Source organism: Saccharothrix obliqua, from assembly GCF_019375475.1.
In the GTDB taxonomy this organism is placed as follows: domain Bacteria; phylum Actinomycetota; class Actinomycetes; order Mycobacteriales; family Pseudonocardiaceae; genus Actinosynnema; species Actinosynnema obliqua.
The window spans coordinates 1-188,214 of sequence record NZ_JAHXGQ010000013.1 but is presented as its reverse complement, the minus strand read 5'-3'; the positions used below and the strand labels follow the sequence as shown (position 1 = coordinate 188,214).

Here is a 188,214-nt window from a genome sequence, read left to right as displayed (position 1 = left end):
AAACGGCACCCGCGCCGGCCAGAACGCCTTCACCGCCAAATGCACCAACAACGTCGAGTCCTTACCACCGGAAAACAAGATCACCGGCCGATCGAACTCACCCGCCACCTCGCGGAAGATGTGGATCGCCTCCGACTCCAGGCGGTCCAACGTGTCCATGGCTGTCGCTGTCATCCGTGTAACCCGCATTCCGTTTTCGAGGTGCCCGCCCACCGACCGCTGCGCGGGTCGGCGCCCGGCAGCGGCTTCGCCGTGCACGGAGCACAGCCGATGGACAGGTAACCGGTCTGCACCAACGGGTTCTCCAGGATCCCGTGGTCGGCGATGTAGCTGTTGAACTCGTCGTCGGACCACGGCGCGATCGGGTTGATCTTCACCAGCCCGTTGCGCTCGTCCCACTGCACGATCGGCGTGTTCGCGCGGGTGGGCGCGTCCACCCGGCGCACGCCCGTCACCCAGGCGTCGTAGTTGCCCAGCGTGCGCTGCAACGGGACCACCTTGCGCAGGTGGCAGCAGCGGTTCGGGTCGGTCTGGTTCAGCAGGCCGAACTCGCGCTCCTGGTCCGCCACCGACTGCTCGGCGGCGGCGTTGACGATGCGCACCTCCGGGTAGACCAGGGCGACCGCGTCCCGGGTGCCGATGGTCTCCGGGAAGTGGTAGCCGGTTTCCAGGAACAACACCTCGACGTCCGGCTTGACCTTGGTGGCCAGGTCGACCAGCACCGCGTCCTGCATGTTCGACGCGACGATCCAGCTGTCGCCGAACGTGCGCGCGGTCCACGCGAGGGCCTCCTCGGCACTGGCGTCCGCCAGCTCGACCGAAGCGGCCCGGGCGATCACCTTCAGTTCCTCGACCCTGGCGGGTGCGGTCATCGCGACACCTCCTGTGGAAGGTTGAGACCAATGAACTTGACGGTGAACACGCGGCGGCAGGAGGCGCACAGCCACGAGTAGGCCGGCTCCTCCTGGGGGCGGAGGTCTTCGTCCCCGCAGTACGGGCAGTAGAACGGCGTGGCGCGCTCGCTCACCTGAGGTCCGCCTCCTCGGCGCGGGCGACCCACTGCGCGAACCGCTCGCCTTCCGAGCGCTTGGCCACGAAGTTGCGGACCACGCGCTCCACGTAGTCCGCCAGCTCGGCGGCGGTCACCTTGTGGCCGCGCAGCTTCCGGCCGAACCCGGCGTCCAGGCCGAGCCCGCCGCCGAGGTGCACCTGGAAACCCTCGACCTGCGCGCCGCTGTCGTCGGTGACGATCTGGCCCTTCAACCCGATGTCGGCGGTCTGGATGCGGGCGCACGAGTTGGGGCAGCCGTTGATGTGCACCGTGACCGGCTCCGTCACGCCCGCCACCACGTCGGCCAGCCGCGCCTCCAGCGCCGACACCAGGTCCACGGCGCGGGCCTTCGTCTCGACGATCGCGAGCTTGCAGAACTCGATGCCGGTGCACGCCATGACACCGCGCCGCCACGGCGACGGCGTGGTCTCCAGGCCCAGCTTCGCCAGGTCCGCCTGGAGGCCGGGCACCTCGGCCTCCGGCACGTCCAGCACGACCAGCTTCTGCAACGGCGTCAGCCGCACCCGGCCGGAACCCGCGCGCTCGGCCGCCTTCGCGACCTCGACCAGCGTGGAACCGCTGACGCGGCCCGCGATCGGCGCGGCGCCCACGTAGTAGAGGCCGTCCTGCTGGCGGTGCACGCCGACGTGGTCGCGCGGCACGGCGGGCACCTCCGGCGCGGGCCCGTCCGCGAGCTCGCGGCCCAGGTACTCGTCCTCCAGCACCTGCCGGAACTTCTCCGGGCCCCAGTCGGCGACCAGGAACTTGATCCGCGCCCGGTGCCGGAGCCTGCGGTAGCCGTAGTCGCGGAAGACGCTGACCACGCCCTCCCACACGGCCGGCACGTCCTCCAGCGACACCCACGCGCCCAACCGCTTGCCCAGCATCGGGTTCGTGGACAGGCCGCCGCCGACCCACAGGTCGAAACCGGGGCCGTGCTCGGGGTGGACGACGCCGACGAACGCCACGTCGTGGATCTCGTGCGCCACGTCCGGCAGACCGGACACCGCCGTCTTGAACTTGCGCGGCAGGTTCGCGAACCGCGGGTCGCCGATGTAGCGGCGCTGGATCTCGTCGATCGCGGGCGAGCCGTCCAGCACCTCGTCCACGGCGATGCCCGCCACCGGGGAGCCGAGGATGACGCGCGGGCTGTCACCGCACGCCTCCATCGTGGTCAGCCCGACGGCCTCCAGCTTCTGCCAGATCGTCGGGACGTCCTCGATGCGGATCCAGTGGTACTGCACGTTCTGCCGGTCGGTGATGTCGGCCGTGTCCCGCGCGTAGGTCTGCGAAAGCTCGCCGATCAACGCGAGCTGTGCCGTGGTCAGCCGACCGCCGTCGATGCGGACGCGCAGCATGAAGAACTCGTCGTCCAGCTCCTCCGGCTCCAGGGTGGCCGTCCGGCCGCCGTCGATGCCGGGCTTGCGCTGGGTGTAGAGGCCGTACCAGCGGAACCGGCCGCGCAGGTCGGCCGGGTCGATGGAGTCGAACCCGCCGTGCGCGTAGATGTTCTCGATCCGCTCCCGCACGTTGAGCGGGTGGTCGTCCTTCTTGCTCCGCTCGTTGGGGTTCAGCGGCTCGCGGTAGCCGAGCGCCCACTGCCCCTCGCCTCGGCGTTGCCTGGCACGCTGAGGCGTCGTAGTCGGGGGGACCATCCTCGTCCTCCGGGGATTCGGGGCGCTGCCGCGCGTGCGAGTCCCGGTGGGGCGGTGGTGGGGGCCTCGTCAGCGCAGCCGGCGCCGACGGGAACAAACGTCTGGCGCGGACTATGCCGAACGACGGCACATCGCGCTGGAGACGCGACGGAAGTCGACGTGGCGGCGGACCACCAGGCGCACTCCGTTCGACGTCATGGGGGTCAGCGTGCCACGCGTCCATCCCGTGGTCCACCGCCATCCGAATGGTGGGACGGGCTGGACGCGTCCGGTAAGTGGGACACTGGGCGCATGCCCTCCGCTCTGCCGATCGGTGATCCCGCGCCGCCCGACGGCTCACTGCCCGTGACCGCGCTGGCCGGTCTCGGCACCCGCCCCTTCGGCGTCTACGTGCACGTCCCGTTCTGCGCGACCCGTTGCGGTTACTGCGATTTCAACACCTACACCGCCGGTGAGCTGGGTTCCTCCGCGTCGCCCGGCTCCTGGTTGGACGGTGTGCGCCGCGAACTCGACCTGGCCGCCGCCGTCCTCGGCGACGCGCCGCCCGCCGACACCGTCTTCGTTGGCGGTGGCACTCCGTCACTGCTCGGCGCGGACGGCCTCGCCGACGTGCTGGCGGCCGTCCGATCGTCGTTCGGCCTGTCGGCGGACGCCGAGGTGACCACCGAGTCCAATCCCGAGTCCACCTCGCCGGAGTTCTTCGCGGGCATCCGTGACGCGGGTTACACCCGGGTCTCGCTGGGGATGCAGTCCGCCGCCCGGCACGTGCTCGCCGTGCTGGACCGCGCCCACACGCCGGGCCGCGCGCCCGCCGCCGCCCGCGAGGCCCGCGCGGCGGGTTTCGACCACGTGAACCTCGACCTCATCTACGGCACGCCCGGCGAGACCGCGGACGACCTCCGGATGTCGTTGGACGCGGTGCGCGCCGCCGGCGTGGACCACGTGTCGGCGTACGCGTTGATCGTGGAGGAGGGCACCGCCCTGGCGCGGCGGGTCCGGCGCGGCGAGCTGCCGATGCCCGACGACGACGTGCTGGCCGACAAGTACGAGGTGGTGGACACCGCGCTCACCGAGCACGGCCTGGGCTGGTACGAGGTGTCGAACTGGGCGGCCTCCCCGGAGGCCGAGTGCCGGCACAACGTCCTCTACTGGCGGGGCGCGGACTGGTGGGGCGCGGGTCCCGGCGCGCACAGCCACGTCGGCGGCGTCCGCTGGTGGAACGTCAAGCACCCCGCCAAGTACGCCGAGCTGCTCGCCGCGGGCGCGTCGCCGGCGGCCGGCCGCGAGGTGCTCACCGCCGAGGACCGCCGGGTCGAGCGGGTGCTGCTGGAGCTGCGCCTGGCCGCCGGGCTGCCGGTGGACGTGCTGGACGACGACGGCCGCGCCGAAGCGGCGGTCGCGGCGGCGGACGGGCTGCTCGACCCGGCGGCCCTCGCCGCCGGTCGCTGCGTGCTCACCGACCGGGGTCGGCTGCTCGCGGACGCGGTGGTGCGCCGGCTCACGTGAGGCCCCGCCGGCCGAAGCCGGCGTCGGCGGGTTTTCCGGTAGGACGTCCCACCTCCGTAAACTCGTGGTGAAGAAGGTCGTCGTAGTGGAGGTGACGCGCGGTGAACGCGGACGAGCGCCGGTTCGAAGTGCTGCGCGCGATCGTCGCCGACTACGTCTCCAACCAGGAGCCCGTCGGGTCGAAAGCGCTGGTGGAACGGCACAACCTCGGTGTGTCGAGCGCGACCGTGCGCAACGACATGGCCTCGCTGGAGGAGGACGGCTACATCACTCAGCCGCACACCTCGGCCGGCCGCGTGCCCACCGACAAGGGCTACCGGCTGTTCGTGGACCGGCTGAGCGAGGTCAAGCCGCTGTCGTCGGCCGAGCGCCGCGCCATCCGCAGCTTCCTCGACGGCGCGTACGACCTGGACGACGTGCTGCGCCGCAGCGTCCGCCTGCTGGCCCAGCTGACCCGCCAGGTCGCCGTCGTCCAGTACCCGACGCTGAGCCGGTCCACGGTGCGGCACCTGGAGGTGCTGGCCATCACACCGGCCCGGCTGATGCTGGTGCTGATCACCGACACCGGGCGCGTCGACCAGCGCTCGGTGGACCTCGGCGACGTGGTCACCGAGGAGAACGTGGCACGCATCCGGGCGATGCTCAACACCGCCATGGTCGGCAAGCGCCTCGCCGACGCCTCCGCGGGCGTCGCGGAGCTGCCCGACCACGCGCCCGCCGACCTGCGCGACGTGCTGACCCGGGTGAGCACCGTGTTGATCGAGACGCTGGTGGAGCACCCGGAGGAGCGGCTGGTGCTGGGTGGCACCGCGAACCTCACCCGCAACGTGGCAGACTTCCCCGGTTCGCTGCGCCAGGTGCTGGAGGCGCTGGAGGAGCAGGTCGTGGTGCTCAAGCTGCTCGCCGCGGCCCGCGACCCCGGCACCGTGCTGGTGCACATCGGGGAGGAGAACGAGGCGGCCGAGATGCGCAGCACGTCCATCGTGTCGATCGGCTACGGCAGCCGCGACAACCTGCTCGGGGGCATGGGGGTGGTGGGTCCGACGAGGATGGACTACCCCGGCACGATGGCGGCGGTGCTCGCGGTCGCCGGCTACGTCGGGGAGATCCTCACGTCGCGGTAGCACGGCAACGCAGGGGAACACGGAAGGCCCACAGGACGTTTCGCAAGGGAGCGAGCGCGCGCTCGGCGCGCCCGCAGGAGGACACACGGTGGCGAGGGACTACTACGGCACGCTCGGGGTCTCCAGGAACGCGACGCCCGAGGAGATCAAGCGCGCCTACCGCAAGCTCGCGCGCCAACTGCACCCGGACGTCAACCCCAACGAGGAAGCGCGCTTCAAAGAGGTGACGGCGGCCTACGAGGTGCTGTCGGACCCGAAGAAGCGCGAGATCGTCGACCGCGGCGGCGACCCGCTGTCGCCCGGCGGCGGTGGCGGCGGCACGGGCGACCCGTTCGCCGGGTTCGGGTTGGGCGACATCATGGACGCGTTCTTCGGCGCGACCGGCGGCGCCGGCGGGCGCGGCCCGCGCAGCCGCGTGCAGCCCGGCTCCGACGCGTTGATTCGGCTGTCCATGACGCTGGAGGAGTGCGCGGCGGGCGCGTCCCGCGAACTGACCGTCGACACCGCGATCCTGTGCGACGTGTGCGTGGGCAGCGGCTGCGCCGAGGGCTCGTCCCCGGTGCGCTGCGACACGTGCGGCGGGCGCGGCGAGGTGCAGTCGGTGCAGCGGTCGTTCCTCGGCCAGGTCGTCACCGCCCGCCCGTGCCCGGTGTGCCGCGGCCTCGGCGAGGTCATCCCCGACCCGTGCCGCCAGTGCGCGGGCGAGGGCCGCGTCCGGTCCCGGCGCACCATCTCGGTGCAGATCCCGCCCGGCGTCGCCGAGGGGATGCGGGTGCGGCTCGCGGGCCAGGGCGAGGTCGGCTCCGGCGGCGGACCCGCGGGCGACCTGTACGTGGAGGTCGAGGAGGTACCGCACGAGGTGTTCGAGCGGGACGGCGCGGACCTGCACTGCTCGGTGCGCGTCCCGATGACCACCGCCGCCCTCGGCGCGGTCCTGCCGCTCCAGACCCTCGACGGCGAGGAGGACCTGGAGATCGAGCCCGGCACCCAGCCGAACACCGAACTGGTGCTCACCGGCCGGGGAATGCCGCGGCTGCGGTCCTCCGGGCGCGTCGACGGCCGCGGCGACCTGCACGTCCACCTGGAGGTCGTGGTGCCGACCAGGCTCGACGCCCGCCAGGCGGAGCTGCTGCGGGAACTGGCCGTGTCGCGCGGCGAGGACGAGCCGACGCTGGCGCACAACGGCAAGGGCGGCGGCGGGCTGTTCTCCCGCCTGCGCTCCGGCCGCCACCGGTGACACCGCCCGTCTTCCTGGTGCCCGCGCTGCCCGCGGGCGAGGAGTTCGTGCTCGACGGGCCCGAGGGCAGGCACGCGGCCACCGTGCGGCGGCTGCGTGCCGGCGAGGAGCTGGTGCTCTCCGACGGCTCCGGCGCGCAGGTGCGGTGCGTGGTCGGCGAAGCGTTGAAGGACTCGCTGCGGCTGCGGGTCGTGGAGCGCTGGACCGTGCCCGAACCGGCGGTCCGCGTCATCGTGGCGCAGGCGCTGGTGAAGGGCGACCGCGGTGAACTCGCCGTGGAGCTGGCCACCGAAGCGGGCGTCGACGAGGTCGTGCCGTGGCAGGCCGCGCGGTGCGTGGCGAAGTGGGACGACGGGCCGCGCGGCGCGAAGGCGCTCGCACGCTGGCGGGCCACCGCGCGGGAAGCCGCGAAGCAGGCCCGGCGCGCCAGGGTGCCGCACGTCGCCGAACCCGTCGGCACGGCCGCCCTCGCCCGGATGGCCGCGTCCGCGGCGGTGACATTGGTCCTGCACGAGTCCGCGGCGGACGGCGTCAAGTCGGTGTCCCTGCCCGCCGCGGGCGACGTGCTGCTCGTGGTCGGCCCCGAGGGCGGGATCACCGACGACGAACTCGTGACGCTGACCGGCGCGGGTGCGCAGGTCGTGCGCCTGGGGCCCACCGTGTTGCGCGCGTCGACCGCCGCGGCGGTCGGTTTGGCAGCGCTGGGTGTGCTGACCGATCGCTGGCGGTGATGAGGCTTGCTCTCTTCTGGCGAACCTCCGGAAATGGGGTTACGCTCATGGCCTGAGGGGTTGCATTGGTCTAGTCGGCATCGACCCTTCGGACCACGAGACTCGCCGGACACCTCCCCCCTCGGTCCGGCGTCGCCGCGTCGCGGTGGGGCGACCCCCAGGTCCCATCGCGACGCGGCCCTTTTCGCGCCCGTTTGCTTTCCACCTCGGCCCGCTTCCCGCCTCGGCCCGCTTCCCGTCTCAGGGGTTTCCACTTGCGCATCTCCTACGGCGACCACCCGAGCCAGTTCGGCGAGCTGACCGCGCCTCCCGGGCCACCCGGCCCGCTCCCCGTCGTCGTGGTGCTCCACGGCGGTTTCTGGCACCAGCGCTACGACCTGGCACTGGGTCGCCCGCTGGCCGCCGACCTCGCCGCGCACGGCGTCACCGCGTTCAACGCGGAGTACCGCCGCGTCGGCGGCGGTGGCGGGTGGCCGATGACCGGTGACGACGTCCTGGCCGCCATCGACGCCCTCGACTCCGACGTGATCACCCTCGGCCACTCCGCGGGCGGCCACCTCGCCGTGTGGGCCGCCGCCCGCCACCCCCGGGTCGTCGGCGCGGTCGCCCAGGCGGGTGTCCTGGACTTCCTCCAGCACCCGCGGCTCACCCGGCGCGCGGCCGAACTGCTCGGCGGCGACCCCGACGAGGTGCCCGACCGGTACGCCGACGCCTCGCCCGCGGCCCACCCGCCGACCGGCAAACCCGTGGTGCTGGTGCACGGCGAGGACGACGAGGACGTGCCGGTGGAGCAGAGCATCGCGTTCGCCGAGCGCACCGGCGCGGAACTCGTCGTGCTGCCCGGTGTCAGCCACATGGACCTGATCACGCCCGGCACGTCGGCCTGGCTCGCGTGCCGCGGCGCCGCACTGCGGCTGGCCCGCGCCGCCGTCCAGTAGCCTGCCGACCATGGAGCCCGCCGCCACGGAGCCCGCCGCCACGGCGGACTGCGCGTTCTGCCGGATCGTCGCGGGCGAGCTGCCCGCGGAGGTCGTCCACCGGACGACCACCACGCTCGCGTTCCGCGACATCGAACCCCAGGCGCCGACGCACGTCGTCCTGGTGCCCACGACCCACGTGCCGCACGCCGCGGCCCTGGCCACCGCCGCGCCGGGCGTGCTGGACGACCTGTTCCGCGCCGCGGGCGAGGTCGCCGCCGCCGAGGGCGTCGCCGACGGCGGCTACCGCCTGGTGTTCAACACCGGCCCGGACGCGGGCCAGACCGTGCACCACGCCCACCTGCACCTGCTCGGCGGCCGACCGCTGGCCCGCCTCGCCTGAGGCGGCGTCACGCCCGCACGGACTGCGCGAACGCCAGCACCCCGTTCGGGTCGTACCGGTCGGCCACCCGGCGCAGCCGCGGCAGGTTCGCGCCGTAGTAGGCAGTCCGCCAGTCCGGCAGCTCCGGGTCCACGTAGTTGACGTAGCCGCCGTCCGCGCCCAACCCGTCCCGCACCACCGCCATGTCGCGCCGCGCGCCCGCCTCGTCGCCCGCCCGCACCGTCACGTACACCTGCGCGCTGGCCAACGCGTCCCGGTGCGGGAACGCGGTCTCCGCCGCGCCCACCCGCCCGATCGCGCCGCCGAACGAGTCGAACAGCACCGCCACCGGCCGCTCCCGCGCCAGCAGGCCGACCACCACCGCCGGGTCCACCGGCCGGCGCGGCATCCGCGACGACGCCACGAACCGCGTCGGCGGCACCGGCGGGCAATTCGGGCCCGTGCACCCCGCGAAGTACCGCATCGCGGGCACGTAGTCCATCGGCCGCACGGTGCGCGACTGCACCGGCACCTTGGCCGCCAACCGGTCCAGCCACGGACCCAGGCCCTCCGGCGGACCCGCCCAGCAACCCGACACCACCGCCCGCGCCGGCCGACCCGTCTCCACCCGGCACGCCGTCCACAGCTCGTCCGGCAGCCCCGGCAGCCACTCCTGCCACGCGCCCAGCACGTCCACCGCCGCGCCCGCGGGCGTGCGCAGCTCGAACGGCACCAGCCGGTGCGCGGGCGGCGTGTCGAACCGGAACGACGTGACCACGCCGAAGTTGCCGCCACCGCCGCCGCGCAACGCCCAGAACAGGTCCGGCTCCCGCTCGGCGTCCACGTCGCGCACCGAGCCGTCCGGCGTCACCACCCGCGCGCCCACCAGCCGGTCGCAGGTCAGCCCGTACTTGCGGCCCACCACGCCGATGCCGCCGCCCAGCGCCAGGCCCGCGATGCCCACGCTGCGGCACGTGCCGCCGGGCAGCAGCCGCCCGGCGGCACCCAGCGCCTCGTACGCGCCCAGCAGCGACGTGCCCGCACCCACCACCGACACCCCGCCGGGCCGCACCTCGCGCAACGCCGACACGTCCACCACCAGTCCGTCCGGTGGCGTCGAGTACCCGGCGTAGCTGTGCCGCCCGCTGCGCGCCGCCACCGGCAGCCGCTCCGCCGACGCGAACTCCAGGCACCGCGCCACGTCCGCCTCGTCCGCGCACAACGCCACCGCCGCCGGCCGGTTCCCCGCGTACACCGCGTTGTAGGGCCGCCGCGCGGTGTCGTAGTCGGCATCGGCGGGTAGCACCAGCCGCCCCGTCAGCCGCAGTCTGCTCCAGTCGCGGTCGGCGGCCGGGACCCGCCCGCCACCGGCCACCCGCTCACCACCGGCCACCGCCGCCACGCCGACCGCGCCGAGGAAGGTCCGCCGCCCGAACTCAGCCATCCCCCGATGGTGCACCGCCGCCACCAGCCGGCACACCGACGATCGGACTACCCCGCGCGTCACCGCACCGGGCGCTTGCCGGCACGTGCCGCGCCCCCTTACTCCGGTGCGCGGCCCCGGTGGGGGCGGCTAGCATCGGAGCGGAAGGCGAAACAACCCGAGTTCGGCGCGAACGCGCAGGAAGCAGGCCCGAGGCCACGTGGCCGACACCGCAGAGAACACGCCGCAGTCCGGTCCCGCGGCGGCCGACGCCCAGTCCAAGTTCGCCGTGCCCGACAGCGCGGTGCTCGCCCTGCTCGGTTCGCGCGACGAGAACCTCCGCCTCGCGGAGGAGCTGCTCGACGCCGACGTCCACGTGCGCGGCAACGAGATCACCCTCTCCGGCGCGCCCGCCGACGTGGCGTTCGCCGAGCGGGTCTTCTCCGAGCTGACCACGCTCGCCGGCCGCGGCCAGGAGATCGGCCCGGACACCGTCCGGCGGACCGTCGCCATGCTGTCGGCGGGCACCGGCGAATCACCCGCCGAGGTGCTGAGCCTCGACATCATCTCCCGGCGCGGGCGCACCATCCGGCCGAAGACGCTCAACCAGAAGCACTACGTCGACGCCATCGACAAGAACACCGTCGTGTTCGGCATCGGCCCGGCGGGCACCGGCAAGACCTACCTGGCGATGGCCAAGGCCGTCCAGGCGCTCCAGGCCAAGCAGGTCAACCGCATCATCCTCACCCGGCCGGCCGTGGAGGCGGGCGAGCGCCTCGGCTACCTGCCCGGCACCCTGTACGAGAAGATCGACCCGTACCTGCGGCCTCTGTACGACGCGTTGCACGACATGGTCGACCCGGAGTCCATCCCGCGCCTGACCCAGGCGGGGACCATCGAGGTCGCCCCGCTGGCCTACATGCGCGGCCGGACCCTCAACGACGCGTTCATCATCCTGGACGAGGCGCAGAACACCACGCCCGAGCAGATGAAGATGTTCCTCACCCGGCTCGGCTTCGGCTCGAAGATCGTGGTGACCGGTGACATCACCCAGGTCGACCTGCCCGGTGGGCAGCGGTCCGGGCTCAAGGTCGTCAAGGACATCCTGGACGGCGTCGACGACGTCCACTTCTCCATCCTGACCAGCAGCGACGTGGTCCGCCACCGCCTGGTCGCGGACATCGTGGACGCGTACGAGAAGTGGCAGGTCGAACAGGACGAGCGCGACCTCGGCGAGGACCGGCGGCAGCACGCCGGACCCGGTGCGCGGTCGCGGGGGCACCGCCGGGGACGATAGGCGTCGTGAGCATCGAGATCGCGAACGAGTCGGGCGTGACCGTGGACGAGCCGTCCATCGTCGCCGCCGCCCGGTTCGCCCTGGACCGGATGGGTGTCAGCCCCCTCGCGGAGCTGTCCGTGCTGCTGGTGGAGCTGGACGTGATGGCGGACCTCCACCAGCGGTGGATGGACCTGCCCGGACCGACCGACGTCATGGCCTTCCCCATGGACGAGCTGGACTCCGCGCGGCGGCCCGACGCGGCGGGCCTCGGCCCGGCGCTGCTCGGCGACATCGTGCTGTGCCCGGAGTTCGCCAAGGACCAGGCGAAGAAGGCCGGCCACGGGCTGCTGGACGAACTGCACCTGCTGACCGTGCACGGCGTGCTGCACCTGCTCGGCTACGACCACGCCGAGCCCGCGGAGGAGCGCGAGATGTTCACCCTCCAGAACCGCATCCTCGGCGACTTCCGCACCGCGGCCGCCGAGGCGGAGCGCAAGTCGGCGCAGCGCGAAGCCGACTCCAAGCTGCTCGGGGCGGTGGGCCTGGAGGATTCCGACAGGCCCGACCCGACCGCCTGAGGCGGTCGTCGTGAGCGGGAATCCGACCAGCCTCATCCTGCTGGCCGTCGCCCTGGTGCTGGCGGCGGGCGCGTTCGCGGGCGCCGACGCCGCGCTCGGCACCGTGTCCCGGGCACGCGTCGAGGCGTTGCAGCGGCAGGGCCGGGCGGGCGCGCGGCAGCTCATCCAGGTCCTCGCCGACCGGCCGCGCCACGTCAACCTGCTGCTCCTGCTGCGCCTGGGCTGCGAGCTGGCCGCGACCGTGCTGGTCACGGTCGTGTGCCTGGAACTCGTCGACACCGGCTGGGTGGCGGTGCTGATCGCCGGCCTGAGCATGCTGGTGGTGTCGTACGTGCTGGTGGGCGTGGGTCCGCGCACCATCGGCAGGCAGCACCCGTACGCGGTGAGCCTCGTCGCCGCCGCGCCGATCCGCGTGCTCGGCCGCGTGCTGGGGCCGTTGTCGCGGCTGCTGATCATCGTCGGCAACGCCATCACACCCGGCAAGGGCTTCCGCGAGGGACCGTTCTCGTCCGAGGTGGAGCTGCGCGAGCTGGTCGACATGGCCCAGGAGCGCGGCGTCGTGGACGAGGGCGAGCGCGAGATGATCCACTCGGTGTTCGAGCTGGGTGACACCATCGCGCGCGAGGTGATGGTGCCGCGCACCGAGATCGTGTGGATCGAGCAGACGAAGTCCGTGCGGCAGGCGTTGGCGTTGTCGCTGCGCACCGGCTACACGCGCGTGCCCGTCATCGGGGAGAGCGTGGACGACATCGTCGGCGTGGTGAACCTCAAGGACCTCGTGCGGCGCACGCTGGCCGAGCCGAACGGCGCGGTCGTGGCGGAGGTCATGAAGCCCGCGTCGTTCATCCCCGACTCGAAGCCCATCGCCGACCTGCTGCGGGAGATGCAGCTCTCGCGCAACCACCTGGCGGTCGTGGTGGACGAGTACGGCGGTACGGCCGGGTTGCTGACCATCGAGGACATCCTGGAGGAGATCGTCGGTGAGATCACCGACGAGTCCGACACCGAGGACACGCCGCCCGTCGAGCACCTGGCGGACGGGTCGGTGCGGGTGAGCGCGCGGTTGCCCGTGGACGACCTGGACGCCGTGTTCGGCACCGAGCTGGACGACCACGAGGTGGAGACGGTCGGCGGGTTGCTCGCGCAACGCCTCGGCCGCGTGCCGCTGCCCGGCACCGAGGCCGAGATCGCGGGGCTGCGGATGCGGGCCGAGGGCGGCAAGGACGAACGGGGGCGGGTGCGCATCACGACGGTGCTCGTCCGGCCCGTGAACGGTGACACTTCAGCGGAGGGAACCGCCGGTGACTGACCTCGACCCGGAGAACGCCAAGATCATCACCCTGGCCCGCTCGGCCAGGGCGCGCACGGGTGCGGCCGAGGGTGCCGCCGTGCGTGACACGGACGGTCGCACCTACGCGGCCACCACGGTCGCCCTGGCGTCCCTGAAGCTGACCGCCCTGCAAGCCGCCGTGGCCGCCGCCGTGGCGAGTGGTGCGGAGGGGTTGGAGGCGGCGGCCGTGGTGACGGAGGGGTCGTTGGACGCTGCTTCGGTGTCCGCCGTGCGCGACCTCACGGCGTCCGCGCCGGTGTTCCGCGCCGACCTCGCCGGCGTTGTCCAGGAGCGCGTGTAGATGGCTGTGGTGTTGTTCGGGGCCGCGGCATGACCCGACCCTGGGCTGCGCGGGCCCACGTGACCGTGTGCCGCGGCTGCTGCTGCGGCACCGTGAAGAAGCACCCCGACTACGACCACGAGGCCCAACTCCTGCGCCTGCGCACGCTGGCCGCCACCTCCGGTGGCCGGGTGCGCGTGCGGACGGCGGACTGCTTGGACGCTTGCGAGCACTCGAACGTGATCGTGGTGAAGCCACCCGGGGCCAAGCCGGTCTGGCTCGGTTTCGTCCTGCGTGACGAGGTCATGGACGACTTGGAGCAGTGGCTGACCACCGGCGGCCCCCTACCCACGACCCTCGACCTGAACCGCATCACCCCACCAGCTCAGGCGTAACCCGACCCACCGCCTCGACCCACCCCGGCTCCGCGCCGGCTTTGCTTGCCGGAGCGGGTGGGCCCAGGCTCCGCGCGCCGGTTCTACTCGCCGAAGCGGGTAAATCGTGCCGCTGCGGCGGTGGTGAGAGCGCTCTCACCACCCTCGCCAGACCACGCCGCACCGGCCGAGTCACCCGCTGGTCCGGCGGCCTCGGATTCGCTGCGGCGGCTTGGGAATCCGGCCTGCGATCCGGCCCAGGGAGACGGCCAGCGAGCCAGGGGGGCGGCAGCCCCTGCACGGCGGGCACGAGGCGGCAGGGCACGGGCGGGTGACCCCCCTGGCAGGCCCGGCACGGTGGGAGCGGGCGCGGGGCGCCCTGGGGCGAGGCCGGCGCGGGGCTGGAGGGGTGCGGGGCGGGCGCGGCCGCGGGGCACGGGGCACGACAGGAACCCGCCCGGTGCGGGGCGGGACTGCGGCGGGGGACTGCGGCGGACCGGGCAGGGAGCAGCGAAGCAGGGTGGGGCAGGCCCGGCCCGGCGAATCCGGCTCGGTGGGCGAGAGCCGGGGTGGGCGAGATGTGTCGATGGGGGCGAAGGTGCGCGGGCGGGACCGGCCGGGGGCAGTGGGCGGCGGCCGGGTGTGAGGGCGATGGGTGTGCTGGCCGCTGGCGGCCGGGCAGGGGCGATGGTGTGCGGGCGTGGCAGGCCGCCGAGGGGCAGGCCGTGAGTGCGGGCCGTGTGCCGGGGCGAGCCGTGCGTGGCCGGTGGCGGACCGGGTTGGTGCGGTGAGCGGGGTCCGGTGGCGAGCGGGGTCCGGTGAGGGCCGTGCTCGCCGTGAGGGCCGGGCGGGGAGGGGGCGGAGCGTGCAGGTACGCGCGAGTCCGCCGTTGCACGTGCCCCCGCCGCGCCTCGCCTCCATACTTCCTCGGCAACGAAATCCGCCGCCGAAAAGTGCCCGATCCGCAGCCGGTTCACGACATGGAGTGAAACCCCGCCCCCGAGGTAAACCGAACACCGTCCCCACAGCATTGGACACGGCCAAGACGCGGGTATGTAGGGGCGGAGGGGCGGGGGGCGTGTGGTTGGGGACAATGGGGGGATGGATGGTTTTCGCTCCGGGTTCGCGTGCTTTGTCGGACGCCCCAACGCCGGCAAGTCGACGTTGACCAACGCGCTGGTCGGGACCAAGGTCGCGATCACCTCCAGCAAGCCCCAGACGACGCGGCACACCATCCGGGGGATCGTGCACCGCCCGGACGGGCAGCTGGTGCTGGTCGACACGCCCGGCCTGCACCGGCCGCGCACGCTGCTCGGCCAGCGCCTCAACGACCTGGTCCGCGAGACCTGGTCGGAGGTGGACGTGGTGGGCTTCTGCGTGCCCGCCGACCAGAAGGTCGGGCCGGGCGACCGCTTCATCGCCGCCGAGCTGGAGAAGATCGCCAAGCGCACCCCGGTGATCGGGATCGTCACCAAGACCGACCTCGCGTCCCAGCAGCAGGTGGCCGAGCAGCTCCTCGCCCTCCAGCGGGTGATGGAGTTCGCCGAGCTGATCCCCGTCTCGGCGCGGGACGGGTTCCAGGTGGACACGCTCGCCGACCTCCTGGTGCGCCGGATGCCCGCCGGCCCGGCGCTCTACCCGGACGGCGAGCTGACCGACGAGCCGGAGCAGACGCTGGTGGGCGAGCTGATCCGGGAGGCGGCGCTGGAGGGCGTGCGCGACGAGCTGCCGCACTCGATCGCGGTCGTGGTGGAGGAGATGCTGCCCCGCGAGGGGCGTGACGACCTGGTCGACGTGCACGCCAACGTGTTCGTGGAGCGCCCCAGCCAGAAGGCGATCATCCTCGGCCACCGGGGCGAACGGCTCAAACAGGTGGGCATCACGGCCCGCCGGCACATCGAGAAGCTGCTCGGCACGCGCGTCTACCTGGACCTGCACGTCAAGATCGCGAAGGACTGGCAGCGCGACCCGAAGCAGCTGCGCAGGCTCGGCTTCTGAGATGGCCAACCTGTACCGGGACACGGGCGTGGTCCTGCGGGTGCAGAAGCTCGGCGAGGCCGACCGCATCATCACGCTGCTGACCCAGCGGCACGGCAAGGTGCGCGCGGTGGCCAAGGGGGTGCGCCGGACGTCGTCCCGGTTCGGCGCGCGGCTGGAGCCGTTCGGGCACGTGGACGTCCAGTTCTACCCGGGCCGCTCGCTGGACGTCGTCACGCAGGTGCAGACGCTGGACGCGTTCGGCGTCGCCCTGGTCGGCGACTACCAGCGCTACACGGCGGCGTGCGCGGTGCTGGAGACGGCCGACCGGCTGACCGCGGAGGAGGGCGAGCCGGTGCTGCGGCTGTACCTCCTGGTCACCGGGGCGCTGCGGGCGCTGGCGGCGAAGGAGCGGGACGCCTCGCTGGTCCTGGACGCGTTCCTGATGCGCGCGATGGCGTTCGCGGGGTGGGCGCCGGCGGTGGACGAGTGCGCCCGCTGCGGCGACCCCGGCCCGCACCGGGCGTTCAACGTGCACGCGGGCGGCCTGGTGTGCCACGGCTGCCGCCCGCCGGGCAGCGCCCAGCCGAACCAGGACACGGTGCGGCTGCTCGGCGCGCTGCTGCACGGCGACTGGGACGTGGTGGACCGCATCCCGAACGCGCCGCGCCGCGAGGCGAGCGGCCTGGTCGCGGCGCACCTCCAGTGGCACCTGGAGCGGCAGCTGCGGTCGCTGCCGCTGGTCGAGCGAAAGGCACCGCTGGCGGACGGATAAAGTCGCTCGCCCGAAGGTCCCCGCCCCCACGGGGACGAACGCCGACCACGCCGAGAGGACCCTCCCGAATGCTCCGCCGCAGGCGGGTCGAGCGCGCCCAGCGCGTTCCCCGACCCCCGGAACCGCACCCGTCCGGCGCCGTCCCGCCCGCGCTCCCGGCGGACCTGGTGCCCAAGCACATCGCGATCGTGATGGACGGCAACGGCCGGTGGGCCAACCAGCGCGGCCTGTCCCGCATCGAGGGCCACAAGCGCGGCGAGGCCGTGGTGGTGGAGGCCGCGAAGGGCGCGATCGAGCTGGGCGTCAAGTGGCTCTCGCTGTACGCGTTCTCCACGGAGAACTGGCGGCGCAGCCCGGAGGAGGTGCGCTTCCTGATGGGCTTCAGCCGCGACGTCATCCACCACCGCACGGACGAGCTGGACGAGCTGGGCGTCCGGGTGCGCTGGGCGGGTCGGCGGCCGAAGCTGTGGCGCAGCGTCATCAAGGAACTCGAGGTCGCGGAGGAGCGCACGCGGGAGAACACCGTGCTGAACCTCGCGATGTGCATCAACTACGGCGGGCGGGCGGAGATCGGCGACGCGGCACGCGAGATCGCGCGGCTGGCCGCCGAGGGCCGCATCAACCCGGACAAGGTCGACGAGCGCACGCTGGCCCGCTACCTGTACCAGCCGGACATGCCGGACGTGGACCTGTTCATCCGCCCCTCGGGCGAGCAGCGCACGTCGAACTTCCTGCTGTGGCAGTCGGCGTACGCCGAGCTGGTGTTCCAGGACATCCTGTGGCCCGACTTCGACCGGCAGGACCTCTGGCGGGCGTGCGAGGCGTTCGCCCGGCGGGACCGGCGGTTCGGTGGCGCCGTGGACAAGCCCGACGAGCCCGACGAACCGGAGGAGAACCGGTGACCGACGACGACGCCGCGGTGACGGCGGAACTGCTGACCGCCGCGCGAGGCGCCCTGGAGCTGTTCCACGAGGTGCACGTGGACGACGACGGCGCGTTGAGCTTCCGGCACGGCGACATCCCGTGCGCGGTGCAGGCGATGCGGTTGGCGGAGGGCCTGACCGTGCTGAGCCTGACCTGCGTGGTGGCGTGGGACCTGCCGGAGGACCGGAACCTGTCGGTGTCGGCCGCGGAGCGGGCGGGCCGGGGCTTGTTCGGCACGCTCGGCGTGGTGCGCACCGAGCGCGGCATGGACGTGACGCTGCGGTACGCGTTCCCGGCGGAGGGCCTGCGTGGCGAGCCGCTGAGCACCCTGCTGATGCTGGTCGTCTCGACGGCGTCCCAGCTGCGGTCGGAGCTGCTGGCGGACGTGGAGGGCGGCGCCTGATGGCCGGTGTGGTCGTGTACGAGCCGGATGACGAGGCGGACGTCGCGGGACTGCCGTGGGCCGTCACGTTCGAGGCGTCGGCGGGCGAGGAGTGGGACTCGTTCGTGTGCGGCCCGTACCAGCGGGACGAGGCGGTGGCGCTGGCCGAGTCGGTGGTGGCCGAGGGGCGCGGCGTGACGGCGGTGGTGGAACCGCTGCTGCCGGCGGCCGGCGTGCTCGACGTGCTGGCGACCATCGACGAGCTGCGCGTGGAGGACCCGGCGTAGCCCGTTCGGGGCGACTTGCGGCACCTGGCATCATTTCGAAAGTGACAATCACTGGCGAGATCAGGGGGTCACGCCCACGTCGCCCGCGCCCGCGCGTCACGTCGCTGGAAGTGCTGTGCGCGTTGCTGGTGCTGGCCCTGGTCCTCCAGGACCGGCTGGTGGCGGTGCTGGACGTGCCGGTGCTGCGGACCGCGTCCACGGTGTTCGTCGCGGTGTGCGTGCAGGCGATGCCGTTCCTGGTGCTCGGCGTGCTGATCAGCGGTGCGATCGCCGCCTTCGTGCCGACGGGCGCGTTGCGGCGGTTGCTGCCCGCCAAACCCGCGCTGGCCGTGCCGGTGGCGGGTGTCGCGGGTGTCGCGTTGCCGGGGTGCGAGTGCGCGTCGGTGCCGGTGGCGCGGCGGCTGATGCAGCAGGGCGTGGCGCCCGCCGCGGCGCTGGCGTTCCTGCTCGCCGCGCCCGCCGTGAACCCGATCGTGCTGGTGTCGACGGCCGTGGCGTTCCGCGACGCGCCGTTGATGGTCCCCGCGCGGTTCGTGGGCTCCCTGCTCACGGCCGTGGTGATGGGGTGGCTGTGGACGCGGTTCGGCAAGGCCGGGTGGATCGCGGAGCGCGCGTTGCGGCGGTTGCCGGAGCGCACCGGCACGTCCCGCTGGGCGGTGTTCGCCGAGACGGCCCGGCACGACCTGGTCGAGGCGGGTGGTTTCCTGGTGCTCGGCGGCCTGTTCGCGGCGGTGTTCAACGTGGTGGTGCCCGCGGCGTGGCTGGAGGCGCTGGGCGCGCAACTGCTGCTCGGCGTGCTGGTGATGGCGTTGCTCGCGGTGGTGCTGGCGTTGTGCAGCGAGGCGGACGCGTTCGTCGCGGTGTCGATGACGGCGTTGCCGCTGCTGCCGCGACTGGTGTTCCTGGTGGTGGGCCCGGCGGTGGACGTGAAGCTCGTGGCGTTGCAGGCGGGCGCGTTCGGGCGGTCGTTCGCGGCCCGCTTCGCGCCGGTGACGTTCGTGGTGGCGGTCCTGAGCGCCCTGGCGGCGGGAGTGGTGTTCCTGTGAGGCGGGAGACGCAGAACGTGCTGCTGGTGCTGCTCGGCGGCGCGCTGCTCAAGCTGGCGTTCAGCGGCACCTACCTGCGGTACGTCAAGGAGTCGCTGCAACCGTGGCTGGTGGCGACCGGCGCGGTGATGATCCTGCTGGCGGTCGTCGCCATCGTCCGCGACCTGCGGCGTGGTCCCACCGTGAAGGACACCGAGGACACCGGGCACACCGAGGACACCGGGCACGCCGGGCGGAGCCCGTGGATGCTGCTGCTGCCGGTGCTGGCGGTGTTCCTGATCAGCCCGCCCGCGCTGGGCGCGGACACGGTGAACCGCTCGGACCGCAACGCCGCGCAGGAGGCGAAGCCGGGCAACGGGTTCGCGCCGCTGCCCGCCGACCAGGTGGTGCCGCTGACCCTCGGCGAGTTCGTCACCCGCACCGCGTGGGACGACTCCGGCTCGCTGAACGACCGGAACGTCCGGCTCACCGGGTTCGTGGTGCGCAAGGACGGCCGCACCTACCTGGCGCGGTTGATGATCTCGTGCTGCGCTGCCGACGCGTCACCGGTGAAGGTGCTGGCCGCGGGCCGCGACCTGGGCGGGCTGCCGGACGACCAGTGGGTGGAGGCGACCGGCCGGGTCGTGCCGGGCTCGGCCACCCGTGACAACGCCTACGTGCCGACGTTCACCATCACCGGCGTCACGCCCATCACGCCGCCCGAAGACCCCTACGAGGGCTGATCGGTCCCGCAGCCCTCGCACGTGCCGAAGATCTCGACCGTGTGGCTGACCTCGGAGAACCCGTTCTCCGCCGCGACCCGGTCGGCCCACTTCTCCACGGCCGGGCCCTCCACCTCGACGGTGCGCCCGCAGGTCCGGCACACCAGGTGGTGGTGGTGATGCGCGGAGCACCGCCGGTAGATGGCCTCGCCGGAGTCGGTGCGCAGCACGTCCACCTCGCCCGCGTCGGCCAGCGACTGGAGCGTCCGGTACACCGTGGTCAGGCCGATGCCCTCGCCGCGCTTGCGCAGCTCCTCGTGCAGCTCCTGGGCGGAGCGGAACTCGCCCAGCGAGTCGAGCAGCCGCGATACCGCCGTGCGCTGCTTGGTGGAACGCAGGCCAGGCACCGAGGTGTTGGGGCGCTCGCTCGTCGTCACAGTTCCTCCGTCCCGAGTTCTCCGGAGTTGATACCACGCGTGCGTGGTCCCTCGTCCACGTGCGCCACCGCGTCCACCACGATGTGCGCGAGGTGCTCGTCCACCAGGCGGTACACCACCTCGCGGCCGTGCCGCTCGCCGTGCACGACGCCCGCCGCCTTGAGCACCCGCAGGTGCTGGCTGATCAGCGGCTGCGCGACGCCCAGCGCCTCGACCAGCTCGTGCACGCACCGCTCGGACGCGCGGAGCTGGAGCACTATGGCGATGCGCACCGGCGCGGCCAGCGCGCGCAGCAGCTCACCCGCGGCCGACAGGGTCCGCGCCGGCGGGACGGGCAGCGCCGCGCCCCGGGCGGGGGAGTGCACGTGCTCGCTCCGCACTTCGACCGTCACGGCGCCTCCCGGTTGGTATGGATTTTCACCACCAATACTACGGTCAGAGCACGGACGCGGTCACAAGCAGCAGCACCGCCAGCACCAGCACCCGCAGCACGCGCGCACCGGGCGCGAGCAGTCGCCACGTCGTCGCCAGCAGGCCGAGCACACCCAGGGCGAGCACGCCCAGCAACGCCGCGCCCACCGGTCCCCGGATCAACACCCCCGCCCCGAACAGGGCCAGCACCAGCACGAACACCACCGGTGCAGGCACCTTCGCCAACGGCCCGGCGCCGGGGATCAGCGCACGCTTCGAATCCGCCACCGTGGCATCCTTGCACCGTGCTGCTCGTCTGCCGGTTCACCGTGCCCGAACCCGCCGTGGCGGAGTTCACCGCCCGCGCCGAACGCGCCCTGGAGCTGCTGACCGCGCGGCCGGGCTGCGTGCGCGGCTCACTGGGCCGCGCCCTGGACGAGGCCGACCGCTTCGTGCTGACCGTCGAGTTCGAGTCGGTGGTGGCCTACCGGCGCGCGATGTCGCCGTTCGAGGTCCGCGAGCACGTGGTGCCGCTGCTGTCGGAGGCGTCGGTGGAGCCGGCCGCGTTCGAACCGCTGCTGGTGGCGGACGGCGGCGCGGTGCGGCGGCGGACCAGCCTGGTCGCGGCCGACGCGGGCACGGTCCGGCTGGGCGAGGCGGCCGGGCCGGCGCGTCCGCGCGGCTGACCGGTCGCCCGTCGGAGGCCGGGCGGCGGGGACTACCCTGGCAAGCCCCTTTGTTCGTCCTCCGATGGAGTGTCCGTGGCAGCCGATCGCATCGAGACCGTCGTCAGCCTGTGCAAGCGCCGCGGGTTCGTGTACCCGTGCGGCGAGATCTACGGCGGCACCAGGTCGGCGTGGGACTACGGCCCGCTGGGCGTCGAGCTGAAGGACAACATCAAGCGCCAGTGGTGGAACTTCATGGTGCGCGGCCGGGAGGACGTCGTCGGCCTGGACTCGTCGGTGATCCTGCCGCGCGAGGTGTGGGTGGCCTCCGGGCACGTCGAGGCGTTCGTGGACCCGCTGGTCGAGTGCAACTCGTGCCACAAGCGGTTCCGGCAGGACACGCTGTCGGAGGAGTACGCCGAGCGCACCGGCAAGGACGTCGCGGAGGGCGACGTGTCGGACGTGCCGTGCCCGAACTGCGGCACGCGCGGCCAGTACACCGAGCCGAAGATGTTCAACGGCCTGCTCAAGACGCACCTCGGGCCGGTGGAGACCGACGAGGGCCTGCACTACCTGCGCCCGGAGACGGCGCAGGGCATCTTCACGAACTTCCTCAACGTGCAGACCACCGCGCGGCGCAAGCCGCCGTTCGGCATCGGCCAGATCGGCAAGAGCTTCCGCAACGAGATCACGCCCGGCAACTTCATCTTCCGGACCCGCGAGTTCGAGCAGATGGAGATGGAGTTCTTCGTCGAGCCCGGCACCGACGAGGAGTGGCACCAGTTCTGGATCGACGAGCGCACCCGCTGGTACACCGGGCTGGGCATCTCGCCGGAGAACCTGCGGCACTACGAGCACCCGAAGGAGAAGCTGTCGCACTACGCGAAGCGGACCGTGGACATCGAGTACCGCTTCCGGTTCGGCGGCCAGGAGTGGGGCGAGCTGGAGGGCATCGCCAACCGCACCGACTTCGACCTGAACACGCACTCCAACCACTCCGGCGTGGACCTGTCGTACTTCGACCAGGCCACGAACTCCCGCTACCGGCCGTTCGTGATCGAGCCGGCCGCCGGGGTCGGGCGGCCGATGATGGCGTTCCTGCTGGAGGCGTACACCGAGGACGAGGCGCCCAACGCCAAGGGCGGCGTGGACAAGCGGGTCGTGCTGCGGCTGGACCGGCGGCTCGCGCCGGTGAAGGCGGCCGTGCTGCCGCTGTCCCGCAACGCCGAGCTGTCGCCGAAGGCACGCGACCTGGCCAACGCGCTGCGCAAGCACTGGAACGTGGAGTTCGACGACGCGGGCGCCATCGGCCGCCGGTACCGCAGGCAGGACGAGATCGGCACGCCGTTCTGCGTGACGGTGGACTTCGACACGCTGACCGACCACGCGGTGACCGTGCGGGAGCGGGACACCATGTCGCAGGAGCGGGTGTCGATGGACCAGCTGGAGTCCTACCTCGCGGCGCGGCTGGTCGGCGCGTGACGAGCACGACCGGCGGAGTCGCCTGATCGGGGCGTAATTCCCACCGACGTGGACTTGACTGTGCGCATGTCCTCGACGATGACCATCATCGCCGCACTCGGGTGCGGCCTTATGGCGGGTGTCTTCCTCGCGTTCTCGGCGATGGTCCTGCCCGGCCTGCGCCGGATCGGGCCCGCCGAGGCGGTCGCCGCCATGCGCGCGATCAACACCGCCGTGGTGAACCCGGTGTTCATCACGGTGTTCGTCGGCACGGCCTTCGCCTCCGTGCTCGCCGCCGCGATGGGCGGTACGGTCGCCGGCTGGGTCGGCGCGGCGGCGTACGGGGTGGGCGGGTTCGGGCTCACCGTCGCCTACCACGTACCGCGCAACGAACGGCTGGAGCGGGCGGCGTCGCCCGAGTTCTGGGCCCGGTACGTGCGGGAATGGGTGCCGGCGAACCACGTGCGCGCGTTCGCGAGCCTTGTCGCGGCGGTCGCGTTCACCATTGCCGCAGTGCAGGCGTAATCGACGCGGCACGGTCGTCACAATGAGTAGTTTTCATGATTTTAGATGGTGTGGGTCACGCACAAACGGGTGAAATACGCGGTGAGATGACGGAGCCGGTTCACTATTAACCCCGATGTCACTCCGCGCTGGGAAACTGGAACAGCGCGGCCGATCGGGGGGTGCCATGACGCGTATCGCGATGTTCGCGCTGCTGATGGCGCTCGTCGCCGTGGTCGCACCGCCGACCGCCGGCGGGGACCCGCTCGCGGTCCTCGCCGTGACACCCCACCGCGGCACGCCCGCCGAGAGCCTGCCCGAGGAGGACTCGAACCGCGAGGCCCGGCCGGTGGCGGAACCCCGCGTCATCACCGCTTCCGCGCAGCGCGAGGGGCGCCGCGACCCGGTCCGCCGTTCGCCCGCGGCACGCGACCACCCCGAACCGCCGGTGCTCCGCCCCGCGGACTACCCGCACCCGCGGCACACGCCGCCCGCCCTCCAGGTCTTCCGGAACTGAGCCGAACCGTCGACCCGAACGCATCCTGCCACTACTGATCTGTGAGGATTCCCGTGGAATTCCATCACCTGGTTCAGCACGCCCGGACGCACTCGCAGCGGCGGTCCCCGGAAACGGGGCGCAGACTCGCGGCAGGCCAAGCGCCGACCGCCTTGTTCATCACCTGCGCCGATTCCCGGGTCCAACCGACGGCCATCACCGGGGCCGAACCCGGCACCCTCTTCGAGCTGCGCACCGCGGGCAACGTCATACCGCGGTTCACCCCCCGCTCGGCGACCGCCGAAATGGCCACCGTGGAATTCGCGGTGGTCGAGCTGGGTGTTTCCGAAATCATCGTCTGCGGCCACTCGCACTGCGGCGCGGTGCGCGCCCTGCACGGCGACGGGCCCGCGCCGCGGCACCTGCCCGCCACGCTGCGGTGGCTCACGGCGCACGCGCCACCGGGCGACGCCCTGCCGGACACCGGCACGCCCAGCGCGGGCCTGCGCGTCGAAGGGCAGGAGCACCTGCTCGCACAACTGCGGGAGTTGCGGGCCTACCCGTTCGTCCGGGACCGCCTGGCGACCGGCGCCCTGCGTGCCCACGGCTGGTTCTACGACATCGAGACCGGCGAGGTGACCGCGCACGACGACGGCCGCTTCCAGCCGCTGCGGGAGCGCTGACGTGGCCATGCGCACCGGAGATCAAGTGTCCCGCCCGACCCGCCGCACCTCGTGGTGGCCCGACGTCGGCGCGTCGCTCGTGGTGTTCCTGGTGGCCCTGCCGCTGTGCGTGGGCATCGCCGTCGCCTCCGGCGTCCCGGCCGAGCTGGGCATCGTCACGGGCATCGTCGGCGGTCTCGTCGCCGGGCTCATGCCCGGCAGCTCGCTCCAGGTCAGCGGGCCCGCCGCGGGCCTGACCGTGCTGGTTGCCGACACGGTGGCCGCGCACGGCGTCGCCGCGCTGGGCGTCATCGTGCTCGGCGCCGGCCTGCTCCAGGTCTCGCTGGGGCTGCTCGGCGTGGGCCGCTGGTTCCGCGCCATCTCGCCCGCCGTCGTGCAGGGGATGCTCGCCGGCATCGGGCTGGTGCTGCTGCTCGGCCAGTTCTACCCGCTCGGCGGGCGGGAGGCGCCCGCGAGCACCTGGGAGAAGTTCGCGGGCCTGCCCGGCCTCGTGGTGGACGTGGCGACCGACCCGGCCGCCCTGGGCGTCGGCCTGCTCGCCCTGGCGATCGCCGCCGGGTGGCGGCGCACCCGGTTCCGGGTGGTGCCCGGCGTGCTGGTCGGCGTGGTCGTGGCGACCGCCGTCGCGCTGCCGCTGACGCTGCCCCGCATCGAGGTGGGCTCGCTGGTCGCCGTGCTGCGGCCGGTCGACGCCACCCTGTTCAACACCGGCCTGCTCGGGGCGATCATCACGTTCGCCCTCATCGCGTCGGCGGAGAGCCTGTTCAGCGCGGCGGCGGTGGACCGGATGCACACCGGTCCGCGCACCCGCTACAACCAGGAGCTGGTCGCGCAGGGCGTGGGCAACGCCGTGTGCGGCGTCCTCGGCGCGCTGCCGATGACCGCGGTGATCGTCCGCAGCGCGACGAACGTGCAGGCGGGCGCGCGCACCAAGGCGTCCCGCGTGCTGCACGGCGTGTGGTTGCTGGTGTTCGTGGTGGCGTTGCCCGGTGTGCTGTCGCACGTGCCGCTGGCGGTGCTGGCGGCGATCCTGGTGCAGGCCGGGTGGAAGCTGCTGGAGGTGCGGCGCGCGGCCGAACTGGCCCGCACCGACCGCGCGGAGAGCGCGGTGCTGGTGCTCACCGCCGTGCTCATCGTGACCACCGACCTGCTCACCGGCACCGTCGCCGGTCTGCTGGCGGCCGTGGTGAAGACGGCGTGGGACGTGTCCCGGCTGTCGGTGACCGTGACCCCCGACGGCGGGGACCACGAGCACGTGACGTTGCGCGGCAACGCGACGTTCCTGCGCCTGCCCGCGTTGCTGGAGGAGCTGGAGGCGCTGCCGGTGACCAAGCACGTCCGGGTGGACCTGAGCGGGCTGCGGCACCTCGACCAGGCGTGCCGCCAGGCGATCGAGCAGTGGGCGGCGGCCCACCGCACGGCGGGCCGCTCGGTGGACCTGATCCGGCCCACCGCGGGCTGACTCAGCCGGGCAACCCGGCCACGAGCGCCCTGGTGACGCCGGTCAGGCGGGTGCGGGCGTCGGCGGCCGTGGTGTCGCTGTGCACCGACAGCAGCGCCACGGCGTACCGGCCGTGCAGCACACCCGCCGAGTGCAGGTAGAGGTCGGTCGGGAAGTACCACATCCAGCCCTGCTTCGCGTACGCCCCGACGTCGGGGGCGAGCAGGCCGAACGACTGGTCGAACCCGTCGGCGGCGGTGCCGGGCGCGGTGGACAACGCGCCCACCACGAACACCCGGTCCGCCGCCGGCAGGTCGGTCAGCACGTGGTGGTAGAGCCGCACCAGGTCGTCCGCGGTCGTCTCCACGTCACCCCACTGCGCCGGGTCCTCCGGCGGGCGGGTCGCCGCCAGGCCCGCCCGCCGCGCCGTCCGCCGCACCGCGCCCGGCCCGTCGTGCGACGTCCACAACGCGTTCATGGCCTCGTCGTCGCTGTCGCTCAGCGCACGCCGCAGCAGCTCGCGGTCCTCGTCGGCGACGTCGCCCTCCGCCAGCACGTCCAGCGCCACCAGGAGCTTGCTCAACGACGCGGAGCGGAACGGGACGTCGTCGCGGTGGCCCGCGTGCTCACCGGTGTCCAGGTCGAGCACGGCGAGGCCGAGGTCGAGGTCGCCCGCGTCGGCGACCGCGCGTGCCACGGCCGCCGACAGGACCGAGGTGGGCGCGGGCGTGGTCGTCCCCGGCGGCGTGGACGACCGCGTGCCCGCCGTGAGCGGTTCGGGAGACCGCGGCGCGGCGACGCGTCCGGGCCCGGAACCCGCCGCGGACACCGGTCCCACCGGGGCGCACCCCGCCACCAGGGCGGCGACCAGCGCCGAACCCACCACCCACCGGCTCTTGCCCACGTTTCCAGAGTTCGGGTCAGAGCCGCCTGATGTCGAGCGATTCCTCCTGTGCGAATCCTGAAGACTCGTCACGCCACACCAGGTAGGCGCCACCGGTGGGCCGCTCGGACACCGCCTCGACGAGTTCGGTTCCCCGATACAGCAGGCCCGCGCCGTCGTCGGTGCAGTGCGTTGTCGGCAGCGTCCCGTCCGCCACCGCCGCCTGGATCACGGGCCGCCGCCGGGCCTCGCTGTCGTAGTGCACGCCGTTGCCGTAGGGCAGCAGCCCCAGGCCGTTGGTCACGACCCGCAGCTCCGGGCCGAACGAGTCCGTGGAACCGCCCACGTACCAGCAGATCGACCCCGCGGACACGCCGCCGAGCACCACGCCCGCCTGCCACGCCCGGCGCATCGCGTCGCCGACGCCGTGGACCTCCCACACCGCCAGCAGGTTCGCGACGCTGCCGCCGCCGACCCACACCACGTCGTGCTCCAGCAGGAAGCCGGCGATGTCGGCGGTCGGCGGCATCGTGAACAGGTTGAGGTGGCTGACCTCCCAGCCGGCGACCTGGCCCGCCTCGCTCAGGTCGGCGTTGAAGGAGCGCTGGTCGCCGTTGGCGGTGCCGAGGTGGCACAACCGGGGTTTGGTCGCGCCGGACAGCTCGACGGCGTGGTGGACGAGCCGGTGGAACTCCAGGTTGGTGCGGGAACCGGCCTTGAAACCGCCGGAGGTGGCCAGGATGGTGGGCTGCTCTGCGGGCATTGCGTGATCCTCGCAGCACCCCGGCCGGGTGTGGAATCATTCAACGGTGACCTTTCTGGCCCGCCTCCGCCGCCTGGTGCAACGAACCGTGATCGGCGCGCTGGTGGTCGGGTTCCTCGTCGTCGGCGGCACCGCGTTCCGCGTCTGGCAGGTGGCCCGCGAGGACGACCGCACGCACGCCGACATGGCCGTGGTGCTCGGCGCCGCCCAGTACAACGGCGTGCCGTCGGACGTGCTCGCGGCCCGCCTGGAGCACGCGCGGCGGCTGTACGAGCAGGGCGTGGTGAACTACATCGCCACCACCGGCGGCAGGCAGCCCGGCGACAACTACACCGAGGGCGAGGCCGGGAAGATGTGGCTGGAGTCCCGGGGCGTGCCCGGCACGCGCATCCTGGAGGTCGGCGAGGGCGCCGACACGCTGGGCAGCATCCGGGCGCTGGCCGGGCTGGCGCGGGCGAAGTCGTTGAAGACGGCCGTGATCGTGTCCGATCCGTGGCACTCGCTGCGTGCCCGCACCATGGCCGAGGACCAGGGCCTGGACGCGTGGACCTCGCCCACCCGCAGCGGGCCGAACGTGCAGACCCGCGAGACCCAGTTCTTCTACATCCGCCGCGAGACCGGCGCGTTGCTCTACTACCACCTGATGAAGGCGCCGGTCGACGCGTTCGACGGCATCCTGCTCTGACCGGCCGCCCCCTGCCTAGGCTGTTCCGATGAGTGGTGGGTACACCGCGGCCGACGCGGCGCGGATGCTGGCCGAGGAGCCCAAGGGCTCGGTGCTCGCGGGCGCGCGGCCGGAGCGGCGCACGCCGTTCGCCCGGGACCGGGCACGCGTGCTGCACTCGGCGGCGTTGCGCCGGCTCGCCGGCAAGACCCAGGTGGTCGGGCCGCACGAGGGCGCCGAGGTGACCGGTGTGCCGCGCACCCGGCTGACGCACTCGCTGGAGGTCGCGCAGATCGGGCGCGGCATCGGCGCGGAGCTGGGCTGCGACCCGGACGTCGTGGACACCGCGGGTCTCGCGCACGACATCGGGCACCCGCCGTTCGGGCACAACGGGGAGCGCGCGCTCAACGAGCTGGCCGGGCCGTGCGGGGGGTTCGAGGGCAACGCGCAGACGCTGCGCATCCTCACCCGCCTGGAACCCAAGACCGCGCGTGGCCTCAACCTGACCCGTGCCTGCCTGGACGCCGCCACCAAGTACCCGTGGCCGCGCCGCGCCGGCACGGTGAAGTTCGGCGTCTACGAGGACGACCTCGACGTGTTCGCGTGGGTGCGGGACGGTGCGCCCGAAGGCAGGCGGTGCGTCGAGGCGCAGGTGATGGACTGGGCCGACGACGTGGCGTACTCCGTGCACGACGTGGAGGACGGCGTGCTCGCGCACCGCATCCGGCTGACGTCGCTGGGCGACGCCGAGGAGCGGGCCGCGATCGCCGAGCTGGCCGCGAAGCACTTCTCGGCCGAGCCGGTGTCCGCGCTGGATGACGTCGCGGCGGAGCTGTCCCGGCTGCCGGTGATCGCCGACCTCGGCGACTACGACGGGTCGCCCCGCGCGCAGGAAGCGTTGAAGCGGCTCACCAGCGAGTTGGTGGGCCGCTTCGCGTCCGCCGCCGTGGGCGCGACCCGCGCGGCCCACGGCGACGGCCCGCTGACCCGTTACGCCGCGGACCTGGTCGTGCCGCCGCGGGTGGCCGCCGAGGTGGCGTTGCTCAAGGCGGTGGCCGTGCGGTACGTGATGAGCGACCCGGCGCGGCTGCGTGCGCAGGCCCGGCAGCGGGAGGTGGTCGCCGAACTGGTGCGGCTGCTGCTCGCGGGCGCGCCGGGCGCGCTGGACCCGGCGTTCCGGCCCGCGTGGGAGCACGCGGGCGACGACGCGGCGCGGCTGCGCGTGGTGGTCGACCAGGTCGCGTCGCTCACCGACGCGCAGGCGCTGGCCCGGCACGAGGCGTTGGGCGTGCCCCGTCGGCCGTGACCGGTGGCACACTCGGGTGCACGGCGGGGTCCGGGCCTGCCCGAGAGCTGGAGGAGACGCCGTGCCCGATCGAGCGCACCTGGGGTTCGCCCTCGCCCTGCACGACGCCGTCGTGCCCGACCGGACGAGCAACGCGTGCTGGTCGCCGTACTCCGTGGCCAGCGCGCTCGGCATGGTGGCGCAGGCCGCGCGCGGCGACACCGAGCGGGAGCTGGTGGACCTGCTCGGCGAGGACAACGCCGCGTTGCTCAAGGACTCGGACGTGGGCGACGACGCGGAGTTCGCCGTCGCCAACACCCTGTGGGCGTGGGACGCCCTGCCGCTGGAGGACGCGTTCCTCGCCGAGCTGTCGGCGTGGCCCGGTGGCGACGTGCGGTCCGCGCCGTTCGCCGACGACCCGGACGGCGCGCGGGAGCTGGTCAACGCCGACGTCGCGCGCACCACGCGCGGGTTGATCCCGGAGCTGCTGTCGCCCGGTTCGATCAAGGCGGACACGGTGGCGGCCCTGGTCAACGCCCTCTACCTGAAGTGCGCCTGGGCCGAGGAGTTCCCGGTGCACGACACCGCGCCCCGGCCGTTCCGCGGTGTCGGCGACGTGGCGACCATGCGCCTTGAGGCGTCGCTGCGGTACGGCCGGGCCGCCGGTTGGGAGGCGGTGGCGATCGCCGCGCGTGGCGGCGTGGAGGCCGTCGTGCTGCTGCCGGAGGACGACCTGGGGCCCACCGCGGGCGTGCCCGCGGCGTTGGCGGACCTGGACCACGCGCGGGTCGAGTTGTTCCTGCCGAAGCTGGACCTCACCACGTCCGCCGCCCTCGGCGCGCCGCTGCGGCGGCTCGGGGTGCGGACCCTGTTCACCCGGGCCGCCGACCTCACCGGGCTGAGCCCCGACCCGCGGCTGTACGTGGACGAGGTGGTGCACGAAGCCGTGCTGCGGGTCGACGAGCGGGGTTTCGAGGGGGCGGCGGCGACGGCCGTGCTGATGCGGTTGACCGCGGTGGTGGAGCACCCGCCCGCCCGCACCGTCCGCGTCGACCGGCCGCACCTGTTCCTCGTGCGGCACGCCGGCACCGGCGCGGTCTACTTCCTCGCCCAGGTCGTCGCGCCCTGAACCGGCGCGCGGTCGGGGAAGCGCAACTGGAGCCGCATCCCCTCGCCGTCGCGGCCGGGCAGGGCGCACAGCAGGACGCTGCCCCGGTCGCCGTGCCGGACCCGCACCGCGCAGGAGTCGCCGGTGAGCAGGGTGCCCGCCAACATGCCGGCGGCTTCGGGATCCAGTTCCAGGGTGAGGCTGGTCATGGGGCACGACGGTAGGCCCTCGTGCCCGGCCAACCCAGTCGCTCGAAGGTGTCACGTTCCCGCGGCCCGTCCCGTCCCCGGTGTGCACACCGAGTGGAGGAGGGGACGTGCCCAGGATCCCGGTGCTCACCACCGAGCAGGCCAACCCGTTGGTGAAGCTGGCGTACCGGTTCGCGAAGCGGCGGTTCGGCGCCGTGCCGGAGCCGGTCGCGATGACCGCGCACCACCGCGGGCTGATGATGGCGAACGCGCGGCACGAGATGGGGGTGGAGCGTGCCGCGCGGACGCTGCCGGCGTCGTTGCGCGACCTGGTGGTCTACGCGACGGCGGTCAAGCTCGGCTGCACGTGGTGCGTGGACTTCACCGCCATGCTGATCAAGCACGAGGGGCTCGACGTGGAGCGGTTGCGTGAGATCCACGTGTACCAATCCTCGGACAAGTACACGGATATCGAGAAATTGGCACTCGCCTACGCCGAGGCGATGACCGACACTCCGGTCACCGTGACCGACGAGCAGGTCGCCGAACTGGACCGCAGGCTCGGCCACCGGGGGCTGGTGGAGTTGACCTACCTGATCGCGGTGGAGAACCAGCGCGCCCGGTTCAACTCCGCGTTCGGCATCACCGACCAGGGGTTCACGTCGGGTGACGCGTGTCGGGTGCCGATGCCCTGACGCGGTGGTGGATGGCCGTGTCTCCCGGACGGCCATCCACCCTGGTCACGCGGTCCGGACGACGAAGTCGAACGTGCCCTGGTAGCGGTTGCCGGTCAGCGGGCCGAGCGTGATCACCGTGTCGCGGATGTAGTACGCGTCGCGGCGGTTGAGCGCGCCGACGTTCATGCCGTACGCCTGGGTGTTGTCCGGGAAGTAGAGCTGCGTGGTGAGCACCGGCCCGCGGGGGGCCTGCACCTTCACGTGGATGTGCGGGGTGCGGCCCGGGTAGTCCTTGGGCACGATCGTCTCCAGCGTGAACGCGCCGTTCGCGCTGGTGAACTGGTGTCCGCGGCCCCGGTAGGCGGTGGTGTTGTTGTCGTACTGACCGCGCTGGTCGGCCTGCCAGAAGTCGAGCAGGACGTTGCCCAGCGGCCGGCACCGGAGGTCGTACACGAAGCCGGTGAGGCTGAGCAGCACGCCGTTGACCCCCGTCGTGCGGAGGTTGGTGCGCAACGGCGAGTTGCGCCGGAAGTACGGGCCCTCGATGACGGGCGGCGTGTCGTCGCCGTCGGTGCACTGGGGGGTCGGGGGCAGCGTGCGGCCCTCGGCGGGGGCGCTGCCGGCCAGCGCGACACCTGCCGCGGTCAACGCCACGGCGGCGGTGCCGGTGGTGATGAAGGAGCGGCGGGTGGTGCCGTCGTCGGTGAACTCCTCGGTCATGTGGGGCTGTCCTCTCGTGGTGGGAAAGGCGGCCCCTTCAACGTATCTTGGTCTAGACCAAAGCGGATCTGCCGTTCAGTTCACTCCCTGTGGAGGGTCGGTTGCTCCGCGTGGCCGCGAGGGCGACTGCACGCGCTCCCACACCCCTCGCGGCCGGTTCGCGCCTCCGCACCCCGGGGTCCGCTCCTCGACTCGCGCCCACCTGCGCCCGAGCCTCCGTCGCCGCCCGCATCCGCGTCGCCGCCGGTGTTCGCGGTCGGCGATGGTCGATCGGCCCGGCCGAGCCGCCTAATTTTCAGGAAGCCTGCCTGTATAGATACCGCGACCGGCCCTAACTATCAGGAAGGCTCCCTGAAAGTTTCGCGAGCCGGGGCGACGTTGTCGGCAGCCCGTCTCGGTCGACGCTGGGCCGCGGGGACAGCCGCGGTTGCCGCCCCGGCAGATCGGCCGGGCTGGCCTACGGGACCCGCGGTTCGGCTGATAGGGCGCGCCGCGGGCCGGCGGCCGGGTGGTGGCCGGGCGGTGGCCGGGCGGATGCGTGGGCCGGCTCTTCGGCTGGGTGCGGCCGGCCAACTTTCAGGGAGCCTGCCTGATAGTTGTCGGCGATCGGGTCGGCGGCCGGTGGATCGCGACTGGTGCGCGGGCCGCTGGGTGGTTGAGGCGGAAACTTTCAGGGAGGCTCCCTGAAAGTTTCGGAGGGCGGGCGGGTCAGAAGGTGACGTGGCGGAGCTTGTCCGGGTTCACGAAGTCGTAGAACGCCACGACCCGGCCGTCCCGCACGGCGACCGCCGCCACTCGTGCCGCCAGCTTGTCCTGGGCGGGGAACTTCATGCCGGGCTCGCCGTTGACCAAAACCGGTTCGCCGGCCGGTATCCCCCCGTACTTGCGCACCAGGCCGAGCAGGAAGCGTGCGACCTTCTCCGCCCCGACCACCGCGTTGAGCGCGGTCCGCGCCTTGCCGTCGCTGTCGCCCAGCGCGACGACGTCCGGGTGCAGCAACCCCACCACGGCCGCCACGTCACCGGCCGCCAGCGCCGCCAGGAACTTCTCCAGGACCTCCCGGTGCTCGGTGGGCGGCACGCGCGGCGGGGGAGGGGCGGCCGACGCGGCTCGCCTGCCGCGTGACGCGTGCTGCCGCGCCGTCGCCACGGCGCACCCCAGGGTCTCGGCGATGGAGTCGAACGGCACCCCGAACGCGTCGTGCAGCACGAACGCCACCCGCTGCTCGGGCGTCAGCTCGTCCAGCAGCACCAGGGCCGCCATCCGCACGCCGTCGTCGCGGACCACCGCGTCCAACGGGTCGTCCTCGGACGACGTGACCAGCGGCTCGGGGAGCCACTGACCGACGTACCGCTCCCGCCGCACCGCGGCCGACCGCAGCTGGTCCAGGCACAGCCTCCCCACCACGGTGGTCAGCCACGCCCGCAGGTCCGCGATCTCCGCCCGCGCCCGGTCCGACAACCGCGACAGCCGCAGCCACGCCTCCTGCACCGCGTCCTCGGCGTCCGCCACGCTGCCGGTGAGCCGGTAGGCCACGCCGATCAGGTGCGCCCGCTGTTCCGTGAAGGCGACGGCCAGGGTCTGCTCGGCTGCGGTCACCCCTCCAGTCTGCCGGCACTAGACTCGGCGACCGTGGCAGGACGAATCCGGGACAGCGATATCGCGTTGGTGCGGGACCGCAGCCGGATCGACGAGGTCGTCGGCGACCACGTGTCCCTCCGCCGGGCGGGCGGAGGCGCGCTGAAGGGCCTGTGCCCGTTCCACGACGAGAAGTCACCGAGCTTCAACGTGCGCCCGACGCACGGCACGTACCACTGCTTCGGCTGCGGCGAGGGCGGCGACGTCATCGCGTTCGTGATGAAGATCGAGCACCTCGGTTTCGTGGAGGCCGTCGAACGGCTCGCCGACCGCGCGGGCATCCGGCTCACCTACGAGGGCGGCGGCGCGACGGTGCAGCGCGACCGCGGCACCAGGTCGAGGCTCATCGAGGCGCACCGCGCCGCCGCCGAGTTCTACGCCGAGCAGCTCGCCTCGCCGGAGGCGCTGCCCGCGCGGGAGTTCCTGGCGCAGCGCGGGTTCGACGAGAACGCCGCGCGCACGTTCGGCTGCGGCTTCGCGCCCGCCGGCTGGGACCGGCTCACCAAGCACCTGCTCGGCCGCGGCTTCGAGCTGACCGAGCTGATCAAGGCCCAGCTGTCCAAGGAGGGCAGGCAGGGCCCGATCGACCGCTTCCACCGCCGGCTGCTGTGGCCGATCCGGGACCTCGGCGGCGACGTGGTGGGCTTCGGCGCGCGGCGGATCTTCGACGACGACCCGATCCAGGCCAAGTACCTCAACACCGGCGAGAGCCCGATCTACAAGAAGTCCACCGTCCTGTTCGGCCTGGACCTCGCCAAGCGGGAGATCGCGAAGCGCCGGCAGGCCGTGGTGGTCGAGGGCTACACCGACGTGATGGCGATGCACCTGGCGGGCGTCCCGACGGCGGTCGCGTCGTGCGGCACGGCCTTCGGCGCCGAGCACATGAACGTGCTGCGCCGCCTGCTCATCGACGACGACATGAACGGCGAGGTGATCTTCACCTTCGACGGCGACGCGGCGGGCCAGAAGGCGGCGCTCAAGGCGTTCGAGGGCGAGCAGCACTTCTCCGCGCAGACCTACATCGCCATCGCGCCCGACGACATGGACCCGTGCGAGCTGCGGCAGGTCAAGGGCGACGTCGCCGTGCGCGACCTGGTGGCACGCCGCACGCCGCTGTTCGAGTTCGCCATCAGGACCCAGTTGCAGGCGTACGACCTGGACTCGATCGACGGCCGCGTCGAGGCGTTGAAGAAGATGGTGCCGTTCGTCGCGCAGATCAAGGACCGCGCCAAGCGCGACGGGTACGCGACGCGGCTGGCCTGGTGGGTCGGCTGGGACGACGAGGCGGCCGTGGTGCGGCGGGTCCGGGAGACCGCGAACGGCCGTGCGCCCGCCAAGGGCAGGCCGCGGCCGGTGGACCCGAACCAGGGCACGCTCGCCGTGGAGGCCGAGGGTCCGGCCCGGCCCGACCCGCGCGACCCCCGGCTGTGGCACCAGCGGGAGGCGTTGAAGGCCGCCCTGCAACTGCCGGAGATGGCCGGGCCGTACTACGACTCGCTGCCGGACGAGGCGTTCACGCACCCCGCGTACCAGGCGCTGCACCGGGCGATCCGGGAGGCGGGCGGCGCGTCGGGCGGGCTGTCCGGGCCGGCGTTCGTGGACGCGGTCAGCCGCCAGTGCGACCAGCAGGTCGTGCGGTCGGTGCTCACCGAGCTGTCCGTGGAGGCGCTCCAGGTGCGTGCCGACGACGAGTACCGGTACGTGCAGAGCGTGCTGACCAGGTTGCAGCAGCTGCTGGTGGCCGCGCAGATCGTGGAGATCAAGTCGCGGCTGCGGCGGGTGTCGCCGGTCGAGGAGGCCGACGAGTACCGCGCCCTGTTCGGCGACCTGATCGCGCTTGAGGCTTACCACAAGGAACTGGGCGAACAAGCGGTCGGCGGGTTGTGATGGGGCTGTGGGGCAGGCTGTTCGGCTCGGGTGCGCCCGCCGGGTTCACCGGTGCGCTGGAGGCGGACGAGCGGGTGCTGGCGTCGGCGGCGACGGGTGACGGGTTCCTGGTGGCGACGTCCCTGGGGCTGTGGCTGCCGGGGCCGCGTCGCGTCGGGTGGCACCTGCTGTCCAAGGCGGTGTGGCGTGGTGGCGCGCTGACCGTGGTCGAGGCGGAGGAGGACGGCGTCGCGGGCGAGGCCGTGGTGCTGCGCGACCTGCCGCCGGTCCGGTACCCGCTGGCGACGCCGGGCAAGGTGCCCGAGGTGGTGCACGCCAGGGTGACCGCGTCGATCCGGGTGCGGCACCGGCACGAGGAGCCGGGCGCGTGGTTCCTCCAGCGCAAGGTGCCGGGGCGTGACGGCGTGGTGCTCCAGGTCCGGCCGGACGCGGGTGTCGACGTGGCCAGGGTGCGGCGGATCGCCGAGGAGGTCGCGGCGAAGATCGCCCGCCTCAAGCCGGTCGACTGAACCCCCTCGACAAAAAGCAGTACGCGCGTACTGTGAGAGTCATGTGGGATCCGGTGGCGTACCTGTCCTTCGCCGACCACCGCTCGCGGCCGTTCCACGAGCTGGTGGCGCGGATCGGCGCGCACTCGCCGCGTCGCGTCGTCGACCTCGGCTGCGGGCCGGGGAACCTGACGCGGACCCTCGTCGCCCGGTGGCCCGACGCCGTCGTGACGGCGTTCGACTCGTCACCGGAGATGGTCGCGGCGGCGCGGGAGCACGGCGTGGACGCCCGGGTGGCGGACGTGGCCGACTGGACGCCGTCCGACGACACGGACGTCGTGGTGACCAACGCCGTCCTCCAGTGGGTGGAGGGCCACCCGGACCTGCTGCGGAAGTGGGTGGGCGCGCTGCCGTCCGGGGCGTGGCTGGGCGTGCAGGTGCCCGGCAACTTCGACGGGCCGTCGCACGCCCTCACCCGCGAGCTGGTGGCGTCCTCGTGGCCGGAGCTGACCGGGCTGATGCGGGTGGACCCGGTGCTCGACGCGGCGGGCTACGCCGACGTGCTGGGTGACGCCGCCGAGGTCGACGCGTGGGAGACCACCTACCTCCAGCGCCTCACCGGGCCGGACGCCGTCCTGGAGTGGATCAGCGGCACCGCGCTGCGGCCCGTGCGGGCGGCGTTGGACGACGCCGCGTGGGCCGAGTTCCGGGCCGCGCTCGCGCCCCGGCTGCGGGCCGCGTACCCGCGGCGGGCCGACGGGGCCACCTGGTTCCCGTTCCGGCGGATCTTCGCCGTGGCCCGCGTGCGCTAGGCGCGTCAGCGGTTGACCGGCTCCGCGGGGATCACCGGGTCGCGGTGGTACCCGTTGGTCTGCGCCCGCCGCCGCCCGAAACCGGTCTTCTCGCTCACCTTGGCCCGGACGACACCCGCGGCCCCTTGCACGGCCGGGTGGTCGGCCACGGCGCGGAACGCGCGGGCGATCTGGTCGTACCGGTGGCGACCCGCGCGTGCGCCGAGGACGTAGCCGATCGCCGCGCCGAACAGGATGCCCTTCATGGGATCTCCTCCCGTGCTGTTGTGCCTGGTCAAGTCCCATCCTGCCGCAGAAGGAGGGGGTGTGTGCGAGCACTGTCCACGATGCGCTAGAGTTGTGCACTGTCAGGCCGCGAGGCCGGGCGGCACAACCGAACATTCCCCCATAGCTCAACGGCAGAGCATTCGACTGTTAATCGAAGGGTTACTGGTTCGAATCCAGTTGGGGGAGCTTTCAGGGTCAGCCCTCGTCCAGCACGGACGGGGGCTGATTCGTCTGTCCATGCGTCGTCCCCGTTCCCCGAAGTCCGGTCCCAGGGTGACCCGGAGCCGGGCGGCGCAAACCCTGATCACCCGTTTGACACACCGACGGAGGCGGTCCGGTGCGGCACGCTGGGAACATGTCGGACCGCTTCGCCAACCGCCGCCTCATCGAGTCCCTGGACCCCGTGCGGGACCACGAACGCATCATGCGGGTGTCATCGGCCTACGAGTTCCCGTGGGACTACGTGCGGGCGCTGGAGTTCGCGTTGTTCAAGACGTACTGCGTGCCGTCCATCTCGTCGCTGCTGGCCCGGACCGGCGAGTTCGAGCACCGGCCGCAGAAGCGCTACGACGACACCGCGCTGCTCATGGCGGAGCTGGTGGACCACGGCTACGACTCGCCACGGGGCAAGGAGGCGCTGCGCGTGGTGAACCGCCTGCACGGTCGGTACGACATCGCCAACGACGACATGAAGTACGTGTTGTCGACGTTCGTGTACGAGCCCATCGACTGGCTGGAGCGGTTCGGGTGGCGGCCGTTGACCCGGCAGGAGCGCTTGGCGGCGTTCTACTTCTACCGCGCCGTGGGTGCGCGTATGGCGATCCGGGACGTGCCGGAGACCTATGACGAGTTCCTGGCGTTCAAGCGGGCGTACGAGGAGAAGGAGTTCGTGTACAGCGACACGAACCGTCGGATCGGTCAGTACACGCTGGACCTGTTCTGCTCGTGGTACCCCGCGCCGCGGGCGCTGACCGCGAAGGCCGCCGTGGCGATGCTGGACGACCGCATGGTGCGTGCGTTCGGCTTCACCGCGCCGCACCCGTGGGTGGGCGCGCTCGGCCGCACGGCGCTCCGCCTGAGGGCGCGCCTGGTCCGCCACCTGCCGCCCCGCACCACACCGCGTCTCACCAACGACCCGGGCAACCGCACGTACCCCGGCTACCCGGTGGGTTACCGCCCGGCGGACCTCGGTGCCCCGTAGCCGTTTGCACACGGGTTGGTCACGTGCTGACGGGTTGTCGAGACGTGGCGACCGCCGATCTGTACTCTCCTGAACCGCGCAACAGGGGGCGGTAGCTCAGCTGGTCAGAGCAGCGGACTCATAATCCGTCAGGTCGTGGGTTCGAGCCCCACCCGCCCCACCACGTCGTTCCGGGTTCGCGGTGACGAAGTAACAGCTGTGCTCGTCACCGTGACCGCGTGACCTCCTACCGTGACGATTCCCGGGCGACACGAGGATCCGAAGGCTGCGCAGTCGCGAGTTCAGGCACCGCTCGCCGGATTTCAGCGGTGATGTGCGCCAGGTCCTGAGATATATTCCGGTAGTCGAATCTCAGGTATTGCAGCCTTGCCAGGGTCTTCAGCTCCGGCGGTAGCGCGTCGGCGCGCAAGCGCTCCGTCCCGGACAGCAGTACGGGAATCACCCGTATGTTCCTCCTCAAGGCTCGTGATATCTCGATCACCACCCAGTCGCTCGTGTCCGCGGAGGCATCGAAAGAATCCTGCCAGTCGGGACCGATGATGACGACCATGGCTGAGCACAAGTCCAACGCTGTGCTCAGGCCGACCTCGTAATCCTCGCCGGCGAGAATCGATCGGCCTGCTCGGAAAACGCTTTCCGGGCCGAACTGTTGGGATAACCCGTAGTCCAACAAGGCTGCGGCGTAGGCGTCATCTCGTCTCCGGTAGTTGATGAATATCGAAGTCAAGTGGCGATCCTGTCTGGAGGGGACCGATATGCTTCGGCTGCTACGCGGAGACGTTCGGCGCGTGATCCGTTCGGGTCCCCGACGCGCCCGAGAGGCTAGTCTACGCTGGTGCGCGTGCGCTACGGTGGGCACGTGACCGGTGTCGTGGTGATACGCGTCACATATCCGCAGCCCAATAATCGAATGGACTCAAGTGGCTGAGACGACGGCGCACTGCAGTTTATCTACCCACTCCTGGGATACGCTGCGATTAATTCAGTGGCAGATTGACAGATATGATCGCATGCGGGCATCGACGTCGTCCCGTGCGGCTGTCCTGTTGAGCGCGGATGCGGCGTTGCTGGCCGCCTCTATTCTGGAGGCCAACGCGTTTCTGCAAGCATCCGGGATCGCTTTCTGGGTGGTGCTTCTGATGCGCACCCTGTCTGTTGTGACGATCGTGTTGACTGTTGTTTCACTGACATTCTGTACCAACGCGGTAGCTGCTTGGCGTACCACTCGGCGAATGCACAGGAAGGAGATCCCGAGTAGGTTCATGTTCAACTGGGGTGACACGCTGGCATCGGTCGACGGTTATAGCAACTTTGCGACGACCGTCACGGCCCAGTCGATCGACGATGTCCACAAGAGCGCGATGGCCGAACTGTGGACGGCAATTTTGCAGCACCAGCGCAGGCACAAGCACATGAGGTACGGCATCCACACGTTCCGGTTCGCGTTGATTTCGTTCGTGGCAGCCGCGGTGCTTGTGATCGTCACTCGTTGACCCGGGTGGGGCACCGCGGTGCCTGGCGTGCGGAGGTGCCTGTGGCGGTCGAGTCGGGCGGTCAAGGCACGTCGCGCTTGTACTGGAGTCGACCGGCGTCCAAGTGCAACCGATGATGCGGCGGGGACGGATGATCTCGTCGCTGAACCAGCCGCACACTCCGCCCGCTCACGAACCGTCGCGGCGGGCGGACGGCGGCTGGCGGGACGTGGACCGGGACAGCGGCAGGTCGCCGGGGGCGCACCACAGGTCGACCGGCTGTTCACCGCGGTCCGCCAGGACGAGGCGTCCCGCGCGGACCGCGGCGTGGTGACCGACCTGTGGTCAGGCGCCCTTCGGGGAGAGGGTGAAGAAGCGCTGCTGCCAGAGGGTGTACAGGGTGGACCGGGTCAGTGGCGTGAGGGGGCCCAGGGCGGACAACGGGGTTTCGCCGTCCGCTTTGGACAGGAGGTCGAAGACCTCCGGGGTGAGGGTTGCCCGGGGTCCCGCCGAGTGGGCCAGGGAGATCTCTCCCACGGGTGGCTCGCCGACCTGCCAGTGCTGGGTCAGGCGGGTGTCCGGGCGCAGCTTCGGGACCAGGTCGTCCAGCAGCTCGGTGGTCGGCGCGCGGCGGGTGATCAGGTGGTCCTCCACGACCAGCACGTCGATCTCCGTCGTCAGGAACGTGGTGATGGCGTCGTGCACGGTCTGCACGATGGGCTCGGCGTTGTTGTTGAACGACGTGTTGAGCAGCACCGGCACGCCGGTGAGTTCGCCGAACCGGTTGATCAACGCGTGGAACCGGGGGTTCGCGTCCGCCGACACCACCTGCACCCGCGCCGTGCCGTCGACGTGGGTCACCGCGCCGAGCGTGGCGCGGTGGGCTTCGCGGACGTGCACCACGAAACCCATGAACGCGTGGTCGGCGGCAGTGGGGGTGAGGTCGAAGTAGGTGTCCGCCGCCTCCGCCGCGACCGCCGGTGCGAACGGGCGGAAACCCTCGCGCTTCTTCACCATCGCGTTGATCCGGTCGCGGTTCTCCACCGGCCTGGGGTCGGCCAGGATGCTGCGGTTGCCCAGCGCCCGCGGGCCGAACTCGGCACGCCCGTGCGCCCAGCCGACCACCTTGCCCTCGGCCAGCAGCTCGGCGGTGGCGGCGACGACGTCGGTCGGCCGGTGGACGTCCAGCAGACCCGACCACGCCGCCAGGTCGCGCGTGACCTCGGCGGGCGTGCCCGGGGTCGGTCCCAGGGACGCGGTCGTCAGCCGGGTGTGCCGGGTGCGGCGGTCGCCCAGGACGCGGGCGGCGTGGATGGCCGCGCCCTCGGCCGCGCCCGCGTCGTGCGACGACGGGTGCACGAACACCTTCTCGAACAGGCCGGAGCGCAGGATGAGGCCGTTCAGGCTGCTGTTGTGCGCCACGCCGCCGGTGAAGCACAACGCGCGGGCGCCGGTCTTGTGCGCCCAGTGCGTGAAGACGTGCATCGCCAACGTCTCCAGCATCTCCTGGAGCGCGGCGGCGAAGTCCTTGTGCTGCTGCGTCGGCTCCTCACCCGCGCGGCGAGGCGTGAAACCGATCTCCTGGAACGGCCACAGCGTCGGGTTGAAGTCGGGGATCGACGGGGTCAGGCGGTACTCGCCGTCGTCGAGCAGCGCGTACAGGCGGGCGAAGTGCTCGCGGTACGTCTCCGGGTTCCCGTACGGGGCAAGGCCCATCACCTTGTACTCGTCGCCGAAGCCGTAGCCGACCTGGCCGATCGCGTTCTGGTACAGCAGTCCCAGCGACTGGGGGACCGAGTACGTGTGCAGCTCGTGCAGCTCGGCGTCACGCCCCTGGTACACCGTGCCGGACACGACCTCGCCGCGGCCGTCCAAGACCACCACGAGGGCGTCGGAGAAGCCGGAACGGGCGTAGGACGACCACGCGTGCGCCACGTGGTGCTGCGTGAACAGGAGGCGGTCGTCCGGCAGGTCCCAGTCGAAGCGGTCCTTCAGCAGGCCGTGCAGCACTTCGCGCGCGAAGCGCACCGGCTGCGCCGGGACGTCGGCGTGGAAGTTCGCCAGGCCCAGGTCGGTGAACCGGTGGTTGAAGTAGTAACCGATCGCGTCGACGTCGGACGTCCGCGCGCCGGCCAGGTCGAGGCACGCCTGAATCGCGCCGGACGGGAAGCGGTTCGTTTTCTTGATCCGGTTGAACCGTTCTTCTTCCACCGCCGCGACCAATTCACCGTCACGCACCAGGCACGCCGCCGCGTCGTGCATGTAGCTGCGGTAAAGGTCCGGCACCAGGTCGAAGTGCCCACTGATCCCCAGAGTCAGCATGTCGTCACCGAACCACGGGCCCGGATCGCCGGGACACCGCTGATCGGTCGGTTCGGCGACTGCCGAACGTCCCAGGTGCAGGCGGGTGCGCGGCGGGGCCTACGGCATCGCGAAGCGCGGGTGCGGTGCTCCGGGTGCGCCGCGGGGCGGGGTGGTCAACGGGGCGGCGGCGCTCCCAGGTGGATGCCGCCGTTGACCACGTTCGCCTGCACGCCGTGGAACGCGCCGTTCACCACGTTCACCACGCGCCCCTGATATTCCGGTTCGGGCTCGTCGGGTGGGGCCACGGCGGTCGCGGTGCGGGTGTCGAAACCCGGTACGCGCACCCAGGTGGTTTCCGCGAATTCCTTGTCCCGCACCTCCAGGGGGCTGAAATCGGTTCGGCGGACGTGCGTCGTGTAATCGCCGCCGAACGCGTCGCGCAAGGCGGTGGCGGACACGATGAGCGCGGTGTTCATCCCGGAGCACCGGGCGACGAGGTCCTTGAACGCCGGGGCGTTGAGCATCCGGTTGAGGGAGATCTTCGGCGCGTAGTAGCCGGGGTGCGGGCCCACCGGGCCGACCTCGACCGCCAGCCGCAGCCGGATGTCCGGCCTGCGCCTGCGGTTGTGCTCCTCCGCCAGCGCCTCCAGGTGGTGCACGGCGTCGAGCACCGCGCCCAACCGGCGGCTCGGCAGGGTGAGCAGGGCGCCGTCACCGGTCGACTCCCACTCCAGCACGTCACCGCGGCCGAGGCCCGCCGTGGCGAGCGCGTCGCGAACCATCTCCTCCACCGCTACCCGCACGGTGTCGAGGTGGTACCCCTCGTTCCGCGCCGAGCCCACCACGTCGACGCCCAGCAGCGCCCGCTGCTCAGGAACCCGCATGGTGGTGATTTTCCGGCGGGACGGGCTCGGCTTCTCCCGGAAAATGCGGAATCGCCGCCGGGTGGTTCGGGACGGTGGCGGCCGGTTCGGGCCGGGCTGCGGACGGTGTGGTGGGGCGCGGGGGTCGGGGGCGGACGGTGTGGTGGGGCGCGGCGGCGGACGGTGTGGCGGGGCGTGGGGTAGGTGTGGACGGGGTGCGGGGTGCGGGGTGCGGGGTAGGGGGCGGACGGCGTGGCGAAGAGGCGGGTTAAGGGTTGAGCAGTCGGGACAAGGCCGGTGGGTCGGTGAGGGTGAAGCTCAGCCGCGACGTCCGCAGCAGGCCCCGTGCGCGCAAACCGCCGAGCGCCGTCTCCACGCTCTTCTCCGACGCGGCGACGGCGTCGGCCAGGTCGCGCTGGCTCAGGCCGTCCAGGCGCAAACCGTGGTCCGTCCGCCTGCCCTGCTCGGTGACCCACTTCAGCAGCACCGCCGCCACCCGCGAGCCGACCTCCATGGTTTGGGTGAGGCGGCGTTCGTCGGCGTCGTGCAGGCGCTTGAGGATGGTGTGGTCGACCAGCGCGCGGACGTCCTCGTTCTGGTCGCGCAACCGCAGGAACGCGCTCGCCGCGAGGTGCACGGCCCGCCCGGCGGACAGCGCGACGACGTGCGCGCTGCGCGGCCGGCCGTGGACGACGCCCAGCTCGCCGGTCAGGTCGCCCCGCCCCGCCAGGCCGACCAGCGGCTCGACGCCGTGACCGGGCAGCAACGTCTTCAGCAGGCCGGACTCGACGAGGAGCACCTCGTCACTGGGCGTGCCGGCGGTGATCAGCCGGTCGCCGCGGCGGAACGGCGCGGAGCGACCGGCGGCGCGGACCTCCGCCCGGCCCCGGTCGGCAGCGTGGTCGGGCATGGCGCCCCATCGTGCCGACCCTCACGCCCCGGGTGTGCCGGAATCCACCGCGTTCACACGTTCAGGGGAGAGCGGGCTCCGCAGCGTCTCTATCCGCGCCTGGTTGCGCGAACCCCACTCGCCCAGCGGCTCCAGCGCCTCGTTCAGCGACTCGCCCAGGGCGGTCAGCGTGTACTCCACCCGCGGCACGACTTCGGCGAACGTCCGGCGGGACACCAGTTCGTCCGCCTCCAGCTCGCGCAACTGCTGCGTCAGCACCTTCTCGCTCACCCCGGGCACCAACCGCTTCAACTCGCCGAACCGCTTGCTGCCGGTGGTCAGCGCCCACAGGATGAGGACCTTCCACTTGCCGTCGATGACGTCGATCGCCACGTCGACGCCGCACGCGTACGGCCGCTTGCGCCGCATCCGCCGGGACCCCCTGTCGGTCTGGGACTGGTTACTCCGAGGTGCGTGCTTACCAGATCGTGCGTACTTGATCAGTTTAGGCAGGGCCCCGACCATGGTCCGGGTGACCAGTGAACGGGTGATCAGCGGACGTGTGCCCACCGGACGGACGAAGCAGCCGGTGACGGTCCTCGGCCTGGGTTCGATGGGCACGGCGCTCGCGGCGGCGTTCCGGCGCGCGGGCCACCCGACCACCACGTGGACGCGCTCCCACCGGCGGGGACCCGCCGGCACGGCGGACGCCGCCACCGCGGCGGCGGCGGTGGCGGCGAGCCCGCTGGTCGCGGTGTGCGTGCTGGACTACCAGGCGGTGGACGCGGTGCTGGCCGGCGAGCTGACCGGCAAGGCGGTGGTGAACCTGACCACCGGCACGCCCGAGCAGGCACGCGTGCTGGCGGCCCGGGTCGTCGAGCGGGGTGGCGAGTACCTCGACGGCGGCATCCTCGTCACCCCGCCCGCGATCGGCTCACCCACCGCCACGGTCCTCTACTCCGGCTCGCCGGACGCGTTCCAGGCCAACGACCGCGTGCTCACCGCGCTCGGCGCGGCGCGGTACCTCGGCGCGGACCCCGGCCTGGCCGCGTTGTACGACGCCGCGCTGCTGGGCATCGCGTACTCGACCGTGACCGGGTTCCTCCAGGCCGCCGCGCTGGTCGGCCGGGAGGAGGTGTCCGCCGCGCGCTTCCTGCCGTACGCGCGGGAGGTGCTGGCCACGACGTCCGCCTCGCTGACCGCGGTCGCGCGGCGGGTCGACTCCGGCGAGCACACCGGCCTCGACGCGCGGCTCGACGTGCGGTTGTCCGCGGTCGAGCACCTGGTGCACGCCGGGCAGGTGCGCGGGATCGACACCACGATCCTGGAGCACGTGCGGGCGTTGCTGGCGCAGGCGGTCGCGGACGGGCACGGAGCGGCTGATTACTCGGCGGTGATCGAGCTGCTTCGTGAGCCGTGAGCCGGCGGTGTGGCTTGCTGAGTCTCAAGCCGACCACGTGCTCACCGGAGGCTGCCGCACGGTGGTGTTGATGCGGTTGAAGAGGTTCGTCATGGCGATCATGAGGGTGATCGCGGCGAGCCCCCGCTCGTCGTAGTGCTCGGTCGCGGCGGCCCACACCTCGTCGCTCACCGCGTCCGGCCGGTCGGCCAGCCTGGTCGCCGCCTCGGCCAGGTCCAGCGCCGCGCGCTCGGCGGCGGTGAACCGGTCCGACTCCCGCCACGCGGCGAGCAGCACCAGCCGGTCCAGGTCCTCGCCCGCCTTCTTCGCGCTGCTCAGCCCGAAGTCGACGCAGGCGGTGCACCCGTTGATCTGGCTGGCGCGCAGGTGCACGAGTTCCAGCGTGGTCTGCGGCACGCCACCGGTCTGGATGGCCTGGATGAGCTGGTTGATGGCCTTCATGGCGTCGGGCAGGACCGCCACGGGGTTCTTCATCCTGGGGTTCACACCGCGTTGACGGATGGGACCGCCCGGATGTGACCTGTGCGGACGGGTATGACCGCAGGTAGCATCGGTGGTGTGAAAATCAGTGTGAGTTTGCCAGAGGAAGACGTAGAGTTCGTCGATCGCTACTCCCGGCAACACCGAAGCGCCTCCCGATCGTCCGTGATCCAGCAGGCGATCGGGCTGCTGAGGGAAGCCGGACTGGAGAGCGCCTACGCCGACGCGTGGGACGAGTGGGAAGCCGACGGTGAGGCCGAGATGTGGGACGTGACCGCGGCAGACGGTGTCGTCGATGCGTCGAGGTGAGGTCTACTGGGTCGATCTGGAGCCCGCGCTCGGCGCCGAGGCGAACAAGATCCGACCGGCCGTCGTCGTGAGCAACGACGCGGCCAACCGCGCCGCCGGACGGGGCGGTCGGGGTGTCGTGACCATCGTGCCGATCACCTCCAACACCACGCGCGTGTACCCGTTCCAGGTACTGCTGCCCGCCGCGGAGTGCGGGCTCTCCACCGACTCCAAGGCCCAGGCCGAGCAGGTGCGCACGATCGCCGCGGCCCGCCTGCGCGCCCGGATCGGCGTGCTGCCGCCGGCCGTGCTCAAGCAGCTCGACGAAGCGCTGAGGCTGCACCTCGCGCTGTGAGCGGCCGGTGAGCCGTCGCCGACCCACCGGCCGGGGGTGCTACTGCTCGACCACCTTGATGGCGCCCGCCGGGCACAGGTGCGCGGCTTCCCGCGCCTGGTCCTCGTGACCGACCGCGGTCGGGTCGAGCAGCACCACGGTGCCGTCGACCTCGTCCTGGTCGAACACGTCGGGGTCGGTCAGCGCGCACATGCCGGATCCCGCGCAGCGGTCCGGGTCGACTTCGATCCTCATCAGGGCCCCTCGATACTCAGAACGCCACCGGCAGGCTGTGCACGCCGTAGATGGCCATGTCGCTCCTCATCGGCACTTCCGCCGCGGGCACCGCCAACCGCAGGTCCGGGAACTCCCGGATCAACGCGTGGTACGCCACGCGCATCTCGATCCGCGCCAACTGCTGCCCGAGGCACTGGTGCACGCCGTGGCCGAAGCCCAGGTGCCCCGTGGCCGAGCGCCGGAAGTCCAGCTCGTCCGGTCGTTCGAACCGCTTCGGGTCGCGGTTGACGGCGGGCGCGGAGATCAGCACGTTGTCACCGGCGGCGATCACCACCCCACCCACCTCGACGTCCTCCAGCGCGACCCGGGACGGGCCGAGCTGGATGATCGTCAGGTAACGCATCAGCTCCTCGACGGCGTTGTCGATCAGCGTCGGGTCCTCCCGCAGCGCCTGGAGCTGTTCCGGGTGCTCCAGCAGTGCCAGGGTACCGATGCCGATCATGTTGGCGGTCGTCTCGTGACCGGCGACGAGCAGCAGGAGGCCCATGTTGGCGACCTCCTCGTCGGTCAGCTCACCGGTCTCGATGAGGCCGGTCAGCATGTCGTCGCCGGGCTCGTCGTGCTTGCGCCGCACGAGGTCGGCGACGAACGCCTCGATCCGCTGGAACGCCGCCATGATCACCTCGAAGTCGTTGTCGAGGTTGAACGTCGTCCGCGTCTCGCGCTGGAACTCGTCGCGGTCCTCGTAGGGCACGCCCAGCAGCTCGCAGATCACCATGGACGGCACCGGCAGCGCGAACTCGCGCACCAGGTCGGCGCCCGGACCCGCCGCGCGCAGCGCCGCGAGGTGGTCCGCCACGATCTGCTCGATGCGCGGCTTCAACTTGTTCATCCGGCGCACGGTGAACTGGCCGGTGAGCAGCTTGCGGTAGCGGGCGTGGTCCTCGCCGTCCATGCCGATGAACATCCCGGGCTTCGCCGGCTGGGGTCTCGGCGAGACCTGGCCGCCCACGCGGACCGGCGAGTGCCGCAGTTCCGACCGGCTGCTGAAGCGCCGGTCGGCCAGCACCGCGCGGGCCAGTTCGTGGCTGGTGATCAGCCAGCCGAGGTGCCCGTCCGGGAAGCGCAGCCGCGCGACGGGCTCGGTCGTGCGCAGTTCCCCCAGTACGGCGGGCGGGTTCAGCCGGTGCTCGCGCTCCAGCGGGATCCCGTCTAAGGCCGAGGGTGATCCTGAGTCGAGAGTTTCGGTCATCTCGCACACCTCCCAGTGCGTCGGTGGACCTCCTTTGGAAGGTACAGAAGATTCACGAAGTCGTGAAGTAAATAAGTCGTAAGATAATTGAGTTGGTACGAGTGATAGCAGGTGTGCTACAAAGTGGCGCGTGAGTTGGACGGGTGGGGCATGGGCGCCGCCACTGTCGGAGGGGGTGACCGGGGTGGTCATAGACGTGCGCGACCTGCGGATGCGGTACGGCTCCGTGGACGTGCTGCACGGGGTGGACTTCACCGCGGAGCAGGGGGAGGTCGTCGCGCTGCTCGGGCCGAACGGCGCGGGCAAGACCACGACCATCGAGATCCTGGAGGGCTTCCGGCTCCCGTCGGCGGGCCACGTGCGGGTGCTCGGCGTGGAACCGGCGAAGGGTGACGAGGTCTGGCGGGCGAAGCTGGGCGTGGTGCTCCAGTCCTGGCGCGACCACGCGCGGTGGCGGGTGCGGGAGCTGCTCGACCACCTCGGGCGGTACTACGAGCCCTACGGCACGCCCGGCCGGGCGCGGCCGTTCCCCACCGACGAGCTGATCAGCACGGTGGGGCTGGAGGAGCACGCGGCGAAGAAGGTCGGCAAGCTCTCCGGCGGCCAGCGGCGGCGGCTCGACGTGGCGATCGGCATCGTCGGCAAGCCCGAGCTGCTGTTCCTGGACGAGCCCACGGCCGGTTTCGACCCGCACGCCCGCCGCGACTTCCACGACCTGGTGCACCGGCTCGCCGACCTGGAGGGCATGACCATCCTGCTCACCACGCACGACCTCGCGGAGGCGGAGAAGCTCGCCGACCGCATCCTGGTCCTCGCGGGCGGCCGGATCATCGCCGACGGCAGCCCCGACCAGCTCGGCAGGCAGGTCGCGGGCAAGGCCGAGGTGCGGTGGACGCAGGACGGCAGGCGGCACGTGCACGCCACCGACGACGCCACCGGGTTCGTGCGCGAGCTGTTCGCCCAGCACGACCGCGGCATCTCCGAGCTGGAGGTGCGGCGCAACACGTTGGAGGACACCTACCTGGCCCTCGTGCAGCGGCACGAGAGCGGCCAGGCGACGGAGGAGGAGGTGGCGGTCCTGTGAACGCGCGAACGCACGCCGCGAAGCTCGGCCTGCGCCGGGGGTGGATGGAGTTCCGGCACACCCTGGGCAGCTCCGACCAGTTCTTCAACGTGCTCATGGGCATCGCGTTCCTGATCGTGCTGTGGTTCCAGCGCGATTTGACGGTGCCGGGCACCACCGTGTCGCTGGCCGCGCTGACGCTGCCCAGCATGTTGGGCATGGCGGTCGCGTTCAACGGCATCGTCGGCCCGGCGGGCCAGTTGTCGATGAACCGCGAGGACGGCACGCTGCTGCGGGCCAAGGCCGTGCCCAACGGGATGGTCGGCTACCTCCTCGGGCGGGTCACCCAGACGTCGCTGGACCTGCTGGTCACCCTGCTGGTCGTGTTCGTGCCCGGCTACCTGGTGGTCGGCGGGCTGAGCGGTGTCGGGGTGCCGGAGGTCCTCTACCTGCTGGTCGTGCTGGTGGTCGGGATGGCGGCCACGCTGCCGTGGGGCGCGGTGATCGGCTCGCTCGCCAAGAGCCCGCAGGGCGCGATGGGCTTCACCATGCTGCCGATCATGGGTGTCATCGCGATCTCCGGGATCTTCTACCCCATCACGGCCATCCCGGGCTGGTTGCAGGTCGTGGCCCAGGGGTTCCCGGTGTACTGGCTGGGTCTGGGCACCCGGTCGGCGCTGCTGCCCGACGCCGCTGCCGCCGCGGAGCTGACCGGGTCGTGGCGGACCCTGGAGATGTTCGGGGTGCTCGGGGTGTGGGCCGTGCTCGGGTTCCTGGTCGCGCCTACGATTCTGCGACGAATGGCCCGGCGGGAGTCGGGGTCGGACATGGAGCAGCGGCGGCAGGCCGCGCTCCAGAGGGGCGTGGGGTGAGCGAGACCGTCTACAACCGCATCGCGATGCTCCGCGCTGAGCGCGGGGTGTCGCGGCGGCAGTTGTCCGAGGCGTTGGGGATCCACTACCAGACCGTCGGGTACCTGGAGCGTGGTGAGTACAGCCCCAGCCTCTATCTCGCGTTGCGGATCGCGCAGTATTTCGAGGTGGCGGTGGAGGTGGTGTTCTCCACCGATCCGTTTCCGCGGTTGGGTAGTTCGGCTGAGCAGTCGGCGTAGGGGTCTTGAAAAGCGTCCTCGCCGGACGGGCAGACCGCCAAGGAGAACATTTGAGAGCGCCGTCGTGTTCTCCCCGTATGGCCTGGTCAAGACAACCACCCTTTGCCAGGGAGGGCAAGCGAAAAGCGTGCTTGCCCTCCCTGGCAAAGCGCGGTTCGCTGGCGCGCAGGCCATACGGGGAGAACACGACGGGGGGCGTTCTGTGCTGCGCGGCAGTGTGTTTTAAGGATTACGTGCGGGGGATTTCTGCCTCGATGGTGTTCGCTGCCGCGGTGGTGCCGCCTGCTTCTTTGATCTCCTGCTTGAGCTTGGCCAGGCTTGTGGCTACCTCGGTGCTGGTCGTCAGGTCTGTCACGGCCTGGCGCAGGGCTTCCGGGGTTGCCTGGTCACGGGGGATGTGCTTGCCCACGCCGAGGGCTTCCAGTCGTTCGGCGTTGATGGTCTGCTCGGCCATGCCCGGGACGCCTACCATGGGCACGCCGTGGTGCAGGCCCTCCATGGTGCCGCCCATTCCGCAGTGCGTGATGAACGCCGTGGCCTGCCCGAGGATGTGCAGTTGGGGTACCCACCTGTGCACCTCGAAGTTGTCCGGGATGGCGCCCAGGTCATCGGGGGAGACGTGCTTGCCGATGCTCATCACGACGTGCCAGTTCGGGGCGTCGGCGAAGGCTGCGACGCAGGCCCGGTAGAAATCGGGGCGGTCGGTGTCGGCGGAGCCGAGTGAGATGAGGAGGACGTCCTTGTCCGCCGGTTTCGTCCAGTCGCCCTGGTAAGCGCGGTTGCCCAGGCAAGGACCGACGAACGTGTACTTGGCGGGCACCGAGTCGCCGTTGGGCTGGAACGAGCGGGGAATGCTGACCACCGCCCGGTCCGGGTGGCCGACGTAGGTGCGCGGGTCCGTCGTGCTGCCTTCGGCGCGCAGCCACGTCTCGATGTCCTGGAACGCCTGCCGGACTTCGGGGTTGTCGTAGAAGTCCCCCATCTCCTCCTCCCACCCCTCGTAGGCGACGAACGTGGGGGAGAACTGGACGGCCGGCACGCCCCAGCGCTCGGCCAGGACGCGGGCGGTCCAGGCGGCGATGTCGTAGACCACCAGGTCCGGTCGGTGGTCGGCGTAGGCCCGCTCCAGGTGCGGCAGGACCTCCTTCGCCTCGCGCAGGAACAGTTGCAGGGCCGCTCCCATCCCGGTCGGCCACTTGTCGTCCGACGTGGGGAGGGTCGTGGGGTAGACGACCGGCACGGCGCCGGCGTGCTCGACCTGCGCGGTGAAGGCGGCGGGCACGGCGTAGGTGACCTGGTGGCCCCTGGCCGCCAACTCGGCCACCACGGGCAGGGTCGGGTTCACGTGTCCGTGACCGGGGATGTTGAGGAACGCGATGTGTGACACGGTTGCTGCTCCGAAGTCTTCGATGATTCCGACTGGGTGCGGATCGCCGGCACGGGCGCGAGTGGCCCCCTGCGGTGCGAGTGGCCCCTGCGGGGCGAGTGCCGCCATGGGTTGCCGCGTAACCCCTTCACGCGGTGCGCGGGGGCTGCGGCCGGGTCGGAATCAGAGGTAGAAGACGTGGAACGGGGGGTACATGAGGCTGAGCATAGCGGTGGGCCGGTTGGCGTAGCGGGGAGTGGTGGTCGGTGTTGATCAGGGGTCGTGACGGATATCACTGGTGTTGGGGTGATGCCGGCGGAAGATCACCCGTTTTCGCTGGATCTGGCACCCTTTTGCCCGATCAAGCACTCACCGTGTGCTACTGATTGCCCGGTGTATCGGGCGTTGGGTGCCCGACACGGCGGTGCGTTTTATCCGGTGGGGCAACTACGGTGTGCCGCCATGGCCCCCGTCCCCGCCCGTACGAGTGAAGCCATCCCCTTGCACACCAACACCGTCGACCTCGCGGAGGCTGACGACTTCATCCGCCTGTACCACTCCGAGCACCCGGGTGCGGGTTCTCCCCAGCGCCGGATGGCCGAGGTGCGTGCCGAGGTCGCCGCGACCGGCACGTACCGGCACACGGCCGACGAACTCGCGTTCGGCGCACGGGTCGCCTGGCGCAACAGCGCGCGCTGCATCGGGCGGCTCTACTGGCGCAGCCTGAAGGTGCGTGATCTCCGCGATCTGCGTGACCCCAAGGAAATCGCCGACGAGTGCGTGGCACACCTGCGACTCGCCACCAACGGTGGGAAGGTGCGCCCCGTCATCTCCGTCTTCGCCCCCGACGCGCCGGGGCGGCCCGGACCGCGCATCCGCAACGACCAGCTGATCCGGTACGCGGGTTACCGCGGCGAGGACGGCGGTGTGCTGGGCGACCGCCGCAACGCCGAGCTGACCGACCACGTCATCTCGCTGGGGTGGAGACCGCCCGTCACGCGGGGACCCTTCGACGTGCTGCCGCTGGTCGTCGAACGCGAGGGCGCGGAGCCGGCGATGATCGAGCTGCCGCGGGACGCCGTGCTGGAGGTGCCGATCAGCCACCCCGAGTACCCGTGGCTGGCGTCGCTGGGGCTGCGCTGGCACGCGGTGCCCGCGATCAGCGACATGCGGCTGCGGATCGGGGGTGTCGACTACCCGGCCGCGCCGTTCAACGGCTGGTACATGGGCACCGAGATCGGCGCGCGGAACTTCGCCGACACCGACCGGTACGACCTGCTGCCCTACCTGGGCCGCCGGATGGGGCTGGACACCTCCGGCGTGCGGACGCTGTGGCGGGACCGGGTGCTGGTCGAGCTGAACCGGGCCGTCCTCCACTCGTTCGGCGAGGCCGGGGTGACGATCACCGACCACCACACCGAGTCCGACCGCTTCCTGACCCACCTCCGGAAGGAGGAGGAAGCCGGCCGGTCGTGCCCGGCGGACTGGACGTGGATCGTGCCGCCGATGTCCGGCGGCCTCACCGGTGTCTTCCACCGGTACTACGACAAGGAAGAACTCGTGCCGAACTTCTTCCCGGCCGGCACGGTCGGCGTGTGCCCCGTCATTCACTAGTACGGGTGTACGGTGAACGTGAACGGCGTGGTGTGGTGTGGATCACCTTTGATCGTCTAACGTGACCTCCCGTGAGAGTGGGCATTCCCGCGGAGTCGCGGCCCGCTGAGCGCCGCGTAGCCGGTCTACCGGAAACGGTGACCACGCTGATCGGCGCCGGTCTCGCGGTCGACGTGCAGTCCGGGGCGGGGGCTCACGCCCACGCCTCGGACGCCGCCTACCGGTCGGCCGGCGCGGAAGTCGTACCGGACCACCCGGCGGGGCGCGCCGAGGTCGTCACCTCGGTGCAGCCGCTGGACCTGGACCGCGCCCGCGAACTGCGGTCGGGCGACATCACGGTCAGCTTCCTCCAGCCGTCCGCCGAACTCGACCTCGTCCGGGTCCTCGCCGAGCGCGGCGTCACCGCGTTCAGCCTCGACCTGCTGCCACGCGTGACCCGCGCCCAGAGCGCGGACGCGCTGTCGTCCCAGGCGCTGGTCGCCGGGTACCGCGCCGTGCTCGTCGCGGCCCAGCACCTGCCGCGGTTCCTGCCGATGTTCACCACCGCGGCGGGCACCGTGCCGCCCGCGAAGGTGCTCGTGCTCGGCGCGGGCGTGGCCGGGCTCCAGGCGATCGCCACCGCCCGGCGGCTGGGCGCGGTGGTCGAGGCGTACGACGTGCGCCGCGCCGCCGCCGAGGAGGTGCGCAGCCTCGGCGCGCGCTTCCTGGAGCTGCAACTGGAGTCGCAGGACGGCGTGTACGCCGCCGTGCAGTCCGAGGCGTTCCTGGAACGCCAGCGGGAGCTGATCGCGGACCGGGTCGCCGCGAGCGACGTGGTGATCTCCACCGCGGCCGTGCCGGGGCGCAAAGCACCCGTCCTGGTCACCACGGACATGCTCAAGGCCATGCCGCCCGGTTCCGTCGCGGTCGACCTGGCCGCCGAGTCCGGCGGCAACATCGTCGGCTCGGTGCCCGGCGAGGACGTGTGGGTGGGCGACGTCCTGGTCCACGGCGCGCGGAACCTGCCGAGCACCATGCCCGTGCACGCCTCGCGGCTGTACGCGCGCAACGTGGCGAACCTGCTCAAGCTGATGACCGCGGACGGGCGGGTCGAACCCGACCTGTCCGACGAGGTGCTGTCCGGCGCGTGCCTGACGCACGCGGGCGAAGTCCGCCACGCGCCCACCCGGGAGCTGCTGTGATCGAACTGCTGACGATCTTCGTGCTGGCCGTGTTCGTGGGCTTCGAGGTGGTCTCGAAGGTCTCCACGATCCTGCACACCCCGCTGATGTCCGGCGCGAACGCCATCCACGGCGTCATCCTCGTCGGCGCGATCCTGATCACCGGGCACGCCGACGACGCCCTCACCCTGGTGCTGGGCCTGCTCGCTGTGTTCCTGGCGACGGTCAACGTCGTCGGCGGCTTCGTGGTGACCGACCGGATGCTGGAGATGTTCAAGGGGCACAAGCGATGACGTGGGTCCAGCTCGCCTACCTGGCCGCCGCGCTGTGCTTCATCCTGGCGCTCAAGGGCCTCAGCACGCCGAAGTACGCGCGGGTGGGCAACCTGGTCGGCGCGGCCGGCATGGCGCTCGCCGTGGTGACCGCCTTCGCCACCGCGGGCGACCACCACGTGCTGATCGCGGTCGCCGTCGTCGTCGGCGTGGTGGTCGGCGTGCCCGCCGCGCGGCAGGTCAAGATGACCGCCATCCCGCAGATGGTGGCGTTGTTCAACGGGGTCGGCGGTGCGGCGGCGGCCCTGGTGGCGCTCGCCGAGTTCCTGGAGAACACCGGCGCGGGCGTGTTGTTCGTCGTCGCCACCGCGCTCACCGTCCTGATCGGATCGGTCAGCTTCTCCGGCAGCCTGGTGACGTTCCTCAAGCTCCAGGAGATCATGACCACCCGGCCGGTGCTGCTGCCGTCCGGGCAGTGGATCGGCATCGGCGTCGCCGCGGTGAGCGCGGTGCTCCTGGTGGCGACACCGGCGACCGGCTCCGCCGCGCTGCTGGTGCTGCTGGCGGTGGCGGGTCTGGCGCTGGGCGTGTTGTTCGTGCTGCCGGTGGGCGGCGCGGACGTGCCGATCGCGATCTCCCTGCTCAACGCGTTCACCGGCCTCGCGGTGGCGGCTTCCGGTTACGTGCTGGAGAACACGCTGCTGATCGTCGCGGGCACGCTGGTCGGCGCGTCGGGCACCATCCTGACCCGGCTGATGGCGCAGGCCATGGGCCGACCGCTGACCAACATCCTGTTCGGCGCGTTCAAGGCGGTGCCGCCCGCGGCGGCGAGCGGTGAGCAGCGCACGGTCCGGTCCGGGACGGTCGAGGACGTCGCGATCCTGCTGGGGTACGCGCACTCCGTGCTGGTGGTGCCCGGCTACGGCCTGGCCGTGGCGCAGGCGCAGCACGCCGCGCGGGAACTGGCGCAGCTGCTGGAATCGCGTGGTATCAGCGTGGACTACGGCATCCACCCGGTCGCCGGCCGGATGCCCGGCCACATGAACGTGCTGCTGGCCGAAGCCGATGTGCCGTACGAGAACCTGAAGGAACTCGACGACGTCAACCCGGGCATCGGCAGCGTGGACGTGGTGCTGGTGGTCGGCGCGAACGACGTGGTCAACCCCGGCGCGCGGGACGAGCCCGCCAGCCCCATCTACGGTATGCCGATCTTCGACGTGGACCGGGCGAAGGCCGTGGTGTTCATGAAGCGCTCGATGCGGCCCGGTTTCGCGGGCGTGGACAACAGCCTGCTGTACCACCCGAAGACGACCCTGCTCTTCGGCGACGCCAAGGACTCGCTCACCAAGCTCCTGGCCGCGGTCAAGCAGCTCTGACCTACAGCTCGTAGCCGGGCACGGCCGGTCCGGCGAACGCGCCGAACGCGCCGTCCACCCCGACCTCGCGCCACCAGTCGGCGAGCGCCGGGGTGTCCAGGTCCGGCACGCACACCGCGGCGCCGAACTCGCGGACGGACCGAACCAGCTCGCCGATCGCCCGGTGCGGCAACGAACCCGGCCGGTCGGCGAGCCGGCGCACGGCGGCGGGCGCGAGCAGCACCACGTCCGCGGCCAGCTCGTCCAGTAGGGACAGCTCCGCCTGGCCGCCGTTGAACCCGGCCAGCCCGATCGGGATGCCGTTGTCCCGCAACACCTGTGCGTTGTCACCACCCGCCGCGAGCATCGCGCGGGTGTCCAGGTGGATCCGCAGACCCGTGCCGGGCAGGGCGGTCTCGTCCAGCACCCGCATCACCGTGCCCACCAGGTCCTCGTCCCGCGACTGCATCGGCGAGAGCACGAAGTGCAGCACACCGGCGGACCACCCGGCCGCCGCCGCGGCGGCCTCGCGCAGCGCCCACTGGCCCAGCACCAGCGACCAGCCGTTGGCCTCGGCCAGCTCCACGCAGTCGCCGTGCCCCAGCTCGTCCCACCGCAGCCGGGCCACCCGGCCGTGCACGCGACCGGAACCGAAGTCCGCCACCGGCCGGTACTCGACTTCCAGCTCCGCGTCGGCGAGCGCGCCCGGCATCCGCGCGGCCCGCGCGAGCCACGCCCGCGACCGGCGGTCCTCGTGCCGGTCGTACGGCAGCCACTGGCGCTTGCCGTGCGCCTTGGCGCGGTGCAGGGTCGCGGTCGCCGCGCGCAGCAGCTCGTCCACGTCCCAGTCCGCGCCCGGCCGGTCCACCACGCCGATGCTCGCGGAAAGCGCCGTGCCGCAGTCCATCGGTTCGGCCAGCGCGTGGTTGATGCGCTCCACCATCTCCGGCACGCGTGGCGTGGCGGGACCGTTGTCCACGACGATCGCGAACTCGTCGCCCGCGACCCGCGCCACCAGCGCGCGCTCGCCCGCGACGACGACCTCCAACCGCCGGCCGACCTCGCGCAGCAGCCGGTCGCCCACCGCGTGACCCATGCCGATGTTCACCACCGAGAAGGCGTCCAGGTCCAGGTGGTAGAGCGTGATGCCGCGGTGGGACTTGCGGTGCATCGCCTCCAGCCGCGACCCGAACCGCTGCCGGTTCGACAGCCCGGTCAGCGAGTCGTGCAGCAGCTGGTGGTCCAGGTTCTTCTGGAGCAGGTGCAGTTCCGAGACGTCCTCGACCATCGTCACGTGGAACGCGGGCGCGCCGTCCGCGTCGTGCAGCAGCGACACCGCCAGGTGCACCCACACCGGCTCGCCGTCGTCGCGCAGCAGCCTGCGCTGCTCCCGGAACCGCTCACCGCGCCGCACGCCCGTCGGGTGGTACCGCGTGGCCAGCGCATCGGCGTCGGCCGGGTGGAACAGGTCGACCAGCCGCCTGCCCGGCAGCTCGGTGAACGGCACGCCGACCATCTCGCCGAGCGCCTCGTTCGCCTCCACGCACACGCCGTCCAGGTCCGTGACGACGATGCCGAACGCGGACGTCGTGAACACCTCGCGGAACCGCGCCTCGCTGACCTCCAACACCCGCTCGGCGCGTTGCTTCGCCGCCAGCAGCGCGGCTTTGACCTCCTCCTGCCGGTCGAACGCGTCCAGCCGCATCGCGGTCGCGAAACCCGTGCTGAGCGCGCCGAGGATCGCGACGACCTTCTCCGGCAGGCTCGGCACGTCGCTCAGCTCGGGGGTGAACAGCAGCGCCCGGCCCAGCACCTCCACCGTGCGCTGGAGCGTTTCCGGACCCGTGAAGTGGTTGCGCACCAGGCGTTGCCCGACCTCGGCGATCGGCGCCGCGGTGAACGGCTCGGCCTGGACCGCGTCGGCGATCACGTCCACCAGGTCGAGCAGGAACCGCTCGATCTCGACCGGGGAGAGCGGGACGTACGCGGTCGGGTACACCGCCGTCATCCACTCCCGCGCGAGTTCCCGTCGCCGGGGTCTAGCGGGCGGCTGCGCCATGCGGACTCACTTCTTGAGGCCCACTCCCGCGAAGATGCCCGCCCGCGCCGGGTCGTCGGTGTCCGGCGCGCCCTCCTCCGGGCGCCACAGCGGGAGGGGCACCACACCGGGTTCCACGACGTCGAAGCCGGCGAACAGATCCGTGATCTCCGCGTGCGTCCGCGGGTACATCGGATTCATGCTCCGCTTCATCACCTCGACGATCCCGGCCATCTCGGCGGGCTGCAAGTCGGAGGTGAACTGGGACAGCGCGAGTCCGCTGCCGGGCACGACGGCGTCCCGGTAGGCCGCCACCACGCCGGCCGGGTCGTCCTCCGGCGGCACGAAGTGGAACACGCCCACCATCAACAACCCGATCGGCCGGTCGAAGTCGAGCAGGCCCGTCCCACGCGCGGCGCCCAGCACGGCGGTCGGGTCGGTCATGTCCTCCTGGAGGATCGTGGCTAACGGGTCGTCCTCCAACAGCAGCCGGCTGTGCGCGACCGCCACGTCCTCGAAGTCCACGTACACGACCCGTGCGTCCGGTGCGGAGCGGCGGGCGATCTCGTGCACGTTGCCCACGGTCGGGATGCCGGAGCCGAGGTCGAGGAACTGCCGCACGCCGCGGTCGATCAGGTGCAGCACCGCGCGGCGCAGGAACGCCCGGTTGAGCCGCGCGATCGCCCTGGCGTTCGGCTGCGCCAGGAGGAACCGCTCCGCCAGCGCGCGGTCGGCCGCGAAGTTGTGGCCGCCGCCGAGCAGGTAGTCGTACAGCCGGGCCGCGCTGGGCAGCCCGGTGTCCACGCCGGCGGGCACCCAGCTCGTCCGCTCCACCACACCACACCCCGATTCCACGTGGGAGGGACCCGCCTCGGTGCCCGCGCGGAGAGGTTACTGAGCGGACCACCGGGCCGGGAGTGCCCGACCGGGGTTGTCCCCGATCGGCCTATCGGGGACGGGTGGCGCGCCCGGTCGCGGTGGATCGTCCCGCCATGCGGACACGGCCGATCGCGCGCTCGAATTCAGTACCATTCGCGCATGTCAGACGAGGCACGCACGCTCACCGACGTGGTCACCAGACTGCGCCGCGCCCTGCGCACCAGCATCCGGTCGGAATGGCCGTGGGACTCGCTGCCGATGGCTCAGGTCGAGTTGCTCCAGACGCTGGCCGAGCGACCGCCGATGCGGGTCGGCGACCTGGCGGCGGAGCTGCGGCTCGCGCCCAACACGGTGAGCGGCCTGGTCGGGCAGCTGATCGAGAACGGTCTGGTCGCCCGCGGCGGCGACCCGTCCGACCGCCGCGTGGCGCGGTTGTCCGTCACGCCGCAGGGCCACGAGCAGCTCGCCGTCTGGCAGGCGGCGCACGAGAAGCGGATCGGCTCGGCGCTGGACCGGCTGGACCCCGGCGAGCGCGCCGACGTGGTCCGCGCGTTGTCCGCACTGGACCACCTGGTAGACCACTTGCGTGCCAACTGACCCGGAGGAGCCCGCGCCGCGGCCCGAGCTGTCGGCGGCCGTGCTCGGCGTGGTCGCGCTCGGCGGCGGTATCGGCGGGCTGGGCCGGTACGCGCTGTCCGGGTTCGGGCTCGCCGGGACGGTCGCCGTGAACCTGCTCGGCTCGGCGTTGATCGGCGTGCTGGTGGTGCTGGCGCCCCGGCTGCACCCGCTGGCGCGGCCGTTCCTCGGCATCGGCGTGCTCGGCGGGTTCACCACCTTCTCCGCCTACGCCCTGGACGCCGTGCGGCTCGGCGGGTTCGCGGCCTTCGGCTACCTGCTGGGCGTGCTGGTGGCCGCCCTGTGCGCGACGGCCGCCGCCATGGCGGTCACCCGGCGGGTGGTCGGGTGACCGCGCTGCTGGTGTTCGTCGGGGCGGGCCTCGGCGCCGTCGCCCGCTACCTCACCGACCGGGTCGTGCGCGCTCGGCACCGGTCGATCATGCCGTGGGGCACGTTCGCCGTGAACGTCGTCGGCTCGTTCCTGCTCGGCTGCGTCGCGGGTTCCGCGCCGGTGGCGGAAGCCCTCGTCGGCACGGGTTTCTGCGGCGGCCTCACCACCTACAGCACGTTCAGCCTGGAGACGGTGCGCCTGCTGGAGGCCGGTGCGCTCCGGCAGGCGCTCGCGAACGCGGTGCTGAACCTCGTGGCCGGTGTCGGCGCCGCCGCCGCCGGCTACCTGCTCACCCGGTGACCTTCAGCCTGCCCAGCACGGCGGGCAGCTCGTCGGCGTGCAGCACCCCGAGCCGTTGCGTGGCGCGGGTCAACGCCACGTACAGGTCGCTCGCGCCGCGCGGCGACTCGGCCAGGATGCCGTTCGGGTCCACCACGAGCACCGAGTCGAACTCCAGGCCCTTGGTGTCCACCACGCCGAGCACCACGACCTGCGCCTCCAGGTCGTCCGACGCGCCCGGCACCACCGCGCGCAGCTCGTCGACCCGCGCGGCGGGCACGATGACCGCGAGCTTGCCCGCGCCGATCGCCGCCACCTCGTCCGCCACGACGGCCGGCAGCGCCGCCGCCACGTCGGCGACCCGCGTGCTCCACGGCTCGTGCCCGCTGTCGCGCACCGAAGTCGGCGGCGCCAGGTCCGGGTCGACGCCCGCCAGCACGTCCGCCGCGACCGCCATGATCTCCGACGGCGTCCGGTAGTTCACCGTCAGCTCGGTCAGCTTCCAGCGGTCCATCACGTACGGCGACAGCACCTCGTCCCACGACGACGCGCCACCGATGTCGCCGGTCTGCGCGATGTCGCCCACCACCGTCATGGACTTGCTCGGGCAGCGGCGCATCAGCGTCCGCCACGCCATCGCCGACAGCTCCTGCGCCTCGTCCACGATCACGTGGCCGAACGTCCAGGTCCGGTCGGCCGCCGCGCGCTCGGCCGCCGTCTCGTACCGCTCGACGCCGTGCCGCTCGGCCAGCCGGTAGGCGTCCACGAGGTCGGTCGCCATCAGGATCTCGGGGTCGGCGTCGTCCTCCAGGTCGAGGATGTCGAGCACGCCCTGCGCGTAGTCCACCGCCTGCCGACGGCGGCGTTCCGCGCGTGCCTTGGCCTCGGTGTCGTCCTCGCCGAGCAGTTCCGCCGCCTCGTCCAGCAGCGGCACGTCGGCGGGCGTCCACTCCGCGCCGCGCGGGCGGGCGAGCAGCGCCCGTTCCTCCGGCGACAGCTTCGGCGTCGCCTTCGCCAGCCGCTTCGGCGAGGCGAACAGGTCCTCCAGGAGCTGCTGCGGGGTGAGCGTCGGCCACAGCCGCTCCACCGCGGCGCGCACCTCCGGGTCCTCGCGCAGCTCGCGGCGGATGTCGTCGACGTCGGCCTGGTCCAGCAGGTGGCGGCCGAGGCGGTTCACGGCCTGCGCGGTCAGGGCCGAGATCACCTCGCGCAGGAACGTGCGGCGGGCCTCGTTGTGCGGGCGGCGGGTGCGCCGGGCGCGACCGCGGGCCGCCGTGATCGTCCGCCGGTCCAGGCGCAGCACGTCCTGCTCGAACGGGATCTCCACCAGCGCCGGCGCTTCCTGGCGGTCCTTCACGGCGTGCGCCACCACGTCCGCCATCTCGATGCGCCCCTTGAGCGCCGCCGCCTCCGCCGACTCGCGGCCCACCGCCGTCAGGCCCGGGTACAGCTCGCCCACCGTCGACAGCAGCACGCCCGTCTCGCCGAGCGACGGCAGCACCTGCCCGATGTAGCGCAGGAACGTCGTGTTCGGACCCACCACCAGCACGCCGCGCTTCGCGAGCTGGCGGCGGTGCGTGTAGAGGAGGTAGGCGGCGCGGTGCAGGGCGACGGCGGTCTTGCCGGTGCCGGGGCCGCCCTGCACGACGACCACGCCGTTCAGCTCGGTGCGGATGATCCGGTCCTGCTCGGCCTGGATCGTGGCGACGATGTCGCCCATCTGCCCGGTGCGGCTCGCGTTCACCGCGGCCAGCAGGGTCGCCTCACCGGTCAGGCCCTCCGAGGGGCGGGCCGGGTCGACGGAGTTGATGTCCAGCACCTCGTCGTCGAAGCCGACGACCGCGCGCTGCTTGGTGCGCAGGTGCCTGCGGCGGCGCACGCCGTCCGGCGCGGCGGCCGTGGCCAGGTAGAACGGGCGCGCGGCGGGGGCGCGCCAGTCCATCAGCAGCGGCTCGTAGTCCCGCTCCTCGTCGAACAAGCCGATCCGGCCGATGTAGAAGCGGTCGTCGGTGTGGAAGTCCAGGCGGCCGAAGCACAGGCCGTTCTCCACCGCGCTGTACTGGGCCAGCTGGTCGGAGTACATGGCCACCGAGGTGTCCCGCTCGGAGCGCATCTGGTGCGTGCCGCCGGTTTCGCGGAGCGCGCCCGAGAGTCGCTTGGAACTCTGGGCGCGCAGGTCGTCCAGCCTGCCGTACAGCATCGACACGTATTCCTGCTCCGACTCGATTTCCGCGAGTCGGAGGTCGGCGGAGGGGCTTGACAACGTGCCTCATTTCTGGATAGCGTGGTATATCAGGCTGTGCCGCTTTTCGCCTGACCTCTCTCTGCGCGCGCAGAAAGTCCAATCTACACGTTCGACGGCCCCGGTGCCTCCATGTGTGGCGCGTTCGTCGGGTTTTGGTGCGGGTGCGCCCGGTGTCGCCGGTCGGGGGTTCCGACCCGCCCCGGTGCCCGCGGGCGAGGGTCCGGTGTCCGAGCCGCGCCAGTGCCCGGGACTGCCCGGGACTGCCTGGTGTCCGACCGCACCTGCGCCGACCGCACCTGCGCCGAGTCGCACCTGCGCCGAGTCGCACCGCCCGCGAGCCGGGGCAGACCCGGCGGACGCCGGGTCTGTGTTCGCCGCCCGCGGGGTCCGCCGTGCCTGTTTCGCCGTGCCTGTTTCGCCGTGCCGTTCCGTCGCGCCCTGCACACCTGTGGCCTCGATCCGGTCGACCCCCGCCCCGCTCGCCGTCCGTGCGGCGGGTGGCGTGCCGGTCCGGCTCTCCCGGCTGTCCGCCCGCGGCGTTGGCCGGGATCGCCCGTCCGGACCGCGAAGCGGGCCGAGTCGCGCCCGAGCCGGGTGCCGGTGGTCTGGTCGTCTCGTACCGCTCGCTCCCGGTGATCGGGCGCCACCCGTTGAGCGGCAGCGGGTGGGGCGCGTGGGTGAAGCGCTGGGCGGGGTGGGGGGTGGCCCGGCAGGCTGGCGGGGTGAAGGAACATCGGCAGGAGTTGGTGCGGCTCAGCAGGGTCGCGGTGGACCGGTCGCCGACGCACCTCTTGTTCGCGGTGCTGGTGTCCGCGTGGGTGCTGGCGTGGGTCGTGTCCCAACCCTTCGGCGCGCCGGGGCCGTTGGACGTGGTGCGCCTCGCCCTCGGCTGGGCGGACGTGCCCGCTGACTGGCTGGACGCCGTCGGCGCCTGGTGCGCCGGCCGCACGGGGTGGCTCGCCGTGGCGGGCGGGTTGCTGTGGGCCATGACCACCGCGCGGCAGCAGTTGTCGGGGTTGCTGGGGTGGCTGGCGGTCATGTTCGCGGCCGAGTCGGTGGGATATGGGGCGGTGCACCGCGCGCTGCTCACGCTCGCCGTGTTCCTCGTGGTCCTGGGGCTGCTCTCGATTCCCGGCCGGCGGGCGTTCGTGGTGGACCGGATCGCGATCATCCCCAAGGACGTGGCGCGGGCGGCGGCGACGGCGGTCGCCTTGTCGGCCGTGGTGCCGTTGATCGCGCCCGGCTTGGTGATCACCGGTTTGCTCAAACCCTATGTGACCAAGCCGCCACGCTCGCGTTCTGAACCGAAAGAAGGCCCGGGGACGTCAAGTTTCGATCACGCTTTGCCGTCCCCGCGCCCGGCGCCGGCGGAGGTCTCGCCGGCCACTTCCCGCCCATCGGCGGGCTAGCGGCGGTTACCGGTCGGTACCGACGATTGTCCGGTCAACAATGGTTTCGGCGGTAATTGCGCTGCCACCTGCGCGTGTGGCACGTCGTCCTTTCGGCAGGTGGTTCAGGAAAGATGAGCACCGCTCACGTGGAGACCGCAGTCCTGCGCATACGTGCGACGATCCGTGATGAAGCTGGTGCCAATCCTGTGTTTGGGCTTACCGGTCCGTATCCATCAAGATGTGCGCGTGCCTGAAAATCCCGCCGAAAACCGCTTAGCCAAGGTGATGCGCCGGCAGCCCGTCCAGCAGCGTGGCGCCGCCACCGTCACCGCGATTGTCGACGCGTGTGCGCAGTTGCTGAACGAGTACGACTACGACGACATCACCACTGCCCGTATCGTGGAGCTGGCCGGCGTGCCAATCGGCTCGTTCTACCAATACTTCCCGGACAAACGTTCTGTTGTGCACGCGTTGGCGCTGCGCGGCATGGAGGAGTACCTCGGTCGGGTCGAAACGCTCTTCAACGAAGGGCAACTCGCCGCGAACTGGCGGGAAGCCGTGCAACAGGTGGTCGGTGTCTACCTGCGGATGCTGGCCGAAATGCCCGGTTTCGGCCGCGTCCGGTTCAGCGACCTGTTCGACGGGCACCGCCTCGACGCCAGCGTGGACCAGTACGAGCTGATGGCGGAACGGTTGCGCGAGCTGTTCGTTGGCCGGTTCGGCGTGCGCGGTGACGCGCCGGTCGACCTGACCTTCCGCATGGCGACCCAGACCGCCGACGCCATGTACAAGCTCGCCGAGCGCGTCGAACCCGCCGAGCGCCCGGTGGTCCTGCGCACCGCGGACGGCGTGATCCTGCGGCTGCTGTCGGGTGTGTTCGACCCGGCGTGACTTGCCGCCCCGGTCCGGGTGGTGTGGGGTGGACCGGTGAGCGACTACGACGTGATCGTGATCGGCGGCGGACCGGTGGGCGAGAACGCCGCCGCCCGGACCGCCGCCGGTGGCCTGCGGACCGCGCTGGTGGAAGCCGAGCGGCTCGGTGGCGAGTGCTCGTACTGGGCCTGCATGCCCAGCAAGGCGCTGCTGCGCCCCGGTCACGCGCTCGCCGCCGCCCGGCGCGTGCCCGGCGTGCCGGTCGGCGACCGGTTGGACGCGGCCGCGGTGCTCAAGCGCCGCGACTCGTTCACCTCCGACTGGGACGACTCCGGCCAGGTCGAGTGGGCCGAGGGCGCGGGCCTGGAGGTGCTGCGCGGCCACGGGAAGCTCGTCGGCGAACGGCAGGTCGAGGTCGGCGGTCGCGTGCTCACCGCGTCCCGCGCGGTCGTCGTGTGCACCGGCAGCGTCCCCAACATCCCGCCGCTGCCGGGGCTCTCCGACGTGCCCTACTGGACTTCACGCGACGCCACGTCGGCGCACGAGGTGCCGTCGTCGCTCGTGGTGCTCGGCGGCGGCGTCGTCGGCGTCGAGCTGGCGCAGGCGTGGGCCCGCCTGGGCTCCGAGGTGACGCTCGTCGTGTCCGGCGAGCGCCCGCTGCCCCGCTTCGAGCCGTTCGCCGGCGACCTCGTGGTGGAGGGCCTGCGCGCGGACGGCGTGACCGTGCGCCTCGGCGTGCGGGCGACCGGGGTCTCCGCCGTGGACGGCGGCGTCGGACTCGCGTTGTCCGACGGCTCCTCGGTCTCCGGCGCGCACCTGCTGGTCGCCACCGGCCGCCGACCGGCCACCACCGACCTCGGCGTGGAGCTGTTCGGCCACACCGCCGGGCACGCGCTGCCGGTGGACGACACCGGGCGCGTCGAGGGCGTCGACTGGCTGTACGCGGCGGGCGACGTCACGGGCCGCGCACCGCTGACCCACCAGGGCAAGTACGCCGCCCGCGCGGTCGGCACGGCCATCGTGACCGGCGCGACCGACCCCGCGCCGTGGACCGCGCCGGTGGCCACCGCCGACCACACCGCCGTGCCGCAGGTGGTGTTCACCGACCCCGAGGTGGCGTCGGTCGGGCGCACCGCGGCGGAGGCGCGCGCGGCCGGGCTCACCATCCGCGTGGTGGACCTGGACATCGCCGTCGCCGGGTCGTCGCTGCACGCCGACGGCTACCGCGGCAAGGCGCGGATGGTGGTGGACGAGACGACGCGGACCCTGGTCGGCGTCACGTTCGTCGGCCCGGACACCGCGGAACTGCTCCACGCCGCGACGATCGCGATCGTCGGCGGGGTGACGGTGGACCGGCTGTGGCACGCCGTGCCCGCCTACCCGACGATCAGCGAGGTGTGGCTGCGGCTGCTGGAGGCGTACGGGTTGTAACCGGCGGCGCTCACGCACCGGATTCGCGCTGGGCCAACGGTTCTACCGCCGCTGCTCCATCAGGGGCCACTTCCGAACTTCCGCGGTTTTGCTCACTACACTGCGGAAGTGACCAGGGGGACTGTCGTCATCGCCACCGCGGCGGTCCTCTGGTGCGCGTTCGTCATCGGCACCTCGGTGCCGCCCGACGGGCCGACGCTCGCGCCGATCGCCGCCTACCTGCCGGGTTTCCTGGTCGCGCCCGTCGTCGCGCACACCCTCCTGCGGGCCCGGTCCACCGCCCTGCTGTGCATCGCGCACGTGCCCAAGGCGTTGCTGTGGGCGGGTTCCGCGGTGGCCGTCGCGGGGTGGCTGTTCTCCTGCGGCGCGCTGGCGGGCCGGCCGGGCACCGAGACCCTGTGCACGGTCGCCGGCCTGGTGATCGTGCTGCACGTGGCGTTCGGGCTGATCGCGTTCGGGCTCGCGCGCACCGGCCGCTGAGCACCGCTCACTGCGCCGCGGGCAGCCGCAACGCCTGCTCGGCCAACGCCACCAGGGCCGGGTCCGCCGGGTTGGCGTCGCCCTCCGCCCACACCGCCTGCGCGATGCGGACCCGGGCGTTCGTCAGCGCGGTCCGGATGGCGGACCGGTCGAACGACGCGGGACCACCCGCCCACTCGCGGCCCTCCTTGACCAGCGCCACCACGCCGCCCGAGCCGGCGGCCGACGCGACCCGGTGCAGCTCGCCCGCGCGGGTCGCGTCCGGCAGGCTCAGCTCGGCCACCGCGATGCCGACCTTCCGGCCGTCGACGGAGGTCTCGTACTGGGCGCGGCGCAGTTGCAGGCACATGTGCCCGGACAGCCACGCCTGCACGTCGCCGAACGCGTGCGCGGCGCAGTCCTCCGTGCGGTCCGCGCCCTTGGGCGCGAAGTTGCGCCCGTCCACGACCACGGTCGTCGGCTCCGGCGCGGCGGTGGTGGACGTCGAGGACGCGGGCGAACCACCGGACACGAGCACGACGACCACCGCCACCACGACGAGCACGGCCACGACCGCGGCTGCCGCGTACGGCAGCCACCCGGGGCGCCGCCGGGCGGGCACGACCTTGGGTAGCAGCATGGTGCTCGCCGACGCGAGATCGGCCGCCGCGTCCGGGAAGCCCTCGTCACGCAGCCGCCGGTGGTCCGGCGGCGTGCCGGTGGGCGCGAGGACGGCGAGCAGCTTGGCGGCGTGCTCGGCGGAGCACGGGCGGTCGCTGGTGGCCAGCTCGCGGGCGGCGGCGAGCAGCGTGGTCGGCTTGGGGTGCAGCACCCGCACGCCGCGGTTGAGGTCGCCGGTGGGCTGCACGACCTGGCTCACGTACGGGCCGACCGCGACGACGGTCGTCACCGGCAGCGGCTCGCCACGCATGTCCTGGATGCGCCGCGCCACCGCCGTGGCCGCCTCCAACGCCTCGGCGGCCGGGTTGGTCGCGCCGTCCGGGCGGCTCAGCGGCCAGCCGTCGATCTTCCACTGCCCGGCGAGCGGCGCCTCCAGGCGCACGGCCGGGTCCGGCAGGTCCACGCCCACCACGACCAGCACGCCCCGCGGCAGGACCACCACCGCGTCCAGCGGGCGCGGGCAGTCCGGCGGGGTGACGCCCAGCATGGCGACACCGCCCAGCACGGCGTCACCGACGCCCCAGGCGCTCAGGGCGGCCCGGACGTCCACGCCGACCCGGGTCGGCTCGGCACCGAGTCGGATCAGCCGCACAAGATCACACCGTTCCTCACGGTCGAACACGGTAGCGCTGCGCGGCCGGGCGCGGGCCGCCTCCCGGCGGTCGCGGCTTTGGGGTCGAAAGTCCTGTATCTGACCCGCCCGGGTGATGAACGTGCTGGTTCTTCTGGCGGACCGCTGCCCCAGCGGGCAGAATGACCAAGTCGGGAATTCACAAGATCGTCCGCTTCGACAGGTCGTAGGGGAAGACGTCCCTCGTCGAGTAGCGGAGGTCAGCAATGAGCACCCGTGGCAGCACCAGTGGCGTGGTCTACGTCCACTCGTCGCCGTCTGCGGTCTGCCCGCACGTCGAGTGGGCGATCTCGGGCACCCTCGGCGAACGGGCGGACCTGAAGTGGGCGGCGCAGCCCGCCGCGCCGGGCCAGTTGCGCGCCGAGTGCGCGTGGTCCGGCGACGCCGGCACCGGCGCCCGACTCGTGGCCGCGCTGCGCGCGTGGCCGATGCTGCGCTTCGAGGTCACCGAGGACCCGAGCCCGGGAGTCGACGGCGTCCGCTACTGCTTCGCGCCCGTGCTCGGCCTGTGGCACGCCCGGACCAGCGCGAACGGCGACATCGTGGTCTCCGAGGACCAGTTGCGGGCCCTGGCCGCCCGCAGCCGCGGCGGCGAGTCGTTCGCGCACGGCGTTGACGAGATCCTCGGCGCGGCGTGGGACGACGCCCTGGAACCGTTCCGGCGCGCGGGCGACGGCGCGCCCGTCACCTGGCTGCACCGCGTCGGCTGAGCCCCCGGCCGCGTCCACACCGGACGCGGCCGGGGGCCGGCCGCCCGCTCACCCCGCCGAGACCGGCTGCCAGGCGGCCATCAGCTCGGCGTACGCGGCCGATCCCGCCATCAGCTCGTCGTGCGAGCCGAGCAGCGGCGCGCCGCCGTCCATGACCAGCACCCGGTCGGCCCGCAGCGCCGACGACAGCCGGTGCGCGATCACCACCAGCACCCCGCCCCGCGCGGCGAACGCCCGCTCCACCACGGCCTCCGCCGCCGGGTCCAGGTTGGACGTCGCCTCGTCCAGCACCACCACGTCCGCCGGGCACGCGTACACCCGCGCCGCGGCCAGCAGCTGCGCCTCGCCCGCGGACAACCCGCCACCGGCGTGACCGACCTCGCCCGCCAACCCGCCGAGCCGGTCCACGACGTCCGCCGCGCCGACCGCGGCCACGGCCGCCAGCAGCTCGTCGTCCGACGCGTCCGGCGCGAACAACGCCAGGTTCTCCCGCACGGTCCCGGTGAACAGGTACGTCTCCTGCGGCACCAGCGCGATCCGCCTGCTCCGCTCCGCCGGCCGCACCAGCCGCACCGGCGCGCCGCCGAGCAGGACGACGCCTGCGCGCGGCTCGACCAGGCCGGTGACCAGGCTCGCGAGCGTCGACTTGCCGATGCCGCTCGGGCCGACCACGGCGAGGTGCGTGCCGGGCGGCAGCGCCAGGTCCAGGTCACGCACCACGGGCTCGGCGTGCTCGCCCCACCCGAAGGTCACGCCGCGCAGCTCCACGCCGCCGCCGTCGGGCACCAGGTCGCCCGCGGGCGGCACGTCCGGCGCGACCTCGGCGAGCCGGCGCAACGCGACCGCCAGCCGCAGCACGACCGTGCTGGTGGTGTCCGCGAGCCGGCGCAACGCCGGCTGCACGCTGGTGCCCAGGTACACGACGGCGGCCAGCACGTCGCCCGCGCTCAGCGCGCCGCGCGCGACCATGCCGGGCGCGAGCACCAGCAGCAGCGCCAGCGGCAGGAAACCGCCGACCCCGATGACCGCGCCGCGCAGCGCGGACGCCCACGCCACCCGCACCGCCGCCCGCGCCTGCCGGTCCACCTGCCGCCGCACGTCCGCCGCGGCGTGGTCCCGCGCGTCGCACGCCACGACGTCGCGCACCCCGAGCAGCACCGCGCCCGCGGCCTCGGCGGCGCCCTCGTCCGCCAGCACCAGCGCGCGCTGGCCGCGCGCCAGCGACGGCAGCAGGGCGCCGAACAATAGCAGCGCCGCCACCACGGGCAGCACCACCAGCCACGCCACGGAGGACACCGTGGTGGCCAGGCCGACCAGCGCGGCGGTCGTGGTCACCAGCAACGCGCGGGCCTGCACGAGCAGCCCGGCGGTCGCGTCGCGCACCACCTCCACGTGCCGGGTGATCCGCGCGACGGCGCTCGCGTCGGGCCGCCGGCGGTGTGCGCGGCCGTCATGCAGGACACCGCGCACCACGGTCGTGACCAGCGCGTCACGCAGTGGTTCGACGACGTCGCCGAGCCGCGTGAACACCTGCCGCAACCCGAAACCGCCGAGCACCGCGACGACCGCGAACGCCACCAGCCACGCCACCCCGGTGCGCACGTCGCCGACCGCGAACCCCCGGTCCACGGCCAACCCGACCAGCCGCCCGGACAGCAACGCCGGCACGCCCTCCAGCACCGACCAGCCCAGCAGCGCCAGCACCGCCCGCCGCCGGCCGGCCAGTGCCCGGAAGTACGGTCCCATCAGCCGAACACCGCCCGGTACTCCGCGTCCTCCCACAACGACCGGTGCGCGTCCACCGCGCGCACCCGACCGCCCGCCAGCCACACCACGAGGTCCGCGCGGCGCGCGGTCGCCGCCCGGTGCGTCACCACGACCCTGGTGCGGCCGGGCAGCGCGGACGCCAGCGCGTGCTCCACGGTGGACTCCGTGACGGTGTCCAAACTGGCCGTCGCGTCGTCCAGCACCAGCACCTGCGGGTCGCGCACGACGGCCCGCGCCAGCCCGAGCCGCTGCGCCTCGCCCCCGGACAGCGGCGCGTCCGCCATGGGCGTGTCGTAGCCGTCGGGCAGGCGCACCACCACGTCGTGCACCTGCGCCGCCCGGCACGCGGCGACCACCCGGTCCCGGTCCGGCGTGACGCCGTAACCCACGCCGTCCGCGACGGTCCCGCCGAGCAACGCGGGCCGCTCGAACGCGTAACCCACGGAGCCGCCCCGGGCGACCTGCCCGGACGCGGGCGCGGTCAGCCCGCCGATCACCGCCGCCAACGCCGACTTCCCGCTGCCCGAACGGCCCACCACGGCCACGCACGCCCCGGCGGGCACCACCAGGTCCACGTCGTGCAGCGCGCCCGGCACGCACACCCCGCGCAGCTCCACCACGCCCGGCGGCGCGTCGGCGGGCGCGGGCGCCGGCGCGGGTTCGGCGTCCAGCACCTCGGCCACCCTCGCCGCGGCGGCCCGCGCGCGTTGCACGGCGGTCAGCACCTGCGCCTGACCCACGACCGCCATGCCGAGGCCCGCGTAGCCCAGCGCGGCCAGCACGTCGCCCACGCTCAACCGACCCGCGACCACGCCGAACCCGGCGGCGGTCAGCACCGCCAGCTCCACGGCGGGCAGCAGCAGCCCCGCCCGCCAGATCATCCGCGCCTGCGTGCGCCACATGCCGACGCCCGCCGCCGCGAGCCGGGGCAGCGGGCGCAACACCCGCGCGGCCTCCTGGTCGGCCCGGCCGGCGGCGGCGATGGTGCGCAACCCGCCGACCGCGTCCAGCAGCCGGGCGGACAGCTCGCCCGACACCTCCTGGTAGGTCGCCACGTCGTCGGCGGTCAGCCGGAGGTGCGACCGCACCAGCAGCAGCGCCAGCGGCACGCTGAGCAGGAACACCGCGGCCAGCCGCCAGTCCAGCAGCGCCAGCGCCGTCACCGCGCCGACCGCCGTGAGCAGCGAGATGCCCAGGTTCACCAGCAGCACGGCGAACCCGCCCGCGATGGCGCTGTCGCCGGTCAGCCTGCTCACCGCGTCACCGGCCTCGAACCGCCCGGGGTGGCCCAGCGCCAGCAGCCGCGTGGTGAGCCGGTGCCGCAGCCACGCCGTGCCGCGTGCCGTGATCGCCGCCGCCAGCACGACGCCGATCGCGTCGCCGATCAGCTCCACGCCCGCCAACGCCACCAGCCGCAGCACGGCGGGCGGGTCCAGCCGCCCGCCGAGCGCCGCGTCCACCGCACCCGCCAGCGCCGCGGGCAGCAGCAGGCCCGCCGCCGTGGCGAGCAGCGCGTTCACCGCGAGCAGCAGCCAGCGCGGGTCGCGCAGCACGACCGATCTCAACAACATCGGGGCTCCAGCGGGTCGGTGGCGCATCATGGGCGAGGGCCCGGCTCCGGCCGTCCCGGGTGTGCGCCCGGGGTGGCCGTCGCCGGACCCTCGCGAGGTCGGTGAGCGGCGCACTTCGCCTGCGCCGCTCACCCCGTGCTCATCCGCCGGTGTGTCAGCAGAGGATGAGGCTCACGGTGGAGTGGCTGCACGGGAGCAGCAGGGAGGCGTTGGACGCGGTCGTGCTGCCGCCGCCACCGCCGCTGCTGCCGCCGCTGGCCATCGCGTTGGACTGGACCTCGGGGGTCTCCAGGTCCTGAAGGTCGAGGATGAACTCCATGTCGGACTCCTTCGATCGGGGGAACCGTTACTGCTACCGGCCCTCGCGGGCCGGGGCTTCGAGGAACGGCAGCACGGGCGTGCCGTCCAGCGCGGTGGCGAGGGCGAGCAGCACGCCCGCGCCACCGGTGTTGAGGTCCATGGACAGCCGGCGGAGCTGGATGCCGGGGAACGCGGTGCCGCCCTGGTAGGGCACGGCGTGCCAGGCCAGCGCCGCCAGGTGCCGGTCGACGGCGGCCCGCGGCCCGCCCGCGTGGGCCAGCACGGCGAGCAGCCCCGCCCGGCCGAGCACCAGCGCGGGTTGGATGACGAACTCGCCGGTGAGCCCGCCGAGCAGCTCCGGCAGCCGGGCCGCGCAGTCGGCGTCCGGCGCGACCCGCGCGAACTCGTGCAGCGCCAACGCGATGCCGGCGCTGCCCACCCCGACGTAGGGCAGGGTGCGGAAGTTGCCGTCGCGGACCTGGGTGGAGCCGTCCAGCGCGGTCATGCACTCGGCGAGGTCGCGTTCCAGCGCGCGTTCCGCGTGCTCCAGCCACACCGGGTCGCCGGTCAGGCCGTGCAGCCGGACGAACAGCAGGGCAGGCCCGGACCAGCCGTGCAGCAGGCCCGCGCGGGCCTTGTCGCCGGGCGGCGGCGCGGTGGCGAGCGCGTCGGTCAGCCGCCGTCCAGCGGTGAGCGCCTGCTCGGCGAGCGCGCCGTCGTCCCGGGAACGCGCGAAGTGCAGCAGGTTCAGGGCGATGCCGGACAACCCGGCGCTCAGGCCGTGGTCGCCGATGCCGGGCAGCAGGTCGGCGTACGCGCGGACCAGCTCGTCGGCCTCGTCGCGGTAGTCGAGTTCGTCGAGCACGTGCGCGATGCCGTGCGCGCCGGTGAAGAAACCCGCTTCCTTGGGCGGGTCGCGGCGCAGCGAGTCCAGCAGCCACCGCTCGTGCTCGGGGTAGCGGCCCTCGCCCGCCACGTGCAGGGCGTGCAGCACGCCCGCCGCGCCGTGCGCGAAGCACGCGCCGCCGACCTCGAACTGCTCGACGTCGCCGGGGAACAGCCGGTCCAGCCGGTGCGGCGTGGCGGAGGCGAGGATGGCGACGGCCACCGACTTGCGCACCACGGCCCAGTCCGGCGCGGGCTCGTCCAGCGGCGTCGACACCGGGGCGGGTGGGTCGACGCGCGGCGTCAGCACCGCCGTGATCCCGTCGCAGTAGTCGGCGGGCAGGTCGAACCGGCGGCGGATGAACTCGACGTGGTGCCGCAGCTTGGCGGGCGCCAGCTCGACCACCGCGTTCAGCGGCAGGAACACGTACAGGCGCAGCGCGGCCAGGGCGAACTCGTCGATCTCGAACCCGGACCGGTCCGGCGGCGCCTGGAAACCGGGTGAGCCCAGCGTCGGCTTGCGGCCCTCCTCGACCCGCGACGCCAGCTCGAAGTCGATCAGCGAGACCGAGTCGTCGTCGTCCACCAGCACGTTGAGGGGGTGCAGGTCGCCGAACACGACGCCGCGCGCGTGCACGGCCGCGACGATGCGCTCGACGGCCGCGACGATCGCCATCGCCCGCCGCGCGTACCCGGTGACGTCGCCGACCTCGTGGTGGGTCAGCGGGTAGTGCTGCCCGAGCCACTGGCCGATGGGCCTGCCCGGCACCGGCGACATCGCCAGGAACTCGTGCTCCCACGCGGTGAAGTGCTCGTGCGCCGCGGGCACGCCGGGCACGCCGCGCAGCAGGGTGAGGATGTCGTGCTCGCGGCGCAGCCGGGTGACCGCGTCCACGTCGTCGCGGTCCAGCCCGGCGTGCGGGCGGGCCTCCTTGAGCACCACGTCGACGCCGTCGGACTTGCGGGTCGCCCGGTACACGCCGCCGCCGTTGGAGAAGTGCAGCGACTGCGTGACGCGGTACGGGAACGCCTCGGCGTCGCCCGCCGCCCGCGCCGCGACGTGCTCGGCCAGGAACGCGGGCGGGGTGATCCACGCCGGCACGGAGAACGTGGGCTTGCGCAGGTCCGGCACCAGTTCGCCGTCCGGGCCCTCGATCGCGAGCACCCGCTTGCCGTCGACCTCCAGCCACTGCTCCACGAACCCGCCGTAGCGGACGAAGAGGGGACCGGCGCCGTAGCGCAGGTCGCTGAGGATGTACGCGCCGGGCTTGCCGCCGATCAGCTCGTCCAGCTCGCGGAGGGTGGTCTCCAGCTGCGCCTCGTCGGCCGGGTAGACGGTGATCAGCTTGCCGCTGGCCTCGCGTGGCGCGTACTTCGAGTTGCGGGCCAGCACGATGGCCTGGGTGCGCAGGTACTTGAACGGTATGCGGCGCGCCACCAGGTGCCGGTGCACGGCGAGCAGCACCTCGCCGGCGTTGCGCACGGTGGCCGAGACGTGGATCTTCCAGCCCTGCCGCGGCAGCTCCGCGTCCTTCGGCTGGAGGTAGCGCCAGATGGTCAGGTCGCTGCTCACCCAGTCTGCGGGCAGCTCGGGCAGCACCCGGGAAAAATCGTCCGGAGCGGTTTCCGCGGCGCTTTGCACGTCGTAGAAGAGGCGATCCGCGAAGCAGTAAGCCTCATAGCGGAGATCCACGTCAATTCGCCTCCTTGCGCTTTTTGGGACCGGCATATTCCCGCATGTCGGTCAGCGGAAGGCCATCCGCCAGATCGGGGAGTTGACTGGGCCGTTCGTGCGTCTCACCAGGGCCATCCGGCCACGGTGGGTTGTATCGGATGCAGTGGGGTTCACCCGTTCGCCAGGTTTGACGTTGCTCCGACTGTTTCTGCGGAATGCCGTAGCTAAACGGAACCGGTCGGGTCACGTGGTGACCTGCGGAGGTCCGCTAAATTCCGCAGAACTGCGGACGTCGGCCATTGGTGGCACCGATGGGCCGATCGGGCGATTGGTCCGGCGAGCTGGTCCCGGTAATGCTCCGAAAGGGGGTGGAAAGGGGATCCCGAATTCGGGTTCGCCGATTTTTCGAACCAGTGGCAGTGGTCTGGACCGCAGTGATCGGGTCCGCCGCTGGTCCGTCCGGGTGGTCAAGCCCGCGTTCGGCGGCATGTGGCAACCTGATCCGCGTGTCGTCCCGGCTGCTGCTGCCCCTGGTGCTGGTGCTCGTCGCGGTGACCGCGGCGACCGGCCTGGTGGCGCGTGACGCGTACCAGCGGCCGGCCGTGGCGGCGGGCGGGCGGATCGCCGTGCCGTCCGGCACGTCCGCCGTGCCGCGGTCCGCGCAGCCCGGCAGCGCCGCCGTGCAGCTGAGCCCGGACGCGGCGCGCCACCCGGACGGCGAACGCGTCCGGGACCTGCTCCAGCGCTACTTCGACGCCATCAACGACCACGAGTACGAGCGGTGGGCGCGGACGGTGACCACCCAACGGGTCACCCGCACGCCGCGCGACCGCTGGCTGGCCGACTACCGGTCCACCCACGACGGCACCATCGCCGTGCACCGCGTGGAAACCGTGTCACCGACCCGGCTGCGGGTGCTCATGACGTTCGTCAGCACCCAGGACCTGGCCAACGCGCCCGCCGAACTCCAGGCCGACTGCATCCGCTGGCGCGTCGTCTACCCGGTGCAGGAGGAGTCCGGTTCGCTCCGCGTCGACTTCGGCACCGAGGGCGCGGGCTCGCAGTTCACCGCCTGCTGACGCACGAAGGGCCGCTCCCCGCGCTGGGGAGCGGCCCTCGGCGCACCGATCGCTCAGGCGTTGGTGAAGACCAGCGAGACGTTGTGCCCGCCGAAGCCGAACGAGTTGTTCACCGCCGCGGTCAGCTCGACCTTGCGCGGTTCGCCGGTGACGACCTCCAGCTGCACCTTCGGGTCGATGTTCTCCAGGTTGAGGGTCGGCGGCACGACGCCGTCGCGCACCGACAGCAGCGTGGTGATCGCCTCGACGGCGCCGGACGCGCCGAGCAGGTGGCCGTGGTGGCCCTTGGGCGCGGTCAGCACCGGGTGGTCGCCGATCGCGCGGCGCACGGCCTGCGGTTCGATCACGTCGCCCACCTGGGTGGACGTGGCGTGGCAGTTCACGTGGCCGACGTCGGCGGGTGAGACGCCCGCGCTGCGCAGCGCCGCCGCGATGGCCCGGGACTGGCCGATGCCCTCCGGGTCGGCCGCCGTGATGTGGTGGCCGTCGGAGCTGGTGCCGATGCCCGCGAGCTTGCCGTAGATCCGCGCGCCGCGGGCGCGGGCGAACTCCTCGCGCTCCAGCACCAGGATCCCGGCGCCCTCGCCGAGCACGAAACCGTCCCGGTCGACGTCGAACGGGCGCGAAGCACGCTCCGGCTCGTCGTTGCGGGTGCTCATGGTCCGGGCCTGGATGAAGCCCGCCATGGTGATCGTGGTGATGCACGCCTCCGCGCCGCCCGCCACGACCACGTCGGCCTCGCCCGCGCGCAGCATCCGCCACGCCCAGGCCAGCGCCTCCGCGCCGGACGCGCACGCCGAGACCGGCGCGTGCACACCGGCCCGCGCCTTCAGGTCCAGGCCGACGTGCGCGGCCGGGCCGTTGGGCATGAGCATGGGTACGGTCAGCGGGGAGACCTTGCGCAGGCCCGCGGTCTCGATCAGGTCGTCCTGGCCCAGCAGCGTCATCGCGCCGCCGATGCCGGTGCCCACCACGACGCCCAGCCGCTCCGGGTCGACGCCGTCGTCACCGAGCCCGGCGTCCGCCCACGCCTGGCGGGCGGCGACCACCGCGACCTGCTCGCAGCGGTCCAGCCGGCGTGCCTCGACGCGGGGCAGCACCTCGGTGGGCTCGACGGCCAGCGGCGCGGAGATCCGCACCGGCAGCTCGTACTTCACCGCCCAGTCGGCGTCCAGCGGCATCACACCGCTGCGGCCGGCGAGCAGGGCGTCCCAGGTGGAGGCGACGTCGCCACCGAGCGGGGTCGTGGCGCCCAGCCCGGTGACGACGACGTCGTTGCCAGTGGTCATGCGTTGCTGGCGATGTAGGTGACCGCATCGCCCACGGTCTTGAGGTTGGCCAGCTCGTCGTCCGGGATCTTCACGCCGAACTTGTCCTCGGCCTGCACGGCGATCTCCACCATGGACAGCGAGTCGATGTCCAGGTCGTCCACAAAGGACTTGTCGGACGTCACGTCGGCCGCCTCGACACCGGCGACCTCCTCGACGATCTCGGCGAGCCCCTTCTGGATGTCCTCGTTGCTCACTGAAAATCCCTTCCTTCTAGCTCCCGCCGGCTGGGCTGTCCCACCGGAGTCTGGTGTCGGGTCACGGCAGTCGGACGACCTGTCCCGCGTAGGACAGCCCGGCCCCGAAGCCGACGAGCAGCGCCACGTCCCCGCTGCGCACCTCGCCCGCCGCGCGCATGTGGTCCAGCGCGAGCGGGATGGACGCCGAGGACGTGTTGCCGGAGTCCACGATGTCACGTGCGATCACGAGGTCTTCACGCGCACCCTTGGCGTGCAACCGCTTCGCGATCGCCTCTACGATCCGCAGGTTCGCCTGGTGCGGCACGAAGACGTCCACATCGGACACCTCGATGCCCGCCAGCTCGACCGCGCGCAACGCGATCGGGGCGATCTGCGTGGTGGCCCAGCGGAAGACCGACTGGCCCTCCTGGTGGACGAACGAGTGCCGGTCGGGGATCTGGATCATGTCCACCAGGTCGCCCGCGCTGCCCCAGGCGACCGCGCCGATCGCGGCGGTGTCGGACGGTCCCACGACCGCCGCGCCCGCGCCGTCGGCGAAGATGATCGCCGTGGACCGGTCGACCGGGTCGACCCAGTCGGTGAGCTTCTCGGCGCCGATCACCAGCACGTGCCGGGCGGTGCCCGCGCGGACCAGGTCGGAGGCCATCGCGAGGGCGTAGCAGAAGCCCGCGCAGGCGGCGTTGAGGTCGAACGCGGGCGCGCCGGTCACGCCGATGCGGTCCGCGACCTGCGCCGCGGCGTTCGGGATCTGCGACGGCATGGTGCACGTCGCGACCAGCACGGCGCCGATGTCGGTCGGTGCCAGCCCGGCGTCGGCGACGGCCTTCGCGCCCGCCTCGACCGCCATGTCGACCAGCTTCTCGTCCGGCTTGGCGAACCGGCGGTTGACGATGCCCACCCGTTCCCGGATCCACTGGTCCGAGGTGTCCATCGTCCGCGCGAGGTCGTGGTTGCTGACGATGGTCTCCGGCTGGTAGCTGCCGATGCCGAGGATGCGCGCGCCGGGTGAGCCGGTGGGGACGGCGAAGGAGGTCATGCGGCGGCCTCCCCGATGAGCGCCACGACCGCGTCGAGCTGGTCGGGGGTCTTGAGAGCCAACGTGGGAGTGCCCTTCAGTTCGCGCTTCGCCAGGCCCGTCAACGTGCCGGCCGGTGGCAGTTCCACCACCGCCGACACGCCGTGGGCGCCCAGCGTCGCCTGGCAGGAGTCCCACCGCACGGGGCGGGTCACCTGGGAGATGAGTCGCTCCAGCACCTCGGTACCGGTGGTCACCCGGTTCCCGTCGGCGTTGGAGAGCAGCGGCAGCACGGGGTCGGCCACCGCGATGTCCGCGGCACGGGCGCGCAACGCCTCCTCGGCGGGCGCCATGTGCTCGGTGTGGAACGCGCCCGCGACCTGGAGCCTGCGGATCTTCGCCCGCTCCGGCGGGTTCGCGACCAGTTCGTCCAGCGCCGCGAGCGGTCCGGCGGCGACGATCTGCCCCGCGCCGTTCCGGTTCGCGCCGACCAGGCCCAGCTCGGACAGGCGGGCCAGCACGACGTCCTCGTCACCGCCGAGCACGGCCGCCATGCCGGTGGGCGCGAGCGCGCAGGCGGCGGCCATCTCGCGACCGCGCACGGCGGCCAGCGCCACCGCGTCGTCCGGGTCGAGCACGCCGGCGACGGCCGCGGCGGCCAGTTCGCCGACCGAGTGGCCGGCCACGACGGTGTCCGCCGGCAGGTCCACGCGGCGGCGCAGCTCCTCGAAGGCGAGCAGCGCCAGCGCGACCACGAGCGGTTGCGTGACTGCGGTGTCCTTGATCTCCTCCGCGTCCGCCTCGGTGCCCAGTCGCAGCAGGTCGAGGCCGGTCGCGTCGGACCACGCGGCGATGCGCTGCCCGGCCCCCTCGACGTCGAGCCAGGGGACGAACATGCCGGGCGTCTGGGAACCCTGTCCGGGGGCGAGAAGCGCGATCACCCGCTCACTGAACACGCTTTCGGCGGGTTGACGGGATGCCGCCACAGACGAAACGCGAACCCAGCCGTTGTAGGGTTCCTACAAACGTGACGCAAAGATGAACGTCGAACGACGTGCCGTGTTGTCGATGGCGTCGCATTACGCCTCAAATGGGATCGGTCACACCTGATCGGGGGTCACCACAGCCCCCGAGCACGGGCGAGACGGCCCACGGACAACGCGACGCGGAGCACGAGGGCGTCCCGGGGGTCGTTGGCGTTGCGCCCGGTGAGGTCGGTCGCCCGCCGCAGCCGGTAGCGGACCGTGTTGGGGTGCACGAACAACTTGCGCGCGCACGCCTCCAGCACACCGCCCACCTCCAGGTAGGCGTCCACGGTCTCCAACAACGCGCCGCCCGCGTCCTCCAGCGGCCGGGCGATCCGGTCGACCAGCTGCCACTCCGCCTCCGGGTCGCCCGCCAGGGCCCGTTCCGGCAGCAGGTCCAGGGAGCGGACGGGGCGCGGCGCGGCGGGCCAGCCCACCACCGCGCGCAGCCCGGAGAGGGCGTCGCTGGCGCTGCGGTGGGCGTCGGCCAGGCTCGACACGGAGGGCCCGGCGACCACGGCGCCCGCCCCGAACGCGTCCGCGAGCCGGGCCAGCGCGTCACCGCCCTCGGTCTCCCCGCCGAGCACCACCACCAGCCGCGACCCCTGGACGCTCAGCAGCACCGGGCGCGACATCCGGGCGGCCCGGCTGCGCACCTCGAACACCACGGCGGGCGGGTCGTCCGAGGGCGGGTTGCCCACCAGCACGGTGGCCTCGGCCGCCGGGTCCCAGCCGAGCGCGGTGGCGCGGGAGAGCAGGGACTCCTCGGCGTCGCCGCGCACGATGCCGTCGACGACGAGCGCTTCGAGCCGGGCGTCCCACGCGCCGCGGGCCTCGGCGGCGGCGGCGTAGGAGGTGGCGGCGGAGAACGCGATCTCCCGGCCGTACCGGAGGACGCCCTCGGTCAGCAGGGCGCGCTCGGCCTCGTCGGCGGCCAGCCGCGGCAGCAGGTGCTCGAACAGTTCGAGCGCGATCCGCACCAGCTCCACGGTCTGCCGGAGGCTGACCCAGCGCGAGATGTCCTTGGGCGCGGACCGGAACGCCTCGGCCGTGAGCCGAACCGCCTGCTGCGGATCGTGCAACCAGGAAACAAACCCCGCGACACCGCTCTGGATGAGCAACAACACCCCGGCCCGCTGCGCGGCGGGCATCCGCCGGAACCAGGGCAGGCGCTCCTCCATCTCGGCAACGCTGGCGGTGGCCAGCTCCCCGGAGGCCCGCTGCAACATCCGCAACGTCTCCGGCGAAAGCGCCGCTCCCTCCACAGACCCGCTCATGCCCCCACGATCGCACGCCCCTCCGACCTCCGAGCCGAATGGGGAGTTGAGGTGCGGAGCAGGGGTGGGGAGTGGGGGAGTGAAACAGGAGGGGAGTGGGGAGGGGAGGTGTGGGCTGCCGAGGTGCGCGGCGGCCGAGCCAGGTCTGGTTGGGTCGATATGCTCCCGATCGGTTAATACCCGACCGGGGACATATTCGCGCTACCAGGTCCATCCCTTAGATGGGGCACCCAATCGGGTGTTCGGTCGGGTTCCCCAACCCAGGGTGTCACCCCGTCGTGTTCTCCCCGTATGGCCTGCGCGCCAGCGAACCGCGCTCGTTCCCAGGGTGCAAACACGCTTTTCGTTTGCGCCCTGGGAACGAGGGTGGTTGTCTTGACCAGGCCATACGGGGAGAACACGACGGCGCTTTCACATGTTCTCCTTGGCGGTCTGCCAAGCGGCGAGCGTTGTTTTTCGCTTAACCACCCACCCGCCTGGTCGAGTGACATCATCCGACGCTACCCACGCAACCGCCCTACCTTCGGATGGCATCCGCCACCACCCCTGGGAGGTTGCCCGTGCGAAGGTGTGCTTCACCGCATCCAGCGGCACTGCTGTCCGCCACCGCGCTCGTCATGGCCGCTCTTCTCCCGGCCTCTTCAGCAACCGCGCAGACCCCAACACCCACAACACCCGCACCCACACCCACGACACCCGCACCCACCACAACCGCACCCCGAACACCACCGGACCTCACGCCTTACACCACCCAGCACCCCACCTGGACCCCGTGTGAGAACAACCTGGAATGCGCGGACATCACCGTCCCGCTGAACTACCAGAATCCCGGGACCGACCACATCTCCGTCCGCATCAGCCGGCTCAAGGCGTCGGACCCGACCCGCCGCCGGGGCGTTCTGATGCTCAACCCGGGCGGGCCGGGTGGGGCCGGTCTCACGCTCCCCGCCTTCTTCGCGCGATCGGCCCCGGCGGCCGTCTACGACCTGATCGGGTTCGACCCGCGAGGCGTGGGCGCGTCAACGGCGTTGAACTGCCGCAAGGCACCCGTGTTCACCATCACCGACTCACGGCCCGCGGACGCCGACTTCCCGAAGTGGGCGGCCGAGGCGCGGGCGGCGGAGGACGCGTGCCGGCGTTCGGGCGGCGGCATCCGGGCGCACATCAACACGGCGAACACGGCCCGCGACATGGAGGTCATCCGCATCGTCCTGGGTGAGCAGAAGATCAACTTCCTGGGCTACTCGTACGGCACCTACCTCGGGGCGGTCTACGGGAGCCTCTTCCCGGACCGCCTGGACCGCAGCGTCCTGGACTCCTCCGTGCACCCGGACTGGGTGTGGCGCGAGCAGGTGAAGGGCCAAGCCGTGGCGACCCGGCGGAACGTGGACGCCTGGTCCGAGTGGGTCGCGGCCCGGGACCCGAAGTTCCACCTGGGCAAGACCGCCGCCGAGGTGATCGCGAGCGTGGAGCGGGTCGCGGCGCGGCTGGTGGCGCAGCCGATCGGCGGGCACACCCGGACCGCCTTCGACGCCGCGGTGGGCACGGGTGCGCGCTTCCGCCCGCTGTGGGGCGAGATCGCGACCGCCGTCCGCCGGCTCGACACCGCCGCGCCGGCCACCGCGCTCCACCTCCTCGCGGACGTCCAGCAGACCGAGCTGGTGCCGGGTGTCTTCAACACCGTCGTCTGCGAGGCCGACTGGCCCACCGACCTGGAGACCTACTACGAGGACATGCGGGTCTTCCGGGAGCGCTACCCGTACGGCTTCGGGGTGGCCCGCGCCGCGCCGGCGACGTGCACGTTCCGCAGCTTCACGCCGCCCGAGCCGCCGGTCCAGCTACGGCGCGAGGGGTACCCGATCGGGGTGGTCGTGCAGGCCGAGGGCGACACGCAGACGCAGTACGAGAGCGGTCCCGCCATGGCGGCCCGGCTCGGGCACAGCCTGATCACCGTGGTGGACGAGGGCAAGCACGGCCTCTACGGCAGCGGCAACCGCTGCGTGACCACCGCCGTGGACCGCTACCTGGTGGACGGGGTGCTGCCGGACAGCCACTCCACCTGCCCCGGCGACCCGCGGCCGAGCGATGACGCGCCGGCCAACGCCCAATCCTTTGTGGACAGCTTGCGGGTCGGCCCCCTCCACTGACCCCCGGCAACGGAAACGCCCGGCACGCCTTGAGCGCGCCGGGCGTTTCCCTCTCCCCGGTCCCCACCGGTGGCTCCACTCTGGACTGTCCACGGCGGACGCGCCACGCCAGTCACCCTTTCGTGGGGTCGCTTCACCAGGGGCGGTGCACTCGGGGGTCGGCGGCGCGGTGGGGCGCGGCGGGGTGGGGCGCGGCGGCGCGGTGGCGCGGTGGATTGGGGACGGCGCGGTGGGGCGCGGCGGCAAGGCGGGGTTGGCGGAGGTCGGCGGCGCGGCGAGGGGCTGACGGGACGGCGTGATGGGCGGTGCGGTGGAGCGGTGGGGTGAGGGCCTGGAGGGGGCCAGCGCGAAGCCGCTCGGCGCGGCGACACGACCGGAGCCACCCGCGCGGCCACCCACCGCGAACCCGTGCCCCGCGCCCCGGCTCGCCCACGCACCCCCTACCACCGAACCCGCACCTCAGAGCACCGCCTTCCACCTCCCGGGAAAGAGCAACCAACACGCCTGTGGCACCCGTTACGTTGGGAATCGGGAGCGCCCCGGCGGTGTTCCCCGGCGTAGAGACGGATGGGAGACCGCGATGCGCGTCCTGGTGGACAACGGATTCACGGTGTTCGGCCAATTCGTGTCCTACGCCGAGTTCATCGGCCAGGTGTTCGCGCTGGTGGTGGTCTACCTGGCGCAGCGGCGGACGCTGTGGACGTGGCCCGTGCAGCTCCTCTCCGTCAGCCTGCTCTTCGTCGTCTACCTGTCGGCGCACCTGGGCGGCACGGCGGCGCGGCAGGTGGTGATCGCCCTGATCACCATCTACGGCTGGTGGGCGTGGACACGTCGGCGGGACCCGGTGTTCGGGGTCGTGGTCCGCAAGGGCACGGTCCGCGAGCGCATCGCGGTGGGGGTCGTGTTCGTGCTCGGCACGTCGGGGTTCGCGCTGGTCCTGGACGCGCTGGACGCGTCGTGGGCGCCGTGGCCGGACGCGGCGATCTTCGTCGGCACGGTGCTGGCGTTCGCGCTCCAGGGGCTGGGCCTGGTCGAGTTCTGGCTGGTCTGGCTGGTGGTGGACGCGATCGGCGTACCGCTCCAGATCCACTCGCAGCTGTACTTCAGCGCCCTCGTCTACTCGGTGTTCGCGTTCCTGGTGATCCGCGGCTGGATCGACTGGAACCGCGAGGCCAAGCGGGCGGCGCTCGCGGCGGCCTGAGCGCTCGCGGCCCGGGTCACCTCCCGCTGAACGCCCGCTTCACGTCCACGGCGAGCCGTCTCAGCTCGGACTCGATCGACTGGGGTTTGCCCAGCGCGCTGTGCACGGCGGCCTGCACGAGCCGCGTCACCTCGTCGTAGTGGGCGGTCGCCGGCCGGTTGCGGGCCGCCTCCAACGCCGCTCGCAGGACCGTCAGGTGGGGGAGGCGGGCGTTCAACGCCGGGTCGTCGTAGAGCGCGCGCAACGTCGGCGGGTAACCGCCCTGCTCCAGCAGCGCGCGCTCGACGTCGTCGGTGGTCAGGTGGTGGATGAACGCCCACGCGGTCGCCTGGTGCGCCGAGCACCGCGACACGGCGAGGTTCCACCCGCCCAGCGCGGCGTGCCCCGGCAGCGCCGCCATCCCGAACGACCCGCTCAACGGCGACGCGGCGAGCTGCTCCCGCGCGTACGGCCAGTTGCGCATGAACAACGCGCGCCCGGCGGAGAACTCGGCCAGCGCTTCGGACTCGGTGTGGTTCAGCGCGTCCTGCGGTATCCAGCCGTCCCGCAACCCGCGGGCCAGCATCTCGACGCCCGCCCTGGCCGCCGGCGAGTCGAGGGCGGTGGCGTCGCCGCCGTGCGCCCAGACCGCCTCCAGCGCGTTGACGGTCAGCCCCTCGTACCGGCCGAGCTGCCCGACGTACCCGTGCAGCCGGTGCCGGGGCGCGATGTCGCGCGCCATCCGCTCCAGCTCCGGCCACGACGTCGGGGGCCCGACGCCCTCGGCGGCGAGCACGTCGGACCGGTAGTAGAGCACCCCCACGTCGGCACGCCACGGCACCGCCCACAGCCGCCGGTCGACGGTGGCGGACTCCAGGGACGCGGGCAGGAAGCGGTCGACGTCGAACTGCTCGCGGGGCAGCGGTGCGAGGCGGCCCGCCTCGGCGAACTCGGCGGTCCACACCGCGTCCAGCGCCACCACGTCGTAGCACCGGGACCGCACGTCGCCACGCGCGCCGGCGAGGTCCTGCGCGCGGGCCACGAGCTGCGCCCGGTACGCGTCGGTGGGCGTCGGCAGCGACACGTAGGTGACCTGCTCGTGCCTCCGGGCGTGGGCGTTCCACTCCTCGACCCGCTGCTTGATCCGCCGGTTGGCGGACAGGTCCTGCGCGTCGACGAACGTGATCCGGCCGGTCGCGCCGCGCGCGGGTTCCACGTGCGCGCCGAACGCGGCGCTGAGCACCGCGGCGACCGCGCACACCGCGAATCCCACCGGCACCGCCAACGCCAGTCGTTTAGCCATGCGTTCCCCACAATCCTTCGCACACCGCGAAACCCACCGGTTCAGCCATGCGCTCCCACGACCCCTCGCACACCGCGAAATCCACCGGTTCAGCCATGCGCTCCCCACAACCCCTCGGCCACCCGGTCCACGGCCCGGTCCACGTCCGGTTCGGTGTAGCAGCCGCCCCGGTACGACGCCTGGAACGCGCCGAGCTGGTCGGCCGCCGTGCACGGGCGGTCGGTGAACCCGACGCCGAGCACGGTGACCTGCGCGGCCGACACGGCGGGCTGCGTCGTGGCGGCGGGCGGCGTGCCGCCGACGACCACGACGACCGTGTGGTCGGCCCCGTGCTCGCCGACCGCGCGCTCCACGACGCGCGGCAGGTCGGCGGGCGCGTAGGTCATCCGCCGCACGTCGCCGTGCTCGCCGACCAGCGCGGTGAGCCGGTCGGCGAACACGGCCGCCCGGTCCGTCCCGTCGACGGCGACCACGACCCGGGTGAGCGCGCGCGCCGCCTCCCACGCCGCGCGCACACCGGCCGCGTCGACGGTGAGGGCCAGCTCGGGCGGCGGCTTGGGGCGGATGTCGTCGTGCGGCGCGACCACCCACCCGCGGTCCCGGAACCCGGCCTGCCGCAGCACGGCCTGCGCGGGCCCGTCCACCAGGAACGCGTGGAACGCGCCCGCGACCGCCTCCCGCCGCGCGTTCGGCCGGTCGGTCCGCCGCACCTCGACGAACGGGTGGTCCAGGTCGAGCGTCCCGCCCGCCGGGTACAGGGGCTTGAGGCACGTCAGGTCACGCACGGCCTTCTCCGACCCGAGAACGGCGACCCCGGCCGCCGGGCACGGGTCGACGGGGTCGCGCGCGGTGCGCAACGCGGCCTCCCGCAGCCGCCGCACCACGTCGGGCCCGCCCAGCGTGGGCCCGCCGAGGGCGGTGACGCCCAGCGCGGCGTGCGCCAACGCCGCCGCCGCCGCGAGGCCCGCGCCGCTGTCGGCCGCGTCGACCGGCCCCAGCGGGCGGAAGGCGGCCAGGTCGTGCCACTGGAACACCCGTTCCCGCGCCCGGTCGGGCGTGACGCCGAGCACCAGCGGCGAGTGCGCGACGGGGCCGCGGTCGACCAGCACCACGTCGTCGCGCCCGCCCGCCGCCAGCACCTGCCGGGTCTCCGCCACCTCCCACGACGTGTCGGGCAGCCACACGTGCGGCTCCGGGCTGAGCGCCGCCACGTCGCCGTCCGGCCAGCCGCGGCCGAGCGCCGCCACCGAGCGCTCGGACGGCCCGACCGCCACGTGCACGTCGGCCTGCTTGCAGCCGCCGGCGTCCTCGAACGACCGCGACGCGTCCTCGAAGTCGACCGCCAGCGCGCCGACCACGTCCGCCTTCTCCGCCGACGTCAACACGTTGAGCTGCACCGGGTCCGGGCACGGCGGCGTGGGCACGGGCGTGGCGAGCAGCGCGTCGCACGACACCGGCGCCGCCAGCAGCACCACCAGCGCGGGCAGGCTCCACCGCAGGCGCCGCAGGACGGGCCGGGCGAACCAGGACCGCTTCGGCGCCGCCACGGCGGGCGGGTGGTCGGGCCGGGTGATCCACGCGGTGTCGCGCACCTCCTTCACCGCGACGTCCACCCGCCGGTACGACAGCGGGTCGCAGGCGGGGTCGTTGTCGATCACGTCCCGGTAGAACCGGTCGGACACGATCAGCGCCAGCTCGCCGGGCCGCCTGCGCAGCTCGTCGCGCAGGGCGGCGCAGTCCAGCAGCCGGAACGCGAGCACCAGCCCGTCGCCCATGACGCCGTTGCCGTCGTTGAGGACCTCGCCCGAGGTGATCGCGGCACGCAGCCGGATCGCGCCGCCCGGCGGCAGCACCGCGTTCTGCCTGCGCAGCTCGCCGACCAGGACGTGCGGCAGCGCGCTCACCACGCGTGCGTTCGGCACGGTGGCGGGCACCAGCACGAACAGCCCGTCGCCGCGATCCTCGTGGTAGGTGCCGTCCCACTCGTCGTCCCACCGGATGCCGCACTCGGTGAACGCCGACTCCAGCGCCCGGTACAGGCCGTTGCGCACGGCCTGCTGCACGTTGCGGTCGAGCGCGCCGAAGCCCGAGACGTCCACCGCCAACATCGTCCGGTGGACCGCGGGCCGCGGCGTCCCCATTGCCCCCCTCGTCGGAGTCTTCCGCACCATTCTATGGCCCGTGTCACACCGAAGCCGGCCGTCCGGCCCGCCTACCGCCCCGGATCACCTCTCCGGTCCCCTTACCCGCGCTTGCCGCCGCACGGCCGCCACGCGGCTCTGAGGGGCCTCTACGGCCCCGTCCCGTCACCCTGCGGAGCCATGGGCCGATCGTAAGAGCGTCCCCGGCCGGCGAAGTCCGCAAAAAGCGAACGGGACCCCACTCGATCGAGTGGAGTCCCGTTCCCGATGTCACCCGTCAGGCGAGCCCGGCGTCCGTGGTGGACGGCCCGGCCGCGCTCACGTCGTCGATGCGGTACTTCCGCGCCGCCTGCACGACCAGCGACTGCTGGATCTCGCCGCGCTTGGCCAGCGCCGCCAGCGTGGCGACCACGACGGACTCGGCGTCCACCAGGAAGTGCCGCCGCGCCGCCGGCCGGGTGTCGGAGAAGCCGAAGCCGTCCGTGCCCAGCGTCGTCATGTCGGTCGGCACGTACGGGCGGATCAGGTCCGGCACGGCCGTCATCCAGTCGGACACCGCGACCACGGGGCCCGCCACGTCGGACAGCACCTGCGTGACGTACGGGACGCGCGGCTCCTGGTCGGGGTGCAGCAGGTTGTGGCGGTCCACCTCGACCGCCTCGCGCCGCAGCTCGGAGTAGGACGTCGCGGACCAGATGTCGGCCTGCACACCCCAGTCCTCGGCCAGCAGCTCCTGCGCCTTGAGCGCCCACGGCATCGCCACGCCGGACGCCAGCACCTGCGCGCGCGGACCCGTGCCGGACGCCTCGCGGTAGCGGTACAGGCCCTTGAGCAGGCCCTCGACGTCCAGGCCCGCCGGCTCGGCCGGCTGCTGGTAGGGCTCGTTGTAGACGGTGATGTAGTAGAAGACGTTCTCGGCGTTCTCGCCGTACATCCGCCGCAGGCCGTCCCGCACGATGTGCGCGACCTCGAACGACCACGCCGGGTCGTAGGCGATCACGGCCGGGTTGGTGTGCGCCAGCAGCAGCGAGTGCCCGTCGGCGTGCTGGAGGCCCTCGCCGGTGAGCGTGGTGCGGCCCGCCGTCGCGCCCAGCACGAAGCCGCGCGCCATCTGGTCCGCCGCCGCCCACAGGCCGTCGCCGGTCCGCTGGAACCCGAACATCGAGTAGAAGATGTAGATCGGGATCATCGGCTCGCCGTGCGTGGCGTAGGACGTGCCCGCCGCCGTGAACGACGCCGTCGAACCGGCCTCGTTGATGCCCTCGTGCAGGATCTGGCCCTGCTCGGACTCCTTGTACGCCAGCATGAGCTGCGCGTCCACGGACGTGTAGAGCTGGCCGTTCGGGTTGTAGATCTTCTGCGCCGGGAACATCGAGTCCATGCCGAACGTGCGTGCCTCGTCCGGGATGATCGGCACGATCCGGCCGCCGATCTCGGGGTCCTTGGCCAGGTCGCGGACCAGCCGGACGAACGCCATCGTCGTGGCGACCTCCTGCTTGCCCGAGCCGCGGCGGACCGCCTCGTAGACCTTGTCGCCCGGCAGCACCAGCGCCTTGGACTTGGTGCGGCGCTCCGGCACGTACCCGCCGAGCTGGCGGCGGCGCTCCTGGAGGTACTGGATCTCCGGCGCGTCCTGGCCGGGGTGGTAGTACGGCGGCAGGTACGGGTCGAGGTCCGCGTCCGCGATCGGGATGCGCAGGCTGTCCCGGAAGAGCTTCAGGTCCTCCAGGGTCATCTTCTTCATCTGGTGCGTGGCGTTGCGCCCGGCGAAGTGCGGGCCCAGGCCGTAGCCCTTGATGGTCTTGGCGAGGATGACCGTCGGCTGGCCCTGGTGCTCCGTGGCCGCCTTGTAGGCCGCGTAGACCTTGCGGTAGTCGTGACCGCCGCGCTTGAGGTTCCACACCTCGTCGTCGGTCATCGGCGCGACCAGCTCCTTCGTGCGCGGGTCGCGCCCGAAGAAGTGCTCCTTGACGTACGCGCCGTCATTGGCCTTGTACGTCTGGTAGTCGCCGTCCGGCGTCTGGTTCATCAGGTTGATCAGTGCGCCGTCGCGGTCGGCGTGCAGCAGGGCGTCCCACTCGCGGCCCCAGATGACCTTGATGACGTTCCAGCCCGCGCCGCGGAAGAACGACTCCAGCTCCTGGATGATCTTGCCGTTGCCGCGTACCGGGCCGTCGAGCCGCTGGAGGTTGCAGTTGACCACGAAGGTCAGGTTGTCGAGCTGCTCGTTGGCGGCGATCTGGAGCAGGCCGCGCGACTCGGGCTCGTCCATCTCGCCGTCGCCGAGGAAGGCCCACACGTGCTGCTGCGAGGTGTCCTTGATGCCGCGGTCGTGCAGGTAGCGGTTGAACCGCGCCTGGTAGATCGCGTTCATCGGGCCGAGGCCCATGGACACGGTGGGGAACTCCCAGAAGTCCGGCATCAGCCGGGGGTGCGGGTACGACGGCAGGCCGCCGCCGGGGCCCGCGTGGGAGAACTCCTGGCGGAAGCCGTCCAGCTGCTCGGTGGTCAGCCGGCCCTCCAGGAACGCCCGCGCGTACACGCCGGGGGAGGCGTGGCCCTGGATGTAGACGTGGTCACCGCCGCCGGGGTGGTCCTTGCCCCGGAAGAAGTGGTTGAAGCCCACCTCGTAGAGGCTCGCGGACGAGGCGTAGGTGGAGATGTGGCCGCCGACGCCCACCCCGGGCCGCTGGGCGCGGTGCACGGTGATCGCCGCGTTCCACCGGATCCAGGCGCGGTAGCGGCGCTCCACCTCCTCGTCGCCGGGGAACCACGGCTCCCGCTCGGTGGGGATGGTGTTGACGTAGTCCGTGCTGGTCAGCGCGGGTACCGAGATGTTGCTCTCCCGGGCCCGCTCCAGCAGGCGCAGCATCAGGTACCGGGCGCGCAACTGGCCGCCGCCCTTGAGCGCGGCGTCGAAGGACTCCAGCCACTCCGCGGTCTCCTCCGGGTCGATGTCCGGGAGGTGGGCTGCGAGGCCGTCACGGATGACATGCACCCGCTCGGGAGTGTTCTGGGGGCTCAAGGGATCTCCTCGTTCCGGGGTTCGCTGACTCCCATCGTCACCCGGCCGGCCCGATCCCCGCACCGCTACCGGTGAGTAGTTCTGGATCGTGTCCCTCGCGCGCGCGAATAGGAGGTATGTAGAGCGTGCCTCATGCGGTCGGCGGAGCGCATCCCGGGGTACCCGATGCGGCGTGTCTCCCCGCTTACGGTTGCGCTTAGCAGGTCCGACAGTGTTCGCTAACCGCGACTGGTAGTGACAACGCGCGGCAGTCGAACCCGGCTGCCGCTCTTGTGTACTTGGAGGAGTGGAAGCCGTGGTCGCCGCGGAAGACGCCGGCAAGATCGGTGTCGCCGACAGGCTCGGGATCGAACCGGGCAGCGTGGTCCAGGAGATCGGCTGGGACGAGGACGTCGACGACGACCTCCGCGCCGCGATCGAAGAGCGCATCGGTAGCGATCTGCTCGACGAGGACGCCGACGAGGTCGTGGACGTGGTGCTGCTGTGGTGGCGCGAGGAGGACGGCGACCTGGTCGACGCTTTGGTGGACGTCACCACCCCGCTGGCCGACGAGGGCGTGATCTGGGTCCTGACGCCGAAGACGGGCCGGGACGGCCACGTGGAGCCCAGCGACATCGCGGAGGCCGTGTCCACCGCGGGGTTGGCCCAGACCTCCAACATCAACGCCGGCGGTGACTGGACGGCCACCCGGCTGGTGTCGCCGAAGTCGGCCAAGTCCAAGCGCTGACGCCGGCCCGCTAGGCTCGACGGCGGGCTCCACGCACGTGGGGCCCGTCTTCTCGGGCTGGCGAGCGGAAGGGCGAGGCATGGCGGTCGAGGTCGGTACGGAGGCTCCGGACTTCACGCTCAACGACTACAACAAGCAGCCGGTGGCGCTGTCGTCGTTCCGCGGTGAGCGCAACGTGCTGCTGGTGTTCTACCCGTTCGCGTTCAGCGGGATCTGCACCGGCGAGCTGTGCCAGGTGCGGGACGAGCTGGCGGCGTACGAGGACGAGAACGTCCAGGTGATCGGGGTGTCCGTGGACACGCCGTTCAGCCTGAAGGCGTGGGCCGAGCAGCAGGGCTACCAGTTCCCGCTGCTCTCGGACTTCTGGCCGCACGGCGCGGTGGCCGAGCGGTACGGCGTGTTCAACGAGGCCGCGGGCCTCGCGAACCGCGGCACGTTCCTGATCGACACCGCCGGTGTCGTGAAGTACGCCGAGGTGAACGGGCCGGGCGAGCCGCGCGACCAGGACGCGTGGAAGAAGGCCGTGGCCGCGTTGAAGTCCTGATAGCGTTTTCGGCGCCGCACCCGCCCGGGTCGGCGCCCCCGGGGCGTGTAGCTCAGCGGAAGAGCACTCGGTTTACACCCGAGCGGTCGCAGGTTCGAATCCTGTCGCGCCCACTGTGGTCTTTTTCACAGTTTTACCCGGAAAATGATCGAAATGGCCCCGGCTGACCTCCCGGGGCGATTCCCATTCGGTCTGATCAATCATTCGGGGAACCCCGATCAGGGCATTGCGCGACCGTCTGCCCGTCGGGACGCTTGGACCCATGCGCAACCCGGAGCTACGTGTGCGGCTCCCCGCCGACCTGCCGAGCGAGAGCTACGAGGGCATCTGCCTGGCCGTGTCCAGCCTGCTGGAACTGTGGGGCGTGCCCGACGTGTGCCTGCGGTTGACCAACTTCGAACCGGCCGCCCGCGCGCCGGGCCGACCGGGCGTCCACCGCGGTTGATTCCCGCCTGCATTCCGCCACGCATTCCCGTGCGGTTTTTCGCGTCCCGGGCACCCGGGTCGGGTGCCCGGGACGCGCAACGCGCTAGCGGGACAGCAGCGACGTGATCTCCTGCGCCGCGCCGCCCGCGGTCAGCAGGTGGTGCAGGTGGTCGGGCAGCACGTCGCCGCGCTTCTGGACGGCCTGCGCGTACAGGCGGCCCGCCCGGTAGGAGGAGCGCACCAGCGGACCCGCCATGACGCCGGAGAAGCCGATCGACTCGGCGGTCTCCTTGTGCGTCACGAACTCCTCCGGCTTCACCCAGCGCTCGACCGGGTGGTGCCGGGGCGAGGGCCGCAGGTACTGCGTGATGGTGATGATCTCGCAGCCCGCGGCGTGCAGGTCGCGCAGCGCCGTCGTGACCTCGTCCGGGGTCTCGCCCATGCCGAGGATCAGGTTCGACTTGGTGACCAGGCCGGCCTCGCGGGCGCGGGTGATCACCTCCAGCGACCGCTCGTAGCGGAACGCCGGGCGGATGCGCTTGAAGATCCGCGGCACGGTCTCCACGTTGTGCGCGAGCACCTCGGGCCGGGACGCGAACACCTCGGCCAGCTGCTCCGGGACCGCGTTGAAGTCGGGGATCAGCAGCTCGACGCCCGTGCCCGGGTTCATGGCGTGGATCTGGCGGACGGTCTCCGCGTACAGCCACGCGCCGCCGTCGGCGAGGTCGTCCCGCGCGACACCGGTGACGGTGGAGTAGCGCAGGCCCATCGCCTGGACGGACTCGGCGACCCGCCGCGGTTCATCGCGGTCCAGGTCGGCGGGCTTGCCCGTGTCGATCTGGCAGAAGTCGCAGCGCCGGGTGCACTGCTCGCCACCGATCAGGAAGGTGGCCTCCCGGTCCTCCCAGCACTCGTAGATGTTGGGACATCCGGCCTCTTCGCACACCGTGTGCAGGCCCTCGCGTTTGACCAGGCCCTTCAGCTCCCGGTACTCGGGACCCATCTTCGCCTTGGTCTTGATCCACGAGGGCTTCTTCTCGATGGGCGTTTGACTGTTGCGGACTTCCAGTCGCAGCAGCTTCCGACCCTCAGGTACGACGGTCACGTCCCAACCCTACGTCACGAGGGGTCGGGCGCGACGCCCGTCAGCTCGGCCGTCAGGGCCCACAGCCGGGCCGCCGCCCGCTCGTCCCGCGCGGCGGGCGCGGAGGTCGCCGGCGCGGGGTGCCCGGCCAGGCCCCGGAACCCGTCCGGGCCGTAGTAGCCGCCGCCCTCGACCTCCGCCGCGGTCGCCGCGTAGAGCTGCGGCAACGCGCCCCGGGCCACGCCCTGGGAGAACACGTCGGTGATCTTCGCGCCGATCGCCAGCAGGGGGTTGCGCTGCTCGCGGGCCATGGTCGCGCTCAGCTCGGTGGAGGTGAGACCGGGGTGCGCCGCGACGGACGTCACGTCCAGGCCCGCGGCGCGGCACCGCCGGTCCAGCTCACCGGCGAACAGCAGGTTCGCCAGCTTGGACTGGCTGTACGCGCCCCACGCCGAGTACCGCCGCGCCTCGAAGTTCGGGTCCGCGAAGTCGATCGCGCCCGACCGGTGCGCGAGGCTGGACACGGTCACCACGCGCGCGCCGGGCGTGGTCCGCAGCAGCGGCATCAGCTGCCACGTCAACGCGGCGTGCCCCAGGTGGTTGGTGCCGAACTGGCGCTCGAAGCCGTCGGCGGTGCGCCCCGGCGGCACCGCCATCACCCCGGCGTTGTTCACCAGCACGTCGAGCCGGTCGACGCGGTCGCGGACCTCCGCCACGGCGTCGGCCACCGACTTGAGGTCGGCCAGGTCCAGCGGGACGAGGTCGGCCGCGCCCGCCGTGCGCACGCGGTCCAGCGCGGCACGCCCGCGCTCGGGGGAGCGGCAGGCGAGCAGCACGCGCGCGCCCCTGGCGGCCAGGACCTCGGCGGTGCGCAGGCCCAGCCCGGAGTTCGCGCCGGTCACCAGTGCGGTGCGGCCGGTCTGGTCGGGGATGTCGCGCTCGGTCCACTTCATGGTCACCACTAAACCCGCGGTCCGGTGCTCCTGGCGAGCCCGCGGTGAGGGCGGCCCGGGGCGGCGGTTAGCTTGGGGCACGTGGAACTGGAGCTGCGCATCTTCACCGAGCCCCAGCAGGGGGCTTCCTACGACGACCTGCTGCGAGTCGCCCGTGCCGCCGAGGACGCGGGCTACGGCGCGTTCTTCCGGTCCGACCACTACCTGAAGATGGGCTCCGCGGACGGCCTGCCCGGACCCACCGACGCGTGGATCACGCTGGCCGGCCTGGCCCGCGAGACGAAGGACATCCGCCTCGGCACGCTGGTCACCGCGGCCACCTTCCGCCACCCCGGTCCGCTCGCGATCTCCGTCGCGCAGGTCGACCAGATGTCCGGCGGCCGGGTCGAGTTCGGGCTCGGGTCCGGGTGGTTCGCCGAGGAGCACGCCGCCTACGGCCTGCGCTTCCCGGCGCTGGGCGAGCGCTTCGAGCTGTTCGAGGAGCAGCTGGCGATCATCACCGGCCTGTGGTCGACGCCGGTCGGCGAGACGTTCTCGTTCGACGGCGAGCACTACCGGCTCACCGACTCGCCCGCCCTGCCCAAGCCGACCCAGAGCCCGGTGCCCGTCGTGATCGGCGGCATGGGCGCGAAGCGCACCCCGGCGCTGGCCGCCCGGTACGCGAGCGAGTTCAACCTGCCGTTCGTGGACGTCGACTTCGCCACCGCGCAGTTCGCGCGCGTCGACGCCGCGTGCCGCGACATCGGCCGCGACCCGGCCACCATGACCCGGTCCGTCGGGCTCGTGCTCTGCGTCGGCCGCGACGACGCGGAGGTCGCCCGCCGCGCCGCCGCCATCGGGCGCGAGGTGGACGAGCTGAAGCAGAACGGTCTCGCGGGCACGCCCGCCGAGGTCGTGGCGCGGCTGGGGGAGTGGCACGCGAAGACCGGCATCAGCCGCGTCTACCTCCAGGTGCTCGACCTGTCCGACCTCGACCACCTGGAGCTGGTGGCGGCCGAGGTCGCGCCCCAACTGCGGGGCTGACGGCGCGCTCAGCCGAGCGAGGCCCGGAGGTCGTGCAACGCGGCCGGGTCGAGCAACGCGGACCGGACCGCGCCCACCAGGTCGCCCGCCGCACCCGGTCCGGTGAGCACGACGGCCGTGCCGACCCGGCCGTCCGACCACCGCACCCACACCGCGAACCCGCCGGACCACGCGTCGCCGAGCACCCGCGCCCGACCCGGGTGCCCGGCCACCCCCGGCGAGCGACCCGCCGACCGCAGCAGCCGGTGCAGTTCCGCGGCGGTGCCGAGGCCGCCCGTCCCGGCGGGCGGGTGGGCGTCCGGTCGGCGGCCGATCACCTCCAGCTGGAGCCGGGGATCGCCCACGTACTGCTCGGCGGTCACCGGTCGGCCGAGGACGGCGTGCAGCGCGTCACCCAGCAGGTCCGGCACGGGGAAGGTCGACCGGCCGGCCGCGGCGCGCAGCACGTCGTCGCCCAGGCGGTGCCGCAGGTAGTCGGCGGCGGCGTGGTCGCCGTGCTCCGCCAGGACGCCGACCAGGTCGGCCAACGACACCCGGGCGTTCGGGTCGTCGGCGGTGGAACCGTTGGTGGACTTGAGGTCCAGCGCACGCAGGGCCGCGGCGTGACCGTCGTCGAACGGCGACCGGTAACGCTCCCAGTCGCCCACGCGCACCGGTTCGCCGGGCACGGCCAAGCCCCGGTCCAGGGCCAGGCCGTACGCGGCCAGGTGCAGGAGCCGCACCGTGCCACCCAACGGCCGGGGTTCGTGCGCGTGGTGGGCCAACCGACCGCCGCGGCCGTCGTCCAGCACGACGGCCGGTGAGCCCGGTCGTGGATCGGCCGCCGCGGTCGGGATGGGCAGCAGCAGGGCGCCACCCACCGCACCACAGGCGGAGAGCAGGTGCCGTCGAGTCAGGAGCACGACGAATCTCCCCTCTGGTAGTCCGTGCTCCGGAACCTAGAGGGGGTGGTTCGGGGTTGTCAGCCGGCGCGGACCGCGAACGTGACGCCCGCCGCCACCGGCTGTTGACGGATGAGCGTCCGGTCGGTCAACGGCAGGTCGCCGTTGAGCGCGTCGACGACCGCCTGCCGGGCCAGCGGCAGCACCTCGGCCACCGGCACGACCCGGCCCAGCTCCTCGGACAGCGACGCGACACCCGCGTCCCGGATGCCGCACGGGATGATGTCGCCGAACGCGGCCAGGTCGGCGTCGCAGTTGATCTCGAAGCCGTGCATCGTCACGCCGCGCTGCACGCGGATGCCGATCGCGGCCACCTTGCGCTCCACGCCCCGGTCGTCCGCCGGCACCCACACGCCGCTGCGGCCCTCGACCCGGCCGGTGTGCACGCCGAGCTGGTCGCAGACGTGGATCAACGCCTGCTCCAGGCGGCGGACGTACTGGACGACGTCCAGCGGCTCGGCCAGCCCCACGATCGGGTAGCCGACCAACTGGCCCGGACCGTGCCAGGTGATCTTGCCGCCGCGGTCGACGTCGATCACCGGGACGTCGCCGCCGACGGGCCGCTCCTCCGGTTCGGTGCGCCGACCGCACGTGTACACCGGGGGGTGCTCCAGCAGCAGCATCGTGTCGCCGATGGCGCCGTCCGCGCGTGCTTCGGCGAGTTCGCGTTGCAGGTCCCACGCGGCCAGGTAGTCGATGGTGCCCAGCTCGCGCACCTCGATCGGGTCCGAGGAGGTGCGGCAGGAGAGTTCACTCACGCCTCGACCCTACGCCTGCGGGCAGCAGTCGCAGGGCCAGGGTGGCGAGCAGTCCGACACCCGTGGTGGCGAGCACGGCACCCACCGTGTCGGTGAACCAGTGCATCTCCAGCACCACCCGGCTGGCCGCCGTCGCCGCCACCGCCAGCACCGCCACGACCACGGCTCTGCGCAGGTGGGCACGGGCGAGGTGGGCGCACAGCACCACGCCCGCGAACACCACCGCGGTCACCGCCGTGACGTGCCCGCTCGGGTACGACGGCAGGTCGTACGCCACCGGCCGCACCCGGTCGTACACGTACCGGGCGGTGATCGTGGACCACGAGACACCCAGCAGCACGGTCACCTTGAACACCAACGGGTCCCGTGCCAACACCGACCGCAATCCCAGCGACACCACGGCGAGCACCGCCATGCCGGGGCTCAGCACGAAGCTGACCACCGCCGCCACGCGCGTGAAACCGGGACCCAGCGCGACCGCGTGCCCGTGCAGCACGACGTCCAGCTCCGGCGTGTGCCGGTTGACGGTGAAGCCGAGCAGCACCGAGGCGAACACCAGCACCACGCCGAGCCCGCCCAGGTACGCCTTCGCGGCGCGGTCACCGGTCATCCGTTGACGGCCACCGCGACGGCCGCGCCGAGCGCCGGGTGCTGGAAGTGGAAACCGTGGCGCTCCAACACCTTCGGCACCGCCCGCTGACCCGCCAGCACACCCTCGCCGGCGATCTCGCCGAGCACGGCGCGCAACGCGAACCCGGGCACCACCCACGGCGCGGGCCGGTGCAGCGCGTGCGCCAGGGTGCGGGTGAACTCGGCGTTGGTGACGGGGCTCGGCGCGGTCAGGTTCACCGGGCCGGAGATCGCCTCGTGCTCCAGCACGAACACGATCGCCCCGATCACGTCGTCCAGCGAGATCCACGGCATGTACTGGCGGCCGTCACCCAGCCGCCCGCCGAGGAAGAACCGGAACAACGGCGTCAGCCTGCCGAACAGCCCACCCGTACCGCTGATCACCAGGCCCGTGCGCAGCCGCACCACGCGTTGCTCGGCCGCCGCTTCCGTCGCCGCCTCCCACTGGCGGCACAGCTCGGCCAGGAAACCCGTGCCGGACGGCGCGGTCTCGTCCACCACGGCGTCACCGGTGTCGCCGTAGTAGCCGATGGCGCTCGCGTTGACCAGCGTGGGCACGCCGTGCTCGGCCACGGCGGCGGCCAGCACCTCGGTCGGCGCGGTGCGGCTGTCCAGCAGGACCTGCTTGCGGGCGTGGTTCCAGCGCTTGTCGCCGACGCCCGCGCCGCACAGGTTCACCACGGCGTCCGCGCCGTCCAGCGCGCCGGCGTCGATCCGCCCGGCGGGCGGGTCCCAGCCCCGCTCGTCCGGTGCGGCCGGCCGGCGGCGGACCAGGCGCACCACCTCGTGCTCCGCCCCGCGCAGCGCGGCCACCAGTGCCGTGCCGATGAAGCCCGACGAACCCGCCACCACTACCCGCATGGGTTGATCGTCTCGCAGCGACCCCGCCGATGCACAACAACCCCCGCAATGGCCGAAGCCGCCCCGGAGCTGGTCCGGGGCGGCTTCGCGTGGTGCGGTGTGCGCTCAGAGGCCGAGGTCGGCCTCGAACGAACCCTCCTCCAGGCGGTTCTTGACGGTGGTGAGGAACCGGCCCGCGTCCGCGCCGTCCACCAGGCGGTGGTCGTAGGTGAGGGCCAGGTAGGCCATCGAGCGGATCGCGATGGTGTCGTCGCCGTTCTCGTCGGTGATCACCACGGCGCGCTTGCGGACCACGCCGACGCCCAGGATGCCGACCTGCGGCTGCTGGATGATCGGGGTGTCGAACAACGCGCCGTTGCTGCCCAGGTTGGTCAGCGAGAAGGTGCCGCCGGTCAGCTCGTCCGGCGTCAGCTTGTTCGCCCGCGCGCGCGTCGCCAGGTCGTTGATCTTGTGCGCGAGACCGGCCAGGTTGAGGTCGCCCGCGTTGGAGATCACGGCGTTGAGCAGGCCGCGCTCGGTGTCGATCGCCACGCCCAGGTGCTCGGCGCCGTGGTAGGCGATCTCCTTCTTCTCCTCGTCGATGGACGCGTTCAGCACCGGGTGCTGCTTGAGCGCCTCCACCGCCGCCTTGGCGAAGAACGGCAGGAACGTGAGCTTGGTGCCCTCGCGCTGCTCGAACGCCGCCTTCGCCCGGTTGCGCAGCCGGGCGATCTTGGTGACGTCCACCTCGAACACCTGGGTCAACTGCGCCGAGACCTGGAGCGATTCACGGGTCCGCTGCGCCACGATCTGCCGCAGGCGGGGCAGCTTCTGCACGGTGCCGCGCTTGCCGCCGGCGTCCGGGGCGGGCGTGCTCGCGACCCGCTGGGCGGGCGCCGACGGCGCGGGTGCGGCGGGCGCGGGCGCCTTCGCCGCCTCGACGGCGGCCAGCACGTCCTGCTTGCGGATCCGGCCGCCGACGCCGGTGCCCTTCAGCGTCGACAGGTCGACGCCGTGCTCCGAGGCCAGCTTGCGGACCAGCGGGGTCACGTAGGGCGCGCCGTTGGAGTCGTCCGAAGACGACGCAGACGACGCAGAAGGCGCGGGCTGCGCGGCCGGTGCGGGCTGCGCGGCGGGCTTGGGCGCCTCGGGAGCCGGTGCGGGCTTGGGCGCCTCCTGGGCCGGTGCCGGCTTCGGCGCTTCCGGAGCGGGCGCGGGCTTGGGCGCCTCCTGCTTGGCGGGCGCGGGGGAGCCGGAGCCGATGACGGCGAGCTGTCCGCCGACCTCGACCGTGGCGTCCTCCTCCGCGCTGATCTCCAGCAGGGTGCCCGCCACCGGGGACGGGATCTCGGTGTCGACCTTGTCGGTCGAGACTTCCAGCAGCGGCTCGTCGACCTCGACCTGCTCGCCGACCTGCTTGAGCCAGCGGGTCACGGTGCCCTCGGTGACGCTCTCGCCGAGCGCCGGCATGGTCACCGGGGTGCCCTCGGCGGCACCGCCGCCGGACGGCGCGGGCTGCTCCGCGGCGGGGGGCTCCGGCGCGGACTGCGGCTCGGGGGCCGACTGCGGTTCGGGCGCGGCCTCCTCCGCCGGCGCGGTCGTGGGCGCGGTCTCGCCGCCGTCGCCGTCGCCGATGACGGCGAGTTCCGCGCCGACCTCGACGGTCTCGTCCTCCTGGGCGACGATCTTCTGGAGGACACCCGCCGCGGGCGACGGGATCTCGGTGTCGACCTTGTCGGTCGAGACCTCCAGCAACGGCTCGTCGACCTCGACGCGGTCACCCTCCTGCTTCAACCAGCGGGTGACCGTGCCCTCGGTGACGCTCTCGCCGAGTGCGGGCATTTGGACGGAGAAGGCCATCGTTCGCTGACTCCTCGTGCGTGTCGGATATCGGCTGACTGGGGTGTCGACGGTCAGCCGTGCACGTGCAGCGGCTTGCCGGCCAGGGCGAGGAACGCCTCGCCGAGGGCTTCTGTCTGGGTCGGGTGGGCGTGGATCAGCGGAGCCACGTCCTCGGGGTAAGCCTCCCAGTTGTAGACCAGCTGGGCCTCACCGATCAGCTCGCCGACCCGCTCGCCGACCATGGTGACACCGACCACCGGGCCGTCCGGCGCCTTGACCAGCTTGACGCCGCCCGCGGTCTTCAGGATCTGGGACTTGCCGTTGCCCGCCAGGTCGTAGACGAACGTCTCCGCGGAGCCGTACTTCTCCTTGGCCGCGGCCTCGGACAGACCGACCGACGCGACCTCCGGCTTGCAGTAGGTGACGCGCGGGATGCCCGCCTCGTCGATGACCTTCGGCTGCTGCCCGGCGATCTCCTCCGCCACGAAGATGCCCTGCTGGAACCCGCGGTGCGCGAGCTGGAGGCCGGGCACGATGTCGCCGACGGCGTACACGTTCGGGAGGCTGGTGCGCAGCCGCTCGTCGGTGACGACGAAACCGCGCTCGATCTTGACGCCCGCCTCCTCGTAGCCGTGGCCCGCGGTGTTCGGGCCGCGACCGACGGCGACCAGGAGCAGGTCGGCGTCCAGCACGTCGCCGGACTCCAGCGTCACGGAGACGCCCGAGTCGGTCTGCGTCGCGCCGGTGAACTTCACGCCGGTCTTGAACTTGATGCCGCGCCGGCGGAACGCGCGCTCCAGCTGCTTGGACGCGTACTCGTCCTCGGCGGGCACCAGGCGGGGCAGCGCCTCCACGATGGTCACGTCCGCGCCGAACGAGGCCCACACGCTGGCGAACTCCACGCCGATCACGCCGCCGCCCAGCACGACGACCTTCTCCGGCACGAAGTCCAGGTTCAGCGCCTGGTCGCTGGTGATGACCCGGCCGCCGATCTCCAGGCCGGGCAGGCTGCGCGCGTAGGAACCGGTGGCCAGCACGACGTTCTTGCCGGTGTACCGGTCGCCGTTCACCTCGACGGTGGTGCCGCCGACGAACGTGCCCGCGCCCTCGACCAGCGTGACCTTGTTGGCCTTCGCCAGGCCCTGGAGGCCCTTGTAGAGGCGGCTGATCACGCCGTCCTTGTACGAGTTCACACCGGCGATGTCGATGCCCTCGAGCGAGGACTTCACACCGAACTGGTCGCCCTCGCGGGCGGTGTCCGCGACCTCCGCCGCGTGCAGCAGCGCCTTGGTCGGGATGCAGCCGCGGTGCAGGCAGGTGCCCCCCAGCTTGTCCTTCTCGACCAGGACGACGGACAGGCCGAGCTCCGCCGCGCGGAACGCGCAGGCGTAGCCGCCCGAGCCGCCACCGAGGATCACAAGGTCGGCGGAGGTGTCGGTCACGGGATCTCCCTGGAGAGCTTGTTGCCTTACTTCGCGCGGGTGCGCGCGGGTGATTGCCATCTTGTCACTACTTCGCGGGAGACGGCGACGCGGTGTCCTCTTGGGAGGATTTGGCCACGCCTTCACACGCGCGCCGGCACCATGGTCGTCTCGCGTCGCAACAGGAGGTGGCCCGGTGGGCCTGTTCGACCGTTTTCGCAGGAAGCAACGCCCAGGCGTGTTGCGCGCGGCCACGTCCACGGACACCGGCCACCTGGAGCAGTGGGCCGCCGCACGTCGCGGGGTCGAGGCGTACGTGGAGCCCAAGACGACCGTGACGGAAACCACGGTGGTGCTGGTCGCCCACGACGGCGAGTGGACCCGGCGGCGGATCGACGGCGTCGAGGGCGCGAAGAAGCTGGCGAAGAAGCTGGGCATCCCGATCTACGACGCGGGCATCGTCGGTTACCCGAAGCGGATGCGCGAGTTCTCGCGCCGCAAGAACCAGCAGGGCTGACGACCCGACGGTCGGAACGCCTCGTGCGGCCGGTGCCGTCGCCGGGTGGAAGAGGGATGCATGAAGGTGACCGTCTTCGGCGCGACCGGGGGGACCGGCACGCGGGTCGTCGCGCGGGCACAGGCGGCGGGGCACGACGTCGTCGCCGTCGTGCGCACGGCCAACGGGCGCGACGTGGTCGCCGATGTGCTGGACCCGGACTCGATCGGGCCGGTGATCGCGGGCTCCGACGCCGTCGTGACGGCCATCGGCGCCAGGGGGCGTGGTCCCACCACGGTGCAGACCGACACCACGGCGAGCATCGTCGAGGCGATGAAGGCGCACGGCGTGCGGCGGCTGGTCGTGGTGAGCAACAGCGGCATGGTCGTGGACGAGCACGACGACGCCCTGAGCCGCTACGTGGTGAAGCCGATCCTGCGGCGTGTGTTCAAGCACCCGTGGGCCGACATGGCGGACATGGAGCGCGTGGTGCGGGCCAGCGGTCTGGAGTGGACGATCGTCCGGCCGCCCCGCCTCACCGACGGACCGCGCACCGGGAAGTACCGCACGGCCGTCGACACCAACCTGCGGCGGGGGACCACCATCTCGCGGGGCGACCTGGCGGACCTGGTCGTCGGCTGCCTGGACGACCCGGCGACCACCGGTCACGCCGTCGCCGTCGGCTACTAGGGCCTGCCCTCGGAGCTGCTGCGGTTGATCCGCTGTGATCTTGGGTGCGTGGTGTGCGGGCATGGGTTGACCGACGAGCAGTGGCACGAAACTTTCAGGGAGCCTGCCTGATAGTTAGCGCCCTGCCCCGATCACCGCCCTCGCGCGCCGGCTGGAGTGGTCCTGGGGGCTGTCGCCTCGCGTAATTTTCAGGGAGCCTGCCTGATAATTAGCGCCTGCCCCGACCACCGCCCTCCCGCGCCGGCCGGGGTGGTCCTGGGCTGTTGCCTCGCGAAACTTTCAGGGAGCCTGCCTGAAAGTTAGCGCCCTGCCCCGATCACCGCGCTCGCGCGCCGGCCGGGGTGGTCCTGGGGGCTGTTGCCCCGCGAAACTTTCAGGAAGCCTGCCTGAAAGTTCCAGGGCAGGCCCTGGCCGCAACACGCGGAACGCCCCGCCCGACCTCCGGGCGGGGCGTTCCGGTCGGGTTCGCTCAGCCGTTGGCCGCGATGTCGGCCAGCAGCGCCGCCAGCGTCCGCACCGGCACACCGGTGCCACCGCGGGTCGTGTAGCCGTACGCGCCACCGCTGTGGAACGCCGGGCCCGCGATGTCGACGTGCGCCCACGGCACGCCCTCGGCCACGAACTCACGCAGGAACAGGCCCGCCGCGAGCATCCCGCCGAACCGGTGCCCGGCCACGTTCGCGATGTCCGCCACCCGCGAGTCGAGGTCGGCCCGCAGTTCCTCCGGCAGCGGCATGGCCCACGCCTGCTCGCCGACCGCGCGGCCGAGCGCGGCGACGCGGTCGCGGAACTCGTCCGAACCCATCACGCCCGCCGTGCGCTTGCCCAGCGACACGACCGCCGCGCCGGTCAGGGTGGAGGTCTCGACCAGGTAGTCCGGGCCGTCCTCGCACGCACGCGCGATCGCGTCGGACAGCACCAGCCTGCCCTCGGCGTCGGTGTTGAGCACCTCGACGGTCTTGCCGCCGTACATGGTCAGCACGTCACCCGGCCGGTACGCCGTGCCGGACGGCATGTTCTCCGCCAGCGGGGCCCACGCGGTGACCTCCAGCGGGAACTTCAGCTTCGCCGCGAGCAGCGCCGTGGCGACCACCGCAGCCGCGCCGCTCATGTCCGAGGTCATCTCGTCCATGCCGGCGGCGGGCTTGATGGAGATGCCGCCGGTGTCGAACGTGATGCCCTTGCCGACCAGCGCGACCTTCTTGCCCGCCTTCGGGCCGCGGTAGGTGACGCGGACCAGGCGCGGCGGGCGCGACGAGCCGCCGCCGACGCCGAGGATGCCGCCGAAGCCCTGCTTGCGCAGCGCCTTCTCGTCCAGCACCTCCACCTCGACGCCGGCCAGGCCCTTGGCCAGCGCGGTGACGCGGTCCGCGAACGAGCCCGGGTACAGGTCGTTCGGCGGGGTGTTGATCAGGTCGCGGGTGTCGGCCACGGCCTCCGCGATGGCGGTCGACGCCTTCACGGTCGCGCGGTGCGCCTTGGTCGTGCCCTCGGCGGGCGCGACCAGGTCGACGCGGGCGACGGGCGCGTCGCCGGCGGCGGTCTTGTAGGCGGTGAACTGGTACGCCCCGAGCAGCGTCCCCTCGGCGGCCGGGCCGAGGTGGAGCGCGGACAGGGTGGTCACGGCGCGCTTCTTCCCGGTCAGCGCGCGGGCGGCGGCGCCGGAGGCGCGGCGCACCTGCTCCTCGCCGACGCCCTCGGCGGTCGGCTTGCCCAGGCCCACCGCGACCACGAGGGGTGCGGCGAGCTTGCCGAAGGTCGGCAGCGTGACGACCTCGTCGGCCTTGCCGGTGGCGCCCAGCGTGCCCAGGACGTCCAGCAGTCCGCCGTCGAACGCGGCGTCGACCGCTTCGGCCCCGCCGGCGAGGACGAGGCCGTCCGGGCCCTGGATGGTGCCGACCACCACTGCGTCGGCGGCGGTGGTGCTCAGCTCACTGTCGGTGATGGCCAGCTTGGGCGCGGTCACGTCGGCTCCTTGACGGTGGTCCTCCCGGCACTTCCTGGTCGTGCGGCGGGAACGTGGGTGGATCGTGACGAATGCTAAAGGTCTCGTAGGACCGTTCGCCGTCGGTCCCTTCGACAGCGGGGAGTAACAATTAACAAGGGCGCGGGTCAGTCGTGCGGTTGTCGGTCCGCACCCGGTCCACATGCGATTGTGTACCGGTGACAGTCACGCCCCGTGCCGGGGCCGTGGTGCTCGCCCTCGGCGCGACCCTCGGTGCCGGCGTCCTGGTGGGATTCGGCCCGGCCGCCGCCCTCGCGGGCCCCTGGTTCCTCCCCGCGCTCGCCCTCGCGGCCGTTGCCGCGCTCTGCTGCGCGTACTCGACCGCCGACCAGCACCGGGCTTACCCGGACGCGGCCGGCGGCTACTCCTACATCCGCCACCAGCTCGGGCCGTGGCCCGCGCGGATCGGCGCGAGCGCGCACCTCGTCGGCCGCGCCGGGCTGGCCGCCGCGCTCGCGGGCGCGTTCGGCGCGTACGCGTTCCCCGCCGACCGGGTCGTGGCCGGTGTCGTGCTGCTGGTCGTCGTCGGCGGGCTCGGGCGGTTCGCCGCCGGGTGGATCGGCCTGGCCGCCGTGGTCGTGGTGCTCGTCGCGCTGGGCGTGGTGGTGGCGGTCGCGTTCTCCGTCGCGCCGCCCGCCAACCCGCCCGGCGGCGAGGTCGGGTTCGACGGCGTCATGGGCGCGGCCGGCCTGCTGTTCGCGGTGTTCACCGGGTTCGAGCGGGTGACCGCCCCGGAGCGCGGTGACCCGGTGTTCCCGGCGCGTGCGTTGCGGGCCGCCGTGCCGGTGCTGGTCGGGGTGGTGCTGGTGGTGGCGCTGGCGGTCGGCTGGGCGGTGCTGCGCCAGCTCGGGCCCGCGCGGCTCGCCCTGTCACCCGCACCGCTGCGCGACGCGCTGGCCGCCGCCGACGGGCGCTCGCTCGTGCCGGTGCTGGCGGTGGGCGTGCTGGTCGCGGCGGGGTCGGCGCTGGTGTTCGTCCTCGCCTCCGCCCGCCGGACGTTGCGCGGGCTGGTGGAGCACGGCGACCTGCCGCGGGTCCGCGCCGACTGGCCGTTGGACGTGGTGGCGGTCGGGCTCGCGCTGGTGGTGTTCCTGGCGCTGCCGACCGGCACGGCGCTGGCGGTCGGCGCGTGCGGCACGGCGTTCTACTACGGCTTCACGAACGCGTCCGCGCGGGTGCTGCTGCACGAGGAGCGGACGTGGCCGATGCGCACCGCGTGCCTCGGCCTGGGTTTGTGCGTGCTCCTGGCGATGAGCGCGCCCACGGACGCCTTGCTGCTGACCGCCGCGGCCCTCGCCGCCGGCACCGCCCTGCTGAGCCTCAACCGGGTCCGCCGCCGAATCGGCTAGCGGTCCGCCGCCGGTGTCGGCGGAGCGAGGCGGCTCGGCGGTCCCGCGGACGGGGTGCGGGGGCATTTTGTCGGCGTGCCGCGGGAAATCGGAGGACCGAGCATCGGGACAACGATTTTCCGATGTCCGAGTGGGAGCTACTGTGCTGACATGACGACCGCGTTGCCTTTCACCCGGACCCCGCACCCGCAGCCGGCGACCCCGGAGCGGGTCGCGGAGGTACTCGCCAAGCCGGGCTTCGGGCAGCACTTCACCGACCACATGGTGACGATCCGCTGGAACCGCGAACAGGGCTGGCACGACGCCGCAGTCGAGCCCTACCACTCGCTGGAGCTGGACCCGGCGGCAATGGTGCTGCACTACGGCCAGGCGATCTTCGAAGGGCTCAAGGCGTACCGCCGGCCCGACGGATCGATCGCGTCCTTCCGCCCCGAGGCGAACGCGGAGCGCTTCCGCGCGTCCGCCCGCCGCCTCGCCATGCCCGAGATGCCCGACGAGCTGTTCCTCGGCAGCATCCGGGAACTGCTGGACGTCGACCGGCGCTGGGTGCCCTCCGACGCCGAGGAGTCGCTGTACCTGCGGCCGTTCCTCTACGCCACGGAGAAGCACATCGGCGTGCGGCCCGCGAACGAGTACCTGTACGTGCTCATCGCGTCGCCCGCCGGCTCCTACTTCGCGGGTGGCCTGAAGCCGGTCACGGTGTGGTTGTCCACCGAGTACGTGCGCGCCTCGCCCGGCGGCACCGGCGCGGCGAAGTTCGCGGGCAACTACGCGGCGTCCCTGGTGGCGCAGGCGCAGGCCGCCGAGCAGGGCTGCGACCAGGTCGTCTGGCTGGACGCCGTGGAGCGCCGCTGGGTGGAGGAGATGGGCGGGATGAACCTGTTCTTCGTCCTCGGCTCCGGGGCCGACGCGCGGGTCGTCACGCCCGAGCTGTCCGGCGCGCTGCTGCCGGGCATCACCCGCGACTCGCTGCTGCGGCTCGCCGCCGAGTTCGGCTACGGCGTCGAGGAACGCCGCTTCTCCACCGAGGAGTGGGAGAAGAAGGCCGAGTCGGGCGAGCTGACCGAGGTGTTCGCGTGCGGCACGGCGGCCGTGATCACGCCGGTCGGCCACGTGAAGCACGCGGGTGGCGAGTTCAGCGTCTCCGGTGGCGCGACCGGTGAGGTCACCATGCGCCTGCGGGGGCGGCTGACCGGCATCCAGCAGGGTCTCGTCGAGGACACCCACGGCTGGATGTCCGAGCTGGCCTGACGATCAGGCCAGCGCGCAGACGGCGAGCACGGTGAGGCTCGCCGTCTCACCCGCCGCGCCCAGCACGTCCCCGGTGACGCCGCCGAACCGCCGCCGCACGTGGCGAACCAGCAACAGCACCAGCCCGGCGGCCAGCAGCACCGCGACCGGGCCGTGCCACGGCGCGACGAAGAACCCCGCCACCGCGAGCACCAGCCACCACGCGACCGCCACCACCGGGTGCTGCGAACCCGCGACCAGCGCGCCGAGCCCCTCGGGCCGGGCCGCCGGCACGCCGCGCACGCAGCACAGCACGAACGCGGCCCGCCCGGCGGCCAACGACAGCACCACCGCGCCCCAGGGAACCGCGGGCAGCGCCGCCGCCTCGCCGCCGAGCACGACGATCAACGCCACCACGGCGAACGGCCCCGCGCCGCCGTCCTTCATCACCGCCAGGGCCCGCTCGGGCGGGCCGTAGCAGCCGAGGCCGTCGGCGGTGTCCGCGAGGCCGTCGAGGTGCATCCCGCGGGTGGCCAGCGCCAGCCCGCCCACGACGAGGAAACCCGCGAGCATCGGCGGCGCGTGCAGGACCGCGGTGAGCAGGTGCAGCACACCGGCGGCGACCAGGCCCAGCAGCACGCCGACGAGCGGTGCGCAGGTGATGGCACGCGCCGCCGACCGCGCGTCCACGTGGTCCACCCGGACCGGCAGGACGGTCAACCACGACAGGGCGAGCCGCATGTCAACGCACCGGGCGGCCCGCGTGGTGGCGGGCCGCATCGAGGGCGGGGGAGGGCATCACGTGGGGTCGGACGCCGGCCGGGTGGCCTCGTCGGCCGGGCCGGACACGCCCGCGCCCTCGAACGTCGCCATCTCCGCCAGCACCTTCGTCGCCATCGCGACCAGCGGCAGGGCGGCCACCGCGCCGGAACCCTCGCCGAGCCGGAACCCGAAGTCCAGCAGCGGTTCCAGGCCCAGGTGCTCCAGCGCCAGGGCGTGCGCCGGCTCGGCCGACCGGTGACCGGCCAGCCACCACTCGCGCGCACCCGGCGCCAGCTCCTCGGCGACGATCGCCGCCGCGCCCACCACCAGCCCGTCCAGGATGACCGGCGTGCGGCGCACGGCCGCCTGCGCCAGGAAACCCGCCGTGGCGGCGATGTCCGCGCCGGACGACGTCGCGAGCAGCCGCACCGGGTCGGTGATCACCGGCCGGGCACGGCGCAGGGCGTCGCGGATCGCCGCGGTCTTGCGCATCCAGCCCCGGTCGTCGATGCCCGTGCCGCGGCCGACGACGGCCACCGGCTCGGCGCCGGTCAACGCGGCGATGAGCACCGCCGACGGGGTGGTGTTGCCGATGCCCATGTCACCGGCGACCAGGATGTCCGCGCCGCCGTCCACCTCGTCGTCGGCGAGCTTGCGGCCCAGCTCGACCGCCCGCTCCGCCTCCTCGCGCGTCAACGCGTCCTCGCGGTCGATCGAACCCGAACCACGCCGGACCTTGTGGTCGCCGACCTGGGTGTCCGAGTCGACCGCCACGTCCACCACGCGGACCGTCGCGCCGGCGACCGCCGCCAGCACGTTCACCGCCGCGCCGCCCGCGAGGAAGTTCGCCACCATCTGACCGGTGACCTCGCTCGGGTACGCCGACACGCCGTGCGCGGCGACCCCGTGGTCACCCGCGAACACGACCACGCGAGGCCGCGTGAACGGCCGCGGCGGGCACTGGCCCTGGCACGCGGCCACCCAGACGCCCAGCTCCTCCAGCCTGCCCAGGGAACCCGCGGGCTTGGTCAGCACGCCGTGGCGCGCGACGGCCTGGCGGCGCACGTCGTCGTTCGGCGGCTCCACGGGCGGGAACACGATGGTCACCGACTACCTCCGGCTTCGCGCAGTCGCAGTGGGATTCCGGCGACGACCAGCAGCACCTCGTCGCAGACCTCGGCCAGCCGCGCGTTGAGCGAGCCGAGGTGATCGCGGAAGAGCCTGCCAGAAGCGGTGCCCGGTACGACGCCGAGGCCGACCTCGGCCGACACCAGCACCAGGCGGGCCCGGGTCGTGGACACCGCCTCCACGAGGCGCGCGCACAGCCGCTCCACGTCGTCCAGCCCGTGCCCCTCCCACGCGCCCGCGTCGTCCAACGCGCCGGTGAGCCACGTCGCCACGTCGTCCACCAGGATCGGCGGGTCGTTCACGGCGGTGGCGGTGAGCAGGGCGATCAGGTCGTCCGGGCGGGGCGCCTCGACGGTGTGCCACGTGGGCGGCCGGCGGGCCACGTGCCGGGCGATGCGCAGCTCCCACTCCGCGTCGTCCGGGTAGCGGCGGCCGGTCGCGACGTAGGTGACGACCTCGTCGACGAGCACGCCCTCGGCATGGGCGGACTTGCCCGAACGCGCACCGCCCAGGACCAGTGTCCGACGCGTCACACCGCACTCCAAGCGTTCATCGGCGACATAGCCTGACGGGATAAGGATCAACGACGCAGGGGAGGCCGTCATGGACTACCGGTGGCGGTACCAGGACGCGCTCGGGCGCGAGGTCGACGGGCCGGACGTGCGGTTCGGCGACCAGGAGGAAGCCGAAGCCTGGTTCAGCGCCGCGTGGCCGGAGCTGGCCGACGCCGGCGTGGCCCAGGTGACGTTGCTGCGCAGCGAGTCGGAGGTCTACGGGCCGATGTCGTTGTCGCCCGCCGAGTAGCGGTCCACCCGGCGCGCCGCCGCCGGCGCGCCGGGCGGGTGGGTCACGGGGTGACCGTGAGCCGCGGGTCGGTCTCCACGGAGTCGCCCAGGATCTCGTCGATCTTCGCCAGCAGGTCGGCGTCCAGCTTCACGCCGGCGGCCTTGACGTTCTCGTGCACCTGCTCCGGGCGGGACGCGCCGATGATCGCGCTGGCCACGTTCGGGTTCTGGAGCACCCACGCGACGGCGAGCTGCGCCAGGCTGAGCCCGGCGTCCGCGGCGAGTGGCTTGAGCTGCTGGACCTTGGTCAGCACGTCGTCGTTGAGGAAGCGGGCGATGAACTTCGACCCGTTCTGGTCGGTGGCGCGCGAGCCCTCGGGCACCGGCTGCCCCGGCAGGTACTTGCCGGTGAGCACGCCCTGCGCGATCGGCGACCACACGATCTGGCTGACGCCCTCGCGCTCGGACACCGGCACCACCTGGGACTCGATGACCCGCCACAGCATCGAATACTGCGGCTGGTTCGAGACGAACGGGACGTGCAGCTCGCGGGCCAGCTCGGCGGCACGCGCGATCTGCTCGGCGTTCCACTCGGAGACGCCGATGTAGAGCGCCTTGCCCTGGCGCACGATGTCGGCGAACGCCAGCATCGTCTCCTCGAGCGGGACGGTGCGGTCGTAGCGGTGCGCCTGGTACAGGTCGACGTAGTCGGTCTTCAGGCGCTTGAGCGACCCGTCGATCGACTCCAGGATGTGCTTGCGCCCGAGGCCCTTGTCGTTGGGGCCGCCCGGACCGGTCGGCCAGAAGACCTTCGTGAACAGCTCGTACGAGGCGCGGCGCTGCCCTTCGAGGGCGCGGCCCAGCACCTCCTCGGCCTTGGTGTTGGCGTACACGTCGGCCGTGTCGAAGGTGGTGATGCCGGCGTCCAGCGCGGCGCGCACGCAGGCGGTGGCCTGCTCCTCCTCGACCTGGGAACCGTGGGTCAGCCAGTTGCCGTACGAGATCTCACTGATGTTGAGGCCGCTGCGGCCGAGGCGTCGGAACTCCATGTCGCGGAGTCTAGGTCAGCGTTCGTTCGGGTAGCTAATGAACGCTGCGGGGGTCAGATGTCCGCGCCGTAGGACACGCGTGGCTTGGGCACCCGCAGCCTGCGGAGCTGGCTCGCCCGGATGAACGAGTACCAGCCGAGGGACAACCCGCGCGTGGTGTCCTTCGGGAACCGCGCGCGCACGCGCTTGACCACCATGCGGCCGAGCACGACACCCTCGATGACCATGGCCAGCAGCATGAACGCGGTGAGCAGCGTCGCGTACTGCTGGATGGCGGCCGACGGCACCAGCAGCGCCACGAACACCAGGATCGCCAGCGGCATGAACAGGCCCATGAGGTTGCGGCGCGAGTCGACGACGTCCCGGACGTACGCCTTCACCGGCCCGCGGTCACGCGGCAGCAGGTACTTGTCCTCACCCGCCATCATGCGTTCCCGGCGCTCGGCGTTGGCGGCGCGGCGCTCCTCCTTGCTCTGCTTGTTGCCGCGCATCCGCTTGAGGGCCTCGCGCTGCGTGCGGGGCGGCGGCGGCACGGGGCCCCGGCGCTTGCCCTCGGCCTCCCGGCGCTTGGGGGTCGGCCTGCCCTTGCCCGGCGTGCGCGAGGACTCGGCGGGCGTCAGCTCCGCCGGGCTCTCCTCGGCGGTCGGGGTGGCTTCGTCGGCGTTGCGGCGCAGGAACCTCACACCCCAAGAGTAGGAGATGGGCCGTTACGTACCCTTCGCGAGGTGCGAGTTGTTATTGCGCCGGACTGCTTCGGCGGCACCCTCACCGCGCGCGAGGCCGCCGAGGCGATCGCCGGGGGCTGGCGGCGGACCGCGCCGGACGACGAACTGCTGCTGCGCCCGCTGGCCGACGGCGGACCGGGATTCGTGGACGTGCTGCACGCCGCGCTCGGCGGCGAGGTCCACGCGACCGCGGTCACGGGCCCGCGTGGCGAGCCGGTGACCGCGCGGTGGCTGGAGCACGACGGCACCGCGTACCTCGAATCGGCGCAGGCGTGCGGCCTGCACCTCGTCCCCGAGGACGAACGCCCCGCCACGGCGGAGACGGCCACCACGCGCGGCGTCGGCGAACTGATCCGCACGGCCGTCGACGCGGGCGCGCACACCGTGGTGGTGGGGCTGGGCGGCACGGCGACCACCGACGGCGGCGCGGGTCTGCGCGAGGTGCTGACCTCGGTGGACGTCGCCCTCGTCGCCGCCGCGGACGTGGTGAACCCGCTGCTCGGCCCGCACGGCGCCGCCGCCGCGTTCGGGCCGCAGAAAGGCGCGTCACCCGAGGCCGTGACGCGGTTGGAGGCGCGGCTGGCCGGGATGGCGGAACTGGACCGGGTGCGTGACGTGCCGGGCGCGGGCGCCGCGGGCGGGCTGGGCGCGGCGTTGCTGGCGCTCGGCGCGACGACGACCTCCGGCGCCGGGCTGGTGCGCTCGCTGACGGCGTTGGACGCCGCGCTGGACGCCGCCGACCTGGCGATCACCGGCGAGGGCTCGTTCGACTGGCAGTCGCTGCGCGGGAAGCTGGTCACCGCCGTCGCGGGCGCGGCGGCCGAGCGCGGCATCCCGTGCCTGGTCGTGGCCGGTCAGGTGAGCGTGGGGCGGCGTGAAGCGGGCGCGGTGGGAGTGCAGGAGTCGTACTCGGTCAGCGAGCACGCGGGGTCGGTGGCGAAGTCGCTGGACGACCCCGCGGGAGCCCTCGCGGCGCTGGCCGCGGACGTCGCGAGGCAGTGGTCACACCCCCGTCCCTGACGGCTGTGGGACGATGGAGTGAGGAACAAAGCGGGTGCTGCCCGTGTTTGCAGGGAATAGATGCCCGCAAAGGACCTCTGAGGGAGAGCTATGACGACCGCTCAGGACGCAGTCACCTCGACTCCTGACGCCCCGCCCACCCACGGCGTGACGCTGACCGACGCGGCTGCCGTGAAGGCCAAGGCGCTCCTCGACCAGGAGGGCCGTGACGACATGCACCTGCGCATCGCCGTCCAGCCCGGAGGTTGTGCCGGTCTGCGCTACCAGCTGTTCTTCGACGAGCGCACGCTCGACGGTGACGCGCTGCGCGACTTCAACGGCCTCAAGGTGGCCGTGGACCGCATGAGCGCCCCGTACGTCGAGGGCGCGGTGATCGACTTCGTGGACACGATCGAGAAGCAGGGCTTCACGATCGACAACCCGAACGCGGGCGGCTCCTGCGCCTGCGGCGACTCCTTCCACTGAGTCGCGCCGAGGGCACCACGCGAACGGCCCCCGCCTGGTGGTGGGGGCCGTTGGTGTGTGTGGAGCCGGAGGAACTACACGTAGGTGTCCATGCCCACGACCTGGGCGACGCAGGCGTCGGTGACCTGCCACGGCTCGGCGGCGGGCGGTGCGGGTCGGGGCTGGTCGGTGGGCCGCAGCTCCGCGGGCAGCGCCGTGCAGTCGTCGATCAGGTCGTCGAGCGTGTCCGCGTCCAATGTCGTCACGGTGGGACCGTAGGCGTGATTCCCGGACGACGACAGCCCTACCGAGCGGTAGTCGCTCGGCAGGGCCGCATCGCCGGAACGGACCGTCAGATATGCGCCAACGTCACCGGAACGGGTGTCGCCGGCGCGGCGCCCCGGCGGGCCAGCCTGCCGATCAGGAGCGCCACCAGCACACCGAGCACGGCGGGCACCGCGCCGACCGCCGCGATCCACTGGAACCCGAGCCCGTTGGCGATGACCGCGCCCCCGATCAGCGGCCCGAACGCCGCCGCCACGTTGAACGCCGAGATGTTCACCGACGCGACCAGGCCCGCGGCCGACCCCGCCTGACCCATCAGGAACGTGTGCAGCAGCGGTCCCGACGCGAACGCCGCCGCGCCCAGCACGAAGACCGCCAGCACGGCCGTCACCTTCGTCTCCAGCAGGAAGCCCTGGACCAGCAGCAGCACGGTCAGCACGGCGAGCGGCACCGGCAGCACCCGCGGGATGGACTCCGGCCGCACGCGGCCCGCGATCGTGCTGCCGACCATGGTGCCGAGGCCGTAGACCAGCAGGACGCCGGTCACCCAGCCGGGGCTGAAACCGGTCACGTCCCGCAGCGCGGGCGCGACGTAGGTGAACGCGGTGATCATGCCGGTGAACGCGAGGATCGTGGTGAGCAGCCCGAGGAGCACGGTCCGCTTGCCGAACGCGAACAGGCTCGCCCGCACGCCGGGGTCCGGCTCGTGCTCGACCTTCGGCGCACCGAGGGCGACGCCCACGAGCCCGATCAGCGTGAGCGTGGCGACCAGCGCGAACGACGCCCGCCAGCCGAAGTTCTGGCCGACCAAGGTGCCGACCGGGATGCCGAGGATGGTGGACAGCGCCACGCCGTTCACCACCTTGGCGATGGCGGCGGTCTGCTTCTCCGGCGGCACGGCGGCCACCGCGACCTGGGACGCGACGGCGAAGAACAGGCCCTGCGCGAGCGCCGCCACCATGCGGGCCGCCATCAGGGTCGGGTAGTCGCCCGCCAGCGCGCACGCCGCGGCGGCCAGCAGCGCGAGCACCATCACGGCGATGAGCAGGGACCGGCGCGGCAGGCGCCCGGTGAGGACGGTCAGCACGGGTCCGCCGACGGCGACGGACACCGCGTACGCGGTCACCAGCAGCCCCGCGGTGGGCAGGGCGACGTCGAGGTCGGCGGCGACCTCGGGCAGCACGCCGACCACGATGAACTCGGAGGTGCCGACGGCGAAGGCGCACAACATCAGGACGAGAGCGATCACGGCCGTGACGCTAAAGTGTGACACTGACGTCAGGGTCAAGCTTGGGTGATCGACGGCTCTTCTGCCCGGAGGTGGGAATACGTGCTGATCGGCGAGTTGAGCGAGCGGACGGGCGCGACCGTGCGCATGTTGCGCTACTACGACCAGCAGGGGCTCCTGCGCCCCCAACGGACCGATTCGCGTTACCGCGTGTACGACGAGGCCGACGTGGAGCGCGTGCGCAGCGTGCGGTGCCTCATCTCGTCCGGGCTCAACGTGCGGCTGGCGCGGCTGGTCCTCGCCCACGCGTTCGACGAGGAGATCGAGCTGCCGGAGGACGAGGCGGGGTGCGTGCCGCTGCTGGAGATGCTCCAGGAGGAGTTGGCCGCGGTGAACACCCGGATCGGGCAGTTGGAGCGCAGCAAGGGGCACCTGGAGCGGCTGGTCGCCGATGTCGGGGCGATCATGGCGGACAAGCGTGCTGTGGCTGCTTGTGGTGGCGCGGAGTCGATTGGTGGCGCGGAGCTGGTTGGTTCTGGAGAGCCTGGCGGCGCAGAGCCGCAAGAGAGGGCCGGGTGATGTCCTCACCCGGCCCACTCGGTCAGAGCTTCACCGGGTAGTGCGGCTCCGGCACGACCGGCCGGATGCGGCCCTCGACGAAGATGCCGTGCCAGATCATGAACACCAGCAGCGCCCAGATCCGCCGGCTGTGGTCGGCGACCCCGGACCGGTGCTCCTCGATGATCCGCAGCACCGCGGCCTTGTCGATGTACTGGTCGGTCTGCGACTGGCGCACGGTGTCCACGGCCCACTCGTGCATCTCGTCCTTCAGCCAGTGCCGGATCGGCACCGGGAAGCCCAGCTTGCGCCGGTTGAGCACGTGCGCGGGCACGATGTCGCGGATCGCGCGGCGCAGCGCGTGCTTGGTCGTCTCCTTGGTGAGCTTCAGCTCGGACGGGACCTGCGACGCGATCCGGAACACCTCGGGGTCCAGGAACGGGACGCGCAGCTCCAGCGAGTTGGCCATGGTCATCTTGTCGGCCTTGACCAGGATGTCACCGCGCAACCAGGTGAACAGGTCGACGTGCTGCATCCGGGTCACCGGGTCCCAGCCCTGCGACTCGCGGTACGGCTTCGCGGTCACGTCCTGGTGTGACACGTTCGGGTCGTACGTCCGCAGCACCTGCCGGAGCTGGTCGTCCAGGAAGATGCGCGCGTTGCCGTAGTAGCGCTCCTCCAGGGTGAGCGCGCCCCGGCGGAGCAGGTCCTTGCCGCGCACGCCCTGCGGGATCTTCGTGGACACCCGGCCCATGGCCTTGCGCAGCGCGCCGGGAACCTTCTCGAACGGCGCCAGCGACAGCGGCTCGCGGTAGATGGTGTACCCGCCGAACAGCTCGTCCGCGCCCTCGCCGGACAGCACCACCTTCACGTGCTCGCGCGCCTCGCGGGCGATGAACCAGAGCGGCACCAGGGCCGGGTCCGCCACCGGGTCGTCCAGGTACCACGTGATGAGCGGCAGGGCGTCCATCATCTCCTGCGCCGTCACCGCCCGGACCACGTGCTTCACGCCGATCGCCGCCGCCGACTCGGCCGCGACGTCGATCTCCGAGTACCCGGCCCGCTCGAACCCGGTGGTGAACGTGATGAGGTCCGGGTTGTGCTCCTTGGCCAGCGCCGCGACCACGGTCGAGTCGATGCCGCCGGACAGGAACGAGCCGACCGTCACGTCCGCGCGCATGTGCTTGGCCACGGAGTCCCGCAGCGCCTCGGTGATCTCGTCGTAGAGGCGGTTGGCGTCGGCCTCGCCGTGCACGGCGCGCGGCCGGAAGGTGGCCGGGAAGTACCGCTCCACGACCGGGGCGCCACCCGGCTGCACGGTGAACGAGGTGCCGGACTCGATCCGGTGCACCTGGCCGTGCAGCGACTCCGGCTCGGGCACGTACTGGAGGATGAGGTAGTGCTGGAGCGCCTTGCGGTCCAGCTCGGGGCGGATGCCGATGGTGCCCGCCAGCTCCAGCACGGACTTCTTCTCGCTGGAGAACGCCACGCCGCCGGGTCCGGTCGCGTAGTACAGCGGCTTGATGCCGAACGGGTCGCGCGCGCCGAAGACGACCTTGCGCTCCGAGTCCCAGATGAGGAACGCGAACATCCCTCGCAGCTTCCCCACCGCGGCCGGGCCCCAGTAGTGGTACGCCGCCACGATGGTCTCGGTGTCGCCGTCCGTGGCGAACACCGCCCCGAACTGCTTGGTCAGCTCGGCGCGCAGCTCCAGGTAGTTGTAGATCTCGCCGTTGAAGTTGATGGTGTACCGGCCGGGCAGCTCCGGCGGGCCCCAGTGCAGGGGCTGGTGCGAGTGCTCGATGTCGATGATCGACAGCCGGTTGAAGCCGAAGACCACCTCCCCGCCCTGCCAGGTGCCCGTCTCGTCAGGCCCGCGGTGCCGCTGGCAGCGCATGGCGGCGGCAACCGCCGGGCGCGCGTGCTCGGCTTCGTTCTCGCCAGGGCAAACCAGTCCAACCAGGCCGCACACGGCTTCAGCACCTTTCGTGGGGTGTGGAGAAGTTCCCAGTATGCCGGGACGCCGTTGTGTGACCGAAACTGCACCAGGCGGGGCCTGCCCCCGAGGGGTGGGGACGCATCGCCTGAGCTACGCTCCCGCATGATCCGGCAAGGGGTTTGAGGTTCGCCCTTGCCTGCGAGCTTTCAACGAGGAGGCGGCGAGCAGTGGGCCTGAAGGAGGGCACCAGGGCAGCGCGGCTGGCGAAGGTCGTCGGGCTGGTCGGCCTGGTCGGCGTCGGGGCCACGGGTTGCTCCACGGATGAGGTGCTGCGCTTCGGCTGGCCGGTGGCCGTGACGCCGCAGGCCGAGCGGATGCGCGAGCTGTGGACGTGGTCGGTCGTCGCCGCGCTCGCGGTCGGTGTGATCGTCTGGGGGCTGATCCTCTGGTCGGTCGCGTTCCACCGCAAGAAGAGCGAGGAACTGCCCCGCCAGGTCGCCTACAACCTGCCGCTGGAACTCGTGCTCATCGTCGTGCCGACGGTCATCGTGGCGGTGTTGTTCTACTTCACCGCGGTGACCCAGAACTACGTCACGAAGAAGACCGGCGACGTGGACGTGACGGTCGACGTCATCGGCTTCCAGTGGAACTGGGAGTTCCGCTACCCGGAGTACAAGACCGCCCGGGACAACCAGCCGGTGAGCACCATCGGCACGTCCGGCGAGGTCCCGCTGCTGGTGGTGCCCCAGGGCCGGTCCATCCGGTTCAACCTGGAGTCGACCGACGTCATCCACTCGTTCTACGTGCCGGAGTTCCACTTCAAGCGGGACGTCTTCCCGAAGCCGCACAAGAACAACCAGGACAACGCGTTCGAGATCAGCCAGATCGACCGGACGGGTTCGTTCGTCGGCCGCTGCGCCGAGCTGTGCGGCGTCTACCACGCCGTGATGAACTTCGAGGTGCGCGCGCTGGAACCGGCGGTCTTCGACCGGTACATGGACCTGCGGGCGAAGGACAACCCGAAGACCGGCCAGCCGTACAGCGCCGCCGAAGCGCTGACCGAGCTGGACTGCGGTGAGCTGTGCACGCCGTTCGCGGTCACCACCAAGCCGTTCGACACCGACCGGACCGTCCGCGAGGCGTCCGGCGCCGGCAACAAGTAGGGGAGGAGGACGCTGCGATGAAGATCGAAGCCCGCATCTTCGACCTGGTCATGGGGTTCTCGTTCCTGATCGCCGTCGTGTACGGCTACTGGACGTGGGCCGACACCGGGCACCTGGAACCCATCGGCACCATCGCCCTCGCGCTCAGCGGCGGCCTGGCGCTGATCGTGGGCACGTACTTCCGGTTCGTGGCCCGGCGCATCGAGGTGCGCCCCGAGGACAACGCGGACGCCGAGATCTCCGACGGCGCCGGTGAGCTGGGCTTCTTCAGCCCCGGTTCGTACTGGCCGGTCGCGCTCGCGGCCGCGGCGGCGTTGGCCGGTGTGGCGCTCGCGTTCTGGCACGTGTGGATGCTGGTGATCGCCGTGGTCGTGGTGTTGATCGCGGTGGGCGGGTTGGTGTTCGAGTACCACACCGGGCCCAACCACGACTGAATCCGGCCGTTCGTGCTTGAGGGCCGCCCCCCTGGTGGGGCGGCCCTTTTGCTGTTCGGGGGGCGGCCCTGTTGTTTGGGCGCGGCCCTGTTGCTGTTCGAGTTCGGTTTCCTAGGCGGCGGCGTCCTTTGACGCCTGGTAGCTGTCGACGTAGTCCTGCCCCGACAAGTCGAGGATGCGGTACACGATCTCGTCGGTGACGGAGCGCAGCACGGGCAGCGACTCGTGCATCCCCGCGTACCGGGAGAAGTCGAGGGGCTTGCCGAACCGGATCGTGATGGGGCGGATGCGAGGGAGCTTCGCGTCCACCGGCTGGACCTTGTCCGTGCCGATGAGGCCCACGGGGACGACGGGCGCACCCGATTCCAACGCCATGCGGGCCACGCCCGTCCGGCCGCGGTGCAGGTGGCCGTCCAGCGAGCGGGTGCCCTCGGGGTAGATGGCGAACGCGCCGCCGCCGGCCAGGATCTCGGCCGCCGTGTCCAGGGAAGCGCGGGCCGCCCTACCGATACCCCGGCGTACCGGAACGTGGCCCAGCGAGCCGAAGAAGTACCGGGAGAGGGCGCCCTTGACGCCGGTGCCCTCGAAGTATTCGGCCTTCGCGAGGAAGGACACGCGGCGGGGGACCACCATGGGGATCACGATGCTGTCGATGAACGACAGGTGGTTCGGGGCGAGGATCACCGGGCCCGTGGTGGGCACGTTCTCCAAGCCCTCGACCGTCGGGCGCCAGACCATGCGTGCGGTTGGGGCCACCACCCGCTTCATCACCGTGTAGAGCATGGCGGCAGGCATCCCTTTCGGTGGGTTGGGGGGTCTGGGTTAAAAGCGTCCTCGCCGGACTGGCAGACCGCCAAGGATGACGATCAAAGGCGGGCTGCGTGTCATCCCCGTATGGCCTGGTCAAGACAACCACCCTCGTTCCCAGGGCGCAAACGAAGTGCGTGTTTGCGCCCTGGGAACGAGCGCGGTTCGCTGGCGCGCAGGCCATACGGGGATGACACGCAGCGGGGTGGGGCGTGCGGCGTGGCCGCTTGCTGTTGCCTGCGGCTTGGCCGGTGTTGCTGTCGCCTGTGGTTTGGCGGTGTTGCTGTCGCGTGCGGTTGGCCGGTGTTGCTGTCGCGTGCGGCTTGCCCGGTGTTGCTAGTCCGCGGTCAGTTCTGCCTTTAGTTCCGTCGAACGGGTGACCCACTTGTTCAGCAGGGTGGCGGTGGCCCCCGAGTCGATTGCCTCGGCCGCTCTCGTCAGGGCGCCGGCCAGGTCCGCGTGCAGGTCGTCGGTCAGGCCGGTGTGGGCGGCGATGGCGCCTGCCGCGTTGAGCAGCACGGCGTCTCGCACGGGGCCCGGCTTGCCGGCCACCAGGTTGCGCACGACCTCGGCGTTGACCGCCGCGTCGCCGCCACGCAGGTCCTCCGGCAGCGCGGGGCTGATGCCCAAGGCCGAGGGGTCGATCCGGTCCTCGCGGACGGTGCCGCCCCGGGCCGCCCAGACGGTGGTGGTGGTCGTGGTGGTGATCTCGTCCAGCCCGTCGTCGCCGCGTACCACCAGGGCCGTGTTGCCGCGTCGGGCGAAGACGCCCGCGATCAGGGGCGCCGCGGCGGCTCGGGCGCAGCCGATCAGGCCGACCTCGGGCTGGGCCGGGTTGGTGAGCGGGCCCAGGAGGTTGAACGACGTCGGGATGCCCAGTTCGCGCCGGGGGCCCAGGGTGTGGCGGAACGCCGGGTGGAAGACGGGTGCGAAGCAGAAGCCGATGCCCAGCTCCTCGACCGTCGCCTGCACGCCCAGGGGCGGCAGGTCGATGGCCACGCCCAGTTCCTCCAGGACGTCGGCGGTGCCGCACTTGGAGGACGCGCTGCGGTTGCCGTGCTTCACGATCGGCACGCCGGCCGCCGCGGTCACCAGGGTGGCCATGGTGGAGATGTTCACCGACTGCGAGTTGTCACCACCGGTGCCGACGATGTCCGCGGCCCGCGCCTGCACGGTGAAGCGGCGGGCGTGCTTGAGCATCGCGGTGGCCAGGCCGTCGACCTCGGCGGGCGTCTCGCCCTTCGCCCGGAGCGCGACGGCGAAGGCGCCGATCTGGGCCGTCGTCGCCGCACCGGACATGATCTGGTCCATCGCCCAGGCCGTGTCGTCCTCGGAGAGGTCGGTCCGGTCGATGAGCTGGTTGAGCAGTAACGGCCACGTGCGCTCGGTCATCGCCCTCAGCTCCGCACGGCCGGCACCGACGCCGAGCGCAGCACCTCGGCCACGGTCTCGGCGGCGGCCAGCGGGTCCAGGGGGTGGACCAGCACGGCGTCGGCCTGGGACCAGGTCGCCAGCCAGCGGTCGTCCTTGCGGCGGACGGCTACCACGATCGGGGGGCAATCGGTGATCTCGTTCTTGAGCTGCCGGGACAGGCCCATGCCGCCCGTCGGCTGCGCCTCGCCGTCGAGGATGGCGAGGTCCACCTGGTTGTGGTCCATCTCGTAGAGGACGTCGGCGATCGCGCCGACCTCGACGTACTCCACCCGGCCCAGGTCCGGGGCCGGTCGGCGGCCCACCGCAGTGATGATCGTCTCACGCACCTCGGGGCGGTGGCTGAACACCAGGATCCTGGTCGTCTGCGTGCTCATCTGCGTGATCCTCCGGCGGGTCGGGTGCCAGGTGCCGCTGATGTTATCCGGCGCACCTACGCGGACCCCTGCCGGACCTGGAGAGCGTCCCAGCCGAGCCACTCGCCGTCCAGGCGCTGGGCCAGGCTCGCCATCCGCGAGCGCTCCTGGGCGCACGACAACGCGGTCAGCACCTGCACCCGCAACGCGTGGCAGACCTCACCGGCCCGGAACTCCCAGTCGTCCTGCGCGAGGATCTCCGCCGCCCGTCCCCGCTGATCAGGAGGGATGCGCAGGTGGTGGCGCAGCACGGCCGGGGCTTCCGGGCGCAGGCCGGGGGAGCGGGCCAGGACGGCGGAGTCGGCCTCGGCGAAGTCGAACGCCTCGGCGACCACCTCCAGGTCGGGTGAATCGATCTCCGGTGGGGGTTCGCCCCGCCGGACCAGTCGATCCCGCAACCTGCGCAACAACCCCATGGTGTCCTCACCGCGAGTACGGCCCCGGTGACCGGCCGATCAGCGCCGGACCCGATGGGCGGAGCGAAAACCTGCAAGCAATAATGCGTCGTGTGACAACGGCAGCGCCCTCCCTCGGCCAGCGCGTGCACTCGCTGAACCGCCCGAACATGGTCAGCGTCGGCACGATCGTCTGGCTGTCCAGTGAGCTCATGTTCTTCGCGGGCCTCTTCGCGATGTTCTTCACCGTCAAGGCCCAGAACGAAGGGCACTGGCCACCAGAGCCGACCGAGTTGAACGTGCCCTACGCACTGTTCTTCACGACCATCCTGGTGGCGTCGTCGTTCACCTGCCAGTGGGGCGTCTTCGCCGCCGAGCGCGGTGACGTGTTCGGCCTGCGCCGCTGGTACCTGGTGACGCTGATCATGGGTGCGATCTTCGTCGCCGGCCAGGCCGGCGAGTACGTGACCCTCGTGAAGGAGGGCACGACGATCGCCGAGTCCGCGTACGGCACCGTCTTCTTCCTGACGACCGGCTTCCACGGCCTGCACGTGATCGGTGGGTTGATCGCGTTCGGGTACCTGCTGGTCCGCACGAAGCTGAGCAAGTTCACGCCGGCCCAGGCCACCTCGGCCATCGTCGTGTCGTACTACTGGCACTTCGTGGACGTCGTCTGGATCGGCTTGTTCGCCATCATCTACATCGTGCCCTGACGACCAGCACGAACCCCGAACTCACTCCAGCAAGGGTTGCTGCACACATGACCACCAACACCAAGCGCAAGCGCGGCACGAAGCTGCGCAGGCGGATCTCGGGCCTGCTCGCGCTGGGCTTCGCGCTGCTGTCCGCGGGTTTCCTGTTCAGCGCGCTGGCGCCGCAGCCGCAGACCGCGCAGGCGCAGGACGACCCGGCCCAGGTGCGGCTGGGTGAGCAGCTCTACAACAACACCTGCATCTCCTGCCACGGCAAGAACCTGGACGGCGTGCAGGACCGCGGCCCGAGCCTGATCGGCGTCGGCGAGGCGGCCGTCTACTTCCAGGTGTCGTCCGGCCGGATGCCGATGGCGCGCCAGGAGGCGCAGGCCCAGCGGAAGCCGGCCGTGTTCACGGCCGAGGAGATCGACGCCCTCGGCGCGTTCATCCAGACCCGCGGCGGCGGGCCGCAGACGCCGGAGAAGCGCGGCGAGGCGCTGCGCGGCGAGGACCCGGCGCGTGGCGGCGAGCTGTTCCGCCTCAACTGCGCGGCGTGCCACAACTTCACCGGTCGCGGCGGGGCGCTGTCGTCCGGCAAGTTCGCACCCGAGTTGGACGGCGTGACCGAGGAGCAGCTCTACACGGCGATGCTCACCGGTCCGCAGAACATGCCGAAGTTCTCCGACCGGCAGCTCACGCCGGAGGAGAAGCAGGACATCATCGCGTACATCAAGTCGGTGACCGACGGGAACAACAACCCCGGCGGCGCCCCCCTCGGCGGCCTCGGGCCGGTATCGGAGGGTCTGATCGCGTTCATCGTGGGTATCGCCGCCCTGATCGGCGTGACCCTCTGGATCGGAGCCAAGGCATGAGCGGCGAGAAGCCGAAGGAGCTGCCCGACGAGGCCGAACTCGCCGGGATGAGCCGGGACGAGCTGGTGAAGCTCGGCACCAACCTGGACGGCGTCGAGCTGGTCCACTACCAGGAGCGGTGGCCGGTCAAGGGCACCCGCGCGGAGAAGCGCGCCGAGCGCGCCGTCGCCCTGTGGTTCACCCTCGCCGCCGTCGCGGGTCTCGCGTTCCTCGCGGCCTTCCTGTTCTGGCCGTGGAAGTACGAGGCGCCGAACACGTCCGGCCACTTCCTGTACTCGCTGTACAACCCGATCATCGGCGCGACGCTGGGCCTGTCCATCCTGGCCCTGGGCATCGGCGCCCTGCTCTACACCAAGAAGTTCATCCCGGACGAGATCGCCGTCCAGCAGCGCCACGACGGCGGCTCGCCGGAGGTCGACAAGGCGACCGTCGTCGCCGAGCTGGCGGACGCGGGCGCCCGCTCCACCATCGCCCGCCGGTCGCTGATCAAGCGGACGGCCGGCCTCGGCGCGGGCGTGTTCGGCCTCGGCGTGCTCGCCGTGCCGCTGGGCGCGCTGGTCCGCAACCCGTGGGCGGACAGCGAGAGCAAGGACTCGCTGTGGCACACCGGCTGGAAGTCGGAGAACGGCGAGAAGGTCTACCTGCGCCGCAGCACCGGCCGGTTGCACGAGGTCGCCCTGGTCCGCCCCGAGGACCTCGACGCCGGTGGTTTCGAGACGGTGTTCCCGTTCCGCGAGTCCGAGCGCGGCAACGAGGAAGCCCTGGTCGCGGCCATGAAGCGGGCCGACACCCCGGTCATGCTCATCCGCCTGCGCCCCGGCCAGCAGGTCGTCAAGCGCGAGGGCCAGGAGGACTTCAACTACGGCGACTTCTACGCCTACTCGAAGATCTGCACGCACCTGGGCTGCCCGACCTCGCTGTACGAGCAGCAGACCGGTCTGCTGCTGTGCCCGTGCCACCAGTCGCAGTTCGACGTCTTCCACTACGGCAAGCCCCGGTTCGGCCCCGCGACGCGCGCGCTGCCCCAGCTTCCGATCACGGTGGACGAGGACGGATACTTGATCGCCCGCAGCGACTTCATCGAGGCTGTGGGTCCGGCGTTCTGGGAGCGTAAGTCATGAGCGGCATCACGACGCCGACCAAGCGGCCCAACGCCGCCGCCAGGGTGGCGGGCGGTGCCGCGAAGTGGGCCGACGACCGGTTCCACATGGCCGGTGGTATGCGGAAACAGCTCAACAAGGTGTTTCCGACCCACTGGTCGTTCCTGCTCGGTGAGATCGCGCTGTACAGCTTCATCATCCTGCTGCTGTCCGGCACGTACCTGGCGCTGTTCTTCGACCCCTCCATGGAGGAGGTCGTCTACCACGGCAGCCTGGTGAACATGCAGAACATGGAGATGTCGCGGGCGTTCGAGTCGACGCTCGAGATCTCCTTCGACGTGCGTGGCGGCCTGTTCGTGCGGCAGGTCCACCACTGGTCGGCGCTGCTGTTCATGGCCGCGATCGTGATCCACATGTTCCGGATCTTCTTCACCGGCGCCTTCCGCCGGCCGCGGGAGATCAACTGGGTCATCGGCATCGTGCTGTTCATGCTGGGCGCGATCGAGGGCTTCCTCGGCTACTCGCTGCCCGACGACCTGCTGTCCGGCACCGGCCTGCGCGTGATGGCGGCCCTGCTGATCTCCTTCCCGGTGATCGGCACGTGGCTGAACTGGCTGGCGTTCGGCGGCGAGTTCCCCGGCACGGAGATCATCCCGCGCCTCTACACGCTGCACATCCTGGTCATCCCGGCCATCATCCTGGCGTTGATCGCCGTGCACCTGGGCCTGGTCTGGTACCAGAAGCACACGCAGTTCCCGGGCGTCGGCCGCAAGGAGACCAACGTCGTCGGCGTGCGCATCATGCCGGTGTTCGCGGCCAAGGGCGGCGGGTTCTTCGCGGTCGTCGTCGCGGTCACCGCGATCATGGGCGGCATCTTCCAGATCAACCCGATCTGGAACATCGGCCCGTACAACCCGTCCCAGGTGTCGGCGGGCTCGCAGCCCGACTGGTACATGGGCTGGACCGACGGCCTGGTCCGCGCGTGGCCCGCGTGGGAGATGTACCTCGGCGACTACACGATCCCGGCGCCGTTCTGGCCGTTCATCCTCGGCCTGCCGCTGCTCACCGGCATCGCCGCGGTGTACCCGTGGATCGAGCGGAAGATGACCAAGGACTACGCGCACCACAACCTGCTCCAGCGTCCGCGCGACGTGCCGGTCCGGACGTCGCTGGGCGTCATGGCCATCTCGTACTTCCTGGTCCTGCTGGTCATGGGCGCGAACGACATCTTCGCGTACAAGTTCGACGTGTCGCTGAACGCGACCACGTGGATGGGCCGCATCGGCATGCTGGTGATCCCGCCGGTCGCCTACTTCCTGACCTACCGGATCTGCATCGGCCTCCAGCGCGCCGACCGGGAGGTGCTGGAGCACGGTGTCGAGACCGGCATCATCAAGCGCCTGCCGCACGGCGAGTTCATCGAGGTCCACCAGCCGCTCGGCCCGGTGGACGAGCACGGCCACCCGCTGCCCCTGGCCTACCAGGGCGCACCGGTGCCGAAGAAGATGAACAAGCTCGGCTCGGCGGGCCACCCGGTGCCCGGCAGCTTCCTCACGCCGGACTCGCCGGAGGAGACCGCCGCGCTCGCCCGCGCCCGCCGCGAGCAGGGCGACCCGAAAGCGGCGCTGTCCGCCGAGGGCACGGCCACCGGTGAGCTGACGGGCAAGCCCGCCCAGCCGGAGAGCTGACCCGCGAGACGACGAAGGCCCCCGCACCGACCGGTGCGGGGGCCTTCGCGCGCAGTGCCCGCTGTCAGACGTCGTCGAGGCCGACGGAGAACGCGGCCTCGGTGTCGCGCTTGGAGTAGGAGCGGAACGAGATGTGGGTGTCGGTGTTCAGCACGCCCGGCACCTTCGAGATGTGGCCGGGCACCAGCTCGGCCAGCTCCTCGTGGCGGGCGACCTTCACCAGGGCGATCAGGTCCACGTCCCCGGCGCACGAGTAGACCTCGGTGACGCCTTCGATGTCGGCGATCGCCTGCGCCGCGTCCGGGATGGTATCGGCGGCGGCCTGGATCAACACGATCGCGGTGATCACGGCGTCCTCCTCGTCAAGGTCGGGTGTGCCCACATGCTAGTGGCCCCACTCCGCGTACTGGTCGCGGCCGGCCTCCGCCCGCTCCACCCACGCCCGCCACGCCCCGGCGGCGTGCGCGGGCGACGTCCAGGGCCGCTCGCAGCGCACCAGCCGCGTGCCGGGCCGGTCCAGCCACCGCAGCACCACGGACGCCTCCTCCGGCGGCGCGCCGCGCAGCGGGCCCTCGCCGGGCAGCACCGTCTCGGCCGCCGCCACCAGCTCGTCCACCACCGGCATCGGCCGCACGCCCCGCGGCGCCACACCCGCCGACGCCAGCCGCCCGTGCCGCACCACCGCGAACTCCCAGCCGCCCGCGCCGTCCGGCCGCGCGGCGACCAGTTCCGGCAACGCCGCCAGCCCCGCGAGCCGCTGGCCCCGGTCCAGCACCCGCACCAGGCCCGCCACCCGGTCCCGGTGCGCGGCGGCGTCCTCGAACCGCTCAGCGCCCGCCAGCACCTCCAGGTGCGCGGCCACGGCCCGCAGCGGTGCGGTGTCCTCACCGGCCACCAGCGCCCGCAACGACGCCACGGCGGGCGCGTACTCGGCCACGGACTGCTTGCCCGCGCACGGGGCCTTGCAGCGGCCCAGTTCGTGCAGCGCGCAGGGCGTGCCCTTCGGCGCGCGTGCCGGGATGCGTTGCGAGCACGCCCGCAGCGGCACGGCGTCCAGCAACGCGTCCGACGCCGCCTCCGCGAGCCGGCGGGAGCGGAACGGGCCGATCGCGCCGTCCCGGGGAGTGCGGACCAGGGACAGGCGTGGGAACGGCTCGTCCGTCAACGCCAGCCACCACCAGCCGTTCTGGTTCTTGGAACGGCGGTTGTAGGCCGGTTTGTGCGCGGTCAGCAACCGCAGCTCGCGCACCTCCGCCTCCAGCGGGTGCGCACACGTGATCGCGTCCACCCGGACCGCCAGCGCCACCATCTCCCGCAGCCGCTTGCGGCCCTCCGCGGCGGTGAAGTATTGCCGCACCCGGCGGCGGAGGTCGGACGCGGTGCCCACGTACAGCACCTCCTCGGACGGTCCCCGGAACAGGTACACCCCGGGCGCGGCGGGCAGGTGCGCCGCCAACGACCGCTTCCGCCGCTGCGCCGGCGTGACCTCCGGCAGGTAGGCGACCAGCTCCTCCAGCGAGTGCACCCCCACCGAACCCACCCGTTCCAGCAGGCGGTGCAGCACCTCCACCGTCGCCTGGGCATCCACCAGGGCGCGGTGGTTCGGCGTCGGGCCCACCCCGAACAGCTCGGCCAGCGCCGACAGCCGGCAGCTCGGCGCCTCCTCGCGGGACAACACGCGTCGGGCCAGCTTCACCGTGCACACCACGGTCGGCCGGGGCCACGCGTACCCGTGCCGCTCGCACGCCGCCTTCAGGAAGCTCACGTCGAACCCCGAGTTGTGGGCCACCAGCACCGCGCCCGCCGCGAACTCCAGGAACGCGGGCAGCACCCGCGCCAGCGGCGGCGCGCCGGTGACCATGAGCTGGGTGATCCCGGTCAGCGCCACCACCTGCGGCGGGATGCCGCGCTCCGGGTCGACCAGGGTCGAGAACGTGCCGAGCACCCGGCCACCGCGCACCTTCACCGCGCCGATCTCGGTGATCGCGTCCTCACCCGCGCGACCACCCGTCGTCTCCAGGTCGAAGACGACGAACGTGGTGTCGCGCAGCGGGGTGCCCAACTCGTCGAACGAGAGCTGGGAAGACGAGTGGGGGGAGGGCTGCGTGCTCACCGCCGGCACCGTAGCGGTGGGGTACGACAGTGTTGGACCGCCGCGGCTGCCGGGGGGCGTGAGCGGGGTGGGGGAGCGGCCGGGTGTTACGGGGGTCCGGGGTGCGGGAAGGCGGTCGGTGTCCAGGTTGAGGGGGCCGTAGCCTGTACGGGTGCAAGACCCGATAGCGCCCGAGGACGGGTTCGTCACCGGAGAGCCGGACGCGCCTGTCGAGTCCACTGTGGACTGGGGCGCGCTGCCGGAGCCGTTGCGTGCCCGGTTGGCGGAGTTGAGCGCCGATGCCCTGGGTGACCTGGCCAAAGTCGATGTTCCGCAACCGCTGCGGGCGGTCGCGCGGTTCGCGCCCACCAAGCGCGCGCGGCTGGGTGCCGGGCCGCTGCTGGCCGGGTTGCGCGCGTCCGCCAACTTCCGCGCGGCCGTGGTGGAGTGGTTGGAGCGGAACCGGCCGGCGGCGTTGGAGGTGACCTCCCCCGACCCCGTGGCGGCCGGCGCGGCGGCGATCCTCCAGGGCGACGAGGTCGCGCACCACTTCGTGGAGCTGGTGGCGCGGCGCGCCGCCGAGGCCGCGTTGCGGGTGGAGCGGGACACCGCGGTGCAGCGGGCCGAGCGCGACGCCGCGGAGCTGGAGCGGCTGCGGGCGGAGCGGGCCGAGTCGAGTGGGGTCGCGGACCGGATCCGGGAAGAGGCCGAGGTCGAGCTGGAGCGGCTGCGCAAGCGGTTGCGGGAGCAGGGCGTGCGGCTGCGGGAGGCCAAGGACCGGGCCGAGGCCGCACGGGCCGAGGCCGACCGGGTGCGGGCCGAGGCGGAGGCGGAGGTCCGCCGGATCACCGCCGAGCGCGACCGCGAGCGGGAACGGGCCGAGCACGAACGCGCCAAGGCGCAGCGGGCCGAGGCCGACGCCGAGGTGGCGCGCCAGTCCGCCAAGGAGGCCCGGCAGGCCGACGAGGTGCGGTTGGCGCTGCTGGTGGACACGCTCGACGGCGCGGTCAACGGGCTGCGCCGGGAACTGGCGCTGGGCGGCGCGGGCCCGCGGCCCGCGGACCTGGTGCGCGGGGCCAGCGCGGCGCAGGGCGCGGTCGGCCGGGTGGAGGACCCGGCGGCGCTGGACCGGTTGCTGGCGCTGCCCGCCGTGCACCTGATCGTGGACGGCTACAACGTCACCAAGACCGGCTACCCCGAGCTGTCGCTGTCCGACCAGCGGGACCGGCTGACGCACCAGCTCGCCGTGCTGGCGGCCCGCACGGGCGCGGAGGTGACGCTGGTGTTCGACGGCGCGGGCGTGGTGGCCGTGCCGACCAGCGGACCGCGCGGGGTGCGGGTGTTGTTCAGCGATCCCGGCGTGCTGGCCGACGACGTGATCCGGGCACTGGTGACGGCGGAGCCGGAAGGCCGTCCGGTGGTCGTGGTGACGTCCGATCGGGCGGTCGCCGATTCCGTCCGACGGCGGGGCGCGCACCCCGTGCCGTCGGCGGTGCTGCTCGCCCGGCTGGGGCGGGTGTGACCCGCGTCGTGTTTTTCACACCACGTCCGGTCACCGTCCGAGGTCACGGGTGGGCTGTTCGAGGATCGTTGTCAACCTGAAAGGTTTTAGGGCACTCGTGGGTGGACGTGGGGGCTCACCTTTCGTAACCTAGCCGAGATCTCGCGGGGGCAGTCGTCCACCCTGGACGGCGACGCGGGTTCACCGCCGAATCGGCCTGTCGGGGTGCCGAGCCGGAACGAGCAACAAGCCAAGGTCTGTCGGGCAGGTGCGCGTGCGCACGCCCGGCCGGTAGGCGGTCCAGACGTTAGGAGTACACGCGACTGTGGCGTCGCAACGACTCAAGCGCGGCGTGCGCGGGGCGATCGCGGCCACGGCGGTGGCCGCCGCAGCGGTGACGATCACGCCGGTTACCGCTGGAGCGCAGCCCAACACGAGTTCCGATGCGCTGAAGAGGTACAACGAGCTGGCCGAGCAGGCCACCAAGCTCAACGAGGAACTCCTCCGCGCCGAAGAGCAGCGGGACAAGAACCAGGGCCTGCTCGACCAGGCCAACGCCGACCTCGCCCAGGCGACCCAGGCGGGCGACCAGGCGAAGCAGGACGAAGAGGCGTTCCGCGGCCAGGTCGACAAGCTGACCGAGGCGTCGTTCGAGGGCGCGCGGTTCAACCAGCTGTCCGCACTGCTGGTCAGCGACTCGCAGCAGGACTTCCTCAACCGCATGACGGCGCTCGGCGTGCTGGCCGCCGACAACGAGGAGGCCCTCGACAAGCTCTCCGGCGCGGTCAACGCGGCCGAGTCGGCCCGCACGTCGGCCAAGGACGCACAGGGTCGCGCCCAGCAGGCCGCCGACGAGGCCAACAAGATCGCCGAGGACGTCAAGAAGCGCCAGGACGAGCTGAACGGGCAGATCGACGAGGTCCGTCAGCAGCTCAACCGGCTCAACACCAGTGACCGCGCCGCCCTGTCCGACAAGGGCGACATGTCCGACATCTCGGTGCCGTCGGGCACCGCGGGCGCGGCCTTGGAGTACGCGCTCCAACAGCGCGGCAAGATGTACCGGTACGGCGCGACCGGCCCCGACACGTACGACTGCTCGGGTCTGACCATGTCGTCCTACCGGGCGGCGGGCGTGGGCATCCCGCGCACCAGCCAGGGTCAGGCGGGCGCGGGCCGTGCCGTGTCGCGCGGCGAGGTCCGCGCGGGCGACCTGATCATCTACAACGGCGGCAACCACGTCGGCATGGCCGTGGACAACGCGAACGTCGTGCACGCGTCCACGGACGGCGTGCCGGTGAAGATCGTGCCGCTGGAAGCACCCGGCTCCATCTACGCGATGCGCCGCATCGAGGGCTGAGCCGCGGTCGGCCGGGCCACCACGACGGGAGTTCCCGGCGGGTGGCCCGGCCGACTACGTTCCGAACGCGTGAACCGCACCCGGGTCCTGTTGGCGCTGCTGCTCGCCGCGACGTTCGCGGGCGGGCTGGCCTTGGCGGTGCCCGCCGACCCGCCGGCGGACACCGACGACACCCGCGCGCACGCGGTGCGCGAACTGCTGGACCGGCGGGCCGGGGCGGTGCTGGCCCGCGACGAGGCCGCGTTCACCGCCGACCTCGACCCCGCTGCCGACCCGGCGTTCCGGCAGCGGCAGCGCGACCTGTTCCACAACCTGGCCGCCGTGCCGCTCGCCGGGTGGGAGTACCGGGTCGACCCGACCGGGACGGCCGTGCCCGATCCCCCTGACGCCGACGACGCGTGGGCGCCCGGCCTGTCCCTCGCCTACCGGCTGCGGGACGTGGACGTCGTGCCGTCCGTGCAGCCGATGGCCTACCTGTTCACCCGGCGCGGCGACCGCTGGTACCTCAACTCCGACACCGCCCTGGAAGCCGCGGGCAGGCACACGTGGCGTGGGCCGTGGGACTTCGGGCCGTGCCACGTGCTGACCGGCGCGAGCGGTTTCGTGCTGAGCCACCCCGGCGGCGAAGCGCTGGCGGCACGCGTGCTCGCCGAGCTGGACCCGGCCGTCGCCGCCGTCACGGAGGTGTGGGGACCGGCGTGGTCGCGGCGGGTGGCGGTGCTCGTCCCGGCGGGCACGGCGGAGGTGCGCGCCCTCGTCGGGCCCGCTTTCGCGGACAGCGCCATCGCCGGCGTCGCCGTGGCGGACGGGGTGGACCACGCCACCCGCACCGCGCGCGGGCAGCGGGTGGTGGTGAACCCGGCGAGCGCGGAAGCCCTGTCGCCGCTCGCTTTGCGCGTGCTGCTGCGGCACGAGATCACCCATGTCGCGGCACGCGGCGAAACGGCGGACGGCGCGCCGATGTGGTTGCTGGAGGGCTTCGCCGACTACGTCGGGTTCCGCGGCGACGACGTGCCGCCGAGCCTGGCCGCGCCCGCGCTGGCCGCGCGGGTGCGCACCGCGCCGCCCGGGGGGCTGCCCGCCGACGACCGCTTCCGGGGCGCGGACCTGGACCTGGCCTACCAGGAGGCGTGGTCGTTCACCCGGTACCTGGCGCAGCGGTTCGGCGAGCCGGCGCTGGTCGGCGCGTACCGGCGGATCGCGGGCGCGGGCCGGGTCGACGACGCCCGGCTGGCCGCGCTGGTGCGTGCGGAGACCGGCGTCGAACTGGCCGAACTGGTGCGGGACTGGCGGGAATCCCTCCCCGCGGCGTTCCCGTAACGTGATGCGGGTGCGTCGGACCCTCCTGGTGACCAATGACTTCCCACCGCGACCGGGAGGCATCCAGTCCTACTTGCACGCACTCGCCACGAGGTTGCCGGAGCTGGTCGTGTACGCGCCCGCCTGGGAGTCGCCGTCCGGGTCGCACCCCGAGTTCGACGCCGCCCAGCCGTTCGAGGTGGTGCGGCACCCCGGCACGCTGATGCTGCCCACGCCGGACGTGCGGCGGCGGGCCGCGGAGATCATGCGCGCCAACCGCTGTGAAGCCGTGTGGTTCGGCGCGGCGGCGCCGCTGGCGTTGCTCGCGCCGCGGTTGCGGGACGCCGGCGCGCAACGCGTGGTGGCGTGCACGCACGGGCACGAGGTGGGTTGGTCGATGGTGCCCGGCGCACGGCGGTCGTTGCGCGCCATCGGGTCCTCAGTGGACGTCGTCACGTTCGTCAGCCGCTACACGCGTTCCCGGTTCGCCGCGGCGTTCGGCCCGATGGCGGCGTTGGAGCACCTGCCGTCCGGAGTGGACACCGACGTGTTCTCGCCCGACGAGTCGGCCCGCGCCGAGGTCCGCGCCCGCTACGGCCTGGGCGACCGGCCCGTCGTGGTGTGCGTGTCCCGGCTCGTGCCGCGCAAGGGGCAGGACGTCCTGGTGCGCGCGCTGCCCGAGATCCGGCGGCACGCCCCCGGCGCGGCGCTGCTGCTGGTCGGCGGCGGGCCGTACCGGGACGCGTTGGCGCGGACCGCGGCCGAGGCGGGCGTCGCCGACCACGTCGTGTTCACCGGCTCCGTGCCGTGGGCGGAGCTGCCCGCCCACTACAACGCGGGCGACGTGTTCGCCATGCCGTGCCGGACCCGGGGCCGCGGCCTGGACGTGGAAGGGCTCGGCATCGTCTACCTGGAGGCGTCCGCGACCGGCCTGCCGGTGGTGGCGGGCCGTTCCGGCGGCGCGCCGGAGACCGTGCGCGACGGCGTCACCGGCGTCGTCGTGGACGGCCGCGCCGTCGCGACCGTCGCCACCGAGGTCGGTCGGCTGCTCGCGGACCGCGCCCGCGCCGCCGAGATGGGGCGCGCCGGCCGGGAGTGGGTGTCGCGCGACTGGCGCTGGGACGACCTCGCCGCCCGCCTCGCCACGCTCATCGGCTGAACCTCACCCCGCGCGGTGCCCCGTGCGGACCTGGAGTTCACGTGCCCGCTCGGTCTCCACCGCCGCGCCCTCGTGGTCGCCCAGCGCACGCAGCACCAGCACCATCTCCGCGCGTGCCGCGCACTCCACGAGGCGCAGCCCGTGCCGGGAGGTCAGCGCCACCGCCTGCGCCGCCAGCGCCCGCGCCTCCACCGGCTCGCCACGCAACCGCCGCACACCCGCCAACCCCACCAGCGCCTTCGCCTCGCCGAACCGGAAGCCGATCCGGCGCGCCTTGGTCAACGCCTGCTGGAACTGCTCGTCCGCCGCGGCCAGGTGACCCAGCCCCCGGTTCGCGGCGGCCATCACCACCAGCACGCTCGTCGTGACCCGCTGGTCGCCGTCGTCACGCAGCTCGGCCAGCGCCTGGTCGGCCAGCTCCAGCGCCGCCACGTGCTCGCCCAGGTCCAGCCGCACCGCGGCCGTCGCCTCCAGCGCCCGCGCCGTCGACGCCCGGTTGCCCGCCTCGCGGCTCATCCGCAACGCCTCCGCCAACCGCTCCAGCGCCCGCCGCGGCTCGCCCATCAGCTGCGCGGTCATCCCCAGCAGCACGCGTGCCCCGATCTCCGCGGCCCGCTGGCCGTGCGCCGTGCTCACCGCCAGCGCCTCACCGAGCAGGTCCTCCGCCTCCGCCAGCTCGCCCGCGTCGATCGCCAGCACGCCCAGCCCGGTCAGCACGCCCACCTCGCCCGACCGGGGTTCACCCGACTCGCGCTTGAGCGCCAGGCACGTCTCCAGGTCGTTGCGCGCGCCCGCGAGGTCGCCCGCGTCCAGCCGGACCAGGCCCAACGCGCCCCGGACACCCGCCTCCGCGGCCAGGTCGCCCGACGCCCGGTGCAGCTCCACCGCCCGCGTGTAGTTCGCGACCGAGGTCTCGAAATCACCCAGCCGCCAGTGCAGCGTGCCGAGGTTCTGCCGCATCGCCGCCTCACCCGCCCGGTCCCGCTGGCCGTGTGCCGCGTCCAGGCCGTACCGGGCGGCGGTCAGCCACTCCGTCACGTGCTTGCCCAGCCACAGGTAGCCGCGCAAGCCGTCGGCGAGCCGCCACGACAGCTCCGCCGGCCCGTGCTCGGCCGCCGACCGGATCGCCGCCGTCAGGTTCGCCCGCTCCGCGTCCAGCCACGCCCTCGCCTGCGCGGGCGTCTCCAACCGCGGCAGCCGCACGTCCTCGCCGTCGCTCGGCGGCAACCGCATCAGGTCCGGGTACAGCAGCTCCGCGCAGAGGTCCACCGCGCGCACGTAGAACTTCAACAGCCGGACCCGCGCCCGCGCCGTGTCACCCGCGACCCCGGCCGCGTACTCGGCCAGCACGTCGTGGAACGAGTACCGCCCGCCGTGGTGGCGCAGCAGCCGCGCCGCCGCGAGCTGCGCCAGCAACACCGCCGCCGACGACACCGGCAGACCCGCCGCGTTCGCCGCCGCCTCCGCCGTGAAATCAGGCCCCGGCGCCGCGCTGAGCAGGCCGAACAACCGCCGCGCGGCCGGCGGCAACGCCTCGTGCGCCAGGTCCAGCGTGCGCCGGTCGCCCAACCGCTCCAGGTAGCGGGCCACCGAGCCACCACCCACCGCCGCCGCCGCGACCACCAGCGCCAGCGGCAGCCGGCCGCACCGCCGCGCCAGCTCCTCCGCCGCCGGACCCGTGCGGCCCAGCAGCTCCAGCGACTCCGCCACCGACAGCACGTCCAGGTCCACGCGCCGCGCGCCGTCAACCGCGATCAGCCCGCGCAGGTCGTCGCGGCTGGTCACCAGCACCGGGCAGCCCGCCGTGCCCGGCAGCAGCGGGCGCACCTGGTCCGGCGCGGCGGCGTTGTCCAGCACCAGCAGCATCCGGCGGCCCGCCAGCAGCGACCGGAACAACGTGCTTTGCTCGTCGTGGTCCACCGGGATCTGCTCCGGCGGCACGCCCAGCGCGCGCAGGAAGCGCGTCAGCACCTCCCCGACGTCCAACGCCGGCCCACGCGCGTAACCACGCAGGTCGACGAACAGCCGCCCGTCCGGGAAGCGGTGCCGCAGCCGGTGCGCCAACCGCACCGCCAACGCCGTCTTGCCCACCCCCGGTGGACCCGACAACACCACGATCGGCACCGCCGTGCCCGTCTCGTCCGGTGCGACCAGCCGCGTCACGCGCTCGGCCACGTCCACCCGGCCCACGAACCCCGGCACGTCCGGCGGCAACTGGTCCGGCACGTCCGGGTCCGCGTGCTCGGCGGGCGCGGCCAGCGCCGGGTCGCCCACCAGGATCGCCTGGTGCAGCCGCCGCAGCTCCGGTCCGGGCTCGATGCCGAGCTGCTCGTCCAGCACCCGGTCCACCCGCCGGAACGCCTCCAGCGCCTCCGCCTGCCTGCTGCCCCGGTACAGGGCCACCATGAGCTGCGCCCAGAACCGCTCCCGCAGCGGGTGGTCCGCGGTCAACCCGCGCAGCACCGGCACCAACCGCTCGTGGTTGCCCAGCGCCAGCTCGACCTCGTTGCGCTCCTCGTGCGCCACCATCAGCCGCTCGGTCAGCCGGGGCACCTCGTCGTGGCGCAGCACCTCCGACGGCACGTCCGCCAGCGCCGGACCACGCCACAACGCCAACGCCTCCGCGTACCGCTCGGCGGCGTGAGGCAGATCACCCCGCTGCACCGCCTGCCGCGCGAGCCCCGCCGACTCGGCGAACCGGTGCACGTCGACCTGCTCCGGCGCCACCACCAACCGGTAGCCGTCCGAGGTGGTGCGGATTAGCGAAGGGTCGCCGAGCAACTGCCGCAACCGCATCACGTACGTCTGCAACGTGCCGCGGGTCCGGGCGGGCGGGTGATCGCCCCACAGGAAGGCGACCAGCTCGTTCACCGGCACGACCCGGCCCGCACGCAGGGCCAACGCCGCCAGCAGCGCCCGGTGCTTGCCCGCGCGCACCGGCACCGGGCGGCCCTCGATCCGCACCTCCAGGGGGCCGAGCAAACCGAACAGCGGCCCCGATCCCATCCTCAATCCCCTCGGCCGAACACCCGACGACCCACAGCCTAAGCCGCCCGCTGACGGCGCGAGTCACCGCCGCGTCAGCGATACGACAGCGCGCTCCGGCACTCTTGGGACGTCCCGCTCGGGGGAGCCGGGACCCGGAACTTCTCGAATCCGCGCCAGCGGATAACGATCACTGGGGGTCGAGTGGCCCGCACCGGCACCGGTGCGGGCCACTCGTCTGTGTTGGATTGCCGCGGCTCCGCCGCGGCGGGCGAGGGCGCTGGGAAGTCGGTGGTTCGCCCCTGATTTCTCCGCGATCGAAAAGCGTGATCGCGGAGAAATGAGGGACGAACCACCGACGCGTCCTCGCCGACTGGGGGAACCGTGCCGTAGCCGAAGGGGCGGGGCTGGGGGGGCTAGCGGGTGTAGATGGCCTCGATGTCGGTCTTGTAGGTGGTCGCCACGACGGCGCGGCGGAGTTTGAGGCTGGGGGTCATCTCGCCGCCGGCCTCGGTGAAGTCGACCGGCAGGATGCGGAACTTCTTGATCGCCTCCGCCTTCGAGACCGCCTGGTTGGCCTCGTCCACGGCGGCCTGGATGGTGGCGCGCAGGGTTTCGTCGCCGACCATGTCCGCGACCGTCGCGTCGGCGGACTTGCCGTTCTGCTCCTTCCAGGCCGGGAAGAACTCCGGGTCGATGGTGATCAGCGCGCCGATGAACGGCTGCGCGTCGCCGACGACCATGCACTGGCTGATCAGCGGGTGGGCGCGCAGGCGGTCCTCCAGGACGGCGGGCGAGACGTTCTTGCCGCCGGCGGTGACGATGATCTCCTTCTTGCGCCCGGTGATGCGCAGGAAGCCGTCGTCGTCGAGTTCGCCCAGGTCACCGGTGTGGAACCAGCCGTCCTCCAGGGCCTCCGCGGTGGCCTCCGCGTTGTTCCAGTAGGCGCGGAACACCACGTCGCCCTTGATCAGCACCTCGCCGTCCTCGTCGATCCGCACCGACGTGCCCGCGATCGGCTTGCCCACCGTGCCCACGCGGAACGCGGTGTCGGTGTTCACGCACGCCGCCGCGCTGGTCTCGGTCAGGCCGTAGCCCTCCAGCACCGGCACGCCGACGCCCCGGAAGAAGTGCGCCAGCCGCTCCCCGAGCGGCGCGCCGCCGGACACCGCCGCGATGCACCGGCCGCCCAGCGCGGCCTGGAGCTTGGAGTACACGAGCTTGCCGAACACGGCGTGCTTGATCCGCAGTCCCAGGCCGACGCCGCCCGCGTCCAGCGCCTGGCTGTACGCCACGGCGGTCGCCTCGGCGGCGTCGAAGATCTTGCCCTTGCCGGCGGCGTGCGCCTTCTGCTTCGCGCCGTTGTAGACCTTCTCGAACACGCGCGGCACGGCCACCACGAACGTCGGCCGGAACGACTGGAGGTCGTCGACCAGGTTCCGCACGTCCGGCGTGTGCCCGAGCGTGACCCGCGTGTACACGCCGCACAGGGCGATGGCGCGGGCCAGGATGTGCGCCAGCGGCAGGAACACCAGCAGGCCGTTGCCCGCCTGCATGAGCTGCGGGAACGCCGCCACGTCGGAACGCACCTCGGCCAGCAGGTTGCGGTGGGTCAACTCGCAGCCCTTGGGGCGGCCGGTGGTGCCGGAGGTGTAGACGATGGTGGCGGTGTCGTCCGCGCCGACCCGGCCGCGCCGCTCGCGGGCGTCGTCGTCGGACACCTCCGCGCCGAGCGCCGTCAACTCGTCGATCGCGCCCGCCGCGTCACCGGTCGGACCCTCGATCCGCCACACGTGCGCGACCTCCGGCAGGCCGGGCACGATGGTGTCGACCGCCTCCTCGTGCGCGGCGGTCTCCACGAAGATCGCCTTCGCCGCCGAGTCGGCCAGGATCCACTCGACCTGCTCGGGCGACGACGTCTCGTAGATCGGCACCGTCACCGCGCCCGCGTACCAGATGGCGAAGTCCAGCAGCGTCCACTCGTACCGGGTCTTGGACATCAGGCCCACCCGGTCGCCCACGCCGATGCCGGCGGCGATCATGCCCTTGGCCACCGCGAGCACCTGCGCGGCGAAATCGCGGGCGGTCACGTCCACCCACGTGCCGTCGACGCGTCGTCGGAAGCTGACGGCGTTGCCGAAGCGCTCCGCGTTCGCCTGCACCATGTCGGTGAGGTTCTCGTCGGCAGCCACAGCAGCGGTGGCGGGGACGCTGAACTCGCGCACGTCAACCTCCGGACGGTTGTTTATTACCGGTGGGGAAACTTAGCCTGTGATTCCGGCGATACACCAGGCCGGTGGGGTGTTCCGTGACCGTGTCGTGGCACTCTTCCCACCCGTGCCGAGCGTGGACGTCGTCGACGAGACCTTTCTGGCCGTTCCTCCCGAAGTGGTGGCCGCCGCTTTCGCGACGCCCGGGTCGTGGGCCGCGTACTGGCCCGACCTCATCTTGGACGTCTACCTCGACCGCGGTGCGCAGGGGTTGCGCTGGACGGTCGCGGGCGCGTTGGTCGGAACGATGGAGGTGTGGTTGGAACCCGTGCTCGACGGCACGTTGCTGCACTACTTCCTGCGTGCCGACCCACGTGGTGACACCTCGCCCAAGCGCCTGCGCCAGGAGGTCCGCCGTCGCCAGCTCGCCGCCAAACGGGTGTCGCTGGGCCTGAAGATGACCTTGGAAGCGGGCCGGCCGCCGGGCGTTCCCCCAGCACTGCCGTAGATTCCCGGGTGTGCGGGTTCACGTCGTCTCGGATGTCCACGGCAACGCCGAAGCCCTCGCCCGCGCGGGCGACGGCGCGGACGCACTGGTGGTCCTGGGTGACCTGGTCGACTTCGTCGACTACTACGACCACGGCAAGGGCATCCTCGGCCGGGTGTTCGGCGCGGAGAAGGTCGGGGTGTTCGCGCGGATGCGGCGCGAGCGGATGAGCGCGGAGACCGCCCGCTACGTCCGCGCCCTCTGGGACAGCCTGGACGACGCCGCGGCCGTGGTCCGCGAGGCCGTGCTGGAGCAGTACGCGGAGCTGTTCTCCGCGATGAGCGCACCCACCTACGCGACGCCCGGCAACGTGGACAGCCCCGAGCTGTGGCCGCGGTTCGCCCACGACGGCGTGCACGTCCTGGACGGCGCGTCGACGGTGATCGGCGGCCTGCGGTTCGGGTTCGTCGGCGGCGCGCTGCTGTCCAAGGGCTTCGTGCGGCGGCCGAACGCGCCCTGGTACCCCTACCTGCGCACGGAGGAGGAGTTCGGCGCGGCCCTGGCGGGGCTGGGCGAGGTGGACGTGCTGTGCACCCACGTGCCGCCCGCGGTGGCCGAGCTGACCTACGACGTGGTGGCGCGGCGGCCCGAGTTGGGTTCCACGTCGTTGCTGAAGGTGATCGAGCGCGATCGGCCGCGCTGGTCGCTGTTCGGGCACGTGCACCAGCCGATGGCACGGCGCGTGCGCATCGGCTGGACCGAGTGCGTGAACGTGGGTCACTTCCAGCGCAGCGGCACGCCCCACGTGTTGCGCTGGTGAACCCGACCACCGGGTAGCCTCCCCGGCATGGCCGACCAGTCCACCCAGTCCATCACGATCGACGCGGCGCCTTCGAGGATCGTGGCGGTGATCGCCGACTTCGCCGCGTACCCCGACTGGGCCAACGGGGTGAAGCGGACCGAGGTGCTGGAGACCGGGGCGGACGGCTACGCGGCGCAGGTCAAGTTCAACATCGACCAGGGACCCATCAAGGACGAGTACGTCCTCGCCTACGACGAGTGGTCCGCCGAGCGGATCTCGTGGCACCTGGTCAAAGGGCAGATGCAGAAGTTCCAGGAGGGCAGCTACGTGCTCACCGCGCGGGGCGGCTCGACCGAGGTGACCTACACGCTGTCCGTGCAGCTCGTGGTGCCGATGATCGGCCTGTTCCGCCGCAAAGCCGAGAAGATGATCATGGATACGGCGTTGAAGGAGCTGAAGCGCCGCGTGGAAAGCGCTGGATGAGCGCGCGACTGCTGCTGTTCACCGGCAAGGGCGGGGTCGGCAAGACCACCCTCGCCGCCGCCACGGCGGTCGCGCTCGCCGCCGGTGGGCGCAAGACCCTGGTCGTGTCCACCGACCCGGCGCACTCGCTCGGCGACGCGCTGGGCGTGCCGCTCGGCCCGGCGCCCGTGGAGGTCGACGGCGGCCCGCACGCCGCCCAGGTCGACCCCCGTGCCCTGGTCGACGCGTCGTGGCACGACCTGCGCGGCCACCTGCGGACCGTGCTCGCGGGCGCGGGCGTGGACGAGCTGGCCGCCGAGGAGCTGACCGTGCTGCCCGGCGTGGAGGAGCTGCTGGCGCTCGGCGAGGTGCGGCGGTTCGCCGCGACCGGTCCGTGGGACGTGGTCGTGGTCGACTGCGGGCCGACCGCCGAGACGCTGCGCCTGCTCGCCCTGCCCGAGGCGCTCGCCTCCTACCTGGAACGGCTGTTCCCGACGCACCGGCGCGTGGTGCGCGGCCTGCTCGCGAGCCTCGCGGGCAGCAGGTCCCCGGAGAGCTGGGACGCCACCGCCGACGCGCTGGGTCGGCTCGCGGAGCACCTGGCGCAGTTGCGCGACCTGCTCACCGCGGACACCACCGGCGTGCGGCTGGTGCTCACGCCCGAGCGGGTCGTCGCCGCCGAGACCCGGCGCACCGCGACGGCGCTGGCCCTCCAGGGCGTCCGGCTCGACGGCGTCGTGGTCAACCGGCTGGTGCCGCACCCCGGCGACGGGACCGGCCCGGCCGCCGACTGGCTGCGCACGCGTCGCGCCGAGCAGGAGGCCGTGCTGGCCGAGCTGGACCTGGGCGAGGTGCGCACCGCCGAGCACCGCGCGGGCGAACCGGTCGGCCTGCCCGCGTTGCTGGAGCTGGCGGGCGGCCTCTACGGGGGAGCGGACCCGCTGGCCGGCACCGGCGTGGCGGGAGCGGCGCTCGACGTGGCGCGCGTCGGTGACGAGTACGAGCTGCGGCTGACCCTGGCGCTGGGTGACGCCGAACCCGCCCTGGCGCGGGTCGGCGACGACCTGGTGGTGACCGTCGACGGGCGGCGCAAGCTGATCACCCTGCCGTCGCTGCTGCGGCGGTGCGTGGTGGTGGGCGCGGAACTGGACGACACCGGGTTGGCGGTGCGCTTCCGCCCCGACCCCGACCTGTGGATGCGGTGAGGCACGTGGACGCGAAGCTCGCGGAGGAACTGCGCCTCCTGCTCGACGCCGCCGCCGAGCGCGCGCAGCCGTGGCTGAACCGGCTCAGCGAGAACGACCACGACCCCGGGACCTGCGGCTGGTGCCCGCTGTGCAACGCGGTGGCCCTGGCCCGAGGTGACCGGTCGGAACTCGCGGCACGCGCGGCCGAGCACGTCACGGGCCTGATCGCCGTGCTGCGGGAAGCCCTGACCGACCCGCCACGCGCCGCCGGGACGTCACCGGCACCGGAGCCGGCCGCCGCGCGACCGGCCACCGCGGAGCCGGCCGCCACCGAGGAGCCGCCGCCACCACGCGTGGAGCACATCCCGGTGGTCCGGCGGCGGTCCTAGTGCTGACCATCGGCGTCGACGTCGGCGGCACCAGCGTGCGCGCGGGTGTGGTGGACGCCGACGGCGCGGTCCTGGACACCGCCCGCGCCGCCACCCCGTCCGGCGAGGAGGCGTTGGAGGAGGCTGTCGCCGCCGCCGTGGGCGAACTGGCGTCCCGCCACACCGTGAGCGCCGTCGGGTTGGCCGTGGCGGGTTTCGTCGCGCCGGACCGGCGGACCGTCCGGTTCGCGCCCCACCTGGCGTGGCGGCAGGCGACGGTGGCCGAACGCGTCACGCGGCGCGTCGGGCTGCCGGTCGTGCTGGAGCACGACGCCAACGCGGCGGCCCTGGCCGAACACCGCTTCGGCGCGGCCAGGGGAGCGGGCGTCGCGGTCCTGGTCGCCATCGGCACCGGCATCGGCGGGGCGTTGCTGGTGGACGGCGAGGTGTTCCGCGGTGCGCACGGCGTCGCGCCCGAACTGGGCCACCTGCGCCTGGTCCCCGACGGCCGCCCCTGCCCGTGCGGCAAGAACGGCTGCTGGGAGCGCTATTGCAGCGGCACGGCCCTCACCACGACCGCCGTCGAACTGCTGGCCCGCCATCCCGGCGTCTCGACCCCCATGGCCCGCGAAGCCCTGCGCGACTCCCGAGCCCTCACCGGCCGCCGAATAGCCGCCGCGGCCCGCGACGGCGACCCCCTGGCCCGCCGCGCGATGTCCGACCTGGCCCGCTGGCTGGGCGAGGGCCTGGCCCTCGTGGCGGACGTCTACGACCCGGAGATCGTGGTGATCGGCGGCGGCGTCTCCGAATCCGCGCCGTTGTTCCTGGACGAGGCCCGCGAACGCTACGCCGCCGCGGTGACCGGTGCGGGCCACCGCCCCCTGTCCCGCATCCGCACCGCCCAACTGGGCGACGACGCGGGCATCGTCGGCGCCGCCACCCTGGCCCGAGACCTGACGGGCGTCGCCCCGACATCGCGAGCAGCCCCGTAGACCGCCTCGGGAGAGCCGCTCGTCAGGGCACCGCTCGTCAGGACACCGCTCGCCAGGACACCGCTGGTCAGAGGACCGCGCCGTCGTCCCACCCGGAGTCCGGGGGCGGGCCGTTGCGGATGCGCAGGATCAGCCAGCCGACGCCCGCGCAGAGCACGATGAGGGCCAGCGGGGTGCCGAGCCGCGACTCCAGGCCGAACAGCCCCGGGAACAGCAGCACCACCAGGCCGAGCACGATCAGCAGCAGGGCCGCGATGGTGCCGGGCCGCAGCGCGGGCAGCGGCGGGGGCTCCGGGGGGATGAAGTGGTCGTCCGGGTCGTCGTCGGGTTCGTCGTCCGGGGTCCGGTCGGCGGCCGTCGCGGTCGAGCGGCCACCGGGGCGGCCGGCGGGCTCGGCCTCCTGCTCGTCGGGCTCGTCGTCGGGCAACGACTTGCCGACGCCTTCGCGTTCCAGACCGGCCACGATCTCCGCGAAGGTCGCGTCCACGTCCTCCGGACCGTCCGTCGAGTCGCGTCGGGAGTTCATCGGCGTGCTCCAGCCCTCCGGTCGTGAAGGCGAACCCTCTGCCACACTCAATCGTCGCACGACGCCGTTGTGTTGCGGATTACGGCGTCGGTGGGACTTGCGACCGTACCGCGCGAACGCGGGACTTCGTTGTGCCTGGTGCGGTCCGCTCCGTAGGCTGACCCGCCGGGGACCAAGCACGTCGAGGAGGCGCTCCCAGCGGTGCTGTACTGGCTGATGAAACACATCTTTCTCGGGCCGCTCCTGAAGCTGTTCTTCCGACCCCGGATCATCGAGGGCGCGGAGAACATCCCCAAGGAGGGCGGCGCGATCCTGGCCTCCAACCACCTCGCGGTCTCCGACTCGTTCTTCCTGCCGCTGAAGCTGTCCCGCCGGGTCACGTTCCCGGCCAAGATCGAATACTTCACCGGCAAGGGCTTCAAGGGCGCGTTCCAGCGCTGGTTCTTCGCGGGCGTCGGACAGGTGCCGATCGACCGCTCCTCGGCGTCCGCCGCGCAGGCCGCGCTGGACACGGGCGTGCGGATCGTCCGCGAGGGCAAGCTGCTCGGCATCTACCCCGAGGGCACCCGTTCGCCCGACGGCCGCCTGTACAAGGGCAAGGTCGGCGTCGCGTGGATCGCGCTGGAGTCGGGCGCGCCGGTCATCCCGGTGGCCATGTTCGGCACCGACAAGGCCAACCCCATCGGCTCCAAGATGTGGCGCCCGCACCCGATCCGGATCAAGATCGGCAAGCCGCTGGACTTCTCCAGGTACGCGGGGTTGTCCGGCGACCGGTTCGTGCTGCGGTCGATCACCGACGAGATCATGTACGCCCTGATGGAGCTGTCCGGCCAGGAGTACGTCGACGTGTACGCGGCCAAGGCCAAGGAGGTCAAGCCCGAGGCCGGGAAGCCCGACGCCGGCGACGCGGACCGCCTGCCCGGCACGAAGGCGGGCTGAACCGCACCTTAAGCTTGGCGCGGTGCGGTTCTTCTACGACTGTGAGTTCATCGAGGACGGGGTGACGATCGACCTCGTCTCCATTGGAGTGGTCGACGAGGAAGGCCGCGAGTTCTACGCCGTGTCGACCGAGTTCGACCCGGAGAAGGCAGGCCCCTGGGTCCGCGCCAACGTGCTCAACCAGCTCCCGCCGCCCGCCGACGGCGCGTGGCGCAGCCGCGAGCGCATCCGCGAGGACCTGCTCGACTTCCTCGGCGGCCCCAAGGCGAACCGGGACGACATCGAGCTGTGGGCGTGGTTCGCCGCCTACGACCACGTGGCGCTCGCCCAGCTGTGGGGACCGATGCCCGCGATGCCCCGCTGCCTGCCCCGCTTCACGCGTGACCTGCGGCAGCGCTGGGAGGACGTGGGCAAGCCCCGCCTCCCCTCGCCGCCGGCCGACGCCCACGACGCGCTCGCCGACGCCCGCCACAACCTGGCCCGGTGGAAGGTGATCGAGGCCGAGCGCAGGCGCCGCGGGTTCGCCGTCCGCTAGGTGGACTGGGCCCTTGCTGCACCGATCCAGGTCGTGACAGTCTTGGGTGACCCGCGACACGAAGAGATGGGCTAAGCAGATGCGTATTGGTGTGCTCACCGGCGGTGGTGACTGCCCCGGGCTGAACGCGGTGATCCGCGCCGTGGTCCGCAAGGGCATCGAGGCGCACAACTGGGAAGTCGTGGGCTTCCGCAACGGTTGGCAGGGCCCGGTCGAGGGGCTGACCAAGCCGATCGGCCTCGCGGACGTCGAGGACATCCTCACCAGGGGCGGCACGATCCTCGGCTCGTCGCGCACCAACCCGTACAAGCTGGACGGCGGCGTCGACAAGATCCGCAAGGTGCTGGCGGACGAGGGCGTGGACGCCCTGATCGCCATCGGCGGCGAGGACACCCTGGGCGTCGCGAAGCGCCTCACCGACGACGGCATCGGCGTCGTCGGCGTGCCGAAGACCATCGACAACGACCTGGGCGCCACGGACTACACGTTCGGCTTCGACACGGCGGTCCACATCGCCACCGAGGCCATCGACCGCCTGCGCACCACGGCCGAGTCCCACCACCGCGCGCTGGTGGTCGAGGTCATGGGCCGGCACGCGGGCTGGATCGCGCTGCACTCCGGCCTGGCCGGTGGTGCGAACGTGATCCTCGTGCCGGAGCGGCCGTTCAGCGTCGAGCAGGTCGTCGAGTGGGTGGAGCGGCGGTTCGAGCGGCAGTACGCGCCGATCATCGTCGTCGCCGAGGGCGCCGTCCCCGAGGGCGGTGCCGAGGTGCTGCACTCCGGTGAGAAGGACGCGTTCGGCCACGTCCGCCTGGGCGGCGTCGGCACGTGGCTCGCCGAGGAGATCGCCGAGCGCACCGGCAAGGAGTCGCGCGCGGTCGTGCTGGGCCACGTCCAGCGCGGCGGCATCCCGACCGCCTACGACCGCGTCCTCGCCACCCGCTTCGGGTTGCACGCGGTGGACGCCGTCGCCGAGGGCGACTTCGGCGTCATGGTCGCCCTGCGCGGCACGGACATCGTGCGCGTGAAGCTCTCGGAGGCGACCGCCGAGCTGAAGACCGTCCCGCTGGAGCGCTACGCCGAGGCCCAGGTCTTCTTCGGCTGAGCCACACCGGTCGGGCCGGGCTTGGTCGAACGGCCCGGGAACGGCAGCCGCCGGCACCCGGCATTGGCCACCGGCACCGACCGCGACAGGAAGTGCGAGGGCGCTTCCGGACGGACCCTCGAACCGTCCGGGAGCGCCCTCGCCGTGTTCTCACGCCGGGAGCCGGGCTCCGTGGAGGAGCGGGCGGCTGGGGCCGAGCGGAGGAGCGGTTGGCTCGCGAGCGGCTGGCTCGGCGCTGCGGATGCCCGGTGGCGGATGCCCGGTGGCGGATGCCCGGTGGTGGGTGCCCGGTGGTGGGTGCCCGGTGGTGGGTGCCCGGTGGTGGGTGCCCGGTGGCGAGCGGCCAGGGGCGATTGCCCGGCGGCGGGCTGGCCGGCGCGGGGCCGGGTGCGGGGCGGGGCCGGGTGCGGGCCGGGTGGGCATGAGCCGGACTGGCCGGGCGCGGGCCGAGCCGGCGGGCTGCGGCTGAGTCGGCGGGGCGCGCCTGAGCGGGCTGGCGCGGGCTGAGTGGGCGCGGGCTGAGTGGGTGCGGGCTGAGCGGGCTGGGCGCGGGCCGAGTGGGGTGCGCGCTGGGCTGGGCGCTACCGAGCGGCTGGGGTGGGTGGGCTTGCGTGCGGCCGGGTGGGGTGGTTCGTGGTGCTGTTGGCCGGGCTCCCGATGGTCTGCTCGGCGGCGAGCATGACTCACAACATATAACCCGCCCCCGTCTCGCACTCCGGACCGCATACCCTTAACACGTGAACTGGACCGTGGACGTGCCCGTGGACACGCTTCCCGAGCTTCCGCCCCTCCCGCCTGAGCTACGCGCGCGCCTGGACGACGCGCTGGGCCGCCCAGCCGCCCAGCAGCCGGAATGGCCGGACTCCGAGCAGGTGCGGCGCGTGCGCGCCGTGCTCGAAAGCGTTCCGCCCATCACCGTGCCCGCCGAGATCGACCGGCTGCGTGACAACCTCGCCGAAGTCGCGCGCGGCGAGGCGTTTCTCCTCCAGGGCGGCGACTGCGCCGAGACGTTTGCGGACAACACCGAGCCCCACATCCGGGCGAACGTGCGCACGCTGCTCCAGATGGCGGTCGTGCTGACCTACGGCGCGAGCCTGCCCGTCGTGAAGATCGGTCGCATCGCGGGCCAGTACGCCAAGCCGCGGTCGTCCAACATCGACGCCCTCGGCCTGCCGTCCTACCGGGGTGACATCGTCAACTCGCTGGTCACCACGCCCGAGGCACGTATCCCGGACCCCTCGCGGATGATCCGGGCGTACGCGAACGCGGGTGCCGCGATGAACCTGCTGCGGGCGATGACCACGGCGGGCATGGCCGACCTGCACCGGTTGCACGAGTGGAACAAGGACTTCGTCCGCACCTCGCCCGCCGGTGAGCGGTACGAGGCGCTGGCCGCGGAGATCGACCGGGGCCTGCGGTTCATGTCGGCGTGCGGTGTCGACGACACCTCCCTTCACACGACGGAGATCTTCGCCTCCCACGAGGCGCTTCTGCTGGACTACGAGCGTGCGTTGCTCCGCCTGGACGCCAACAGCGACCAGCCGAAGCTGTACGACCTGTCGTCGCACTTCCTGTGGATCGGCGAGCGCACCCGGCAGCTCGACGGCGCGCACATCGCGTTCGCCGAACTGCTCGCCAACCCGATCGGCCTCAAGATCGGCCCGACCACCACCCCGGAGCTGGCGGTCGAGTACGTCGAGCGGCTGGACCCGTACAACCAGCCCGGCCGGCTGACCCTGATCAGCCGCATGGGCAACGGCAAGGTGCGCGACGTGCTGCCCGCGATCGTGGAGAAGGTCACCGCGTCCGGTCACCAGGTCATCTGGCAGTGCGACCCGATGCACGGCAACACCCACGAGTCGTCCACCGGGTACAAGACCCGGCACTTCGACCGGATCGTGGACGAGGTGCAGGGCTTCTTCGAGGTGCACCGCCGGCTCGGCACGCACCCCGGTGGCATCCACATCGAGCTGACGGGTGAGGACGTCACCGAGTGCCTGGGCGGCGCGCAGGAGATCTCGGACACCGACCTGGCCGGCCGGTACGAGACCGCTTGCGACCCGCGGCTCAACACCCAGCAGTCGCTGGAACTCGCCTTCCTCGTCGCGGAGATGCTTCGCAGCTGAGGACGCTTATGGCCCGCCCGTGGTGGCGGCGAGCACGTCTGGAGTGCGCCCCGGTGGTCTTGGACCGCCGGGGCGCAGTCGTTTCCGGACCTCGCGATGGGGTGGGGTGGCGCTTGCTCGCAGGTGCCGCGGCAGCCGAGGCCGAGGGACGGGGGCCGAGGGACGGGGGCCGAGGGCCGAGGTGGAGACCAGGCGAAGGCTGCTGGAGGCGGCTGGAGCTGACTGGAGGTGGCTCCGGAGGCGGGAGGCCGGGGCTGTGACCGGGATGCTGCGACCTGAGGTGCTGCGACCTGGGGCGAAGCCAGGGGAGCGGGGCCAGGAGAGCGGGTCGGAAAGCGGGCCGGGGGAGCGGAGCCAGAGGGAGCGAGGTCGGGGTTGCGGCCGAGCTGTGTGGGGCTGGTGGGGCTAGGTCGAGGGTGTTGCGGACGGTGGAGCGGGCCGGAGGTGCTGGGCGCGGTTCGGGCCGAAGGGGCGGTGTCGGAGGAGTCGGGGCGGAGGAGCGCGGCCGGGTGCTGTGATCGGAGGTGGGTGGCTGGGGAGCCTCGGGTCCTCCGGCGGGCGCGCGCCGGGATGTCGTTGGACCCGAGGCTCCCAGGTGCTCTGATGCTGAGTGCTCGGGTGCTGAGTGCTCGGGTGCTGAGTGCTCCGGTGCTGGGTGGTCTGGTGGCGAGCGCTCCGGTGCAGGTGGGAGCGGTGTGCGGTGAACGTGATCTCGAACATGCACCAACCATAAATCGAACAAGTGTTCGAGTCGAGGTCCCGACACGATCGTGTAGCCGGGACCCCTCGTTCGAGAATCAGACGGCGATGAGAGTGATCTTCGTGCCCTTCGGCACGCGCTCACCACCCCTGATCGACTGATTGATCACGGTCGCTTTGTCGCGGTTGTTGAGCTGGACCTCGACCTGGAGCCCGGCGCGCTCCAAGGTCTGCTTGGCCTCCTTGAGGCGCTTGCCCTCGACGTTGGGCACGGTCACGCCGCGGTCCTCCGCGATGATCACCGTGACGCGCTTGTCCGCGCCGAGCGCGGTGCCCGCCGCCGGGTTCGTGCGCACCACCCGTCCGCCCTCGACCTCGCCGGACGGCTCCTGCGGACCCTCGATCGGGTCGAAGCCGGCCGCCGACAGCTCCGCGAAAGCCTCCTCCTTGGTCTTGCCCTTGACGTTCGGCACCGGTTTCGGCTGCACGCCCTTGCTGAGCACGATGGTCACCGTGCTGCCGATGTTCACGGCGGTACCCGGAGCGGGCTTCAGGGTCACCACCTTGCCCTTCGGCACGCGGTCGCTGAACGCGTCGTCCGCCTCGTTCAGCTGCGGCTTGAGGCCGACGCCCGCCAGCTCCTGCTCCGCCACGGACACGTCGACCCCGGGCTGCACCTGCGGCACCACGGGCTTGCCCCGCGACACCACGATCCGCACCAGGTCGCCCTTGGTGGCCTGCACACCGGCCGCCGGGTCGGTCCGCAGCACCTGGCCGGACGGCACGGTGTCGCTGTTCTCCGTCGTCACCGCGGACTTGAGGGACGCGTCCTCGACGATCACGGCGGCGGCGTCCTGCTCCTTGCCCACGACGTCGGGCACGGACGTCATCCGGCCGATGGCCATCCACCAGGTCGTCACGCCGATGATGACCGCCGCGACGACCACGACGCTGATCCAGACGATGAGCTGCTTCTTGCTCCTCGCCCGCATCTCCTCGTAGAGCTGCTCGGGCGTCTTCTTCTTCGGCGGTCGCCGGGGGCGCACGGGCCGCGGTCGCGGCGTCCCCGCGGCGGGGGACGGCATGGGCTCGGCGAGTAAATCGCGCGGTATGGCCTGGGTGCCCCGCGGCCCTGTGGTCGGTCTGCGAACCGGCACGGTGGCCTCCGTGAACGCCGCCCCGACGCCCACCGGCTGCACGCGCTCCGTCTGCGGCTCCAGCGTGGCGGTCTCCTCCGCCGCGGACGGGGCGGGCGCCACTACGGGCACGTCGACCGCGGCCATGCCGAGCTGGGCGCGCGTCGTCTCGACCTCGGACAGGAACGCCTCGGCGTCCGCCGGCCGCAGGAACGGCTCCTTGCGCGTCGCGCGGCGCACCAGCTCGGCCACCTCGGCGGGCACGCCGGGCACCGGGGGCACCTCGTCGTTGACGTGCCGGTAGGCCACCGAGATGGCCGTCTCGCCCACGAACGGCGGCGTGCCGGTCAACATCTCGTACAGCAGCACGCCGGCCGAGTAGACGTCGCTGCGGGCGTCGGCCGAACCGCTGGCGACCTGTTCCGGCGACAGGTAGGCGACCGTGCCGAGGATCGTGGTGTCGCTGGTGATGCCGGGCGTGGCCACCGCGCGCGCCAACCCGAAGTCGGCGACCTTCACCGCGCCGCCACGCCCGATGAGCACGTTCTCCGGCTTCACGTCCCGGTGCACGAGCCCGGCCTTGTGCGCGGCGGCCAGCGGGGACAGCACCCGCTCCAGCACGGTCAGCGCCAGCGCCACGTCCAGCTTGCCCCGGGAGTTGAGCAGGTCGCGCAGCGTGCCGCCCTCGACCAGCTCCATCACCAGGTACACGCGGTCCTCGTCCACGCCCTGGTCGTGCACCGCCACGACACCGGGGTGGTGCAGCCCGGCCGCGGCACGTGCTTCGCGCTCGAACCGCGCCACGAACTGCGGGTCGGAGGAGAACTGCGGGTCCATGACCTTGATCGCGACCGGGCGCTCCAGGCGCGTGTCGACACCCCGGTACACGGTGGACATGCCACCACGTGCCACGAGGGCGCCCACTCGGTACCGTTGCTCCAGCAACCCGCCGATCACGTTCGTCACCGACCTCTCCACAGCCGAGGATCGTACGGTGGGGCGAAGACGGTCCGTGCGCCGCAGCATCGCGAGCCGCACGTGGGATTCGCGGCGAACTCCCGTGGTACGGGGGGTGTACGGGGACCGACCCGCGGGTGTATCCCGACCACCCGGTTGGCGCAGGGCATTGCTCCCGGCGTTGTGGCATCGTGACGCACGTGAGTGCGATTCCTGCCGCTGCGGATGTGCTGGCTCCCGACCTGGAGGTCCTGGACCTGCCCGAGGTCGCCGAGCGTCTTGGTTTGCCGGTCAACCGTGTCCACCAGTTGCTGCGCGACGGCCAGCTCCTCGCCGAGCGCCGCAACGGTGTCCTCGTCGTCCCCGCCCAGTTCCTCGCCGCCGGAGGCGTGGTGAAGGGGCTGCCCGGCACCATCACGGTGCTGCGCGACTCCGGCTACTCGACCGATGAGATCCTGCGCTGGCTGTTCACCGAGGACGAAACGCTGCCGGGCACGCCGATCGAGGCGTTGCGCGGCGACCGCGGTCGCGAGGTGAAGCGGCGCGCCCAGGCGATGGGCTTCTGACGACCACTGTCGTCCGGGCGGCGCCAAGTGAGCCGCCCGGACACCACACGGCTGGTCAGCGCCCCGACCAGACCGGGCAGCGCCACCGCGACCCGCCGCGCGCCCGGCACCGCGACCCGCTTGTCCAGCACGTGGTGGTCGGCGGCGGCGATGCCGTCCAGGATCTCCCGGTAGAGCGTGAGCGCCGTTCGCACGCACGGCCGCGCCACCGGCTGGAGCAGCGCGATCCCGTCTTCCGCCGTCCGGTACACGGAGTGCGTCACGGCTGTGATGTGCCTCACGGCCGCACTGATACGGCGGTCTGGCCGGCCCGTGTGCCGGGACCACGTCAACAGGTCCCGATCGACCCCGTAGACGTCCAGGACGTCCCGTGGCAGGTACACGCGGCCACGGTCGAGGTCTTCACCCACGTCCCGTAGGAAGTTCGTGAGCTGGAACGCCCGGCCGAGCGCCGCGGCGGCCGGTTCGGCGTGCGCACGGGGCGCGATGGTGCCGAACACCGGCAGCAGTTGCAGCCCGATGACGGCCGCCGACCCGTGCATGTACCGGTCGAGTTCGGCGAACGACGCGTACTCCGTCACGTCCAGGTCCATGCGCATGGACGTGAGGAAGTCGCTGAACAGCACGGGGTCGATGCGGTAACGCCGGGCGGTGTCCGCGAGCGCGGCCAGCACCGGGTGCCCCGTGGGCCGCCCGGCGAGTTCGTCGGCGAGCTGCCCCTCCAGCACGTCCAGCTCGCCCGCGGGATCGCCGGACGTGCCGCTGTCCACGATCTCGTCCGCCCAGCGCGCGAACCCGTACAGCGCGTGCACGGCGGGCCGCTGGACGGGTGGCAGCAGCCGGGTGGCGAGGAAGAACGTGCGGCCGTGCCGGGCGTTCAGCTCGCGACACCGGGCGTAGGCCGCGGCGAGTTCGGTCACGTGTACCTGCTGGACAGCTTCAACGGGTCGGGCTTGACCAGCGACACGCACGCCAACGCGGACACGGCCACGGTGAGCACCAGGTAGCCCCACGAGTACAGGGCCGTGTCACCGTCGGGGAACGTCACCAGTAGCAGCCACGTGGAGAAGAACGCCGTCGCCTGGAGGCCCTTGTCGGTCCACGCCAGGCCCGCGCCGAGCACCAGCGCCCAGCTGAAGTACCAGGGCAGCGTGGCGGGCGACAGGAGCGCCACGGCCAGCATGGTGATCGCCGCGCGGCGCATGGCCTCGGGACCGCCGTCGTCGGCCGCCCGCCACTGCCGCCACGCGATGAACACCAGCAGCAACGAGCCGAGCCCGCGCGCCACGGTCATGAACGCACCCGGCTCGACGTGCACGAACAGGTCGACCACGGTGTACGCGAAATCGCCGACCGCGCTGGGCAGCGACAGCCAGTTCACGATGGTCGAGGACGAGCTGAGCGCCGGTATCCAGCCGAGGTCGAGCCCGGACACCAGGGTGGTGGCCGCGAACACCACCACGAACGCGGCCAGGCCGCCCGCGATGGCCTTGACCAGCTGCGCGGTGCGGCTGCCGGTCAGCCGCCGCGCCCACACCAGCACCAGGAAGGGCAACGCCACCACGGCGGTGGCCTTCACCGCGAACGCGAGCGTCACCAGGGCGATGCCGAGCACGTGCTTGCGGTCCAGGACGAGCAGGCACCCGGCCGCCATCAGCCCCACCATCAGCACGTCGTTGTGCGCGCCCCCGATGAGGTGGATCAGCATCAGCGGGTTCGCGCCCGCGAGCCACAGGGCCACGGCGGGCCGCCCGCCGAGGTGCCGGGAGAGGCCGGGCAGCGCCCAGCACAGCAGCGCGAGCCCGGCGACGAGCACCAGCCGCATGAGGACCACGCCGCCGATCACGCCGGCGTTGGTCGCCCACACGACGCCCATCGCGAGCAGCATGAAGAACGGCCCGTACGGCGCGGGCGTGTTCTGCCACACCCAGCTCACGTTGTCCGACAGCTGGCTTTGGAGCACCGCCGGACCCACGCGGTACGGGTCCAGGCCGTTGAGCGCGAGCTGGCCCTGGGCCAGGTAGCTGTAGATGTCCTTGCTGAACAGCGGTGGCGCGAACAGCAGCGGCAGCGTCCAGGCCACGATGGCGGTCAGCACGGCGTTGGCGCCGACGTGCCGGTTGCGCACCATGCGGCCGAGCCGGACCCACGCCCAGATCACCATGCCGAGCCCGATGTACAGCACGGCGGTGGCCAAGTCGTGGCCGTGGCCGTACCGGATCCAGCTCAGCGAGGTGTCCGCGAGCAGCGGGTCGCGCTTGAGGACGGCGCCCGCACCCGTGCCGCCGAGCGCCACGAGCATGACGCCCGCGACGCCGAGCAGGATGGTGCGGACGGGGATGCCACCGGGATCCGGCGGCTGGGTAGCACCGGACCGCACCGGCTCGACAGGTGCGGCGCTCGATCTGGGTAGGGACGGGGTCGCGGCCATCGCGGCAACATCGTCGCACAACGCGAGCGCGCGTCGGCACGCTATGGCGGAGACGCGCGACGCCCTCGGGACACCTCGACGGATCCTCGCATGGGGCGGCCACCCGGGCGAGTGACCAGTTGGAGTATTCCGACGTGCGGGAATGCCCGTGCGGGCACCGGGAGGGGTGCCCCGCACGGGGGGTGGCGGGTGTCGCCGGTCACCCCGCGTCGGTCAGCGCGGGCTCTGCGCCCGCGGTCGGACGGCCGGTCGCCGCCACGCCGCGCCGACGTGTCCCGTGACGCGTTGCGCCGCGAGCTTCCCGGAGATCAGCACCGGCGGCACGCCCACGCCCGGCGTGGTGCCGCAGCCCGCCAGCACGGCGTTGTCGAGCACCAGGTTGCGCGGCCGGAACGGGCCGGTCTGGGCGAACGTGTGCGCGACCGAGAACGGGGTGCCCGCGGCGAGGCCCATCGCGGCCCAGTCCTTCGGCGTGACCAGCGACTCCACCTCGATCGAGTCGCCGAACCCGGTCAGGCCGCGTGCCTGGAGGACCTGCACGACCTCGTCCCGGTAGGCGGGGCCGACGCGGTCCCAGTCGATCGCGCCGACCCGCAGGTTCGGTGTCGGCGCGAGCACGAACATCCCGCGTCCCGGCGGGCTGGTGACCAGGAGCGACGGGTCGCTCATCAACGTGCCCCGGCGGGTCAGCTCGTCGAACGTGCGGTCCCACGCGCCGCCGAAGAACAGCGTGTGGTGCGCGAGTTCCGGCCACGTCCGGTCCACCCCGGCGTGCAGCACGGCCGCCGACGGCGCCCAGGTGAGCGGCACCGGGCGGCGCGGGCGGTGGCCGAGCAGCCGGTACGACATGGGCAGGTCGGGCGTCAGGACCACGGCGTCGCACGGGATGCGCTCGCCCTGCGCGGTGCGCACGGCCGTCACCCGGCGGCCGATCCGCTCCAGCCACGCGACCTTCGTCCGGTAACGCAGCTCCGCGCCCGCGTCCCGGGCGGCGTCCGCCAACGCGTCCGGCAACGCGCGCATCCCGCCGCGTGGGTAGTACACGCCCGCGATGGTGTCCATGTACGCGATGACGGCGTACGCGGCGAGCGCCCGGCGTGGCGACACACCCGCGTAGAGCGACTGGAACGAGAACACGCGTTGCAGGCGCTCGTCCTTCAGGAACCGCGCCACGGACGGTCCCAGCCGCGCGAACCCGCGCAGCCCCGCCAGGCGGGCCAGCTGCGGCGTGAGCAGGCTCAGCGGCGAGTCGAAGTTCGCGCCGATGAACGCGTCGCGCTCGACCCGGTACAGCTCCGTCAGCCACGACCGCAGCGCCCGGTACCCGGCGGCCTCGGCGGGTCCGGCGAACCGCCGCACCTCCGCCTCCATCGCGTCGCCGTCGGCGTGCACGTCCAGCACGGAGCCGTCGGCGAACCGCGCCCGGTAGGCGGGTGTCACGGGGAGCAGGTCCAGCCGGTCGGCCAGGCTCTCGCCGACCGCGTTCAGGGCCTCCTCGACCAGTTCCGGCATGGTGAGCACGGTGGGGCCGGTGTCGAACCGGTAGCCGCCGAGGTCGAGCCGCCCGGCCCGGCCGCCGGGCACGTCGTCGCGCTCGACCACGGTCACGCGCCTGCCCGCGCCGAGCAGGTGCAGCGCGGCGGACAGGCCCGCCAGTCCCGCGCCGACCACGACCACGTGGTCCGTGCGGCCGGTGACGGTGCGCATCGTCAGTAGGTCCGTTTCGTGGCGCTGATCGCGAGTTCCGCCAGCCGCTCACCGGCCGGTTCGGCGATCGGGGCCCGCGCCAGCGCCGTCAGCGCGGACTGGGTGAGTTCGGCGATGCGCCGCTCGACCGCGTCCACCGCCCCGACCTCCACCAGTCTGGCCCGGATCTCGTCCACGGTGTCGACGTCGAGGTCCGGGCGGCCCAACGCGTCGTGCAGCACGTCCGCGCCGTACTCCACGCCCAGCGCCACGAGCAGCGTCCGCTTGCCCTCCCGCAGGTCGTCGCCCGCGGGCTTGCCGGTCACCGCCGGGTCGCCGAACACGCCGAGCAGGTCGTCCCGGAGCTGGAACGCCACCCCGATGTCCGTGCCGAACGCACGCAGGCCGGCGACCAGCTCCGGCGGCGCGTCGCCGATCGCCGCGCCCATGTGCAGCGGGCGCTCCACGGTGTACGCGGCGGTCTTCAGCCGGTCGATGCGCAACGCGGCGTCCGGAGAGGAGTCACCGCGTGCCTGCGTGAGCACGTCCAGGTACTGGCCCGCGAGCATCTCGGTGCGCATGTCCCGCCACGGCAGGCTCAACCGCTGCAACGCGTCCTTGGGCAGCCCCGCCGCGAACAGCATGTCGTCGGCCCAGGCCAGCGCGACGTCACCGATCAGCACGGCCGCCGCGAGCCCGAACCGCTCGGCCTCGCCGAGCCAGCCCTCGTCGCGGTGCTTCTTGCCGAACCGGATGTGCACCGTGGGCATGCCCCGGCGGGTCTCGGAGGCGTCCATCAGGTCGTCGTGGATCAGCGCGCACGCCTGGATCAGCTCCAGCGAGCTGACCGCCGTGAGCACGGGCCCGGCCAGGTCGCCGCCCGGGTCGCCGCCCGCCGCCCGCCAGCCCCACCACGCGAACGTCGGCCGGATCCGCTTGCCGCCGCCGAGGACGAAGTCGGCGAGCCCGTCCACCACGTCGGTGAAGTTCGACTCCATGCGCGCGCCCAGCGTGCGGCGGTCGGCGAGGTAGTCGGCGAGCGCTGCGTCGACGTGCTTGGGCAGTTCCTGGTCCAACGGGTGGGGCGGCACCCGTCTATGGTCACCTCTGCCCGGAACGCCCGCCCAACCGGGGGCCGCTTCCACGAAGTGAACCGGGCCTCCCGAAGGCCGGCACGGGCACTACGCTGGAGGGCATGACTTCGGTCGTCGAACGCCTCAACGGCGGCAACTCGGGGTTCTCCGTGGAGTTCTTCCCGCCGCGCGACGCCGCGGACGAGCAGGTCCTGTGGCGGGCGATCCGCGAGCTGGAGCCCCTCGACCCGGCGTTCGTGTCGATCACGTACGGCGCGGGCGGGTCGTCGCGCGACCGCACCATCCGCACCACCGGCCGCGTGGCCCAAGAGACGACCCTGGTGCCGATGGCGCACCTCACGGCCGTGGAGCACTCGGTGGCCGAGCTGCGGAACGTGATCGGCTGGTACGCGGCGGTCGGCGTGCGCAACATCCTGGCCGTGCGGGGCGACCCGCCGGGCGACCCGAACGGCGAGTGGGTGGCGCACCCGTCCGGGCTGACCTACGCCGAGGAACTGGTGCGGCTGTGCCGGGAGCTGGGCGACTTCTGCGTGGGCGTGGCGGCGTTCCCGTACGGGCACCCGCGGTCGGCGGACCTGGACGAGGACACCCGGCACCTGGTGCGCAAGCTGCGCGCGGGCGCGGACTTCGCGATCGCGCAGCTGTTCTTCGAGGCGGAGGACTTCCTGCGGCTGCGGGACCGGGTGGCCGCGCAGGGCTGCGATGCCGTGCTGCTGCCCGGCCTGATGCCGCTGACCACGCCCCGCACCCTGGTGAAGACGATCGAGCTGTCCGGCGCGCCGGTGCCCGCCTCGGTCGCGCGTCGGCTCGACCCGTACGCGGACGACGCGGCGGGTTTCCGGAAGGCGGGCGTCGACCTGGTCACCGAGCTGGGCGAGCGGCTGCTCGCGGAGGGCGTGCCGAGCCTGCACTTCTACACGCTCAACCGGTCCAAGGCGACCCGCGAGGTGGTGTCCCGCCTGGGCCTGGTGCCGGTGCGCGCGTGACGCCCGGCGGGGCCGCCCCCTGGTCGGCCCCGCCCCGCGGTCAGCCCAAGCGCAGTTCGGTGGCCGAGTCCATGGTCACGCCGATCCGGTTGAAGGCGTTGATCGCGATGATCTCCGCGAGCAGGCCGGCGACCTGCCGCTCGTCGAACGTCGCGGTCACCCTCTCCCACAGCTCGTCCGGCACGCCGTGCTCGCCGAGCCGGGTCACGGCGTCGGTGAACTCCAGCGCGACGCGCTCCTCGGCGCTGAAGAAGTGGGACTCACGCCACACCGCCACCGCGAGCAGGCGACGGGTGTCCTCACCCGCCTTGATCGAGTCGGTGGAGTGCAGGTCCACGCAGTAGGCGCAGTTGTTCAGCACCGACGCGCGCAGCTTGACCAGGTCGGCCAGCCGGCGGTCGATGCGCTCGTGGGCGAAGGCGTCGAGCGCGACCAGGTGCCGGTACACCTCGGGCGCCACGGCGGCGAAGTTCATCCTCATGCCCGGTGGACGGGGCGGCCCGCCGGGTTGTGACGTGGTTCAGGCCACGAGGCTGCGGCGGTGCGCCACGACCGCGAGCACCAGGACGATCAGCGCCGCCGTGCCGGTCAACCCCGCCACCAGCATCGTCCAGGCGAAGTAGGCGGGTGAGTTCTCGCCCGCGTAACGCAGGGTCGCGGTGAGCATCGACGCCTGGCCGGGCTTGGGCGACCACGCGATGGTGTTCCGCTCCTCCTCCCGGCCGTTGGTGTTGACCAGCTCGCCCGGGAAGCTGATCTTCACCTGGATGTCGGCGCGGTCGGCGGGCACCTGCGTGAGGTCCACGGAGCCGGACAGCGTCACCAGGTCGCCGGACCGCCGGAAGGTGAGCTGGTAGCGGCTGGACGTGGTGCTCGTGGCGGCGGACAGGGCCCGCACTTCCTCGAACGTCAGGCTGTTGAAGAACAGCTGCGTGCCCGTGTAGTTGTCCACCTTGTACGCCTTGGCGGTGACGCGCCCGGCCAGCTCGTTCGGGATCTTGAGCTGCGGGCCCGGGTCGTTGTCCTGCGTGGGCGGTGTGGCGGCGATGACCTCGCCGGACACGCGGTCGTCGGGCGACAGCGCCATGGCGGCGTGCAGCCGGACGCAGCCCGTCAGCGTGAACACCGCGAGGAGCAGGACGGGCAGGAGGAGCGCTGTGGCCCTGGGCACGCGGTCATCCTGCCGGCCGGGTCAAAAGTTGACCGGGCGACAGGATCGTGAGCCTCGCTAAATACCTGTCGGCGGCCGGCGACCCGGAGGTAACGTCGCGGCCATGGCAACCTCTCCGGCCGGCGTGCACGGCATCAGCAACCAGTTCGTAGCCGACTACGCGGCGGCAGACCCGCTGACCGCGACCTTCCTCGGTACCCCCGGCCACGACGACGAGCTGACCGACTACTCGCCGGAGGGGCACCGCGCCCGCAAGGAGCTGTCCCGGCGCGCGCTCGCCGACATCACCGCCGCCGAGCCCGCCGACGCGTCCGAGGCCGCCGCGAAGTCGGTGTTCCAGGAGCGGGTCGGGCTGGAGGTGGAGATCCACGAGGCGGGTCTCCAGGAGGGCGCGCTCAACGTCATCGCCAGCCCCGTGCAGAGCCTGCGCGAGGTGTTCGACCTCATGCCGACCGACACCCCCGAGCAGTGGGCGACCATCGCCAAGCGCCTCGCGGCCATGCCGGACGCCGTGGCGAACCTGCGCGCGGGCCTCGCCCACGCGGCGGACCGGGGCCGGGTGTCCGCGCTGCGCCAGGTGCGCAAGGTCGCCGAGCAGTGCGACACGTGGTCCGGGCGCACGGGCGGCAAGTCCTACTTCGCCTCGCTGGTCGAGGGCGCCCGGGTCGACTCCGCGCTGCGCACCGACCTGGAGACGGGCGCGAAGGCCGCCGCCGAGGCGTACGCCGACCTGGCGGTGTTCCTGCGTGACGACCTCGCGCCGAAGGCGCCCGCGAAGGACGCCGTCGGCGAGGACGTCTACCGCCTGTGGTCCCGCTACTTCACCGGCGCGCGGCTCGACCTCGCCGAGGCGTACGAGTGGGGCTGGGCCGAGTTCACCCGCATCGAGACCGAGATGAAGCAGGTGGCGAACCGGATCAAGCCGGGTTCGACGCTCGCCGAGGCCGCCGCCGCGCTCGACGCCGACCCGCGGTACCTGGTGCACGGCCAGGACCGGTTCCAGGCGTGGATGCAGGAGCTGTCCGACAAGGCGTTGCTGGACCTGCGGGACGTGCACTTCGAGCTGCCCGACGAGCTGATGCGGCTGGAGTGCCGCATCGCGCCGCCCGGCGGTGGCGTCGGCGCGTACTACACCGGGCCCACCCCGGACTTCTCCCGCCCCGGCCGCATGTGGTGGTCGGTGCTCGCGGACAAGACCGAGTTCTCCACGTGGCGTGAACTCACGACCGTCTACCACGAGGGCGTGCCGGGCCACCACCTCCAGGTCGCGACCGCCGTCCACCAGGCCGGGAAGCTCAACGACTTCCAGCGCCTGATGTGCTGGGTGTCCGGCCACGGCGAGGGCTGGGCGCTGTACGCCGAGCGCCTGATGCGCGAACTCGGCTACCTGGAGGACGACGGCGACCTGCTCGGGATGCTCGACGCGCACCTGTTCCGCGCGGCCCGCGTGATCATCGACATCGGCATGCACCTGGAGCTGGAGATCCCGCGCGGCACGGGTTTCCACGAGGGCGAGCGCTGGACGCCCGAGCTGGGCCTGGAGTTCATGCTCACCCGCACCATCACCGAAGCGGCACACGTGCACGACGAGATCGACCGCTACCTGGGCTGGCCCGGCCAGGCCCCGTCGTACAAGATCGGCGAGCGGCTGTGGCTGGCGGCCCGCGACGAGGCCCGCGCCCGGCACGGCGACGCGTTCGACCTCAAGAAGTTCCACAAGGACGCGCTGGAGATGGGCGCGATGGGCCTGGACACGCTGCGGGAGCGCCTCGCCGCCCTCTGATCCGCCCTTTGGGGAACCATTGGTGAACAAAACCCCGGTGACCGCCTTAACGGCGGCGTCACCGGGGTTTCTGTTGCATATGCTGCGGGCACCGAGGAGGGGGCACTCATGGCGAGACGTCTCAGACGCACCGCGGCGGTCGTGATCGCGGTCGGCGCGTTACTGGCGGGGGCGGTCCCGGCCCAGGCGCAGGACGAGGTCGCCGACCCGGCGCAGTGGCGGATCCGGCAGGAGATCGTCGACTACGCCTTCAGCCAGGTCGGCGCGAAGGAGAACGGGCCCAACGGCTACCCGCAGCGCTACCAGGACGTCGACCCGGACGTGCGTCGGCCCGTCGAGTGGTGCGGCGTGTTCGTGAACTGGGCCTGGACGAAGGCGGGCGTGCCGGAGCGGCCGTCGATGCGCGCGGTGGACGGCGCTCCCGGCGTGGACCAGGGGCACTGGGCGACGTACTGGCAGAAGTGGGGCCAGGCCAACGGCCGCTGGAAGCCGATCGCGGACCGGGACGTGGAGATGGGCGACGCCGTCGTGTACGGCAACTACCCGTCGATGTACGCGCACGTCGGTGTCGTGGTCGAGGTCAACTACGACCGCACCGGGCTGAAGGCCACCCACGTCCGCACCGTCGAGGGCAACGTGAGCGACCGCGTCGTGTACTCGAAGTGGCGCAAGCTGTCCGACCTGAACGCGGGCCCGGGACTCCGGGCCACCGGTTTCGTCTCGCCGTTCTGAGACGCGGGGGCGGCCCCGGACCGGGGTCGCCCCCGCGGTTCCTCAGTCCAGCGGCAGGCTGCGGCCCAGCACCGCGAACGGGCGCGGGTCGCCGGTGAACTGGTAGTGGCGCAGGACGTCCACGAAACCCAGCCGCCGGTACAGCCGCCACGCCTTGCTCGGGCCCTCCGGCGTCGACAGCAGCACCCGCGACGTCGGCACACCCGCCAGCAGGTCCCGCAGCACGCCCTCGCCGATGCCCCGGCCCTGCGCGCCCGGCAGCACGTGCAGCTCGGTCAGCTCGAAGTAGTCGTGCATCCACTCCTCGACCGCGCCCGGTCCGGACACCGCGGTGAGGCCGTGCCGCACCTGCTCGTGCCACCACTGGCCGGTCGAACCCCGGTAGCCGTAACCGATGCCGATGAGTTCGTCGTGCTCGCCGAGCGCCACGACGCAGCGCCAGCCGTCACGCAGCATGTGCGCCAACCACATCGGCGCGCGCTGCTCCGCCGTGCCCGGCGGGTAGTTCATCGCGCTGACGTAGAGCGCCAACGCCTCGCCGAGCCGGGAGTTCAGCTCCCGCGCGGAGAACTCGACCAGCCGCCGCGACGGCGCGGCGGTCATCGCGCGACCTTCGCCGGCGTGCCACCGGTCAGGTCGACGAGGCCCGCGTAGGTCGTCGGGAACACGGCGTGCGGGTGCCCGGCCGCGGCCCACACCACCTCGTACCGCTCCAGGTCGACGTCCACGAACGTGCGGATCGGCGCGGGGTGGGCGACGGGCGACACGCCGCCGATCACCTGTCCGGTGTGCTGCCGCACGAAATCCGGCCGGGCCCGCTCGACCCGCTCGACCCCCGCGAGTTCGGCCAGCAGGTCCGTGTCGGCGCGGTGCGCGCCCGACGTGAGGACGAGCAGCGGCGTGGTGCCGCCCGCGTCGACGGCCGCGAACACCAGGCTGTTCGCGATGGCCCCGACGGGCACGTCGACCGCTTGCGCGGCCTCGGCGGCGGTGCGGACGGCGTCGGCCAGGACGCGGATGCCGTCCGCCGCTTCGGGGTGGCCGGCCTCGGCGAGGGCCGCCGCGACCTTGCGGATGCCGGGGTGGTCGAGTGCGCTCACCCGTTCATGAGACCACGGCCGGCCGGGTTGAGGAGTGTCGGGTTCACGGGTTACGCTGGCCGGGCTCGAACACGTGTTCGAGCTATGCCTTGGTGGTGGGGCGGGGGAAGCGCCCCACCACCAAGTGCCGCCGTCTCCCCGCGGCGGTCGTCGCTGTCCCGACGCCGCGAGGAGGCCGCAGATGTCGACTTCCACCGACTTCCCCAGCACCCACCGGTTCCCGCCGCCCTCGTCGGCCGCCGCCCTGCTCGGTCAGGCCCGCGCGTGCGTGCGTGCAGCGGACCGCGCGGTGACGCCCGCCGACCGGTTCACCACCGCCTACCTCGCCGCCCTGCGTGCCGCCGGCGCGGTCCTCGCGCTGCGCGGCAGACCCGTCCGGGGTCGCGCCGAACCGACCAGCGCGTGGGCCCTGCTACCCGGGCTCGCGCCGGAACTGCGGGAGTGGGCCTGGTACTTCGCGTCCTGCTCGCCGGCCCGCGCCGCGCTGCGTATGGGCGCCGTCCGGCGGGTGGACCCGCGCAGCGCTGACGACCTGGTGCGCCAGGCGGGGCAGTTCACCGAGCTGGTCGACGGGATCGTGCGCGAGGGCGGGTCGTGAGCAGGGGACTGGTCGACTACCACCGGTTGGTCGAGACGGTGGCCGCCGAGGCCGAGGTGCTGGCGACGGCGGCGGAGGGTCAGCGGCCGGAGCGGCAGGTGCCCGCCTGCCCCGGGCTGAACCTGGGTGAGACGGCGCGGCACGTCGGCAGCACGTTCCGGATGGTCGCGGCGTGGGTGCGGGACGGTCGGCAGCCCACGACGTGGCAGCAGGACCCGGTGGCCGGCCAGACGCTGTCCGACTACGTGCGCGACGGCGTCGGTCCGCTGGTGGACGTGTTGTCCGAGCGCGCCGCCGACGACCCGTGCCAGACGTGGTGGCCGGCGGAGCGCACGTGCCGGTTCTGGGCACGCCGGCTCGCGCACGAGGCGACCGTGCACCGGATGGACGTGCAGTCGGCGGCGGGCCTGCCGCTGGACCCGGTGCCGGACGACGTGGCGGAGGACGGCGCGGACGAGGTGCTGACGCTGTGGCTGGGCCACCGCCTCGACGTGCTGGGCGTGCGCGGCACGCGGGAGGGCGCGGTCGCGATCCGCGCCGGCCGCCGGGCGTGGATCGCCCGCACCGGCCCGGAACCCGCCACCGCGTGGGAGGTGTCGCCGGAGGAGGCGGACTCGGCGGACGCGGACGTCGCCGGCTCGCCGATGGCGGTGTACCGCTGGCTGTGGGGTCGCATCCCGGACCGCGAGGTGACGACCAACGGCGACCACGACGCCATCGCGCAGCTGTGGGCGTTGCTGCGGCTGGCGACGAAGTAGCCGTCAGAGCACCAGGTCCGCGGTCGGGTGCAGGCCGTCGGCGGTGGCGGTCGCCAACCGGAACCGGGCCGTGCGACCGGAGATCTCCAGTTCCGCGACCGAGTTCCCGAAGTGCGGCCCGCTGATCCGCCGCCACGAGACCGGGTCGGGCGGCACGCCCACCCGGTCCGCCCAGCGGCGCAGCAGCCAGGCCAGCGGCTTGGACCACGACAGGCGGAACACCACGTGGAACGGGCGCGGCGGCGCGTTGTGCACCGGCGAGCAGACCAGTTGCAGCACCGAGGAACGAGTCGGCTCGGGGAACGCGGCACGCGCCGCGTAGCTGTGGTGCACGTCCCCGGACAGCACGCAGATCGTGGCGGGCGCGTCCGGCCCGTTGCCGACCCGGTGCAGCAGGCGCGCCAACCGCTCGAACGAGGCGCGGAACGCGGGCCAGTGCTCCAGGTCGCCGACCTGGCGGACGCGTTCCGCGATCCGGCCCACCACGCCGGGCCGGTCGGCGAGGCGTTCGTCCACGGACTGGAAGTGGCTCAAGGCGTGCGGCATCAGCCACGGCAGCGACGACCCGATCAGCAGGTGGTCGACGTCGCCCTGCGCGTTGCGCTCGATCCAGTCGAACTCCTCGTCGCCCACCATGAGCCGTTGCGGGCCGTCCAGGATGCGACCGCTGCGCGTGTCCACCACCAGCAGCCGCACGCGGCCGAAGTCCCGCCGGTAGCTCCACCGGGTCGACTTGCGGCCGTCCACCTCGCGGTCGGCTTCCTCGGCGAACTCCTCCAGCAGCGGTCGGACGTCGCCCTCGGCGGCGCGGACCCGGCCGAACAGCTCGTCCCGCGCGAGTTCCGCCGGACCGAGGTTGCCGATGTGCTGGTACACCCAGTACGACGCGAGCGCGGCCCGGATCCGCTGCCGCCACCACGGTTTGTCCGCCATCTCCGCGCGCCACACCCGCGACGTGTTCCAGTCGTCGCGCACGTCGTGGTCGTCGAAGATCATCGACGTCGGCAGCACCGACATCAGCCACCGGATCTCCGGGTCGGCCCAGGACTCGTGGTACAGCTCGGCGTACTCGCGGAACGACACCACCTCGCCCGCGGGCTCCGGGCGGCGCTCGGCGAGCCACCGCGCGACCCGCGGCGTCGGCTCGTCGGCGTACACCTGGTCGCCGAGCAGCAGCAGCGCGTCCGGCCACTCCTCCTCGGGCCGGTCCTTGAGCCGCTCGGCGAGCGCGTCCAACGCGTCCGGGCCGAGCCGGTCGTTCCCGTCGCCGCCCTTGGCCGCGCGGCAGGAGCCGAACACGATCCGCTCCACCGGCCCGGTGCGGATGCGGGGCGCGGGTAACGGCGAACCGGGCTCCGGCCACACCACCCGGCCGTCCAGCCGCACGTCGTACGGCGTGCTGGCGCCGGGCGCCAGGCCCTCCACGACGACCAGCGCGAAGTGCTGCTCGCCCGCCTGGAACGTCCTGGCGCGACCGCCCGCCACGGTGACCTCGCACGCCGCGTCCGTTTCCACCCACACGGTGGCCGACGTGCTGTCGACGTGCCGGAGCACCGGGCCGAGCACCAGTTCCGCCATGGGCGCAGACGTTACCGTCGAGGGATGGCAACGAGGTTGTACGACGTCGTGGTGGACGCGGCCGACCCGGCCGCGGCGGGTCGGTTCTGGTCGGCGCTGCTGGACCGGCCGCTGGTCGGGGAGGACCGGTACGTCGAGCTGTCGGACGTCGGGCTGGAGTTCGTGCCGGTGCCCGAACCGAAGGCGGTGAAGAACCGGGTGCACCTGGACCTCGCGTCGACCTCGCCCGCGCACCAGGCGGAACTGGTCGAGCGGGCGCGGGACCTGGGCGCGTCGCCGGTGGACATCGGCCAGGGTTCGGTGCCGTGGGTGGTGTTGGCGGACCCGGAGGGCAACGAGTTCTGCGTGTTGGAACCACGGGACGAGTACCGCGACACGGGGCCGTTGGCGGCGGTGGTGGTCGACGCGTTCGACCCGGGGCTGTTGGCGGGTTTCTGGGCGTCGGTGACGGGGTTGCCGGTGGAGCGGGAGCACGCGGACTACGCGTCGTTGCGCCGCGCGGGTGGGTTCTGGCTGGAGTTCGTGCGGGTCCGCGAGCCGAAGGTGGTGAAGAACCGGGTGCACCTGGACGTCGTGCCGCCGGCGGATGGCGACCTGCTGCTGGAGGTGGCGCGGCTGGAGGCGTGCGGCGCGGTGCGCGCGGACATCGGGCAGGGCATCGTGCCGTGGGTGGTGCTGGCCGACCCGGAGGGCAACGAGTTCTGCGTCCTGTCGCCGCGATGACCGGCGTGGTCGAGCTGGCCACCACGACACCCGGCCTGGCCCTGGTCGAGCTGACCGCCGCCGACGCCGCGGCCTACTACGCCGTCCTGGACCGCAATCGCGACCACCTCGGCCGGCACGGCGACTACCGGGACGAGGTCGCCGCGACCCCGGAGTGGGTGGCCGAGCACCTGGCCCGCCCCGTGCCGGACCGGTTCGGCATCCGCCTGCGGGGTCGCCTCGTCGGCCGGGTCGACCTGGTCCACGTCGACCCGCCCCGCTACGGCCTCGGCTACTGGCTCGACCGCGCCGCCACCGGGCGCGGCCACGCGACCGCCGCCTGCGCGGCCGTCATCGGGCACGCCCGCGCGGCCGGCGCCACCGACGTCTTCGCGGGGGTGACCCGGGGCAACGACCGCAGCGCCGCCGTGCTGCGCCGCCTCGGCTTCCGGCCGGTCGCCGAACTCCCCACCCACACCCGCTTCCACCTGCCGCTCGGTGCGGACAACGTCCGCGGTTGACCCTGGCCATGCGGTGTGACAGCCGTTACAGTCGCCGGTATGCAATATATCAGTCGGGCGCTCTACCGGGACCAGGCGTTGAGCGCGATCCGCGCCGCCATCCTGGACGGCGACCTCGCGCCCGGCACGCCGATCAAGGACGTCGAGCTGGCCGAACGGCTGGGGTTGTCCCGCACGCCGGTGCGTGAGGCGTTGGCCCGGCTCGCCGACGAAGGTCTGGTCGAGTCCAAGCCGCACAGCTACACGCGCGTCACCCCGTTGGACACCACGCCGGTGCGGGACGCCCACGCCGTCGTCCAGGCCATGCACGCCCTGGCGGCACGCCTGGCCGTGCCGCGCATGGGCGAGGCCGAACTGACGGCGATGCGCGCGGCCAACGACAGGTTCGCCACCGCGCTCGCGGCCGGCGACGTGGCGGCGGCGCTGGCGGCGGACGACGAGTTCCACGACGTCGCCGTGCGGGTCGCCGGGAACTTCGCCGTCACGGCGACGATCGAGCGGTACACGCCGCTGGTGCGGCGGTTGGAGCGGCTGCGGTTCGCCGCGCCGAGCGGACGGCACTCCGTGGTCGCGCACGACGGGATCGTCGCCGCGTGCGCGGCCGGGGACGCGGACCTCGCGGCCCGGCTCGTGGAGCGCAACTGGGCGACGTTGACGCGGGAGGAGAACTGATGGGGCTGGACCGGTACGCGCGATTCCCGTTGACCTTCGGGCCGTCGCCGGTGCACCCGCTGGAACGGCTCACCGCCCACCTCGGTGGCGCGGCGGTGTGGGCCAAGCGGGAGGACTGCAACTCGGGGCTCGCGTACGGCGGCAACAAGACGCGCAAGCTGGAGTACCTGGTGGCGGACGCGTTGGCGACGGGGTGCGACACGTTGGTGTCCATCGGCGGCGTGCAGTCCAACCACACCCGGCAGGTCGCCGCGGCGGCGGCGCGGGCCGGGCTGAAGTGCGTGCTGGTGCAGGAGAGCTGGGTGGACTGGCCGGACGCCGGGTACGACCGGGTCGGCAACATCCAGCTCAGCCGGTTGCTGGGCGCGGAGGTGCGGTTGGTGGCGGCCGGGTTCGGCATCGACGTGAAACCCGCGTGGGAGCAGGCGGTCGAGGAGGTCCGCGCGGCGGGCGGCAAACCGTACCCGATCCCGGCGGGCGCGTCCGACCACCCGTTGGGCGGACTGGGTTTCGCGGGCTGGGCGGCCGAGGTCGAGCGGCAGGAGGCGGAGCTGGGCGTCCGGTTCGACACCGTCGTGGTGTGCTCGGTGACCGGCAGCACGCAGGCCGGGATGGTGGCGGGCTTCGCCGGTGGCGGGCGGCGGGTGATCGGCGTCGACGCCTCGGCCGCGCCCGCCGCGACCCGGGCCAGGGTGGCCCGGATCGCCCGCGCCACCGGCGAACTGCTCGACGTCGAGGTGCGGGACGAGGACGTGGTGCTGGACGAGCGCTTCCACGAGGGCGTCTACGGCGTGCCGGGCGAGTCCACCGTGGACGCGATGAAGCTCGCCGCCCGCCTGGAGGGCATGATCACCGACCCGGTGTACGAGGGGAAGTCGTTGGCGGGCTTGGTGGAACTCGTGTCGTCGGGCGAGATCCCACGCGATTCGACCGTGCTGTACGCCCACCTCGGCGGCCAACCGGCCCTCAACGCCTACAGCGACCTCTTCGGCTGAGCACCGGCACCGCCCGGGGTGCCGCGGCCGTCGTCGAACGCCCGCGCCGGCACCGCCGCCCTGGTCGCGCCGGGCGGCGGTGCCCGAGGCCCTGCGCCGCCCCGCGTCCGCGTCGCTCGGCACCCGAACCCCACCACCGACGACCCCGGTGCGAGACCACGCCGGCGGTCAGGCGCGCAGGCGCAAACCCTTCGGCGTGGCGCGGAAACCGGCCTCCCGCAGGACGTCCGCCATCCGCGAGCCGAGGGCGGTCTCGCCGTCCGCCCGCTGCACGGCCAGCTGACCGAGCCACCCGTCCCGCACCGCCCGGCTCAACGCCTGCGCCGCGGCACGCAGCACGTCCTCCTCCTCGCTGAACGAGAGCAGCGACCGCCCACCCCGCTCCACGTACAACGCCACCACCCCGTCGACCAGCACGGTCAGCGCACCCGACTTCCGCGCCGGCCGGTGCCTGCCCTCGCCGACCGGCTCCGGCCACGGCAACGCCGCCCCGTACGGCTGCGCCGGGTCGGCCGCCGCCAGCACCACCGCCTCCACCACGCCCGCGTGCTCCTGGCCGGGCGGCCGGGACAACGCACGCAACCGGTCCACCGCGCCCCGCGCCGCGAACTGCGCCGCGCCCAACCCCTCCACGACGTACCCGCGCACCACCTGCCCGGACTCCTCCATCGCCCGCAGCACCCGGTACACGCCGCTGAACCCGCCGGTCACCCGCTCGGTGTCCAACGCACCCCTGGTCAACACCCCGTGCCGCTCCAGGAACGCCTCCGCCCTGGCGTGCGCACGCCGGGTCGGGTCGGTCGCGGGCACCACCGCGAGGGACCAGCGGCCGGCGACGGTCGGCGGACCGGTGCGGCTGGGCAGCTCGGGCCGACCCGCCCGCATCCGGGCGTACCGGCCGCGCGGCGCGGCCCGCCGGGGCTTGTGCGCGGCGCCGCCACCCGCCACCAGCGCCCGCAACGGCGCGAGCGTGTCGTTCGTGACCACCCCCGCCCACACCAGGTCCCACAACGCGCCGACGACCTCGGCGTCCGTCGTCGGGCCCTGCGCCGACACCCGGTCCACGACCTGCCGGAAGAACAACGCGCCACCGGCCAGCGCCTCCACCACCGCCCGGTGCGGCGACGACTCGGGCACGGCCTCCGGCGCCAGGTCGGGCAGCAGCAGGTCCGCCACGTCGGTCGGCGCGAACGCGATCCACCCGTCGCCGCCCGCGAGCGAGCCGCACCCCGTCCACGTCACCTCGCCGGACGCGGTCAGCTCGTCCAGCAGCGCCGGCGCGTAACCGGGCAGCCGCGCGGGCAGCAGCAGCGATTCGACGGCGCTTGCGGGCAGCGGCGCGCCCGCCAACTGCTCCACCACCGCGTACACGTCGTCCACGGTCGGCGCGGACCGCAACCGCCTGCCCACGCCGTGCCAGCCGGGCAGGAACCGGCCCAGCGCGGCCGGTTCCACCGGTTCGACCTCGGCCCGCAGCCGCGCCAGCGACGCGCGCCGCAGCCGCCGCAGCACCTCCGCGTCGCAGAACTCGGTGTGGGTGCCACCGGGCCGCAACTCGCCGCGCACCAGCCGCCCGGCGCCCGCCATCCGCTCCAGCACCGCGGTCACGACCGCGACGCCCAGCCCGAACCGCTCCGCCGCCTGCGCCGCCGGGAACGGGCCGTGCGTGCGCGCGTACCGGGACAGCAGGTCGCCCAACGGGTCCGCCACCGGCTCGGTGAACGCCTCCGGCACGCCCACCGGCAACGCCACGCCCAACGCGTCCCGCACCCGACCGGCGTCCTCGATGGCGAGCACCCGCTCCGCACCCGCGATCCGGACCCGGATCGCCCGCCGCTGAGCCACCAGCTCCGCCAGCCACTCCGGCCGGATGCCGCGCTCGGCCGCCTCCGCCTCGGACAGGTCGCCGAGGAACCGCAGCAGGTCCGCCGCGCCCTCCACGTCCCGCGCGTGCCGGTCCGGCGCGAGCCGTTGCAGCGACCGCTCGACCTCGGCCACCACCTCCGGGTCCAGCAGCTCGCGGATCGCCTCCGCGCCCAGCAGCTCCGCCAGCAGTGCCGAGTCCAGCGACAACGCCGCCGCGCGGCGTTCCGCGAGCGGCGCGTCCACCTCGTACAGGAACATGCCGACGTACCCGAACAGCAGGCTGCGCGCGAACGGCGACGGCGCGGGCGTCTCCACCTCCACCACGCGCACCCGCCGGGCCCGCACGTCGGCCATCAGCTCACGCAGCCCCGGCACGTCGTACACGTCCTGGAGGCACTCCCGCATCGCCTCCAGCACCACCGGGAAGCTCTCGTACTTCGCCGCCACGGACAGCAGCTGCGCCGCCCGCTGCCGCTGCTGCCACAACGGCGTGCGCCGGGTCGGGTCGCGCCGGGGCAGCAGCAGCGACCGGGCCGCGCACTCCCGGAACCGGGCGGCGAACAACGCCGAGCCGCCCACCTCGGCCACCACGACCCGCTCCACCTCCTCCGGGTCGAGCAGCACGTCCTCGGCCGTCGCCACGACCTGCGCGCCGTCCGGGTCGACCGCGTCCGGCAGCCGCACCACGATCCCGTCGTCGGAGTGCGCCACCTGCACCTCGACACCGCGCCGCTCCCGCAGCCGGGCCGCGATCGCCAGCGCCCACGGCGCGTTGACCTGCGCGCCGAACGGGGAGTGCACCACCAGCCGCCAGTCGCCCAGCTCGTCCCGGAACCGCTCCACCAGCACGGTCCGGTCGTTGGGCACGTGCCTGGTCGCCGCGCGCTGCTCGGCCAGGTACGCCAGCAGGTTCGCCGCGGCCCACTCGTCCAGCCCGGCGTCGGCGGCCCGCGCGGCGGCGTCCGCGTCGTCCATCGAGGACATCTCGCGCAGGAACCTGCCCAGCGCGCGCCCCAGCTCCAGCGGGCGGCCCGGCGCGTCGCCCCGCCAGAACGGCATCCGCGCCGGCTGCCCCGGCGCGGGCACCACGATCACCCGGTCGTGGGTGATGTCCTCGACCCGCCACGACGAGGTGCCGAGCAGGAACGTGTCGCCCACCCGCGACTCGTAGACCATCTCCTCGTCCAGTTCGCCCACCCGCGAGCCGGGACCGCTCTCCGTGCCCGGTGTCATCACGGCGAACAGGCCGCGGTCGGGGATGGTGCCGCCGGAGGTGACCGCGAGCCGCTGCGCGCCCGGCCTGCCGCGCAGCTCGCCGTTCACCCGGTCCCACGTGATGCGTGGCCGCAGCTCGCCGAACTCCTCGCTCGGGTACCGGCCGGCCAGCATGTCCAGCACCGCCTGGAGCGCCGACTCCGGCAGCGCCGCGAACGGCGCGGCCCGCCGCACCAGGCCCGCCAGCGCGTCGACCGACCACGGTTCCAGCGCCACCATCGCCACGACGTGCTGCGCCAGCACGTCCAGCGGGTTGCGCGGGTACCGCACCGCCTCGATCGCGCCGTCCCGCATCCGCTCGGCGACGACCGCGCACGACACCAGGTCGCCCCGGAACTTCGGGAACACCACGCCACGCGACACCGCGCCCACCTGGTGCCCGGCGCGGCCCACCCGCTGGAGCCCGGACGCCACCGTCGGCGGCGCCTCCACCTGCACCACCAGGTCGACCGCGCCCATGTCGATGCCCAGCTCCAGCGACGACGTCGCCACCACGCACGGCAGCCGGCCCGACTTCAGCTCCTCCTCCACGGCGGTGCGCTGCTCGCGCGACATCGAGCCGTGGTGGGCGCGGGCCACGGTCGCGGTGGTCTGCGTGGTGAGCCCGGACTGCCCGATCGCCTCCGCCGGGAACCGCTCCGCCGCCACGGCCTCCTCGGCCAGCTCGTTGAGCCGGGCGGTGAGCCGCTCGGCGAGGCGGCGCGAGTTGGCGAACACGATCGTGGACCGGTGCTCCCGGACCAGCTCCAGCACCCGCTGCTCCACCGCCGGCCAGATCGAGGTCCGCTGCTCCGCGCCCGACGCGGAGCCGGTGACCTCGCCGGTGGGCTCGCCGAGCGCCGACATGTCCTCCACCGGCACCTCGACCCGCACCTCGATCGTCTTCGCCGTCTTCGGCTGTACGACCGTCACCGGCCGCCCGCCCGCGAGGAACGCGCCCACCTCCTCGACCGGCCGGACCGTCGCGGACAACCCGATCCGCTGCGCGGGCCGCTCCAGCAACGCGTCCAACCGCTCCAGGGACAACGCGAGGTGCGCGCCGCGCTTGGTGCCCGCGACCGCGTGCACCTCGTCCACGATCACCGTCTCCACACCGCGCAGCGACTCGCGTGCCGACGACGTCAGGATGAGGAACAGCGACTCGGGCGTGGTGACCAGCACGTCCGGCGGCCGGCGGGCGAACGCGCGGCGCTCCTCGGCCGGTGTGTCGCCGGTGCGCATGCCCACCGCGATCGCCGGTTCGGGCAGGGACAGCCGGTGCGCGGCCTGCCGGATGCCCGCCAGCGGAGCACGCAGGTTGCGCTCCACGTCGACCGCGAGCGCCTTCAGCGGTGAGACGTACAGCACGCGGCAGCGCCGCTTCGGGTCCTCCGGGGCGGGGCGCGCGGCGAGCCGGTCCAGCGCCCACAGGAACGCGGCCAGCGTCTTGCCCGACCCGGTCGGCGCGATGACCAGCGCGTGCTCGCCGGCCGCCGCCGCGCGCCACGCGCCCGCCTGCGCCGCGGTGGGCGCGGCGAAGGCCCCGGCGAACCACTGCCGGGTCGCGGGTGAGAAGGCGGTCAGCGCGTCCATGCCGACATCATGACCCCGGGGTACGACATCGACCGGTCGGGAACCGGGCTCGCCGCTGGTGGGGCTATGACAGGATCACCCCGATTCGCCAGCGAAGGGGTCACCGTGCGCGTCCTGTCCGTCGACCTGGGCACTTCCAACACCGTCGCGGTGCTCGCCGCGCATGGTCGGCCACCCAGGGTCGTGGAGGTCGACGGCTCCGCGACCATGCCGTCCGCCGTGTACTGCGAGGAGGACGGCTCGCTGGTGGTGGGCCGGGACGCCGAGCGGCGTGCCCGGCTGGACCCGTCGCGGTTCGAGCCCAACCCCAAGCGGCGGGTGGACGACGGCGCGCTGCTGCTCGGCGACAACGTCGTGCCGGTGGCGGACGCCCTGGCCGCCGTGCTGCGCCGCGTGCTGGACGAGACCAACCGCCAGCTCGGCGGCGAGCCGCTGGACGAGATCCGCCTCACGCACCCCGCGCAGTGGGGGCCGACCCGCCGCAACGTGCTCGTGTCCGCCGCACGGCTCGCGGGCGTGACCACGGAGGTCGTCCTGGTGCCCGAGCCGGTCGCGGCGGCGTCGCACTACGCGTCGCTGGCCGTGGGGCAGGCGCTGGCCGTGTACGACCTGGGCGCGGGCACGTTCGACGTGGCGATCGTCGGCGCGACGCAGAACGGGTTCACCGTGCTCGCCGAGGACGGCCTGCCGGACCTGGGCGGCCTGGACGTGGACCAGGCGCTGCTGGAGCACGTGGGCCGCCAGGTGTCGCACCGCGACCCGGCGGTCTGGCAGCGGTTGCTGCGGCCCGAGTCGACGGCGGACCGGCGGGCCCGGCGCGCGTTGCAGGAGGACGTGCGGGCGGCCAAGGAGTCGTTGTCGCGGCACGCGCACACCGAGGTGCCGATGCCGGAGCCGTTCGAGGACGTGCTGGTCAACCGGTCCGACCTGGAGGCGCTGGTCCGGCCGAGCATGTTGCGCAGCGTGGAGCTGCTGGCCGCGACGATCCGGTCCACCGGCATGGCGCCCAACCAGCTCGCGGGCATCTACCTGGTGGGTGGCGCGAGCCGCATCCCGCTGGTGGCGACCATGATCGCCGAGCAGGTGCGGGTGGTGCCGACGAGCCTGGACCAGCCGGAGACCGCGGTCGCGCTGGGCGCGCACCACGTGCCGAAGGACGGCGTGGCGCCCCGCGCGGACAAGCCGGTGAAGGTGACCAACGAGCCGGCCACGGTCGTCACCAAGCCGGTGACCGGCCCGAACCCCGTGCCGCCGAACCCGGCGGTGAGCGGCCCGTACCGGGTGGGCAACCCGGCCGTCAGCGGTCCCTACCCGGTGAACCCGGCGGTCAGCGGCCCGTACCAGGTGAACTACCCGCAGACGGGTCCGCAGCAGTTCAACTTCCCGAGCGTCGCGCCGCGTGCGCAACCGGTGAAGAAGAAGTCGAACAAGAACGTGTTCATCGCGGTCGGCGCGGCCGTGGTGGTGATCGCGGCGGTGTTGGGCGGGGTCCTCGCGTTGGGTGGCGCCGGTGTGCCCAGCGCGCAGGAGTGCAAGAACGACACGGAGAAGGACGCGCAGGGCTTCACGCAGTGCCTGCGGCAGCTCGCCGGGACGGTCCCGGACGGCAACACGTGCCAGGCGGGCGGTGGTTCCGGCGTGTCCGGCATCGACGCCATCAAGGGCACCGTGGTGAGCTGCACGGTGAAGGACGACTACTCGGTGCGGTACATCCTCACGGAGACCGTCACGGGCGCGCAGCAGGGCGCGGACGCCGTGGTGCGCTCGCTGAAGACCGACCGGGTCGAGGCGGAGTGGGCGGGCAACGGCCTCAAGGGCAAGTACCGGGCCGCCGCCGACGGCGGGGTCGGGCTGCTCGCGTTCACCGCCGACGACCGGCCGCTGCTGGGCATCGTGCTCAAGAGCGGCGGCGGCGACCTGACCGCCGACGCCGTCGCGGACTTCTTCGAGAACACCGTCCAGCCGGGCACCTGAACGGCCGTCCCGGAACGACGATGACCACGACGGTGGAGGTGGTGCAGCGCCGCGCGCTGCGCGTGCTCACGGCGACCCAGGTGCTGGGTGCGGCCGGGGTGGCGATCGGTCTGGCCGTGTCCACGCTGGTCGCGGCGGCGCTGTCGGGTTCCGGCGCGGTGGGCGGGCTGGCGCAGACCGCCGCGGTGCTCGGCGCGGCCGTGTTCGCGCTGCCCGCGGCGCGGCTCGCCACGCGGCGGGGGCGGCGGCCGGCGCTGGTCCTCGGGTACGGCGCGGGTGCGCTCGGCGCCGCGCTGGCGGCACTCGCCGCGGTGCTCGGCACGTGGTGGCTGCTGCTCGGCGCGCTGGTCCTGTTCGGCGCCGCGAGCAGCGCGAACCTGGCCGCCCGCTACGCGGGCACGGACCTCGCGCACCCACGGCGGCGGGCGCGTTCGCTCGCGGTCGTGGTGTGGGCGGCGACGCTCGGCGCGGTCGCCGGGCCGAACCTGGCCGACCCGGCGGGCCGGGCCGCCGCCCGGTTCGGCCTGCCCGTCGCGGCGGGTCCGTACCTGTTGGCGGCGGTGTTGTTCGGGCTGGCGGCGCTGGTGGTGCTGCGGTTCCTGCGGCCCGACCCGTTGCGCGTGGCGCGGTCCGTGATGCCCGTGACGCCCGCGCACTGCGCCGGCGGGGTCGGCGACACCCGCGGCGCGGGCGCGGTGTGGCGCGCGTTGCCCACCACGGGGAGGCTCGCGCTGGGCGGCATCACGTTGTGCCACATGGCCATGGTGGGGCTGATGTCGATGACACCGGTGCACATGGACCACGCCGGGTCGTCGCTGCGCGTGGTGGGCGTGGTGATCAGCCTGCACGTGGCCGCGATGTACGCGGCCAGCCCGCTGTTCGGGTGGTTGGCGGACCGGTTGGGCAGGCTGCCGGTGCTGGCGATCGGCTCGGCGCTGGTGGTGGCCGCCGCCGGTGTCGCGGGCATGGCGCCCGCGCACGACGCGCCGCAGCTCGCGATCGGCCTCGGGCTGCTCGGCCTCGGCTGGTCGGCGGGCCTGGTGGCGGGTTCGGCGCTGCTCACCGAGGCCGTGCCGGTGGCGGACCGACCGGCCGCGCAGGGCCTGTCGGACCTGTGCATGAACGTCGGCGGCGCGGTCGGCGGCGTCGTCGCGGGCGTCGTGGTGACCGCCTGGTCCTACGCCGCGCTGGGCCTGCTGGTGGGCTTCACCGCGTTGCCGATGCTGGTGGCGTGCCTGTTCACCACGTTGCGGCGGACGCGCTGATCAGCGCTTGCGGTGGTGGTACCACCAGGCGCGGACGCCGACCACGATCGCGGCGACGAGTCCGGCGATGATCGCGATCTGGGCGATTGGCGAGGAAAGTCCGGTCGGGTCGTCCATGTCCCGAGGCTAGCCGCCCGGCCGTGCCCGCGCCGCCGATCGGCGCGCTAGCCTGGTCGGCGATGCGCAACACCGTTTTCCGCAAGCTGATGTCGAACGAGTTCGGCCAGGTCCGGGCCGAGATGGTGGCCAGGGACCACGTGATGTCCGCCCTCGACGGGCGCACCGCGGACGAGGCCCTGGAGGCGGGCGTTCCGCCCAAGGAGGTCTGGCTCGCCGTGTGCGACGCGTTCGACGTGCCCGAACACCGTCGGTGACCGCGTGTCGAACAGGCGATCGAACACCTGTTCGGCTATAGTCCCCGGGCACGACCGGGTGACAGATCCCCGCGGGTGACCCGGTCCCCGCCGAGAAATGTCGTACCCCGCCCGTAACGTCGGCCCCGACATCGCTCAGCGACCCAGCAGACAGACGAGGTGGACTCCAGATGGCACAGGCACCCGACCGGGACAAGGCCCTCGAACTGGCCCTGGCCCAGATCGACAAGCAGTTCGGCAAGGGCTCGGTCATGCGGCTCGGCGAGGAGGGCCGCGCCCCGATCGAGGTGATCCCGACCGGCGCGATCGCGCTCGACGTCGCGCTGGGCATCGGCGGCCTGCCCCGGGGCCGCGTGGTGGAGATCTACGGCCCGGAGTCGTCCGGTAAGACGACGGTCGCGCTGCACGCCGTGGCCAACGCGCAGCGCAACGGCGGCATCGCGGCGTTCATCGACGCGGAGCACGCGCTCGACCCGGACTACGCGCGCAAGCTCGGCGTCGACACCGACGCGTTGCTGGTGTCCCAGCCGGACACCGGCGAGCAGGCGCTGGAGATCGCGGACATGCTGGTCCGCTCCGGCGCGCTGGACATCCTCGTGGTCGACTCGGTGGCCGCCCTGGTGCCCCGCGCCGAGATCGAGGGCGAGATGGGCGACAACCACGTCGGCCTCCAGGCCCGCCTGATGAGCCAGGCGCTGCGCAAGATCACGGGTGCGTTGAACGCGTCCAACACCACCGCGATCTTCATCAACCAGCTGCGCGAGAAGATCGGCGTGATGTTCGGCTCGCCCGAGACCACGACCGGTGGCAAGGCGCTGAAGTTCTACGCGTCCGTGCGCCTGGACGTGCGGCGGATCGAGACGTTGAAGGACGGCGGCGAGCCGGTCGGCAACCGCACCCGCGTGAAGGTCGTGAAGAACAAGGTCGCGCCGCCGTTCAAGCAGGCCGAGTTCGACATCCTGTACGGCGTGGGCATCAGCCGCGAGGGCTCGCTCATCGACATGGGCGTCGACCAGGGCATCCTGCGCAAGTCGGGCGCCTGGTACACCTACGAGGGCGACCAGCTCGGCCAGGGCAAGGAGAACGCGCGGAAGTTCCTGCGCGAGAACCCGGACGTGGCCAACGAGATCGAGAAGCGCATCAAGGACAAGCTCGGCATCGGCGCGACTCTCGACGCCGACGACACCGCACCCGCCCCGGTCGACTTCTGATCCGGTCGCTCCGGACGCCCGCGGGCACTCCGGAGCGGGGCGGTTCCCGGTCTGTGGTGTTCGGTTGGCACGAAGGTGGTGTGGTGAGCGGTTCGCGTGATGCCCGGGAGGTCGACCCCGGTGGCGACGACCCGTTCGAGGCGTGGGGCCGGCGTCGCGGGTCGTCGGGCGAGGCCGTGCCGCTCACGTCGGCCGCCGAGCGGGTGGTGGACGCGGACGACCCGTTCGAAACCCTGGGCCGGCGGCGAACCACGTCCGGTGAGGCCGTGCCGGCGCCCTCGGGTGGGGACCGGGCCGAACGGGCGGCGGATCCCTTCGCGCCCGCGCCGGAGTCGGATCAGTCGGACCCGGCCGCGTCAGCGCTGTCGGGGGAGGGCCGGGCCGAACGGGCGGCGGACCCGTTCGCGGGCGTCGAACCCGGCCAGGTGGGCGAAGCCCGCCGACGTGGTTCGTCCTCGCGGGACGAACCGGCCGGTCTGTTCCCCGGGGAAACCGCCCGCCCGGGTACTTCCCGCCGCGGCACTTCCCGCAGCGGCGCGGCGGGCCGACGCGCCCCCGGCGGGGGATTGGCGGATCGGGTCGGGTCGGGTGCGCACGACGTGGTCGGCGCCGATGGCGGCGGTTCGACCGACCGGGCGCGGCGTGCTGGTCGGCGTGGACGCCGGGGCGAGGCCGTGCCCGAAAGTCCCGTCGACCCGGCCAAGGAACAGCGTCAGGCCACCGACATCTGCTACGCGTTGCTGACCGCACGGGCACGCAGCCGGGTCGAACTCAAGGAAGCCTTGCTGCGCAAGGGAATCCGCGAGGAGACAGCGGAGTCGGTGCTCGGCAGGTTCGACCGGGCCGGGCTCATCGACGACGCCGCGTTCGCCGAGGTCTGGGTCCGCTCCCGCCACACCCACCGGGGTCTGGCGCGACGCGCGCTGGCCATGGAACTGCGCCGCAAGGGCGTCGCCGACGAGGTGGCCGCCGAAGCCGTCGCCGCGGTCGATGACGACGCCGAGCGGGAACGGGCGCGGGAACTGGTGCGCAAGAAGCTGCGCTCCATGTCCGGTGTGGACGACCAGGCCAAGATCCGGCGACTGGTGGGAGCGTTGGCACGCAAGGGTTATGCCGAGGGGATGGCGTACCGCGTGGTGCGCGAGGAGTTGCGGGCGGCGGAGGACGAGTCACCGCTGGACGACTTCCTACCCGACTAGGCCGCCCGCGCCGGCGCTGTCCTGCACCGCCCGCCCGCCCGCACCGCCGGCCCGGCCGCTCGCACCGCCCGGCTGGCACCGCCCTGCCTGCATCGTCCGCTGGCACGGCCCGCCCGCACTACCTGGCCCGCGCCGCCCTGCCGGCATTGTTCGCCCGCACCGCCAGCACCGCCCGGCTCGCACTGTCCGCCGAACGCGGCCTGGCGGGGATGTCCGACCGCGCTGTCCGCGATGCGAAGCCCGTCGCGGCGGGTGACGCCACCCGACCCGCTCGTCCGACCGTCCGCCCCGCCGAGCCGAACCCCGCCCGGCCCGCTAGTCCTGCCCGTCCGCCTTGCTGAGCCGCCAGAACTGGCGCTTGCGCTCCTCGCGGACGACCACGCCCAGCCTGGCCAGCTCGGCGCGCAGCTGGGCCACGTCCTTCTCGTCGTCGTTCTTCAACGCCTTCGCACGAGCCTTCAGCAGTGCGTTCGCACCGGGCGGCAGACCGGGCACGTCCTCCACCCACCGGCGGAACTCGTCGCGGTAGGGGTCTTCCGGCAGCCACGGGTAACCGTGCCGCTGGAAGGCGTCCGCCAGTTCCTCGCCCTTCAGGTCGGACTTCTCGCGGGCCAGTTCCTCCGCGGCCAGGCCGAGGATGACGAGTCTCTTGCCGTCCAGGAACACACCGGCGACCTTGGTGCGGTCCACCGCCCGCTCCTCGCCGCCCCGGTTGAGCACCACCATCTCGTCGGCGACCTCCACCGACAACCGCTCCTGCGCCGCGATGAACGCGACCGCCAGGCCCACCAGCACACCCAGCCCGATCGCACCCAGCGTGGCCTGCGGTTCGGGGATCGACGCCACCAGCTCGAACGGCCCGCGCAGCGGCGCCCACGGCAACGACACCACCCAGTCCGCCGCGGCCTGCACACCCCACAGCACCGCGGCGCCCAACACCGGGAAACCCGTCCACACCAGGCCGACCTGCCAGCCCGGTTCGGCGACCGTGGTCGTCCGCTGCGTGTCCATGCTCTCCTCCCCGAAAGTGCCGAAACAACCTATCGCAGCGCGGCCGGCTATCTTGGCGGGTCGGGAGAAGGGGGCGCTGTGCGGCACGTGGTGTGGGACTGGAACGGAACGCTGCTCAACGACACGCACGCCGTGCTCAAGGCCGTGAACCGGGTGTGCACGCACTTCGGCCGGGTGGAGGTGTCGCTCACCGAGTGGCGCGCGATGTTCAGCCGCCCTTTGGTCGCCTGCTATGAACGGCTTCTCAGCCGGACGCTGTCGGCGGCGGACTGGGCGTTGATCGACCTGCTGTACCACGAGGAGTACCGGGGTCTGCTCGACACGTGCCGGCTGGCGGACGGCGTGCCGGACCACCTGCGGACCTGGCCGGGCACCCAGTCCCTGCTGTCGATGTGGTTCCACGACGAACTCGTGCCGCTCGTGACCGCCTTCGGGCTCACCGGCCTGTTCACGAGGGTCGACGGCCTGCGCTTGGACACCGACGGCGGCTCCAAGGCCGAACACCTGGCACAACACCTCGCGCACCAGGGGCTCGACCCGGCGGACGTCGTCCTGATCGGCGACGTGGTCGACGACGCCGAGGCGGCTCGGCACGTCGGTGCGCGGGCGATCCTCGTCACCACCGGTGTCGGCGACCGCGGCAAGCTCGCCGCGACCGGCGTCCCGGTGGTCGACTCAATCCCCGAGGCCCTCGCCCGCCTGAGCTGAGACGAGGCCGTGCCCGCCCGGCGACGCACCGGGCGGGCACGGGACGGGTCGTCACAGGGCGGCGGCGGCCTTGGCCAGGGTTTCGACGCGAGCGAAGTCGCCCGTCGCCAGGGCGTCCTTCGGGGTCAGCCACGAGCCGCCGACGCAGCCGACGTTCGGCAGCGCCAGGTACCGCGGCGCGCTGTCCGGCGTGATGCCGCCGGTCGGGCAGAAGCGCAGACCGGGCAGCGGCGCGCCGACGGACTTCAGGTAGTCGACCCCGCCCGCGGCCTCGGCCGGGAAGAACTTCAGGGCCGTCAGGCCGCGCTCGGCGATCCGCAACGCCTCCGACACGGTCGCCGCACCGGGCAGGAACGGCAGCCCGGTGTCCTCGACGGTGTCCAGCAGGCGGTCCGTCGAACCGGGCGTGACCAGGAACGACGCGCCGGCCGCGGCGGCCTGCCTGGCGTGCTCCGGCGTGGTCACGGTGCCCGCGCCGAGCACGATGTCCGGCACCTCGGCGGCAATGCGCTCGATCGCCGCCAGGGCCGCCGGCGTGCGCAGGGTCAGCTCGATGACGCGGATGCCCCCGCGCAACAGGGCCTGTGCCAGCGGCACGGCCTGCGCGGCGTCGTCGAGCACGACGACGGGGATGACGGGGGACAGGTCCAGCAGATCCGCGCTGGTGGTCACCGAGTTACCTCCTGGTTCGCGCGGCCCGCGAAGTGCGAGGCCGCGATGGGGCCGAACACGCTCGCACCCCGGTCGGCGGGTCCGACCGAGCGGCGCAGCGCGGCGAACAGCTCACGTCCCGTGCCGGTCCACGCCTGCGCGTCCGGGGGGAAGTCCACCAGCTCGCGCCCGGCCAGCTCCGCCGGGTCCACGAGCACCTCCAGCGTGCCGGTCTCCGCGTCGACCCGCAGCACGTCGCCGTCCCGCACGCGAGCCAGCGGACCGCCGACCGCGGCTTCCGGCGTGACCTGGATGGCCGCCGGGACCTTGCCGGACGCACCGGACATCCGGCCGTCGGTCACCAGGGCGACCCGGAACCCCCGGTCCATCAGCACACCCAGGGCGGGCGTCAGCTTGTGCAGCTCGGGCATCCCGTTGGCCTGCGGTCCCTGCTGGCGCACCACGACCACCACGTCCCGCTCCAGCTCACCGGCCTGGAACGCCGCGCTGAAGCCCTCCTGCGTGGTGAACACGCGCGCGGGCGCCTCCACGACGCGGTGCTCCGGCCGCACCGCCGACACCTTGATCACCGCGCGGCCGAGGTTGCCGGTCAGCATCCGCAGCCCGCCGTCCGCCGCGAACGGGTCGGACGCGGGCCGCAGCACGTCGGTGTCCAGGGAACGGCCCGCGCCGTCACGCCAGGTCAGCGCGCCTTCGATGAGCACCGGCTCCTTGCGGTACCGGTCGAGCCCGTCGCCCGCCACGGTCCGCACGTCGCCGTGCAGGAGACCGGCGTCGAGCAGCGTCGACACCAGGAACTGCACACCGCCCGCCGCCTGGAAGTGGTTGATGTCGGCGGACCCGTTGGGGTAGACGCGGGCCAGCAGCGGCACCACCGCGGACAGGTCGGCGAAATCGTCCCAGCCCAGCTCGATGCCCGCGGCGGAGGCGATGGCCACCAGGTGCATGGTGTGGTTGGTCGAACCGCCGGTCGCGAGCAGCGCGATCACGCCGTTCACCACGGACTTCTCGTCCACCACGTGCCCGATCGGGGTGTACTCGCCGCCGCGGCTGATCTCCACGGCGCGGCGGGCGGCCTCCTCGGTCAGCGCGCGGCGCAGCTTCGTGCCCGGCGGGACGAAGCTCGCGCCCGGCAGGTGCAGGCCCATCACCTCCACCACGAGCTGGTTGGAGTTGGCCGTGCCGTAGAACGTGCAGGTCCCGGGGCTGTGGTAGGACGCCGACTCGGCTTCCAGCAGGTTCTCGCGGGACGCCTTGCCCTCGGCGAAAAGCTGCCGCACGCGGGCCTTCTCCGAGTTGGGCAGCCCGGAGTGCATGGGACCCGCGGGCACCAGGATCGCGGGCAGGTGCCCGAACGACAACGCCCCGATCAGCAGGCCCGGCACGATCTTGTCGCACACGCCGAGCAGCAGGGTCGCGTCGAACATGTCGTGGGACAGGGCGACACCGGTGGACATCGCGATGACGTCGCGGCTGAACAGGGACAGCTCCATGCCGGCGCGCCCCTGCGTGATGCCGTCGCACATGGCGGGCACGCCGCCCGCGAACTGGGCCACGCCGCCGGCGGCACGCGCGGCGTCCTTGATCCACCCCGGGTACTCGTGCATCGGCTGGTGCGCGGACAACATGTCGTTGTACGACGACACAATCGCCACGTTCGGGCGACGGAGAGCACGCAGCGCCTCCTTGTCACCCCCTGTGATGCCCGCGAAGCCGTGGGCGAAGTTGCTGCACGCGAGGTCGCGGCGGACCGGTCCCTCGGTGTGGGCCTCGGCGAGTCGTCGCAGGTAGGCTGACCGGCCGGGGGCGCTGCGGGCGGCGATTCGGGCCGTCACCTCAGCGACGACGGGATGCACGCTCATGGTTCGCTGTCTCCGGTGGTGATCACGGGCCGTGGTGGGCCCGGTGGACGACAGCGCTGGCGTCGCACGGACGGACGTGACAGCTCACACACTATGTCACGACACCTCGCCATCACAAAAACGATTCAGAGCCTGAGACGAAACGCGGCCCTTTGTGGTGCTTGTCACAGGCGGGGAAACGGGGCAGAGTCGGCATCCGGACCCCCAAGGGAGGTGCTGCCATGACGTCCTCGGAGATCGTGGAACTGCGCCGAGCGCTCGGCCGGCTCCGCCAGTGCGTCGGCTCCCTGCGCTCGCGGTACGGCGATGTCGCCGCGGTGCAGCGGCTGGCCAACGACGTGGAGCGGATGGACATCGACGCCACCGAGCTGATCGACCTGGACAGCGCACCCCGACCGCGGGAGGCGCCCGCGGTGGAGCGGGAAGTGGTCGTCGTGCCCGACACGCCGTACGACCCCAAGCTCTGGCGAGACGCCGACGACGAAGGTCTGGGCGGCTACCGCCACACCTGAACCCCCGCAGACCGGCCCCCGCGACACAGCGCGGGGGCCGGTTTCGGTTTTCCGGAGGTCCGGCACGGCCCCTACCCGATCACAACCGTCCCGATCACGACCGTCCCCGCCACAGCGAAGTGGAACCGAGGTGAGGTATGAGGGCGCAGATCGCCCAGCGCACGCTGCGCACGGACCGGTGGTGGCTGCCACCGGTGGCCACGTTCGCGGGCCTGCTGCTGATCTCGATCTACGCGGCGGTGCGCACCTTCATGGGCGACTTCTACTGGGTCGACGAGTACCGGTACCTGACACCCATGTACTCGCCCTGCCTGAGCCAGGAATGCGTCGAGGCGGCCGCGCACTTCGGCCGCCCGCTGCCCGAGCTGCCGGGGTTCCTGACACCCCCGGTGGTGATCATCCCGTTCCTGCTCGGCTTCCGGGTGACCTGCTACTACTACCGCAAGGCGTACTACCGGGCGGCGTGGCTGTCCCCACCCGCCTGCGCCGTCGCGGAACCGCACGCCAAGTACACGGGTGAGACCCGTTTCCCGCTGATCGCGCAGAACTCGCACCGGTACTTCTTCTACGCCGCGTCGCTCCTGCTGCTGATCAACATCTACGACGCGTTCTACGCGCTGACCACCGGCCTCGGCCTGGGCAACCTGGTCCTGCTGGTCAACGTCGGCCTGCTCGCCGCGTACACGCTGTCGTGCCACTCCTGCCGCCACATCACCGGCGGGCGGCTGAAGCACTTCTCCAAGCACCCGGTCCGGTACTGGATGTGGACGCGGATCTCCAAGCTGAACGCCCGCCACATGCAGCTGGCGTGGGCATCGCTGATCTTCGTCTGCGTCACGGACCTCTACGTCGCGCTGGTCTCCTCCGGGACGATCGCCGACCTCCGGATCATCAACTGAGGAGCTGGATTTGCCCGAGGTGGAACGGCATTCGTTCGACGTGTTGGTGATCGGCGCGGGAGGCGCCGGTTTGCGCGCGGCGATCGAGGCCAGGGAACACGGGATGCGCACGGCGGTGCTGTGCAAGTCGTTGTTCGGCAAGGCGCACACGGTGATGGCCGAGGGCGGTATCGCCGCGGCCATGGGCAACGTCAACGCGGGTGACAACTGGCAGGTGCACTTCCGCGACACGATGCGTGGTGGGAAGTTCCTGAACAACTGGCGGATGGCCGAGCTGCACGCCCGTGAAGCACCGGACCGCGTGTGGGAGCTGGAGACCTACGGCGCGTTGTTCGACCGCACCGCGGACGGCCGGATCAGCCAGCGCAACTTCGGCGGCCACGAGTACCCGCGGCTCGCGCACGTCGGCGACCGCACGGGGCTGGAGCTGATCCGGTCGTTGCAGCAGAAAGTCGTTTCGCTGCAACAGGACGACCACGAGGCGACCGGCGACTACGAGTCGCGGCTGAGCGTGTTCGCCGAGTTCACCGTCACGGACCTGGTGCTGGACGACGGGCGCGTCGCGGGCGCGTTCGGGTACTGGCGCGAGTCCGGGCGGTTCGCGTTGTTCGAGGCGCCCGCCGTGGTGCTCGCGACCGGCGGCATCGGCAAGTCGTTCAAGGTGACCTCGAACTCGTGGGAGTACACCGGCGACGGGCACGCGCTGGCCCTGCGCGCCGGCGCGTCGCTGATCAACATGGAGTTCATCCAGTTCCACCCGACCGGCATGGTGTGGCCGCCGTCGGTGAAGGGCATCCTGGTCACCGAGTCGGTGCGCGGCGACGGCGGCGTGCTGCGCAACTCGGACGGCAAGCGGTTCATGTTCGACTACATCCCCGAGGTGTTCAAGGACAAGTACGCCGACAGCGAGGACGAGGCCGACCGCTGGTACACCGACCCGGACCGCAACCGCCGCCCGCCCGAGCTGCTGCCCCGCGACGAGGTGGCGCGGGCCATCAACGCGGAGGTCAAGGCGGGGCGCGGGTCCGAGCACGGCGGCGTGTTCCTGGACGTGTCGACGCGCCTGCCCGCCGAGGAGATCCGCCGCCGGCTGCCGTCGATGCACCACCAGTTCAAGGAACTCGCCGACGTCGACATCACCGCGCAGCCCATGGAGGTCGGGCCGACGTGCCACTACGTGATGGGTGGCGTGCGGGTCGACCCGGACACCGGCGCGTCGTCCGTGCCGGGGCTGTTCGCGGCGGGTGAGGTGTCCGGCGGGATGCACGGCTCCAACCGGTTGGGCGGCAACTCGCTGTCCGACCTGCTGGTGTTCGGCCGGCGTGCGGGCGAGGGCGCGGCGGAGTACGTGTCCGGGCTGGTCGAGCGCCCGGTGTGCGGGGACGACGCGGTCGCGGAGGCCGAACGCGTCGCCCTCGCGCCGTTCGCCGGTGAAGGCGGGGAGAACCCGTACACGCTGCACATGGAGTTGCAGCAGGTGATGAACGACCTGGTCGGCATCATCCGGCGGGCCGAGGAGATGGAGCAGGCGGTGGGGCGCCTGGCGGACCTCAAGCGCCGTGCGCGTGCGCTGACCGTGGAGGGGCACCGCCAGTTCAACCCGGGCTGGCACCTGGCGTTGGACCTGCGGAACATGCTGGTGGTCAGCGAGTGCGTGGCGCGGGCGGCGTTGCTGCGCACCGAGTCACGTGGCGGCCACACCCGCGACGACCACCCCGGCATGGACCCCGAGTGGCGGCGCAAGCTGCTGGTGTGCGAGGCGTCCGACGGCGACGTGACCGTCACCGAAGCGCCCCAGATCCCCATTCGCGCCGACCTGCTGGCGTTGTTCGACCACAGCGAGTTGCAGAAGTACCTGACCGTCGACGAACTGGAGGGCTGACATGGGGTACCAGGGGCACTTCCGGGTCTGGCGCGGTGATGCGGACGGGGGAGGGCTGGAGGACTTCACGGTGGAGGTCAACGAGGGCGAGGTGGTCCTCGACGTCATCCACCGGTTGCAGGCCACGCAGGCGGCGGACCTCGCCGTGCGGTGGAACTGCAAGGCGGGCAAGTGCGGGTCGTGCTCGGCGGAGGTCAACGGCAAGCCGCGGCTGCTGTGCATGACCCGCATGTCCGTGTTCGCCGAGGACGAGACCGTGACCGTCACGCCGATGCGCACGTTCCCGGTGATCCGGGACCTGGTGACCGACGTTTCCTACAACTACCGGAAGGCACGCGAAATCCCGGCGTTCCAGCCGCCTAAGGGCGTCGCGGCGGGCGACTACCGGATGTCCCAGGTGGACGTCGAGCGCTCGCAGGAGTTCCGCAAGTGCATCGAGTGCTTCCTGTGCCAGAACACCTGCCACGTCATCCGCGACCACGAGGAGAACAAGCAGGCGTTCGCCGGGCCGCGGTTCCTGATGCGCGTGGCCGAGCTGGAGATGCACCCGCTGGACGAGGCGGACCGCGTCCAGGCCGCGCAGTCCGAGCACGGGCTGGGCCTGTGCAACATCACCAAGTGCTGCACGGACGTCTGCCCGGAGCACATCAAGATCACCGACAACGCCCTGATCCCGATGAAGGAACGGGTGGCCGACCGCCGCTACGACCCGATCGTCTGGCTGGGCAACAAGCTGTTCCGCCGGTCCTGACCGGTCGCGCGGGGGCGGTCCGGAACGGCGTCCGGACCGCCCCCGCGCGTGTGCCGGGCTGTGCCGTGTCATCCGTCTCGTGGGCGACTCGGCAACCCGGGTTCCTCGACGCCGCGGTCGCACTGGACTTCTACACGCGACCCCGTGAGGGCGGTTCGACCGAACTCGTGCCCACCGCGACCGCCGAGTTGATCCGCCTGATCAAGGGGTACCGCTCCATAGCGCGCCGCGCTGCTCGGCCTTGCCGGGGCCGGGAACCTCCGGCGTTGAGCTGGAAGCTGTGAAAAGCGCCTGGCCGAGTGGTCGGCGGGAAACCGACCACTCGGCCAGGCGCGACTAGCCC

Annotated in this window: 183 protein-coding genes, 3 tRNA genes and 2 pseudogenes; 109 read left to right on the top strand and 79 right to left on the bottom strand. The window is 72.6% G+C overall.

The window, feature by feature from the left end; all coding sequences use genetic code 11:
• From KZQ38_RS31870 to KZQ38_RS31860, 4 genes and pseudogenes are all read right to left on the bottom strand, one after another.
• Nucleotides 1-189 (bottom strand): annotated as a pseudogene (locus tag KZQ38_RS31870) (phosphoadenosine phosphosulfate reductase family protein); the annotation flags it as partial.
• Entirely contained in the window at nucleotides 171-872 is a 702-nt protein-coding gene (locus tag KZQ38_RS31865) for a phosphoadenylyl-sulfate reductase (protein WP_219447496.1), read from the bottom strand. The pseudogene KZQ38_RS31870 and the gene KZQ38_RS31865, both read right to left, overlap by 19 nt.
• On the bottom strand, nucleotides 869-1,027 hold the full coding sequence (locus KZQ38_RS36665; RefSeq protein ID WP_308258690.1) for an Insertion element protein: 159 nt from the start codon (nucleotides 1,025-1,027) through the stop codon (nucleotides 869-871). The genes KZQ38_RS31865 and KZQ38_RS36665 overlap by 4 nt, the downstream gene beginning before the upstream one ends.
• The gene (locus KZQ38_RS31860; RefSeq protein WP_219447494.1) at nucleotides 1,024-2,706 is read right to left on the bottom strand and encodes a nitrite/sulfite reductase; all 1,683 of its coding nucleotides are present in this window, start codon (nucleotides 2,704-2,706) and stop codon (nucleotides 1,024-1,026) included. Before KZQ38_RS31860 ends, KZQ38_RS36665 begins: the two co-directional genes overlap by 4 nt.
• Nucleotides 2,707-2,997: 291 nt before the next feature.
• Here KZQ38_RS31860 and hemW point away from each other — a divergent pair, with 291 nt between their 5' ends.
• From hemW to KZQ38_RS31830, 6 genes are all read left to right on the top strand, one after another.
• A complete protein-coding gene (hemW, locus tag KZQ38_RS31855; protein ID WP_219447493.1) occupies nucleotides 2,998-4,212 on the top strand; it encodes a radical SAM family heme chaperone HemW in 1,215 nt (404 codons plus the stop codon).
• Between the two features lie 101 nt (nucleotides 4,213-4,313).
• Nucleotides 4,314-5,336, top strand: coding sequence for a heat-inducible transcriptional repressor HrcA (gene hrcA / locus KZQ38_RS31850; RefSeq protein WP_219447491.1), 1,023 nt, complete (start codon nucleotides 4,314-4,316; stop codon nucleotides 5,334-5,336).
• 88 nt (nucleotides 5,337-5,424) lie between these two features.
• Nucleotides 5,425-6,573, top strand: coding sequence for a molecular chaperone DnaJ (dnaJ, locus tag KZQ38_RS31845; protein WP_219447489.1), 1,149 nt, complete (start codon nucleotides 5,425-5,427; stop codon nucleotides 6,571-6,573).
• Complete coding sequence (locus KZQ38_RS31840) at nucleotides 6,570-7,304, top strand: 16S rRNA (uracil(1498)-N(3))-methyltransferase (protein WP_219447487.1); 735 nt, start codon at nucleotides 6,570-6,572, stop codon at nucleotides 7,302-7,304. The genes dnaJ and KZQ38_RS31840 overlap by 4 nt, the downstream gene beginning before the upstream one ends.
• A 254-nt stretch (nucleotides 7,305-7,558) precedes the next feature.
• On the top strand, nucleotides 7,559-8,242 hold the full coding sequence (locus KZQ38_RS31835; RefSeq protein ID WP_219447485.1) for an alpha/beta hydrolase family protein: 684 nt from the start codon (nucleotides 7,559-7,561) through the stop codon (nucleotides 8,240-8,242).
• A gap of 10 nt (nucleotides 8,243-8,252) precedes the next feature.
• Nucleotides 8,253-8,624: an HIT domain-containing protein gene (locus KZQ38_RS31830; protein WP_219447483.1), complete on the top strand. Its 372-nt coding sequence runs from the start codon at nucleotides 8,253-8,255 to the stop codon at nucleotides 8,622-8,624.
• A 7-nt stretch (nucleotides 8,625-8,631) separates the two neighbouring features.
• On the opposite strand, the gene KZQ38_RS31825 is transcribed toward KZQ38_RS31830, so the two are convergent.
• Entirely contained in the window at nucleotides 8,632-10,047 is a 1,416-nt protein-coding gene (locus KZQ38_RS31825) for an FAD-binding oxidoreductase (RefSeq protein ID WP_219447481.1), read from the bottom strand.
• Between the two features lie 199 nt (nucleotides 10,048-10,246).
• Here KZQ38_RS31825 and KZQ38_RS31820 point away from each other — a divergent pair, with 199 nt between their 5' ends.
• The 12 genes from KZQ38_RS31820 (at nucleotide 10,247) to KZQ38_RS31765 (ending at nucleotide 19,980) form a co-directional block, all read left to right on the top strand.
• Complete coding sequence (locus tag KZQ38_RS31820) at nucleotides 10,247-11,323, top strand: PhoH family protein (protein WP_219447479.1); 1,077 nt, start codon at nucleotides 10,247-10,249, stop codon at nucleotides 11,321-11,323.
• Between the two features lie 5 nt (nucleotides 11,324-11,328).
• Nucleotides 11,329-11,883 (top strand): rRNA maturation RNase YbeY, encoded by a 555-nt coding sequence (ybeY, locus tag KZQ38_RS31815; RefSeq protein ID WP_219447477.1) that lies wholly within the window; start codon nucleotides 11,329-11,331, stop codon nucleotides 11,881-11,883.
• 10 nt (nucleotides 11,884-11,893) lie between these two features.
• Nucleotides 11,894-13,192 (top strand): hemolysin family protein, encoded by a 1,299-nt coding sequence (locus tag KZQ38_RS31810; protein WP_219447467.1) that lies wholly within the window; start codon nucleotides 11,894-11,896, stop codon nucleotides 13,190-13,192.
• Entirely contained in the window at nucleotides 13,185-13,514 is a 330-nt protein-coding gene (locus tag KZQ38_RS31805) for a cytidine deaminase-like protein (protein WP_219447465.1), read from the top strand. The genes KZQ38_RS31810 and KZQ38_RS31805 overlap by 8 nt, the downstream gene beginning before the upstream one ends.
• 92 nt (nucleotides 13,515-13,606) lie before the next feature.
• Nucleotides 13,607-13,888: a (2Fe-2S) ferredoxin domain-containing protein gene (locus KZQ38_RS31800; RefSeq protein ID WP_308258689.1), complete on the top strand. Its 282-nt coding sequence runs from the start codon at nucleotides 13,607-13,609 to the stop codon at nucleotides 13,886-13,888.
• A gap of 1,080 nt (nucleotides 13,889-14,968) precedes the next feature.
• Nucleotides 14,969-15,865 (top strand): GTPase Era, encoded by an 897-nt coding sequence (gene era / locus KZQ38_RS31795; protein ID WP_219447454.1) that lies wholly within the window; start codon nucleotides 14,969-14,971, stop codon nucleotides 15,863-15,865.
• A 1-nt stretch (nucleotide 15,866) separates the two neighbouring features.
• Complete coding sequence (recO, locus tag KZQ38_RS31790; RefSeq protein ID WP_219447452.1) at nucleotides 15,867-16,619, top strand: DNA repair protein RecO; 753 nt, start codon at nucleotides 15,867-15,869, stop codon at nucleotides 16,617-16,619.
• A gap of 68 nt (nucleotides 16,620-16,687) precedes the next feature.
• Nucleotides 16,688-17,521 (top strand): isoprenyl transferase, encoded by an 834-nt coding sequence (locus KZQ38_RS31785; protein ID WP_219447450.1) that lies wholly within the window; start codon nucleotides 16,688-16,690, stop codon nucleotides 17,519-17,521.
• Entirely contained in the window at nucleotides 17,518-17,946 is a 429-nt protein-coding gene (locus KZQ38_RS31780) for a hypothetical protein (protein ID WP_219447448.1), read from the top strand. Before KZQ38_RS31785 ends, KZQ38_RS31780 begins: the two co-directional genes overlap by 4 nt.
• Complete coding sequence (locus KZQ38_RS31775) at nucleotides 17,946-18,212, top strand: hypothetical protein (protein WP_219447446.1); 267 nt, start codon at nucleotides 17,946-17,948, stop codon at nucleotides 18,210-18,212. Before KZQ38_RS31780 ends, KZQ38_RS31775 begins: the two co-directional genes overlap by 1 nt.
• Before the next feature lie 41 nt (nucleotides 18,213-18,253).
• Complete coding sequence (locus tag KZQ38_RS31770; RefSeq protein ID WP_219447444.1) at nucleotides 18,254-19,258, top strand: permease; 1,005 nt, start codon at nucleotides 18,254-18,256, stop codon at nucleotides 19,256-19,258.
• On the top strand, nucleotides 19,255-19,980 hold the full coding sequence (locus KZQ38_RS31765) for a TIGR03943 family putative permease subunit (RefSeq protein WP_219447442.1): 726 nt from the start codon (nucleotides 19,255-19,257) through the stop codon (nucleotides 19,978-19,980). Before KZQ38_RS31770 ends, KZQ38_RS31765 begins: the two co-directional genes overlap by 4 nt.
• Here KZQ38_RS31765 and KZQ38_RS31760 read toward each other — a convergent pair.
• The 3 genes from KZQ38_RS31760 to KZQ38_RS31750 are packed head-to-tail and all read right to left on the bottom strand — an operon-like array spanning nucleotide 19,968 to nucleotide 21,095.
• A complete protein-coding gene (locus KZQ38_RS31760) occupies nucleotides 19,968-20,396 on the bottom strand; it encodes a Fur family transcriptional regulator (protein WP_219447433.1) in 429 nt (142 codons plus the stop codon). The genes KZQ38_RS31765 and KZQ38_RS31760 overlap by 13 nt on opposite strands.
• Nucleotides 20,393-20,788: an ArsR/SmtB family transcription factor gene (locus KZQ38_RS31755; RefSeq protein ID WP_219447426.1), complete on the bottom strand. Its 396-nt coding sequence runs from the start codon at nucleotides 20,786-20,788 to the stop codon at nucleotides 20,393-20,395. Before KZQ38_RS31755 ends, KZQ38_RS31760 begins: the two co-directional genes overlap by 4 nt.
• Nucleotides 20,789-20,831: 43 nt before the next feature.
• The gene (locus KZQ38_RS31750) at nucleotides 20,832-21,095 is read right to left on the bottom strand and encodes a hypothetical protein (RefSeq protein ID WP_219447425.1); all 264 of its coding nucleotides are present in this window, start codon (nucleotides 21,093-21,095) and stop codon (nucleotides 20,832-20,834) included.
• Between the two features lie 17 nt (nucleotides 21,096-21,112).
• Between KZQ38_RS31750 and KZQ38_RS31745 the strand changes: the two genes are divergently transcribed.
• From KZQ38_RS31745 to KZQ38_RS31720, 6 genes are all read left to right on the top strand, one after another.
• Nucleotides 21,113-21,493: an antibiotic biosynthesis monooxygenase family protein gene (locus tag KZQ38_RS31745; protein WP_219447424.1), complete on the top strand. Its 381-nt coding sequence runs from the start codon at nucleotides 21,113-21,115 to the stop codon at nucleotides 21,491-21,493.
• Nucleotides 21,494-21,568: 75 nt separating this feature from the next.
• Entirely contained in the window at nucleotides 21,569-22,954 is a 1,386-nt protein-coding gene (locus tag KZQ38_RS31740; RefSeq protein WP_219447423.1) for a glycine--tRNA ligase, read from the top strand.
• 66 nt (nucleotides 22,955-23,020) lie between these two features.
• Complete coding sequence (locus KZQ38_RS31735) at nucleotides 23,021-23,458, top strand: anthrone oxygenase family protein (protein WP_219447422.1); 438 nt, start codon at nucleotides 23,021-23,023, stop codon at nucleotides 23,456-23,458.
• Nucleotides 23,459-23,624: 166 nt separating this feature from the next.
• The gene (locus tag KZQ38_RS31730) at nucleotides 23,625-23,954 is read left to right on the top strand and encodes a hypothetical protein (RefSeq protein WP_219447421.1); all 330 of its coding nucleotides are present in this window, start codon (nucleotides 23,625-23,627) and stop codon (nucleotides 23,952-23,954) included.
• 53 nt (nucleotides 23,955-24,007) lie between these two features.
• Nucleotides 24,008-24,616: a carbonic anhydrase gene (locus tag KZQ38_RS31725; RefSeq protein WP_219447420.1), complete on the top strand. Its 609-nt coding sequence runs from the start codon at nucleotides 24,008-24,010 to the stop codon at nucleotides 24,614-24,616.
• A 25-nt stretch (nucleotides 24,617-24,641) separates the two neighbouring features.
• A complete protein-coding gene (locus tag KZQ38_RS31720; protein ID WP_308258688.1) occupies nucleotides 24,642-26,078 on the top strand; it encodes a SulP family inorganic anion transporter in 1,437 nt (478 codons plus the stop codon).
• Nucleotide 26,079: 1 nt separating this feature from the next.
• Here the strand turns inward: KZQ38_RS31720 and KZQ38_RS31715 are convergent, their stop codons facing one another.
• Nucleotides 26,080-26,961 (bottom strand): serine hydrolase, encoded by an 882-nt coding sequence (locus tag KZQ38_RS31715; protein WP_219447418.1) that lies wholly within the window; start codon nucleotides 26,959-26,961, stop codon nucleotides 26,080-26,082.
• 16 nt (nucleotides 26,962-26,977) lie between these two features.
• Complete coding sequence (locus tag KZQ38_RS31710) at nucleotides 26,978-27,703, bottom strand: Type 1 glutamine amidotransferase-like domain-containing protein (protein WP_219447416.1); 726 nt, start codon at nucleotides 27,701-27,703, stop codon at nucleotides 26,978-26,980.
• A gap of 46 nt (nucleotides 27,704-27,749) precedes the next feature.
• On the opposite strand from KZQ38_RS31710, the gene KZQ38_RS31705 reads away from it, so the two are divergent.
• The 3 genes from KZQ38_RS31705 to KZQ38_RS31695 all read left to right on the top strand — a co-directional run bounded on the left by KZQ38_RS31705 (nucleotide 27,750) and on the right by KZQ38_RS31695 (nucleotide 30,781).
• Nucleotides 27,750-28,388, top strand: a complete 639-nt coding sequence (locus KZQ38_RS31705; RefSeq protein WP_219447414.1) for a YdcF family protein — start codon at nucleotides 27,750-27,752, stop codon at nucleotides 28,386-28,388.
• A gap of 28 nt (nucleotides 28,389-28,416) precedes the next feature.
• Nucleotides 28,417-29,673, top strand: coding sequence for a deoxyguanosinetriphosphate triphosphohydrolase (locus KZQ38_RS31700; RefSeq protein WP_219447412.1), 1,257 nt, complete (start codon nucleotides 28,417-28,419; stop codon nucleotides 29,671-29,673).
• Nucleotides 29,674-29,734: 61 nt separating this feature from the next.
• Nucleotides 29,735-30,781, top strand: a complete 1,047-nt coding sequence (locus KZQ38_RS31695; RefSeq protein WP_219447410.1) for a serpin family protein — start codon at nucleotides 29,735-29,737, stop codon at nucleotides 30,779-30,781.
• Here KZQ38_RS31695 and KZQ38_RS31690 read toward each other — a convergent pair.
• Nucleotides 30,751-30,969: a hypothetical protein gene (locus tag KZQ38_RS31690; protein WP_219447408.1), complete on the bottom strand. Its 219-nt coding sequence runs from the start codon at nucleotides 30,967-30,969 to the stop codon at nucleotides 30,751-30,753. The two genes, KZQ38_RS31695 and KZQ38_RS31690, sit on opposite strands and share 31 nt — an antisense overlap.
• Before the next feature lie 107 nt (nucleotides 30,970-31,076).
• Between KZQ38_RS31690 and KZQ38_RS31685 the strand changes: the two genes are divergently transcribed.
• Nucleotides 31,077-31,643, top strand: coding sequence for a carboxymuconolactone decarboxylase family protein (locus KZQ38_RS31685; protein ID WP_219447406.1), 567 nt, complete (start codon nucleotides 31,077-31,079; stop codon nucleotides 31,641-31,643).
• 45 nt (nucleotides 31,644-31,688) lie between these two features.
• Here the strand turns inward: KZQ38_RS31685 and KZQ38_RS31680 are convergent, their stop codons facing one another.
• Together KZQ38_RS31680 and sigJ are read right to left on the bottom strand one after the other, a co-directional pair.
• Complete coding sequence (locus KZQ38_RS31680) at nucleotides 31,689-32,345, bottom strand: dioxygenase family protein (protein ID WP_219447404.1); 657 nt, start codon at nucleotides 32,343-32,345, stop codon at nucleotides 31,689-31,691.
• Between the two features lie 708 nt (nucleotides 32,346-33,053).
• A complete protein-coding gene (gene sigJ / locus KZQ38_RS31675) occupies nucleotides 33,054-33,944 on the bottom strand; it encodes an RNA polymerase sigma factor SigJ (protein ID WP_219447402.1) in 891 nt (296 codons plus the stop codon).
• A gap of 33 nt (nucleotides 33,945-33,977) precedes the next feature.
• On the opposite strand from sigJ, the gene dnaG reads away from it, so the two are divergent.
• From dnaG to KZQ38_RS31660, 3 genes are read left to right on the top strand one after another with little or no spacing between them, the layout of a single operon-like run.
• Entirely contained in the window at nucleotides 33,978-35,870 is a 1,893-nt protein-coding gene (dnaG, locus tag KZQ38_RS31670; protein WP_219447400.1) for a DNA primase, read from the top strand.
• Nucleotides 35,870-36,379, top strand: coding sequence for a hypothetical protein (locus KZQ38_RS31665; protein WP_219447518.1), 510 nt, complete (start codon nucleotides 35,870-35,872; stop codon nucleotides 36,377-36,379). Before dnaG ends, KZQ38_RS31665 begins: the two co-directional genes overlap by 1 nt.
• Before the next feature lie 41 nt (nucleotides 36,380-36,420).
• The gene (locus tag KZQ38_RS31660; protein ID WP_219447399.1) at nucleotides 36,421-37,170 is read left to right on the top strand and encodes a trans-aconitate 2-methyltransferase; all 750 of its coding nucleotides are present in this window, start codon (nucleotides 36,421-36,423) and stop codon (nucleotides 37,168-37,170) included.
• A gap of 5 nt (nucleotides 37,171-37,175) precedes the next feature.
• On the opposite strand, the gene KZQ38_RS31655 is transcribed toward KZQ38_RS31660, so the two are convergent.
• Nucleotides 37,176-37,415: a hypothetical protein gene (locus tag KZQ38_RS31655; RefSeq protein ID WP_219447398.1), complete on the bottom strand. Its 240-nt coding sequence runs from the start codon at nucleotides 37,413-37,415 to the stop codon at nucleotides 37,176-37,178.
• Nucleotides 37,416-37,551: 136 nt separating this feature from the next.
• On the opposite strand from KZQ38_RS31655, the gene KZQ38_RS31650 reads away from it, so the two are divergent.
• The 3 genes from KZQ38_RS31650 to KZQ38_RS31640 all read left to right on the top strand — a co-directional run bounded on the left by KZQ38_RS31650 (nucleotide 37,552) and on the right by KZQ38_RS31640 (nucleotide 38,801).
• Nucleotides 37,552-37,623, top strand: a tRNA-Asn gene (locus KZQ38_RS31650).
• A gap of 169 nt (nucleotides 37,624-37,792) precedes the next feature.
• Nucleotides 37,793-38,638 carry an oxygenase MpaB family protein gene (locus KZQ38_RS31645; RefSeq protein ID WP_219447397.1) on the top strand — a complete coding sequence of 282 codons (846 nt, stop codon included), beginning with the start codon at nucleotides 37,793-37,795 and terminating at the stop codon, nucleotides 38,636-38,638.
• 85 nt (nucleotides 38,639-38,723) lie between these two features.
• Nucleotides 38,724-38,801 (top strand) — tRNA-Ile (locus tag KZQ38_RS31640).
• Between the two features lie 63 nt (nucleotides 38,802-38,864).
• On the opposite strand, the gene KZQ38_RS31635 is transcribed toward KZQ38_RS31640, so the two are convergent.
• Nucleotides 38,865-39,365, bottom strand: coding sequence for a toll/interleukin-1 receptor domain-containing protein (locus KZQ38_RS31635; RefSeq protein ID WP_219447396.1), 501 nt, complete (start codon nucleotides 39,363-39,365; stop codon nucleotides 38,865-38,867).
• Nucleotides 39,366-39,558: 193 nt separating this feature from the next.
• Between KZQ38_RS31635 and KZQ38_RS31630 the strand changes: the two genes are divergently transcribed.
• Nucleotides 39,559-40,131, top strand: coding sequence for a hypothetical protein (locus KZQ38_RS31630; protein WP_219447395.1), 573 nt, complete (start codon nucleotides 39,559-39,561; stop codon nucleotides 40,129-40,131).
• 324 nt (nucleotides 40,132-40,455) lie between these two features.
• On the opposite strand, the gene KZQ38_RS31625 is transcribed toward KZQ38_RS31630, so the two are convergent.
• From KZQ38_RS31625 to KZQ38_RS31610, 4 genes are all read right to left on the bottom strand, one after another.
• Nucleotides 40,456-42,432: a carbamoyltransferase family protein gene (locus tag KZQ38_RS31625; RefSeq protein WP_219447394.1), complete on the bottom strand. Its 1,977-nt coding sequence runs from the start codon at nucleotides 42,430-42,432 to the stop codon at nucleotides 40,456-40,458.
• A gap of 155 nt (nucleotides 42,433-42,587) precedes the next feature.
• The gene (locus tag KZQ38_RS31620) at nucleotides 42,588-43,298 is read right to left on the bottom strand and encodes a hypothetical protein (protein WP_219447393.1); all 711 of its coding nucleotides are present in this window, start codon (nucleotides 43,296-43,298) and stop codon (nucleotides 42,588-42,590) included.
• Nucleotides 43,299-43,545: 247 nt separating this feature from the next.
• Nucleotides 43,546-44,187: a Crp/Fnr family transcriptional regulator gene (locus KZQ38_RS31615; RefSeq protein WP_219447391.1), complete on the bottom strand. Its 642-nt coding sequence runs from the start codon at nucleotides 44,185-44,187 to the stop codon at nucleotides 43,546-43,548.
• Between the two features lie 21 nt (nucleotides 44,188-44,208).
• Nucleotides 44,209-44,595, bottom strand: a complete 387-nt coding sequence (locus tag KZQ38_RS31610; RefSeq protein ID WP_219447389.1) for a winged helix-turn-helix transcriptional regulator — start codon at nucleotides 44,593-44,595, stop codon at nucleotides 44,209-44,211.
• Between the two features lie 103 nt (nucleotides 44,596-44,698).
• On the opposite strand from KZQ38_RS31610, the gene KZQ38_RS31605 reads away from it, so the two are divergent.
• On the top strand, nucleotides 44,699-45,586 hold the full coding sequence (locus tag KZQ38_RS31605; RefSeq protein ID WP_219447387.1) for an NAD(P)-dependent oxidoreductase: 888 nt from the start codon (nucleotides 44,699-44,701) through the stop codon (nucleotides 45,584-45,586).
• 24 nt (nucleotides 45,587-45,610) lie between these two features.
• Here the strand turns inward: KZQ38_RS31605 and KZQ38_RS31600 are convergent, their stop codons facing one another.
• Nucleotides 45,611-46,060 carry a carboxymuconolactone decarboxylase family protein gene (locus KZQ38_RS31600; RefSeq protein ID WP_257902646.1) on the bottom strand — a complete coding sequence of 150 codons (450 nt, stop codon included), beginning with the start codon at nucleotides 46,058-46,060 and terminating at the stop codon, nucleotides 45,611-45,613.
• Between the two features lie 84 nt (nucleotides 46,061-46,144).
• Between KZQ38_RS31600 and KZQ38_RS31595 the strand changes: the two genes are divergently transcribed.
• Together KZQ38_RS31595 and KZQ38_RS31590 are read left to right on the top strand one after the other, a co-directional pair.
• Nucleotides 46,145-46,375 (top strand): ribbon-helix-helix domain-containing protein, encoded by a 231-nt coding sequence (locus KZQ38_RS31595; protein ID WP_219447384.1) that lies wholly within the window; start codon nucleotides 46,145-46,147, stop codon nucleotides 46,373-46,375.
• On the top strand, nucleotides 46,362-46,709 hold the full coding sequence (locus KZQ38_RS31590) for a type II toxin-antitoxin system PemK/MazF family toxin (RefSeq protein ID WP_219447383.1): 348 nt from the start codon (nucleotides 46,362-46,364) through the stop codon (nucleotides 46,707-46,709). Before KZQ38_RS31595 ends, KZQ38_RS31590 begins: the two co-directional genes overlap by 14 nt.
• A 39-nt stretch (nucleotides 46,710-46,748) precedes the next feature.
• Here KZQ38_RS31590 and KZQ38_RS31585 read toward each other — a convergent pair whose 3' ends face one another.
• Complete coding sequence (locus tag KZQ38_RS31585) at nucleotides 46,749-46,946, bottom strand: ferredoxin (RefSeq protein WP_257902700.1); 198 nt, start codon at nucleotides 46,944-46,946, stop codon at nucleotides 46,749-46,751.
• A 13-nt stretch (nucleotides 46,947-46,959) separates the two neighbouring features.
• Nucleotides 46,960-48,177: a cytochrome P450 gene (locus KZQ38_RS31580; RefSeq protein WP_219447381.1), complete on the bottom strand. Its 1,218-nt coding sequence runs from the start codon at nucleotides 48,175-48,177 to the stop codon at nucleotides 46,960-46,962.
• A 211-nt stretch (nucleotides 48,178-48,388) separates the two neighbouring features.
• On the opposite strand from KZQ38_RS31580, the gene KZQ38_RS31575 reads away from it, so the two are divergent.
• From KZQ38_RS31575 to KZQ38_RS31565, 3 genes are read left to right on the top strand one after another with little or no spacing between them, the layout of a single operon-like run.
• Nucleotides 48,389-49,261: an ABC transporter ATP-binding protein gene (locus tag KZQ38_RS31575; protein WP_219447517.1), complete on the top strand. Its 873-nt coding sequence runs from the start codon at nucleotides 48,389-48,391 to the stop codon at nucleotides 49,259-49,261.
• Complete coding sequence (locus KZQ38_RS31570; RefSeq protein ID WP_219447380.1) at nucleotides 49,258-50,112, top strand: ABC transporter permease; 855 nt, start codon at nucleotides 49,258-49,260, stop codon at nucleotides 50,110-50,112. The genes KZQ38_RS31575 and KZQ38_RS31570 overlap by 4 nt, the downstream gene beginning before the upstream one ends.
• A complete protein-coding gene (locus tag KZQ38_RS31565; protein ID WP_219447379.1) occupies nucleotides 50,109-50,351 on the top strand; it encodes a helix-turn-helix transcriptional regulator in 243 nt (80 codons plus the stop codon). Before KZQ38_RS31570 ends, KZQ38_RS31565 begins: the two co-directional genes overlap by 4 nt.
• Nucleotides 50,352-50,580: 229 nt before the next feature.
• Here KZQ38_RS31565 and KZQ38_RS31560 read toward each other — a convergent pair whose 3' ends face one another.
• Entirely contained in the window at nucleotides 50,581-51,765 is a 1,185-nt protein-coding gene (locus KZQ38_RS31560; protein WP_372452310.1) for a macrolide family glycosyltransferase, read from the bottom strand.
• Between the two features lie 414 nt (nucleotides 51,766-52,179).
• Here KZQ38_RS31560 and KZQ38_RS31555 point away from each other — a divergent pair, with 414 nt between their 5' ends.
• From KZQ38_RS31555 to KZQ38_RS31540, 4 genes are all read left to right on the top strand, one after another.
• Nucleotides 52,180-53,331, top strand: a complete 1,152-nt coding sequence (locus KZQ38_RS31555; RefSeq protein WP_219447376.1) for a nitric oxide synthase oxygenase — start codon at nucleotides 52,180-52,182, stop codon at nucleotides 53,329-53,331.
• 71 nt (nucleotides 53,332-53,402) lie between these two features.
• Nucleotides 53,403-54,512: an NAD(P) transhydrogenase subunit alpha gene (locus tag KZQ38_RS31550; RefSeq protein ID WP_219447374.1), complete on the top strand. Its 1,110-nt coding sequence runs from the start codon at nucleotides 53,403-53,405 to the stop codon at nucleotides 54,510-54,512.
• A complete protein-coding gene (locus KZQ38_RS31545) occupies nucleotides 54,509-54,784 on the top strand; it encodes an NAD(P) transhydrogenase subunit alpha part 2 (RefSeq protein ID WP_219447372.1) in 276 nt (91 codons plus the stop codon). The genes KZQ38_RS31550 and KZQ38_RS31545 overlap by 4 nt, the downstream gene beginning before the upstream one ends.
• Complete coding sequence (locus KZQ38_RS31540; RefSeq protein ID WP_219447370.1) at nucleotides 54,781-56,139, top strand: NAD(P)(+) transhydrogenase (Re/Si-specific) subunit beta; 1,359 nt, start codon at nucleotides 54,781-54,783, stop codon at nucleotides 56,137-56,139. The genes KZQ38_RS31545 and KZQ38_RS31540 overlap by 4 nt, the downstream gene beginning before the upstream one ends.
• Nucleotide 56,140: 1 nt before the next feature.
• On the opposite strand, the gene KZQ38_RS31535 is transcribed toward KZQ38_RS31540, so the two are convergent.
• Together KZQ38_RS31535 and KZQ38_RS31530 are read right to left on the bottom strand one after the other, a co-directional pair.
• On the bottom strand, nucleotides 56,141-58,126 hold the full coding sequence (locus KZQ38_RS31535) for a diguanylate cyclase domain-containing protein (protein ID WP_257902644.1): 1,986 nt from the start codon (nucleotides 58,124-58,126) through the stop codon (nucleotides 56,141-56,143).
• Between the two features lie 57 nt (nucleotides 58,127-58,183).
• Nucleotides 58,184-58,993, bottom strand: coding sequence for an SAM-dependent methyltransferase (locus KZQ38_RS31530; protein ID WP_219447363.1), 810 nt, complete (start codon nucleotides 58,991-58,993; stop codon nucleotides 58,184-58,186).
• A 201-nt stretch (nucleotides 58,994-59,194) separates the two neighbouring features.
• Here KZQ38_RS31530 and KZQ38_RS31525 point away from each other — a divergent pair, with 201 nt between their 5' ends.
• From KZQ38_RS31525 to crcB, 3 genes are read left to right on the top strand one after another with little or no spacing between them, the layout of a single operon-like run.
• Entirely contained in the window at nucleotides 59,195-59,632 is a 438-nt protein-coding gene (locus KZQ38_RS31525; protein ID WP_219447361.1) for a MarR family winged helix-turn-helix transcriptional regulator, read from the top strand.
• Nucleotides 59,622-60,002 (top strand): fluoride efflux transporter FluC, encoded by a 381-nt coding sequence (locus tag KZQ38_RS31520; RefSeq protein ID WP_308258686.1) that lies wholly within the window; start codon nucleotides 59,622-59,624, stop codon nucleotides 60,000-60,002. Before KZQ38_RS31525 ends, KZQ38_RS31520 begins: the two co-directional genes overlap by 11 nt.
• A complete protein-coding gene (crcB, locus tag KZQ38_RS31515; RefSeq protein ID WP_219447359.1) occupies nucleotides 59,999-60,343 on the top strand; it encodes a fluoride efflux transporter CrcB in 345 nt (114 codons plus the stop codon). Before KZQ38_RS31520 ends, crcB begins: the two co-directional genes overlap by 4 nt.
• Here crcB and KZQ38_RS31510 read toward each other — a convergent pair.
• On the bottom strand, nucleotides 60,333-62,585 hold the full coding sequence (locus KZQ38_RS31510) for a HelD family protein (protein ID WP_219447357.1): 2,253 nt from the start codon (nucleotides 62,583-62,585) through the stop codon (nucleotides 60,333-60,335). The genes crcB and KZQ38_RS31510 overlap by 11 nt on opposite strands.
• 704 nt (nucleotides 62,586-63,289) lie before the next feature.
• Here KZQ38_RS31510 and KZQ38_RS31505 point away from each other — a divergent pair.
• The 4 genes from KZQ38_RS31505 (at nucleotide 63,290) to KZQ38_RS31490 (ending at nucleotide 66,742) form a co-directional block, all read left to right on the top strand.
• Nucleotides 63,290-63,976 (top strand): hypothetical protein, encoded by a 687-nt coding sequence (locus KZQ38_RS31505; protein WP_308258685.1) that lies wholly within the window; start codon nucleotides 63,290-63,292, stop codon nucleotides 63,974-63,976.
• 168 nt (nucleotides 63,977-64,144) lie between these two features.
• Complete coding sequence (locus KZQ38_RS31500) at nucleotides 64,145-64,849, top strand: TetR/AcrR family transcriptional regulator (RefSeq protein WP_257902643.1); 705 nt, start codon at nucleotides 64,145-64,147, stop codon at nucleotides 64,847-64,849.
• A gap of 36 nt (nucleotides 64,850-64,885) precedes the next feature.
• Nucleotides 64,886-66,262 (top strand): dihydrolipoyl dehydrogenase family protein, encoded by a 1,377-nt coding sequence (locus KZQ38_RS31495; RefSeq protein ID WP_308258684.1) that lies wholly within the window; start codon nucleotides 64,886-64,888, stop codon nucleotides 66,260-66,262.
• A gap of 108 nt (nucleotides 66,263-66,370) precedes the next feature.
• Nucleotides 66,371-66,742: a hypothetical protein gene (locus KZQ38_RS31490; protein ID WP_219447356.1), complete on the top strand. Its 372-nt coding sequence runs from the start codon at nucleotides 66,371-66,373 to the stop codon at nucleotides 66,740-66,742.
• A gap of 7 nt (nucleotides 66,743-66,749) precedes the next feature.
• Here KZQ38_RS31490 and KZQ38_RS31485 read toward each other — a convergent pair whose 3' ends face one another.
• On the bottom strand, nucleotides 66,750-67,994 hold the full coding sequence (locus KZQ38_RS31485) for a hypothetical protein (RefSeq protein WP_219447355.1): 1,245 nt from the start codon (nucleotides 67,992-67,994) through the stop codon (nucleotides 66,750-66,752).
• A gap of 245 nt (nucleotides 67,995-68,239) precedes the next feature.
• On the opposite strand from KZQ38_RS31485, the gene KZQ38_RS31480 reads away from it, so the two are divergent.
• A complete protein-coding gene (locus KZQ38_RS31480) occupies nucleotides 68,240-68,743 on the top strand; it encodes a DUF3145 domain-containing protein (RefSeq protein WP_219447354.1) in 504 nt (167 codons plus the stop codon).
• A gap of 48 nt (nucleotides 68,744-68,791) precedes the next feature.
• Here the strand turns inward: KZQ38_RS31480 and KZQ38_RS31475 are convergent, their stop codons facing one another.
• The 4 genes from KZQ38_RS31475 to lanKC all read right to left on the bottom strand — a co-directional run bounded on the left by KZQ38_RS31475 (nucleotide 68,792) and on the right by lanKC (nucleotide 74,959).
• Nucleotides 68,792-70,489, bottom strand: coding sequence for an ABC transporter ATP-binding protein (locus KZQ38_RS31475; protein WP_219447353.1), 1,698 nt, complete (start codon nucleotides 70,487-70,489; stop codon nucleotides 68,792-68,794).
• A complete protein-coding gene (locus KZQ38_RS31470) occupies nucleotides 70,489-72,081 on the bottom strand; it encodes an ATP-binding cassette domain-containing protein (protein ID WP_219447352.1) in 1,593 nt (530 codons plus the stop codon). The genes KZQ38_RS31475 and KZQ38_RS31470 overlap by 1 nt, the downstream gene beginning before the upstream one ends.
• A 154-nt stretch (nucleotides 72,082-72,235) precedes the next feature.
• The gene (locus KZQ38_RS31465) at nucleotides 72,236-72,400 is read right to left on the bottom strand and encodes a SapB/AmfS family lanthipeptide (RefSeq protein ID WP_219447351.1); all 165 of its coding nucleotides are present in this window, start codon (nucleotides 72,398-72,400) and stop codon (nucleotides 72,236-72,238) included.
• Between the two features lie 33 nt (nucleotides 72,401-72,433).
• The gene (gene lanKC / locus KZQ38_RS31460; protein ID WP_219447350.1) at nucleotides 72,434-74,959 is read right to left on the bottom strand and encodes a class III lanthionine synthetase LanKC; all 2,526 of its coding nucleotides are present in this window, start codon (nucleotides 74,957-74,959) and stop codon (nucleotides 72,434-72,436) included.
• 488 nt (nucleotides 74,960-75,447) lie between these two features.
• Between lanKC and KZQ38_RS31455 the strand changes: the two genes are divergently transcribed.
• Entirely contained in the window at nucleotides 75,448-76,020 is a 573-nt protein-coding gene (locus tag KZQ38_RS31455; RefSeq protein WP_219447348.1) for a hypothetical protein, read from the top strand.
• Nucleotides 76,021-76,073: 53 nt separating this feature from the next.
• Here the strand turns inward: KZQ38_RS31455 and KZQ38_RS31450 are convergent, their stop codons facing one another.
• From KZQ38_RS31450 to KZQ38_RS31430, 5 genes are all read right to left on the bottom strand, one after another.
• Complete coding sequence (locus tag KZQ38_RS31450; RefSeq protein ID WP_219447345.1) at nucleotides 76,074-77,309, bottom strand: beta-ketoacyl-[acyl-carrier-protein] synthase family protein; 1,236 nt, start codon at nucleotides 77,307-77,309, stop codon at nucleotides 76,074-76,076.
• Nucleotides 77,306-77,545, bottom strand: coding sequence for an acyl carrier protein (locus KZQ38_RS31445; RefSeq protein WP_219447344.1), 240 nt, complete (start codon nucleotides 77,543-77,545; stop codon nucleotides 77,306-77,308). The genes KZQ38_RS31450 and KZQ38_RS31445 overlap by 4 nt, the downstream gene beginning before the upstream one ends.
• Nucleotides 77,546-77,606: 61 nt before the next feature.
• Nucleotides 77,607-78,584 (bottom strand): beta-ketoacyl-ACP synthase III, encoded by a 978-nt coding sequence (locus tag KZQ38_RS31440; RefSeq protein ID WP_219447342.1) that lies wholly within the window; start codon nucleotides 78,582-78,584, stop codon nucleotides 77,607-77,609.
• Nucleotides 78,581-79,504: an ACP S-malonyltransferase gene (locus tag KZQ38_RS31435; RefSeq protein WP_219447340.1), complete on the bottom strand. Its 924-nt coding sequence runs from the start codon at nucleotides 79,502-79,504 to the stop codon at nucleotides 78,581-78,583. Before KZQ38_RS31435 ends, KZQ38_RS31440 begins: the two co-directional genes overlap by 4 nt.
• Nucleotides 79,505-79,680: 176 nt before the next feature.
• Nucleotides 79,681-80,865 carry a PucR family transcriptional regulator gene (locus KZQ38_RS31430; RefSeq protein ID WP_219447338.1) on the bottom strand — a complete coding sequence of 395 codons (1,185 nt, stop codon included), beginning with the start codon at nucleotides 80,863-80,865 and terminating at the stop codon, nucleotides 79,681-79,683.
• 902 nt (nucleotides 80,866-81,767) lie between these two features.
• Between KZQ38_RS31430 and KZQ38_RS31425 the strand changes: the two genes are divergently transcribed.
• On the top strand, nucleotides 81,768-83,012 hold the full coding sequence (locus KZQ38_RS31425; protein ID WP_257902641.1) for an alpha/beta fold hydrolase: 1,245 nt from the start codon (nucleotides 81,768-81,770) through the stop codon (nucleotides 83,010-83,012).
• 580 nt (nucleotides 83,013-83,592) lie between these two features.
• Nucleotides 83,593-84,213: a nicotinamide riboside transporter PnuC gene (pnuC, locus tag KZQ38_RS31420; protein WP_219447335.1), complete on the top strand. Its 621-nt coding sequence runs from the start codon at nucleotides 83,593-83,595 to the stop codon at nucleotides 84,211-84,213.
• Between the two features lie 16 nt (nucleotides 84,214-84,229).
• Here the strand turns inward: pnuC and KZQ38_RS31415 are convergent, their stop codons facing one another.
• The 3 genes from KZQ38_RS31415 to aceE all read right to left on the bottom strand — a co-directional run bounded on the left by KZQ38_RS31415 (nucleotide 84,230) and on the right by aceE (nucleotide 90,661).
• Nucleotides 84,230-85,495, bottom strand: a complete 1,266-nt coding sequence (locus KZQ38_RS31415; protein WP_219447333.1) for an ABC transporter substrate-binding protein — start codon at nucleotides 85,493-85,495, stop codon at nucleotides 84,230-84,232.
• An 89-nt stretch (nucleotides 85,496-85,584) separates the two neighbouring features.
• Entirely contained in the window at nucleotides 85,585-87,594 is a 2,010-nt protein-coding gene (locus KZQ38_RS31410) for a substrate-binding domain-containing protein (RefSeq protein WP_219447331.1), read from the bottom strand.
• A gap of 319 nt (nucleotides 87,595-87,913) precedes the next feature.
• Nucleotides 87,914-90,661: a pyruvate dehydrogenase (acetyl-transferring), homodimeric type gene (aceE, locus tag KZQ38_RS31405; protein ID WP_219447329.1), complete on the bottom strand. Its 2,748-nt coding sequence runs from the start codon at nucleotides 90,659-90,661 to the stop codon at nucleotides 87,914-87,916.
• A gap of 295 nt (nucleotides 90,662-90,956) precedes the next feature.
• Between aceE and KZQ38_RS31400 the strand changes: the two genes are divergently transcribed.
• The 4 genes from KZQ38_RS31400 (at nucleotide 90,957) to KZQ38_RS31385 (ending at nucleotide 92,377) form a co-directional block, all read left to right on the top strand.
• Nucleotides 90,957-91,388, top strand: coding sequence for a DUF3052 domain-containing protein (locus KZQ38_RS31400; RefSeq protein WP_219447327.1), 432 nt, complete (start codon nucleotides 90,957-90,959; stop codon nucleotides 91,386-91,388).
• A gap of 79 nt (nucleotides 91,389-91,467) precedes the next feature.
• Entirely contained in the window at nucleotides 91,468-91,932 is a 465-nt protein-coding gene (locus tag KZQ38_RS31395) for a peroxiredoxin (protein ID WP_219447325.1), read from the top strand.
• Between the two features lie 41 nt (nucleotides 91,933-91,973).
• A tRNA-Val gene (locus tag KZQ38_RS31390) sits at nucleotides 91,974-92,045 on the top strand.
• 149 nt (nucleotides 92,046-92,194) lie between these two features.
• Nucleotides 92,195-92,377 (top strand): hypothetical protein, encoded by a 183-nt coding sequence (locus KZQ38_RS31385; RefSeq protein WP_219447323.1) that lies wholly within the window; start codon nucleotides 92,195-92,197, stop codon nucleotides 92,375-92,377.
• Between the two features lie 84 nt (nucleotides 92,378-92,461).
• Here KZQ38_RS31385 and lipA read toward each other — a convergent pair whose 3' ends face one another.
• Nucleotides 92,462-93,463: a lipoyl synthase gene (gene lipA, locus KZQ38_RS31380; RefSeq protein WP_219447321.1), complete on the bottom strand. Its 1,002-nt coding sequence runs from the start codon at nucleotides 93,461-93,463 to the stop codon at nucleotides 92,462-92,464.
• Between the two features lie 14 nt (nucleotides 93,464-93,477).
• Nucleotides 93,478-94,395: an oxidoreductase gene (locus KZQ38_RS31375; RefSeq protein ID WP_219447319.1), complete on the bottom strand. Its 918-nt coding sequence runs from the start codon at nucleotides 94,393-94,395 to the stop codon at nucleotides 93,478-93,480.
• An 87-nt stretch (nucleotides 94,396-94,482) separates the two neighbouring features.
• On the opposite strand from KZQ38_RS31375, the gene KZQ38_RS31370 reads away from it, so the two are divergent.
• A complete protein-coding gene (locus KZQ38_RS31370; RefSeq protein ID WP_219447507.1) occupies nucleotides 94,483-95,418 on the top strand; it encodes an LLM class F420-dependent oxidoreductase in 936 nt (311 codons plus the stop codon).
• 8 nt (nucleotides 95,419-95,426) lie between these two features.
• On the opposite strand, the gene KZQ38_RS31365 is transcribed toward KZQ38_RS31370, so the two are convergent.
• From KZQ38_RS31365 to lpdA, 6 genes are all read right to left on the bottom strand, one after another.
• On the bottom strand, nucleotides 95,427-96,320 hold the full coding sequence (locus KZQ38_RS31365) for a class A beta-lactamase-related serine hydrolase (RefSeq protein WP_219447317.1): 894 nt from the start codon (nucleotides 96,318-96,320) through the stop codon (nucleotides 95,427-95,429).
• A 59-nt stretch (nucleotides 96,321-96,379) separates the two neighbouring features.
• Nucleotides 96,380-97,117 (bottom strand): lipoyl(octanoyl) transferase LipB, encoded by a 738-nt coding sequence (gene lipB / locus KZQ38_RS31360; RefSeq protein WP_219447315.1) that lies wholly within the window; start codon nucleotides 97,115-97,117, stop codon nucleotides 96,380-96,382.
• Complete coding sequence (locus tag KZQ38_RS31355; RefSeq protein WP_219447313.1) at nucleotides 97,110-97,727, bottom strand: phosphatase PAP2 family protein; 618 nt, start codon at nucleotides 97,725-97,727, stop codon at nucleotides 97,110-97,112. Before KZQ38_RS31355 ends, lipB begins: the two co-directional genes overlap by 8 nt.
• Complete coding sequence (locus KZQ38_RS31350) at nucleotides 97,724-98,608, bottom strand: TIGR01777 family oxidoreductase (protein ID WP_219447306.1); 885 nt, start codon at nucleotides 98,606-98,608, stop codon at nucleotides 97,724-97,726. Before KZQ38_RS31350 ends, KZQ38_RS31355 begins: the two co-directional genes overlap by 4 nt.
• 105 nt (nucleotides 98,609-98,713) lie before the next feature.
• Entirely contained in the window at nucleotides 98,714-100,447 is a 1,734-nt protein-coding gene (sucB, locus tag KZQ38_RS31345) for a 2-oxoglutarate dehydrogenase, E2 component, dihydrolipoamide succinyltransferase (protein WP_219447304.1), read from the bottom strand.
• Nucleotides 100,448-100,500: 53 nt separating this feature from the next.
• Nucleotides 100,501-101,871 (bottom strand): dihydrolipoyl dehydrogenase, encoded by a 1,371-nt coding sequence (gene lpdA / locus KZQ38_RS31340; RefSeq protein ID WP_219447302.1) that lies wholly within the window; start codon nucleotides 101,869-101,871, stop codon nucleotides 100,501-100,503.
• Between the two features lie 175 nt (nucleotides 101,872-102,046).
• Between lpdA and KZQ38_RS31335 the strand changes: the two genes are divergently transcribed.
• Complete coding sequence (locus KZQ38_RS31335) at nucleotides 102,047-102,367, top strand: oxidoreductase (protein WP_219447300.1); 321 nt, start codon at nucleotides 102,047-102,049, stop codon at nucleotides 102,365-102,367.
• Nucleotides 102,368-102,427: 60 nt separating this feature from the next.
• Nucleotides 102,428-103,036 carry an NAD(P)-dependent oxidoreductase gene (locus tag KZQ38_RS31330; RefSeq protein ID WP_219447298.1) on the top strand — a complete coding sequence of 203 codons (609 nt, stop codon included), beginning with the start codon at nucleotides 102,428-102,430 and terminating at the stop codon, nucleotides 103,034-103,036.
• A 469-nt stretch (nucleotides 103,037-103,505) separates the two neighbouring features.
• On the opposite strand, the gene KZQ38_RS31325 is transcribed toward KZQ38_RS31330, so the two are convergent.
• The gene (locus KZQ38_RS31325; protein WP_219447296.1) at nucleotides 103,506-105,002 is read right to left on the bottom strand and encodes a leucyl aminopeptidase; all 1,497 of its coding nucleotides are present in this window, start codon (nucleotides 105,000-105,002) and stop codon (nucleotides 103,506-103,508) included.
• A gap of 197 nt (nucleotides 105,003-105,199) precedes the next feature.
• On the opposite strand from KZQ38_RS31325, the gene KZQ38_RS31320 reads away from it, so the two are divergent.
• Both KZQ38_RS31320 and KZQ38_RS31315 read left to right on the top strand, forming a co-directional pair.
• On the top strand, nucleotides 105,200-106,390 hold the full coding sequence (locus KZQ38_RS31320; RefSeq protein WP_219447294.1) for an APC family permease: 1,191 nt from the start codon (nucleotides 105,200-105,202) through the stop codon (nucleotides 106,388-106,390).
• 150 nt (nucleotides 106,391-106,540) lie between these two features.
• Nucleotides 106,541-107,641: a branched-chain amino acid aminotransferase gene (locus tag KZQ38_RS31315; protein ID WP_219447284.1), complete on the top strand. Its 1,101-nt coding sequence runs from the start codon at nucleotides 106,541-106,543 to the stop codon at nucleotides 107,639-107,641.
• A 3-nt stretch (nucleotides 107,642-107,644) separates the two neighbouring features.
• Here KZQ38_RS31315 and cobS read toward each other — a convergent pair whose 3' ends face one another.
• The 3 genes from cobS to cobU are packed head-to-tail and all read right to left on the bottom strand — an operon-like array spanning nucleotide 107,645 to nucleotide 110,043.
• A complete protein-coding gene (gene cobS / locus KZQ38_RS31310; protein WP_219447282.1) occupies nucleotides 107,645-108,361 on the bottom strand; it encodes an adenosylcobinamide-GDP ribazoletransferase in 717 nt (238 codons plus the stop codon).
• A gap of 57 nt (nucleotides 108,362-108,418) precedes the next feature.
• A complete protein-coding gene (gene cobT / locus KZQ38_RS31305; protein WP_219447280.1) occupies nucleotides 108,419-109,489 on the bottom strand; it encodes a nicotinate-nucleotide--dimethylbenzimidazole phosphoribosyltransferase in 1,071 nt (356 codons plus the stop codon).
• The gene (cobU, locus tag KZQ38_RS31300) at nucleotides 109,486-110,043 is read right to left on the bottom strand and encodes a bifunctional adenosylcobinamide kinase/adenosylcobinamide-phosphate guanylyltransferase (protein ID WP_219447278.1); all 558 of its coding nucleotides are present in this window, start codon (nucleotides 110,041-110,043) and stop codon (nucleotides 109,486-109,488) included. The genes cobT and cobU overlap by 4 nt, the downstream gene beginning before the upstream one ends.
• Before the next feature lie 70 nt (nucleotides 110,044-110,113).
• Between cobU and KZQ38_RS31295 the strand changes: the two genes are divergently transcribed.
• Nucleotides 110,114-110,314, top strand: coding sequence for a hypothetical protein (locus KZQ38_RS31295; protein ID WP_219447276.1), 201 nt, complete (start codon nucleotides 110,114-110,116; stop codon nucleotides 110,312-110,314).
• Between the two features lie 43 nt (nucleotides 110,315-110,357).
• Here the strand turns inward: KZQ38_RS31295 and KZQ38_RS31290 are convergent, their stop codons facing one another.
• Together KZQ38_RS31290 and KZQ38_RS31285 are read right to left on the bottom strand one after the other, a co-directional pair.
• A complete protein-coding gene (locus KZQ38_RS31290) occupies nucleotides 110,358-111,344 on the bottom strand; it encodes an aldo/keto reductase family protein (protein WP_219447274.1) in 987 nt (328 codons plus the stop codon).
• A gap of 53 nt (nucleotides 111,345-111,397) precedes the next feature.
• Nucleotides 111,398-112,027 (bottom strand): DUF3043 domain-containing protein, encoded by a 630-nt coding sequence (locus tag KZQ38_RS31285; RefSeq protein WP_219447272.1) that lies wholly within the window; start codon nucleotides 112,025-112,027, stop codon nucleotides 111,398-111,400.
• Nucleotides 112,028-112,069: 42 nt separating this feature from the next.
• On the opposite strand from KZQ38_RS31285, the gene KZQ38_RS31280 reads away from it, so the two are divergent.
• Nucleotides 112,070-113,089, top strand: a complete 1,020-nt coding sequence (locus tag KZQ38_RS31280; RefSeq protein WP_219447270.1) for a glycerate kinase family protein — start codon at nucleotides 112,070-112,072, stop codon at nucleotides 113,087-113,089.
• 90 nt (nucleotides 113,090-113,179) lie between these two features.
• Entirely contained in the window at nucleotides 113,180-113,554 is a 375-nt protein-coding gene (locus KZQ38_RS31275; RefSeq protein WP_219447268.1) for a HesB/IscA family protein, read from the top strand.
• A gap of 74 nt (nucleotides 113,555-113,628) precedes the next feature.
• Here KZQ38_RS31275 and KZQ38_RS31270 read toward each other — a convergent pair whose 3' ends face one another.
• Together KZQ38_RS31270 and KZQ38_RS31265 are read right to left on the bottom strand one after the other, a co-directional pair.
• A complete protein-coding gene (locus tag KZQ38_RS31270) occupies nucleotides 113,629-113,799 on the bottom strand; it encodes a hypothetical protein (protein WP_219447266.1) in 171 nt (56 codons plus the stop codon).
• An 86-nt stretch (nucleotides 113,800-113,885) separates the two neighbouring features.
• Nucleotides 113,886-115,067, bottom strand: coding sequence for an MFS transporter (locus tag KZQ38_RS31265; RefSeq protein ID WP_308258683.1), 1,182 nt, complete (start codon nucleotides 115,065-115,067; stop codon nucleotides 113,886-113,888).
• Between the two features lie 81 nt (nucleotides 115,068-115,148).
• On the opposite strand from KZQ38_RS31265, the gene KZQ38_RS31260 reads away from it, so the two are divergent.
• On the top strand, nucleotides 115,149-115,625 hold the full coding sequence (locus KZQ38_RS31260; protein ID WP_219447265.1) for a MerR family transcriptional regulator: 477 nt from the start codon (nucleotides 115,149-115,151) through the stop codon (nucleotides 115,623-115,625).
• A gap of 22 nt (nucleotides 115,626-115,647) precedes the next feature.
• Here the strand turns inward: KZQ38_RS31260 and asnB are convergent, their stop codons facing one another.
• Entirely contained in the window at nucleotides 115,648-117,576 is a 1,929-nt protein-coding gene (gene asnB / locus KZQ38_RS31255; protein ID WP_219447263.1) for an asparagine synthase (glutamine-hydrolyzing), read from the bottom strand.
• A gap of 194 nt (nucleotides 117,577-117,770) precedes the next feature.
• Between asnB and ctaC the strand changes: the two genes are divergently transcribed.
• Together ctaC and KZQ38_RS31245 are read left to right on the top strand one after the other, a co-directional pair.
• Nucleotides 117,771-118,706 carry an aa3-type cytochrome oxidase subunit II gene (gene ctaC, locus KZQ38_RS31250; RefSeq protein WP_219447260.1) on the top strand — a complete coding sequence of 312 codons (936 nt, stop codon included), beginning with the start codon at nucleotides 117,771-117,773 and terminating at the stop codon, nucleotides 118,704-118,706.
• A gap of 17 nt (nucleotides 118,707-118,723) precedes the next feature.
• A complete protein-coding gene (locus tag KZQ38_RS31245) occupies nucleotides 118,724-119,140 on the top strand; it encodes a cytochrome c oxidase subunit 4 (protein ID WP_219447258.1) in 417 nt (138 codons plus the stop codon).
• 111 nt (nucleotides 119,141-119,251) lie between these two features.
• Here the strand turns inward: KZQ38_RS31245 and KZQ38_RS31240 are convergent, their stop codons facing one another.
• The 4 genes from KZQ38_RS31240 to KZQ38_RS31225 all read right to left on the bottom strand — a co-directional run bounded on the left by KZQ38_RS31240 (nucleotide 119,252) and on the right by KZQ38_RS31225 (nucleotide 122,210).
• Nucleotides 119,252-119,923, bottom strand: a complete 672-nt coding sequence (locus KZQ38_RS31240) for a lysophospholipid acyltransferase family protein (RefSeq protein WP_219447256.1) — start codon at nucleotides 119,921-119,923, stop codon at nucleotides 119,252-119,254.
• A 360-nt stretch (nucleotides 119,924-120,283) separates the two neighbouring features.
• Nucleotides 120,284-121,339, bottom strand: coding sequence for an anthranilate phosphoribosyltransferase (trpD, locus tag KZQ38_RS31235; protein WP_219447254.1), 1,056 nt, complete (start codon nucleotides 121,337-121,339; stop codon nucleotides 120,284-120,286).
• A gap of 5 nt (nucleotides 121,340-121,344) precedes the next feature.
• Complete coding sequence (locus KZQ38_RS31230; protein WP_219447252.1) at nucleotides 121,345-121,755, bottom strand: hypothetical protein; 411 nt, start codon at nucleotides 121,753-121,755, stop codon at nucleotides 121,345-121,347.
• A 56-nt stretch (nucleotides 121,756-121,811) separates the two neighbouring features.
• Entirely contained in the window at nucleotides 121,812-122,210 is a 399-nt protein-coding gene (locus KZQ38_RS31225; protein ID WP_219447250.1) for a hypothetical protein, read from the bottom strand.
• Nucleotides 122,211-122,293: 83 nt separating this feature from the next.
• Here KZQ38_RS31225 and ctaE point away from each other — a divergent pair, with 83 nt between their 5' ends.
• The 4 genes from ctaE to qcrB are packed head-to-tail and all read left to right on the top strand — an operon-like array spanning nucleotide 122,294 to nucleotide 126,541.
• Complete coding sequence (gene ctaE / locus KZQ38_RS31220; RefSeq protein WP_219447248.1) at nucleotides 122,294-122,902, top strand: aa3-type cytochrome oxidase subunit III; 609 nt, start codon at nucleotides 122,294-122,296, stop codon at nucleotides 122,900-122,902.
• A gap of 47 nt (nucleotides 122,903-122,949) precedes the next feature.
• Nucleotides 122,950-123,753 carry a cytochrome bc1 complex diheme cytochrome c subunit gene (gene qcrC / locus KZQ38_RS31215; RefSeq protein WP_219447246.1) on the top strand — a complete coding sequence of 268 codons (804 nt, stop codon included), beginning with the start codon at nucleotides 122,950-122,952 and terminating at the stop codon, nucleotides 123,751-123,753.
• Nucleotides 123,750-124,874 (top strand): cytochrome bc1 complex Rieske iron-sulfur subunit, encoded by a 1,125-nt coding sequence (qcrA, locus tag KZQ38_RS31210; RefSeq protein ID WP_219447244.1) that lies wholly within the window; start codon nucleotides 123,750-123,752, stop codon nucleotides 124,872-124,874. Before qcrC ends, qcrA begins: the two co-directional genes overlap by 4 nt.
• Nucleotides 124,871-126,541, top strand: coding sequence for a cytochrome bc1 complex cytochrome b subunit (qcrB, locus tag KZQ38_RS31205; RefSeq protein WP_219447242.1), 1,671 nt, complete (start codon nucleotides 124,871-124,873; stop codon nucleotides 126,539-126,541). The genes qcrA and qcrB overlap by 4 nt, the downstream gene beginning before the upstream one ends.
• A 64-nt stretch (nucleotides 126,542-126,605) precedes the next feature.
• Here qcrB and KZQ38_RS31200 read toward each other — a convergent pair whose 3' ends face one another.
• Nucleotides 126,606-126,890: an Lrp/AsnC family transcriptional regulator gene (locus KZQ38_RS31200; RefSeq protein WP_219447240.1), complete on the bottom strand. Its 285-nt coding sequence runs from the start codon at nucleotides 126,888-126,890 to the stop codon at nucleotides 126,606-126,608.
• A 36-nt stretch (nucleotides 126,891-126,926) separates the two neighbouring features.
• The gene (locus KZQ38_RS31195) at nucleotides 126,927-128,654 is read right to left on the bottom strand and encodes a DEDD exonuclease domain-containing protein (RefSeq protein ID WP_219447238.1); all 1,728 of its coding nucleotides are present in this window, start codon (nucleotides 128,652-128,654) and stop codon (nucleotides 126,927-126,929) included.
• A 151-nt stretch (nucleotides 128,655-128,805) separates the two neighbouring features.
• On the opposite strand from KZQ38_RS31195, the gene KZQ38_RS31190 reads away from it, so the two are divergent.
• From KZQ38_RS31190 to KZQ38_RS31175, 4 genes are all read left to right on the top strand, one after another.
• Nucleotides 128,806-130,155, top strand: a complete 1,350-nt coding sequence (locus tag KZQ38_RS31190; protein ID WP_372452308.1) for an NYN domain-containing protein — start codon at nucleotides 128,806-128,808, stop codon at nucleotides 130,153-130,155.
• Nucleotides 130,156-130,459: 304 nt separating this feature from the next.
• A complete protein-coding gene (locus tag KZQ38_RS37340) occupies nucleotides 130,460-131,491 on the top strand; it encodes a C40 family peptidase (protein ID WP_219447228.1) in 1,032 nt (343 codons plus the stop codon).
• A 69-nt stretch (nucleotides 131,492-131,560) separates the two neighbouring features.
• Nucleotides 131,561-132,811: a basic secretory protein-like protein gene (locus KZQ38_RS31180; protein WP_219447226.1), complete on the top strand. Its 1,251-nt coding sequence runs from the start codon at nucleotides 131,561-131,563 to the stop codon at nucleotides 132,809-132,811.
• A gap of 10 nt (nucleotides 132,812-132,821) precedes the next feature.
• A complete protein-coding gene (locus KZQ38_RS31175; protein WP_219447224.1) occupies nucleotides 132,822-133,949 on the top strand; it encodes a glycosyltransferase family 4 protein in 1,128 nt (375 codons plus the stop codon).
• A gap of 3 nt (nucleotides 133,950-133,952) precedes the next feature.
• On the opposite strand, the gene KZQ38_RS31170 is transcribed toward KZQ38_RS31175, so the two are convergent.
• Nucleotides 133,953-136,955, bottom strand: a complete 3,003-nt coding sequence (locus tag KZQ38_RS31170; protein ID WP_219447223.1) for an AfsR/SARP family transcriptional regulator — start codon at nucleotides 136,953-136,955, stop codon at nucleotides 133,953-133,955.
• A 395-nt stretch (nucleotides 136,956-137,350) separates the two neighbouring features.
• Nucleotides 137,351-139,159: an AMP-dependent synthetase/ligase gene (locus tag KZQ38_RS31165; RefSeq protein ID WP_219447221.1), complete on the bottom strand. Its 1,809-nt coding sequence runs from the start codon at nucleotides 139,157-139,159 to the stop codon at nucleotides 137,351-137,353.
• Nucleotides 139,160-139,271: 112 nt separating this feature from the next.
• On the opposite strand from KZQ38_RS31165, the gene KZQ38_RS31160 reads away from it, so the two are divergent.
• The 6 genes from KZQ38_RS31160 to KZQ38_RS31135 are packed head-to-tail and all read left to right on the top strand — an operon-like array spanning nucleotide 139,272 to nucleotide 143,442.
• Nucleotides 139,272-139,652: a polyketide cyclase / dehydrase and lipid transport gene (locus KZQ38_RS31160; protein WP_219447218.1), complete on the top strand. Its 381-nt coding sequence runs from the start codon at nucleotides 139,272-139,274 to the stop codon at nucleotides 139,650-139,652.
• Nucleotides 139,653-139,662: 10 nt separating this feature from the next.
• Nucleotides 139,663-140,451 carry a metallophosphoesterase family protein gene (locus KZQ38_RS31155; RefSeq protein ID WP_219447216.1) on the top strand — a complete coding sequence of 263 codons (789 nt, stop codon included), beginning with the start codon at nucleotides 139,663-139,665 and terminating at the stop codon, nucleotides 140,449-140,451.
• Between the two features lie 27 nt (nucleotides 140,452-140,478).
• Nucleotides 140,479-140,916 (top strand): SRPBCC family protein, encoded by a 438-nt coding sequence (locus KZQ38_RS31150; protein ID WP_219447214.1) that lies wholly within the window; start codon nucleotides 140,479-140,481, stop codon nucleotides 140,914-140,916.
• Nucleotides 140,913-142,100: an ArsA family ATPase gene (locus KZQ38_RS31145; RefSeq protein ID WP_219447212.1), complete on the top strand. Its 1,188-nt coding sequence runs from the start codon at nucleotides 140,913-140,915 to the stop codon at nucleotides 142,098-142,100. Before KZQ38_RS31150 ends, KZQ38_RS31145 begins: the two co-directional genes overlap by 4 nt.
• 5 nt (nucleotides 142,101-142,105) lie before the next feature.
• A complete protein-coding gene (locus KZQ38_RS31140) occupies nucleotides 142,106-142,471 on the top strand; it encodes a hypothetical protein (RefSeq protein WP_219447210.1) in 366 nt (121 codons plus the stop codon).
• Nucleotides 142,471-143,442, top strand: a complete 972-nt coding sequence (locus KZQ38_RS31135; protein WP_219447208.1) for an ROK family glucokinase — start codon at nucleotides 142,471-142,473, stop codon at nucleotides 143,440-143,442. The genes KZQ38_RS31140 and KZQ38_RS31135 overlap by 1 nt, the downstream gene beginning before the upstream one ends.
• Before the next feature lie 67 nt (nucleotides 143,443-143,509).
• Here KZQ38_RS31135 and KZQ38_RS31130 read toward each other — a convergent pair whose 3' ends face one another.
• Complete coding sequence (locus tag KZQ38_RS31130) at nucleotides 143,510-143,968, bottom strand: hypothetical protein (RefSeq protein ID WP_219447206.1); 459 nt, start codon at nucleotides 143,966-143,968, stop codon at nucleotides 143,510-143,512.
• Nucleotides 143,969-144,169: 201 nt separating this feature from the next.
• On the opposite strand from KZQ38_RS31130, the gene KZQ38_RS31125 reads away from it, so the two are divergent.
• The 4 genes from KZQ38_RS31125 to KZQ38_RS31110 all read left to right on the top strand — a co-directional run bounded on the left by KZQ38_RS31125 (nucleotide 144,170) and on the right by KZQ38_RS31110 (nucleotide 148,673).
• Nucleotides 144,170-144,907: a lysophospholipid acyltransferase family protein gene (locus tag KZQ38_RS31125; protein ID WP_219447204.1), complete on the top strand. Its 738-nt coding sequence runs from the start codon at nucleotides 144,170-144,172 to the stop codon at nucleotides 144,905-144,907.
• A 22-nt stretch (nucleotides 144,908-144,929) separates the two neighbouring features.
• Nucleotides 144,930-145,442 carry a polyadenylate-specific 3'-exoribonuclease AS gene (locus tag KZQ38_RS31120; protein ID WP_219447202.1) on the top strand — a complete coding sequence of 171 codons (513 nt, stop codon included), beginning with the start codon at nucleotides 144,930-144,932 and terminating at the stop codon, nucleotides 145,440-145,442.
• 79 nt (nucleotides 145,443-145,521) lie between these two features.
• On the top strand, nucleotides 145,522-146,547 hold the full coding sequence (locus tag KZQ38_RS31115) for a 6-phosphofructokinase (RefSeq protein ID WP_219447201.1): 1,026 nt from the start codon (nucleotides 145,522-145,524) through the stop codon (nucleotides 146,545-146,547).
• Nucleotides 146,548-147,284: 737 nt separating this feature from the next.
• Complete coding sequence (locus KZQ38_RS31110; RefSeq protein ID WP_219447199.1) at nucleotides 147,285-148,673, top strand: class II 3-deoxy-7-phosphoheptulonate synthase; 1,389 nt, start codon at nucleotides 147,285-147,287, stop codon at nucleotides 148,671-148,673.
• Nucleotides 148,674-149,470: 797 nt separating this feature from the next.
• Here KZQ38_RS31110 and pknB read toward each other — a convergent pair.
• Entirely contained in the window at nucleotides 149,471-151,474 is a 2,004-nt protein-coding gene (gene pknB / locus KZQ38_RS31105; RefSeq protein WP_308258682.1) for a Stk1 family PASTA domain-containing Ser/Thr kinase, read from the bottom strand.
• A gap of 191 nt (nucleotides 151,475-151,665) precedes the next feature.
• On the opposite strand from pknB, the gene KZQ38_RS31100 reads away from it, so the two are divergent.
• Nucleotides 151,666-152,031, top strand: a complete 366-nt coding sequence (locus KZQ38_RS31100) for an Rv2175c family DNA-binding protein (protein ID WP_219447195.1) — start codon at nucleotides 151,666-151,668, stop codon at nucleotides 152,029-152,031.
• A 161-nt stretch (nucleotides 152,032-152,192) separates the two neighbouring features.
• Here the strand turns inward: KZQ38_RS31100 and KZQ38_RS31095 are convergent.
• The 4 genes and pseudogenes from KZQ38_RS31095 to KZQ38_RS31080 all read right to left on the bottom strand — a co-directional run.
• Nucleotides 152,193-152,843 (bottom strand): annotated as a pseudogene (locus KZQ38_RS31095) (phytoene/squalene synthase family protein); the annotation flags it as partial.
• A 104-nt stretch (nucleotides 152,844-152,947) separates the two neighbouring features.
• Nucleotides 152,948-154,462 carry a polyprenol phosphomannose-dependent alpha 1,6 mannosyltransferase MptB gene (gene mptB, locus KZQ38_RS31090; RefSeq protein WP_257902635.1) on the bottom strand — a complete coding sequence of 505 codons (1,515 nt, stop codon included), beginning with the start codon at nucleotides 154,460-154,462 and terminating at the stop codon, nucleotides 152,948-152,950.
• Nucleotides 154,463-154,675: 213 nt separating this feature from the next.
• Nucleotides 154,676-156,169: a phytoene desaturase family protein gene (crtI, locus tag KZQ38_RS31085; protein WP_219447193.1), complete on the bottom strand. Its 1,494-nt coding sequence runs from the start codon at nucleotides 156,167-156,169 to the stop codon at nucleotides 154,676-154,678.
• A gap of 2 nt (nucleotides 156,170-156,171) precedes the next feature.
• Nucleotides 156,172-157,239: a polyprenyl synthetase family protein gene (locus KZQ38_RS31080; protein WP_219447192.1), complete on the bottom strand. Its 1,068-nt coding sequence runs from the start codon at nucleotides 157,237-157,239 to the stop codon at nucleotides 156,172-156,174.
• A gap of 104 nt (nucleotides 157,240-157,343) precedes the next feature.
• On the opposite strand from KZQ38_RS31080, the gene KZQ38_RS31075 reads away from it, so the two are divergent.
• Entirely contained in the window at nucleotides 157,344-158,228 is an 885-nt protein-coding gene (locus KZQ38_RS31075; protein ID WP_219447191.1) for a methylenetetrahydrofolate reductase, read from the top strand.
• 40 nt (nucleotides 158,229-158,268) lie between these two features.
• On the opposite strand, the gene KZQ38_RS31070 is transcribed toward KZQ38_RS31075, so the two are convergent.
• Both KZQ38_RS31070 and KZQ38_RS31065 read right to left on the bottom strand, forming a co-directional pair.
• The gene (locus tag KZQ38_RS31070) at nucleotides 158,269-158,709 is read right to left on the bottom strand and encodes a carboxymuconolactone decarboxylase family protein (RefSeq protein ID WP_257902634.1); all 441 of its coding nucleotides are present in this window, start codon (nucleotides 158,707-158,709) and stop codon (nucleotides 158,269-158,271) included.
• Between the two features lie 39 nt (nucleotides 158,710-158,748).
• Nucleotides 158,749-159,399, bottom strand: a complete 651-nt coding sequence (locus KZQ38_RS31065; protein WP_219447190.1) for a DUF3153 domain-containing protein — start codon at nucleotides 159,397-159,399, stop codon at nucleotides 158,749-158,751.
• A 103-nt stretch (nucleotides 159,400-159,502) separates the two neighbouring features.
• Here KZQ38_RS31065 and KZQ38_RS31060 point away from each other — a divergent pair, with 103 nt between their 5' ends.
• Both KZQ38_RS31060 and KZQ38_RS31055 read left to right on the top strand, forming a co-directional pair.
• The gene (locus KZQ38_RS31060; protein WP_219447189.1) at nucleotides 159,503-161,182 is read left to right on the top strand and encodes a DUF885 domain-containing protein; all 1,680 of its coding nucleotides are present in this window, start codon (nucleotides 159,503-159,505) and stop codon (nucleotides 161,180-161,182) included.
• 108 nt (nucleotides 161,183-161,290) lie between these two features.
• Entirely contained in the window at nucleotides 161,291-161,914 is a 624-nt protein-coding gene (locus KZQ38_RS31055) for a CHAP domain-containing protein (RefSeq protein WP_219447188.1), read from the top strand.
• A gap of 42 nt (nucleotides 161,915-161,956) precedes the next feature.
• Here KZQ38_RS31055 and KZQ38_RS31050 read toward each other — a convergent pair whose 3' ends face one another.
• Both KZQ38_RS31050 and KZQ38_RS31045 read right to left on the bottom strand, forming a co-directional pair.
• Complete coding sequence (locus KZQ38_RS31050; RefSeq protein ID WP_219447187.1) at nucleotides 161,957-162,517, bottom strand: GNAT family N-acetyltransferase; 561 nt, start codon at nucleotides 162,515-162,517, stop codon at nucleotides 161,957-161,959.
• Nucleotides 162,514-163,014 carry a YbaK/EbsC family protein gene (locus KZQ38_RS31045; RefSeq protein ID WP_219447186.1) on the bottom strand — a complete coding sequence of 167 codons (501 nt, stop codon included), beginning with the start codon at nucleotides 163,012-163,014 and terminating at the stop codon, nucleotides 162,514-162,516. Before KZQ38_RS31045 ends, KZQ38_RS31050 begins: the two co-directional genes overlap by 4 nt.
• A 181-nt stretch (nucleotides 163,015-163,195) precedes the next feature.
• Between KZQ38_RS31045 and KZQ38_RS31040 the strand changes: the two genes are divergently transcribed.
• The gene (locus tag KZQ38_RS31040; RefSeq protein WP_219447185.1) at nucleotides 163,196-163,612 is read left to right on the top strand and encodes an SAV_6107 family HEPN domain-containing protein; all 417 of its coding nucleotides are present in this window, start codon (nucleotides 163,196-163,198) and stop codon (nucleotides 163,610-163,612) included.
• The gene (locus tag KZQ38_RS31035; RefSeq protein ID WP_219447183.1) at nucleotides 163,609-164,370 is read left to right on the top strand and encodes a maleylpyruvate isomerase N-terminal domain-containing protein; all 762 of its coding nucleotides are present in this window, start codon (nucleotides 163,609-163,611) and stop codon (nucleotides 164,368-164,370) included. The genes KZQ38_RS31040 and KZQ38_RS31035 overlap by 4 nt, the downstream gene beginning before the upstream one ends.
• A 3-nt stretch (nucleotides 164,371-164,373) precedes the next feature.
• On the opposite strand, the gene KZQ38_RS31030 is transcribed toward KZQ38_RS31035, so the two are convergent.
• On the bottom strand, nucleotides 164,374-165,948 hold the full coding sequence (locus KZQ38_RS31030) for an alkaline phosphatase D family protein (RefSeq protein WP_219447181.1): 1,575 nt from the start codon (nucleotides 165,946-165,948) through the stop codon (nucleotides 164,374-164,376).
• A gap of 24 nt (nucleotides 165,949-165,972) precedes the next feature.
• On the opposite strand from KZQ38_RS31030, the gene KZQ38_RS31025 reads away from it, so the two are divergent.
• Genes KZQ38_RS31025 through KZQ38_RS31010 form a run of 4 tightly spaced genes read left to right on the top strand, consistent with a single transcriptional unit; the run spans nucleotide 165,973 to nucleotide 168,838 of the window.
• A complete protein-coding gene (locus KZQ38_RS31025; RefSeq protein ID WP_219447179.1) occupies nucleotides 165,973-166,671 on the top strand; it encodes a VOC family protein in 699 nt (232 codons plus the stop codon).
• Nucleotides 166,668-167,171, top strand: a complete 504-nt coding sequence (locus tag KZQ38_RS31020; RefSeq protein ID WP_219447177.1) for a GNAT family N-acetyltransferase — start codon at nucleotides 166,668-166,670, stop codon at nucleotides 167,169-167,171. The genes KZQ38_RS31025 and KZQ38_RS31020 overlap by 4 nt, the downstream gene beginning before the upstream one ends.
• A gap of 39 nt (nucleotides 167,172-167,210) precedes the next feature.
• Complete coding sequence (locus KZQ38_RS31015; protein WP_219447175.1) at nucleotides 167,211-167,843, top strand: GntR family transcriptional regulator; 633 nt, start codon at nucleotides 167,211-167,213, stop codon at nucleotides 167,841-167,843.
• Nucleotides 167,843-168,838, top strand: a complete 996-nt coding sequence (locus KZQ38_RS31010; RefSeq protein ID WP_219447173.1) for a 1-aminocyclopropane-1-carboxylate deaminase — start codon at nucleotides 167,843-167,845, stop codon at nucleotides 168,836-168,838. Before KZQ38_RS31015 ends, KZQ38_RS31010 begins: the two co-directional genes overlap by 1 nt.
• Nucleotides 168,839-169,006: 168 nt before the next feature.
• On the opposite strand, the gene KZQ38_RS31005 is transcribed toward KZQ38_RS31010, so the two are convergent.
• A complete protein-coding gene (locus KZQ38_RS31005; RefSeq protein ID WP_219447169.1) occupies nucleotides 169,007-173,551 on the bottom strand; it encodes an ATP-dependent helicase in 4,545 nt (1,514 codons plus the stop codon).
• Nucleotides 173,552-173,656: 105 nt separating this feature from the next.
• Here KZQ38_RS31005 and KZQ38_RS31000 point away from each other — a divergent pair, with 105 nt between their 5' ends.
• The 5 genes from KZQ38_RS31000 (at nucleotide 173,657) to KZQ38_RS37555 (ending at nucleotide 179,574) form a co-directional block, all read left to right on the top strand.
• On the top strand, nucleotides 173,657-175,525 hold the full coding sequence (locus KZQ38_RS31000) for an Hsp70 family protein (protein WP_219447166.1): 1,869 nt from the start codon (nucleotides 173,657-173,659) through the stop codon (nucleotides 175,523-175,525).
• 20 nt (nucleotides 175,526-175,545) lie between these two features.
• Entirely contained in the window at nucleotides 175,546-176,790 is a 1,245-nt protein-coding gene (locus KZQ38_RS30995) for an MFS transporter (RefSeq protein WP_219447163.1), read from the top strand.
• 179 nt (nucleotides 176,791-176,969) lie between these two features.
• Entirely contained in the window at nucleotides 176,970-177,164 is a 195-nt protein-coding gene (locus KZQ38_RS30990) for a DUF3046 domain-containing protein (protein WP_219447160.1), read from the top strand.
• A 170-nt stretch (nucleotides 177,165-177,334) separates the two neighbouring features.
• Entirely contained in the window at nucleotides 177,335-178,375 is a 1,041-nt protein-coding gene (gene recA / locus KZQ38_RS30985; RefSeq protein ID WP_219447158.1) for a recombinase RecA, read from the top strand.
• A gap of 83 nt (nucleotides 178,376-178,458) precedes the next feature.
• Nucleotides 178,459-179,574, top strand: coding sequence for a regulatory protein RecX (locus KZQ38_RS37555; protein ID WP_372452307.1), 1,116 nt, complete (start codon nucleotides 178,459-178,461; stop codon nucleotides 179,572-179,574).
• A gap of 315 nt (nucleotides 179,575-179,889) precedes the next feature.
• On the opposite strand, the gene KZQ38_RS30975 is transcribed toward KZQ38_RS37555, so the two are convergent.
• The gene (locus KZQ38_RS30975; RefSeq protein ID WP_219447156.1) at nucleotides 179,890-180,585 is read right to left on the bottom strand and encodes a YqeB family protein; all 696 of its coding nucleotides are present in this window, start codon (nucleotides 180,583-180,585) and stop codon (nucleotides 179,890-179,892) included.
• Between the two features lie 78 nt (nucleotides 180,586-180,663).
• On the opposite strand from KZQ38_RS30975, the gene KZQ38_RS30970 reads away from it, so the two are divergent.
• Complete coding sequence (locus KZQ38_RS30970; RefSeq protein ID WP_219447154.1) at nucleotides 180,664-181,293, top strand: HAD family hydrolase; 630 nt, start codon at nucleotides 180,664-180,666, stop codon at nucleotides 181,291-181,293.
• A 51-nt stretch (nucleotides 181,294-181,344) separates the two neighbouring features.
• On the opposite strand, the gene eda is transcribed toward KZQ38_RS30970, so the two are convergent.
• Together eda and edd are read right to left on the bottom strand one after the other, a co-directional pair.
• Nucleotides 181,345-181,965, bottom strand: a complete 621-nt coding sequence (gene eda, locus KZQ38_RS30965) for a bifunctional 4-hydroxy-2-oxoglutarate aldolase/2-dehydro-3-deoxy-phosphogluconate aldolase (RefSeq protein WP_219447152.1) — start codon at nucleotides 181,963-181,965, stop codon at nucleotides 181,345-181,347.
• On the bottom strand, nucleotides 181,962-183,827 hold the full coding sequence (gene edd, locus KZQ38_RS30960) for a phosphogluconate dehydratase (protein WP_219447150.1): 1,866 nt from the start codon (nucleotides 183,825-183,827) through the stop codon (nucleotides 181,962-181,964). The genes eda and edd overlap by 4 nt, the downstream gene beginning before the upstream one ends.
• Before the next feature lie 221 nt (nucleotides 183,828-184,048).
• On the opposite strand from edd, the gene KZQ38_RS30955 reads away from it, so the two are divergent.
• The 4 genes from KZQ38_RS30955 (at nucleotide 184,049) to KZQ38_RS30940 (ending at nucleotide 187,871) form a co-directional block, all read left to right on the top strand.
• Entirely contained in the window at nucleotides 184,049-184,339 is a 291-nt protein-coding gene (locus KZQ38_RS30955; RefSeq protein WP_219447148.1) for an Rv0250c family protein, read from the top strand.
• Between the two features lie 137 nt (nucleotides 184,340-184,476).
• Complete coding sequence (gene sdhC, locus KZQ38_RS30950; RefSeq protein ID WP_219447146.1) at nucleotides 184,477-185,238, top strand: succinate dehydrogenase subunit SdhC; 762 nt, start codon at nucleotides 184,477-184,479, stop codon at nucleotides 185,236-185,238.
• A 10-nt stretch (nucleotides 185,239-185,248) separates the two neighbouring features.
• The gene (locus tag KZQ38_RS30945) at nucleotides 185,249-187,120 is read left to right on the top strand and encodes a fumarate reductase/succinate dehydrogenase flavoprotein subunit (RefSeq protein ID WP_219447145.1); all 1,872 of its coding nucleotides are present in this window, start codon (nucleotides 185,249-185,251) and stop codon (nucleotides 187,118-187,120) included.
• 1 nt (nucleotide 187,121) lies between these two features.
• Nucleotides 187,122-187,871, top strand: coding sequence for a succinate dehydrogenase/fumarate reductase iron-sulfur subunit (locus KZQ38_RS30940; protein WP_219447144.1), 750 nt, complete (start codon nucleotides 187,122-187,124; stop codon nucleotides 187,869-187,871).
• Nucleotides 187,872-188,214 lie beyond the last annotated feature (343 nt).

Coding starts and splice junctions, on each gene's coding strand:
- KZQ38_RS31865 (WP_219447496.1), bottom strand. CDS start 872: ATGACCGCACCCGCCAGGGTCGAGGAACTGAAGGTGATCGCCCGGGCC.
- KZQ38_RS31860 (WP_219447494.1), bottom strand. CDS start 2,706: ATGGTCCCCCCGACTACGACGCCTCAGCGTGCCAGGCAACGCCGAGGC.
- hemW (WP_219447493.1), top strand. CDS start 2,998: ATGCCCTCCGCTCTGCCGATCGGTGATCCCGCGCCGCCCGACGGCTCA.
- KZQ38_RS31830 (WP_219447483.1), top strand. CDS start 8,253: ATGGAGCCCGCCGCCACGGAGCCCGCCGCCACGGCGGACTGCGCGTTC.
- KZQ38_RS31825 (WP_219447481.1), bottom strand. CDS start 10,047: ATGGCTGAGTTCGGGCGGCGGACCTTCCTCGGCGCGGTCGGCGTGGCG.
- era (WP_219447454.1), top strand. CDS start 14,969: ATGGATGGTTTTCGCTCCGGGTTCGCGTGCTTTGTCGGACGCCCCAAC.
- recO (WP_219447452.1), top strand. CDS start 15,867: ATGGCCAACCTGTACCGGGACACGGGCGTGGTCCTGCGGGTGCAGAAG.
- KZQ38_RS31785 (WP_219447450.1), top strand. CDS start 16,688: ATGCTCCGCCGCAGGCGGGTCGAGCGCGCCCAGCGCGTTCCCCGACCC.
- KZQ38_RS31775 (WP_219447446.1), top strand. CDS start 17,946: ATGGCCGGTGTGGTCGTGTACGAGCCGGATGACGAGGCGGACGTCGCG.
- KZQ38_RS31735 (WP_219447422.1), top strand. CDS start 23,021: ATGTCCTCGACGATGACCATCATCGCCGCACTCGGGTGCGGCCTTATG.
- KZQ38_RS31730 (WP_219447421.1), top strand. CDS start 23,625: ATGACGCGTATCGCGATGTTCGCGCTGCTGATGGCGCTCGTCGCCGTG.
- KZQ38_RS31710 (WP_219447416.1), bottom strand. CDS start 27,703: ATGCCCGCAGAGCAGCCCACCATCCTGGCCACCTCCGGCGGTTTCAAG.
- KZQ38_RS31700 (WP_219447412.1), top strand. CDS start 28,417: ATGAGTGGTGGGTACACCGCGGCCGACGCGGCGCGGATGCTGGCCGAG.
- KZQ38_RS31690 (WP_219447408.1), bottom strand. CDS start 30,969: ATGACCAGCCTCACCCTGGAACTGGATCCCGAAGCCGCCGGCATGTTG.
- KZQ38_RS31680 (WP_219447404.1), bottom strand. CDS start 32,345: ATGACCGAGGAGTTCACCGACGACGGCACCACCCGCCGCTCCTTCATC.
- KZQ38_RS31665 (WP_219447518.1), top strand. CDS start 35,870: ATGGGGCTGTGGGGCAGGCTGTTCGGCTCGGGTGCGCCCGCCGGGTTC.
- KZQ38_RS31660 (WP_219447399.1), top strand. CDS start 36,421: ATGTGGGATCCGGTGGCGTACCTGTCCTTCGCCGACCACCGCTCGCGG.
- KZQ38_RS31655 (WP_219447398.1), bottom strand. CDS start 37,415: ATGAAGGGCATCCTGTTCGGCGCGGCGATCGGCTACGTCCTCGGCGCA.
- KZQ38_RS31645 (WP_219447397.1), top strand. CDS start 37,793: ATGTCGGACCGCTTCGCCAACCGCCGCCTCATCGAGTCCCTGGACCCC.
- KZQ38_RS31625 (WP_219447394.1), bottom strand. CDS start 42,432: ATGCTGACTCTGGGGATCAGTGGGCACTTCGACCTGGTGCCGGACCTT.
- KZQ38_RS31620 (WP_219447393.1), bottom strand. CDS start 43,298: ATGCGGGTTCCTGAGCAGCGGGCGCTGCTGGGCGTCGACGTGGTGGGC.
- KZQ38_RS31615 (WP_219447391.1), bottom strand. CDS start 44,187: ATGCCCGACCACGCTGCCGACCGGGGCCGGGCGGAGGTCCGCGCCGCC.
- KZQ38_RS31610 (WP_219447389.1), bottom strand. CDS start 44,595: ATGCGGCGCAAGCGGCCGTACGCGTGCGGCGTCGACGTGGCGATCGAC.
- KZQ38_RS31600 (WP_257902646.1), bottom strand. CDS start 46,060: ATGAAGAACCCCGTGGCGGTCCTGCCCGACGCCATGAAGGCCATCAAC.
- KZQ38_RS31590 (WP_219447383.1), top strand. CDS start 46,362: ATGCGTCGAGGTGAGGTCTACTGGGTCGATCTGGAGCCCGCGCTCGGC.
- KZQ38_RS31580 (WP_219447381.1), bottom strand. CDS start 48,177: ATGACCGAAACTCTCGACTCAGGATCACCCTCGGCCTTAGACGGGATC.
- KZQ38_RS31575 (WP_219447517.1), top strand. CDS start 48,389: ATGCGGTACGGCTCCGTGGACGTGCTGCACGGGGTGGACTTCACCGCG.
- KZQ38_RS31555 (WP_219447376.1), top strand. CDS start 52,180: ATGGCCCCCGTCCCCGCCCGTACGAGTGAAGCCATCCCCTTGCACACC.
- KZQ38_RS31540 (WP_219447370.1), top strand. CDS start 54,781: ATGACGTGGGTCCAGCTCGCCTACCTGGCCGCCGCGCTGTGCTTCATC.
- KZQ38_RS31535 (WP_257902644.1), bottom strand. CDS start 58,126: ATGACGGCGGTGTACCCGACCGCGTACGTCCCGCTCTCCCCGGTCGAG.
- KZQ38_RS31525 (WP_219447361.1), top strand. CDS start 59,195: ATGTCAGACGAGGCACGCACGCTCACCGACGTGGTCACCAGACTGCGC.
- KZQ38_RS31500 (WP_257902643.1), top strand. CDS start 64,145: ATGAAGCTGGTGCCAATCCTGTGTTTGGGCTTACCGGTCCGTATCCAT.
- KZQ38_RS31480 (WP_219447354.1), top strand. CDS start 68,240: ATGAGCACCCGTGGCAGCACCAGTGGCGTGGTCTACGTCCACTCGTCG.
- KZQ38_RS31475 (WP_219447353.1), bottom strand. CDS start 70,489: ATGGGACCGTACTTCCGGGCACTGGCCGGCCGGCGGCGGGCGGTGCTG.
- KZQ38_RS31470 (WP_219447352.1), bottom strand. CDS start 72,081: ATGTTGTTGAGATCGGTCGTGCTGCGCGACCCGCGCTGGCTGCTGCTC.
- KZQ38_RS31465 (WP_219447351.1), bottom strand. CDS start 72,400: ATGGAGTTCATCCTCGACCTTCAGGACCTGGAGACCCCCGAGGTCCAG.
- KZQ38_RS31450 (WP_219447345.1), bottom strand. CDS start 77,309: ATGACCACTGGCAACGACGTCGTCGTCACCGGGCTGGGCGCCACGACC.
- KZQ38_RS31440 (WP_219447342.1), bottom strand. CDS start 78,584: ATGACCTCCTTCGCCGTCCCCACCGGCTCACCCGGCGCGCGCATCCTC.
- KZQ38_RS31430 (WP_219447338.1), bottom strand. CDS start 80,865: ATGAGCGGGTCTGTGGAGGGAGCGGCGCTTTCGCCGGAGACGTTGCGG.
- KZQ38_RS31425 (WP_257902641.1), top strand. CDS start 81,768: ATGCTCAACCCGGGCGGGCCGGGTGGGGCCGGTCTCACGCTCCCCGCC.
- pnuC (WP_219447335.1), top strand. CDS start 83,593: ATGCGCGTCCTGGTGGACAACGGATTCACGGTGTTCGGCCAATTCGTG.
- KZQ38_RS31415 (WP_219447333.1), bottom strand. CDS start 85,495: ATGGCTAAACGACTGGCGTTGGCGGTGCCGGTGGGATTCGCGGTGTGC.
- KZQ38_RS31395 (WP_219447325.1), top strand. CDS start 91,468: ATGGCGGTCGAGGTCGGTACGGAGGCTCCGGACTTCACGCTCAACGAC.
- KZQ38_RS31385 (WP_219447323.1), top strand. CDS start 92,195: ATGCGCAACCCGGAGCTACGTGTGCGGCTCCCCGCCGACCTGCCGAGC.
- KZQ38_RS31375 (WP_219447319.1), bottom strand. CDS start 94,395: ATGAAGTGGACCGAGCGCGACATCCCCGACCAGACCGGCCGCACCGCA.
- KZQ38_RS31355 (WP_219447313.1), bottom strand. CDS start 97,727: ATGACCGGTGACCGCGCCGCGAAGGCGTACCTGGGCGGGCTCGGCGTG.
- KZQ38_RS31350 (WP_219447306.1), bottom strand. CDS start 98,608: ATGCGGGTAGTGGTGGCGGGTTCGTCGGGCTTCATCGGCACGGCACTG.
- sucB (WP_219447304.1), bottom strand. CDS start 100,447: ATGGCCTTCTCCGTCCAAATGCCCGCACTCGGCGAGAGCGTCACCGAG.
- KZQ38_RS31330 (WP_219447298.1), top strand. CDS start 102,428: ATGAAGGTGACCGTCTTCGGCGCGACCGGGGGGACCGGCACGCGGGTC.
- KZQ38_RS31315 (WP_219447284.1), top strand. CDS start 106,541: ATGACGACCGCGTTGCCTTTCACCCGGACCCCGCACCCGCAGCCGGCG.
- cobS (WP_219447282.1), bottom strand. CDS start 108,361: ATGCGGCTCGCCCTGTCGTGGTTGACCGTCCTGCCGGTCCGGGTGGAC.
- KZQ38_RS31295 (WP_219447276.1), top strand. CDS start 110,114: ATGGACTACCGGTGGCGGTACCAGGACGCGCTCGGGCGCGAGGTCGAC.
- KZQ38_RS31290 (WP_219447274.1), bottom strand. CDS start 111,344: ATGGAGTTCCGACGCCTCGGCCGCAGCGGCCTCAACATCAGTGAGATC.
- KZQ38_RS31275 (WP_219447268.1), top strand. CDS start 113,180: ATGACGACCGCTCAGGACGCAGTCACCTCGACTCCTGACGCCCCGCCC.
- KZQ38_RS31245 (WP_219447258.1), top strand. CDS start 118,724: ATGAAGATCGAAGCCCGCATCTTCGACCTGGTCATGGGGTTCTCGTTC.
- KZQ38_RS31240 (WP_219447256.1), bottom strand. CDS start 119,923: ATGCTCTACACGGTGATGAAGCGGGTGGTGGCCCCAACCGCACGCATG.
- trpD (WP_219447254.1), bottom strand. CDS start 121,339: ATGACCGAGCGCACGTGGCCGTTACTGCTCAACCAGCTCATCGACCGG.
- KZQ38_RS31230 (WP_219447252.1), bottom strand. CDS start 121,755: ATGAGCACGCAGACGACCAGGATCCTGGTGTTCAGCCACCGCCCCGAG.
- KZQ38_RS31225 (WP_219447250.1), bottom strand. CDS start 122,210: ATGGGGTTGTTGCGCAGGTTGCGGGATCGACTGGTCCGGCGGGGCGAA.
- ctaE (WP_219447248.1), top strand. CDS start 122,294: ATGCGTCGTGTGACAACGGCAGCGCCCTCCCTCGGCCAGCGCGTGCAC.
- qcrC (WP_219447246.1), top strand. CDS start 122,950: ATGACCACCAACACCAAGCGCAAGCGCGGCACGAAGCTGCGCAGGCGG.
- qcrA (WP_219447244.1), top strand. CDS start 123,750: ATGAGCGGCGAGAAGCCGAAGGAGCTGCCCGACGAGGCCGAACTCGCC.
- qcrB (WP_219447242.1), top strand. CDS start 124,871: ATGAGCGGCATCACGACGCCGACCAAGCGGCCCAACGCCGCCGCCAGG.
- KZQ38_RS31170 (WP_219447223.1), bottom strand. CDS start 136,955: ATGGGATCGGGGCCGCTGTTCGGTTTGCTCGGCCCCCTGGAGGTGCGG.
- KZQ38_RS31150 (WP_219447214.1), top strand. CDS start 140,479: ATGGCCGACCAGTCCACCCAGTCCATCACGATCGACGCGGCGCCTTCG.
- KZQ38_RS31145 (WP_219447212.1), top strand. CDS start 140,913: ATGAGCGCGCGACTGCTGCTGTTCACCGGCAAGGGCGGGGTCGGCAAG.
- KZQ38_RS31130 (WP_219447206.1), bottom strand. CDS start 143,968: ATGAACTCCCGACGCGACTCGACGGACGGTCCGGAGGACGTGGACGCG.
- KZQ38_RS31115 (WP_219447201.1), top strand. CDS start 145,522: ATGCGTATTGGTGTGCTCACCGGCGGTGGTGACTGCCCCGGGCTGAAC.
- mptB (WP_257902635.1), bottom strand. CDS start 154,462: ATGGCCGCGACCCCGTCCCTACCCAGATCGAGCGCCGCACCTGTCGAG.
- crtI (WP_219447193.1), bottom strand. CDS start 156,169: ATGCGCACCGTCACCGGCCGCACGGACCACGTGGTCGTGGTCGGCGCG.
- KZQ38_RS31075 (WP_219447191.1), top strand. CDS start 157,344: ATGACTTCGGTCGTCGAACGCCTCAACGGCGGCAACTCGGGGTTCTCC.
- KZQ38_RS31070 (WP_257902634.1), bottom strand. CDS start 158,709: ATGAGGATGAACTTCGCCGCCGTGGCGCCCGAGGTGTACCGGCACCTG.
- KZQ38_RS31060 (WP_219447189.1), top strand. CDS start 159,503: ATGGCAACCTCTCCGGCCGGCGTGCACGGCATCAGCAACCAGTTCGTA.
- KZQ38_RS31055 (WP_219447188.1), top strand. CDS start 161,291: ATGGCGAGACGTCTCAGACGCACCGCGGCGGTCGTGATCGCGGTCGGC.
- KZQ38_RS31050 (WP_219447187.1), bottom strand. CDS start 162,517: ATGACCGCCGCGCCGTCGCGGCGGCTGGTCGAGTTCTCCGCGCGGGAG.
- KZQ38_RS31040 (WP_219447185.1), top strand. CDS start 163,196: ATGTCGACTTCCACCGACTTCCCCAGCACCCACCGGTTCCCGCCGCCC.
- KZQ38_RS31030 (WP_219447181.1), bottom strand. CDS start 165,948: ATGGCGGAACTGGTGCTCGGCCCGGTGCTCCGGCACGTCGACAGCACG.
- KZQ38_RS31025 (WP_219447179.1), top strand. CDS start 165,973: ATGGCAACGAGGTTGTACGACGTCGTGGTGGACGCGGCCGACCCGGCC.
- KZQ38_RS31020 (WP_219447177.1), top strand. CDS start 166,668: ATGACCGGCGTGGTCGAGCTGGCCACCACGACACCCGGCCTGGCCCTG.
- KZQ38_RS31015 (WP_219447175.1), top strand. CDS start 167,211: ATGCAATATATCAGTCGGGCGCTCTACCGGGACCAGGCGTTGAGCGCG.
- KZQ38_RS31010 (WP_219447173.1), top strand. CDS start 167,843: ATGGGGCTGGACCGGTACGCGCGATTCCCGTTGACCTTCGGGCCGTCG.
- KZQ38_RS31005 (WP_219447169.1), bottom strand. CDS start 173,551: ATGGACGCGCTGACCGCCTTCTCACCCGCGACCCGGCAGTGGTTCGCC.
- KZQ38_RS30995 (WP_219447163.1), top strand. CDS start 175,546: ATGACCACGACGGTGGAGGTGGTGCAGCGCCGCGCGCTGCGCGTGCTC.
- KZQ38_RS30990 (WP_219447160.1), top strand. CDS start 176,970: ATGCGCAACACCGTTTTCCGCAAGCTGATGTCGAACGAGTTCGGCCAG.
- recA (WP_219447158.1), top strand. CDS start 177,335: ATGGCACAGGCACCCGACCGGGACAAGGCCCTCGAACTGGCCCTGGCC.
- KZQ38_RS30975 (WP_219447156.1), bottom strand. CDS start 180,585: ATGGACACGCAGCGGACGACCACGGTCGCCGAACCGGGCTGGCAGGTC.
- edd (WP_219447150.1), bottom strand. CDS start 183,827: ATGAGCGTGCATCCCGTCGTCGCTGAGGTGACGGCCCGAATCGCCGCC.
- KZQ38_RS30955 (WP_219447148.1), top strand. CDS start 184,049: ATGACGTCCTCGGAGATCGTGGAACTGCGCCGAGCGCTCGGCCGGCTC.
- sdhC (WP_219447146.1), top strand. CDS start 184,477: ATGAGGGCGCAGATCGCCCAGCGCACGCTGCGCACGGACCGGTGGTGG.
- KZQ38_RS30940 (WP_219447144.1), top strand. CDS start 187,122: ATGGGGTACCAGGGGCACTTCCGGGTCTGGCGCGGTGATGCGGACGGG.